The sequence below is a fragment of the Streptomyces niger genome, assembly GCF_000718305.1.
Classification (GTDB): Bacteria; Actinomycetota; Actinomycetes; order Streptomycetales; family Streptomycetaceae; genus Streptomyces; species Streptomyces niger.
In genome coordinates, this window is sequence record NZ_JOFQ01000003.1 from 1 (window position 1) to 230,686 (window position 230,686).

General features: G+C 72.7%; 186 protein-coding genes and 5 pseudogenes (1 of these 191 cut by a window edge). 77 read left to right on the forward strand and 114 right to left on the reverse strand.

Translation table 11 applies throughout. The features are described from left to right. Positions 1 to 307: 307 nt before the first annotated feature. The 3 genes from IF20_RS06650 to IF20_RS06660 form a co-directional block, all read right to left on the reverse strand. Complete coding sequence (locus IF20_RS06650; RefSeq protein WP_052864080.1) at positions 308 to 1,024, reverse strand: 2OG-Fe(II) oxygenase; 717 nt, start codon at positions 1,022 to 1,024, stop codon at positions 308 to 310. Between the two features lie 26 nt (positions 1,025 to 1,050). Then, entirely contained in the window at positions 1,051 to 2,574 is a 1,524-nt protein-coding gene (locus tag IF20_RS06655; RefSeq protein ID WP_052864081.1) for an FAD-dependent oxidoreductase, read from the reverse strand. A gap of 96 nt (positions 2,575 to 2,670) precedes the next feature. Beyond that, complete coding sequence (locus tag IF20_RS06660; protein ID WP_052864082.1) at positions 2,671 to 4,251, reverse strand: FAD-binding oxidoreductase; 1,581 nt, start codon at positions 4,249 to 4,251, stop codon at positions 2,671 to 2,673. Positions 4,252 to 4,541: 290 nt separating this feature from the next. Here IF20_RS06660 and IF20_RS06665 point away from each other — a divergent pair, with 290 nt between their 5' ends. The 3 genes and pseudogenes from IF20_RS06665 to IF20_RS40875 form a co-directional block, all read left to right on the forward strand. Next, positions 4,542 to 5,348 carry a 2-amino-3,7-dideoxy-D-threo-hept-6-ulosonate synthase gene (locus tag IF20_RS06665; RefSeq protein ID WP_052864427.1) on the forward strand — a complete coding sequence of 269 codons (807 nt, stop codon included), beginning with the start codon at positions 4,542 to 4,544 and terminating at the stop codon, positions 5,346 to 5,348. Then, a complete protein-coding gene (locus IF20_RS06670; RefSeq protein ID WP_052864083.1) occupies positions 5,345 to 6,451 on the forward strand; it encodes a 3-dehydroquinate synthase II family protein in 1,107 nt (368 codons plus the stop codon). Before IF20_RS06665 ends, IF20_RS06670 begins: the two co-directional genes overlap by 4 nt. Before the next feature lie 72 nt (positions 6,452 to 6,523). Beyond that, positions 6,524 to 6,880, forward strand: a pseudogene (locus IF20_RS40875) (helix-turn-helix domain-containing protein); the annotation flags it as partial. A gap of 338 nt (positions 6,881 to 7,218) precedes the next feature. Here the strand turns inward: IF20_RS40875 and IF20_RS06675 are convergent. Genes IF20_RS06675 through IF20_RS06685 form a run of 3 tightly spaced genes read right to left on the reverse strand, consistent with a single transcriptional unit; the run spans position 7,219 to position 10,604 of the window. Continuing rightward, a complete protein-coding gene (locus IF20_RS06675; RefSeq protein WP_052864084.1) occupies positions 7,219 to 8,460 on the reverse strand; it encodes an MFS transporter in 1,242 nt (413 codons plus the stop codon). Between the two features lie 3 nt (positions 8,461 to 8,463). Then, positions 8,464 to 10,047 carry a 4-hydroxyphenylacetate 3-hydroxylase family protein gene (locus tag IF20_RS06680; RefSeq protein WP_052864085.1) on the reverse strand — a complete coding sequence of 528 codons (1,584 nt, stop codon included), beginning with the start codon at positions 10,045 to 10,047 and terminating at the stop codon, positions 8,464 to 8,466. Between the two features lie 20 nt (positions 10,048 to 10,067). After that, positions 10,068 to 10,604, reverse strand: a complete 537-nt coding sequence (locus IF20_RS06685) for a flavin reductase family protein (protein WP_110943896.1) — start codon at positions 10,602 to 10,604, stop codon at positions 10,068 to 10,070. A 178-nt stretch (positions 10,605 to 10,782) separates the two neighbouring features. Between IF20_RS06685 and IF20_RS06690 the strand changes: the two genes are divergently transcribed. Continuing rightward, on the forward strand, positions 10,783 to 11,445 hold the full coding sequence (locus IF20_RS06690) for an O-methyltransferase (protein WP_052864086.1): 663 nt from the start codon (positions 10,783 to 10,785) through the stop codon (positions 11,443 to 11,445). Between the two features lie 53 nt (positions 11,446 to 11,498). Here the strand turns inward: IF20_RS06690 and IF20_RS06695 are convergent, their stop codons facing one another. Continuing rightward, on the reverse strand, positions 11,499 to 13,103 hold the full coding sequence (locus tag IF20_RS06695) for an FAD-binding oxidoreductase (RefSeq protein WP_110943897.1): 1,605 nt from the start codon (positions 13,101 to 13,103) through the stop codon (positions 11,499 to 11,501). Positions 13,104 to 13,408: 305 nt separating this feature from the next. Here IF20_RS06695 and IF20_RS06700 point away from each other — a divergent pair, with 305 nt between their 5' ends. Then, complete coding sequence (locus IF20_RS06700) at positions 13,409 to 14,035, forward strand: cupin domain-containing protein (protein ID WP_052864087.1); 627 nt, start codon at positions 13,409 to 13,411, stop codon at positions 14,033 to 14,035. 42 nt (positions 14,036 to 14,077) lie between these two features. Here the strand turns inward: IF20_RS06700 and IF20_RS06705 are convergent, their stop codons facing one another. From IF20_RS06705 to IF20_RS06765, 13 genes are all read right to left on the reverse strand, one after another. Continuing rightward, on the reverse strand, positions 14,078 to 14,644 hold the full coding sequence (locus tag IF20_RS06705) for an ABC transporter substrate-binding protein (protein ID WP_052864088.1): 567 nt from the start codon (positions 14,642 to 14,644) through the stop codon (positions 14,078 to 14,080). A gap of 51 nt (positions 14,645 to 14,695) precedes the next feature. Beyond that, the gene (locus tag IF20_RS06710; RefSeq protein ID WP_052864089.1) at positions 14,696 to 15,928 is read right to left on the reverse strand and encodes a class I adenylate-forming enzyme family protein; all 1,233 of its coding nucleotides are present in this window, start codon (positions 15,926 to 15,928) and stop codon (positions 14,696 to 14,698) included. Beyond that, positions 15,925 to 16,473 (reverse strand): methylated-DNA--[protein]-cysteine S-methyltransferase, encoded by a 549-nt coding sequence (locus IF20_RS06715; protein WP_199896514.1) that lies wholly within the window; start codon positions 16,471 to 16,473, stop codon positions 15,925 to 15,927. The genes IF20_RS06710 and IF20_RS06715 overlap by 4 nt, the downstream gene beginning before the upstream one ends. Before the next feature lie 25 nt (positions 16,474 to 16,498). Continuing rightward, positions 16,499 to 17,317: an Ada metal-binding domain-containing protein gene (locus IF20_RS06720; protein ID WP_234426541.1), complete on the reverse strand. Its 819-nt coding sequence runs from the start codon at positions 17,315 to 17,317 to the stop codon at positions 16,499 to 16,501. Then, positions 17,314 to 17,898, reverse strand: coding sequence for an RNA polymerase sigma factor (locus IF20_RS06725; RefSeq protein ID WP_324605558.1), 585 nt, complete (start codon positions 17,896 to 17,898; stop codon positions 17,314 to 17,316). Before IF20_RS06725 ends, IF20_RS06720 begins: the two co-directional genes overlap by 4 nt. A 73-nt stretch (positions 17,899 to 17,971) precedes the next feature. After that, positions 17,972 to 18,766 carry an AfsR/SARP family transcriptional regulator gene (locus IF20_RS06730; RefSeq protein ID WP_052864090.1) on the reverse strand — a complete coding sequence of 265 codons (795 nt, stop codon included), beginning with the start codon at positions 18,764 to 18,766 and terminating at the stop codon, positions 17,972 to 17,974. 187 nt (positions 18,767 to 18,953) lie between these two features. After that, on the reverse strand, positions 18,954 to 19,928 hold the full coding sequence (metF, locus tag IF20_RS06735) for a methylenetetrahydrofolate reductase [NAD(P)H] (RefSeq protein ID WP_110943899.1): 975 nt from the start codon (positions 19,926 to 19,928) through the stop codon (positions 18,954 to 18,956). Next, positions 19,925 to 20,929 carry a carbohydrate kinase family protein gene (locus IF20_RS06740; RefSeq protein WP_052864091.1) on the reverse strand — a complete coding sequence of 335 codons (1,005 nt, stop codon included), beginning with the start codon at positions 20,927 to 20,929 and terminating at the stop codon, positions 19,925 to 19,927. The genes metF and IF20_RS06740 overlap by 4 nt, the downstream gene beginning before the upstream one ends. Before the next feature lie 3 nt (positions 20,930 to 20,932). After that, the gene (pcaB, locus tag IF20_RS06745) at positions 20,933 to 22,435 is read right to left on the reverse strand and encodes a 3-carboxy-cis,cis-muconate cycloisomerase (protein ID WP_052864092.1); all 1,503 of its coding nucleotides are present in this window, start codon (positions 22,433 to 22,435) and stop codon (positions 20,933 to 20,935) included. Beyond that, entirely contained in the window at positions 22,432 to 24,444 is a 2,013-nt protein-coding gene (locus IF20_RS06750) for an FAD/NAD(P)-binding protein (RefSeq protein WP_052864093.1), read from the reverse strand. The genes pcaB and IF20_RS06750 overlap by 4 nt, the downstream gene beginning before the upstream one ends. After that, positions 24,441 to 26,153 (reverse strand): FAD-dependent monooxygenase, encoded by a 1,713-nt coding sequence (locus tag IF20_RS06755; protein ID WP_052864094.1) that lies wholly within the window; start codon positions 26,151 to 26,153, stop codon positions 24,441 to 24,443. The genes IF20_RS06750 and IF20_RS06755 overlap by 4 nt, the downstream gene beginning before the upstream one ends. A 1-nt stretch (position 26,154) precedes the next feature. Beyond that, positions 26,155 to 27,159 (reverse strand): methyltransferase, encoded by a 1,005-nt coding sequence (locus IF20_RS06760; RefSeq protein ID WP_052864095.1) that lies wholly within the window; start codon positions 27,157 to 27,159, stop codon positions 26,155 to 26,157. Between the two features lie 45 nt (positions 27,160 to 27,204). Beyond that, positions 27,205 to 28,941, reverse strand: coding sequence for a class I adenylate-forming enzyme family protein (locus IF20_RS06765; RefSeq protein WP_110943900.1), 1,737 nt, complete (start codon positions 28,939 to 28,941; stop codon positions 27,205 to 27,207). Positions 28,942 to 29,249: 308 nt separating this feature from the next. Between IF20_RS06765 and IF20_RS06770 the strand changes: the two genes are divergently transcribed. Then, the gene (locus IF20_RS06770) at positions 29,250 to 30,905 is read left to right on the forward strand and encodes an FAD-dependent monooxygenase (RefSeq protein ID WP_052864096.1); all 1,656 of its coding nucleotides are present in this window, start codon (positions 29,250 to 29,252) and stop codon (positions 30,903 to 30,905) included. A gap of 222 nt (positions 30,906 to 31,127) precedes the next feature. Continuing rightward, positions 31,128 to 31,898: an AfsR/SARP family transcriptional regulator gene (locus IF20_RS06775; protein WP_407702460.1), complete on the forward strand. Its 771-nt coding sequence runs from the start codon at positions 31,128 to 31,130 to the stop codon at positions 31,896 to 31,898. Here IF20_RS06775 and IF20_RS06780 read toward each other — a convergent pair. From IF20_RS06780 to IF20_RS06790, 3 genes are all read right to left on the reverse strand, one after another. Continuing rightward, the gene (locus tag IF20_RS06780) at positions 31,879 to 33,351 is read right to left on the reverse strand and encodes an MFS transporter (RefSeq protein WP_052864098.1); all 1,473 of its coding nucleotides are present in this window, start codon (positions 33,349 to 33,351) and stop codon (positions 31,879 to 31,881) included. The genes IF20_RS06775 and IF20_RS06780 overlap by 20 nt on opposite strands. A gap of 206 nt (positions 33,352 to 33,557) precedes the next feature. After that, complete coding sequence (locus IF20_RS06785) at positions 33,558 to 34,364, reverse strand: SDR family NAD(P)-dependent oxidoreductase (RefSeq protein ID WP_052864099.1); 807 nt, start codon at positions 34,362 to 34,364, stop codon at positions 33,558 to 33,560. A gap of 93 nt (positions 34,365 to 34,457) precedes the next feature. Continuing rightward, on the reverse strand, positions 34,458 to 35,066 hold the full coding sequence (locus IF20_RS06790; protein ID WP_052864100.1) for a TetR/AcrR family transcriptional regulator: 609 nt from the start codon (positions 35,064 to 35,066) through the stop codon (positions 34,458 to 34,460). Positions 35,067 to 35,407: 341 nt separating this feature from the next. Between IF20_RS06790 and IF20_RS06795 the strand changes: the two genes are divergently transcribed. From IF20_RS06795 to IF20_RS06810, 4 genes are all read left to right on the forward strand, one after another. Next, entirely contained in the window at positions 35,408 to 35,986 is a 579-nt protein-coding gene (locus IF20_RS06795) for a 2Fe-2S iron-sulfur cluster-binding protein (RefSeq protein WP_052864101.1), read from the forward strand. Then, a complete protein-coding gene (locus IF20_RS06800; RefSeq protein WP_052864102.1) occupies positions 35,983 to 37,029 on the forward strand; it encodes an FAD binding domain-containing protein in 1,047 nt (348 codons plus the stop codon). Before IF20_RS06795 ends, IF20_RS06800 begins: the two co-directional genes overlap by 4 nt. Continuing rightward, the gene (locus IF20_RS06805) at positions 37,026 to 39,179 is read left to right on the forward strand and encodes a xanthine dehydrogenase family protein molybdopterin-binding subunit (protein ID WP_052864103.1); all 2,154 of its coding nucleotides are present in this window, start codon (positions 37,026 to 37,028) and stop codon (positions 39,177 to 39,179) included. Before IF20_RS06800 ends, IF20_RS06805 begins: the two co-directional genes overlap by 4 nt. A 98-nt stretch (positions 39,180 to 39,277) precedes the next feature. Then, on the forward strand, positions 39,278 to 40,435 hold the full coding sequence (locus IF20_RS06810; RefSeq protein WP_052864104.1) for an XdhC family protein: 1,158 nt from the start codon (positions 39,278 to 39,280) through the stop codon (positions 40,433 to 40,435). Positions 40,436 to 40,446: 11 nt separating this feature from the next. Here the strand turns inward: IF20_RS06810 and IF20_RS06815 are convergent, their stop codons facing one another. Beyond that, positions 40,447 to 43,659 (reverse strand): acetyl-CoA carboxylase family protein, encoded by a 3,213-nt coding sequence (locus IF20_RS06815; protein WP_052864105.1) that lies wholly within the window; start codon positions 43,657 to 43,659, stop codon positions 40,447 to 40,449. A 76-nt stretch (positions 43,660 to 43,735) separates the two neighbouring features. Here IF20_RS06815 and IF20_RS06820 point away from each other — a divergent pair, with 76 nt between their 5' ends. Continuing rightward, positions 43,736 to 44,482 (forward strand): TetR/AcrR family transcriptional regulator, encoded by a 747-nt coding sequence (locus tag IF20_RS06820; protein WP_110943902.1) that lies wholly within the window; start codon positions 43,736 to 43,738, stop codon positions 44,480 to 44,482. A gap of 2 nt (positions 44,483 to 44,484) precedes the next feature. Further along, positions 44,485 to 46,137, forward strand: coding sequence for an AMP-binding protein (locus IF20_RS06825; protein ID WP_052864106.1), 1,653 nt, complete (start codon positions 44,485 to 44,487; stop codon positions 46,135 to 46,137). Here the strand turns inward: IF20_RS06825 and IF20_RS06830 are convergent. Then, entirely contained in the window at positions 46,085 to 46,783 is a 699-nt protein-coding gene (locus IF20_RS06830; protein ID WP_052864107.1) for an HAD family hydrolase, read from the reverse strand. The genes IF20_RS06825 and IF20_RS06830 overlap by 53 nt on opposite strands. A 24-nt stretch (positions 46,784 to 46,807) precedes the next feature. Next, positions 46,808 to 47,287 carry an Lrp/AsnC family transcriptional regulator gene (locus tag IF20_RS06835; RefSeq protein ID WP_052864108.1) on the reverse strand — a complete coding sequence of 160 codons (480 nt, stop codon included), beginning with the start codon at positions 47,285 to 47,287 and terminating at the stop codon, positions 46,808 to 46,810. Positions 47,288 to 47,542: 255 nt separating this feature from the next. On the opposite strand from IF20_RS06835, the gene IF20_RS39000 reads away from it, so the two are divergent. Then, positions 47,543 to 47,680, forward strand: coding sequence for a hypothetical protein (locus tag IF20_RS39000; protein WP_199896515.1), 138 nt, complete (start codon positions 47,543 to 47,545; stop codon positions 47,678 to 47,680). Between the two features lie 18 nt (positions 47,681 to 47,698). Here IF20_RS39000 and IF20_RS06840 read toward each other — a convergent pair whose 3' ends face one another. From IF20_RS06840 to IF20_RS40880, 3 genes are all read right to left on the reverse strand, one after another. Beyond that, positions 47,699 to 49,111, reverse strand: coding sequence for an MFS transporter (locus tag IF20_RS06840; RefSeq protein WP_110943903.1), 1,413 nt, complete (start codon positions 49,109 to 49,111; stop codon positions 47,699 to 47,701). Beyond that, positions 49,108 to 50,259 carry an LLM class flavin-dependent oxidoreductase gene (locus tag IF20_RS06845; RefSeq protein WP_052864109.1) on the reverse strand — a complete coding sequence of 384 codons (1,152 nt, stop codon included), beginning with the start codon at positions 50,257 to 50,259 and terminating at the stop codon, positions 49,108 to 49,110. Before IF20_RS06845 ends, IF20_RS06840 begins: the two co-directional genes overlap by 4 nt. Positions 50,260 to 50,458: 199 nt before the next feature. Then, positions 50,459 to 50,548 carry a putative leader peptide gene (locus tag IF20_RS40880; RefSeq protein ID WP_361564463.1) on the reverse strand — a complete coding sequence of 30 codons (90 nt, stop codon included), beginning with the start codon at positions 50,546 to 50,548 and terminating at the stop codon, positions 50,459 to 50,461. Between the two features lie 426 nt (positions 50,549 to 50,974). Here IF20_RS40880 and aceE point away from each other — a divergent pair, with 426 nt between their 5' ends. The 4 genes from aceE to IF20_RS06865 all read left to right on the forward strand — a co-directional run bounded on the left by aceE (position 50,975) and on the right by IF20_RS06865 (position 57,745). Beyond that, positions 50,975 to 53,662 (forward strand): pyruvate dehydrogenase (acetyl-transferring), homodimeric type, encoded by a 2,688-nt coding sequence (gene aceE / locus IF20_RS06850; protein WP_110943904.1) that lies wholly within the window; start codon positions 50,975 to 50,977, stop codon positions 53,660 to 53,662. A 224-nt stretch (positions 53,663 to 53,886) separates the two neighbouring features. Beyond that, positions 53,887 to 55,401 carry an FUSC family protein gene (locus IF20_RS06855; protein ID WP_052864110.1) on the forward strand — a complete coding sequence of 505 codons (1,515 nt, stop codon included), beginning with the start codon at positions 53,887 to 53,889 and terminating at the stop codon, positions 55,399 to 55,401. Between the two features lie 255 nt (positions 55,402 to 55,656). Then, positions 55,657 to 56,721: a lactonase family protein gene (locus IF20_RS06860; protein ID WP_052864111.1), complete on the forward strand. Its 1,065-nt coding sequence runs from the start codon at positions 55,657 to 55,659 to the stop codon at positions 56,719 to 56,721. A gap of 232 nt (positions 56,722 to 56,953) precedes the next feature. After that, positions 56,954 to 57,745: a class I SAM-dependent methyltransferase gene (locus IF20_RS06865; protein WP_052864112.1), complete on the forward strand. Its 792-nt coding sequence runs from the start codon at positions 56,954 to 56,956 to the stop codon at positions 57,743 to 57,745. A 338-nt stretch (positions 57,746 to 58,083) separates the two neighbouring features. Here IF20_RS06865 and IF20_RS06870 read toward each other — a convergent pair whose 3' ends face one another. The 10 genes and pseudogenes from IF20_RS06870 to IF20_RS06915 all read right to left on the reverse strand — a co-directional run bounded on the left by IF20_RS06870 (position 58,084) and on the right by IF20_RS06915 (position 68,918). Next, positions 58,084 to 58,992: a sirohydrochlorin chelatase gene (locus IF20_RS06870; protein ID WP_199896516.1), complete on the reverse strand. Its 909-nt coding sequence runs from the start codon at positions 58,990 to 58,992 to the stop codon at positions 58,084 to 58,086. Positions 58,993 to 59,503: 511 nt separating this feature from the next. Beyond that, positions 59,504 to 60,625, reverse strand: coding sequence for an N-acetylglucosamine kinase (locus IF20_RS06875; protein WP_052864114.1), 1,122 nt, complete (start codon positions 60,623 to 60,625; stop codon positions 59,504 to 59,506). A gap of 4 nt (positions 60,626 to 60,629) precedes the next feature. Further along, on the reverse strand, positions 60,630 to 61,505 hold the full coding sequence (locus tag IF20_RS06880) for an LURP-one-related/scramblase family protein (RefSeq protein WP_110943975.1): 876 nt from the start codon (positions 61,503 to 61,505) through the stop codon (positions 60,630 to 60,632). A 357-nt stretch (positions 61,506 to 61,862) separates the two neighbouring features. Next, positions 61,863 to 61,940 (reverse strand): annotated as a pseudogene (locus IF20_RS39845) (DUF2510 domain-containing protein); the annotation flags it as partial. A 357-nt stretch (positions 61,941 to 62,297) separates the two neighbouring features. Next, positions 62,298 to 62,975, reverse strand: coding sequence for a uracil-DNA glycosylase (locus IF20_RS06890; RefSeq protein WP_052864117.1), 678 nt, complete (start codon positions 62,973 to 62,975; stop codon positions 62,298 to 62,300). Positions 62,976 to 63,170: 195 nt separating this feature from the next. After that, positions 63,171 to 64,268, reverse strand: a complete 1,098-nt coding sequence (locus tag IF20_RS06895) for a WD40/YVTN/BNR-like repeat-containing protein (protein WP_052864118.1) — start codon at positions 64,266 to 64,268, stop codon at positions 63,171 to 63,173. Positions 64,269 to 64,590: 322 nt separating this feature from the next. Beyond that, entirely contained in the window at positions 64,591 to 65,769 is a 1,179-nt protein-coding gene (argJ, locus tag IF20_RS06900; RefSeq protein WP_407702468.1) for a bifunctional glutamate N-acetyltransferase/amino-acid acetyltransferase ArgJ, read from the reverse strand. A gap of 200 nt (positions 65,770 to 65,969) precedes the next feature. Beyond that, entirely contained in the window at positions 65,970 to 67,256 is a 1,287-nt protein-coding gene (gene rocD, locus IF20_RS06905) for an ornithine--oxo-acid transaminase (protein ID WP_234426544.1), read from the reverse strand. Further along, positions 67,253 to 68,050 carry a dimethylargininase gene (gene ddaH, locus IF20_RS06910; RefSeq protein WP_052864437.1) on the reverse strand — a complete coding sequence of 266 codons (798 nt, stop codon included), beginning with the start codon at positions 68,048 to 68,050 and terminating at the stop codon, positions 67,253 to 67,255. Before ddaH (IF20_RS06910) ends, rocD begins: the two co-directional genes overlap by 4 nt. A gap of 346 nt (positions 68,051 to 68,396) precedes the next feature. Beyond that, on the reverse strand, positions 68,397 to 68,918 hold the full coding sequence (locus IF20_RS06915) for an Lrp/AsnC family transcriptional regulator (RefSeq protein ID WP_052864120.1): 522 nt from the start codon (positions 68,916 to 68,918) through the stop codon (positions 68,397 to 68,399). Between the two features lie 487 nt (positions 68,919 to 69,405). Between IF20_RS06915 and IF20_RS06925 the strand changes: the two genes are divergently transcribed. The 3 genes from IF20_RS06925 to IF20_RS06935 are packed head-to-tail and all read left to right on the forward strand — an operon-like array spanning position 69,406 to position 71,447. Further along, positions 69,406 to 69,846 (forward strand): hypothetical protein, encoded by a 441-nt coding sequence (locus IF20_RS06925; RefSeq protein ID WP_110943977.1) that lies wholly within the window; start codon positions 69,406 to 69,408, stop codon positions 69,844 to 69,846. Beyond that, positions 69,843 to 71,048 (forward strand): glycosyltransferase family 4 protein, encoded by a 1,206-nt coding sequence (locus tag IF20_RS06930; RefSeq protein WP_052864123.1) that lies wholly within the window; start codon positions 69,843 to 69,845, stop codon positions 71,046 to 71,048. The genes IF20_RS06925 and IF20_RS06930 overlap by 4 nt, the downstream gene beginning before the upstream one ends. A gap of 9 nt (positions 71,049 to 71,057) precedes the next feature. Then, positions 71,058 to 71,447 (forward strand): BlaI/MecI/CopY family transcriptional regulator, encoded by a 390-nt coding sequence (locus IF20_RS06935; protein WP_052864124.1) that lies wholly within the window; start codon positions 71,058 to 71,060, stop codon positions 71,445 to 71,447. A gap of 160 nt (positions 71,448 to 71,607) precedes the next feature. Here the strand turns inward: IF20_RS06935 and IF20_RS06940 are convergent, their stop codons facing one another. Beyond that, positions 71,608 to 72,864 (reverse strand): DUF418 domain-containing protein, encoded by a 1,257-nt coding sequence (locus IF20_RS06940; protein ID WP_052864125.1) that lies wholly within the window; start codon positions 72,862 to 72,864, stop codon positions 71,608 to 71,610. Between the two features lie 242 nt (positions 72,865 to 73,106). Between IF20_RS06940 and IF20_RS06945 the strand changes: the two genes are divergently transcribed. The 4 genes from IF20_RS06945 to IF20_RS06960 all read left to right on the forward strand — a co-directional run bounded on the left by IF20_RS06945 (position 73,107) and on the right by IF20_RS06960 (position 78,409). After that, positions 73,107 to 74,303, forward strand: coding sequence for a glycosyltransferase (locus IF20_RS06945; RefSeq protein WP_052864126.1), 1,197 nt, complete (start codon positions 73,107 to 73,109; stop codon positions 74,301 to 74,303). A 35-nt stretch (positions 74,304 to 74,338) separates the two neighbouring features. Next, complete coding sequence (locus IF20_RS06950; protein ID WP_052864127.1) at positions 74,339 to 75,541, forward strand: MFS transporter; 1,203 nt, start codon at positions 74,339 to 74,341, stop codon at positions 75,539 to 75,541. A 188-nt stretch (positions 75,542 to 75,729) separates the two neighbouring features. Beyond that, entirely contained in the window at positions 75,730 to 76,722 is a 993-nt protein-coding gene (locus tag IF20_RS06955) for an alpha/beta hydrolase (RefSeq protein ID WP_052864128.1), read from the forward strand. Then, positions 76,715 to 78,409 carry a flavin-containing monooxygenase gene (locus tag IF20_RS06960; protein ID WP_110943906.1) on the forward strand — a complete coding sequence of 565 codons (1,695 nt, stop codon included), beginning with the start codon at positions 76,715 to 76,717 and terminating at the stop codon, positions 78,407 to 78,409. Before IF20_RS06955 ends, IF20_RS06960 begins: the two co-directional genes overlap by 8 nt. 73 nt (positions 78,410 to 78,482) lie before the next feature. Here IF20_RS06960 and IF20_RS06965 read toward each other — a convergent pair whose 3' ends face one another. Further along, positions 78,483 to 79,043 (reverse strand): TetR/AcrR family transcriptional regulator, encoded by a 561-nt coding sequence (locus tag IF20_RS06965; protein WP_052864129.1) that lies wholly within the window; start codon positions 79,041 to 79,043, stop codon positions 78,483 to 78,485. Then, on the reverse strand, positions 79,040 to 80,557 hold the full coding sequence (locus tag IF20_RS06970; protein WP_234426545.1) for an MFS transporter: 1,518 nt from the start codon (positions 80,555 to 80,557) through the stop codon (positions 79,040 to 79,042). The genes IF20_RS06965 and IF20_RS06970 overlap by 4 nt, the downstream gene beginning before the upstream one ends. Before the next feature lie 599 nt (positions 80,558 to 81,156). On the opposite strand from IF20_RS06970, the gene IF20_RS06975 reads away from it, so the two are divergent. The 4 genes and pseudogenes from IF20_RS06975 to IF20_RS37465 form a co-directional block, all read left to right on the forward strand. Beyond that, positions 81,157 to 81,810: an SUKH-4 family immunity protein gene (locus IF20_RS06975; protein ID WP_052864130.1), complete on the forward strand. Its 654-nt coding sequence runs from the start codon at positions 81,157 to 81,159 to the stop codon at positions 81,808 to 81,810. Between the two features lie 135 nt (positions 81,811 to 81,945). Continuing rightward, positions 81,946 to 82,233 (forward strand): hypothetical protein, encoded by a 288-nt coding sequence (locus IF20_RS06980; protein ID WP_052864131.1) that lies wholly within the window; start codon positions 81,946 to 81,948, stop codon positions 82,231 to 82,233. A gap of 596 nt (positions 82,234 to 82,829) precedes the next feature. Continuing rightward, on the forward strand, positions 82,830 to 83,240 hold the full coding sequence (locus tag IF20_RS06985) for a RidA family protein (RefSeq protein ID WP_052864132.1): 411 nt from the start codon (positions 82,830 to 82,832) through the stop codon (positions 83,238 to 83,240). A 383-nt stretch (positions 83,241 to 83,623) separates the two neighbouring features. After that, positions 83,624 to 83,740, forward strand: a pseudogene (locus tag IF20_RS37465) (transposase); the annotation flags it as partial. Between the two features lie 230 nt (positions 83,741 to 83,970). Here IF20_RS37465 and IF20_RS06995 read toward each other — a convergent pair. From IF20_RS06995 to IF20_RS07000, 3 genes are read right to left on the reverse strand one after another with little or no spacing between them, the layout of a single operon-like run. Further along, positions 83,971 to 84,993, reverse strand: coding sequence for an SDR family oxidoreductase (locus tag IF20_RS06995; protein WP_052864134.1), 1,023 nt, complete (start codon positions 84,991 to 84,993; stop codon positions 83,971 to 83,973). Positions 84,994 to 85,003: 10 nt separating this feature from the next. Continuing rightward, positions 85,004 to 85,141 carry a hypothetical protein gene (locus tag IF20_RS39850; RefSeq protein WP_234426546.1) on the reverse strand — a complete coding sequence of 46 codons (138 nt, stop codon included), beginning with the start codon at positions 85,139 to 85,141 and terminating at the stop codon, positions 85,004 to 85,006. After that, entirely contained in the window at positions 85,138 to 86,187 is a 1,050-nt protein-coding gene (locus IF20_RS07000) for an aldo/keto reductase (RefSeq protein WP_052864135.1), read from the reverse strand. Before IF20_RS07000 ends, IF20_RS39850 begins: the two co-directional genes overlap by 4 nt. Positions 86,188 to 86,263: 76 nt before the next feature. Here IF20_RS07000 and IF20_RS07005 point away from each other — a divergent pair, with 76 nt between their 5' ends. After that, the gene (locus tag IF20_RS07005) at positions 86,264 to 86,806 is read left to right on the forward strand and encodes a TetR/AcrR family transcriptional regulator (RefSeq protein ID WP_052864136.1); all 543 of its coding nucleotides are present in this window, start codon (positions 86,264 to 86,266) and stop codon (positions 86,804 to 86,806) included. Positions 86,807 to 86,906: 100 nt separating this feature from the next. Here the strand turns inward: IF20_RS07005 and IF20_RS07010 are convergent, their stop codons facing one another. Both IF20_RS07010 and IF20_RS07015 read right to left on the reverse strand, forming a co-directional pair. Beyond that, the gene (locus IF20_RS07010) at positions 86,907 to 87,836 is read right to left on the reverse strand and encodes an SDR family NAD(P)-dependent oxidoreductase (RefSeq protein WP_052864137.1); all 930 of its coding nucleotides are present in this window, start codon (positions 87,834 to 87,836) and stop codon (positions 86,907 to 86,909) included. Positions 87,837 to 87,951: 115 nt separating this feature from the next. Further along, on the reverse strand, positions 87,952 to 88,839 hold the full coding sequence (locus tag IF20_RS07015) for an SDR family NAD(P)-dependent oxidoreductase (RefSeq protein ID WP_052864138.1): 888 nt from the start codon (positions 88,837 to 88,839) through the stop codon (positions 87,952 to 87,954). A gap of 72 nt (positions 88,840 to 88,911) precedes the next feature. On the opposite strand from IF20_RS07015, the gene IF20_RS07020 reads away from it, so the two are divergent. Beyond that, positions 88,912 to 89,823, forward strand: coding sequence for a LysR family transcriptional regulator (locus tag IF20_RS07020; RefSeq protein WP_052864441.1), 912 nt, complete (start codon positions 88,912 to 88,914; stop codon positions 89,821 to 89,823). Positions 89,824 to 90,103: 280 nt separating this feature from the next. Here IF20_RS07020 and IF20_RS07025 read toward each other — a convergent pair whose 3' ends face one another. Beyond that, positions 90,104 to 91,000 (reverse strand): oxidoreductase, encoded by an 897-nt coding sequence (locus IF20_RS07025; RefSeq protein WP_052864139.1) that lies wholly within the window; start codon positions 90,998 to 91,000, stop codon positions 90,104 to 90,106. A gap of 61 nt (positions 91,001 to 91,061) precedes the next feature. Between IF20_RS07025 and IF20_RS07030 the strand changes: the two genes are divergently transcribed. Continuing rightward, positions 91,062 to 91,655 carry a TetR/AcrR family transcriptional regulator gene (locus tag IF20_RS07030; protein WP_052864140.1) on the forward strand — a complete coding sequence of 198 codons (594 nt, stop codon included), beginning with the start codon at positions 91,062 to 91,064 and terminating at the stop codon, positions 91,653 to 91,655. A 61-nt stretch (positions 91,656 to 91,716) separates the two neighbouring features. Here the strand turns inward: IF20_RS07030 and IF20_RS37475 are convergent. Then, positions 91,717 to 92,510: pseudogene (locus IF20_RS37475) on the reverse strand (IS5 family transposase); the annotation flags it as partial. Positions 92,511 to 93,246: 736 nt separating this feature from the next. Here IF20_RS37475 and IF20_RS07040 point away from each other — a divergent pair. Continuing rightward, positions 93,247 to 94,347 carry an NADH:flavin oxidoreductase/NADH oxidase gene (locus IF20_RS07040; RefSeq protein ID WP_052864141.1) on the forward strand — a complete coding sequence of 367 codons (1,101 nt, stop codon included), beginning with the start codon at positions 93,247 to 93,249 and terminating at the stop codon, positions 94,345 to 94,347. A 571-nt stretch (positions 94,348 to 94,918) separates the two neighbouring features. Continuing rightward, entirely contained in the window at positions 94,919 to 95,215 is a 297-nt protein-coding gene (locus tag IF20_RS07045; RefSeq protein ID WP_234426547.1) for a hypothetical protein, read from the forward strand. Between the two features lie 132 nt (positions 95,216 to 95,347). Here the strand turns inward: IF20_RS07045 and IF20_RS07050 are convergent, their stop codons facing one another. The 3 genes from IF20_RS07050 to IF20_RS39855 all read right to left on the reverse strand — a co-directional run bounded on the left by IF20_RS07050 (position 95,348) and on the right by IF20_RS39855 (position 100,823). Continuing rightward, positions 95,348 to 97,396, reverse strand: a complete 2,049-nt coding sequence (locus IF20_RS07050; RefSeq protein ID WP_234426548.1) for an MFS transporter — start codon at positions 97,394 to 97,396, stop codon at positions 95,348 to 95,350. Positions 97,397 to 97,694: 298 nt separating this feature from the next. Then, a complete protein-coding gene (locus tag IF20_RS07055) occupies positions 97,695 to 99,125 on the reverse strand; it encodes a carboxypeptidase regulatory-like domain-containing protein (RefSeq protein ID WP_110943909.1) in 1,431 nt (476 codons plus the stop codon). Between the two features lie 171 nt (positions 99,126 to 99,296). Further along, entirely contained in the window at positions 99,297 to 100,823 is a 1,527-nt protein-coding gene (locus IF20_RS39855; RefSeq protein WP_234426549.1) for a pyridoxal phosphate-dependent aminotransferase, read from the reverse strand. Positions 100,824 to 100,986: 163 nt separating this feature from the next. Here IF20_RS39855 and IF20_RS07065 point away from each other — a divergent pair, with 163 nt between their 5' ends. Then, the gene (locus tag IF20_RS07065; RefSeq protein ID WP_234426550.1) at positions 100,987 to 102,288 is read left to right on the forward strand and encodes a sensor histidine kinase; all 1,302 of its coding nucleotides are present in this window, start codon (positions 100,987 to 100,989) and stop codon (positions 102,286 to 102,288) included. A gap of 94 nt (positions 102,289 to 102,382) precedes the next feature. On the opposite strand, the gene IF20_RS07070 is transcribed toward IF20_RS07065, so the two are convergent. The 18 genes from IF20_RS07070 to IF20_RS07155 all read right to left on the reverse strand — a co-directional run bounded on the left by IF20_RS07070 (position 102,383) and on the right by IF20_RS07155 (position 126,353). Beyond that, a complete protein-coding gene (locus IF20_RS07070; RefSeq protein ID WP_052864143.1) occupies positions 102,383 to 103,096 on the reverse strand; it encodes a GH12 family glycosyl hydrolase domain-containing protein in 714 nt (237 codons plus the stop codon). Positions 103,097 to 103,206: 110 nt separating this feature from the next. Continuing rightward, positions 103,207 to 105,495, reverse strand: coding sequence for an alpha-xylosidase (yicI, locus tag IF20_RS07075; RefSeq protein ID WP_052864144.1), 2,289 nt, complete (start codon positions 105,493 to 105,495; stop codon positions 103,207 to 103,209). 51 nt (positions 105,496 to 105,546) lie between these two features. Then, complete coding sequence (locus tag IF20_RS07080) at positions 105,547 to 106,368, reverse strand: carbohydrate ABC transporter permease (RefSeq protein WP_052864145.1); 822 nt, start codon at positions 106,366 to 106,368, stop codon at positions 105,547 to 105,549. A gap of 7 nt (positions 106,369 to 106,375) precedes the next feature. Next, positions 106,376 to 107,275 (reverse strand): carbohydrate ABC transporter permease, encoded by a 900-nt coding sequence (locus IF20_RS07085; protein WP_052864146.1) that lies wholly within the window; start codon positions 107,273 to 107,275, stop codon positions 106,376 to 106,378. Between the two features lie 10 nt (positions 107,276 to 107,285). After that, a complete protein-coding gene (locus IF20_RS07090; RefSeq protein ID WP_052864147.1) occupies positions 107,286 to 108,512 on the reverse strand; it encodes a sugar ABC transporter substrate-binding protein in 1,227 nt (408 codons plus the stop codon). A 65-nt stretch (positions 108,513 to 108,577) separates the two neighbouring features. Continuing rightward, positions 108,578 to 111,565, reverse strand: coding sequence for a glycoside hydrolase family 3 protein (locus IF20_RS07095; RefSeq protein ID WP_052864148.1), 2,988 nt, complete (start codon positions 111,563 to 111,565; stop codon positions 108,578 to 108,580). A 110-nt stretch (positions 111,566 to 111,675) separates the two neighbouring features. Further along, positions 111,676 to 112,689, reverse strand: coding sequence for a LacI family DNA-binding transcriptional regulator (locus IF20_RS07100; protein ID WP_052864149.1), 1,014 nt, complete (start codon positions 112,687 to 112,689; stop codon positions 111,676 to 111,678). Between the two features lie 101 nt (positions 112,690 to 112,790). Next, positions 112,791 to 114,224, reverse strand: a complete 1,434-nt coding sequence (locus IF20_RS07105; RefSeq protein ID WP_052864150.1) for a purine-cytosine permease family protein — start codon at positions 114,222 to 114,224, stop codon at positions 112,791 to 112,793. 59 nt (positions 114,225 to 114,283) lie between these two features. Beyond that, complete coding sequence (locus tag IF20_RS07110) at positions 114,284 to 115,297, reverse strand: ROK family protein (protein WP_052864151.1); 1,014 nt, start codon at positions 115,295 to 115,297, stop codon at positions 114,284 to 114,286. Positions 115,298 to 115,358: 61 nt separating this feature from the next. Continuing rightward, positions 115,359 to 116,390 carry an iron-containing redox enzyme family protein gene (locus tag IF20_RS07115; protein ID WP_110943912.1) on the reverse strand — a complete coding sequence of 344 codons (1,032 nt, stop codon included), beginning with the start codon at positions 116,388 to 116,390 and terminating at the stop codon, positions 115,359 to 115,361. Further along, positions 116,387 to 118,000 carry an FAD-dependent oxidoreductase gene (locus tag IF20_RS07120; RefSeq protein WP_110943913.1) on the reverse strand — a complete coding sequence of 538 codons (1,614 nt, stop codon included), beginning with the start codon at positions 117,998 to 118,000 and terminating at the stop codon, positions 116,387 to 116,389. Before IF20_RS07120 ends, IF20_RS07115 begins: the two co-directional genes overlap by 4 nt. Next, positions 117,997 to 119,475: a GMC family oxidoreductase gene (locus IF20_RS07125; RefSeq protein ID WP_052864152.1), complete on the reverse strand. Its 1,479-nt coding sequence runs from the start codon at positions 119,473 to 119,475 to the stop codon at positions 117,997 to 117,999. Before IF20_RS07125 ends, IF20_RS07120 begins: the two co-directional genes overlap by 4 nt. Then, positions 119,472 to 119,885 (reverse strand): hypothetical protein, encoded by a 414-nt coding sequence (locus IF20_RS07130; protein WP_052864153.1) that lies wholly within the window; start codon positions 119,883 to 119,885, stop codon positions 119,472 to 119,474. The genes IF20_RS07125 and IF20_RS07130 overlap by 4 nt, the downstream gene beginning before the upstream one ends. Beyond that, complete coding sequence (locus IF20_RS07135; protein WP_052864154.1) at positions 119,882 to 121,303, reverse strand: aspartate aminotransferase family protein; 1,422 nt, start codon at positions 121,301 to 121,303, stop codon at positions 119,882 to 119,884. The genes IF20_RS07130 and IF20_RS07135 overlap by 4 nt, the downstream gene beginning before the upstream one ends. Then, complete coding sequence (locus IF20_RS07140) at positions 121,296 to 122,693, reverse strand: NAD(P)/FAD-dependent oxidoreductase (protein WP_052864155.1); 1,398 nt, start codon at positions 122,691 to 122,693, stop codon at positions 121,296 to 121,298. The genes IF20_RS07135 and IF20_RS07140 overlap by 8 nt, the downstream gene beginning before the upstream one ends. Next, the gene (locus tag IF20_RS07145; RefSeq protein WP_052864156.1) at positions 122,690 to 123,745 is read right to left on the reverse strand and encodes a glycosyltransferase family 2 protein; all 1,056 of its coding nucleotides are present in this window, start codon (positions 123,743 to 123,745) and stop codon (positions 122,690 to 122,692) included. Before IF20_RS07145 ends, IF20_RS07140 begins: the two co-directional genes overlap by 4 nt. Before the next feature lie 64 nt (positions 123,746 to 123,809). Beyond that, positions 123,810 to 125,045, reverse strand: a complete 1,236-nt coding sequence (locus IF20_RS07150; protein WP_052864157.1) for a DegT/DnrJ/EryC1/StrS family aminotransferase — start codon at positions 125,043 to 125,045, stop codon at positions 123,810 to 123,812. Positions 125,046 to 125,096: 51 nt separating this feature from the next. Then, positions 125,097 to 126,353: a GNAT family N-acetyltransferase gene (locus IF20_RS07155; RefSeq protein WP_110943914.1), complete on the reverse strand. Its 1,257-nt coding sequence runs from the start codon at positions 126,351 to 126,353 to the stop codon at positions 125,097 to 125,099. A 430-nt stretch (positions 126,354 to 126,783) separates the two neighbouring features. Here IF20_RS07155 and IF20_RS07160 point away from each other — a divergent pair, with 430 nt between their 5' ends. The 6 genes from IF20_RS07160 to IF20_RS07185 all read left to right on the forward strand — a co-directional run bounded on the left by IF20_RS07160 (position 126,784) and on the right by IF20_RS07185 (position 130,796). After that, positions 126,784 to 127,095, forward strand: coding sequence for a hypothetical protein (locus IF20_RS07160; protein ID WP_052864159.1), 312 nt, complete (start codon positions 126,784 to 126,786; stop codon positions 127,093 to 127,095). 156 nt (positions 127,096 to 127,251) lie between these two features. Beyond that, entirely contained in the window at positions 127,252 to 127,710 is a 459-nt protein-coding gene (locus IF20_RS07165) for an SRPBCC family protein (protein ID WP_052864160.1), read from the forward strand. A gap of 137 nt (positions 127,711 to 127,847) precedes the next feature. Next, positions 127,848 to 128,318, forward strand: a complete 471-nt coding sequence (locus tag IF20_RS07170; protein WP_052864161.1) for a cation:proton antiporter regulatory subunit — start codon at positions 127,848 to 127,850, stop codon at positions 128,316 to 128,318. Position 128,319: 1 nt separating this feature from the next. Further along, the gene (locus IF20_RS07175) at positions 128,320 to 129,648 is read left to right on the forward strand and encodes a cation:proton antiporter (protein WP_110943915.1); all 1,329 of its coding nucleotides are present in this window, start codon (positions 128,320 to 128,322) and stop codon (positions 129,646 to 129,648) included. A 54-nt stretch (positions 129,649 to 129,702) separates the two neighbouring features. Further along, on the forward strand, positions 129,703 to 130,287 hold the full coding sequence (locus IF20_RS07180) for a VanZ family protein (RefSeq protein WP_234426551.1): 585 nt from the start codon (positions 129,703 to 129,705) through the stop codon (positions 130,285 to 130,287). Positions 130,288 to 130,385: 98 nt separating this feature from the next. Next, positions 130,386 to 130,796 (forward strand): ArsR/SmtB family transcription factor, encoded by a 411-nt coding sequence (locus IF20_RS07185; protein WP_052864162.1) that lies wholly within the window; start codon positions 130,386 to 130,388, stop codon positions 130,794 to 130,796. Here the strand turns inward: IF20_RS07185 and IF20_RS07190 are convergent. Next, the gene (locus tag IF20_RS07190; protein WP_052864163.1) at positions 130,747 to 131,589 is read right to left on the reverse strand and encodes a DUF4344 domain-containing metallopeptidase; all 843 of its coding nucleotides are present in this window, start codon (positions 131,587 to 131,589) and stop codon (positions 130,747 to 130,749) included. The genes IF20_RS07185 and IF20_RS07190 overlap by 50 nt on opposite strands. 200 nt (positions 131,590 to 131,789) lie before the next feature. Here IF20_RS07190 and IF20_RS07195 point away from each other — a divergent pair, with 200 nt between their 5' ends. Together IF20_RS07195 and IF20_RS07200 are read left to right on the forward strand one after the other, a co-directional pair. Next, the gene (locus IF20_RS07195) at positions 131,790 to 132,470 is read left to right on the forward strand and encodes a response regulator (protein ID WP_052864164.1); all 681 of its coding nucleotides are present in this window, start codon (positions 131,790 to 131,792) and stop codon (positions 132,468 to 132,470) included. Next, positions 132,467 to 133,666, forward strand: coding sequence for a sensor histidine kinase (locus tag IF20_RS07200; RefSeq protein WP_052864165.1), 1,200 nt, complete (start codon positions 132,467 to 132,469; stop codon positions 133,664 to 133,666). The genes IF20_RS07195 and IF20_RS07200 overlap by 4 nt, the downstream gene beginning before the upstream one ends. 154 nt (positions 133,667 to 133,820) lie before the next feature. On the opposite strand, the gene IF20_RS07205 is transcribed toward IF20_RS07200, so the two are convergent. Next, positions 133,821 to 135,185, reverse strand: coding sequence for an FAD-dependent oxidoreductase (locus IF20_RS07205; protein WP_052864166.1), 1,365 nt, complete (start codon positions 135,183 to 135,185; stop codon positions 133,821 to 133,823). A 155-nt stretch (positions 135,186 to 135,340) separates the two neighbouring features. On the opposite strand from IF20_RS07205, the pseudogene IF20_RS37485 reads away from it, so the two are divergent. Then, positions 135,341 to 135,734 (forward strand): annotated as a pseudogene (locus IF20_RS37485) (DUF6624 domain-containing protein). Here the strand turns inward: IF20_RS37485 and IF20_RS07210 are convergent. Beyond that, on the reverse strand, positions 135,731 to 136,456 hold the full coding sequence (locus IF20_RS07210; protein WP_052864167.1) for a DUF305 domain-containing protein: 726 nt from the start codon (positions 136,454 to 136,456) through the stop codon (positions 135,731 to 135,733). The pseudogene IF20_RS37485 and the gene IF20_RS07210 overlap by 4 nt on opposite strands. A 209-nt stretch (positions 136,457 to 136,665) precedes the next feature. Between IF20_RS07210 and IF20_RS07215 the strand changes: the two genes are divergently transcribed. Then, a complete protein-coding gene (locus tag IF20_RS07215) occupies positions 136,666 to 138,141 on the forward strand; it encodes an LVIVD repeat-containing protein (protein ID WP_052864447.1) in 1,476 nt (491 codons plus the stop codon). Here the strand turns inward: IF20_RS07215 and IF20_RS07220 are convergent. From IF20_RS07220 to IF20_RS07240, 5 genes are all read right to left on the reverse strand, one after another. Then, positions 138,132 to 138,899, reverse strand: coding sequence for a TetR/AcrR family transcriptional regulator (locus IF20_RS07220; RefSeq protein WP_110943916.1), 768 nt, complete (start codon positions 138,897 to 138,899; stop codon positions 138,132 to 138,134). The genes IF20_RS07215 and IF20_RS07220 overlap by 10 nt on opposite strands. 490 nt (positions 138,900 to 139,389) lie before the next feature. After that, positions 139,390 to 139,797 carry a MarR family winged helix-turn-helix transcriptional regulator gene (locus IF20_RS07225; RefSeq protein ID WP_234426552.1) on the reverse strand — a complete coding sequence of 136 codons (408 nt, stop codon included), beginning with the start codon at positions 139,795 to 139,797 and terminating at the stop codon, positions 139,390 to 139,392. Positions 139,798 to 139,955: 158 nt separating this feature from the next. After that, complete coding sequence (locus IF20_RS07230; protein ID WP_052864169.1) at positions 139,956 to 140,654, reverse strand: DsbA family protein; 699 nt, start codon at positions 140,652 to 140,654, stop codon at positions 139,956 to 139,958. Positions 140,655 to 140,730: 76 nt separating this feature from the next. Next, positions 140,731 to 141,504 carry an ABC transporter permease gene (locus IF20_RS07235; RefSeq protein WP_052864170.1) on the reverse strand — a complete coding sequence of 258 codons (774 nt, stop codon included), beginning with the start codon at positions 141,502 to 141,504 and terminating at the stop codon, positions 140,731 to 140,733. Between the two features lie 2 nt (positions 141,505 to 141,506). After that, entirely contained in the window at positions 141,507 to 142,490 is a 984-nt protein-coding gene (locus IF20_RS07240; protein WP_052864171.1) for an ATP-binding cassette domain-containing protein, read from the reverse strand. A gap of 747 nt (positions 142,491 to 143,237) precedes the next feature. Between IF20_RS07240 and IF20_RS07245 the strand changes: the two genes are divergently transcribed. The 3 genes from IF20_RS07245 (at position 143,238) to IF20_RS07255 (ending at position 146,910) form a co-directional block, all read left to right on the forward strand. Next, positions 143,238 to 144,428 carry a S1 family peptidase gene (locus IF20_RS07245; RefSeq protein WP_052864172.1) on the forward strand — a complete coding sequence of 397 codons (1,191 nt, stop codon included), beginning with the start codon at positions 143,238 to 143,240 and terminating at the stop codon, positions 144,426 to 144,428. A 186-nt stretch (positions 144,429 to 144,614) separates the two neighbouring features. Beyond that, positions 144,615 to 145,607 (forward strand): hypothetical protein, encoded by a 993-nt coding sequence (locus tag IF20_RS07250; protein WP_234426553.1) that lies wholly within the window; start codon positions 144,615 to 144,617, stop codon positions 145,605 to 145,607. A 121-nt stretch (positions 145,608 to 145,728) separates the two neighbouring features. After that, positions 145,729 to 146,910 carry an acyl-CoA dehydrogenase family protein gene (locus IF20_RS07255; RefSeq protein WP_052864173.1) on the forward strand — a complete coding sequence of 394 codons (1,182 nt, stop codon included), beginning with the start codon at positions 145,729 to 145,731 and terminating at the stop codon, positions 146,908 to 146,910. Here the strand turns inward: IF20_RS07255 and IF20_RS07260 are convergent, their stop codons facing one another. Genes IF20_RS07260 through IF20_RS07270 form a run of 3 tightly spaced genes read right to left on the reverse strand, consistent with a single transcriptional unit; the run spans position 146,911 to position 149,929 of the window. Continuing rightward, a complete protein-coding gene (locus tag IF20_RS07260) occupies positions 146,911 to 147,888 on the reverse strand; it encodes a tocopherol cyclase family protein (RefSeq protein WP_052864174.1) in 978 nt (325 codons plus the stop codon). Continuing rightward, the gene (locus IF20_RS07265; RefSeq protein WP_052864175.1) at positions 147,888 to 148,925 is read right to left on the reverse strand and encodes a prenyltransferase; all 1,038 of its coding nucleotides are present in this window, start codon (positions 148,923 to 148,925) and stop codon (positions 147,888 to 147,890) included. Before IF20_RS07265 ends, IF20_RS07260 begins: the two co-directional genes overlap by 1 nt. Next, the gene (locus IF20_RS07270; RefSeq protein ID WP_407702469.1) at positions 148,925 to 149,929 is read right to left on the reverse strand and encodes a methyltransferase; all 1,005 of its coding nucleotides are present in this window, start codon (positions 149,927 to 149,929) and stop codon (positions 148,925 to 148,927) included. The genes IF20_RS07265 and IF20_RS07270 overlap by 1 nt, the downstream gene beginning before the upstream one ends. A gap of 442 nt (positions 149,930 to 150,371) precedes the next feature. On the opposite strand from IF20_RS07270, the gene hppD reads away from it, so the two are divergent. From hppD to IF20_RS07290, 4 genes are read left to right on the forward strand one after another with little or no spacing between them, the layout of a single operon-like run. Further along, positions 150,372 to 151,508 carry a 4-hydroxyphenylpyruvate dioxygenase gene (hppD, locus tag IF20_RS07275; RefSeq protein ID WP_052864177.1) on the forward strand — a complete coding sequence of 379 codons (1,137 nt, stop codon included), beginning with the start codon at positions 150,372 to 150,374 and terminating at the stop codon, positions 151,506 to 151,508. Positions 151,509 to 151,544: 36 nt separating this feature from the next. Beyond that, positions 151,545 to 152,255, forward strand: coding sequence for a demethylmenaquinone methyltransferase (locus IF20_RS07280; protein WP_052864178.1), 711 nt, complete (start codon positions 151,545 to 151,547; stop codon positions 152,253 to 152,255). A 5-nt stretch (positions 152,256 to 152,260) separates the two neighbouring features. Beyond that, complete coding sequence (locus IF20_RS07285) at positions 152,261 to 153,622, forward strand: geranylgeranyl reductase family protein (protein ID WP_110943919.1); 1,362 nt, start codon at positions 152,261 to 152,263, stop codon at positions 153,620 to 153,622. Further along, on the forward strand, positions 153,622 to 155,862 hold the full coding sequence (locus IF20_RS07290; protein ID WP_052864179.1) for an MMPL family transporter: 2,241 nt from the start codon (positions 153,622 to 153,624) through the stop codon (positions 155,860 to 155,862). Before IF20_RS07285 ends, IF20_RS07290 begins: the two co-directional genes overlap by 1 nt. A gap of 70 nt (positions 155,863 to 155,932) precedes the next feature. Here the strand turns inward: IF20_RS07290 and IF20_RS07295 are convergent, their stop codons facing one another. The 5 genes from IF20_RS07295 to IF20_RS07315 all read right to left on the reverse strand — a co-directional run bounded on the left by IF20_RS07295 (position 155,933) and on the right by IF20_RS07315 (position 162,030). Beyond that, complete coding sequence (locus IF20_RS07295; protein ID WP_052864180.1) at positions 155,933 to 156,169, reverse strand: formate dehydrogenase subunit delta; 237 nt, start codon at positions 156,167 to 156,169, stop codon at positions 155,933 to 155,935. Further along, positions 156,170 to 158,986: a formate dehydrogenase subunit alpha gene (gene fdhF, locus IF20_RS07300; RefSeq protein ID WP_052864181.1), complete on the reverse strand. Its 2,817-nt coding sequence runs from the start codon at positions 158,984 to 158,986 to the stop codon at positions 156,170 to 156,172. Beyond that, a complete protein-coding gene (locus IF20_RS07305; RefSeq protein WP_052864182.1) occupies positions 158,983 to 160,596 on the reverse strand; it encodes a formate dehydrogenase beta subunit in 1,614 nt (537 codons plus the stop codon). Before IF20_RS07305 ends, fdhF begins: the two co-directional genes overlap by 4 nt. Beyond that, positions 160,593 to 161,075, reverse strand: coding sequence for a formate dehydrogenase subunit gamma (locus IF20_RS07310; protein WP_052864183.1), 483 nt, complete (start codon positions 161,073 to 161,075; stop codon positions 160,593 to 160,595). Before IF20_RS07310 ends, IF20_RS07305 begins: the two co-directional genes overlap by 4 nt. A gap of 160 nt (positions 161,076 to 161,235) precedes the next feature. Beyond that, entirely contained in the window at positions 161,236 to 162,030 is a 795-nt protein-coding gene (locus IF20_RS07315) for an acyl-CoA dehydrogenase family protein (protein WP_110943920.1), read from the reverse strand. 405 nt (positions 162,031 to 162,435) lie between these two features. Between IF20_RS07315 and frc the strand changes: the two genes are divergently transcribed. The 7 genes from frc (at position 162,436) to IF20_RS07350 (ending at position 173,970) form a co-directional block, all read left to right on the forward strand. Then, a complete protein-coding gene (gene frc / locus IF20_RS07320) occupies positions 162,436 to 163,668 on the forward strand; it encodes a formyl-CoA transferase (RefSeq protein ID WP_110943921.1) in 1,233 nt (410 codons plus the stop codon). A gap of 3 nt (positions 163,669 to 163,671) precedes the next feature. Next, positions 163,672 to 165,801, forward strand: a complete 2,130-nt coding sequence (locus tag IF20_RS07325) for an acetate--CoA ligase family protein (RefSeq protein ID WP_052864184.1) — start codon at positions 163,672 to 163,674, stop codon at positions 165,799 to 165,801. An 81-nt stretch (positions 165,802 to 165,882) separates the two neighbouring features. Next, positions 165,883 to 167,283 (forward strand): OFA family MFS transporter, encoded by a 1,401-nt coding sequence (locus IF20_RS07330; protein WP_052864185.1) that lies wholly within the window; start codon positions 165,883 to 165,885, stop codon positions 167,281 to 167,283. A 175-nt stretch (positions 167,284 to 167,458) separates the two neighbouring features. Beyond that, positions 167,459 to 169,189, forward strand: coding sequence for an oxalyl-CoA decarboxylase (gene oxc / locus IF20_RS07335; protein ID WP_052864186.1), 1,731 nt, complete (start codon positions 167,459 to 167,461; stop codon positions 169,187 to 169,189). Positions 169,190 to 169,427: 238 nt separating this feature from the next. Then, complete coding sequence (locus tag IF20_RS07340; RefSeq protein WP_052864187.1) at positions 169,428 to 172,406, forward strand: WD40 domain-containing protein; 2,979 nt, start codon at positions 169,428 to 169,430, stop codon at positions 172,404 to 172,406. Between the two features lie 68 nt (positions 172,407 to 172,474). Beyond that, the gene (locus IF20_RS07345; RefSeq protein WP_052864188.1) at positions 172,475 to 173,032 is read left to right on the forward strand and encodes a hypothetical protein; all 558 of its coding nucleotides are present in this window, start codon (positions 172,475 to 172,477) and stop codon (positions 173,030 to 173,032) included. 62 nt (positions 173,033 to 173,094) lie between these two features. Beyond that, positions 173,095 to 173,970 carry a DUF4231 domain-containing protein gene (locus IF20_RS07350; protein ID WP_052864189.1) on the forward strand — a complete coding sequence of 292 codons (876 nt, stop codon included), beginning with the start codon at positions 173,095 to 173,097 and terminating at the stop codon, positions 173,968 to 173,970. A gap of 41 nt (positions 173,971 to 174,011) precedes the next feature. Here the strand turns inward: IF20_RS07350 and IF20_RS07355 are convergent, their stop codons facing one another. Together IF20_RS07355 and manD (IF20_RS07360) are read right to left on the reverse strand one after the other, a co-directional pair. Further along, positions 174,012 to 175,526 carry a mannitol dehydrogenase family protein gene (locus tag IF20_RS07355; RefSeq protein ID WP_052864190.1) on the reverse strand — a complete coding sequence of 505 codons (1,515 nt, stop codon included), beginning with the start codon at positions 175,524 to 175,526 and terminating at the stop codon, positions 174,012 to 174,014. Between the two features lie 53 nt (positions 175,527 to 175,579). After that, positions 175,580 to 176,803 carry a D-mannonate dehydratase ManD gene (manD, locus tag IF20_RS07360; RefSeq protein ID WP_052864191.1) on the reverse strand — a complete coding sequence of 408 codons (1,224 nt, stop codon included), beginning with the start codon at positions 176,801 to 176,803 and terminating at the stop codon, positions 175,580 to 175,582. A gap of 151 nt (positions 176,804 to 176,954) precedes the next feature. On the opposite strand from manD (IF20_RS07360), the gene IF20_RS07365 reads away from it, so the two are divergent. Beyond that, a complete protein-coding gene (locus IF20_RS07365) occupies positions 176,955 to 177,197 on the forward strand; it encodes a DUF6411 family protein (protein ID WP_052864192.1) in 243 nt (80 codons plus the stop codon). Positions 177,198 to 177,213: 16 nt separating this feature from the next. Here IF20_RS07365 and IF20_RS07370 read toward each other — a convergent pair whose 3' ends face one another. Beyond that, the gene (locus IF20_RS07370) at positions 177,214 to 178,140 is read right to left on the reverse strand and encodes a LysR family transcriptional regulator (RefSeq protein ID WP_052864193.1); all 927 of its coding nucleotides are present in this window, start codon (positions 178,138 to 178,140) and stop codon (positions 177,214 to 177,216) included. A gap of 90 nt (positions 178,141 to 178,230) precedes the next feature. Here IF20_RS07370 and IF20_RS07375 point away from each other — a divergent pair, with 90 nt between their 5' ends. Together IF20_RS07375 and IF20_RS07380 are read left to right on the forward strand one after the other, a co-directional pair. Beyond that, positions 178,231 to 179,187 (forward strand): EamA family transporter, encoded by a 957-nt coding sequence (locus IF20_RS07375; protein WP_234426554.1) that lies wholly within the window; start codon positions 178,231 to 178,233, stop codon positions 179,185 to 179,187. 156 nt (positions 179,188 to 179,343) lie between these two features. After that, positions 179,344 to 180,237, forward strand: coding sequence for a DUF5707 domain-containing protein (locus tag IF20_RS07380; RefSeq protein WP_052864194.1), 894 nt, complete (start codon positions 179,344 to 179,346; stop codon positions 180,235 to 180,237). 118 nt (positions 180,238 to 180,355) lie between these two features. Here the strand turns inward: IF20_RS07380 and IF20_RS07385 are convergent, their stop codons facing one another. From IF20_RS07385 to manD (IF20_RS07400), 4 genes are all read right to left on the reverse strand, one after another. Continuing rightward, positions 180,356 to 181,465 carry an L-idonate 5-dehydrogenase gene (locus tag IF20_RS07385; protein WP_110943923.1) on the reverse strand — a complete coding sequence of 370 codons (1,110 nt, stop codon included), beginning with the start codon at positions 181,463 to 181,465 and terminating at the stop codon, positions 180,356 to 180,358. Beyond that, positions 181,462 to 182,859, reverse strand: coding sequence for an MFS transporter (locus IF20_RS07390; RefSeq protein ID WP_052864195.1), 1,398 nt, complete (start codon positions 182,857 to 182,859; stop codon positions 181,462 to 181,464). The genes IF20_RS07385 and IF20_RS07390 overlap by 4 nt, the downstream gene beginning before the upstream one ends. A 71-nt stretch (positions 182,860 to 182,930) precedes the next feature. Next, positions 182,931 to 184,394, reverse strand: a complete 1,464-nt coding sequence (locus tag IF20_RS07395) for a mannitol dehydrogenase family protein (protein ID WP_052864457.1) — start codon at positions 184,392 to 184,394, stop codon at positions 182,931 to 182,933. Positions 184,395 to 184,399: 5 nt separating this feature from the next. Next, complete coding sequence (manD, locus tag IF20_RS07400) at positions 184,400 to 185,608, reverse strand: D-mannonate dehydratase ManD (RefSeq protein WP_052864196.1); 1,209 nt, start codon at positions 185,606 to 185,608, stop codon at positions 184,400 to 184,402. A 195-nt stretch (positions 185,609 to 185,803) separates the two neighbouring features. Here manD (IF20_RS07400) and IF20_RS07405 point away from each other — a divergent pair, with 195 nt between their 5' ends. Then, positions 185,804 to 186,517: a GntR family transcriptional regulator gene (locus IF20_RS07405; RefSeq protein WP_052864197.1), complete on the forward strand. Its 714-nt coding sequence runs from the start codon at positions 185,804 to 185,806 to the stop codon at positions 186,515 to 186,517. A gap of 10 nt (positions 186,518 to 186,527) precedes the next feature. Here IF20_RS07405 and IF20_RS07410 read toward each other — a convergent pair whose 3' ends face one another. From IF20_RS07410 to IF20_RS07445, 8 genes are read right to left on the reverse strand one after another with little or no spacing between them, the layout of a single operon-like run. Beyond that, the gene (locus IF20_RS07410) at positions 186,528 to 188,192 is read right to left on the reverse strand and encodes a class I adenylate-forming enzyme family protein (RefSeq protein WP_052864198.1); all 1,665 of its coding nucleotides are present in this window, start codon (positions 188,190 to 188,192) and stop codon (positions 186,528 to 186,530) included. Beyond that, positions 188,189 to 189,883 (reverse strand): CoA transferase, encoded by a 1,695-nt coding sequence (locus IF20_RS07415; protein ID WP_052864199.1) that lies wholly within the window; start codon positions 189,881 to 189,883, stop codon positions 188,189 to 188,191. Before IF20_RS07415 ends, IF20_RS07410 begins: the two co-directional genes overlap by 4 nt. Further along, entirely contained in the window at positions 189,880 to 190,725 is an 846-nt protein-coding gene (locus tag IF20_RS07420) for a methyltransferase (protein ID WP_052864200.1), read from the reverse strand. Before IF20_RS07420 ends, IF20_RS07415 begins: the two co-directional genes overlap by 4 nt. Before the next feature lie 31 nt (positions 190,726 to 190,756). Continuing rightward, a complete protein-coding gene (locus tag IF20_RS07425; protein ID WP_199896518.1) occupies positions 190,757 to 192,352 on the reverse strand; it encodes a class I adenylate-forming enzyme family protein in 1,596 nt (531 codons plus the stop codon). After that, entirely contained in the window at positions 192,339 to 193,712 is a 1,374-nt protein-coding gene (locus IF20_RS07430) for a protoporphyrinogen/coproporphyrinogen oxidase (RefSeq protein WP_052864202.1), read from the reverse strand. Before IF20_RS07430 ends, IF20_RS07425 begins: the two co-directional genes overlap by 14 nt. Then, positions 193,709 to 194,689, reverse strand: a complete 981-nt coding sequence (locus IF20_RS07435; protein ID WP_052864203.1) for a UbiA family prenyltransferase — start codon at positions 194,687 to 194,689, stop codon at positions 193,709 to 193,711. Before IF20_RS07435 ends, IF20_RS07430 begins: the two co-directional genes overlap by 4 nt. Positions 194,690 to 194,706: 17 nt before the next feature. Beyond that, positions 194,707 to 195,837 carry a DegT/DnrJ/EryC1/StrS family aminotransferase gene (locus IF20_RS07440; protein WP_052864204.1) on the reverse strand — a complete coding sequence of 377 codons (1,131 nt, stop codon included), beginning with the start codon at positions 195,835 to 195,837 and terminating at the stop codon, positions 194,707 to 194,709. Further along, positions 195,834 to 196,922 carry a DegT/DnrJ/EryC1/StrS family aminotransferase gene (locus tag IF20_RS07445; RefSeq protein WP_234426555.1) on the reverse strand — a complete coding sequence of 363 codons (1,089 nt, stop codon included), beginning with the start codon at positions 196,920 to 196,922 and terminating at the stop codon, positions 195,834 to 195,836. Before IF20_RS07445 ends, IF20_RS07440 begins: the two co-directional genes overlap by 4 nt. Positions 196,923 to 197,214: 292 nt before the next feature. Between IF20_RS07445 and IF20_RS07450 the strand changes: the two genes are divergently transcribed. From IF20_RS07450 to IF20_RS07475, 6 genes are read left to right on the forward strand one after another with little or no spacing between them, the layout of a single operon-like run. Continuing rightward, positions 197,215 to 198,297, forward strand: coding sequence for a Gfo/Idh/MocA family oxidoreductase (locus tag IF20_RS07450; protein WP_199896519.1), 1,083 nt, complete (start codon positions 197,215 to 197,217; stop codon positions 198,295 to 198,297). Continuing rightward, on the forward strand, positions 198,287 to 199,186 hold the full coding sequence (locus tag IF20_RS07455) for a sugar phosphate isomerase/epimerase family protein (RefSeq protein ID WP_052864206.1): 900 nt from the start codon (positions 198,287 to 198,289) through the stop codon (positions 199,184 to 199,186). The genes IF20_RS07450 and IF20_RS07455 overlap by 11 nt, the downstream gene beginning before the upstream one ends. After that, positions 199,183 to 200,511 (forward strand): M20/M25/M40 family metallo-hydrolase, encoded by a 1,329-nt coding sequence (locus IF20_RS39010; RefSeq protein ID WP_052864207.1) that lies wholly within the window; start codon positions 199,183 to 199,185, stop codon positions 200,509 to 200,511. The genes IF20_RS07455 and IF20_RS39010 overlap by 4 nt, the downstream gene beginning before the upstream one ends. After that, a complete protein-coding gene (locus IF20_RS07465) occupies positions 200,508 to 201,632 on the forward strand; it encodes an Ldh family oxidoreductase (RefSeq protein ID WP_052864208.1) in 1,125 nt (374 codons plus the stop codon). The genes IF20_RS39010 and IF20_RS07465 overlap by 4 nt, the downstream gene beginning before the upstream one ends. Next, positions 201,629 to 202,564 (forward strand): Gfo/Idh/MocA family protein, encoded by a 936-nt coding sequence (locus IF20_RS07470; RefSeq protein ID WP_052864209.1) that lies wholly within the window; start codon positions 201,629 to 201,631, stop codon positions 202,562 to 202,564. Before IF20_RS07465 ends, IF20_RS07470 begins: the two co-directional genes overlap by 4 nt. Continuing rightward, positions 202,561 to 202,989 (forward strand): DUF6917 domain-containing protein, encoded by a 429-nt coding sequence (locus IF20_RS07475; RefSeq protein ID WP_052864210.1) that lies wholly within the window; start codon positions 202,561 to 202,563, stop codon positions 202,987 to 202,989. The genes IF20_RS07470 and IF20_RS07475 overlap by 4 nt, the downstream gene beginning before the upstream one ends. Positions 202,990 to 203,075: 86 nt before the next feature. Here IF20_RS07475 and IF20_RS07480 read toward each other — a convergent pair whose 3' ends face one another. The 3 genes from IF20_RS07480 to IF20_RS07490 all read right to left on the reverse strand — a co-directional run bounded on the left by IF20_RS07480 (position 203,076) and on the right by IF20_RS07490 (position 205,361). Further along, entirely contained in the window at positions 203,076 to 203,609 is a 534-nt protein-coding gene (locus IF20_RS07480) for an EF-hand domain-containing protein (protein WP_052864211.1), read from the reverse strand. 150 nt (positions 203,610 to 203,759) lie between these two features. After that, on the reverse strand, positions 203,760 to 205,019 hold the full coding sequence (locus IF20_RS07485; RefSeq protein ID WP_052864212.1) for a nucleotide sugar dehydrogenase: 1,260 nt from the start codon (positions 205,017 to 205,019) through the stop codon (positions 203,760 to 203,762). 36 nt (positions 205,020 to 205,055) lie between these two features. Then, complete coding sequence (locus IF20_RS07490) at positions 205,056 to 205,361, reverse strand: hypothetical protein (protein ID WP_052864213.1); 306 nt, start codon at positions 205,359 to 205,361, stop codon at positions 205,056 to 205,058. Between the two features lie 174 nt (positions 205,362 to 205,535). On the opposite strand from IF20_RS07490, the gene aac(3) reads away from it, so the two are divergent. Then, positions 205,536 to 206,399, forward strand: a complete 864-nt coding sequence (gene aac(3) / locus IF20_RS07495) for an aminoglycoside 3-N-acetyltransferase (protein ID WP_110943926.1) — start codon at positions 205,536 to 205,538, stop codon at positions 206,397 to 206,399. 38 nt (positions 206,400 to 206,437) lie between these two features. Here the strand turns inward: aac(3) and IF20_RS07500 are convergent, their stop codons facing one another. Both IF20_RS07500 and IF20_RS07505 read right to left on the reverse strand, forming a co-directional pair. Next, positions 206,438 to 207,148 carry an ANTAR domain-containing protein gene (locus IF20_RS07500; protein ID WP_052864214.1) on the reverse strand — a complete coding sequence of 237 codons (711 nt, stop codon included), beginning with the start codon at positions 207,146 to 207,148 and terminating at the stop codon, positions 206,438 to 206,440. A gap of 373 nt (positions 207,149 to 207,521) precedes the next feature. Beyond that, complete coding sequence (locus tag IF20_RS07505; RefSeq protein WP_052864215.1) at positions 207,522 to 208,760, reverse strand: cytochrome P450 family protein; 1,239 nt, start codon at positions 208,758 to 208,760, stop codon at positions 207,522 to 207,524. Positions 208,761 to 208,983: 223 nt separating this feature from the next. Between IF20_RS07505 and ddaH (IF20_RS07510) the strand changes: the two genes are divergently transcribed. Then, positions 208,984 to 209,817: a dimethylargininase gene (ddaH, locus tag IF20_RS07510; protein WP_052864216.1), complete on the forward strand. Its 834-nt coding sequence runs from the start codon at positions 208,984 to 208,986 to the stop codon at positions 209,815 to 209,817. 61 nt (positions 209,818 to 209,878) lie between these two features. Then, on the forward strand, positions 209,879 to 211,057 hold the full coding sequence (locus tag IF20_RS07515; RefSeq protein ID WP_052864217.1) for a MalY/PatB family protein: 1,179 nt from the start codon (positions 209,879 to 209,881) through the stop codon (positions 211,055 to 211,057). A gap of 93 nt (positions 211,058 to 211,150) precedes the next feature. On the opposite strand, the gene IF20_RS07520 is transcribed toward IF20_RS07515, so the two are convergent. The 4 genes from IF20_RS07520 to IF20_RS07535 all read right to left on the reverse strand — a co-directional run bounded on the left by IF20_RS07520 (position 211,151) and on the right by IF20_RS07535 (position 214,757). After that, the gene (locus tag IF20_RS07520) at positions 211,151 to 212,044 is read right to left on the reverse strand and encodes a DMT family transporter (protein ID WP_052864218.1); all 894 of its coding nucleotides are present in this window, start codon (positions 212,042 to 212,044) and stop codon (positions 211,151 to 211,153) included. A 27-nt stretch (positions 212,045 to 212,071) separates the two neighbouring features. Next, positions 212,072 to 212,995, reverse strand: coding sequence for a DMT family transporter (locus IF20_RS07525; RefSeq protein ID WP_052864219.1), 924 nt, complete (start codon positions 212,993 to 212,995; stop codon positions 212,072 to 212,074). Positions 212,996 to 213,043: 48 nt separating this feature from the next. After that, positions 213,044 to 213,781, reverse strand: a complete 738-nt coding sequence (locus IF20_RS07530) for an SDR family NAD(P)-dependent oxidoreductase (protein ID WP_110943929.1) — start codon at positions 213,779 to 213,781, stop codon at positions 213,044 to 213,046. A 223-nt stretch (positions 213,782 to 214,004) separates the two neighbouring features. Then, positions 214,005 to 214,757: a polysaccharide deacetylase family protein gene (locus tag IF20_RS07535; protein WP_052864221.1), complete on the reverse strand. Its 753-nt coding sequence runs from the start codon at positions 214,755 to 214,757 to the stop codon at positions 214,005 to 214,007. Positions 214,758 to 214,825: 68 nt separating this feature from the next. Here IF20_RS07535 and IF20_RS07540 point away from each other — a divergent pair, with 68 nt between their 5' ends. Then, complete coding sequence (locus IF20_RS07540) at positions 214,826 to 215,998, forward strand: MGDG synthase family glycosyltransferase (protein ID WP_052864222.1); 1,173 nt, start codon at positions 214,826 to 214,828, stop codon at positions 215,996 to 215,998. Positions 215,999 to 216,098: 100 nt separating this feature from the next. Then, on the forward strand, positions 216,099 to 217,028 hold the full coding sequence (locus tag IF20_RS07545) for an esterase/lipase family protein (RefSeq protein ID WP_110943930.1): 930 nt from the start codon (positions 216,099 to 216,101) through the stop codon (positions 217,026 to 217,028). 72 nt (positions 217,029 to 217,100) lie between these two features. Here IF20_RS07545 and IF20_RS07550 read toward each other — a convergent pair whose 3' ends face one another. Genes IF20_RS07550 through IF20_RS07565 form a run of 4 tightly spaced genes read right to left on the reverse strand, consistent with a single transcriptional unit; the run spans position 217,101 to position 226,378 of the window. Beyond that, positions 217,101 to 218,096, reverse strand: a complete 996-nt coding sequence (locus IF20_RS07550; RefSeq protein ID WP_052864223.1) for an LLM class flavin-dependent oxidoreductase — start codon at positions 218,094 to 218,096, stop codon at positions 217,101 to 217,103. A gap of 27 nt (positions 218,097 to 218,123) precedes the next feature. Next, the gene (locus tag IF20_RS07555) at positions 218,124 to 219,728 is read right to left on the reverse strand and encodes a long-chain-fatty-acid--CoA ligase (protein ID WP_234426556.1); all 1,605 of its coding nucleotides are present in this window, start codon (positions 219,726 to 219,728) and stop codon (positions 218,124 to 218,126) included. Between the two features lie 11 nt (positions 219,729 to 219,739). Beyond that, positions 219,740 to 226,054: a type I polyketide synthase gene (locus tag IF20_RS07560; protein ID WP_052864224.1), complete on the reverse strand. Its 6,315-nt coding sequence runs from the start codon at positions 226,052 to 226,054 to the stop codon at positions 219,740 to 219,742. Positions 226,055 to 226,069: 15 nt separating this feature from the next. Then, positions 226,070 to 226,378, reverse strand: a complete 309-nt coding sequence (locus tag IF20_RS07565; protein ID WP_052864225.1) for an acyl carrier protein — start codon at positions 226,376 to 226,378, stop codon at positions 226,070 to 226,072. Positions 226,379 to 226,512: 134 nt separating this feature from the next. On the opposite strand from IF20_RS07565, the gene IF20_RS07570 reads away from it, so the two are divergent. The 3 genes from IF20_RS07570 to IF20_RS07580 form a co-directional block, all read left to right on the forward strand. After that, positions 226,513 to 227,964, forward strand: coding sequence for a CoA transferase (locus tag IF20_RS07570; RefSeq protein WP_052864226.1), 1,452 nt, complete (start codon positions 226,513 to 226,515; stop codon positions 227,962 to 227,964). A 98-nt stretch (positions 227,965 to 228,062) separates the two neighbouring features. Then, on the forward strand, positions 228,063 to 229,655 hold the full coding sequence (locus tag IF20_RS07575; RefSeq protein ID WP_052864466.1) for an aldehyde dehydrogenase family protein: 1,593 nt from the start codon (positions 228,063 to 228,065) through the stop codon (positions 229,653 to 229,655). A 5-nt stretch (positions 229,656 to 229,660) separates the two neighbouring features. Next, positions 229,661 to 230,686: the 5' portion of an acyl-CoA dehydrogenase family protein gene (locus IF20_RS07580; RefSeq protein ID WP_052864227.1), read on the forward strand. 126 nt of this gene lie beyond the right edge of the window; only the first 1,026 of its 1,152 coding nucleotides appear in the window; it begins with the start codon at positions 229,661 to 229,663; its stop codon lies off the right edge, out of view.

The following is a 230,686-nucleotide window of genomic DNA, read 5'->3' on the forward strand; positions in this document are numbered from 1 at the left end:
ACTTCCTGCACACCTACAACTACCATCGCTGCCACACCGCACTCGGAGGCCAGCCACCCATCACCCGCGTCAACAACCCTGCGGGTCAATACACCTAGGTCGTGTCCGCAAAGTCCCGTCCGGCCCGCGACGCCTGGCACTTCCCCAAGCTCTCGGCTTCGCCCGAGCAGGGGGACCCCCATGACGCCGCGGGCCCCGCCCTCCGGGCGGACGACGGGACTTTGCGGACACTCCCCGGCGCACCCCGGTCGGCCCACCGCGCGCGTCGCGGCGCGTGGGCCAGGTGCCCGGGCCGCACGCGCCGCGGTCAGGCGTCGTGGAAGACCAGGCCGAGAGTGTGGCGGTGGCCCGAGCGCACGACGCTCACGCCGTGCCGCATGGCGCCCGCACGCCAGCCGCGGCTGCCGGGGACCGGGCGTTCCCGCGTGGTGAAGATCAGTCCGTGGCCCTGCGGCACGACGGTGGCGGTGCCCCGGGACTGGGCGCGGGCGCGCTGCTCCACCATGAGGAACTCCCCGCCGGTGTAGTCGGTCCCGTGGTCGTCGAGGCCGACCACCACCTGGAGCGGGAAGACCAGATCGCCGAAGACGTCGCGGTGCAGCGCGTTCCAGTCGCCCACTTCGTAGCGCAGCAGGATCTGCGCCGACCGGTCCTGCCCGGCCTCGTGGCAGCGGTCGAGCCACTCGTCCAGGGAGTCGGGCCACGGCGCGGGCCGGCCGAGCCGCTCGGCCCAGTCGCGGGCGATGGGCAGCAGACGGGGGTAGAGCGCGGCCCGCAGCTCGGCGACGGGCTCGGGCAGGTCGTGGGTGAAGTACCGATACTGGCCGGAGCCGAAGCGGTGGCGGGCCATGTCGACGGTGGTGCGGAACAGCTCGGGCTTGCCGTAAAGGGCGGCGATCTCGTGGCACTGCTCGGTGCTGAGCAGGCGCGGGGTGAGCGCGCTGCCGAGGGCATCGAGCTCGTCGGTGATCGCCTTCCAGTCGGCGGCGGCCAGCCGGTCGGTGGCGCTGGTGGCAGTGGGCATGGTGGTCCTCGTGCGGGTGCGGGCGGTCAGGTACGGGGCGCGCCGAACCAGCGGCGCAGTGCGGTACGGAGTGCCGCGGCATCGTCCGGACCGCCGTATGCGGACCAGGCGGCGTAGCCGTCGGGGCGCAGCAGGACGGCCGCGACGGCGGGCGGCTCGGCGGTGACGGCGTGCAGGACGTCGACCCGGTCGGCCCACGGCCCGGCCGCGGTGGCATCGAACGCCTCGTCCAGGACGACCAGGGTCGGGCGGCCGGACATCAGGAGGCCGGCGAGCGTGGTGCGGCCGTGCGCGGTCTTGACGTCGAGGTCGGGCACGAAGCCGCCCGCCACCGGATCCCCGGGCGCCCCCAGGTCGTACCGGACGGCGGTGCCGGTGACGACGGCGCTCAGGTGCGCGTTGACCTCTTCGAGGCCCAGCAGATCGGTGACCAGGTCGCGCAGGGCGTCCATGCGCGGATCCGGGTCCATGAGGGCGACCTGGGCGCGTACGTTGTGCAGCACGGCGGCGGCGACCGGATGGCGCTCCGCCTGATAGGTGTCGAGCAGGCCCGGTGGGGCCCAGCCGCGGATGTCGGCGGCCAGTTTCCAGCCCAGGTTCATGGCGTCCTGGAGGCCGAGGTTGACGCCGTGGCCGCCGGCCGGGAAGTGGACGTGTGCCGCGTCGCCCGCGAGCAGCACCCGGCCGCTGCGGTAGGACTCGGCCTGGAGCGCGGCATCGCTGAAGCGGGTCAGCCAGCGCGGATCGGCCATGGGCACGGGCCGGCCGCAGATCCGCGCGAACTCCGACCGCAGCTCGTCGAGGGTGACGGGGGAGTGCCGGTCGGGGTGCGGGCCGCGGTAGTCGTAGGTGCAGACGCGGCTGTGGCCGTACGGGTCGAGCCACACCAGGGTCCAGCCGCGCGGGGTGCGCTGCCAGCCGGCGGGCGCGTCCGCGGGGTCGAGCAGGCGGACCTCGCCGATCAGCGCGGAGACGCCGGCCGGGGTGCCGGTGAACGGTATGCCGGCCAGCCCGCGGACGACACTGCGGGCGCCGTCCGCGCCGACGGCCCAGCGCGCGGTGAGGGTGCGCGGTCCGTCGGCGGTGTCCGCGGTCAGCCGTACGTGCCCGGCGTGCTGGTCGAGCCCGGTGACCTCGTGGCCGCGGCGGATGTCGGCGCCCAGTGCGGCGGCCCGCTCGGCGAAGACCTCCTGGGCCCAGGCCTGCGGGCTGCCGATGATGACCGGGCCCTCGTCGACGACGGGGGCGAGGTCGAGGCCCCAGATGCCGGCGAAGTGGAAGCGGACGGGGCCGCTGACCGTGCGCGGCGCCGGGCGGCCGGGCTGCGCGGCCCGGAGCAGCCCGCGGCGGTGCAGGGTGTGGGCGGTACGCGCGTGCAGGGTGCCGGCCTTGGACTCGCCCGACGGCGTCGCGAGCCGCTCCAGCACGGTGACCCGTACGCCCTGCAGGGCCAGCTCGTGGGCCAGCAGCATGCCGACCGGGCCGCCGCCGACCACGGCGACGTCCGTGTCCGTGTCCGTGCCCGGATCGGGGACGTTCCGGTGGACCATGGCACTCCTCGCGGTGGCGGACGCGTCGCGCGGCCGTACGGACGCACACCACGGGAACCCCGCCAGCGCCCGAACGGTTGCATCCGGGCCCGCCCGCTACGCCCCCGGCAGGGTCACCGACTGGCTGTGGCGGAAGACGTCGCCCGGGTCGTACGCCTGCTTGACCCGCTGGAGACGGGCGTAGTTGTCCTTGTAGTAGAGCGTGTGCCAGGGGACCCCGGAGGTGTTGAAAGCGGGGTCGCTGAGGTCGATGTCCGCGTAGTTCAGGAAGCAGCCGTCGGTGACGTCGTCGGGTACCGGAACGCCACCGGTCGCCGCGTACATGCCGTGGTAGAACTCGCGGATCCAGGCCAGGCTGTCCGCCTCCGCGGAGTCGTCGGTCCACCAGATCATCCACGCGGCCTTGAACGCGGCGTCGCGGTGCGGGAAGGCGGTGGCCGCGGGGCCGACCGCGGAGACCTGCCCGCCGAAGGAGCTGAGCATCACCGAGGCGCTGGGGTTGCCGAGATCGCGGCGGGTCAGGTGCTGGTGGAGCGCTGTCAGGTGGTCCTCGGGGAAGCCGGCCTTCATGTAGGCGGACTTGAAGTCGCCCTTCTGCGTGGGGTTGTTGGCGTCGGCGTTGGCGGTGCCGAAGTAGCGGGTGGCCTCCAGCCAGGGCATCCGGCGCGGCTCGGCGAGGTCCGGCATGGCGGCGAACTCGCCGAGCGTGGTGGTGGCGGGCCGGTGCGGCACGTCGACCCCGTCGGTGACGGCCCGCAGGAAGCCGTCCAGCAGCTCCCGGGCGTGCGGCACGGTCGCGTCGACCTGGGTCACCAGGCCGATCGCCCCGTTGGAGACGTGGTTGAGCGAGAAGAGGCTGCACACGGCCGCTTCGGGGCTGCCGGGAGCGCGGTGCCGGGCGTGCCAGTCGCCGTAGTTGCGCACCAGGCGGGTGAAGGTCTCCTCGGTGAGCGACTCCCACGGCCACGACACCGCCGACAGCAGGACCTCGGCCGGGGGCCGGGGCAGCAGCTCGGCCGGATCGGCCCCGTCGGCGTGCGGTGAGCGGAACCAGTAGCGGGTGACGACACCGAAGTTGCCGCCACCGCCGCCGGTGTGCGCCCACCACAGGTCGCGGTGCGGATCGTGCCGCGCGCGGCTGGCGAAGACCTCCCGGACCGAGCCGTCGGCGCCCACGACGACCACCTCGACCGCGTACAGATGGTCGATGATCAGTCCGTCACGGCGGCAGAGCATGCCCCAGCCGCCGCCGCTGACGTGCCCGCCGGCGCCGACCTGGTAGCAGGTGCCGCCGGGCACGGTGACGCCCCACGTGCGGTACAGCGCCTCGTACACGCCGAGCAGCTGGGCGCCGGGCTCGACGCCGAAGGCGCGGTGGCGCGGGTCGTAGTGGACCTGGTTCATCAGGCTCATGTCGAGGACGACGTCGACGTCCGGGTGGAAGGTGAACTCCTCCCAGCAGTGCCCGCCGCTGCGCACCGTCAGGCGCTTGCCCTCGCGCACCGCCCGCCGGACGACGTCGGCGGCCTGGGCGCCGGTCCGGACGAGATGGACCGCCTCCGGTGCGGAGACGTACCGCTGGTTCCAGCCGCGCACCAGGTCCGGATAGCGCCTGTCGGCCGGGGTGACGACTACGGGAGCCGGGGCGGGGCCGTTGCCGGCGGGGCCGTGCTGCATGGGAGGTGGCCTTTCGGTGCGGGGCGGGGGACACCGGCGACGCTAGCGGCGGGCCACCGCGCCACTCGTCCTGTTTGTTGCGGTACTTCGCCCGGCGGCCGCCCGCGGGCCCGGTCCGGACGGCTTGGCTCGATTCTTCAGCGGCGGTTGCCACAGTGGCGCCATGAAACCGATCCGCCGCCTTGGCGGGCCGCATCGGCGACGGGGTGCGACGGGTTCGCCGTCCCGCCGTGCCGCGGCCGGCCGCCACCGGCGGCTCCGACTGGAACAAGAGGTGGGTCTTGTCCAACATGCCGCTGAGCGGCAAGGCGCTGCGCCTTGCGCGCCTGTCCCGGCCCGGTGACGGCCGCTACCTGTTCGTGCCGCTCGACCACTCCGTGTCGGACGGCCCCATCGCCTCGGCCGCCGGCTTCACCCAACTGGTGCGGGACATCGCCGACGGCGGAGCCGACGCGATCGTGGTGCACAAGGGCCGGGCCCGGCAGGTGCTGCCGGCCGCGCTGACCCACTGCGCACTCGTGGTGCACCTCAGCGCCAGCACCGTACACGCCCCGGACACCGACGCGAAGGTGCTCGTCGGCGACGTCGAGGACGCCGTGCGCGTCGGCGCCGACGCCGTGAGCGTGCATGTGAACATCGGCTCCGACACCGAGGCGACGCAGCTGGCCGACCTCGGGACGGTGGCAGCCGCCTGCGAACGCTGGGGGATGCCGCTGATGGCGATGATCTATCCGCGCGGGCCACGGGTCGACGACCCCACCCGGCCGGAGCTCCTCGCCCACGTGGTGGGCATCGCCATGGACCTCGGGGTCGACATCGTCAAGACGGTGCTCGCCTCTCCGTCGGAGCGGATGGCCGAGGTGGTGGCGAGTTCCCCGCTGCCGGTCGTCGTGGCCGGCGGCGGCGGTGCCGACCAGAGCCTGTTCGACTTCGCCACGTCCGCACTGGCCGCAGGGTGCCGGGGCCTGGCCGTCGGGCGGCGCGTCTTCACCAGCCCCGACCCCCGGCAAGCCGTACGCGAGCTGTCCGCAATCGTCCATGGCCGCCAGGTCCCTCCCGGTCCGGCGGCGTCTCTCGAAGTGGCAGGAGCATTGTGAAATTCGCCTGGATCGACCTTCGTTCCGTTCCTTCCGAGCACCGTACGGCCGTGATCGACGCGGCCGTGCACGCCCGGGTCCACGCGATCGTCGACAGTGACGCCGAGACGCTCGCCCTCCTCCCCAACACGGTCCGCCGCGTGCTGGCCGGCGCCCCGCACCCCGGGGACGAGCACGCCGACCTGGTGGTCCTGGAGACGGTCGGCGACACCGACGCGCTCGGGGCGCTGGAGGGCCGGCACCGCGACGGCCTGAAGGACGCCGCGGCGCTGGTGCACGTCACCGACGACCGGACGCTGCGCCTGGCGTGCGACGCCGCCCGTGCGCTGCCGTTCACCGTGGTGGAGTTCAAGGACCCGACGAAGATCCCGCTGGAGATCGTCATCGCGGCGGCCGACAGCTCGCCGGGCGACCTGGTGTGCCGGGCCGACAGCATCGAGGAGGCCCAGATCATCGTCGACGTCCTGGAGAAGGGCTCCGAGGGCGTGCTGCTGGCCCCGAAGGACGCCGGGGAGGTGTTCGCGCTGGTGGAGATGTTGCGTACCACCACTCCCGACCTCAAGCTGCAGACGCTGCGGGTGATGTCGACCGAGCACCTGGGGCTGGGCGACCGGGTCTGCATCGACACCTGCACCCACTTCGAGCAGGACGAGGGCATGCTCGTGGGCAGTTACGCGCACGGGTTCATCCTGTGCGTGAGCGAGACGCACCCGCTGCCGTACATGCCGACGCGGCCGTTCCGCATCAACGCCGGCGCGCTGCACTCCTACGTCCTCGGTGCCGAGAACCGCACCAACTACCTCAGCGAGCTCAAAGCCGGCAGCCCGGTGCTCGCGGTGGGCGCCGACGGGCGGACCCGGCGGATCGTGACGGGCCGGATCAAGCTCGAATCGCGTCCCCTGCTCGGCATCAACGCCGTCGCCGAGGACGGCACCCCGGTCAACCTGATCGTGCAGGACGACTGGCACGTGCGGGTACTCGGGCCCGGCGCGAGCGTGCTCAACGTGACGGAGCTGAAGCGGGGCGACGAGGTGCTCGGGCACATCGCCACCGACAAGCGCCATGTGGGCTGGCCCGTCGGCGAGTTCTGCGTGGAGAAGTAGCGGCTGCGCGGGCCGGGGCCGTCCCGCCGGTGCGGTACGGCCCCGGCCCTGCGCGGGGACGACGGGGGAGCGATGAACGAGGAGCACGGGAACGAGGAGCGGCGGTGGCGCGCCGCCCGGACGGAACCGCACGAGCGGTACGCGGACGCGGTGATCCGGGCCTGCCACCTGATCGACGAGGCCGGGGAACCGCCGAGCCTGGACGACATCGCCCGCGCGGTGGGGTACAGCCGGTTCCACTTCCACCGGATGTTCAAGGCACTGACCGGGGTGACCCCGCACGCCTACCTGGCGGCCGGGCGGGCCGAGCGGGTGCGGCAGGAGCTGGCGCGGGCCCGGCGGGTGTCCGACGCGATCTACAGCTCGGGCTTCAACTCCAACGGCCACTTCTACGCCGCGTCCTCGGCGATGCTGGGGATGACGCCGAAGTCGTTCCGGGCCGGCGGGCACGGCACGTCGATACGGTACGTGGTGGGCCGGAGCGCGCTGGGGCAGGTACTGGTGGCGACGACCGGCAGAGGGGTCTGCGCGGTCCTGCGGGGCGAGTCCGCGGGCGCGTTGTGCGAGCGGCTGGCCGAGCTGTTCCCGCGGGCCCGGCTGGTGCCCGCCGCGGACGGCCTCGCGGTGGCACTGAGCGACGCGCTCCGGGCGGCCGAACTGCCGCCCGCGGCGCGCGCACTGCTGCCGTACCACGTGCAGTTGCTGGCGCTGCAGGAGCGGGTCCGGCAGGAGCTGCGGAACCGGCCGGCGTGTGTGTGCGGCCGGTGTCAACGGCCCCGTGCGGGCGGCGGCTCCGGCACGGACTCCACCGTCTCCGCCACGGACTCGTACGCCGGGTCGGCTGCGGACGCGGCCCGTGCGGTCGACCGCCGCACCGCCCACACCGCGGGCACGGCCGCCAGGCACACGAGCAACCCCGTGACGAAGGCGGCGGTGGGGCCGCGGTCCGCGACGGCCCGCCCGCCCACCAGGGCGCCCGCCGCGATGCCCAGGTTCACGGCCGCGGCCGGCAGGGTGGCGGCCAGGTCGCGGCCGGGCCCCGCCAGGACCAGCACCAGCCGCTGCACCGACGGGACGAACCCGAAGCCCACCAGGCCCCACACCAGCAGCCCGAAGCCGGCGACCACCGGTACCCCGCCGGCCAGCACCAGCAGGGCGAGCGCGGCGACGAGCACGACGGCGCACGACAGGAGGGTGGTCGCGGCGCCCCGGTCGGCCGCCCGGCCGCCGCAGAGCACTCCCACCGCGGTGGCCGTGCCGTACATCAGCAGGAAGAGGCTGACCGGGGTGCCGGTGATCCCGGTACGGTCGGCCAGGAACGGCGTGACGTAGGTGAACGCCGCGAACTGACCACCCATCAGGAGTAATGCCACGCCGAGCACGGCCAGTACGCGCGGTGCCAGCGCATGCCGGGCCTGGGCGGCGAGCGGGGCCGGCCGGGTGGCGGCGACCCGCGGCACGCACACCACGGCGAGCAGCAGCGCCAGCAGGCCGAGCGCGCCGATGGCGGCGAACGACACCCGCCAGCCCAGCCGCTGCCCGACGAGGGTGCCCAGGGGCACGCCGACGGCGGTGGCGACGGCGATGCCGCCGAAGACCGCGGCGAGGGCCCGGCCCATCCGTTCGGCCGGCACCAGCCGCGCGGCCACGGCGAACGCCGCGCCCAGGAAGAGGCCCTGCAGCGCGCCGGTGCCCACGCGGGCGGCCAGCAGCGGGACGAAGCCGGAGGCGCGGGCGGCCGCCGCGTTGCCCACGACGTACCCGGCGAGCGAGAGCCACAGCAGTGTGCGGCGATCCAGCCGCACGGTCACCGCGGTGAGCAGCGGGCCACCGCAGCACATGCCCAGCGCGTACGCGGTGACCAGGCCGCCCGCGGTGGCGACGCCGACATGCAGGTCCTGGGCGGCGGGGCGGAGCACGCCGACCACGATCAGCTCCCCGCTGCCCATGGCGAACGCGCCGAGGAAGAGGGAGAGCAGGGCGCAGCGGGTGCGGAGCACGGACGTCATGCCTCAGCCGGCCTGCCAGTAGGTGCCGCGCGCGGCCCGCAGCGACGGGAAGGAGTCCAGGTCGGGCACGGTCCAGCCGTCGAGGTCGTACTCGGCCAGGCACTTCTCGGCGAACCCCGTGTACTCGTCGAGCCGCCCGGCGGCCTCCTGCGCCATGAGGATGTCGGCGCGCACCTGCTCGTGGTTGCCGGAGTAGTTGCGCTCGTACAGTTCGTGGCGGCCGCCGAACTCGGTGCCCACGGCGTCCCACAGCAGCTTCATCAGCTTGACGCGGTCGACGGAGGTGTAGCCGTTCGAGCCCCGCATGTAGGTGTCCAGGTAGGGCCGGATCTCGGGGTTCTTGAAGTCCTCGGCGCTGGAGTTGATGTAGATGAGGCCGCTGGCGACGTCCTGCTCGATGATCTCCTTGATGCGTGGGTAGGCGATCGTCATGAACCAGCGGTACGCCATGCCGTAGTCCAGCCGGGGCAGCAGCGCGCCGTCCTTCCACTCCTCGGGGTTGCGGGTCGCCGCGTCGGTCAGCGCCCAGAACATGTTGCGCCAGGCGAGGACCTCGCCGATGCGGGACCGGACGCCGCGGAAGTCCTTGGTGCCGGTCATCTCGACGGCCTTGAGCAGCAGACCGGCGATGAAGTCGATCTTCACGGCGAGGCGGGTGCAGCCGTGCAGGGTGAGCCGCTCGATGAAGCCGGACTGCCGCGCGAAGCCGTTGACCTGCTCGGGGTCCCCGTAGAGGAAGACGTTCTCCCAGGGGATGAGGACCTTGTCCATGACGAACACGGTGTCGTTCTCGTCCAGGCGGCTGGAGAGCGGGTAGTCGAACGGGCTGCCCATCACCGCGGCGGTCGCGGCGTACGAGGGCCGGCAGATCAGCTTCAGGCCGGGCGCGCCCATCGGCACGGTGGCCACCAGCGCGAACCGCTTCTCCTTCAGCGGCAGCCCGTAGTGCGAGATGAAGTTGTAGTGCGTGATCGCCGATCCGGTGGCGACGACCTTCGCGCCGCTGACCACCAGCCCCGCGTCGGTCTCCTTCTCCACGTGCACGAAGACGTCCCGGACCTCTTCGGCGGGGCGGTGCCGGTCGACCGGGGGATGGATGATCGCGTGGTTCCAGAAGAGCACCTTCTCCTGCGACTCGCGGTACCAGCGCCGGGCGTTGTCCTCGAAGGGCGCGTAGTAGCCGGAGTTGGCGCCGAGCGTACCGAGGAACGCCGCCTTGTAGTCGGGGCTGCGGCCCATCCAGCCGTAGGTGAGCCTGGCCCACTCGGCGATGGCGTCCCGGTCCTCGACCAGGTCCTGCACGCTGCGCGGGGTGCGGAAGAACTTGTGGGTCCGCCCGCCGCTGCCGGTGTCGGTCGGGGTGGTGAGCACGTCCCGGGTCTCCGGCGCGTGCAGGGCGTCGTAGAGCCGGGCCGTCATCCGGGCGCTGTTCGCGAACGCGGGATGCCGGGTGACGTCCTTCACCCGCTCGCCGTAGAGATATATTTCCCGGTCGTCCTTGAGGCTTTCCAGATACTCCGCCCCGGTCAGCGGGCGAGTGCCCGGAGAATTCTCCCGGCCGGTACCGGCGTCCTGCTGCAGCGTCATATGTTTCTTCCCTTGTCCGGTCAGTTTCCGAGCGGTGCGAGAAATGCGGAGGGGCCGTCCAGAGAGCCGTCCCAGAAGATTTCCCGGGAGTCGTTCCGCAGGGCGCGGAAGGCGCCGCCGTGAAAGACCAGCGGTTCGGCGGTGCGCGCCTCGAAGCCCGTCACCCGCCCCAGGTGGAGAACGTGGTCACCGCCGTCGTAGGAGGCCCAGGGGGTGCAGGTGAAGAAGGCCGCGGTACCGGCGAGGCGGGGTACGCCCGGCTGCCGTACCCACGGCACGGAGCCGGCCGCCAGACTCTTGGCGCCGGCGAAATGCAGGGCGAGTTCGCGCTGGTCAGCGGCGAGTACGCTGATGCCGAACGGCTCGTCGGCGAGGCGTCCGCACAGCCGGCTGCCGCGCTTGAGGGAGACCAGCACCAGCGGCGGGTCCAGCGAGACGGAGGTGAACGAGCTGACCGTGGCGCCGTGTACGCCGCTGCCGCGGCCCACCGTCACCACGGTCACGCCGCTGGCGAAGCGGCCGAGGCAGTCCCGGAAGTCCGCCCGCTCCCGGCTCATTCGAATTCTTCCCGGTAAATCAGCACGGAAGCAGTCTGGCAGCCCCCGCTGAAGAATGAATCCAGAGCCTGACGAGAGATATGGGAAGACGTTGACAGCGCGTTTTGCGGTCGCTCTAATTGCTCGGTAACGGAAATTTCGGCCACCCGTTCTCTTTCTTCGCCCGAGGTGATCAAAAATGCGTGTCCAGGTAGCCGTGACCGAACAGTTGCAGGACTACGTGGCGGACGTTTCGCTGCGCGAACCCGATGTGCTGCGGGAGTTGCGGGAGCGCACCGCCGAGCTCCCGCTGCACCTGATGCAGATCTCGCCCGAGGAGGGGCAGTTCCTCGGCGTGCTGCTGAAGGCGATCGGCGCGCGCAAGGCGATCGAGGTCGGCGTGTTCACCGGCTACAGCCTGATCGCGACGGCGCTGGCGCTGCCGGCCGGCGGCAAGGTGATCGGCCTGGACATCAGCGAGGAGTGGGCCACCGTGGCGCGCGAGTTCGCGGGCCGGGCGGGCGTCGCGGACCGGATCGACCTGCGCATCGGCGACGCCCGGGAGAGCCTGGACGCCCTGCTCGCGACGGAGGGGGAGGCCGGCACGTACGACTTCTTCTTCATCGACGCCGACAAGGAGAACTACACGGCGTATTACGAGGCGGCGCTGACGCTGCTGCGGCCCGGCGGACTGATCCTGGTCGACAACGTGCTGTGGCACGGCGCCGTCCTGGACGAGACCCAGCAGGACTCCGAGACGACGGCGCTGCGCGCCTTCAACGCCAGGATCCACCACGACAAGCGGGTGGAGCTGAGCCTGATCCCGTTCGCCGACGGGCTCACCTTCGCCGTCAAGCGCTGAGCGGCACACGACGATGCCCGCGCACCACCGGTGGTGCGCGGGCATCGCCTGTCTCAGGGCAGCCGTATCGACTGCGCGTGGCGGAAGAAGTTCCGCGGGTCGTAACGCCTCTTCACGCGCTGCAGCCGCGGGTAGTTGTCCTTGTAGTACAGCGTGTACCAGGGCACCCCGGACCGGTTGTGCGCCGGGTCGTTGAGGTCGATGTCCGGGTAGTTGACGTAGCAGCCGTCGGTGATGCCGTCGGAGACCGGCACGCCGCCGGTCTTCGCGTACACCTCCTCGTAGCACTCCCGGTTCCAGGTGATGTTCTTCTCGTCGTCAGCGGGGTCGTTCCACTGGCACATCCACATCAGCTTGAACGCCGAGGAGCGGTGCGCGAAGGCCGTGGCGTCCGGGGCCACCGCGTTCACCCTGCCGCCGTAGGAGCTGAGGGTGATGGAGTTGCCCGGGTTCTGGATGTCGGGGCGCGTCAGGTGCTTGTACAGCGCGGCGACCTGGTCGTCGGGGAACTGCGTGTTCATGTACGCCGACTTGTAGTCCTGCCGCAGCGTCGGGTCGGTGAGGTTGGGGTTGGAGAGCGCCATGTAGCGCGTCGCCTCCAGCCAGCGCAGCGTACGCGGCTCCGCCAGATGCGGCATCGGGCCGAACTCGCCCATCCGCGTGGTGGCCGCGGAGTAGCGGGCGCCCACCCCCTCCGTGACCTGCGCGAGGTAGGTGTCGAGCAGGGACCGCGCGTCGGGCACCGTGGCATCGACCTGGGTCACCATGGCGACCTGGCCGTTGGACCGCTGGTTGAGCACCAGGAAGCTGGCCAGCGCCGTGTACGGGTCGTCCGGGTCGCTGTGCGCGGCGAAGAAGCCCGCGTAGTTCTTGACCAGCCGGGTGAAGTCGGCCTCGGTCAGGGTGTCCCAGGACCAGCCGGCGGCCTGCAGGTGGACGGTGGCGGGCGGCCTGGGCAGCAGCCGGCGGGGGTCCTTGCCGGTGGCGCCCGGCGTGCGGAACCAGTAGCGGGTCACCACGCCGAAGTTGCCGCCCCCGCCCCCGGTGTGGGCCCACCACAGATCGTGGTGCGGGTCGTCCTTCTCGCGCGTCGCGACGACCGTACGGACGGAGCGGTCGGAGTCCACCAGCACGACCTCGACCGCATGGATGTAGTCGCTGATCAGCCCGAGCTGTCGGCAGAGCAGGCCCCAGCCGCCGCCGGGCACATGGCCCCCGACGCCCACGGTGGCGCAGATGCCGCCGGGGACGGTCACGCCCCAGGTGCGGTACAGCTGCTCGTACACGTCCAGCAGTTCGGCACCGGCCTCGACGACGAACGCCCGTCGGTGGGCGTCGAAGTACACCTGGTTCATGTTCGAGATGTCCAGGACGACCTGCACGTCGGGGGAGAAGACGAAGTCTTCCAGGCAGTGCCCGCCGGCCTTGACCGTGAGCCGCTTGCCCTCCCGCGCCGCCTGCCGCACGACGGGCGCGACCTGGCCCGGCGTGGTCACCACCTGGACGGTCTCGGGCCGGCCGACGTACCGCTCGTTCACGCCGCTGACCAGGTCGGCGTACTGCTGGTCGTGTGCCATGACCGTGACCGGGCCCGGGTACGGGGCCTCGCCCCTGCCGCCGCCCCCCGCGAACGACTCCGCGGCTTGTTCTTGCGCCATCTCGTCGCACCTTCTCTGAGTCGGATAGCTCAGGAGGTGGCGGCCGCGCACCGAGCGCGTCCGCGAAAAACAGCCCTGCGATCGTGGCACTCACGTGTTGCCGCCCGCCCCCACCAGGGAGGGTAGGAGCCCGAACCGGCCGAAAAACTCCGGATGTTGCGGTCTTTTCCGCCACCTCCAGCGTGCCCCCGGCGCAGTAGAAACGGCGCAGTGGAACGGCGCAAGATTCGGAGCGACCGGGCCACCGCGCCGCGCCAGCATGGCAGACACCCGAGAGCCGGCGGACGGCAGTGGAGGAGACATCGGTGAACGTCGAGGTCGGTGAGGTGTACGAGAATCCGCGGTGCGGTGAGCGCGTCGTCATCAGGACGCCCGCGGCGGAGAACGGCGGGGCGCGGACCGTGATGGACGTCTACGCCAAACCGGGCGGAGCGGTCTCCGGCGAGCACGTCCACCCGGTGAGCGAGGAGCGCTTCACGCTGGTACGCGGCAAGGTGGCCTTCCTCATCGGCGGCCGCCCCGTGACGCTCGACGAACCGGGGCAGAGCGTGCTCATCCAGCCCGGTATCAAGCACCGCTGGTGGAACTGCAGCGGCGAGGAGTCCTTCCACATCTGCGAGGTGCGCAAGAACAGCGACCGCTTCGAGCAGCTGGTCCTGCGCCAGCTCTTCGGGCTCGCGCAGGACGGGAAGACCAGCCCCGAGGGAATGCCGAAGCTGCTCCAACAGGCCGTCACCACCATGGAGTTCAGTGACGTGGTGCGCTTCACCAACACTCCCTGGCCCGTCCAGCGGGTGCTCTTCGGTGCCCTGGCCCCGGTGGCGCGGCTGCTGGGCCACAAGGGCTGCGACCCGCGGTACATGAACCGCAAGCCGTCGGAGCGCGTGGAGCTGGAGAAGCTGCCGGACGAGGTGCTGGCCCACCACTACTGACGGCCGGGCGCGTGTGTCACCCCCCGTCGCCGGGCGCGTACGTCAGTCCGTCGCCGGGAAGTGCGTGACACAGTCCAGCCGGACCCGCCAGGCGCCGCCGTCCGGAGCGCCGCCGCTCAGGCCTGCCAGCGTGCCGGGTCCGGCGAGGGCCGGGACGCGGGAGTCGGCCAGGGCGGCGAAGCCCACGGTGCGGCCGGGGTCCCAGTCCGTGCTGCGCCGCAGCCGGCGGCTGAGCTGCACCCAGCCCAGCGGTGCCGCGGCGATCACCCAGGCGTCCGGATGGTCCGCCGTCAGCCGCTGCGCCGGCCGCAGCCAGGACGCCGCCTCCTCCGGCCAGTCCACCACGGTGACCACCTCGCCGCCCGCCTCCTGCCAGGCCGTGCGGAAGGCGTCGGCCGCCGTGCGGGACGCGGCGTCGCGGCTGTGGCCCACCGCCACCGTCCCGGTCCGCGGAGCCACCTGGGACACCAGCCGGAGGACGGTGGCCAGCTCCGCTTCCGTGTGGGCCGCCGGGTCGGGCAGACCGCCCACGGCCGCCAGGTCCTCCCGGGCGAGCAACGGCGAGCCGCCCGGCCCGGCGTCGTACGCGTCCCACTGCGCGCGGGGCATGGCGCCGCCTTCCGTCGTCGTCTCGGGTGCCGGGACTGCCGGCGCCGCGGGTCAGCCGGAGCCGGCCGGTTCGCCGTCCCGGCGCAGCAGACGCGACCGGGTCCGGCTGCTGAGCTGGCCGTGGTGGTCCGCCGACAGCGCGCCGCGGTCCACGAGCGGATCGAAGCGGCCCGCGATGCGCAGCGCGCCGGTCAGCGCGTCCCGGGTCACCCGGTCGCGGGTGGCGAACCAGCCGGCGCCGCTGCCGTGGGGGTCGGCGAGGAACCGGGCCGGCGCCTCCTCCGGCAGCAGGTACGGGGACCGGTCGAGCCGCACCTGCAGCTCGGTGTCGACGACGCGCACCTCGACGCCGTCGACCGGCAGGCCGACCGTTCCCGGGCCGTACCAGCCGGTGGGGTCGGTCGCCACGATGCCCGTCTCGGTGGTGCCGTACGCCTGGCCGAGCCGGACGCCGTACCGCTCGCCGAACCGGATGTGCACCGCGTCGTCGACCCGGTCGCCCCCGGACACCGCGACCCGGAGCCGCGGCAGCCGCAGCCCCCGGCCGTCGGCCGCGAGCACGGCGAAATGCCGGGGCGCGCCGATGACGGCCTCCGTGCGCCCGAGCGCGGCGGCCCGCAGGAGCGCGGGCCGGCCGGCGCCGGGGGAGAAGACCGTGACGGCGCCGACGTGCATCGCGTGCAGCAGGCCGCCGATGAGCGGGAAGGAGTGCGCGGGCGGGCCGAGGACGAGCACCCGCTCGCCGGCCGCCGGCATGCCGGCCACCCGCGCGAAGCCCGCCAGCTCGGCGAGCAGGGACTCGGCAGTGCGGCCCACCGGCTTGGCACAGCCCGTGCTGCCCGAGGTGAACTGCACCAGGCAGTGCGCGGTCGCGGCGGGCAGCCCGCCCTTCAGCCGGCGCACCTCCGTCGCGCCCTCGCCGTGGAACCCGTCGGCCGGGCCGCCGTCGAAGGCGACGTGGAACCGCGGCCGGCAGCGGTCCAGCAACAGCCCCAGCTCCCGGCCCCGCACCTGCGGACCGAGCAGCAGCACCTGCGCGCCGAGGGACCACAGGGCGAGCAGCGACCACAACTGAGTGAATCCGTGGGCCCCTTGGAGTACGACGGTGTCGCCGGGGCGGATGCCGTGCGACCGGAGCAGCCGGCGCGTCGCGGCGACCTGTTCCCTGAGCGTGCCGTAGGTGAGGACGTGCCCGCCGCGCACGGCCCAGGGCCGCCGGTCGGGATGGCCGCCCAGCAGTTCGTCCCCCCACCAGTCGGGCGCCGGCTCGGGCCGGGTGCTCACGGCACCTGCCGTTCCAGGCCGAGCAGGAACTCCTTGGCGCGGATGCCGCCGGCGTAGCCGGTCAGCCGCCCGGTGGAACCGACGATGCGATGGCAGGGCAGCACCACGCACAGCGGGTTCGCGCCGAGCGCCGTGCCGACGGCGCGCGCCGCCTTCGGGCGCCCGAGCGAGGCCGCCAGCTCGCTGTAGGTCGCGAGGTGCCCGTACGGCACGAAGGCGTCCAGCGCGCCGACCGTTTCCCGGCAGAAGGGGGTGGCCAGTCGCAGGTCCAGCGGTACGGAGAAGTGGCGCAGGCGGCCCGCGAGGTAGGCGTCCAGCTCGGCGGCCGCGGTGCGCAGCACCGGCGTGGCGGCCGGCGACGGCTCGGACCGCACGGGGCCGGCGGCGCCGCTGCGGGCGAGCCGGTCGCGTACGGCGGCCGGCCCGGTGAACCCGCAGTAAACCAGGGCCTCTTCGGTGGCGGCCAGGGTCAGCAGGCCCATGGCGGTGGGGTGCACCGTCACGGTCACCGGTGCGGCGCCGTCGGCCCGTTCGTGCGTGGTCATCGTTTCTCCTACGGACGTGTGCCGCTCACGCGGTCACCGGGCGGCAGCTCTTGCAGGCCCGGTATCCGGCGCGGCGTGCCTCCGTAGCGGTACGGAAGGGCACTTGGTGGCGTGGTGTGATCCGGCGCGCGTGGGCGCAGGTGGGATGGCAGTAGATGTGGGTGGTGTCGCTGCCGAGGAAGACCGTGCCGCTGCGCGCGACGTTCTTGAAGTGGCGCATGTCCAGCCCTTCGGCGGTGCGCAGCGCGTCACCGGTGGACGGCAGGTAGGAGGCGTCGCAGGGGGCGCCGTCGTCGTACGTCACCCGGTGGCACGGGACGAGTACCTGCACGGGGTTGCGGGTCAGCGAGCCGACCAGCGAGTCCGGTGTCGCGTCCGCGCGTCCGGCCTCGCGGGCGAGCCAGCTCAGCGGGCGCAGCTGGCCGGCGGGGATGGCACGCACCGCCTCCAGGACCGCGCGGTCGGCGGGCTCGGTGCCCGGGAACTCGACCGGCAGCTTGCGCGCCCGTCCGGTGCGCAGCGCGGTCCGCAGCCCCGGGAGGAGCTTCTCCGTCGGCAGCACCGAGCGGCCGGTGCGGTCCTGGTACAGCTCCTCGAACGTCTCCGCCGTGAGCCCCGCTCCGGCCAGGGCCGCGCCGGTGACGGCGGCCCCGCCGTACGCCACGAGCAGCGGGCCCGCCGGGCAGGTCACGCGGACATAGGTGTCGTAGCGCTCCGCGGGGATGCCGACTCGCCGCAGGATGCCGAGCGCGAAGTCGGGCGGCGCGGGGGCCGCGAGGTCCGCGAGACCGCCGGTCCAGCCGTCGGCCGGCTCCGGCACCGCGTCGTCGATCTCCTGGTTCACATCGTCACCCCCTTCAGTGTGCCTGGTTCCAGCAACTGCCTCAGCTCGCCCATCGCACGGGAGACTTGAGCCTTGGCCGTGCCCACGGGACAGCCCTGGACCTCGGCGACTTCCGCGTAACTCATTCCCACGACGTGCCGCAGTACCACGGATATGCGCTGTTTCTCGGAAAGCTCGGAAAGCGCGGCGACAAGTTGTCTGCGGTCTTCCGAATTAGCGGCCCTTTCCTCTGGTCCGGGCCCGTCCTCTGCCCATGTGTCACAGGTGTCCTCCACGTTCATGACGGATACCGGCCGCCGGGTGTTACTGCGTACGTGATTACGCCAGACGTTTGTCGCGATCGTCATCAGCCAGGCGCGCAGACGCAGCTCTCGGCGGCGCTCCGGGGAATATCCCTGAAGCGCCGAGTAAGCACGCAGAAACGTGTCCTGGCCCAGATCGTCGGCGTCCGCGCGGGAGCCGGAGATCCGGTACAGGTACGCGTGGACCGGGCCTGCGTGGAGCCGGACGAGTTCGGTGAAGCCGTCGTCCAGATCCAGCGCGAGCCGGTCGGTCAGGTGCTCGGCCTTGTCTTCCATCATGAGGTGAAACACCGGCCTCGTGGAAAGGGTTGCAGGGCGGGCGGACGAAGGGGTGACGGCGTGCTTCCCGTGGTCATGTGCGGGTCAGCGAGCCGCTGCCGGCCGGGGCGTCCAGTATGGGATCCGAGGCGAGGACCGCGCTGTTCAGGCGCTGCATCCGGGGCGAGGGCTCGATGCCCAGCGACTCGCCGAGCACGTCCCGCAGCTGCCCGAAGACGGCCAGTGCGGCGGCGCGGTGGCCGCAGCGGTAGAGCGCCAGCATGTACTGGGCGTGCAGGTTCTCGTGCCGGGGGTGCAGGGTGGTGAGCGCGCTCAACTCGTCGAGCAGCCGTTGGTGCCGGCCGAGGGTGAGGTCGGCCTCGATGCGGCGCTCCAGCACGCCCCGGCGGGTCTCCTCCAGGTCGACGACGTGTGCCGCGCTGAGCTGTCCGACCTGTACGTCGGCGAGGGCCGGCCCGCGCCACAGGCCGAGGGCCTGCGCGAAGAGGTCGGCGGACCGGGCGTCGTCACCGGCGGCCGCGGCGGCCCGGCCGAGCCTGGCCAGGGCCGTGAAGCGGGTCCGGTCCAGCGCGGCGGGGTCGGCGGTCAGCTGGTAGCCCTGGCTGCGGGTGGCCAGCATGCCGTCGTGCTCCGGTCCGAGCGCGCCGCGGATCACCTGGCGGATGTGCAGCACATAGGTCTGGAGCGTGGACACCGCGCTTTTCGGCGGCCGGTCCGCCCACAGTTCCGTGATGCACTGGCTGCCGCGCACCACTTCATTGAGGTGGAGCATTAAGAAGGCTAATAATTGGCGGGGTTTCGGGGCGCTGGGCACCGCGGAGTTTCCATTGTTTTCCAGGACGAGAGAGCCGAGTACACCCATGTCCATTGCTTTTCCCCCTGGCGTGCATATGCGCGGGACGGTTGTCAATCCGATCCCCGGAAGCTACCGTCGGTGACGGTATGGGCAAGGGGAATGCGTGTCAACGAGGAAACGCGAGGCCGGCGAAACAGTGCAGGGCATTCCGCATGTCGGCCGCCGGAATCGGCGATCATTTCTGCGGCCCGGAAAACGGTCATGCCCGGACCCGGACGGCGCCGGGCGCGCGCCGCGCACCCGGCGTCTCCGCCAACACCCGCCGGTGGATGTCGAGCGCGGCCGCCGACTTGTTGAGCGTGATGTAGTGCAGACCCGGCGCGCCCTCGGCCAGCAGCCGGGTGGCCATCGCGGTCGCGTGGTCGACGCCGATCCGGTACGCGTCCTGAGGAGCGTCACGGGCGGCCGCCAGCCGCCGCGCCAGCTCCGCCGGGAACGCCGCGCCGCTGAGCTCCGCGAACCGCCGGATCTGCCGCACGTCGGTCGCGGGCATGATCTCGGGGATCACCGGCGTGGCACACCCCGCCGCGGCGAGCCGGTCGCGCAGCCGCAGGTAGTCGGTGACGTCGAAGAACATCTGCGTGATGGCGTAGTCGGCCCCCGCCCGGCACTTGGCCACGAAGTGCCGGATGTCGCTCGCCCAGTCCGGCGAGCGCGGGTGCCGCTCCGGGAACGCCGCCACGCCGACCGTGAAGTCGCCCAGCGAACGGACCAGTTCCACCAGCTCGACGGCGTGCGTGAGACCGCCGGGGTGCGGAGTCCACGGCCCGAGCGGGTCGCCCGGGGGATCGCCGCGGAGCACGAGGACGTCCCGCACCCCGGCGTCCGCGTACTGGCCCACGATGGCGCGCAGTTCGGCCACCGTGTGCCCGACGGCCGTCAGATGCGCCACCGGCAGCAGGGTGGTCCCGTCGGCGATCCGCGCGGTCAGCCCCACCGTGCGGTCCCGGGACGACCCGCCCGCGCCGTACGTCACCGACACGAAGTCCGGGGCCAGCGCCTCGACCCTGCGGACCGTCTCCCACAGGGACCGCTCACCCGCCGCCGTGCGCGCCGGGAAGAACTCGAACGAGAACGTCGGCCGCCCGGCAGCCAGAGCCCGGCGCAGGCTGCCCGGCGCCCGGCCGGCCGCGCCGAACCCGCCGATGACCCTGCCGTCCGCCCCGGCGCTCATGCTGTCCCCACCGGCGCCGCTGCCGTACCCGCCAGCCGCGGCCGGGCCGCGTGGGCGGCCTCCGCCCCGTACGCCTCCCCGATGCGTGCCACCAGGTCCTCCGGCACGGGCCGGTACTCCTGCGTGCCGATGGACTCCAGGGCCACCGTGGCCAGCGCACAGCCCAGCCGGGCCGCCCGCGCGGCGGGCCAGCCCCAGGCCAGGCCGGCCAGGAAGCCGGCCCGGAACGCGTCCCCGGCGCCCGTGGGATCGGCCGCCGCGCGGGTCGGCACGGCCGGGATCCGGAGCGGGGGACCGCCGGCCCGGGTGACGCCGACGCCCTCGTCGCCCAGTGTGGTGAGCCACGTGCCGACCCGCGCCCGCAGCTCCTCCGCGGACCAGCCGGTGCGTTCCTCGAGAAGCGCCGCCTCGTACGCATTGGTGAAGAGCCAGCGCGCGCCGGACACCAGCAGCCGGGTCTGCGCCCGGTCCAGCCGGGCCAGTTGCTGTGCGGGGTCGGCGGCCACCGGAATGCCCAGCCGGTGGGCGGCGGCGGTGTGCCGCAGCATCGCCTCGGGGTCGTCGGCCCCGATGAGGACGAGGTCCAGGCCGCCCGTCCGGGTCGCGACGGCCGCCAGGTCGATCTCCCGGGCCTCCGCCATCGCCCCCGCGTAGAAGGTGGCGATCTGGTTCTGGTCGGCGTCGGTGGTGCACACGAACCGCGCCGTGTGCAGGGATGTGCTGATGCGTACCGAGTCGGTGTCGACACCGGCCGCCCGGAGCCGCCCGCCGTACTCGGCGAAGTCCGCGCCCGCGGCGCCGACCAGCACCGGCGACAGGCCCAGCCCGGCCAGCCCGTAACAGATGTTGGCGGCCACCCCGCCCCGCCGGACGTCCAGCCGGTCGGCCAGGAAGGACAGGGAGACCCTGGCCAGCTGCCCGGCGACCAACTGGTCGGCGAAGCGGCCGGGAAACTCCAGCAGATGGTCGGTGGCGATCGAGCCGGTCACGGCGATGCGCACGGGTCACTCCTGGTGCCGAGCCTCCGACGGGTCCGGGGACCGGTCGGAGGCGGTGGTCCGCGCGGGCCGGCCGGCGCCGTGCGGTGCGGTACGGGACAGCGCCCGGTCGACGAGCGGGCCGGCGGCGCCGGTGTACTCGGCCGGGTCCAGCAGTGCGCGCAGCGCCGGTACGTCGAAGTCGCGGCCCACCCGGGGGTCGGCGGCGAGGAGTTCGGCCAGCGGCCGGTCCGTGCGCGCGGCCTCGTCCGCCGCCGCGCCCAGCAGTTCCTTCGCCGCCGCCTTGCCGAGCCGCGGCGCGAGCACGGCGGCCAGCCGCTCCGAGACCAACTGGGCGCCGCCCGGCGCCAGGTTGCTCCGCATCCGGCCGGGCCGCACCTCCAGTCCCTCTGCCAGCTCGGCGGCGGTGTGCGCGGCGCCGCCGGTCAGCCGCAGGCACTCGCGCAGCAGCTGCCACTCGGCGTGCCAGGCACCCGCCGAGCGTTCGTCCTCGGCCAGCAGGCACTGGGTGACCCCGGCGGCGAGCACCGGCACTTGGAGCGCCGCACTGCGCACCAGCGTCGCCAGCACGGGGTTGCGCTTGTGCGGCATGGCCGAGGAGCCGCCCCGTCCCGCCACCGCCGGCTCGCTCACCTCGCCGACCTCCGTCCGGGCCAGCCCCAGCACGTCGACGGCGAACTTTCCCAGCGCGCCGGTGGTCAGCGCGCACGCCGCGGCGAGGTCGGCGAGCGGGGTGCGCAGCGCGTGCCACGGGAGGCGCTGGGGTACGAGGCCGCACTCGTCGGCGAAGGCGGCGGTGAGCTGGTCGGCGTATGCGCCCGCGGCGGGCCGTGCGTCCCCGTCCGGCCCGTCCGCCGCGTACTCCAGATAGCCCGCCAGCGTGCCGGCCGCGCCGCCCAGCGAGACCGGCAGCCCGTGGGACAGCACGTGCGCCACCCGGTCGGCCGCGTCGAGGACCAGGTCCCGCCAGCCGGCCGCCTTCAGCCCGAACGTCGTGGGCACCGCCTGGAGTGCGAGCGTGCGGCCCGCGACCAGTGTGTCCCGGTGCCCGGCCGCCAGCTCGGCCAGCCCGTCGGCGGTCCGCAGCAGATCGGCCCGGATCACGGTCAGCGCGCGCCGCGCGACCAGCATCGCCCCCGTGTCGAAGATGTCCTGGCTGGTCGACCCGCGGTGCACGTACTCGGCGGCCGACGGGTCGCGCTCCGCGACGGCCGCGGTGAGGGCGCGTACCAGGCCGACCACGGGGTTGGCCGTCTCGCGCGCCGCGACGGCCAGTTCCCGCACGTCGAAGCGGGCGGCGACGGCCGTCCCGGTGATGGTCCGGGCGGCGCCGGGCGGCACCGTGCCGACCCGGGCCTGCGCCCTGGCCAGCGCGGCCTCCGCGTCGAGCATCGCCTGCAGCCACGCGGTGTCGGACACCTCGGCCTCGGCCGGGGTGCCGGCGCGTACCGGCGAGAGCAGCCCTTCGTCGAGCCCGGGGGCCGGTGCGGAATGCGCGGATGCGGTCATGCGGTCACCTCCGTGAGCGGGGCGTGCTCGGGCCGGACGGTGCGCCGGCCGGCACTGCCGAGGGCGAGGACGGCACCGGCGACGGCGTCGGAGTCGCCCAGGATCACCGAGTTGACGCCCGGCCGGATGCCGGCGGCCGTCACCCAGTGGACCCCTTCGGTGGGCACCCCGTACGCGAACCGGCGCGGGTGCGCGCGGCCCGCCGCGTCGATCGTCCGGTAGGGCCGCTCGGTCACCGCCAAACCGCCGGTCTCGTACCGGGTGCCGTCGGACCCGGCGATGCGGTACGCGCGGGCCCGGCCGGTCGTCAGCAGGTGCCGGAGCAGCGGGTCGGCGGTGCGGCGCAGGTCCGGTTCGGGCAGCCGGGCCTCGATCAGGGTGGTCGCGTGGACGGGCGCGCCGCCCACCACGTCCGACTCCGCGCGGAAGACCCGGCCCGTCCCGGCGGTCGCGACCCGCACCCGCATCCGCGGGCCGAGCAGCTCCACCACCCCCGCCTCGATGAGCGCGATCAGTTCCTCGATGCGGGCGACGGGCGGCCCGATGGAGAGGAAGGCGTTGAGCGGTGTGTACCAGCCCTGCAGGTCGTCCCGGTAGGAGTCGCCCGCCAGGCCGCCGTGGTCGACCGCGAGCCGGATCTCGTTCCGCAGGTCGCGCAGCACGTCCAGCGCGGCCTTCAGCGGGCCGCTGACATTGCCGGCGCGGGCCTCGCGGACATCCTCCCGGAGGTATGCCAGGAGCCAGTCGCGGAAGTCCGCCCGGCCGTTGAACTTCCGCGTTCCGTACGGCCGGGCGACCCGGTCCCAGTCCCAGCGGTCGCGGTCCGCGATGCCGTACGCGTCCAGCACCGCCGCTTCGCCCGCCCGGCCGGCGGCCGCGAGGTAGCGCTCGACGAAGCCGTTCCGCTCCGCCGGCCGGCCTTGGGCGGCCAGCAGAGCGCCGTAGTAGACGCTCTCCACCTCCTTGGCGACCGGTGGCCACAGATCGGCGCCGAACAGCAACTGCCCGCCCTCGGCGGCGCGTTCGCGGAGCGCCGCCGCGTGGGTGGCGGTCAGCAGCCGCGGCAGGTGCCTGCCGTGCGCGCCCTTCTCGTTCTCGCCGCGGGCGTGGTACGGCACACCGCGCCGGGACCCCGCGAACAGCCGGGGCTCGCGGCCCGACGGGCGGTACACCAGGCGCTCCCCGTCCCGCCGGAAGACCCCGCCCCGGCCGCTCGTCAGCAGCGCAAGGTGGTCGAAGAAGTTCAGCCCCAGCCCGCGCAGGAGCACCGGCTCGCCGGCGCCGATCCCGGACAGGTCCACGTCGGCCGGGCCGGCCGGCAGCACATGGACCAGTCCGGCGGCCGCCGCCTCCGCGGACAGCTCCCGCTCCGCCGCAGTGGGCCGGGCCGGCACATGGCCCTGGGCGAGCACCACCGCGTCCAGTCCGGTCAGTACGGTGCCGTCCGCGAGCGTCACGGCCTGCGTTCCGTCCGGGGCGTCGTCCAGGGCGGTCGCGGTGGACCGGTGCACCCGGACCGAGACGTGCGCGGGAGCGCCCGACACCACCTGAGCGAACACCGCTTCCAGGTAGCGGCCGTAGAACGCCCGGCTGGGGTAGGTGTCCGGGCCCAGCCGGCGGGCCTCGGCGAGGAAGCCGGCGTCGGTGCCCCCGTCCGCTCCCGCCGGGTCTTCCGTTCCCGCCGGTCCCTCCGCCGCCGGCGCGCCGCCGGGCACCGGGATGAAGCGGGCCCACTCGTACAGGCTGGGGCCCGGCTCGACGGGGCCGTCCATGTCCACGGTGTGGTCGGTGAACATGGTGATCTGGCAGGCGACCGTGTTCATCAGCAGATGGTGCGGCTGGGCGGTGCGCCAGACCTGGCCGGCGCCGGGCCGGGCCGGGTCCACGACGTGCACCGTGACGGACGTGTGCCGGGCGGACTTGCGCTCGCGGGCGCAGATCCGCTCCAGTACGGACAGGCCGCGCGGCCCGGCTCCGACGACGCAGACACTGAGGCCGGCGCTGTTCATAAAAGGTCTCCGTAATCGTTCGGCAGGGCCGTGGCGCACCGGCCGGTGGTCCGTGACACCAGGTCGCCCGGGTCGATGGGCAGCCGGTTCCCGCGCCAGGCGATGTGCTGGTCGGGGCGGATGAGGACGAGGTCGCGGCCGTACAGTTCGCGGGCCTCGGGGCCGGCCACGTCGAGCACGGTGAGCGGCATCCCCTGGGCCTGCGCGGCGGCCTGCAGCGGTTTGGCGTCGGCCGGGCCGGGCCCCAGCCGCAGCAGGGTGAAGCCGGCGCCGAACCGGTCGGCGAGCGCACTGCCCGCGCCGTGCCGGGCGTCGAGCCAGAGGTGCGGTGCGCGGCCTCCGGGCACGCCGGAGGGGAGGTAGGTGCCGGGCGCCGCGGCGGGCGCCGCCTCCCGGCTCGCGATCAGCGGGGAGCCGTCGTACCGGGCGCCGAGCCGGACGCCGAGCGCCCGGGACCGCTCGCCGTACGTCCGCAGCAGCGCACCGGCCCGGCGCCGGGCGGCGGCTCCGGCGGGGGAGTCGTCCGTCGTGGGCGGCAGCCCGATGGCCGCCAGGCTGCGGTGGAGTTCGTCGGCGACGGCTCCGGTGCGCAGCGCCACCCGGCGGCGTTCGAGGTCGTAGGCGGCAGCCAGGCCGGGACCGCCCCAGCCCCGCACCTGTCCGGCGAGCATCCAGGCCAGGTCCGCCGCGTCGTCGATGCCGGTGTCGAGGCCGAATCCGCCGTCCGGCGGGAAGGCGTGCGCGGCCCCACCGGCGAGGAACACCCGCCCGGCCGCGAACCGCTCGGCCACCACGGCCGCTTCGGGGAACCACGAGGGGCGGCCATGGACGCGCACGGGCAGCCGGATGCCCAAAGCTCGGCGCACGGCCTCCGCGGAGGGCGCCGCATCCGCCGACGGCGTCGTGCCGGGTGCGGGGGAGTGGCCGGTGAGGACGAACGCGCCGCGGCCGTCCAGTGGTTCCAGGCGTACCACGGCGTCCCCGCCGACCGTCCAGTACGTGCCGGCCCGGCGGTCCGCAGGCACACCATCGTGAAAGGTGGGGAGTTCGAGGCGTACGGCACAGCTGCCCCGATGCGGGCCGGTCGCGCCGCGGCCGTCGAGCCGGTACCGGTGGATCCCGAGCCGGTCGCGTACCGCGCTGTCCTGGCCGTCGCAGCCCACCGCGTACGGAGCACACCACCGCCGGGCGATGCCGCTCACGGTGTTCCGGGCGGTGACTTCCACGTGCGTCGCGCCCTGCGTGAGCCACTCCAGGCGCCAGCCGTAGCACAGGGTGATGCCGGGCCTGGTGCAGGACCGCTCGTACAGCAGCCGGGCGACGGCGCTGCCGTCCGTCCCGTGCGCCGGTTCGGGCAGTGGGTCGGTGGCGGGCGCGGTCGCGACGGCGTGCAGTGCCTGCCGGGTGGTGGGCCGGGCGAGCGTGGCCAGCGGCGGTCCGCCGAGCCGCGCCGCCCAGACGGTGTCCGCGGGCGCGTCGGGGCCGGGCCCGGTACGGCGCCGGACCTGCCCGGCCAGGCCGAGCCGGCGCAGGTGCTCCATGGTGCGGGCGTCGGGGCCTTCGCCGGCCGGCCGCGACCACACTTCGTCCGCCGTGCGCGCCTCCAGGACGACGGACGGAACCCGGAGGCGGTCCAGGAACAGGGCCAGGGCCAGCCCCGTCGTGCCGCCGCCCACGATGACGACCGGGCGGGTGAGCGCTGCGTCCATGTCAGCTCGGGGCCAGCGTGAGCAGGGTCGTCTCCAGGGCCAGGTCCCGTACGGCCGTCACCCGCAGGCCGGCCCGCGAGAACAACTCCTCGTAGCCGTCCCGGGTGCGCTCCCGCCCGCCGGCGGCCATCAGCAGGTGCAGGTCCCACAGGACCGGCAGCAGTGCCGAACCGGCCGTGGGGATCACCCGCTCCAGGACCAGCAGGCGCGAGGCGGTGCCCATGGCCGCGCGGATCCGGGAGAGCAGCCGGACGCACCGCTCGTCGTCCCAGTCCTGCAGGACCCGGGAGAGCAGATACACCTCGTGGCCGGCCGGTACCTCCTCGAAGGCGTCGCCGGGCACGGTGTCGTAGCGCTCCGGCCCGACGGCCGCGGCCAGCTGCTCCCGCGCCACCGGCATCATGTGCGGCAGGTCGAGCACCGTGCCGTGCAGGTGCGGGTGGGCCCGCAGGACGGCGGCGAGCAGCACGCCGCTGCCGCCCGCCACGTCCAGCACCGTCCGCGCGCCGCTGAAGTCGTGTGCCGCGGCCACCTCTTCGAAGAACACACTGCCCGCGTTCATGGCGCGCAGGAACTTCGCGCCGGCGCCCGGCTCGCTCGCCAAGTAGGCGCCCAGCGGCTGCTGGAAGGCGTGCTCGAAGCCGGACGTGCCGGTCCGTACCGCGGGGACGATCGCTCCCCACGCCGCACGGAACTCCTCTCCGTAGATGCGTACCATCTCGCTCATCGACTGCTCCGCGTCCGTGCGCAGCAGTTCGCCCGCCGGCGTCAGGCGGTAGCCGTCCTCGTACGATCCGGCGCACACGCCGATCGCGGTGAGCAGCCGCATCAGCCTGGTGAGGCCGTCGGCGCTGGTGCCGGCCCGGCGGGCCAGATCGGCGCCGCCGGTGTGCCCGGCGGCGATGAGGTCGGGGAGGTTGAGGGTGACGGCCGCGTAGAGGGCCTGGGACTGCCAGGCGCCGGTGATGATGTCCACCACCCTGCGGGCAGCCTGCTCGTCGGTCACATTCCGGCCTTTCGGATGGTCGCGGTGGTAGGTCGGTCGCCGGGGTCAGTCCGTCTGCCGGACCGGCGCGTCCGGCAGTTCGGTGCCGACGGCCACTTCGCCGTCGTCGCCCCCGGTGTGCAGCACGTTGCGGTGGCGTTCGCGCAGTACTCGCTTGAGGACCTTGCCGGTGACGCCGACCGGCAGCCCGGCCCGGTCGTTCGCCAGGACGAGGCCGTCCAGGCGCGCGAGACCGTGCCGTGCGAGTGCGGTGTTGCAGACGTCGAGCAGGTCCCGCGGCGAACGCTGCACGCCGTCCGCGTAGTGCACGACGGCCAGCGGGCGTGAGCTGCCCGGGTCCTGCGGGTCGTCCACGGCGATCACCGCCGCGTCCAGCGCCTGGGTGGCCATCAGGACCACCTCTTCGAGCGGCAGGCTGTAGACGGGGCCTTGGGCGGTGCGGATGACGTCCGGCGTGCGGTCGAGGTGGTACCAGACCCCGGCGTCGTCACGGCGGACGATGTCGCCGGTGAGGAAGTAGCCGTTGCTGCGCGACTGCCGGCTCAGGTCCGGGTCGTCCCAGTACCCGAGGGTGACGCTCGGGGTGCGGACGCCCAGCATGCCGGCCTGGCCCGGCGGCAGTTCCCGGCCCGCGGCGTCGAGCACCGCGGCCCGGCGCACCACCCGCGCGGGCCGCCCGATCACCCGGCCGTACAGCTCCGAGTCGCGGGTGTGGGCCTGCTTGAACAGGACCATGCCCATCTCCGAGGAGCCCAGGCCGTCGACGTAGACCGAGCCGGCCGCGCGGCCCTTCCGCGTGGGGTGCGAGCCCAGTGCCACGAGCGGGCGGATGTGGCGTTCGTGCGAGGCGTCGCCCATCCCGTTCCAGGTGTGCACCCGCGCCGCCGCGTCCGGGGTGATGGCGCCCGGATCGATGGTGGCGAGGGTGAGCGGGAAGCCCAGGACGACCGTGGGGTGGAAGGTGTTCACGGCCTCGGTCACCCGGGCGCCGTCGGCATCGTCCAGGAGGAGGGTCGGGATGCCCAGCAGCACTGCCATGCTCAGGTAGCTGATGCCGGCCGAGTGGCTGTGCGGCAGCGCGGTCAGCAGCCGGTCCGTCTTCAGCGACGGGAAAGTCCACAGCCGTTCGCGCTTGCCGGCGAAGAAGGAACGGTGGTGGAAGACGGGGGCCTTGGGGCGCCCGGTGGTGCCCGACGAGTGGGAAATCATGATCAGCTCGTCGCCGGTGTACCGGTGGGGGAAGTCCGCGAGCGGCCGGTCCGGCCGGGTCGCCGTCTCCGCCACCAGCCGGATCCCGTACACGGGCGGTGCCTTCACCCCGTCGGTCGCGTCCCACGCCCGCGCGCACCCGGCGAGCAGGTCGGCATCGCCCACCACGAGCGCGGCGTCGGTCCGCAGGAAGTACTCGGCGGCGGTCCGCAGCGGCATCTTGGGATTGCAGTGCACCGCGGCGGCGCCCAGCGAGGTGACGGCGATGTGGTGCAGCAGGCCCGCCAGGCCGTCCCGGGTCATCAGCCCGACGTGCGACCCGGCGCGGATGCCCTGCTGCCGGTACCAGTGCGCGTACTTGATGACCGCGAGCCGCATGTCGTCGAGGGAGTGGCCGGGCAGCTCCCGGCTCGCCCAGGACGGGTCGGTCACGTCGGGGTGGAAGAGGATCGGCCGGTCCCGGTCGTCCGCCACCCGCCACGCGTGCCAGAAGAAGTTGCCGGCCCCCAGCCGGCGGTCGGCGGCGAGCCGCAGCCGCTGGCCGGCGGTCCGGTGCGTGCCATGCAGAAACATCGCGATACCCCACACTCCGAGAGGTGCACTTCATTCGGCGACCGCCGCGGGCGGTAATGCTTCCGGCACCCGGCCGGAAATTCCGTTGCCGTCGCCACTGTTTCGGACAGGCCTATTCGGTAAAGTCCGTACGGCCCGTCGGAGCACGATTGTGCAGGGTTCTGCTAAAGGCTGGATGGAGATCAATTACCCGCGGCGGACAGCGGAATCCTTGCTCCATCCTTCAGGGATCATTGCGACCCTGTTCCGGCCGGAAAAGGATCCGGGAGCGATGTTCCGGACGGTCAGTACGGCTGGAGGACCCCGCAATGCACGGCCCGTCGACCACCCCAGTCGCCCTCGTGGGAGGCGGTCCCGTGGGGCTGCTGCTCGCGCTCTTCCTCGACCGCTACGGCGTGGCGGTCACCGTCTTCGACAGCGAGCCCGCCCTGCCGGCGTACCCGAGGGGCAGCACCCACAACGCCCGCACCATGGAGCACTACCGCACCCTCGGCCTGGCCGGCCGGGTGCGCGCCCTGGGCCTGCCGGCCGGCCACGACGCCGGCATCACCTTCTTCACCCGCTACAGCGGCCACGAACTCGCGATCCTGCCGTGGCCCGGCCCCGCCGAGGCCGCTGCCCACACCCGCGCCGCGCCGCGCACCGACCAGACGCCCGAACCGATGCACCGGGCCAACCAGATGTACGTCGAGCGGCTGCTCCTCGCGCATGCCGCCACCCGCCCGCGCATCACCCTCCGCTACGGCCACCGCGTCACCGCCGTCGAGGAACGGCCGGACGGGGTACGCCTGACCACCGAGCACGAGGGCGTCCCCGGCGCGTGGGAGGCGGGCTACGCCGTGGGCTGCGACGGCGGGCGGAGCCTGGTGCGCCGCCACCTCGGTATCGCGTACGAAGGGCCCGGCTCCCTGGAACAGGAAGTGCTCGGCCGCCGCGCCGTCGCCGCCCACCTGCGCATACCCGGCCTGCCCGAACTCCTCGGCACGCGCCGCGCATGGAGCCACTGGGCGGTCAACGCCGAACTCGCCCTCAACCTCATCTCCCTCGACGGGAACACCGAGTTCTTCCTGCTGACCAGCTCCGTCGACCCGGACACCGCGCGGGACGCGGACCTCGTCCGGCTCGTCCGCCGGGCGGCCGGCACCGACCTGGCCGTCCAGGTGGTCAGCCACCGGCCGTGGACGCCGGGGGCCGCCCTCGTCGCGGAGCGCTTCGGCTCGGACCGCATGCTGCTGGCCGGTGACGCCGCCCACCTGTTCACCCCGAACGGCGGCTTCGGCATGAACACGGGGCTGGACGACGCGGCCAACCTGTCCTGGAAGCTCGCCGCCGCCGTCCACGGCTGGGCGGGCCCCGGCCTCCTCGCCTCCTACGAGGCGGAGCGCCGCCCCGTCGCGCTGCGCAACACCGCGGCCGCCCGCGAACTCAACATCGGCCTGGGTGCCATCGACCGCCCCGCCGTCCTGGAGGAGGACTCCCCGCGCGGCGCCGCCGCCCGCGAGAAGGCCGGTGCCGCGCTGGCCGAGTACGGCCTGCGCACCCTGGACACCCTCGGCGTCCAGCTGGGCGCCCGGTACACCGGTTCGCCGGTCGTCGACGCCGGCGACGACACCCCGCCCCCCGACTCCTTCACCGCCTACACCCCCTCGTCCGTGGCGGGCTGCCGCGCCCCGCACCTCTGGCTCGACGACGTACGGGGACCGGGCAGTTCGCTGTTCGACCGGTTCGGCACCGGATTCACCCTGCTGTGCCTGGGCGGCGACGCCGCTGCCGCGGCCGGCTTCGAGGCGGCCGCCCGCGACCTGGGCGTCCCGCTCACCGTCCTGCCGCTCGCGGACCCCCTGGCCCGTGAGCTCTACGGACGTGACCTGGTCCTCGTACGGCCCGACCAGCACACCGCCTGGCGCGGTGCCGCGCCGCCCGCCGACCCTGCCGCGCTGCTCGCCCGCGTCACCGGCCACTGACCCGGCCGGCGCGTCAGGTTGCCAACATTTCGGCGGAACGTTGAGCATTCGTTGATGCGGGTGCCGATATAGTCCGGAAAGACGGGCCGGTCCGCACCGGGAAGTGCGCCGGCGCCCGGGGGAGGGCGCCTGCGGCGAACGGCTCTGTATCGCTACGGGGGAGTTGCGATGAAATTCAGCGTGCTCGGTCCTTTGACCGTCACGGAAGGGGGCGCCGGCCGGATGCCGAGCGCCCCGAAACCCAGGCAAATGCTGGCCCTTCTGATCATGAATGCCAATCGTGTGGTGACGGTCAACCAATTCGTGGAAGAACTCTGGGAGAACAGCCCGCCGCCGAGCGTGCACGCCGCCATCCACACCTACGTCATGCAGCTGCGCCGCGCCCTGACCGGCCGCGCCCGCTCCGGACAGCGGCAGGCCGGCCGGCTCGCCACCCGCGAGCACGGCTACCTCCTCGTGGTACGCCCCGGCGAGCTGGACCTGGACGTCTTCCAGGAGCAGGTACGGGCCGGGCGGAAGGCGCTGGCGAACGGCGAGAACGCCCGCGCGGCAGCCCAGTTGGCCGCCTCGACGGAGCTGTGGCACGGACAGGTCCTCGGCGACGTGACCGCCGGCCCGCTGCTGGCCGCCGCCATCGACTCCGTGGAACAGCTGCGGCTCACGGCGCTCACCGACCGCATCCGCGCCGACCTCCGGCTCGGCCGGCACCACGAACTCCTGGGTGAGCTCGCCTCGCTCCTGCACTGCCACCCGGCCGACGAGCGCCTCGCGGCACTGCTGATGGTGGCGCTGTACCGCTCGGGCCGGCAGGCGGACGCGCTGGCCACCTTCCACCGCGTACGCCGCACCCTGCGCACGGACTTCGGCGTACCGCCCTCGCCGGAGCTGTCCCGCGTGCACATGGAGATCCTGTCGGCCAGCCCCCGGCTGGAGGCCCCGGCGCACAGCTGGCCGCGGCTCTCGCTCGACCTCGTCACGGCGATCGCGTCGTAACCGCCGGCCGCTGCCCGCCCAGGCCCGCCCACGCGTTGGCCAGGGCGGGCAGCACCAGCACGGCGGCGGCCAGAAACGCCTGCCCGGCCCCCTCCGACAGCGCCGCCGCACCGGCACCGCTCAGCGGGCCGCTCCCGCCGGCCCGCGCGGTGACCACGGTCACCGCCATGGCCAGCCCCAGCGCACCACCCAGCTGCCCGGCGGACTGCACGATGCCGGCGCCGATCCCCGTACCGCACGGACCCACCCCGGACAGCGCCACCACCTCGCACGTCATCCAGATGAACGGCATTCCGCAGCCGATCAGCAGCAGGCCCGGGAGGAGGGACGGCAGATAGGCCGAGTCGGCCGAGACCCCGGTCAGCAGCAGAAGACCGGCGCCGATCAGCGCCCAGCCCACGAGGTACGGCAGCCGCGGCCCGCGCCGTGCCAGGAGCCGGCAGCACACGCGGCCCACCACGATGATCCCGCCCACCATGGGCAGCATCGCCAGCCCCGCGCCCAACGGGCCGTAATGCAGCGCGCCTTGGAGATACAGGCTGCCGATCACGCCTACCGGGCCGGTCGCCGCGGCCACCAGGAAGACCCCGGCCGAACCGCCCAGCAGCCCGCGGGCGCGCAGTACGCGCGACGGGAGCAGCGGCGCGGCCGTGCGGCGCTGGGAGGCGGCGAAGAGCAGGCCCAGCAGTACGGCGGCGAGCAGCGCGCCGCAGTCGCTCGTCCCCAGCCCCTGCTGCGGGAGGTGCACCAGCGCGTACATCAGGGCCAACAGGGCGCCGCTGAGCCAGATCGCGCCCCACAGCCCGGCTCCGGCTCCGGACGCCCGGCGGAAGACCGGGACCGGCTCCAGCCGGCGCGCCGCGTACAGCATGCCCAGCGCGACGGGCACGTCCAGCCAGAAGGCCCACCGCCAGCCCAGCCGGCTCAGCACCAGGCCGCCGAGCACGATCCCGGCCACCGAGCCGAGGCCGCCCGCGCGCGCCCAGCGGCCGAGCGCCCGGACCCGCGCGGTCGGTCCCGGCGCACGGGCGACCAGCAGGGCCATCGCGGACGGCACGAGCAGCGCGGCGGCCACCGCCTGGCCTCCTCTGGCCGCGATGAGCGCGCCGCCGGTCGGGGCGAGCGCGCAGCACGCGGCGGCCACGGCGAAACCGGCGAGCGCGCAGCGGAACAGCCGCAGGGCACCGGCCAGGTCCGCCAGCCGGCCGCCCGCCAGCTGCACGGCGCCGACCAGCAGGACGTACACATGGCTCACCCACTGCGCGCCCGCGAGCCCCATCCCCAGGTCCTGCTGGAAGTGCGGCAGCGCGAGCGCGACGACCCCGGCGTCGGCGTTGGCGAGCAGCGGGGCGAAGGTGAGCAGGTGCGAGGGCCGGCCGCCGGCGCGGGGCGGTGTTTCGGCGTGCGACGGCGGCGGGGCGGCCTGCTTCCGGGCAGGCAGCGGTAAGGACATGACGGGCTCCGCGTAACGGGTGGACGGCAGCGGGGGAACGGCGTCCGGGGACGGGTGGTTCTCAGGGCCGCCGACGTGTGCCGCGCCGGGCGGAGAAGAAAAGGCGGTGCCGACGGGCGGCACGGGCGTGCACCCCCGTCGGCACCGCGTATGTCCGCGCGTGGGCGGCGTGGTGGCCGCCGCGCTCCGGTGCGCGGACCGGTCGGTCAGACCTCCTTGAGCAGACCGCCGTCGATCACGAACTCCGCGCCGGTGGTGGAACCGGAGCGCGGGGAGACGAGCAGGGCGACCGCGTCCGCGATCTCCTGCGGGTCCACGAAACGGCCCGTGGAGAGGTTCAGCATCTCCGGGACGATCTTGTTGAGGACCGTCTCGCGGTCGGCGCCGGCCTGCGCGGCGATCTTGTCGGCGACGCCGCCGTCCTCGGTCCACCACTCGGTGCGCGTGACACCCGGCAGCACCGCGTTGACACGGATGCCCTGCGGGCCGAACTCACCCGACAGCTGCTTCGTCAGGTTGTTCAGCGCCGCCTTGGCCGCACCGTAGTCCACGTTGATCGGCGCGGGCTGACGGGCGTTGCCCGACGAGATGTTGACGATCGAGGCCGCGTCGCTCTCCAGCAGGTGCGGGATGGCGGCGCGGATCGCGCGCACGACGGCGAACAGGTTGAACTCGAACATGGCCTGCCAGTCCGAGTCGGAGGCGTGCAGGAAGGAGCCGCGCGGCAGCTCGACGCCGGGCGGCGGGCCACCGGCGTTGTTCACCAGGATGTCGAGCTTGCCGAAGGCCTCCACGGCACGGTTGATCACCCGCTCGGGCGCCTCCGGCGACATCAGGTCGACCGGTACGTGGACCAGGTCGGGGCCGGCCAGCGCGTCCAGGCCGGGGCTGCTGTTGCGGGAGGCGGCCACCACACGGACGCCCTCCGCGAGCAGTGTGCGGGTGATGGCCAGCCCCATGCCCTTGGACGCGCCGGTGACGACCGCGACACGGCCGGAAAGCTGCAGATCCATGGAATTCCTTGTCGTCGTGTCCGCCCGCTGACGGACGGGAAGCGAGGTGTCTCGATGAGAGGAACACCGGCCCGCCCGAACGGGTTGCACGACTCAGCGCTGCCGGGCCCCCGCCCGCAGACCGTCCATCACCAGATCCAGCAGCCGGGCCGCGCGGGCCTGCCAGTCGCTGTGCGGGTCGATCTGCCACAGACCCGCGATGGCGAGCAGGAAATCGTCGGGGGTGACCCCCGGGCGCACGGTGCCGGCCTCCTCGTTCGCCGCCAGAAGTAGGGTGATCGCCGAGGTCAGCGGGGCGTGGCCGAGCCCGGCCAGACTGCCGCGGGAACAGGTGGCCCGGCGCATCGCGTCGGCCAGTCCGGCCTTCGCCATCGCGTACTGGGCCAGGCGGTCCATCCACTCCCGCAGGGCCCGGTCGGGCGCGCGGGTGGCCAGCAACTGGGCCGCGGTGTCGGCGACCTGCTGCACCTCGTAGCGGTAGACCTCCAGGACGAGGGCCTCGCGGTTGGGGAAGTTGCGGTAGAACGTGCCCTGGCCGACGCCCGCCTTCTTGGCGATGGCGCTCAGCGGGGCGTCCGCGGAGCGCGTCAGCTCGGCGAGCGCAACTTCCAGGATGCGCTCGCGATTCCGCTGGGCGTCCGAGCGCAGCGGCGCGTCCTTCCGGGTCTCCGCCTCGGCCTGCGCGTCTCTCTTCCGCCGCACTCGTCCTCCTTCCGGAATCACCGTTCGGCTGTAGGGAATTACCCCGGAACCGCCTTGCTAAGCGGACAGGTGTCCGCTAGGTTCAACGCTAATGGACAGCTGTCCGCTCAGAGTTCACCATAGCGGCAGACCCGGCCGGAGGGGGACGGCCGGCGGCCGCCGCACTACGTGCCCGCCTGCCCACCGGGTGGGCCTCGGCTCCTGAGCCCCTGCCGCCCCCCACCCAGTGCCCTCCGAGGGCCGCCCGACCACCGCCCCCACACGTCACAGCTTGAGACCGAGACCTCTACACCCTTCGCCGGTCCGTCTCGTACCTCCTCATTCGCGAAAGAAGGCTGCCGATGCCCCCATCGACGTCCAGCGCCATCACCTTGAACATCAACGGAGAGAAGTACACGCTGCCCGTCGATCACCGCACCACCCTGCTCGACGCACTGCGCGAGCGGCTCGACCTGACAGGCACCAAGAAGGGCTGTGACCAGGGCCAGTGCGGCGCCTGTACGGTCCTGCTCGACGGCCGCCGGGCCGTCTCCTGCCTGCAGCTCGCGGTGGCCGCCGAGGGGCGGGAGATCACCACCATCGAGGGCGTGGCCGACGGGGACGAGCTGCACCCGGTACAGCAGGCCTTCCTCGACCTCGACGGTTACCAGTGCGGCTACTGCACCCCGGGGCAGATCTGCTCCGCGCTCGGCGTGATCCAGGAGCACGCGGCGGGCTGGCCGAGCGCCGTGACCGACGACGTACGGCCCGAAGCGGGGCCGCCGCCCCTCACGGCCGACGAGATCCGGGAGCGGATGAGCGGCAACCTGTGCCGCTGCGGTGCGTACGTGTCCATCGTCCAGGCGGTCGCGCGGGCCGCCGAGGCCGAGGCCGAGACCGCGGCCGACGACGCCCGGACCGGTACGGAGGCGGCGATATGAAGGAGTTCGGATACCAGCGGGCCTTCGACGTCCCCGGCGCGGTCGCGCTGCTCGGCGCCGACCCCGACGCGCGCTACCTCGGCGGCGGCACCAACCTCGTCGACCTGATGAAGACCGGTGTGGAGCGCCCGGCCGGACTGATCGACGTACGTGAACTGCCGCTCAACGACATCGAGGTGACCGAGTCGGGCGGGATCCGTATCGGTGCCACGGTCACCAACAGCGACCTCGCCGCCCACCCCGAGGTGCGGCGCCGGTACCCCGCGCTGGCGCAGGCCGTACTCGCCGGCGCCTCCGGCCAGCTGCGCAACATGGCGACGGTGGGCGGTAACCTCCTCCAGCGCACCCGCTGCGGCTACTTCGCCGACGTGGCCAAGCCGTGCAACAAGCGCAGCCCGGGCAGTGGCTGCCCCGCCATCGAAGGTGAGCACCACAACCACGCGATCCTCGGCGCCAGCGCGCACTGCGTGGCCACCCACCCCTCCGACATGGGGGTGGCGCTCAGCGCCTTCGACGCGGTCGTCTCCTACGAAACGGCCGACGGGCCGGGGGAGTTGCCGATCGCGGACTTCTACCTCCCGGTGGGGGACACCCCGCATCTGGAGACCGCGCTGCCGCCCGGCGCGCTGATCACCGGCGTCACGCTCCCGCCCACCCCGGTCGCCGCCGTCTCGCGGTACCGCAAGGTGCGCGAGCGCGCGTCGTACGCCTTCGCGATCGGTTCCCTCGCTGCCGCGCTCGACGTACGCAACGGTCTTGTGCACGACGTCCGGCTGGCCTTCGGCGCGGTGGCGTCCCGGCCCTGGCGGGCACGGGAGGCCGAGGCGGCGCTGTGCGGCGGGCCCGCGACCGCAGAGGCGTTCGCCGCCGCGGCGGACGCCGAGCTGGCGGCCGCCGAGCCGCTGCCCGACAACGCGTACAAGGTGACGCTGATACGCAACCTCGTCGTATCCGTCCTGACCGAGCTGACCGAGTCGACCGAACCGAGCGCGTCGACCGATCCGACCGACCCGACCGACCCGTCCGAGGGGGCCACCCGATGACCACTGCGACCGGAACACCCGCGGTGACGGGCGCCGTCGGCACCGCGCACACCCGCGTGGAGGGCCTCGCCAAGGTCACCGGCGCGGCCCGTTACGCGGGCGAGATCCCCTTCGCCGAAATGGCGCACGGCTGGCTGGTCCTGTCCACCATCGCCCGCGGCCGCATCAGCGCCATCGAGGAGGACGCCGTCCTGGCCATGCCGGGCGTGCTCAAGGTCCTGCACCACGGCAACGCGCCCCGCGTCGACACCGACTACACCGGACTCCTCGGCCGGCCCGACCCCACCATCGCCGTCTTCCAGAACGACCGCGTGCCGTACCTGGGATGGCCGGTGGCGCTGGTCGTCGCCGAGACCTCCGAGCAGGCCAGGGAGGCCGCCGAGGCGCTGGTGGTGCGGTACGAGGAGGAACCGCACGACGTGGTGTTCGCCGCCGGCCGGCCCGGTACGTACACGCCGGACGGCTCGGCCGCGCAGAAGGGCGACGTCGAGGCCGAGCTGGCCGCGTCGGAGTTCGTCGTGGACGCGGAGTACACCACGCCGGAAGAGCACCACACCATGCTGGAGCCGCACGCGGCGATGGCCCGGTGGGAGGACGGCCGGCTCGAAGTCGTCGACTCCAACCAGAGCACCATGTGGGTGGCGGGCGAACTCGCCAACCTCTTCTCCCTCGACCCGTCCTCGGTGCGGGTACGGTCCGAACACGTCGGCGGCGGCTTCGGGTCCAAGGGCGTCCGGGTCCACCAGGTGTGTGCTGTGATGGCCACGACCGCCATCCACCGCCCGGTGCGCGTCGTCCTGACCCGCCGTCAGATGTTCTCGCTGACCGGCTACCGCAGCCCCACGGCACAGCGGGTCCGGCTCGGCGCGGATCCCGACGGACGGCTGCGCGCCTTCGCGCACGAGTCGCAGAACCTCACCTCGACCGTGCACGAGTTCGTCGAGCCGAGCGCCACGGTCGGCCGGGTGATGTACGACGCGGACGCCCACCACACCGTCAACCGCGTCGTACGGCTCGACGTGCCGACGCCGACGTTCATGCGCGCGCCGGGCGAGGCACCGGGCTCCTTCGCGATGGAGTGCGCGCTCGACGAGCTCGCCGAGCAGGCCGGCATCGACCCGATCGCACTCCGCGTCCGCAACGAGCCGGACGTCGGCCCGCTCTCCGGGCTGCCGTTCAGCAGCCGCAACGTGCTCTCCTGCTTCGAGGAGGGCGCCCGCCGGTTCGGCTGGGCGGACCGCGACCCGCGGCCCGGCGTCCGGCGGGACGGGCGCTGGCTGCTCGGCACGGGCATGGCCGCGGCCGCGTTCCCGTCCAACGCCCTGCCCTCCACGGCGTCCGTGACGGCGGAGGCGGACGGCACCTTCACCGTGCGCATCAACGCGGCGGACATCGGCACCGGCGCACGCACCGCGATCACCCAGATCGCCGCCGACGCGCTGCGGGTCTCCCCGGGCCGCGTCCGCACCCGCATCGCGGACAGCGACTTCGGCCCGGCGGGGATCGCCGGCGGCTCCATGGGCACCCGCTCCTGGGGCTGGGCCGTCACCGTCGCCGCCGACGAGCTGCGCGAGCGGCTGGCGCTGGGCGGCACGGTGCCGCCGGAGGGCATCACGGTACGGTCCGACACCACCGAGGCCGTCGGCGCGCTGGCCAAGAAGGAACGGCACTCCTTCGGCGCGCAGTTCGCCGAGGTCGCGGTGGACGTCGCCACCGGCGAAGTACGCGTACGCCGGATGCTCGGCATCTTCGCCGCGGGCCGCATCATCAACCCGCTGACGGCCCGCAGCCAGCTGGTCGGCGGCATGATCTGGGGCCTGTCCATGGCGCTGCACGAGGAAGCGGTCCGGGACGCGGCCTCGGGCGGCCACGTCAGCCCCGACCTCGCCGGTTACCACTTCGCCGCCAACGCCGACGTACCGGTGATCGAGGCGGACTGGGTGGACGACGAGGACCCGGACGACCCGGTCGGCATCAAGGGCGTCGGCGAGATCGGCATCGTGGGCGCCGCGGCGGCCATCGCCAACGCGGTCTGGCACGCGACCGGCGTACGCCACCGCCACCTCCCGATCCGCCCGGACCGGGTGATCGTGGCGGGAACCGGCACGGGATCCGCCACGGACGCGGTCACGTCCGACGTGGCCGGCTGAGTGCGAACGGGTGGCGGGCAGCCGGGACCCACGGGTATCCGGCCCCGCCACCCTCGCCCCACCCTCCGATCGGCCCGCTCGCTAAGGAGACCGACAACATGCTGGACATCGCCGACGAACTGCACCGATGGGTCGAGCAGGGCCGCGACTTCGCCGTCGCCACCGTCGTGGCCGTCGGTGGCAGCGCGCCACGCGATCCCGGGGCAGCCCTCGCCGTGGACAGCGAGGGCACGGCCATCGGCTCGGTCTCGGGCGGCTGCGTGGAGGGCGCGGTGTACGACCTGTGCACCCAGGCCCTCCAGGACGGCACGACGGTGCGCGAGCGCTTCGGCTACAGCGACGAGGACGCCTTCGCCGTCGGCCTGACCTGCGGGGGAGTCATCGAGGTACTGGTCACACCGGTGCGCTCGGACGCCCCCGCCAGGCCGGTCCTCGCGGCGGCGCTCTCGGCCGCGGCGCGCGGCGAGACGGCCGCGGTCGTCCGCGTGGCCGAGGGCCCCGCCCCCCTGCTCGGCCGGGCACTCCTCGTCCACGCCGACGGCTCGTACGAGGGCAGCCTCGGCGGCCCGCCGGAGCTGGACGCGGTGGCGGCGGCCGACACCCGCGCCATGCTGGCCACGGGCCGCACCGGCGCCTTCACCGCCGCAGCGGACGGCACGCACTGCGACACGGACCTGACCCTCTTCGCCGAATCCAGCGTGCCACCGGCCCGGATGATCGTCTTCGGCGCCATCGACTTCGCCGCGGCGCTCGTCCGTACGGGCAAGTTCCTCGGCTACCACGTCACCGTGTGCGACGCCCGCCCCGTCTTCGCCACCCGCGCCCGCTTCCCCGAGGCCGACGTCGTCGAGGTCGACTGGCCGCACCGCTACCTCCGCCGCACCGGCACCGACAACCGCACTGTCATCTGCGTCCTCACCCACGACGCCAAGTTCGACGTCCCCCTGCTGACCGAGGCCCTGCGCCTGCCCGCCGCCTTCATCGGCGCGATGGGCTCCCGCCGCACCCACGACGACCGCAACCGCCGCCTCCGCGAGGCCGGCGTCACCGACCGGCAACTGGCCCGCCTCCGTTCCCCCATAGGCCTCGACCTGGGCGCCCGCACCCCCGAAGAAACAGCCCTCTCCATAGCAGCCGAAATAATCGCCACACGCTACGGGGGGACGGGGGCACCACTGACGGAGGCGCGGACGCCGATCCACCGCGACCCCACCGCCCTCACACAAGGCGGCCTCGGCAGGGATTCGGCAGCTTGATCCGGTGCCGCTCACCACGTATCCACGAACCCCCGTCCCCGAACCGGTAGTTCTTCCGGTCGGTAGGCCGTCAGTGTTGATGTGATCCAGTCGCGGGAGGTTGCCGGGTCGATGACGGCGTCTATTTCCAGGGCGGCTGCGGCGTTCACCGCCTTGCCGTGGTCGTAGAGTTCGGCGACGCGGGCTTCGAAGGCGCGTTGGCGTTCGGTGGGGTCGGGGATGGCTTCGAGTTCCTTGCGGTAGCCGAGGCGTACGGCGCCTTCCAGGCCCATGCCGCCGAGTTCGCCGGTCGGCCAGGCGGCGGTGGCGAGGGGGGCGCGGGTCGAGCCGCCCATCATGGCCATCGCGCCGAGGCCGTAGGCCTTGCGGAGGATGAGGGAGACGACGGGGACGCGGAGGTTGGCGCCGGTGACGAAGAGGCGGGAGAAGTGCCGTACGGTGGCGTCTCGTTCGGCGTCGGGGCCGACCATGAAGCCGGGGGTGTCGCACAGGGCGAGGACCGGTAGGCCGAAGGCGTCGCAGAGTTGGAGGAAGCGGGCGGCCTTGTCGGCGGCGTCGCGGTCGATGGCGCCGCCGAGGTGTTGCGGATTGTTGGCGAGGAGCCCGACGGGGCGGCCGGCGATGCGGACGAGTGCGGTGACGATGCCGGTGCCGAAGCCGGAACGGAGTTCCAGGACCGAGTCGGTGTCGGCCAGGCCGTTGATGACCTGGTGGACGGGGTAGGCGCGGCGGCGGTTCTCGGGGATGGCGTGGCGGAGGAGGCGCGGGTCGGGCGCCGCCCAGTTCTCGGTGGTGCCGCGGAAGTAGGAGAGGTAGCGCTTGGCGGTGTCGACCGCTTCGGCCTCGTCCGCGACCGGGATGTCGACGACGCCGTTGGGCACCTGGACGGAGAGCGGGCCGACTTCTTCGGGGGCGTAGGAGCCGAGTCCGCCGCCTTCGATCATTGCCGGGCCACCCATGCCGATCGATGCTTCGGGGGTGGCGATGACCACGTCGCAGCAGCCCAGGAGGGCGGCGTTGCCCGCGAAGCAGCGGCCCGATGCGATGCCGACGAGGGGGACGAGGCCGCTCAGCCGGCCCATCTGGTGGAAGGTCATGATATCGAGGCCGGCGATGGAGGAGGTGTCGGTGTCGCCGGGGCGGCCGCCGCCGCCCTCCGCGAACAGCACGACGGGGAGGCGGCGTTGCTCGGCCACGCCCAGCAGCCGGTCGGTCTTGCGGTGGTTGTTGTGGCCCTGCGTGCCGGCCAGCACGGTGTAGTCGTACGACATCGCCACGCACGGCGCGCCGTCGACCGTGCCGGTGCCGGTGACCATGCCGTCGGCGGGGGTGGCGGCGATCAGGTCGTCGAGCGAGCGGCGCCTGCGCTGCGCCGCTATGGCCAGTGCGCCGAACTCCGTGAAGCTGCCTTCGTCGCACAGGTCGGCGATGTTCTCGCGTGCTGTGCGGCGGCCGAGCGCGTGCCGCTTCGCCACCGCCTCCGGGCGTTGCGCGTCCAGGCCGATCGCGTGCCGGGCCAGGGCCTCGGCGAGGTCGGGGCGGATGGCGTCCGGGTCGGTTTCGGTGGTTTGCGCATCGCCGGTCTCATCGCCCGTGGCCGGCTCCCAGGCCACCAGCGGGTGGCCCTCAGGGACCGTGTCACCGACCGTGGCCCCTACGGAGCGCACGATGCCGGCGGTCGGGGCCGTCACCACGTGCTCCATCTTCATCGCTTCGAGGACGAGGAGCTGATGGCCTGCGGGGACGGTCTCGCCCGGCGTCACGTCCACGGTGACGACCGTGCCGGCCATGGGGGCGGCGATGGTCCCTTCCTCGTCGGTGGTGCCGGCGAGCGGCGGCTCGTCGGTGTCCTCGGTGAGCAGTTCGGTGAGGTGGTCGGTCACCCATGTGGTGTGCGTGGCGCCGGCCGTGAAAGCGGGGTGGGCGAGGACGGCGCGCAGCAGCGGTATGCCGGTGCGGACACCCTCCACGGTGAATTCGGCCAGGGCCTGCCGGGCGCGTTCGCAGACCGCGGTGAAGTCCGGTACCGGGACGCGGGTGATGACCTTCGCCAGTAGAGGGTCATAGCGTGCGCCGACGGTCAGGCCGCCGCATGCGCCGGTGTCCACGCGGACGCCGGGGCCGGTCGGTACCTCGAAGCGGGTGAGGGTGCCGGCGGAGCCGCGTACCGTGCCGTCCCGTGTGGTGACCTCGGCGTTCACGCGGGCCTGTACGGCGAAGCCGCGCGGTGCGGGCGGGCCGCCGGCCAGGCCCAGGTCCGCGAGCGTGGCGCCGGCCGCCAGCCGCAGTTGTGCGTCGACCAGGTCGATGCCCGTCACCTCCTCGGTGACGGTGTGTTCGACCTGGAGGCGTGGGTTGGCTTCGAGAAAGTGGTACTCGGTGCCGTGTACGAGGAATTCGAAGGTGCCGACGCCCACGTAGCCCACCTTGCGGGCCATGCGGAGCGCGCACTGCAGGAGTTGGTCGCGGATCGGTGTGGGCAGGGCGGGGGCGGGGGCGATCTCGATGAGTTTCTGGTGGCGGCGCTGGGCCGAGCAGTCCCGTTCCCAGACGTGGGTGACCGCGCCGGTGGCATCGCCGATGACCTGGATCTCGATGTGGCGGGCGCCCGTCAGCAGTCGCTCGACGTACAACTCGCCGCGGCCGAAGCCCTGTTCCGCCTCCGAGCGGCAGCGCTCCCAGGCCTCGGTGAGCTCGGCGGCGTCGTGTGCCACGCGCATGCCCCGGCCGCCGCCCCCGCCGAGCGCCTTGACCATCACCGGGCCGCCGGCGCCCGGGCCTTCGGCCAGGAACGCGCGGGCTTCGTCGAGGGTGGTGGGGCCGGTGGTGCCCGGCAGTACCGGTACGTCGAGGGACCGGGCGAGGGCGCGGGCACGCGCCTTGTCGCCGAAGAGGCCGAGCACGTCGGGGGAGGGGCCGACGAAGACCGTGCCCGCCTCGGCGCAGGCCCGCGCGAAGTCGGCGTTCTCGCTGAGGAATCCGTAACCGGGGTGGAGGTAGGCGCAGTTGGTGTCTCGCGCGATGGACAGGAGGGCCGCCGCGTCGAGGTAGGCGGCGGGGCCGGAGTCGGGTAGTGGGTGTGCCTCGTCGGCGAGCCGGACGTGCGGGGCCGCCGCGTCGTCCTCGGCGTACACCGCGACGCTGCGCAGTCCTGCCGCGGCGGCGGCGCGCGCCACCCGGACGGCGATCTCCCCGCGATTGGCGATGAGCACGGCTGACCCCATTGGGCGAGCACCTCCACGCTGAGACGGCGGCTGTCATGGTCATTGACATTGGCGTCAACGTCAATAGGGTCGAGGCGTGGCAGGCAGAGAGCAGTCCGCACCCGCGTCCCGGCAGGCAGCAGCCCGCGGGCACCGCCCCTGGGCGACCCGCACGGCACGTGATCGCAGTGACACGCCCGTACGGCACCGGTTGCTGGACGCCGCCGAGGCGGTCTTCGCGCGTCGCGGCTACGGTCCCGCCACCATCGCCGACATCGCCGCCGAGGCCGAACTGTCCCGGGCGGGCTTCTACGTCTACTTCGCGTCGAAGGAAGAGATCTTCCGGGTGCTGGCCGTGCGGGTGCGGGACGCCTTCCTCGCCGCTCAGGAGGTGCCGGACACCGACCCGGAGGACGTCCGGGCCGTCGCGCACGACTCCACCGCCGCCTTCATCGCCGCGTACGCCGACCACCTGCCGCTGCTCCGGCTGATCGAGCAGCAGGCGCAGGGGGACGCGGAGCTGTACGAGCTGTGGCGGGAGATCAGCGAGCGGCCCACCCGCCGTACCGCGCGCTACATCCGCCGGCTGACCGAGGCGGGTGCGCTGGCGCCCGTGACCGACCCGCTGGCGGTCGCTCGTGCGGTGGGCGGGATGAGCGTCCAGTTCGCGCGGGTGGTCGCCGAGGACCCGGACGCGTACGAGTCCGCGGTGCGGGATGTCACCGCCATGTACCTGCATCTGCTCGGCGTCCGGGTGCCGGCGCCGCAGCAGGGCACCGCACCGCCGCACGACGAGGAACACCAGGCGATGGACGAGGGACACCAGGCGATACCGGAGGAGTAGCAGTGAGCCGCGTGACGCGTATCGAGCACTACCTGACCGATCTCCGTGCCCGACAGGACCGGGCCCGCAGCGGCCGGCAGCCGGGCGTCATCCGGTCGCGGGCCGACGAGCGGACCGTGCCCGGCCACGTGCACCACTGGGCGGTCACGGACCCCGACCGCACCGCCCTCGTCTTCGACGGCCGCGAGACGACCTACCGCGAGCTGGACGGGGCCGCCGACCGACTGGCGGGGTGGCTGGCCGCACGCGGCGTACGGCCCGGCGACCGGGTCGGCGTCCACCTGCCCAATTGCCCGCAGTTCCTGATCGCGATGCTCGCCGTGCTGCGTCTGGGCGCGGTCCACGTACCGGTCAACCCCATGTTCAAGGCCGCCGAACTCCGTCACGAGCTGGCCGACTCCGGCGCCTGCCTGGTCATCTCCCGTACCGAACTGGCCGCGGCCGTCAAGGAGGTACGTCCGGACACCGCGGTCCGCGAGGTCCTGCTCGCCGACACCGACGCATGGCAGCAGGCCCTCGCGCACGCCCCGCACGGCACCATCGCCGACGACCCGGACGCGCTCGCCGCACTCAACTACACCGGCGGCACCACGGGCATGCCCAAGGGTTGCGAGCACACTCAGCGGCACATGGTCTACACGGCCACCGCCATCGACTCGGGGCGCGCCACCGAGCCGGCGCCCGAAGGCATCGTCTCCCTCTGCTACCTGCCCGTCTTCTGGATCGCCGGGGAGAACCTCGGCATCCTGGCGCCGCTCGTCTCCGGCGGCACGAGCGTGCTGCTCCCGCGCTGGGACCCGGCCGCCGTCCTGGACGGGCTGGAGCGGTACCGCGTCACCACGATGGCCGGCACGGTCGAGAACTACCTCGAACTGCTGGACCGCCCGGACCTCGCCGAGCGCGACCTGTCCGCCTTCACCGCGCCGCTCACCGTCTCCTTCATCCGCAAGCTCACCCCCGAGGTACGCGACCGCTGGCGCCGCGCGGTCGGGAACCACAGCGTGCTGCGCGAGGCCTCGTACGGCATGACCGAGACGCACACCAGCGACACCTCCACCCTCGGCTTCCAGGACGGCGACCACGACCTGCTCGGCGAGCCCACCTTCTGCGGGCTGCCGGTGCCCGGCACGGACATCATGGTCGTGGACTTCGCGACCGGCGAGCCGCTGCCGCTCGGCGAACGCGGCGAGATCGTCGTACGCGGCCCGTCCGTGCTGACGCGCTACTGGCGCGCGCCCGAGGCCACCGCGGCCGCCCTGCGCGAGGGCTGGCTGCACACCGGCGACATCGGCTCCATCGATGACGAGGGGTGCCTGAGCTACCTCGGCCGCGACAAGGACATGATCAAGGTGAACGGCATGAGCGTCTTCCCGACGGAGGTGGAGACCCTGCTCGGGCGCCATCCGGACGTGGTGGCCGCCGCTGTCGTGGCCGTACCGGACGAGCGGCGCGGCCAGCGCCCTTACGCGTACGTGCGCACCGTTCCCGGCAGCACGCTGACCGCTGAGGCGCTGGGGGAGTGGGCGGGCGCCTCGATGGCCGCCTACAAACTCCCCGCCATCGAGCTGACGGACGAGCTGCCGCTCACCGCCACCGGCAAGATCAGGAAGACGGAGCTGTCCGCGCGAGCCAGGCGTACGCGGCCTGCGCCGTGAACTCCCGCTGACCGCCCTTGAAGAGGAGCCCGGCGCCCTCGAACGCCGGGTCTCCCGCGGTCTCCGGCACGTACGGGATCGCGATGCAGCGCATCCCGGCGCGGCGCGCGGCCTCGGCCCCGGGCGCGGCGTCCTCCAGCACGACGCAGCTCTCCGGTGCCACGCCCAGCCGCAGGGCCGCCTCCAGGAAGACATCGGGCTCGGGCTTGCCGCGCCCCACCTCCTCGGCCGACACCCGCGTGGAAAGCCAGGCGTCCAGGTCCGTGCCCTTCAGCACCGCGTCGATCGCGGCCCGCGACGAACCGGACGCCACCGCGAGCGGGTGCCCGGCCGCGTGCAGCTGCTCCACGAACGCCCGCATCTCCGCGAAGACCTCGGTGTGCGCCCCGGCCAGCTCCAGGTAGATCTCGTTCTTCCCGGCCAGCAGCTCCGTGACGGGCGCCTCGATCCCGTACTCCTTCTTCAGGATCTCCAGCGTCTCGCGCGTCCCGATGCCGATGAACCGGGTGTGGTGCTCCCAGGTGAAGTCGGTGACCCCGTACCGGGCCAGCAGCCGGCGCCCGGCCTCGTAGTAGTTGGGTTCGCTGTCGACGAGGGTGCCGTCGAGGTCGAAGACGACGGGGGTGCGGGAGGGGTCGGTGCTCATGCCCCCAGCATGCCAAGCCCGCGGTCAGCGCGGTGCCGCGGCCCCGCCCACGTCCTCGACCAGCGGCAGCAGCCGGTGCGGCACGCGCTCGCGGAGCGCCACCTCCGTGCGGGTCCGCACCACACCCGGCATGTTGATCAGCCGTTGGATCACGTCCTCCAGATGGGCCGCGTCCCGCGCCACCACCTTGGCCAGCAGGTCGCCGCCGCCCGTGGTCGAGAACGCCTCGATGATCTGCGGTACCTCGGCCAGCAGGGCTGCGACCTCTTCCAGGTGGCCCTGGGTGACCTCGATGTGCGCGAAGGCGGTGACCGGGTGGCCGAGCGCCGCGGGGGACAGCCGCGGCCCGTACGCGGTGATCACCTCGTCCCGCTCCAGCCGGTCCAGGCGCGCCTGCACCGTGCCGCGTGCGACGCCGAGGATGCGCGCGTACTCGCGCACGCTCGTCCGCGGCTGTTCGAGCAGCAGCCGGAGGATCCGGGCGTCGAGTGCGTCCACGGCCATGGGGGGCGGGCTCCTTACGGGCGGTTCGGGTGCGGGCCGGTCGGCCGCCGGTCTCCAGTCTGCGGTGTGCCGTGCCGGCATGCGACGGCGGGGCTCCGGGGCCACCGATCGACCGAACGTCAGTTCATCGGAGCATCACCGCATGTTCGCCGTAAGTCACCCTTCCGTCACCTGTGCAGGGCATGAGTGGAGGAGCGGTCGACGCGGTCCGTTCGGGGAGCCGCGCGCATACAATCGAACAGGAGTGTGATCTCGGTGGGCGACTTGCTCTGCGCGGTGCTGGCGAAGGCCGGCCTCGCCATCGCCGAGGTGATCATCACCAAGGTCGTCATGGAACTCTGCACCGCCTACATACGCAGGTACCGGGCGGACGCCGCCACGGCAGCCGCATGAGACGACCGGCACCGCAGGTCACGCCATGACCTGTGTGTGCCGGTCGTCCGGGACCGCACCGTGCTGACCGGCGGCGAGCGCCCGCCCGGTCGGGATGTGCAGCTCCGATTCGCGCAGCCGACGTGTCGCCCACATGCTGACCAGACCCGTCAGCGCAAGATAGCCGCAGGCGTACCACGGAGTGCCCGAGCCCAGGGCCAGCAACGCCGTCATGATCAACGGGGTGATGCCGGACGCGAAGATGCCGGACATCTGGTAGACGAACGACATGCCCGTGTACCGCACCGGGGTGGCGAACAGGGCGGCGAACAGCGTGCCCTGGGCTCCGTAGAACGAGGCGTGCACCAGGCCGAGGGTGACCAGGAGCGCCACCGCGAAGGCCCACGGCCCGCCCGTACCGAAGAGCCAGAACGCCGGGAACACCGAGACGGCGAAGGCGCCCATGCCGACGAGGTAGACGCGGCGCGCACCCAGCCGGTCGACCGCGGCGCCGGAGACCGGGATCAGTACGGCCATCACCAGAGCCGCGGCCGTCACCGCGAGCAGCACGGCCGTACGGTCCAGCGCCAGCGTCCCCGTCGCGTAGGTGATCGCGAAGACGCCCCAGGTGTTGAAGGCGGCGCCCTCGCCCCACCGCGCCAGCATGCCGAGCACCACGTGCCGGCGGGCGGCCTTCTCGCGCACCACCTCCACCAGCGGCGCCGAGCGCGGCAGTTCCTGGAGCCTGCGCACCGCGCGGAACGCCGGCGTCTCGTCGATCTTCAACCGGACGGCCAGCCCGACCCCGACCAGCACCAGACTGATCAGGAAGGCCACCCGCCAGCCGTACCCGAGGAACGCGGCATCGCTGAGCACGTTGTTGAGCAGCGCGAAGACTCCGGTGCCCAACGCCAGGCCGAGCGCCAGCCCGATCTGCGGATAGCTGCCGAACCGGCCCTTGCGCCCCTCGGGCCCGTACTCGACGGCCAGCAGCACGGCCCCGGCCCACTCGCCCCCCAGCGCCACGCCCTGCGCGACCCGCAGGACCAGCAGCAGCGCGGGGGCGAGGACGCCGACCTGCTGATACGTGGGTAGCAGGCCGATGAGCGAGGTGGAGACGCCCATCAGGCCCATGGTGAAGGCGAGGGTGCGCTTGCGGCCGATGCGGTCGCCGATGTGCCCGAAGAGCAGGCCGCCCACCGGACGGGCGACGAACCCGACGGCGAACGTCGCGAACGACAGCATCGTGCCGACCGTGCCGTTCGCCACCGGGAAGAACAGCTTGTCGAAGACCAGCCCGGCGGCCGTGGCGTACAGGAAGAAGTCGTACCACTCGACGGTGGTGCCCAGCAGGCTGGCGAGCACCACGGTCCGCAGCCGCGCGGCCGGTGCCGCCGCCTGCTTCTCGTGCGGTCGCGGTGGCGCCTGCGAGGGCGCGGACCCGCCGCTCACCGGCCGGCGAACGGGACGATGCCCGCCTCGGTGGTACGCGGACCGGCCGGGTGCTGCCACAGCCCGCGCTGCTCCAACAGCGGCAGCACGCCCTCGCCGAACCAGTACGCCTCCTCCAGGTGCGGCACCCCGGAGAGCACGAACTCCTCGATGCCGAGCCGCGCGTACTCCTCGATGAGGTTCGCGACCTCGGCGTGGCTGCCCACCAGCGCCGTGCCGGCGCCGCCGCGGACCAGGCCGACGCCGGCCCACAGGTTCGGGTAGACCTCCAGCTTGTCGGTGGACCCGCTGCCGTGCAGCTCCCGCATCCGGCGCTGCCCCTCGGACTCGCTCGTCGCCAGCCCCTGCTGCACCGCCTTGATGCGCTCGGGGTCCATGCCCTTCAGCAGCCGCTCCGCCTCGGCCCACGCCTGCTCCGAGGTGTCCCGGCTGATGGTGTGCAGCCGGATGCCGAACCGCACCTCGCGGCCCTGCGCGGCGGCCAGCGAGCGCACCCAGTCGATCTTCTGCTTCACCTGCTGCGGCGGCTCGCCCCAGGTCAGGTACACATCGGTGTACCGCGCGGCCACTTCGCCGGCCGCGGGCGAGGAGCCGCCGAAGTAGACCTGCGGCACCGGGTCGGGCAGCCGGTTCAGCTTCGCGCCCTCCACCCGCAGATGCTCGCCCTGGTGGTCGACCGTCTCCCCGTCCCACAACCGCCGCACGATGTCCAGGAACTCGCCGGTGCGCGCGTACCGCTGGTCCTTGTCGAGGAAGTCGCCGTACGCGCGCTGCTCGGCCGACTCGCCGCCGGTCACCACGTTCAGCAGCAGCCGGCCGTGCGACTGGCGCTGGTATGTCGCGGCCATCTGCGCCGACAGGGTCGGGCTGATCTGGCCGGGCCGGAACGCGACCAGGAACTTCAGCCGCTCGGTGACCTGGGTGAGCATCGCCGTCGTCAGCCAGGCGTCCTCGCACCACGCGCCTGTCGGCGTCAACGCCCCTACGAAGCCGAGCTGCTCGGCGGACCGGGCGATCTGGCCGAGGTATTCGATCGAGGCGGGGCGGTCTCCGCCGGCGGTGCCGGGGAGGGAACCGTGGCCGCCGCCGACGATGTGCCGGCTGTCACCGGTCGTGGGCAGGAACCAGTGGAACGTCAGAGCAGACATGAGGACTCCGGGGAAGGGCGGCGGGTCACGCCCTCGGCAGGGTGCAGTGGCCCGGCGGGGTGCGTGACGGGGTGCCGCGGAGGGCATGGCGAGGCGCCGCGGGGGAGCGGCGACCGAGCGCCGCCCTAAGTGCGGGAAATGAGGGAGAAGCGCGGCAGCACGGCCCCGGTGCGCCAGGGGTCCGCGGCCGGAAAGCGCGTCAGACGCGACAGTTGGCGCTGGACTGGCGACACAGATCGACGTGGAGGCGTCCCACGAGGAGGTCGGCAGCAGCAGTCATGCCTGGCATTCTGCGTCGGGCACCCCGCCCGGTTCAAGCCGATGAGACAAGTGTTTCAGCAGGCGAGACGGTGACGGTTACGGCTGCGCGAGCCGCCGGTCAGCCGCCGGTCAGCCGCCGGTCAGCCGCCGGTACCCGGCGCCCGGGCCACCGCGTCCCGCACCTCGTCCGCCGGCGTTCGGGGCGCAACGTTGTGATCGATCATCGATCATTACTCGCGAGTAATGGTTGCCCCGACGATCTCGAATCTCTACGTTCTATTGAACGGAAAGATTGTTCCGAACTTCGGAATTCGACGTGTGGCGACGTCAGTTGAGCTCGCCCGTCCACGGCCGGCCCACCCGTACCGCCGATCGTCCGCCCCGACCACCGGAGGTGCCGCAGAAGCGCGCGGCACCTCCGGTTCCTCACCCAGGAACGCGAAAGGGGATCACCGTGTCCCAGCTCGACCAACTGCCCGACAGCGACCCGTCCGAGGTCGCCGAATGGCGCACATCGCTGGACGGAGCCGCCCGCGCCGGTGGCCCGCACCGCACCGCCTACCTGCTGCGTCGCGTCGCGGAGCACGCCGAACGGACCGGGGTCGGCCTCCCTCCGCTCCTGGAGACGCCGTACATCAACACCATTCCGACCGCGGCCGAGCCGGAGTTCCCGGGTGACGAGGCGATGGAGGCCCGGATCACCGCCTGGAACCGCTGGAACGCGGCGGCGATGGTCACCCGCGGCAACCAGCGCGGCGGCCTCGGCGGCCACATGGCCACCTTCGCGTCGGCGGCCTGGCTGAACGAGATCGGATACCAGCATTTCTTCCGCGGGAAGGAGAGCCGGGAAGGCAGCGGCGACCAGCTGTACATCCAGGGGCACGCGTCGCCGGGCGTCTACGCCCGCGCCTTCCTCGAAGGGCGGCTGACCGAAGCCCAGTTGGACCGCTTCCGGCAGGAAGCCGGCGGCGAGGGCCTGCCGTCCTACCCGCACCCGCGGCGGCTGCCCTGGCTGTGGGAGTTCCCGACCGTGTCGATGGGGCTGGGCCCGCTCTCGGCGATCTATCAGGCACGCTTCAACCGCTACCTGCACCACCGCGGCATCAAGGACACCTCCCGGTCGCACGTCTGGGCCTTCCTCGGCGACGGCGAGATGGACGAGCCGGAGTCCACCGCGGCGCTCGCCCTGGCGGCCCGCGAGGGCCTGGACAACCTCACCTTCGTCATCAACTGCAACCTCCAGCGCCTGGACGGCCCCGTCCGCGGCAACTTCAAGATCGTGCAGGAGCTGGAGCGGCAGTTCCGGGCCGCCGGCTGGCACGTCGTCAAGTCGCTGTGGGGCCAGGCCTGGGACGACCTGCTCGGCCAGGATGCGGACGGCGCACTCGTACGCCATCTGGGCAGCATTCCCGACGGTCAGTTCCAGACCTTCGCCGCCCGCGACGGCGCGTACATCCGCGAGCACTTCCTCGGCGAGCGGCCGGAGCTGGCCCGGCTGGGGGAGCAGCTCACCGACGCCCGGCTGGCGGAGATCGTCGGCACCTCGCGCGCCGGCCACGAGCCGCGCAAGGTCTACGCCGCGTACAAGGCCGCCGTCGAGCACAAGGGCGCGCCGACCGTCATCCTGGTGCAGACCGTCAAGGGCTGGACGCTCGGCCCCGGCTTCGAGTCCCGCAACGCCAACCACCAGATGAAGAAGCTGTCGGGCAAGGAGTTCCGCGCCATGCGCGACCTGCTGGAACTACCGATCCCCGACAGTGCGCTGACTGACGAGCTGGTGCCGTACGCCCACCCGGGCGCGGACTCCGCCGAGGTCGCGTACCTGAAGGAACGGCGCGCCGCGCTGGGCGGCCCGGCCCCGGCCCGCAAGGTCACCCCGAAACCGCTTCCGGCGCCGTCGGAGAAGGCGTTCGACGCGCTGAAGAAGGGCTCGGGCACGCAGGAGATCGCCACGACCATGGCGTTCGTCCGCCTGGTCAAGGACCTGATGCGGGACAAGGAGACCGGCAAGCGCTGGGTGCCGGTCGTGCCCGACGAGGCCCGCACCTTCGGCATGGAGTCCCTCTTCCCATCCGCCGGGATCTACTCACCGCTCGGCCAGACCTACGACCCGGTCGACCGCGATCAGCTCCTGTACTACAGGGAAGCCAAGAACGGTCAGATATTGAACGAGGGGATCACTGAGGCCGGTTCGCTCGCCTCGCTGACCGCGGCCGCGACCTCGTACGCGACGCACGGCGAGCCGATGATCCCGTTCTACATCTTCTACTCGATGTTCGGGTGGCAGCGGACCGCTGACCAGTTCTGGGCGCTCGGCGACCAGCTCGGCCGCGGTTTCATCGTCGGCGCGACCGCCGGCCGTACGACGATGACCGGTGAGGGCCTCCAGCATGCCGACGGTCACAGCCACCTCATCGCCTCCACCAACCCGGCCGCCGTCTCCTACGACCCCGCGTTCGCCTACGAGGTCGCGGTGATCGTCAAGGAAGGCCTCCGCCGCATGTACGGCGCGACGGCCGAATTCCCCGCCGGCGAGGACGTCTTCTACTACCTGACGGTCTACAACGAGACCAAGGTCCAGCCGCCCATGCCCGAAGGCCTGGACGAGCAGGGCATCGTGCGCGGTCTCTACCGGTACAAGGAAGCCGCGGAGACACCGTTCGACGTCCCGTCCGACGCGCCGAAGCTCCAGCTGCTGGCCTCCGGTACGGCCGTCCACTGGGCACTCGATGCCCAGAAACTGCTGGCCGAGGACTGGGGCGTGGCCGCCGACGTGTGGTCGGCGCCCTCCTGGACCGAGCTGCGCCGGGACGCCCTGCAGTGCGATGCGGCGCGACTGCGCGGCGGCGACCGGATTCCGTACGTGACCCGCGCGCTGGCGGGCGCACCCGGCCCGGTGGTCGCGGTGAGCGACTGGATGCGGGCCGTGCCCGACCAGATCGCTCCCTGGGTCGAGCAGGAGTGGGTCTCCCTCGGCACCGACGGTTTCGGCCTCTCCGACAGCCGGGACAACGTCCGCCGGTACTTCGGCGTGGACGCCCCGTCGATCACCGTGAAGGTGCTGGCCACGCTGGCCCGCCGCGGTGAGGTCGAGCCGGCGGCCGTACGACGGGCCGCCGCCCGCTACGGGCTGGGCGGCTGACCCGGTGGTCCATTGGCACGCCCCCGAACCCGACAGGGAACGTGCCGGTGGGCCATTGGCCCAGCGATTCCGAGGTCTGTTGAGCCAGTATGCCCTCGGGTGTTCTGATGGTCATGTCGATGGCGCTGCGGATTCCGCGGCGCCTTTTTCATGGCCTGACACGACGTCCACGCGGCGCTGACGCGCGCGGACGTGTCGGCGGAACGCAGAAGGGGCGGGGATCTGTGCTCAAGAGGATGTTCGTGGCTCCGGATCCGGGACGACTGCGGTTGCGCAGCGCGTTGCGGGCGGTGCTCGGCATCGGGTCGGCGGTGGCCCTGTGCGTGCTGACCGGCCACTCGCTGGCCGCGGCGATCACCGGCGGCCTCGCGGCCCTGCTGGCCCTCTTCACGGTCCTGGACCCCACCGTCCGCGGCCAAGCGGTGACCACCGCGCTGCTCCCGACGGTCGGCTTCCCCGTACTCGCCCTCGCCGCCGTGCTGCACGACCACCCGATGACGAGGGACGCGGCCTTCCTCGCCGTGGTCGGCGCCGGGGTGTACGCCCGCCGATGGGGGCCGCGCGGCCACTCGCTCGGCGTCTTCGCCTTCATGATGTACTTCGCGTCGCAGTTCCTGCACACCGTGGCCGGCCAGCTGCCCGAGCTGTACGGAGCGGTGCTGCTGTCCCTGCTGGCCGCCGCGACCGTGCGGTTCGGGCTGTGGTGCTACGAGCGCCGGCTGCCGCCGCCCGCCGCCGTACCACCCCTGGCCGCCGGCACCGGGCTCGCCCGGGCCACCACGCGGCAGGCGCTCCAGGCGATGGCCGGCGGCGCCTTCGCGCTCGCCGCGGGCCAGGTGCTGTCGCAGGAACGCTGGTACTGGGCCGTCGGAGCCACCTGGTGGGTCTTCGTGAACTCGGCATCGAGCGGCGAGACACTGGTCCGCAGCTTCCGGCGAGTGCTCGGCACGGTGCTCGGGATCGCCGTCGGGCTGGGCGTCGCCGTACCGCTGCACGGCGCGTCGGCGCCCACCGCCGCGCTCGTCGCCGTCTGCGTCTTCGGCATCTTCTACTCGGCCGCCGTGTCGTACACCTGGATGATGCTGGCGGTCACGGTGATGGCCGGGCTGTTGTACGGACTCCTCGGGGTGCTGAACACGGGCCTGCTCGTACTGCGGGTCGCGGAGACGGGGGTCGGAGCGCTCGGCGCGGTACTGGCGGTCCTGCTCGTGCTGCCCGTCACCACGCACGCCACGACGGACGCCTGGATCCAGCGCACCCTGCGCTGCGTACACGCCTGCACCGCAGAGGCCGCCGCACGGCTCGCCGGTTCCGGCACCGCCGATCCCTCGGCCCGCGTCGCCGACCTGGAGCTGCTGCTCGGCAAGGTACGGGCCTCCCTCGCCCCGCTGGTCCACCCGCTGAGCCCGGTACGGGCCCGCAAGGGCCGGGCCCGCCGCGTCCTCGCCCTGCTCGACGACTGCGCCCGCGAGGTGCGCGGGCTGGCCGCCGTCGCCGCCGACCCCGAGGCCTCCCACGACGACCGCCTCGCCGCCGCCTGCCGGCGCGTGGAGGCCGCGGTGGAAGCGCTCACCGCGCCGGGCCAGGCCGCTCGCGCGGAGCGGTACGCGGTGGCGGCTGCGCCGCGCCCCCACGCGACGGAACCGGCCCTCGCCCACCTGCACGGCCTGGAACGGGCCCTCACCGAACTCGCGGACCCGCTCCGGACCCCTGGCCGCAGGCCACTGATCGGGGCTTGAGCGTCGGGACGGGACCTTGAGCGTTCGGTCGGGGACCTGGAGAGTCCGGTTGGGGACCTGAAGCGTCCGGTCGGGCGCTGAGGCCGCAGCAGCCCCTGGCCAGCCTGGCCAGGGGCTGCTGCGGCCCGGTGGGGCGGCTACCGCGGCCCGGGGTTGCCTCATGTCGGTGATCTCCGGCGGGGCGTCGCCTGCCCTGTTAGCGTCGGTGACCGACCGATACGGGGCGTACGAACGAGAAGCGGGGTAGGACGGGGTATGAGTGTGAACGGTGCCGACCGGCACGTTTCCGGATGGCGGGCGTACATCGGGTCGACGGCCGGCGGGGCCGGCGTCGTCACCGCCGAGTTCGATCCGGGCAGCGGCGCGCTCAAGGAACTGGACCGCACGGACGCGGTGACCAACCCCTCCTACCTCGCGGTGTCGGCCGACAGCCGGCTGCTGTACGCGGTAAGCGAGATCCCCGACGGCGCGGCGGCGGCCTTCTCGCTCACGGGGGAGCGGCCCGCACTGCTCGCGCCGCCGGCGCCCGTCCACGGCTCGGCACCCACCCACCTCACCCCGCACGCCGGGCACCTGCTCACCGCCAACTACCGCTCCGGCAGCGTGAGCGCGCTGCCGCTACGGGGCGACGGCGCGCCCACCGCGCCAGGCCCCGGCGGCGTCCTCGCACACCACGGCAGCGGGCCGAACCCCGACCGGCAGACCGGCCCGCACGCGCACGCCGTGGTGGCCGACCCCTCGGGGCGCTGGGTGCTCAGCGTGGACCTCGGGACCGACTCCGTCCGCGTGTGCGACATCGACCCGGGGAGCGGCGAACTGGTCATGCGGCGCGAGATCGCGCTGCGCGCCGGCAGCGGCCCCCGCCACCTCCGCTTCCACCCGCGCGGCGACCTCGCGTACGTCATCAACGAGCTGGACCCGACGGTGACCACCTGCCGGTGGGATGCCGTACAGGGGCTGCTGACCCCGCTGGGGGAGACGCCCGTACTGCCCGAGGGCGGCGTGACGCCGACGCTGCCGTCCGAGATCGTGGTCTCGGCGGACGGACGGTTCGGCTGGGCCGCCAACCGAGGGGACGACAGCATCGCCGTACTGGCGCTGGAGGGGGACGGGGCGGCGCCGCGACTGGTGACGACCGTGCCGTGCGGCGGCGACTGGCCTCGTGACCTGGCGCTGCACCCCGAGGGGCGGTACCTCTACGCCGCCAACGAGCGCTCCGGGGACGTCACCTGGTTCACGATCGACACGGACACGGGCATCCCGGAGCGCGGCGGTTCGCTTCCGGTCCCGTCGGCTTCGTGCGTGGTCTTCGCACGGTGAGGCCGCGGGCCGGACGGGGGCGGCCCGTCGTGCAGGGGCAGGTCCGTGGGGTGGAGGCAGGTCCGTGGGCGGGGTCGGCCCGTCGGGCAGGGGCAATCGGGAACGCGCCACCCGGGCCGACATCAGCCGCTCTGGTTCAGCCCGTTGGGCGTGTTCGGCCGATAGCGGACGTTCGGCGACGAGATCGTCCGAATGCCGGGCGCGGCGGCCCGTTTCCGGGCAGGCTGGCCGTATGACCGTCGGATTCAGTGGTGAAGTCGCGGAGAACTACGCCCGCTTCCGGCGCGGCTACCGCCCGGAGCTCCTGGACGCCCTGCAAGAGACGTTCGGCCTGACCGCCGGCGACACCGCACTCGACCTCGGCTGCGGCACCGGAGCGTTGGCCGTACCACTCGCCGCGCGGGTCGGCGCCGTGCTCGGCATGGACCCCGAACCGGACATGCTGCGGCTGGCCCGCCGCGCCGCCGACGAGGCGGGGGTGCAGAACGCCACGTGGGTGCTCGGCGCGGACACCGACGTCGCGGCGCTCGGCACACTGCTCGGCCGGGGCTCGCTGGCCATGACCGTCATCGGCCAGGCGCTGCACTGGATGGACCACGACCGGCTCTTCCGCGAGCTGCGCCCCTTGCTGCGGCCCGGCGGCGGTATCGCGGTGATCGCCAACGGGGTGCCGCTGTGGCAGCAGGAGACCCACTGGTCGGACGCGCTCCGGGACCACCTGGAGAGACACTTCGGCACGGCATTGGAGGCCACCTGCGGTACGGCCGACGACGAACGGTCCGACTACGCCCGGGCGCTGCACGCGGCGGGCTACGACGGCGTCCGCGAGCTCGACCACCGCTACCGCGCCGAGCTGACCTTCGAGGAGCTGCTCGGCGGTGTGCTGTCCGCCGTACCTGCGGACCGGCTGCCGGGCCCCGAGGAGCGCCCGCATTTCGCGACCGGACTGCGCGAGGCCCTGCCGGAAGGACCGTATGCGGAGGAAGTACGGGTCAGAGTGCTGCTGGGCCGCACGAGCGGCTGACCGGCTCGGCGTGCGAGGAGCTGACCGGCTGCTCCCCGTGCGTGGGGATGATCGGCCGCTCACCGTACGTGGGGCTGACCGGCTGCTCCCCGTGCGTGGGGGGAGCGGCTCACCGTGCGCGGGGTGGTCGGCGCCGAACGGCCTGCCGGTGCCGGGGCTTGCCGGTGCCGGGGGCTGTCTCGGGGCGGTGGCTGTGCCCGGGTTCGCCCGGGTTCGCCCGCGTACGGCGACGGGCCGCCACCGCATGGTGCGGGGCGGCCCGTCGAAGGGTTCAGCCACTGGAGCTCAGCCACTGGAGCGGAACGCCGGCCGCGGGGAAGGGAGCGGCCGGCAAAGGATCAGCGGGTCGGGGCTCCCTGCGCCGACTGCAGCGTGATGCCCAGCGAGGCCGCGTAGTTGGACAGGACCAGACGGCCCACCGCCATGTACGCACCCAGCGCCTCGGCGGAGGCGCAGCCGGCCTCGGCCGCGGCCGCCCCCAGCAGGCCGTCGGCGATCTCCGGGCCGATCAGGTACGGCGCCAGCGCCAGCTGCTGCGAACCGGAGTTCCGCAGCTGCTCGGCCGTGCGCGAGATCGCACCGTCCTCGTCCAGCGCGGCGGCCAGCACCGGGACCGCGAGGCGCGCGGAGAGCAGCATGCCGGTGATGCCGGCGGCCTGCACCGCTTCCTCGCCGCCGACGGTGGCGAGGATGATGCCGTCCGCGGCCGTTGCGACCGTGAAGAGCCGGGCCCGGTCGGCGCGCGCCAGGCCGGCCTCGGACAGCCGTACGTGCAGCGCCTCGGCAAGCAGCGGATGCGGCCCGAGCACATCGGTGAGCTCGGCTGCGGAGCCGCTGTTCATGATCGCCTGGCGTATGCGGCGCAGCAGGGCGTTGTCGGGCCCCGCGAGCAGCGGCACGACCACGGCGGCCGGGCTGTCCTTGAGGTCCGTCGCACCGGCCTCGATGCGAGCCTTGCGCTCGGCGGCGGCGTGCGAGAGCACGGCCTCCAGCGACGGGAACTCCTCATCGCCGCCGTCGACGTACCCGATGCGTGCGTCGAGGCCGGGCAGCTCGGAGCGGGCGATGCTGGACACCTCCTCCGCCAGGCTGCGCGACGCGGCAGTAGGGGCGCCGGGGACGGCCAGGACGAGCGCGGGCGCGCCCTCGGGCGCAGCGACCGGCTCGGGGCGGCGGTGGCGTCCGGACTGGCGCGGACGCGGCATTCGTACAGGCAGGCCGGGTGCGGGCCCAGTGGGGGAACTCATGGCGCCGCATGCTAACGCGTCTTCGGCACCCTGTGCCGAGGGAGGGCACAGTCGGGTGGTTTGTGTACCGATTCGTCCCGCGCGTCTCCGTGTGAACATCACACGACACGCCGTGTGATCTGCGCCGACCTCTCGTTCGAACGGTACCGCGGAGACGGGCGTCGGAGATTCCGCTTAGGGGGCCCAGGGGGTGGAGAGGTCGCTGGGACCCGAGGGGATGGATCGGTCGGAGAGAGGCGAAGGGAGCAGAGGGAGTGGAGGTGGAAAAGGGCTTGATGGGGGAGCGGGAGGCTCGCGGAGTGACGAGAGCCGAGGGGCAGGAGTGACGAAAGTCGGAGCTCGGGAGTGGCGGAGGACTGCCCGGCCGGGACGGCGCTTGTGTGTGCGACTGCGAATCACTCGGACTGGTCGGGCTGCTCGGGCTGCTCGGGTCGCTCGGGTCGTTTGCAGCACTCGGTCGCCGAGGCGGGCGATACGGGGGAGCGGGTGGGGAGGGGAGCGGGCGGAGGTCTCAGCTCGTGACGTGGAGGAGGCGTGTATCGGTGGGCAGCCGCAGCTCGTCGCGGGCCAGTGCCGAGGCGATGAGCAGCGCGCCGTCCAGCGGGTCGCCGGCCGCCGCGACCAGGCGTACGCCGGGCAGCCGCACCGCGAGCGCCGCCCGGAGCGGCTCCAGCAGCGGCTCGCCCATCTTGAACAGGCCGCCGGTGTATGCGACCTCCCGCTGGATGCGTGCCGTGGCCGGCGGGCAGACCGCGGCCGCGGCGTCGGCGATGTGGTGCGCGGCCTCGTCGAGGATCGCGGCGGCGAACTTGTCCTCGGCGGCGCAACGCGCGACCTCGGGAGCGAACGACGCCAGCACGGCGGGCCGGTCGGAGCGCGGGTAGAGCTTGCCGGGCAGGTCGGTGACCGGCCCGAACACCGCCTCGGCGCGGGCCAGCAGCGCTGCCGAGCCACCGGATCGACCATCGTGCGCGCGCATCGCCGCCTCCAGCCCGGCCCGGCCGATCCAGGCGCCGCTGCCGCAGTCGCCCAGCAGGTGGCCCCAGCCGTCGGCGCGGCGCCAGCCGGTCGCGGCGGTGAGGTCGGTACCCATCGCGATCATGCCCGTACCGGCCGCCACCACGGCGCCGGGGCGCTGGCCGAGGGCGCCCGCGTACGCGGTGACGGCGTCGGCCGCGAGCGCCAGCCGGGTCGTGCCGAGCGCGCGGGCCAGCGCGGACGGCAACGTCGCGCGCAGGTCGTCGCCGAGCGCGGCCATGCCGGCCGCGCCCACGCACACCGCCGCGCATCGGCCGTCGCCGCCCGCCGCGCGCACCAACGAGGCGGCCGCCGGGAGCAGCCGGCCGAGGAGGTTCTCGGCGTCGATGCCGGCGGGCCCCGTAGGTACGGGCTCGCGGAAGTCGACCGCACCCAGCCGCCGCGCCGGCACGGCGTCGACCGGCGTGCCGGCGGCCGGGGCGGCGTCGATCGGCGTGGCGGCTACGGGCAGGATGTCGACCGGCGCGGTGCCAACCGGCGCGGTGTCGGCCGGGGCTCCGGCCCCGTACGCGCGGGCGACCGCGATCCGGAGGCCCGAGCCGCCGGAGTCGACCCCGAGCACCAGGTCCGGTGCCGTGGGCGCACCTACAGCCATGGGCTCACCCAAAGCCGCGGGCGTCCTGCTTGAGGGCCGTGTCGACCGTCAGAGCCGTCGCGATCACCAGGCTCAGCAGCGGGTCGGGCAGCTGCTGGTGGATCTGCAGAACGTAGTTGTCGGCCGTGGTGAACATCGTCTTCGCCAGGCCCTCCCACGTCTTGGTGATCCGGGCGATCTCCTGTTCGGCGTGGTCGACGATGGCGAAGTTCCAGGCCCGCCAGTTCTCCGCCTTGATCGCGCCGATCTGCTGGCCGTTGACCACCATGGCGAAGTTGATCTTCCCGATGGCGTTCTGCTGCACGATCTCGCCGACCGGCTGCCCGTCCGGGCGCTCCACCAGCACCTTGGACTTGATGAACTTCGCCGGTCGGGTCAGCACCAGCTGCGGCTGCCCGTACGCGTCGCGGATCTCCAGCTTGTGCGTCATGTACTGGTCGAGGCTGGAGACCAGGCGCAGCACCTTCTTGGCCGTGCTCTGGCCGACCTGCACGACCGAGCCGATGGTGTTGCCGTTCTGATCGAAGACGCTGTACTCGTTCGTCATCTCGATCAGCTTGGCCTTCTGGTTCACGACCAGGACCGGCTCGGTGAACAGCGAACCGCCGCCCGGGCCGGTCGGTGCGACGCCGGCCTGCTGGTGCACCTGGCGCTGCACCTGCGCCGGGTCGCCGGCGCCGGGACCCGGCCCCTGCTGCGGGTAGCCGTACGCCTGCGGTATCGGCTGTCCGCCCGGCTGCTGCCCCATTCCCGGCTGCTGCCCCGGCCCGGGTTGGTGCTGCTGAGGTTGCTGGGGGAAGGGCTGCGGCTGAGGCTGACCGTACGGCTGCTGGGGCTGCCCCTGCGCGTACGGCTGCCCCTGCGGCATCGGCTGCGGCATGGGCTGCCCGCCACCGTGGCCACCCGGCTGAGGCCCGGGCTGATGAGGCCCACCCTGGGCTCCCGGCTGCACCCCGGGCTGGAATCCCGGCTGCGCCCCCGGCTGACCGCCGCCCTGCGCCGCCGGCTGACTACCGCCCTGCGCCCCCGGTTGGCCACCCGGCTGGAACCCAGGCTGGGCTCCCGGCTGTCCTCCCTGGCCAGGTACCTGCCCCGGAGCCTGCGCCTGCGCCTGTCCTGGGGCCTGGCCCGGGGCGTGGTCCTGCTGGTGTTGTCCTTGCTGGTGCTGTGCCTTGTCCTGACCGGTCCCGCCCTGGCCCTGGCTGCCCGGGTGGGTGTGTTCGGTCCACCGGGCGCCGTCCCACCAGCGCAGTTGGTCAGGCGTGCCCTGCGGGTCGGCGTACCAGCCCGCCGGGACGTTCGTGTTCGTGGTCATGCGGGCACACTATCCCTCCAGGTCAGGGCCGCCGCCAGGCCACCAGGTCAGCGCGTCGCCGGCCTTCGGATCAAGGCAACTACAAGCTGAGGGCAGTCCCCCGGCCAGGCTTCCTTCCGGAGCAGGACAGCCGGCCGGGCCGGACTTCTGCTCAACTCAGGGCAGCCGGCCGGGCCAGGACTCCTGCCCGACTCAGGGCAGCCGGCCGGGTCAAGACTCTGGCTCGACTCAGGAGTCCTGCTCGACTCTGGGCTGCCACTTGCCTCAGGACTCCTGCTTGCCTCAGGACTCCTGCTTGTCTCAGGGCTCTTGCCCGGGCCAGGGCAGCAGGTGCCCGGGGCGGGGCAGGAGCCCGGGTCACGGGAGCTGCCAGGCGACCGGGGCCGCGCCCTGCCGGGCCAGCAACTCGTTGACCCGGCTGAACGGCCGCGAACCGAAGAACCCCCGGTCCGCCGACATGGGTGACGGATGCGCCGACTCCACCGACGGCACCTGTCCGAGGAGCGGTCGCAGGTTGCGTGCGTCCCGTCCCCACAGGACGGCCACCAGCGGTCGCCCGCGTGCGGCCAGCGCGCGGATCGCCTGCTCCGTGACCTCTTCCCAGCCCTTTCCGCGGTGGGCCGCGGGCTTGCGGGGCGCGGTCGTCAGGGCACGGTTCAGCAGGAGCACGCCCTGTTGCGTCCACGGCGTCAGGTCACCGTTGGTGGGCCGCGGCAGACCGAGGTCGGAGTGCATCTCGCGGAAGATGTTCTCCAGGCTCCCCGGCAGCGGTCGCACCTCCGGTGCCACGGAGAAGCTCAGTCCGACGGCATGCCCAGGCGTGGGGTAGGGGTCCTGCCCGACGATGAGCACTCGCACGTCGTCGAAGGGCTGTTGGAAGGCGCGCAGCACGTTGCTGCCGGCCGGGAGGTACGTGCGTCCCGCGGCGATTTCCGCCCGCAGGAAGTCGCCCATCGCGGCGATCCGTCCGGCGACGGGCTCAAGTGCCTTGGCCCAGCCCGGTTCGACGATTTCATGGAGAGGTCGTGCAGCCACGGCGTCACCCTACTGGCCGTGCGGTGGTCCCTATCAACCCGTGCCCCCTTCCTCGGTCACTTCCGAAGCTGCCTCGCTCGAATCACGCCATCCGCGGTCACACCACGACCGACCAGCCCTGTGACGTCACCAGTTCTCCTACTTCTACTTCATCACCCCATCGCGCCGACTCCTCCCTCGCCGGTCCCTCCCCGGCTACGCCACCGCCGCCGCTCGTACGCAGAGCACATCCGGCAGGTGGGCGGCGAGCTGCTGCCAGCTGTCGCCGTCGTCCGCGCTGGCGAACACCTCGCCGTTGCGATTGCCGAAGTACACGCCCGCCGGGTCCGCGTCGTCCACGCACAGCGCGTCCCGCAGCACCGTGCCGTAGTGGTCCTCCTGTGGCAGCCCTTCGCTCAGCGCCTCCCAGCTGCCGCCCGCGTCGGACGTGCGGAACACCCGGCAGCGGTGGTCGGCCGGCACGCGGTCCATGTCCGCGGTGATCGGGAAGACGTACGCCACGTCACCGCGGTGCGGATGGGCGGCGACCGCGAAACCGAAGTCCGACGGCAGCCCGGACCCGATGTCCGTCCAGGTCGAGCCCGCATCGTCGCTGCGGTACACACCCCAGTGGTTCTGCAGGTAGAGGCGGTCGCGGTCGACCGGGTCCTGTGCGATCTTGTGGACGCACTGGCCGAACTCCGGGTCCGGGTCGGGCAGGAACACCGCCTTCACGCCGCGGTTCGACGCGGACCAGCTCGCGCCGCCGTCGACGGTGCGGAACACCCCGGCCGTCGACACCGCCACCGTCACCGCGTCGGCCGTGCGCGGGTCGGTGATCACCGTGTGCACGGCGAGGCCGCCGCCCCCGGGCACCCACCGGTCGTGCGAGGGGTGCTCCCACAGCGGCCGTACCAGCTCGAACGACTCGCCGCCGTCCTCGGACCGGAACAGCGCGCCCGGCTCCGTACCGGCGTAGACCACGTCGGGTGCGGCCGGACCTGCGGGCTGGAGCTGCCACACCCGCTCCAGGGAACTACCGGTGTACTCCGGGTACTTCACCGCGGGGCGTTTCGGCTCGACCCAGCTCTCGCCGAGGTCGTCGGAGTGGAACACCGAAGGGCCCCAGTGCGCACTGTCCGCCCCGGCCAGCAGCCGCGGCGTCGCACGGCGGGTGTCGATCCCGATCGAGTAGACCGCCTGGGACGGGAAATGGGGCTCGCCCAGCTCCCACTTGCCCCGCCTTCGCCGGCCGATGAACAGGCCCTTCCGAGTCCCTACCGCGAGAAGGACATCCTGCGTGCCCATGGTCATGTGACTGCACCTCCGAACGCCGTTGTTCCAGGTACGAGTCAGTCTGCACCCGACCACTGACAACGGCGCTCGGAGTGGTGTCCGCCCAGGTCGGAGGGGGCGTGCGACGGCCAGCGCGCGCCAGCACCGGGCCATGACCATGGACCGACCCGACCGACCCGACCGACCCGACCGACCCGACCGACCCGACCGACCCGACCCGGGCGCCGGGTCGGACACCCACCGCGAGCACGCGAGCACGCGAGCACGCGAGCACGCGAGCACGCGAGCACGCACGGACGCGAGCACGCGAGCACGCGAACGCGAGCCCGCGAGCCCCGTGTCAGGTCGTGTAATCGGCGTTGACGCGGATGTAGCCCTCGGTGAGGTCGCAGCCGTAGACCGTGGCCGTGGCGGCGCCGATGCCGAGGTCGATCGCGATGTCGACCTCGTCCTGCCGCATGGTCTCCGCCAGCTTCTCCAGCGTGTCGGCCGCCGGTTCCGCCGGGTACACCTCGGTCTCGCCGAACCGGACGGTCACCTTCGCCGGCTCGATGTCGGTGTCCTCGGTGTTCTTGCCGATGGCCATCACGACCCGGCCCCAGTTCGGGTCGGCGCCGTGCACGGCGGTCTTGACCAGCGGAGAGTTCACCACGCTCTTGGCGACCCGCTTGGCCTGCGCGTAGTCGGCGGCCTGCGCCACCGTGACGCGCAGCAGCTTGGTCGCGCCCTCCCCGTCGCTCGCCAGCTGCTGGGTGAGGTCCAGGCACACCTCGTCGAGCGCCGCCGAGAACGCCGCGAGGTCCACCGGCCCGGCCGCCCCGTTGGCGAGCGCGGCCACCGTGTCGGAGGTGGACGTGTCGGTGTCCACGCTGAGGCAGTTGAAGGTCTTCTCCACCGCGCCCCGAAGCGCGGCGTCCAGCTCGGCGTGGGAGAGCTCCGCGTCGGTGAAGAGGTACGCCAGCATCGTCGCCATGTTCGGCTCCAGCATGCCGACGCCCTTGGCGACGCCGACGATGCGGGCTCCGCCGACGGTCCGGGCGCTGGTCTTGGGGCGGGTGTCGGTGGTCATCATCGCGCGTGCCACATCGACGGGGCGCGCCTCGAAGGCCGCTGTGCCGCGCTCGGCCGTGGCTTCCAGGTGCGTACGGATGGCGGCCATCGGGAGCGGCCGTCCGATCACGCCGGTGGACCCGATGAGGACGGCGTCGGCCGGGACGCCCAGGAGCGCGGCGACTCGGCCGACGACCTCGGCCGCGTTCTCCTCACCCTGCCGGCCGGTGGCCACGTTGGCGTTCTGGGCCAGGGTGGTGACGGCGCGCAGGTGCCCGCCCGCGGCGTGCGCCCGGCTGAGTACCACCGCGGGGCCCGCGAAGCGGCTGCGGGTGAACATCGCAGCGCTGACGGACGGCCGGTCCGACGCCACGATCGAAAGGTCGTCCCCCGCCCCGTGCGCCCGCAGGCCTCCGTTTCCGGTGTACGCCCGGAAGCCCACGGGCCAGCACGGATCGTTCGCCTCCAGGGATGAGAGGTTATCAATATGTGTCATGCGGAATATTGTTGCGTGGCGATGTTCGGCAACGCCAGCTATTTTCCGCAGTTGGACGGCAGTCGCCTACTAGGCTGTTGGCATGATTATGCGTGGTGGAGGGGTAGCCACGCTTAGTTGTGCTTGGCCGTGCTTGATCGTGCTTGATCGGGCTTGGCCGTGCTTGACCGTGCTCAGTCGTTGAGCACTCGCCCCAATGCGTCGATCGCCGCCGACAGTTCGTCCTCCGTGATGGTCAGCGGCGGGGCGAGCCGGATGGTGGAGCCGTGGGTGTCCTTGACCAGGACGCCCTCCCGCAGCAGACGTTCGCTGATCTCGCGGCCCGTGCCCAGTGCGGGGTCGACGTCCACGCCTGCCCACAGGCCGCGGGCCCGGAAGTCGGTGACGCCCTTGCCGACCAGGCCGTCGAGCCCGGTGCGCAGCACCTCGCCCAGTTCTGCGGCGCGGCGCTGGAACTCGCCGGTGCCCAGCAGCCCGATGACGGCCGAACCGACCGCGGCGGCCAGCGGGTTCCCGCCGAACGTGGAGCCGTGCTCGCCCGGGTGCAGCACTTCCAGCACCTCGCGACGGGCGACGACGGCGGAGACCGGGACGATGCCGCCGCCGAGCGCCTTGCCGAGCAGCAGCATGTCGGGGACGACGGACTCGTGCTCCACCGCCAGCGTGCGGCCCGTACGACCCAGCCCGGACTGGATCTCGTCGGCGATGAACAGGCAGCCGGCCCGCCGGGTCAGCTCGCGGACGCCGGTGAGGTAGCCGTCGTCGGGAATGACCACGCCGGCCTCGCCCTGGATCGGCTCGATGAGCACGGCGGCCGTGGTCTCGTCCACGGCCGCTTCGAGCGCTGCGAGGTCGTTGTACGGGACGATGCGGAAGCCCGGCGTGTACGGGCCGTACCCCGCGCGTGCCGTGGGATCGGTGGAGAAGCTGACAAGCGTGGTGGTGCGGCCGTGGAAGTTGTCCGCCGCGACCACGATGGTGGCCTGGTCCGGGGCGACGCCCTTGACGTCGTACGCCCACTTCCGGGCCACCTTGATGCCGCTCTCGACCGCCTCGGCGCCGGTGTTCATCGGCAGGACCATGTCCAGCCCCGTCAGGGCCGCCAGCTCCTCGGCGAAGCCGGCCAGCCGGTCGTGGTGGAAGGCGCGCGAGGTGAGGGTGACCTGGTCGAGCTGGCGGTGCGCGGCTTCGATGAGCGCCGGGTGGCGGTGGCCGAAGTTCAGGGCCGAGTACCCGGCGAGCATGTCGAGGTACCGGCGGCCCTCGACGTCCTCGACCCAGACGCCCTCGGCACGCGCCACGACCACCGGCAGCGGGTGATAGTTGTGCGCGAGGACGGGGGCCTCCGCGCGGATCAGCTCCGCCGACGAGCGGGTGGCTGAGTCCTGCGGCGAGCGGGTGGCCGGGTCCTGCGGCGAGCCGCTCCGGGAAGCGGCGGAGGGGCGAGCGGGCGCGGTCATGGACGGACCTCCTGGGTGCAGCACTTGATGCCGCCGCCGGCCTTGTGGAACTCCGACAGGTCGACGGGGACGGGGACGTAACCATGGCGGGCGAGCTGTTCGATCAGCCCCTCGGCCTGCGGGGCGACGAAAACGTGACAGCCGTCGGAGACGGAGTTGAGGCCGAAAGCCATCGCGTCCTCCCGGGTGGCGATCACTGCCTCCGGGAAGAGCCGTCGCAGCACTTCCAGGCTGCCGCGCGAGAAGGCTCCCGGGTAGTAGGCGACGTTGGTGTCGTCGAGCGGGAAGAGGGCGGTGTCGAGGTGGTAGAAGTACGGGTCCACCAGTTGCAGGCTGATCGTCGGCAGGCCGAGGAACTCCTGCACCTCCCGGTGCGTTTCCCGAGTGGTGCGGAAGCCCGTGCCGGCCAGGATCCAGCCCCCGACCGGTACGAGATCGCCCTCACCCTCGCACACCGACTTCGGCGCCCGCACGTCGAAGCCGGCCGCCCTGAACCACGCCTCGTACGCAGCCGACTCCGGGCGGCGCTCCGGGGCGTGGAAGTGGGAGCCGAAGACGCGGCCGCCCACGACGAGTGCGGAGTTCGCCGCGAACACCATGTCCGGCAGCCCCGCCACCGGCTCCACGGTCTCCACCGTGTGGCCGTGGTCGCGGTACGCCTGGACCAGCGTCGCCCACTGGCGCTGCGCCAGTGCCGTGTCGACCGGTGCGGCGTCGCGCATCCAGGCGTTGATGGCGTACCGCACCTCGAAGTGGAGCGGTTCGCAGAGCAGATAGCGCCGCGGGCGCGGCACACGCGGCGGGCGCACGATCGTGCGCACGGCCTCTTCGGGGACGACCCCGACCGGTAGGGCCCCGGCGGGGGCGGGCTCGACGGGCGCGGGCTCGCGCATGAGTGCGGACACGGGGTCGGGCACGGCGGGTCCTCCGATTCCGGCGACACGGCAAGGGGCGTCCCACCGGTGACGCGGGGTCATCAGTGGGTGACGTAGGGATGCCTCAACGGTAGGAAGGCGTCGATGCGCCGGACAAGGCCGGAACGCTGCGTACCGGCGCAGTGAACGTGCGTAGATGGGGCCTTCTGCGCAGGGTTGGTGCGCCGGTGGAACCGGTGTGTCCGATGGTTCCCGTGGGGTCGTCCTAACGGGTGGGGGAGCCGGGTGCGTCGGGGCCGTAGCCCTGGACGGCGGAGGAGCCGGCGCCGGCCTCCGGGCTGTCCGGGATCAGGTGCGAGAGAACCATGTAACTGATCGTCTTACGGATGAAGGACTCGGTCCGGATGCGCTCCAGCACCTCTTCGAAGTGCTCCACGTCCGTCGCCCGGACGTGCAGCAGTGCGTCGGCACCACCGGAGACCGTCATGGCGGCGGTGATCTCCGGGTACCTGCGGACGACCTCGGCGATGCGGCGGGGCGGCGCCGCGCCGTCGCAGTACACCTCGATGTAGGCCTCGGTGCGCCAGCCGAGCGCGGCGGGCCGGACCGTCGCGGTGAACCCGGTGATCACGCCGGTTTCGCGCATCCGGTCCACTCGGCGTTTGACCGCGGTGGCCGACAGGCCGATGGCCGTGCCGATCTCGGCGAAGCTGGTCCTGGCGTTCGCGGTCAGGGCCGCGATGATCTTGCGGTCCAACTCGTCGAGCGGGCCGGGTGCATGGGCCATGGCGGGTGGTTCCTCCGTCGCAGGGATCTGGCCGTACGGATCCTCGTACGGATCCTATGGAGCGCGCCGGGCGGATGGTCGCCGGGCGCATGGTCGCCGGGCGCCGCGCCGGCCCCGGATGGCGGAAGCCCGCAGGCGTCGGACGAGCCGTTCGGGGTACCCGGTGGCCTGGTCGTACGGGGTGCGCGTACGGGATGCGCGTACGGGGTGCAACGCCAGGACCAGGATCAGGGTCAGGGTCGAAACCAGGATCAGGATCAAGGCCAAGTCCATGATCAGGGCCGAAGCCAGGATCAGGACCAGGGCCAAAGCCAGGCTCCTGGCCTGGCCGGTCCTTTCCAGGCCAGACCAGACCAGGCCAGGACCGGACCGGCCTCGCCGAGCCGGATGGTCCGCGTGGCGTGCACCCTGCCCTTGGCCCTACATCCTGTAGGGTTGCCGGCCGTGACCCTACAGGATGTCGGATCAGCTGCAGGAGGAGCGCGTCATGCACGACCCGCCGGACCGCACCGGACCCGCACACGCCGAGGTGGCCGAGGTCTGGCCTCGTGACGGCCGCATCCGGGTCACCGGCCGCGTCGTGGGTGCGGCGCCCGCCGGAGCCGGCACGCTGATCGCCCGGGTGCGCGGCGCACCCGACACCGAACTGCGGCTGCCTGCCGAAGGCCGGGACACGCGCTTCGATGCGGCCCTCCCGCTGGACGAACTCGCCGCCGCCACACCGGAGGGCGAGCGGGTCTGGGACCTCTACCTCGCCCTCGACGGACAGGAGGACGCCCTCCGGCTGGGGCGCCACCTCGACGACGTCCACGGCAAGAAGAAGATCTTCACCTATCCCGCCCAGACCTCCGGCGGCCGGCGGTTCGAGCCGTACTACACCGTTCAGGACAACCTCTCGATCGTCTGCGACGGGGAGGTCGCCCGATGACGATCCGCTTCCTGCTGCTCAACGCCTACGCGGTCGGCGGCACCGTCCGCACCGTCGTCAACCAGGCCAACGCGCTCGCCGCCGCCGGCCATGACGTCGAGGTCGTGAGCGTCCACCGGCACCGCGCCGAGCCCCGCTTCCCGCTGCACCCCGGCGTGCGACTGATTCCGCTGGTCGACGGCACCGCCCCGCCGTCCCGCTGGAAGCGTCCGCTCGCGTACCGCCGGCAGCGGCGCCCCAGCCGGCTCGTCCCGGAGGCCGAGGTCCGCTACGACCGGTTCAGCCGGCTCACCGACCGGCGCGTCGAGCGGTACCTGCGCTCCCTGCGCGACGGCGTACTGATCACCACCCGGCCCGCGCTGAACCTCCTCTCCGCCCGCTTCACGCCCTCCTCGGTCGTCCGGGTCGGCCAGGAACACCTGCACTACTCCCACCACAAGCCGGAGCTCGCCCGCGAGATCGACCGGTGGTACCCGCGGCTGGACGCGGTGACCGTGCTGACCGCGGCCGACGAGGACGCCTACCGGCAGCAGCTCGGAGCCGGCGGCGTCCGCGTCGTCTGCATCCCCAACCCGCTCTCGGAGCAGGGCACCCCACCGCTCTCCGCCCTCGACCGGCCGCTCGTCGTCGCCGCCGGCCGACTGGTCAAGGGCAAGGGCTTCGCGAAGCTCATCAAGGCCTTCGAACCGGTCGCGCAGGCGCACCCCGAATGGCAGCTGCGCATCTTCGGAGCGGGGCCGGAACACGACCGCCTGCGCGAACTCATCCACGAACGGCACCTCTACAACCACGTCTACCTGATGGGCGCCACGCAGGAGTTCGACCGGGAGCTGGCCAAGGCGTCCGTTTTCGCCCTCGCCTCACGGCGCGAGGGGTTCGGCATGGTGCTGGCCGAGGCGATGAGCCACGGCATCCCGCCGGTGAGCTTCGACTGCCCGCACGGCCCCCGCGAGATCATCACCGACGGCCAGGACGGCCTGCTCGTACCGCTCGGCGACACCGCGGGCATGACCGCCGCGCTCACCCGCCTCGTCGAGGACCGCGACCTGCGCAGGAAGCTCGGCGGGCAGGCGGCGGAGGCGGCCCGCCGCTACGCCCCCGACCGCATCCGCGGCCGATGGGAGGAACTGTTGGCCGAACTGCTCGCGGCCAAGGGGAAGGCGGGCCGGTCGGGCGGCGCCGGTGCGCCCTACGGGCTGTAGGGTGCACGCATGACAGGCAGAAACCCGCGTGGCAGAGCGGAGCGCCGCAGCGCCGGGACGCTGGAGAGCGAAGTCCTGGCCGCCCTGTGGGCGACCGAGGAGCCGCTGACGCCGGCGGAGGTGCAGGCCGGGATCGGCGGCGACCTCGCGTACAACACCATCCACACCATCCTGAAGCGGCTGCACGACAAGGCCCTGGTCGTACGGGACGCCGGCGGCCGGCGCGGCGCCTACCGGCCGGCCAAGAACGCCGCCGAGCTGACCGCCGAGATGATGCACCAGGCGCTGGACAAGGGACCCGACCCGATCGCCGCGCTGGAACAGTTCGTCACCGGCCTCAGCGTCGAGGAGGAGGCCGCGCTGCGGCGGTTCCTGGCCGCCGACGGCGGCGGCCACTGAGACGGTCGCTGAGACGGCCACTGAGCGACCGGCCGCCCGGCGACCGAACCCCTCGCACGAGGCGCGCCGATCGCGCTCACCGCACGAGGCGCGCCGATCAAACGCACCGTACGAGGCGCGCCGATCGGTCTCACCGTACGAAGCGCGCTGAACAAACAACTCACCGCACGAAGCGCGCCCATCGGGTGGCGCGGTGCAGCAGGTACTCCAGTGGCCCGCGCCGGAACAGCCGCTGCCACACGAGGGCGAACGCCATCGCGCCCACGGCGAAGCCGAGCAGTGTCAACGGCTCGCTGGCGTCGGACCAGTCCTCCGTGCCCAGCACCCGGATGGCCACGATGTGCAGCACGTACGCCGTCAGGGACATCGCGCCGACCGCGATGACCGGCGCGGCCACCCGCCGGCAGCCCGGCAGCCGGTCCAGGGCGAGGAAGCAGATGGCCACCACGAGGAGGGCGACGCCGGTGTTGCCCAGGATGGACAGCGTGGTCTCGCTGTGCGGCGCGGCCACCAGCAGCCACTCCCGGAAGAGGTGCGTGGGGTCGCCGGCGGTGTCGGACCACCAGGCCGAGGACGGGGAGTCGCCGTCCGAGCCCGCGGCGACGGCCGCCGCGGCGTGCGGGACCAGGCGCAGGGCCAGCCAGGAGCCGCCGTAACCGAGCACCGCCAGCGCGGCCCCCGTGTACGCGAGCCGGAACCGCACCACCGTCCGGTCGAGGTCGAGCCGGGCCACCGCCATGCCCGCGATCAGGAACGGCAGCCAGGCCAGCAGCGGGTAGGCGCCGGTGAACAACAGGTCCAGGATGCCGTCGTAGCCGTTGACCGCGCGCAGTGGATCGTGCGCGTTGACGAAGTCGTCCCAGCTGCTCCCGGCGAACCAGACCTTGATCAGGAACAGGTCCTGGGGCAGTACCAGCGCGATGGCGGCGGCGATCGCCGTCAGTGCGCCCGCACCGAGCCGGTACAGGGGGAGGATCAGGACGAACGCCAGCGCGTAGTAGGCGAGGATCACGTCGATGGAGGTGTCCAGCGCGGTGAGCGCCGTCCCCAGCGCCAGCAGGATGACGGCGCGGATCACCACTCGCGTCATGGCCTGCCGGCCCGCGCGCCCGGTGCGGGGTTCGGGGCGGCCGGTGATGAGGACGAGGGAGAAGCCGGCGAGCAGGGCGAAGAGGGCGGAGGAGCGGCCCCGCGCGAGCTCCATGAGAAAACCCGTCGGGCCGCCGTCCGACGGGTCGGGGCCCAAGTGGGCCGCGAACATGCCCAGTACCGCGAGGCCGCGGGCGAGGTCGATGCCGGCCAGCCGGGCGGTGCCGGGCCCGGCAGCAGGAGGTGACGGCCGATCAGGCGTGGCCGCCCTGGAGCGTGCGTCCGTCGGCGCCGTGGTCCGCGCACCGGACGCCGTGCGCGGCGGCATGGATAAGTTACGCGTCTTGGGCGAGTTCTGCGGCATGAGCCCAAGATGCCCGCACCGGGCGAAGCGGGACACGGTTCGAGTGTTTCAGTGACGCATCCGTCACTGCGCGGTACCGTGCGCGCCCCGGTCAAAGGCTCCGGAATCCGGACGGTTAGGCTGCTCAACAGTTGTTGATTTTTCCCGAGTCCCAGCCGCGTACGTCTCGGATGACGGCTGCGCGGCGTCCGAGGGAGCGAAGCGTCATGCGCATCCTTTTCTCCGCCCAGGCCAGCTATTCGCACCTCGCGCCGCTGGTCCTGCCGGCGGCCGAGCACGCCCGGCGGGCGGGTCACGAGGTGGCCGTCGCGACCGGCGCGGCCGTCGCGGACCACATCGAGCGGCGTGGGCTGACCGCGGTGCGGCTGCCGAACGTGGTGGGGCTCGCGGAGGTGATGCAACGGGGCGACCTGCGACCGCCGGCCGACATGCGCCGGTTCGGCTCGGTCACCATCGAGCTGGAGCCGGAGTTCTTCGCGCGAGCCTTCGTGGGCCGGTTGGCCGGCCCCGCCGCCCGTGACCTGATCGAGGTGTGCCGCGACTGGCGCCCGGACCTGATCCTGCACGAGTCCACCGAGTTCGGCGGCTACCTGGCCGCCGAACGGCTCGGCATCCCGCACGGCGTGCTGGACATCGGCCCGATGGCGCCGTACGCCCACCCGGCCGTCACCGAGGAGCTCGACAAGCAGCGCGTCGAACTGGGCCTGGAACCGGTCGGCGAGCCCTGGCACGTCTTCCGCACCTTCCGGGCCGGCGTCGTACCGGAGGACTTCTACCCCGAGGCGCACCGGCTGCCCAGCGCCCACTACTACCGCGTGCCCGCGCCCACCGAGGAGACCCTCGACCCGGAGATCGCCGGGCTGCCCGCCGACCGCCCGCTCGTCCTCGCCACCCTGGGCTCCAACGCAGCGCACTTCCCCGGCGACGGGGCCGCGCGCCTCCTCGACATCATCATCGAGACGCTCGGCGAACTTCCGGTCACCGGCGTCGTCGCGCTCGGTGCCGGCAACGAACCGGGGGAGTGGACCGGGGCCCGCGCCGACAACGTGCACCTGGCCTCGTTCGTCCAGCAGGAACTGCTGCTGCGGTCGAGCGACGCGTTCATCACGCACGCCGGGTTCAACGGGACCCGCGAGGCGCTGGCCGCCGGCGTGCCCATGGTCGCCGTACCGCTCTTCGCCGAGCAGTCCCACAACGCCGCCCGGCTGCAGGAGATCGGCGTCGGCCGCCGCATCGACGTCCAAGACCTCACGCGCGAATCGCTGGCCACGGCCGTACGGTCCGTGCTGGAGGACCGTGTCTGCCGCGCCCGCGCCCGTTCCCTGCAGCGCCGCTCCCACGCCCTGCCCGGCCTGGACCGGCTCGTCGAGGACGCGGTGGCCGCCACGGCGGGCGTGAGCTGACGCACCGGAGCGCGACCGGCTCGTACCGTGGGGGCATGATCGTTCGTGATGATGCGGGCCGGCGCCCCGGCTATCCGGCAGCGGCGGCCGTGTTCGCCGTGGGCATGGCGGGCACCACGCTGCCCACCCCGCTCTACGGGCTGTACCGCCAGGAGCTCGGCTTCTCGGAGCTGATGGTGACGGTGGTGTTCGCCGTCTACGCGGTCGGCGTCATCGCCGTCCTGCTGCTCGCGGGCAACTACTCCGACCGGGTCGGCCGCCGCCCCGTCCTCTTCGCGGCGCTGGCCTTCTCCGCGCTCAGCGCCGTGTGCTTCCTGAGCGAGGGCGGCCTGCCGCTGCTCTTCGCCGGCCGGCTGCTCTCCGGCTTCTCCGCCGGCCTGTTCAGCGGCGCGGCCACCGCCGCGGTGCTCGAACTGGCCCCGGAGGAGAAGAAGTCGCGCGCCGGGTTCGCCGCCGCGGCCGCGAACATGGGCGGCCTCGGCTGCGGCCCGCTGCTCGCCGGAATCCTCGCCCAGTACGCGCCGTGGCCGCTCAGCCTGCCCTTCCTCGCCCACCTGGCGCTGCTCGTCGTGGCGTGCGTCCTGGTAGCGCTGCTGCCCGAGACCGTCGACCACCCCGAGCGGTGGCCGCGCCTCACCCCGCAGGGCGTGGTCGTACCGTCCGAGGCCCGCAGCGTCTTCGGGCCCTCGGCTTTTGCCGCCTTCGCCGGCTTCTCGCTGCTGGGGCTGTCCACGGCGGTGACCCCGGCCTTCGTGTCCGGGCCGCTGGGCGTGACCAATCTGGCGGTGTCGGGCGCGGTGGTCTTCTCGGTGTTTCTGGGCTCGACGGCGGGCCAGTCGCTGACCGAGAAACTGGGAGCACGCCGGGCTCTCCCGTACGGCTGCTTCGTCCTCGTGGCCGGCCTCGCGATGGTGGCCGGCTCGCTCGTCGCCGAGTTGCTGCCGCTGCTCGTCGCCGGCGCCGTGTGCGGCGGCCTCGGTCAGGGGCTCGCCTTCCGCGCGGCACTCACGTCCGTCGCGGCCGCCGCGCCCGCCGAACACCGCGGCGGCACCATCTCCACCTTCTTCGTCGTCGCCTACACCGGGATCTCCCTCCCGGTCGTCGGCGTCGGTGCCCTCACCGTCGCCCTCGGCCTCCGCGGCGCGGGCCTGACCTTCACGGCCTGCGTGGCCGTACTGGCCTCCTGTACCGGCGTTCACCTGCTGCGGAAACCGCTGCCCGAGCAGCGCGGCGGATGACGGAATCCGCCTGTCGGGTAGAGCCAGGGCGGGACGTGCTCTGCCGTTCGGCGGGAAACGACCTTACGGTGGTGCGCCGGAGCCCGTGACCGCGCGGACGATGCGCGGACGACGCGCGGACGACGCGCAGACGACGCGCGGACGATGCGCGGACGACGCGCAGACGCACCGATGAAGGAGCAGGTGTCATGCCGCTGGAACCCGTATCCCACGCATTCCTGGCTCAGTTGGCCGAGACCGACGGCCCGGCGATCCACGAGTCGACACCGGCCATCGCCCGGCTGAGCGGGCCGATCCTGGCCGGGCTGAGCGGGCCGGGACCGGCGGTCGGCGCCGTCCGGAACCTCCGGCTGGACGGCGAGGGAGGCCGGTTCCGGGTCCGCGTGCTCGCGCCCGAGGGCACATCGCGGGCGATCATCGTCTACTACCACGGCGGCGGCTGGGTCCTCGGCGACATCGACCTGCAGTACGACCACGTGGGCCGCCGGCTGGCCAACGCCACGCAGTCGACCGTGGTGCTCGTCAACTACCGCAAGGCCCCCGAACACCCCTTCCCGACCGCGATCCAGGACAGCTACACGGCCCTGGAATGGGTGGCCGAGCACGCCGCCGAGCTGGCGCCCGAAGGCGCCCCGCTGATCGTCGCCGGGGACAGCGCCGGCGGGAACATCGCCGCGGTGATGACACTGTGGGCGCGCGACAAGGCGGGGCCGGGGATCGACCACCAGATCCTGATCTACCCCGTGACCGACTGCGACACGAACACGGCGTCCTACCTCGCGCCCGAGAACCAGCTGCTGCTCGGCCGGGACACCATGCTGTGGTTCTGGGGGCACTACCTCGCGGACGAGGCGGCCCGCACCCACCCCGACGCCTCCCCACTCCGCGCCGCGAGCCACACGGGTCTGCCACCGGCGCTGGTGTACGTGGCCCAGTACGACCCCCTGCACGACGAAGGCGTCGCGTACGCCAAGGCGTTGGAGGACGCGGGAGTGCCGGTCACCCTTGCGGAGGCCGAGGGCCAGATGCACGCGTACTTCCAGATGGCGAACATCCTCCCCGGCCAGGAGGCAGGCCTGAACCTCGTCGCCGACCACATCAACCGCTGCGTCGCCGCGCGCGACACCTCGTACACCTCGTACACCTCGTGCGACAAGGGAAGCGTGAGCAGCCATGCCTGACCGCCTGTCCGGTACCACACAGGGCTTCGCTCCCGATCAGGACGCCGCTCCCCATCCGGGCACCGCTCCCGACCACGACGTCCTCATCATCGGCGCCGGCTTTGCGGGCCTCTACCAACTGCACCGGCTGCGCGAGCTCGGTCACGACGCCCGGATCATCGAGGCCGGCGACGACGTCGGCGGCACCTGGTACTGGAACCGCTACCCGGGCGCGCGCTGCGACATCGAATCGGTCGAGTACTCCTACTCCTTCGACCCGGAGCTCCAGGACGAGTGGGACTGGAGCGAGCGCTACGCCGCGCAGCCGGAGCTGCTGGCCTACGCGCAGCACGTGGCGGACCGGTACGGCCTCCGTGAGGACATCACCTTCGGCACCCGTGTCGAGCGGCTGGACTGGGACGACGAGGCGGGCCGCTGGACGGTGACGACGGACGACGGCGCGTCCCGGACCGCGCGGTACGTGATCGCGGCGACCGACTGCCTCTCGGTGCCCTCCCGGCCGCAGTTCGACGGGCTGACGGACTTCGCGGGCGAGGTGTACCGGACGTCGCGCTGGCCGCACGAAGGCGTCGACCTGGCGGGGAAACGGGTCGCCGTCATCGGCACCGGTTCGTCCGGACTGCAGACGATCACCGCGATCGCACCGGTCGTCGGGGAACTCACCGTCTTCCAGCGCACGCCGAGCTACGCCGTACCGGCCCACAACGGCCCCAACACGCAGCGGCTCGCCGACGCCAGGAAGCGTTACTCCGAGATCCGGGAGCACAGCCGGATGTCGCGCACCGGGTTCGGCTGCCCGGAAGGCACGCTCCTGCTGGCGGACACCCCGGCGGAAGAGGCCCGGCGCGAGTTCGACACCCGGTGGGCCGACGGCGGCCTGTGCTTCTCCAGCGCGTTCAAGGACATCCTCCGGGACGCGCGGGCGAACGAGATCGCCGCCGAGTACGTGCGCGATCGGATCCGTGCGAAGGTCGAGGACCCGCAGCTCGCGGAGAAGCTGACGCCGCGTACGTACCCGATAGCCAGCAAGCGGATGTGCGTCGACACCGGCTACTTCGAGGTCTACAACCAGCCCAACGTGTCACTGGTCGACCTCAACGAGCAGCCGATCCGCCGGATCACCGAGCACGGCATCGTCACGGGCGTCACGGGCGTCATGGGCGAGGCGGGCGAGGCGGATGACGAGCGCGAGCACGCGTGCGACGTGATCGTCCTCGCCACCGGATTCGACGCGATGACGGGTGCCCTGACCGCCATGGACATCCGCGGCACCGGCCCGACCCTGCGCGAGAAGTGGGCCCACGGTCCGCGTACCTACCTGGGCCTGATGTCGGCCGGCTTCCCGAACCTCTTCACCATCACCGGCCCGCAGAGCCCGTCGGTGCTGTCCAACATGATGACCTCCATCGAGTACCACGTCGACTGGATCACCCGCGCGCTGGAACACCTCCGCGCGCACGGGCTGCACCGCATGGAGGCGGCGCCCGAGGCCGAGGACAACTGGGTGAACACCACCAACGATCTCGCGGCCCGCACCCTGATGCCGCAGGCCGCATCGTGGTACATGGGCGCCAACATCCCCGGTAAACAACGCGTGTTCATGCCGTTCATCGGCGGCGTCGGCACGTACCGGCAGATCGGGGACGGGGTGGCGACGGCCCACTACCACGGCTTCGAGCTGGCCTGATCCGGCAGCTCCTGCAGCTGCTGCAGACCCGGCAGCTCCTGCGGCTGCTGCACAGCGGGCTGCTCCGGCCGTGTCAGTGCCCCGCCGTGAGCGTGTCGAGCAGCAGGCCGCACAGGTCGTCCGGTGCCACCTCGCCGAGCTCGTCGAAGGCACCGGACCGCCGGCCCAGCGCGATCCCGATGATCGCCGCGACCGTCATCTCGGCGCGCAGCCGGGGCCGGTCCCGCCCCTCCGCGACGAACCGTCGGTGCAGGGGCTTCACCAGCCGCTCGTGGAGCGCGGCGCGGGCGGCCCCCTCCGCCGCCGGCTCGGCCAGGTGCTGGACGGCGACCTGGAGGACGGGGACGAGCCCGCGGTGGTCGGCCCGCTTCAGGATGTACAGCAGCCGTTCCGGGTCGAGCAGGTCACCCGGGTCCGAATCGCCGTGTTCGGCCTCGACAGTGGCCAGGTACAGCTGCGTCTTGCCCCCGAAGTAGCGGGCGATGAGGGCCGGGTCCACGCCCGCGCGGCGGCCGATGTCCCGGGTGGTGGTGCGGTCGAAGCCGCGCTCGGCGAACAGCTCGCCCGCCGCCCGCAGCAGCGACTCGCGACTGCGCGCGGAGTCCCTGCGGCGTGCCTCCTGCGTCCCGCTCACCGCTGTGCCTCCGTGTCCTCCGCGCCCGCCGTTCCTTCGGGGCCGGGCCCCGTGGCGATCACCCTACGTGACCCGCCGCCCGCCACCGTCTCACCGGACTCGGACGCCCTGCGGGACGGCGTGGCGGGGCGCCGGGTGCGGACCAGCAGGTACCCGGTGAGGGCGGTGATCACCCAGACCGCGCAGCCGGCGAGCCCGGCGACCTGGTAGCCGTGTTCGGCGGGCAGCCCCTGGGCTCCGGGATGTGCCGCGAGGACGGCCGCGCTGAACGCGCTGCCCGCGGAGTACCCGATGTACTTCACGACCTGGTTGAAGCTCATGGCGCTGCTCGTCTCGTGCGCCGGTACCGCACCCACGATCAGCGCCGGCATCACGGACATCGTGACACCGGCGCCCAGGCCGATGAGCCCCATGGCGACGAACGCCTCCCAGAGACCGCCGCGGACACCGGTGAACAGCGCGGTGCCGCACAGGCAGATCAGGCAGCCCAGGGGCAGCAGCCGGCCGGGCGGGACGGTGCGGGACACCAGCCTGACGAGGCGGCCCGACACCATGCTGGCCACCGAGAACGGTGTCAGGATCAGGCCGGCTACCACGACCGAGGCGCCGAAACCGTAACCGGCCGACTCGGGTGTCTGGATGTACTGGGGCACCATCGACAGCATCACGTACATGCCCACACCGGAGAGCAGCGCGGTCAGGTCGGAGGCGAGCACCGACCGGTCCCGGACCAACCGCATGTCGACCAGGGGATGGGCGGTACGCAACTCGTGCACCACCCACCAGGCCAGCAGCAGCACCGAGGCCGCGACCAGGCCGAGCAGCCGGCCCGACGCCCAGCCCCAGCGACCGCCCACCGTGGTCGCGTAGAGCAGCCCGGCCAGCCCCGCGGCCAGCAGCACCGCGCCGAGGACGTCCAGCGGATTCTTGGGCCGCCGCGGCGACGGGGGAAGTACGAAGGCGAGGGCGGCCAGCGCGAGTGCCGCGGCGAGCGCCGCGAACCAGAAGCCGGCGTGCAGTCCCAGGTACTGGGCGAGTACGCCGGTGAGCGGGTAGCCCAGCCCCACGCCGGCGGCGGAGGTGAGGGAGAGGGTTGCCACCGCGTGCCGGGCGCGTTCGGGCGGCAGGGCGTCCCGCGCGGTGGCCATGGCCAGCGGGGTGAGCGCGATACCGATGCCCTGCAGCGCGCGCCCCACGACCAGGCCGGTGAAGCCGGACGGCAGGGCCGCCAGCAGACTGCCCACGAGGGTCAGCGCCAGCCCGCCGAGGATGACCCGGCGGCGCTGCGGCCCGTCGCCGAGCCGCCCCATCAGCGGCGTGACCACCGCGCCCACCAGCATCGTCACCGTCAGCGACCACTGAGCCACGTCCAGGGACACATGGTCGACCCGCGCGATCGTCGGGATCAGCGGCGCCCCCAGACTGCTGATGATCGCCACCAGCATCCCCACCGAGAGCAGCACCGGCACCAGCGCCCGCTCCCTCCGCGAGCGGGTCGTACCTGCGTCGTGCACAGCGGATTCCTCCTGTCGAGCCGGCCGTCCGGTCATGGCATGCCACGGCACGTCATGTCATGTCATGTCATCAAGCGATGTCATCATACGATGACAAGCCTGAGCCCAACCGAGCCGCTGACCGAACAACTGCGACCGCGGCCCCGGGCGACCGACCCCGTGCCGGTGCCGTGGGCCGTGTCCTGGGTCATGACCTGGGCTATGTCTTGGGCTATGTCCTGGGTCAGGCCGAAGGTGACCGGGTAGACGGTGGACCCGGCGGGGAGGCGGCGGCGCTGTTACAGCGCAAGGGGAGGCGCGCGGCCGGCGGTGAGGATGGCCCACATTGTCCACGGGTCGGAGATGCGGAACTCCATCCATTCGATCCACGCGATGCCCGTTACCCGTTGCCCGTTGCCCGATGCCCGTTGCCCCGTACGGAAAAGTGGCAATATGTGCGCGAGGCAGCGACTTCGAGTCATCGGAGTCATCGGAGTCATCGGAGTCATCGGAGTCATCGGAAGCGCAGCGCCTCGATCCGCAACGCTGTTGCGGTGACTGTTTCCGTCCACCACGAGTCCCACGGCGCCCGTGCCGCCGCCGAGTTCGGAGTCCCGGCAGTGCTTTTCGACGTCACCCGCAGCGAACTCGCCGACATCTTCGGCGAGGACCGGCTCGCGACCCTGCCCGCCACCGCCTTCCCGCTCTCCACCGCGGACACCAAGGGCGCCCGCCTCCTGCAGACCGTGGGCGTCCCCACCGGAACGCTCCTGCTGCGTGAGCCCGACGAGGACTCCGGTCGGTTGCCCCTCGTCCGGGATGTCGTCGACGTCGCGGACTTCGACGACGCCTCACAGGAAGCGGGCGCTTGGCCCGTCATCGGTTGGCTGCTCAACGCCCACCTCGCCCTCGACCCCGGTTCCGGCAAGGTGCACGCCTTTGACGCCGACGAGGAGACCGTGCAGGAGCTCCACGCGGACGTCTCCTCGCTCGTCCAGGTCACCCTCCGGTTCCAGCGCCTGCTCGACGAGTTCACCTTCAGCGGCGACGACGGCGATAACGGTGGCGACGGCGCTATCGGCGACGACGGCAACGAGGATGCCGACTTCGAACGCCTGGAGCGCGAGGTCGAGCGCATTCGGCAGGAGACGAGCAGCATCGACCCGCTTCCCTTCCAGGACGACGACACCGTCTGGTCGGTGGTCGGCGAGGAGATCGCCGCGGGCCAACGCTTCGAGGACGACAGCCCGGGAGCCCGCTCGCTCTACGGGTGACCATCGGCTGGTCCCACAACTTCGCGACGATCAGGCCCGGGTCATCGGTCGTGTGCACTCGCACGTCGCGGCTGTTCACAGCCACTCGTCCGCGATCTCGTCCGCCCGTGCCGACCGCCGCTGATGGAATCCCGCATGAACCCGCTGGCCAGCAACGTCGACCATTCGGACATCCGCTGCGCCATCGCCCGGAACGTCTCCGGGTCCGGCCCAAGCGAAGCGGACGTGACGACCGCCCTCGGGCAGCTCTCCCGGCGGGGCGCCAAGGCATGCGACCACGACGTCATGGCCCGCGCGATGCACAGCGACGCAACGGTTCAGTGTGACTGGAGGGCGTTCGATCGCCCGACCTCCATCTCGGGCTTCTCTCAACATATGGACCAAGGGTCCGCTTGTTTGCTCGGCGGAGTGCGCTGGCCGTGACCGACCCCGTGCGTGTCCTGGGCCACGCGGGATGACAGTGAGGAATGCTCCTCGGTGGGACTCGGCGGTACGAAGAGCGTCGTAGTTGAGCATCTCTTCGTCGAGTGACTCGTCGAGTGACTCGTCGAGCGGTCTCGCTAGTTCGATGGTTGCCGTACCGCGATGCGTGTCGTACCAAGGCTCCGGGTCGCTGTGTCCGGAGCCGAGCCCGCCCTCGTTCACGGAGCAGAAGGCATTGGTGGAGACGCCGTCGTTCTGTGGGGGCTTCGCGGCCGACGGCTGGTCCCTCACCCACTCCTGACTGTCCGCGTTGATGAGGAAGAAGCAACGCCGGGTCCGGGAGCGAAGGCACGACAGGCCAGAAGGATCTTCACCGATGTGCTCATTGACCCAAGTCTGGTCGTTGGCTGGCTTCGTTGATCTCCAGGAACAGCGTTTCCCGACGGGTTCTGAAGTCAGTTGATGATCACCGGCTTCGCGCGTGTCGACCGGGCATGACGACGGTGCCGTGAAACAGCAAAAAAGGGAAGACGGCGCCAACGCGCCGTTGGCAGGATGTCCGGGCTCAACACTCGATGGGAAAGGACTCAACGACCGTGGCTCGTGCCATCACTCTGATCCGCTCCGCTTCCCTGTCCGACGTCGCCGAGTACGCTTATGCAGCTACGGCGCCTGCCGAGTCCCGCCTGATCTTCCTTGCCGGGGCGTGTCCACTGAACGACGACGGCTCGACAGCAGCGATCGGGGACTACGCAGGTCAGGCGCTGAAGGCCGTCGAGAACATGCAGGCTGCTCTCACTGCCGCCGGCGCGTCCCTTCAGGACGTCATCAGTACGAGGGTTCTCGTGGCATCGGCCCGTCGGGAGGATTTGGTGGCTGCTTGGGAGGTAGTCCGGGACTCGTTCGCTGACCATGATGTTCCCAGCACTTTGATGGGTGTCACTGTGCTGGGTTATAAGGACCAGCTCGTCGAGATCGAGGCCGTCGCCGCTGTACTCGATTCGTGATGCCCGCTGACACACTGCGGCGGCCGAGCGCGGCCTGGACGCTGCCACCCTCCTTCATCAGCAGGGTGGTGCCGAAGCCGCCATAACCGCCACAAACGTGATCTCCGTCGATCTATCTCCGTGGAACTCGGGAGACTACGAGCCCGATGCGTACAGGGTCTTCTTCACAGTGGAACCGCACCTCGTCCAACAGTTCACTGAGAACGTGCTGATGCGCATGCAAGACGGCACGCAAGACGGCATGCGTGCCGTCACGCCGAGGCGGGCTGCGATCTGCATCGAGACAATCCGCATCTGTCCGGTGGTCCCGGCCCCCAGCGCGGACTGGCGGAAGCAACTGCGCTCGGCCAACGGCCCTAACTGGCGTTAACAAAAGCGGTTTCACCAAGGTCCACCTCGCGGCGGATGGGCGCGGTCTGCCCCTGGCTGTCGTGGTCACGCCGGGCAATGTCAACGACTCCACCGTGTTCGACACTGCTGCGCCTTCACTGGGCGCGCCGTCGCGTGCTTGTTCATCACGCGGCCCTCACGCAGCCAGGGGGTCTCGCACTGGCCTGCCCATCCGAGGCAGGGCCAGCAACGGGTCGATCGCCGCCCACGATTCATCGGTCGGTTCATGGGCGTCGCACCACGAACAGGCCAGCGTCGCCAGCACTTTGCGGGCCCGGCTCAGGACCAACTGCGCCGCTTCGCGTCGAGACCGTTCTGTGTGATGAGGCAGCCGACGAGGTCATGCGCCGATGCCGTGGGCGAGCAGGCTTTCGGCGGTGTCCGCGATCGTGTCCTCGATCGGACGCGCCTTCCAGCCGAGGAGCTTCTCCGCCTTCGCACCGGTCGCGTCGAGGTCGCGGCCCAGCTGGTGCTTGAGCAGGCGCAGTTCGGGGTTGACGGTGGCCAGGGCCCGGGTGAGCCAGACGGGCAGTTCGCGGGTCGGGGCCTTGGCGGCGCGTTCGCCCAGGCGGTCGTGCAGGATGCGGGCGATGTCGACGACGCGCAGGCTGTGGCCCGCGACGGCGAGGAAGCGTTCGTCGGCGGCCGCGGGGTCGGTCATGGCGCGCACGTGCAGGTCGGCGACGTCGCGGACGTCGACGTAGCCCATGCCGAAGGGCGGGCAGGCGGGGACGCGTCCCTCCAGCATCCTGCGGACCAGGCGCAGGGAGGGCGGGTCGTCGGGGCCGAGGAGGGGGCCGAAGACGCCCACGGGGTGTACGGCGGTCAGTTCCATACCGCCGCCTTCCTCTTGGATGAACTGCCAGGCGGCACGCTCGGCGAGGGTCTTGGAACGCTGGTAGGGCGGGATATCGGCGTCGATGTCGGTCCAGTCCTCCTCGGTGAACGGGGTGGAGCGTGGGGGGTGTCCGATGCCGACGGCGCCGAAGGCGCTGGTCAGCACGGTACGGCGGACGCCTGCGTCACGGGCGGCGCGCAGGACGCGCAGGACCCCTTCGCGGGCCGGGACGACCAGGTCGTCGTCGCTTGCGGGGGTGTGACGCAGGGTGGGTGAAGCGACGTGGAGGACGTGCTCACAGTCGGCTACGGCGGCGTCCCAGCCGTCGGAGTGCTGGAGGTCGGCGCGTACGACGGTGAGCCGGTCGTCGTCGAAGACGGCGGCCTCGTGCAGCCGGGAGCGCAAGGCCGGTTCGCGCTGTGGGTCGCGGACGGTGGTGCGGACGGTGTGGCCGGCGTCGAGCAGGGCGAGGATGCACCAGCTTCCGATGAATCCGGTTCCTCCGGTGACCAGTACGGGTGTCATGGGTGTCTCCTCAGCTGGTGGCGTGGGTGGGAAGGGGGTGGGTGGGGGTGTCGCGGGCAGTGGTCGGGTGGATGCCCTTGCGCGGGTCGAACACGAGGAACGCGCCGACGGCCAGGAGGATGCCGTAGACCACCCAGCCGGTGTTCATGACAGCGCCATGCCGGGGATGCGCCGGCGGATGGCCTCCAGCTCGGCTTCGTCGGAGACGCCCTGCCAGTCGTGGCGCGGGGTGTACGGGGCTTCCAGGGTGCGCACCTCGTCGTCGGTGAGGTCGATGTCGAGGGAGGCCACGGCCTGGTCGATCTGGCGGATGGAGCCGGCGCCGACCAGGGGCGCGGTGACCACCGGCTGGCGGCGCAGCCAGGCGAGCGCGATCTGGGCGCGGCTCGCGCCGTGCGCGTCGGCCACCTGGCCGACCGCGTCGGTGATCGCCTTGTTGGAGGCTTCCTGTGCGGGTGCGTAGAGCAGATCGGCGTAGGCCGCGTCGGTTTCGGAGCGTTGGGTGGTGCGGGCGTCGTCCCAGGCCCGGGCCAGGCGGCCGCGGGCCAGGGGGGACCAGATGAGGGTGCCGACGCCTTCGTCCAGGCACAGCGGGATCATCTCCCGTTCCTCTTCGCGGGCGAGGAGGTTGTAGTGGTTCTGCATCGACACGAACCGCGCCCAGCCGTGCTGCTTCTGCAGGTGGAGGGCCTTGGCGAACTCCCAGGCGTGCATGGAGGAGGCGCCGAGGTAGCGGACCTTGCCGGCCTGCACCAGGTCGCTGAGGGCCTGGAGGGTCTCCTCCCAGGGGGTGGAGTGGTCGTTGCGGTGGATCTGGTAGAGGTCGATGTAGTCCGTGCCGAGGCGGCGCAGGGAGTGGTCGACCTCCGTCATGATCGCCTTGCGTGACAGTCCGCGTCCGTTCGGGCCCGGGCGCATCGGGTGACGTAGTTTCGTGGCGATGACCACGGCGTCGCGGTCGGCGTAGTCCTTCAGTGCGCGGCCGAGAATTTCCTCGCTGGAGCCGTTGGAGTACAGGTTGGCGGTGTCGAAGAAGTTGATGCCCGCCTCCAGGGCGTGCTTGATGAGCGGGCGGGCCTCCTCCTCGCCCTTCGACCAGACGGGGTGCCCGCGGTCGGGCTCGCCGTAGGTCATGGCGCCGATGGCGATCGGTGACACGTCCAGGCCGGTGGTGCCGAGCTTGATGTAGTGCATGGTGCCCCTCTAAAGTAAGTGGAGAACTCTCCGAATAACGTAGTGGAGAGTTCTCCACTTAGCAAGGGGAGATCTCGTGGTCCGATCCGACGCCCGTGAGAACAGGGCACGCATCCTCGCTGCCGCCCGCGAGGCGCTGGGCGAGGACGGCGGCACGTCGATGAACCAGATCGCCCAGCGCGCCGGTGTCGGGCCGGGCACGCTGTACCGCAACTTCCCCACCCGCGAGGCGCTGGTCCTGGCCGTCTACCAGGACGAGGTCACCCGCATCACCGGCACCGTGCCCGACCTGCTCGCCGAGTTGCCGCCCCTGGAGGCGCTGCGCGCCTGGACGCTCGATCTGGTCGAGGCCATGCGCAGGAAGCACGGCCTGGGCGAGGCCCTCAGCCCCAGCGCGCACCAGGCGATGAGCGAACAGAGCTACGGCCCGGTCATCACCGCCATCACCGAGCTCCTCGACGCCGGCAAGGAGGACGGGAGCATCCGCGCGGACGCGGACCCCGGTGACTTCCTCCAGCTCACCGGTGCGCTCTGGCGTGCCGCCGCCGTCCCCGAGGACCGCGCTCCGCGCATGCTCGCGCTCATCCTCGACGGGCTGCGCGCACAGCCGCAGCGCTGAGGACCGGCCGGAGATCATCGGAGATCAGTCGAGGACCGGCCGGAGACCGGGTGACGACCGCGTGCTGACGGTGGCGCGCGGTCGTGTCCGGCGAAGGTGCTCAGCGGGCCTGTGCGAGGAGTTCCCGCGACAGGTCCCACAGGCGCCCGGCGTTGTCCGGGGCGACGGCGTAGCGGGCGACGCCGTGCAAGGTGCCGGTGCGGCGGTCGACGACGTCGCTCTCGTTGCAGTCGACGAAGTAGCGGCCACCCACGCCGTCGAGGAGCGGTGAGGCGGCGAGCAGGACGGAGGTCGCCGCTCCCTGCTCGACCGTCTTGATCAGATGGTCGGGGACCAGCCCACTGCCGCGCCCGGAAGTGTGCCTCTGCAGGTTCGTGTGGATGGCTCCGGGCATGCACGCGTTGACGGTGATGTTGTCCGCGGCCCAGCGGCGGGTCGCTTCGACGGCAAAGAGGACGTTCGCGGTCTTGGACTGGCCGTAGGCGAGCCACGGATCGTAAGGGCGGAAGGCGAAGTTCACGTCGTCCCACACGATCGGGGAGCGCTGGTGACCGGAGGAACTCACCGCGACCACACGCGCGTTGCCGTCGGCGGCCAGCGCCCGGTGCAGGCCGGTGGCGAGAGCGAAGTGCCCCAGGTGGTTGGTGGCGAACTGCCACTCCCAGCCCTGCTCGGTGTACCGCTCGGGGCAGGCCATGACGCCCGCGTTGTTCACCAGGACGTGCAGCGGGCCGCGCCAGGCGGCGGTGAAGGCGGTGACGGACGCGGGGTCGGACAGGTCCAGGTGCGCCACGTGCACCTCGTGACGTCCGGTGGAGGCGGTGATGTCCTTGGCGACGCGTTCTCCGGAGGCGACGTCCCGCACGGCGAGGGTGACCTCCGCGCCCGTGGCAGCCAGGGCCCGGGCCGTCTCGGCGCCGAGCCCCGACGAGGCACCGGTGACCACCGCACGACGGCCGGTGAGGTCGACGCCCTGCGTCACCTCGTCCGTCGTGCTGGAGAAACCGAAGGGGGTGGTGAGGGGGCTCATGGACAAACTCCTTGATGTGCTGTGTTTTCGGAGCAGGCCATGCCTTCGAGCCGGCCGTGTCTTCAAGCCGGCGCGACGACTCAGCGTGTTCAGGGGTGTTCAGGGGGCCAGCGGGTCAGGGGATGAGCATCCGGTCCTGTTCCACGGGGGGTGTGCCGTCGCGCCAGGGCAGGACCTTCCCGAACCGCACCAGTTCGCCGTACAGGGCGGGGTCCACGGGCTCGGCGAAGACCAGGTCGAGCACGGCTTCGGCGGCCCGGGCGGGTGTCTGGGCCCGGCTGTGGTCACTGAACCAGGGCCGCGAAGTGTCAGTGTCGACCATGCCCGGGCACACGGCCGCGATCAGGGTGCCGTCGGCGAGGTCGCGTGCACGGCGCTCGGCGGCGACGGCGCGGACGGCGGCGACCTGAGCCACCTTGGACGGCACGTTCAGCCACAGGGGCCAGCCCGCCTCCTGCGCCGTCTTGCTGTGGACGGCGCTGCGCCAGGACTCCACGGCGTACTCGACCTGGTCGAGGCTCGCACCGTCGAAGAGGTGGTGCAGCCGGGTATCGAGATGGCCGAGCGTGCCCAGGCTGCTGGCCACGACCAGGAGCCGGCCGCCCGGGCGCAGGACTGGGCCGAAGGCGCGCAGGACCGCGTGGGTGGCGGTGTTGGAGACGTCGATGAACTCATCGGCCCGCTCGGCCTGGGACTCCTCGGGCAGAAGGCGGGCGACCGCGTTGGACACGACGACGTCGACCCCGCCGTGACGCGCCTGGAGCTCCCCGGCGAGACGGGCGATGGCATCGGTGTCGGTGACGTCCAGAACGTGGCCCTCGACGCGGGCACGAGTGCCGGGCAACCGGCCGACCTCGTGGGCGGCTTCCCCCACCCGCTGTCGGTTGCGGCCGGTGAGCAGGACGAGATCGTCCTCGTTCATGCGGGCCGCCAGTCCCTCGGCCAGGGCGCGGCCCAGCCCCTGGTTGGCGCCGGTGACAAGAGCGATGCGAGAAGCGGTCATGCCTGCCACGTTAAGAACGCCGCGCACCATGCGTCCAACGAGAGTTCGGAACATCTGGTATGCGTGATCGTCATGATCGAGGACGTCTCCCTCACCGCGCTGCGCGTCTTTCGCGCCGTCGCCGAGCACCGGACCTTCACCGCGGCCGCCACCTCACTGGGTTACACCCAGTCCGCCGTGTCCCGGCAGGTGGCAGCGATCGAACGGGCCGCGGGCACGCAACTGCTGCAGCGCCGACGCGAAGGAGTGCGGCTGACCGCGGCCGGCCGCACCGTCCTGCGCCACGCGACGGTCGTGCTCGACGAGATCGAGGCGACCGCCAGGGAACTGTCCGGCCTGCCCGCGGCGGCCGGTACCGTCCGATTGGGATGGATCCCCAGCGCAGGAGCCGTCCTCCTCCCCCGGGCCCTCACCGAGCTCAGCCACACCGACCCCGGCCTGCGGGTCGTCAGCCGCGAGGGCACCACCCCCGTCCTGGTACGCGCCCTGCGCGCCGGCAGCCTGGACCTGGTCCTGCTCGGCTCGGCGCCCCCCTTCCGCCCGCCGGACACCGAGACGCCCCCGCTCGTGGTGGAGACACTCACCGAACGCGCCCTGCGCCTGGCGGTACCCGCCACCCATCCGCTCGCCCGCGGCGACTTCGTCGACGTGGCCGACCTCCGGGGACAGCGCTGGATCGCGGGCCCTTCCTCCGGCGAGGACCGTTTGATGGGTGTATGGCCGGGTCTGGACGAGCGACCCGACATCGCACACACCGCCCGGGACTGGTTCGCCAAACTCCACCTCGTCGCCGCCGGTTCGGGGCTGACCACCGTGCCCGCCGCCCTGGCCCCGGCCGCACCCGAAGGCGTCCGCATCCTCCCCGTACGCGGCGGCCCTCAGGAACAACGGCGACTGCTCCTGGCCAGCCTCGGCCGCCGTCCCACGCAGTCCGTCAACCGCGTAGCGGCTGCCCTCCGCGCCGCCGCCCTCGCTGTCACCTGACAGGTGCCCCGAACCCGCCGTCACCGCTCACGGAGGCGGCAACTCCTGGGCGGCGACAGCCTTCCCCTGCCGTGGCCACACAGCGCAGAGCGGGCCGGCTACTGGGCCGGACCCTTCCGCCGGGGCGACGAACGCGCCACGGCAGATGCAAGGGGAACGCCGCTCCGGCGTCGCCTCGGGTCGGTCGCCTGGGAGTTCTCTCCTCCGGAATTCCGGGCGGCGACGGCGTCGATCGGCACGGACGACCGTCTCGTGCCCTTGTGTCGTCCACGGCTCGGCGTCACCCGAGGGGGAAGGACGTGGCCGTGAGGCGTTCGGACAGTTCCCACAGCCGGGCCGCCAGGTCCGTGTCCTGGGCGGCGGTGCTGCGGGCGACCAGCGTGGGCCGGCCGCGCTGCCCGCCCCGACCGTCAGGGCCGACGTAGCTCGCCCCGGGCAGGTCACGGATGGCCGCGAACAGGGTCGGTTGAGCCCCGTCGGCCCCGCTCTGCATGACGAAGCGGCCGGCGATCGCCGCGACCGCCTTCATGACCGGGCCGAGATGCCGGTTCAGGCCGGTCGTCGCCGCCCCGGGGTGTGCGGCCAGGGCCCGCACCGTGGAGCCCGCCGCGGTCAGTCTGCTCTGCAGTTCCAGGGTGAACAGCAGGTTGGCGAGCTTGGACTGGCCGTAGGCGGCCGAGGAGCGGTAGCTCCGACGCTCCCAGTTGGGATCGCTCAGGTCCAGGGAGGCGCCCTTGTGGGCGTTGGAGGCGATGGTGATCACCCGGTCGGTGATCCTCGGCAGCAGCAGGTTGTTGAGGGCGAAGTGACCGAGGTGGTTGGTGCCGAAGTGGGTCTCGAAGCCGTCCGCGGTCCGGCGCAGCGGCACGTTCGCCACGCCCGCGTTGTTGATCAGGATGTCGCAGGGGTGGTCGACGGAGGCCGCGAAGGCGTGAACGGATGCGAGGTCGGCGAGGTCGAGCGGCCGCAGTTCGATCGTATCGGGCAGTTGCGATGCGAGCGCCCGGGCGCGTTCGACGTCCCGCACGGCCATGATCACGTGAGCTCCGGCCCGAGCGAGGGCGCGGGTCGTTTCGAGGCCTATGCCGCTGTTGGCGCCGGTGATGATCACCGTGCGCCCGTCCTGCGGTGGCAGTCGACCGGCCGTCCAAGGTGCCGTGGAGAGGGAGTTGGTCATAGCCTCAATGTATTCATTGGATACATTGTAGTCAATGAATACATTGGACTATGGTGACCCCATGACCGCGGTACGGCCTTACCATCACGGCAACCTGCGCAGCACCCTGCTGCGAGAGGCGGAGAACGTCCTCGGCGAACGTGGCGTCGAGGGCCTGTCCCTGCGCGAACTGGCACGGACAGCGGGAGTGAGCAACAGCGCGCCCCGCCGCCACTTCGCCGACAAGACGGCACTGCTGGACGCGCTCGCCGAAGAGGGGTACGAGCGGCTGGGGCGCAGACTCGACGCGGCCCTGAAGACCGCCGAGGGCGACGTCACCGCTCGACTCGTGGTCTTCGCCCGCACCTACGTCGAGTTCGCCGTCGAACACCGCGCGTTGCTGCCCCTGATGCACCGCCCGAAGAGCGAGGCGCGCGATGATGCCCTTTCGGCTGCCAACGACCGGGCTTTCGCCGCACCGTTGCGACTGCTGCACGAGGCCCGCGACCGCGGTGACATCGCCCCGGACACCAGCGGCCGGGTCGACATGACCCTCCTGGCGCTCCTCCAGGGCCTGACCGTGCTCGTCGCCACGGGCATGAACGGCGACCTCCCGCTCGACACGCTCGTCACCGGCTGCATCGAAACGCTGATGGCGGGTCTGCGGCCATGCTGAGCCGTCCTCGAACTGACCCCAACAAAGCCTTTGGACGTGTCAGTTGGGCGTGTCGGTGCGTGATCAGGCAGACGGCGAGGCCGAGGAATGCCTCGTGGATGTCGTCGCGTCTCTCCCAGCGGATGCGCAGGCGTCGGAAGCCGTGCAGCCAGGAGATCGTCCGCTCGACCACCTGGCGGAAGGTACCCAGGCCGGTGCCGTGGGGTCGGTCCCGTTCGGCGATCACCGGCCGGATCCCGCGCTGCCGAAGGGGTCGGCGGTACTTGTCGTGGTCGTAGCCGCGGTCCGCGAAGAGCGTGTCCGGCCGCCTGTGCGGCCGGCCGACCACTCCCGTGACCGCTGGAATCTTCTCCAACAGAGGCAGGCAGTTGCGTGACGCGTTGCGGTTTCCGCCGGTCAGCGACACCGCGAGCGGGATGCCTTGGCCGTCGGTGAGGATGTGGTGCTTGCTGCCCGGGCGTGCGCGGTCGACCGGGCTGGGGCCGCCTTTGGGCCCCGTCGAGCCGCTCTGACGTGGGAGGAGTCGATCACCGCCCGGGACCAGTCCAGCTGGTTCTTGGACCGCGGCTTGTTCAGCAGCAGCTGGTGCAGCTGGTCCCATACACCGGCCTCGTTTCAGGCCGCCAGGCGGCGCCAACACGTCATGCCCGAGCCGAACCCGAGTTCCTGCGGCAGGTACTCCCACTGAATGCCGGTGTGCAGCACGAACAGGATCCCGCACAGGGCCTGCCGGTCCGGCGCCCGCGGCCGCCCTTCCACCTGCTTCGGCGGCGGCTCGGGCGACAACGGCTCGATGAGCGACCACAGTTCGTCCGATGGGAGTGCAGGCTCTACCCAGTGCTGATGGTGCGGCAAGCGCCCATGCCGTACAACGAAACCATGGGGATCATTCCCCTGGCCGGGATGTGGGCGCTCGGGTACACGCGAGAGTCAGATGTCTTGATCACTTACAAGGGTGTGCTGGCGTCATTGAGGTGGACGGCCCGCATCACCAGAGGTCGCGCCAGGCATCCAACGACCACAGTCGGACCAACCTGCTCTGGAGGAGGGCGGCCGGACTCCTCGCGCGGTTCGTCATGGTGTCTCGTCGTCGGGCCGGCCGACACTGTCATGCCGCGGGGGGCATGCCTGCACCCGAGGGGATGGCCCGTACTCGCAGAAAGTGGAGAAGTTTCGTCGGTGTGCTCCCCGCTCGCAGGGATTGCTTTGGGGCGTCCGCCTACGCCCGAGTCAGGGGGCGGCTCATGAGGTCAGGTGCTCGCTCAGCTCCGGCGATTGTTGGTGATCGCGGTCAGGTCAGCGCCCTGAGCCGTCGCTGAGCGTGTTGACTCGGCTGCACGCTGGAGCGGAACGTCGCAGCCTGGACTGGCGTGTGACGGGGGTCTCGATGCGCTGGTTGCGGAATGTTCCCCGGCGGTGCCCGGTTGTACGAGGGGTGTCGTAGTTCAGTGGCGAGTCGGCCGGGTTGGTCGAAGTGTCGGGTGGTCTGTTTCATTCGATACTCGCCGTACTACGATGGATGTCGTACCAAGGCTTCGGGTCGCTGTGTCCGGAGCCGAGCCCGCCCTCGTTCACGTACAGGGAGCCCGTTGTGAGCGCACTGTTCGAGCCGATCACTCTCCGGCAGCTGACCATTCCGAACCGTCTGTGGATGGCTCCGATGTGCCAGTACTCGGCGGCGCCGGAGGGCCCCGAGCAGGGGGCGCCCAACGACTGGCACTTCCAGCATCTGGCTGCGCGTGCCGTCGGCGGCACGGGCCTGATCATCACCGAGGCCGCCGCCGTCAGCCCCGAGGGGCGGATCAGCCCGTATGACCTGGGGCTGTGGAACGACACCCAGGTCGCGGCCTTCCGTCGCATCACCGACTTCATCAAGGCGCAGGGTTCGGTCGCCGGCATCCAGATAGCTCACGCCGGTCGTAAGGCATCGACCGAGCGGACCTGGGTGGATCGGGGTGCGCCGATTGCTCCTGGTGAGGGGTATGGGTGGCGGCCGGTGGCGCCGAGTGCGGTGGCGTTCGACGGGAAGTCGACCGAGCCGGCGGAGCTGTCGGTGGCGGAGATCAAGGAGATCGTGGAGCAGTTCGCGGCGACCGCGCGGCGCGCGCTGGACGCCGGGTTCCAGGTCGCCGAGATTCACGGTGCGCACGGCTACTTGATCAACGAGTTCCTGTCGCCGTTCACCAACCGGCGCACCGATGAGTACGGCGGCTCGTACGAGAACCGGGTGCGGTTCGCGCTGGAGGTCGTGGACGCGGTGCGTGCCGTGTGGCCCGAGGATCTGCCGCTCTTCTTCCGCATCTCGGCCACCGACTGGCTCACCGAGAACCCGGAGGACGGGCGCGAGGGCTGGACCGCCGACGAGACCGTCCGCTTCGCTGCTGAGCTGAAGGCGCATGGTGTGGATCTGCTGGACACCTCCACGGGTGGTAACGCGCCGGACGCGAAGATCGAGGCTGTGCCGAACTACCAGGTGCCCTTCGCCGCGCGGGTGAAGAAGGAGACCGGGCTGCCGGTGGGCGCTGTCGGCCTGATCACCGAGGCGCAGCAGGCCGAGAAGATCGTCGCCGATGGGGAGGCGGATGCGGTGCTGCTCGGCCGTGAGCTGCTGCGCAGCCCGTACTTCGCTCAGCAGGCCGCCCGCGAGCTGGGCGCCGACCCGCACGTCGCGCAGCAGTACCACCGCGCCTGATGCAGTACCACGGCGCTTGATCCAGCACGACCGCACGCGCCTGGATCCGCTGCATCGCCCGGCCCGTGCCGCACTCGTAGGAGTACGGCACGGGCCGGCCGCATATCCGGTGTCGGACGGCCGACGACTCGGTGACGGGCGGCCGACGACTCGGTACCGGGTAGGTGGTTGCTCGCGGGACCTGGCCCCCGCACCTGGCTCGTCGAGCGGCGTGTTCTGGAGCACGTCGGCGATCGTCCAGGTGGCGTGCGGTGACGTGTAGACGCAACTGCAACGGTGCAATGTGCTGCCGAGTCGGCATTCGACGGGAGCCCCCGAGGGGCCCTGTCGGCGTCTACGTGTCCTGTTCCGGGCGCTGATCGGATGCGCGGAAAATGGCCTCCCCCGGGCGCGGCTGTCGTTCGTAGGATGCGCCGTGCCAGGCGCACGGCGGCCTGCTCTTCGCGGTGCGGCGCACGGTTCACCGGAGGGACGTGACGACATGCAGCGGACGGCAAGCGCCGGGGCGGCGGTGTTATTGGCGGTCGCCCTGCTCACGGGGTGTCAGCCGACGGAGGGGCAGGACAGGGCCGTGGGGTGTGCGAAGTTCGCACTCGCGGTGTCCGACGCCATCGGCGACTTGCAGCACGCCGTACTGGAGTCCGCGCTCGACCAGCGGGCGGACGCAGCTGTTGATGCCCTGGACAAGGCCGTCGCCGAGCTGACGGAGCGGTCGGCCGGCGCGGAGGTCCAGGAGGCGGCCTCCGCGGTCCGCGAGGCGTCGGGGCAGGTACGCGTGGCGCTGGCCCAGGGGCGTGAACCGGACCTGGCGCCGCTGCAGAACGCGGGTGTGCGTCTGGTCAAGGCGTGCCCCAGGGGACGGGCCTAGTGCCGTGCCCCAGGGGGCGGGCTTAGTGCCGTGCCCCAGGGGGTGGGTCTGGTCCGCGTCCGGCCGCTCCCCGGATGTGCCCGGGCTCCCGGCCGGCGGGTGAGCCGCCGGCCGGACATCAGGACGTGCCGCTCACCGGCTGCCGGCCTCCGGCCTCGTGGGTTCCGCGGGCGTGGTCGTGGCCGTGGCCGCGGTCGCCGTCGCGGCCGTGGTGGTGAGGACGAGGTCGATGTCGACCGGGCGGTCGTCGCCGTGGTGCACGGCTGCCGAAGCGCGCGGGGAGTGGCCGGAGACCATGGCGGCCAGTACGTACGCGCCGCCGTCCGGGACGGCGACCGAGTAGCGGCCGTCGTGGTCGGTGAGGGCGGTGCCGGCCCGGCGCCCGTGCCGGTCGATCAGCGCCACCCGGGCGCGGGGGACGGGGGCGCCGGCCGGGTCCAGGACGCGACCGCGGAACCCGGCGCCGGACGCCCGAGGCGCCGCCACCGGCCGGGCCTCCGGGGCCGGGGCCGAGGCCGGGACCGGCTGGGATGCGGGGACCGCCGTGCCGGACGACCGCCGGGGCGCGGGGATCGCCACACCGGAGGACTGCAGCGGGGCTGCCACGGTTGAGCCGGAGGACTGCAGCGGGGCTGTTACTACCGTTCCGGACGACTGCAGCGGGGCTGCTTCTGCCGTTTCGGACGACTGCAGCGGGGTTGCCACTGCCGTTCCGGACGGTTGCCGGGGCCCCGGGACCGGTGCCCCGGACACCTGCCGGCTGAGGTCGTCCTCGCTGCTGGCCAGCAGTTGCGGGGTGGAGACCTGGCGGCTGCGCGGCAGGAAGATCGCGAGCAGCAGACCGAGGGCGACCGCCGCGGTGGCGATGAGGAACGAGACGCGGAAGCCGTGCATCGTGGGGACCGCCGCACCGCCCACGTGGTGCGCGGTGTCGGCGAGGACCATGCCGATGACGGCGCTCGACACCGACGTACCGATCGAACGCATCAGGGTGTTGAGGCCGTTGGCCGCGCCCGTCTCGGACGGGTCGACGGCACCGTTGATCAGCGCCGGAAGGGAGGAGTACGCGAGGCCGATGCCGGCGCCGACGATGACCGAGATGATGACGGTCTGCCAGGCGGCGTTCATCAGGCCGAGGCCCGCGCCGTAGCCGATCGCGATGATCAGCATGCCGAGCATGAGGGTGAGCTTCGGGCCGTACCGCGCCGACAGCCGGGCGTAGACGGGCGCGGTGAACATCATCGTCAGGCCCAGCGGCGCCACGCACAGCCCCGCGACCACCATGGACCGGCCCAGGCCGTAGCCGGTGGCGGTCGGCAGCTGGAGGAGTTGCGGCAGGACCAGCGAGATCGCGTAGAAGGCCACCCCGACCATGATCGAGGCGAGGTTGGTGAGCAGTACCTCACGGCGCACGGTGGTACGCAGGTCGACCAGCGGAGCCTTCATGCGCAGCTCCATCAGGCCCCACAGGACGAGCACGACGAGCGCGGCACCGAAGAGGCCGAGCGTCGTACCGGAACTCCAGCCCCAGTCGCTGCCCTTGGTGATCGGCAGCAGGAACAGGACCAGGCCGAGGGAGAGCCCGAGGGCGCCCGCGACGTCGAAGCGGCCTTCGGCTCGTACGCCGCTCTCCGGTACGACCGTCAGCGTCAGCAGGATCGACAGGACGCCCAGGCCGGCGGCGGCGAAGAACAGGGCGTGCCAGTCCGCGTGCTGGGCGATCAGGGCGGCTGCCGGCAGCGCGAGTCCGCCGCCGACGCCTATGGAGGAGCTCATCAGGGCCAGGGCCGAACCGAGCCGCTCACGGGGCAGTTCGTCCCGCATCAGGCCGATGCCGAGCGGGATGGCGCCCATGGCGAAGCCCTGCAGGGCACGGCCGACGATCATCACGACGAGGTCGCTGGTGAAGCCGCAGACCAGCGATCCCACGACCATCACCGCGAGGCTGATGACCAGCATGCGGCGCTTGCCGTACAGGTCGCCGAGCCGCCCCATGATCGGAGTCGCGACGGCGCCGGCGAGCAGGGTGGACGTCATCACCCAGGTGGCGTTGGACGGCGCGGTGTCCAGGAGGGTGGGCAGGTCCTTGATGACCGGTACGAGCAGCGTTTGCATCACGGCGACCGCGATGCCGGCGAAGGCGAGGACGAGGACGACTCCGCCCGTGCGTCGTTGAGCCATCGTCTGGGGCATTACCTGGGACCTCCGGGAACAGGGAGCGGGCGGGCGGTGGCGTACGCGCGCCGGTGGACCCGCGGACGGGCCCACCGGTGGGCGTGTGTCGTACGTGCAGGACGAACTCGTGCGCACGCACGGGTATTCCGAAGAGCATCGTACGAACGGAAGTGTTTAACCTTCCATTACGTCGGTCACATCGACCGCCCCGGTTACGCTCGTTCAGGTCCGTCGGTCGCCTCGACTGCCCGATCACCTTCGCTCGGGTCCGTCGGTCACCTCGCCCGCGCCTGTTCGTTCTCGCTCAGGACGGGGCGGAGGCGCCCGCGGATCCCGGCGGCTGGTCCTGCGCGCGCGGCCGCAGGACGAAGTCCTGGTGGGCGACCGACCCGTCCCTGACGTACACCCGCTTGATCGACGGGATGCGGCGCGGCCCGCCGGCGACGACGTTGACGAAGCCCTCCGGCAGCCCGGTGATGCTGTAGCCGCCGTGCTCGTCGGTGCGCGTGCGCGTCAGCTGCCGTCCGTCGGTGGTGGTCACGGTGATCAGCACACCGTGCAGCGGCTGTTCCCCGGTGTCCCGGATGCGCCCGGTCAGCATCGGCTCGGACGCCCCGATGTAGTGCGTGGCCGCGCGCACCGGCATCGGATGCGGCATCTCGAATGTCGGGTCCTGCACCGCCTCTTCCAGGTCGGACGGGGTCAGCTCCTCGTCACCGCCGGAGCGTGCCACGCGCACCCGGTGCCGCTCCCAGAAGTAGCCGATGCAGATCAGTACGACACCGGCGACGATCCAGAGGCTCAGCGCCAGCAGCGGGCGGGACAGCTCGACGCCGTCGAAGTACATCTCGTTGCGCAGCGCGTCCACCAGGTTGCCCAGCGGCATGTACGGATGCAGCCAGCGGAAGAACGCCGGCACCATCTCGACCGGGATCGCCCCGCCGCTGGCCGGCATGGACAGCAGCACGAAGACGACGATGGCCACCCCGGGGAAGAACTGCCGGACGAATGGGACCAGTCCGTAGCAGGTCAGGGAGACGCCCAGGCTCAGCATGAACATGTACAGCAGGCAGATCGGCCGGTCCACGATGCAGTCCATCGCGAGCGCGATGTAGAAGGCGGCCGTGGCCATCACGGCGCCGGAGACGACGAAGGTGACGACCTTCTTCCAGCGGCTGAGGACGGTGGCCCGCAGCATCATCATCACCATGATGTACGACGGAATGGTGAGGCCCAGGCAGAGGTAGAAGAGGCTGGTGCCCATGGCGTCCTTGGGCGCGGTGGGCGCGAGCTCGACCTGCTTGAGGGGGGTGCCGCCGTGCTCGGCGATCGGCGTGAACACCTGCTGGAGCACGGCCTCGATCTCGAAGCCGCCCGCCTTGGCCGTGTAGAGCGCAGGGTGGGCGGGGTCGGGGAGGTACGCGCCGGCGACGTGGCGCTCCAGTACCGCGCTCCGGAGGGCGGCGTCGCCGCCCTGTACCGGACGCACCTCGAAGCCGCCCGGGACGGCGTGGTCGAGCGTCTGCTGCAGCTGGCCGGCGGCCGGCGCCGGCACGGCCACCCGGATGTCGTGCGGCGTGGGGTTGTGGAAGGCCAGCAGGTAGCAGAAGAGGAAGCCGAAGAAGAACAGCGCCGGGAACCAGAGGCTGCTGACGAGCACCTTGGCCGTGTGCGTCCACCGCGGGCGCGGTTCGCCGTCGGCCGGTGCCGCGGCCTCTTGCTGTGTTTCGGACATGCCGCCCTTCCCTGACCGTGCCCACGTCGCCGCCGCGGATTGCCGACCCTTCGCTGCTGTGGAATCTCCGCCGGGCCGGTCCGGCACACCCGTTTTGCTGCACTCGGCCCAGCGGATTGGTCCGCGCGGGGGCGGATCCGCGCGCGGACCCGGTCCGGCGCCGGGCGGGTGTCAGTGGTCCCGGGTCGGCGCGGTGAGGGCGGTGAGCGCCTCGCGGAGGTGGGTGAGCGACGCCTCGATCCACGGCAGCGACAGCGGGTCCGGCGACCGCAGGGCCGCCCAGCGCTCGTCGGCCGTATCGCCGTACAGCAGGCTCGTCGCCACCCGGGCCCGCAGCCCCTCCGGCGCGTCCCCGAACGCCGCACCCGCCAGCACCCCGACGCCGTGCTCCGCCAGCAGCGCTCCGGCGAGCTCCGCCCCGGTGGTGACGGACCGTCCGGCGAGCACCGGCCGCAGCGGCTCGAAGTCCGGGTACAGGTAGAACCCCGCCTCGGGCGCCCGGCAGTGTGCGCCGGCCGCGGTGAATTCCGCGTGCACGGCGCGCGCGACCGTGCCGTGCAGCCGCCGGGCCGCGTCGATGTACGCCCGCACCTCCGGCGGGTCCGCCAGGATGTGCGCGGCAGCGGCCTGCATGGGTGCGGCCAGGCTGGACCAGATCTCGCTGGCCACGCCGGTCAGGTCGCGCATCAGCCGCGCTCCCCAGGCGCCTGCCGGCACCCGCGCGAACCCGATCCGCCAGCCGCCCAGCGCCATGGACTTGCTGAGGCCGCTGGTGACGATCGTGCGCTCGGGCAGGTGGTGTACGGGGCTGGGCGCGCGCCGGGGCGCCACCGCACCGCCCGCGGCCGAGGGCGACTGCGGCACTTCCGCCGCGCTGTCCGAGGTCAGGTTCGCAGGCAGCACTTCCGTCGCATCGTGCGAGGCCAGGTTCGCAGGCAGCACTTCCGTCGCATCGTGCGAGGTCAGGTTCGCAGGCAGCACTTCCGTCGCATCGTGCGAGGCCAGGTGGTCCGCAGTCAGCGCCTCCGCCGCACCATCCGTGGCCGGGCTCGGATGCGGAACCTTCGCCACGCCATCCGCGGCCGGGCTCGGATGCAGCACCTCCGCGTAGATCTCGTCCGAGATCACCACCAGCCCGTGCCGCTCGGCGATCGCGCACACCGCGCGGACGTCCGCCTCGTGGGCGACCGTGCCGGTCGGGTTGTCCGGCACGGTCAGGATCAGTACGCCGGGCCGCGCGCCGTCCGCCCGCGCGGCGGCGAGCGCGTCCTCCAGCAGTGCGGGGTCGGGCACGCCGCCCGCCGCGGCCGGCACCGGTACGTCGACGACCCGCTTGCCGACCAGCGCGGCCTGCGCCGCGTAGCTGACCCAGGCGGGGCAGGGCAGGACCACGTCGCCGGGGAGCGCGGCGAGCAGCGCGAAGAGCAGCGCCTTGCTGCCGGGACCGAACAGCACCTGCTCGGGTCCGGTGGCCACGCCGCGGCGGGTGAACCATCCGGCCGCGGCCGCGCGCGCCGCCTCCTCGCCCACCACGGGGCCGTACGCGTTGCGGCCGGCGGCGGACGACAGTACCGCCGCGATGTCGTCGGGCACCGGCAGCCCGGCTTCGCCGAAGCCGAGGTGCAGGACCTTCTCGCCCGCGGCGCGGCGGGCCCGAATCGTCTCGTTGATGGCCAAGGTCGCCGAATGCATGGTCACGGCGGACCACTCTCCTCACGCGGATCGATCCGTAGGGTCGCGGGCCCGACCGTTGACGCAAGCCCGCTTGCGGACTCGACGATACATGCAAGGAAAATTGCATTCGATGGGTGGTCCGCCACCTGTCCGGCAGGCGGAAGAGCGCGCCGCCTATCCTCGCCAGGTGAGCACCAGCAGTCGCAGTCAGCGCATCCGGCACTCCGTCCGCTCCTGCCTGGTCGTACCGGAAAAGCACCGGACGACGGCACCGGCCGGCACCGGCCGGTCCCTGCTCCGGTCACCGGTCGTCGCGGACGTGGTGGTCACGGCGGTCGCCCTGGCCCTCTCCGTGTGGAACAGCGTCAAGAACCCGTTCCTCGGGCCCGCTTCCCCCTGGGTCAACCTGCTGCTCGCCGCCGCGAGCGCGCTGCCCCTGCTGGTGCGGCGCCGGGTGCCCGAGGTCGCGCTGGCGGTCGCGCTCGTCGCGAAGGTGCTGCGGTTCTCGCCCTTCGTCCTTCCCTTCACGTTCTACGCGGAAGGCGCCTACCGGGGACCGCACAGCCGCCGTACGGTCTGGGTGACGGCCGTGGTGGGGCTGGTGGTGGTGCTCCCCTGGGACGCGGAGTCCTGGACACACCCGCGGATACTGCTCGGCTCGGTGCTGGTCAACTTCGTCCTCATGGTCCTCGTGCCGCTGCTCCTCGGCCTGTACATGGGAGAGCGGCGGGCCGTCGTGGCCGGACTGGTGGAGCGCGCCGAGCGCGCCGAACGGGAGCAGCGGCTCCTCGCGGAGGCCGCACGGGCCGAGGAGCGGCAGCGGATCGCCGGCGAGATGCACGACGTGGTCTCGCACCAGGTGAGCCTCATCGTGGTGCACGCCAACGCGCTGGCCACCGTGGCCCACGACCCCAAGGTGACGGCCGAGGCCGCGCAGATCATTCAGACGGCCGGCCGGCAGGCCCTCACCGAACTGCGCGAGATGCTGGGCCTTCTCAAGAGCGGCCCCGGCCCCGAACCCGCGGCGACGGACGGGGACGACACCGCCGCCCCCGCCGACGCGCACAACGCCGCCGTCGACCGCATCGCCGCGCTGGCCGACAGCTCGCGCGCCGCCGGCCTGCCCGTCACGCTGCACAGCGAAGGCACGCCCCGACCGCTCGCCGAGCAGGTCGAACGGGCCGCCTACCGCGTCGTGCAGGAAGCGCTGACCAACGTGCACAAGCACGCGCCCGGCGCGGCCACGGACATCCGCGTCGGCTACGGGCCGAGCACGCTGAACGTAGGCGTCACCAATGGGCCGGCGGGCCGCCCGGCGGACGCGTCCCCGGACGGCACGGGCCCCTTGCTGCCCAGCGGCGGCCACGGCCTGATCGGCCTGGCGGAGCGGGTGCGGCTGGCCGGTGGTGACATCACGTCAGGTCCCCGGGCCGACGGCGGCTTCGAGGTCCGCGCCACGCTCCCCGCCCCACCGCGCACCACCGGCTGACCGCTGATACCAGGTCCGTCGGAGACGAGGTGGCCGAACGACGTAGCTGAACGAGGGGGCCGGACGACGTGGCCTAACGACGTGGCCGAACGGCCTAGCCGCCGGTGACGCGGAAGGAGCGGGTGGTGAAGTCCAGGCCGCCCGGGGACGAGGTGATCTCGTACCCGAACTGCACGTCGCCGATGGTCTCGTCGCCCCACCAGCCCCGCTGCTGGATCCACCGCAGCACCGGCAGGAGGTCGACCGTACCGGCCGAGGAGTCGGAGGTGCGCAGGAACGAGTACACCTGGTTCGCCCCGTTGTCGCCCTTGTAGACCTTCCAGGTGGCGCCGCCGAGGGTGACGGTCGCCTGCTCGGTGCCGAGGGGGCCGACGGCGCCGGTGTGGTTGACCCAGAGCATCACCTCGTGGTCGTAGTCGCTGTCCCAGATGTCGAACGTGGTGCTGTACGCGCCGGACGCCGGCACGCTCACGTCGTACGAGCTGGTCAGCGAGGTGAGGGCGCTGAGCGGCTTGTTGATGACCTTCTTCGCGTTGGGGTAGGACTTCACGCCGGAGGTGGCCGGGTGGTCGGCCGTCACCTCCCACTCCGACGCGGACTCGGCCCGGATCGTCTGGGAACCGGCGCCCGATCCCCAGACGTTGTTGTAGAGCGTGTAACCGTCGGGGGTGGTGTACGAGCCGAACGGCTCCGAGGAGGACCAGGTGGCGGCCTGCGCCGGGGCCGCCGCGAAGCCGAGCAGGGCGGTGAAGGCGGCGGCGAGGGCCAGCGGGAGCCGGGTGCCGGGGCGCGGGCTGTGGTGTGTCATGGGAAGTCCCTTCCGGTGCTGTGGGGGAGTCGCGGTGCGGGAAGTCGCGCTGTACCGCGATACACCCGTTGGTCGCCGCTCGCCGCGGGGAGGTTGCCGCCGCTCCGGGATCAGTCGTCCAGCGGCGCCGACAGTTCCGCCGTGCCGGCGGCGGCTGTCAGGAGGGTGCCGGTGTCGGCGAGGAGCACCCGCCAGGGGCCCGGCGCCCCGGTGGCCTCGACGAGGACGCGCGCGCCGTCCCTGCGGGTGCGGAACACCGCGTCGGGCGCACCGCCCGGGGCCGGGACCCTGGTGGTCACGCGCTCCCCGTCGCGCAGCCGGTGCACGCGCAGGGTCACGTCGTGCCGCCAGTCGCTGACGGCGGTGTCGGACGCGCTGCCGAAGGGGATGACGGAGCCGGGGCGCACCAGCAGCGGCAGGCTGTCGAAGCCGTACCGCTCGCGCCGCCAGCTCGGCCCCTGGACCCGCTCGCCGGAGAGCAGGTGGGTCCACTCCCCGTCCGGCACGTAGTACTCCACGGAGCCGTCGGCGCTGAGGACGGGCGCCACCAGCAGGTCGTCGCCGAGCATGTACTGCCGGTCCAGGGTGTGGCAGGCCGGGTCGTCGGGGAACTCCAGCAGCATCGCGCGCATGACCGGCGTGCCGTGCTCCGCCGCCTGCCGGGCGGCGTGGAAGAGGTACGGCATCAGCCGGTGCTTGAGCCGGGTGAAGTCGCGGGTGACGGCGACGGCCTCCGCGTCGTAGTCCCACGGCACGCGGTACGAGGTGCTGCCGTGCAGCCGGCTGTGCGAGGACAGCAGGCCGAACTGCACCCAGCGCTTGAAGACCTCTGGGCTCGGCGTGCCCTCGAAGCCGCCGATGTCATGGCTCCAGAAGCCGAAGCCGGACAGGCCGAGCGAGAGTCCGCCGCGCAGCGACTCGGCCATCGCGCCGAAGGTGGATTCGCAGTCGCCGCCCCAGTGGACGGGGAACTGCTGGCCGCCGGCGGTCGCGGAGCGCGCGAAGACCACGGCCTCGTCCGCGCCGCGCTCGGCTGCGAGCGTCTCGAAGACCGTGCGGTTGTAGAGGTGGGTGTAGTAGTTGTGCATCCGCGCCGGGTCGGACCCGTCGTGCCACACCACGTCGGTGGGGATGCGCTCCCCGAAGTCGGTCTTGAAGCAGTCGACGCCCTGCCCGAGCAGCCCGCGCAGTTTGCCCGCGTACCACTCGCGGGCCCCGGGATGGGTGAAGTCGACCAGACCCATGCCCGCCTGCCACATGTCCCACTGCCAGACGCTGCCGTCGGGCCTGCGCACGAGATACCCGAGCCGGGCGGCCTCGTCGAAGAGGGGGGACTTCTGCGCGATGTAGGGGTTGATCCAGACGCAGATCTTCAGTCCGTGCTCCTCCTTCAGCCGCCGCAGCATGCCCTCCGGGTCCGGGAAGACCTCCGGGTCCCAGGTGAAGTCGCACCACTGGTACGCGCGCATCCAGAAGCAGTCGAAGTGGAAGACGCCGAGCGGGATGTCGCGCTCGGCCATGCCGCGCACGAAGCGCGTGACGGTCTCCTCGTCGTAGTCGGTGGTGAAGGACGTGGACAGCCACAGCCCGAACGACCAGGCGGGCGGCAGCGCGGGACGGCCGGTCAGCGCGGTGTAGCGGTCCAGGATCTCCTTCGGCGTCGGGCCGTGGACGACGTAGTACTCCAGGCTCTGGCCCTCGACGCTGAACTGGACCTGGCCGACCGCCTCCGACCCCACCTCGTAGGAGACGTGCCCCGGGTGGTTGACGAAGACGCCGTAGCCGCGGTTGGTGAGGTGGAACGGGACGTTCTTGTACGCCTGCTCGCTGGCGGTGCCGCCGTCCGCCTGCCAGACGTCCACCCGCTGCCCGTTGCGGGTGAACGGCGTGAAGCGCTCGCCCAGCCCGTACACCAGCTCGCCGACGCCGAGGGAGAGCTGCGCGAGGGAGTGGTGGGCGCCGTCGGGCGTGGTGGCGAATCCGGTGCCGCGCGCCCCGACAGAGGTGAGGGTGCGGCCGTCCGCGGTGAAGTCCAGCCGGTACGGGGCGGCGGCGTCCACCCGCAACGACAGCGCGCCGCTGGACAGTTCCAGGACGCCGCCGTCGTGGTGGACCTTTCCGGCCGAGGCGGCGTCCCGGTCCGCGTGCAGTGCGAAGTGCGGGCCGCGGTCGGCCGCGCCGGCGTGGTGGGTGGCACGGACGCCGATCACGCCCTCGGCGGGGGAGAAGCACTCCACGGTCAGCAGCGGAGCGTTGAGCGTGTCGCCGCGGTGCCGGACGTGGCGGACGGCGGCGTAGAGGGTGAAGCGGTCGTCCGCGACCCGGGTGTCGGTGATCTCGGTGGCGTACGACGCGTCGACGCCGTCCCGCATCAGCCAGTAGCCGTCGGTGAACTTCATCCGGTGAACTGCCTTCCTGGTGGGAGCGGTGGCGGTGGCCGGCGACCACCGCTACTTGACGGAGCCGCCGGCGATGCCCGCCGCGATGTACTTCTGGGCGACGACCAGCAGGACCGCCGCGGGCACCGCGGACAGCACGGCGGTGGCCATGACCGCGCCCCAGTCGCTGACGTGGGCGCCGACGAACTGGTAGATGCCGAGCGTGACCGGCTTGACGTCGTCGGTGGTGTTGAGGGTGAGCGCGAACATGAAGTCCGACCAGGCGAAGAGGAAGGTGAACAGCCCGGCCGTGATGAGCGCGTTGCGGCTCATCGGGAGCACGATGCGGACGAACGCGGTGAAGCGGTTCGCACCGTCCACCAGCGCCGCCTCGATCACCTCACCGGGGAGGGACACCATGAAGGCGCGCAGCAGCACGATGGAGAACGGCAGCCCCAGCGAGGCGTCGGCCAGGATCAGCCCGAGGTAGGAGTTGACCAGACCCAGCTCGGCGTAGGCGCTGTAGAGGGCGTTCGCGATGACGATGCCCGGCACCATTTGCGTGATGAGCGTGGTGAAGACGACGGCGCGGCCGCCGCGCAGCGCGGACTGCGCCAGCCCGTACGCGGCGGGCGCCGCCAGCGCGAGGCAGACGGCCACGGCACCGAGCGCGACGGCCAGGCTGGTGAGCATCGAACGGCCCTGGCTCGACAGCGCCAGCCGGAAGCTCTCCAGGCCGGGAGCGCTCGGGAACCAGTCGACCGCGATGCCCGAAGCGGGCTGGAGCGCGGTGTTCAGCATCCAGTAGACGGGGAAGAGCAGCACGGCGAGGATCAGCAGCGCGGCGGCGGTGTTCCAGGCGCCGCGCAGCCGGCGAGCAGGTGTCGGGAGCATGTCGGGATCACTTCCCCTTGCCGAAGTCGGCGCGGTTCGCGCGCAGGTACAGCACGGCGAAGACCGCGCTGACCAGGATGAGGACGGTGCCGACGACGGCCCCCTGGCCGAAGTCGAGGCGCAGGAAGGACAGCTGGTAGGTCACGGTGCCCAGGGTCTGGGTGGCGTCGGCGGGGCCGCCCGCGGTGAGGGCCAGGATCAGGTCGAGGATCTTGACCGTGGACATGAAGCCGAGGACGAGGACGACGGTGATCACCGGCCGCAGCATCGGCAGGGTGATGGAGCGGAACGCCCGCCAGGGGCGCGCCCCGTCCAGCGCGGCCGCCTCGTACAGCTCGCGCGGTATCTCCTGGAGGCCGCCGTAGAGGATGACCATGTTGAACGGAATGCCGATCCAGATGTTGACCAGGACGGCGGACAACAGCGCCACGCTCGGGCTGCTCAGCCACGGCACCCCGCCGTCCGACAGGCCGAGGCCTCGGAGGAAGGTGTTGAGGACGCCGTGCTCCTGGTCGAGGATGCGCCGCCACACCACGGCGGACACCACCATGGGCACCAGCCACGGCAGCAGCAGGACGGCCCGGATCGGCCCGGCGAGCCGGAAGCGCCGCGAGAAGAAGACGGCCAGCGCGAGACCGATGGTGAACTGGCCGAGCAACGACCCGGCCGTGAACAGCGCCGTGTGCCACAACGCGTCGGTGAAGAGCGGGTCGGCGAGCACGGCCCGCCAGTTGTCGAGGCCGTTGAAGGGGGCCTCGCCGGTGAAGTAGGTGGTGGGCGTGTAGTGCTGGAAGCTCATCAGCAGGTTGCGGACCAGCGGATAGCCGAAGAAGGCCGCCATGTAGACGAGCGCGGGGGCGATGAAGAGCCAGCGCAGGAGCGCGGGGCGCCGGGTGAGGTGGTTCATGGCCGGTGTCTCACTTCCCCGTCGAAGCCTGCTGCTGGGCGCGGCGCAGGGCCGCCTCCGGGCTGCTCCGGCCGGTCAGTACGGACTGGAAGGCGCCCGCGAGCGCGTCCCCGACGGCCGGCCACCGGGTGCCGACCCGGGCGGTGCGGGAGCGGGCGGTGGCGACCAGCTCGGTGAACGGCGCGAGCTTCGGGCTCTGCTCCGCGTACGACCTGGCAGCAGTGGTACGGGTCGGCACGTTGTTGGTCGCCTTGCCCCAGGCGAGCTGGTTCCGCGGTGTGTTGAGGCAGTCGAGGATCTTCGCGGCGTTCTTCTCGCGCTCCGGGGTGTCGCTCTTCGGTACCGTCATCACGGTGCCGCCGATGGGCGCCACCGCGGTGCCGCCCGCCTCGGGTACGGGAATCGTGGCGACGGCCCACCTGGTCTTCTTCTGCGCGTCGAGCACCGGCACCTGCCACGGCCCGTTGATCATCATGGCGGCGCGGCCGGCGACGAACTGGTCGTTGACGTCCTGCTGGTTCCAGTTGACGACGGCCTTGGAGACGGACCGGTCCGCCACCAGCTGCTTCCACAGGCCCAGCGCCTTCGCGCCGCCACCGTCGCCGAGCCGCGCCTCGTCACCGCCCGAGGACCAGAAGAACGGCAGGAACTGGTAGACCCCGTCGGCGTCCGGAGTGGCGCTGAAGGCCAGGCCGTAGGTGCCGTCCCGGGTGAGCTCGCGTGCCGCCGTGCGCAGCTCGGCCCAGGTGCGGGGCGGCTCGACACCGGCCTTCGCCAGCAGGTCGGGGTTGTAGTACAGCGCCAGCGAATTGGCCGAGCGCGCCACGCCGTACCGGGTGCCCTGGTACGAGCCGAGGGAGACGGCGCTGCGGGAGAAGCCGGAGGTGTCCACGCCGAGGTCGTCCAGCGGCCGCAGCCCGCCGGTCAGCGCGAACTGCGGCAGCTCGGAGCCGTCCAGTTCCAGGATGTCGGGCAGGGAATGGGAAGAGGCCATCCGCAGCGCCTTGGAGGACACCTGGTCGGCGGGGACGCTGAGTTGTTCCACGCGCAGGCCCAGCGGCCGGGCGCAGCGGTCGAAGAACTTCTGGTTCTTGGTGTGTTCGGCGGTGTCGGTGGCCGAGTTGAGCACGGTGACCGTGCCGGGGTCCGGCGCCGAGGCGCACCCGGTGAGACCGAGTGCGACCGCTGCGCCCGCCGTGACCGCGGCGAGCACGGGTCTTGCTGTGCGGGAGGGCATGGGTCGGGTTCTCCGTTCGGCGGCTCTGAGGGGTACGGCGGCGGCGTGCGGCCAGTGACGGTGCGTCAGCGCAGCGAGAAGGTGCTCAGCCGCATCGCGCCCGAGAAGACCAGGTAGACGTCGTGCCGGCCGTGGGCACCGCGCAGCCGGGTGGTGACGGTGCGGTACGTGTACCGGTCGCCCGTGCCGGGGACGGGCAGCGTCCCCACGACCGGCCCGTCCGGGGAGTCGAGCCGTACCCGTACGGTCCCGCTGCCGCTGTCCGCGTTCGCGAGGCGTGCGCTGAACGTCCGTACCCGCGCGCCCAGTTCGGCGTCGCGGAAGACGATCCAGGCACCGTCCCCGGTGGCGCCGACCGCGTCCCCGCGCGCCTTGCTCTCGTCGACGATGCGCACCCCTCGGTAGTCGTCGAAGTCGGCGGCGCGGGTGGTCCTGGCCAGGTCCCGGGGCGGGATGGTCTCGCCGTCGACGCGGAGGGCCGCACGTCCCCGGATGTCCCGCGACGACGCGCCCACCAACACGTCGTGGACGCTGCTCTCCACGACCCAGCGGCCCCGTGTGACGTCCCAGTGGGCCAGGTCCGCGGCGTGCAGCGGCAGCCGGACGGTGGTGCTCCGCCCCGCTTTCACGTGCACGCGGGCGAAGCCGCGGAGCTGCCTCAGCGGCTGTTTGTCGCGTGAGGTCCGCTGGTGGGTGTAGAGCTGGACGACCTCGTCGCCGTCCCGCTCGCCGGTGTTGGTCACCCGCACGGAGACGGTGACCGTGCCGTCGGCGTCCACGGTGCGCGCCGACAGCTCGGGCCGGCCGTAGCGGAAGGTGGTGTAGGACAGGCCGTGCCCGAAGGGCAGCAGCGGGTCGCCCCGGAAGTAGAGGTAGGTGCGGTCCGAGCCGATGATGTCGTAGTCCAGCGGGTCCGGCAGGTCGTCCGCGGAGCGGTACCAGGTCTGGGTGAGCCGCCCGGCCGGGTTGTGGTCGCCGAACAGCACGGCCGCCACGGCGTGCCCGGTCTCCTGGCCCGCGTGCGTGGTCCACACGATCGCCGGCACGTGCCGCTGCTCCCAGGTGGCCGTCACCGGATAGCTGGTCTCCAGCACGACGACGGTACGGGGATTCGCCGCGCGCACCGCCTTGACCAGCGCCGACTGTCCCGCGGCCAGTGCCAGGTCCGTACGGTCGTGGTCCTCGCGGCCGTTGATGAACGGCATGCTGCCGACCACCACGACCGCGGCGTCCGCGCCGCGTACCGCCTCGACCGCGTGGTCGATCCCGTCGCGCACGACCTCCACCTCGTACCGGGCGGCGTCCTCCCGGGTGGCCAGCCGCAGCGTGCCGTCCTCGCCGGTGCTGAGGTACTTCTTGTCGCCGAACCAGTCGGCCGCGGTCTCGTACCCGGCGTAGCGGATGAGCCGCGTGCCGGTGCCGTCGTCCGCCTCCTCCAGGACGAACTGCTGCTGTACGTACCAGCCGTTGGGCTGTGCCTGGTCGTTGCGGAAGGCCGTCCCGTCGTAGCCGACGTACTTGCCGTTGGCCACGCTGCGCAGGGTCACCACGCCCTGGCCCCAGTCGAAGACGTCGAACCGTGCGGTGTCGCCCGCGCTGCCGCCCCGCTCCGCGAGCACGGCCCCGCTCTCGCCACTGCCCGCGGTGAGGTGGGCGCCCGTCGCCGTGTTGCGGAACGCCACCCGGTCCACGCCTTCGCTGGTGGTGACCGTACCGGCGGAGCCGAGTCGCGCTCCGACGCCCTGGAGCGGGGTGATCCCGTAGGGGAGGGTTCCCGAGTACCAGTCGGTGTAGAGGGTGTCGGCCAGCGGGCCGACCACGGCGACCTTCTTGACGGTCCGCGCGTCCAGCGGCAGCGTCGCACCGTCGTTCTTCAGCAGGACCACCGCCTCGCAGGCGGTCTCGCGGGCCAGTGCGCGGTGTGCCGGACTGTCGATGGCCGATCTGTCGATCTTCGCGTAGGGGCCGCCGTCGGGGTCGAACTCGCCGAGCCGGAAACGGATGCCGAGCAGGTGCCGTACCGCCGTGTCGAGGTCGGCCTCGTCGATCAGCCCCTTCGCCAGGGCCGTACCGATCGCCTCGACGGTCTTCGCGGGGTCCGCGTTGTCGGCGGTGAAGCCGTCGATGCCGGCTCTGAGTGCGGCGGCGTCGCCTTCGGCGCGGGTGGCGTAGTAGTCCTGGTTGCCGGGGAGCAGGTTGTTGGGGGCATCCGCGTCCGTGACGTTGTAGAGGTCCTGCTCCGCCCACTCGCGCACGGTGTCGTTCAGGTGCGGGTTCACCGTCGCGGGGCGGCCGTTGACCAGGTTGTACGCGGACATCACCCCGGTCACGGCATCGGCGGTGAGGGCCGGACGGAAGGCCGCCTCGTCGTACTCCTTCAGGACGCGGGGGCGCAGGACCGAGTCGGAGGTGGTCCGGCGGGTTTCGGTGTTGTTCGCCAGGTAGTGCTTGATCGTGGGTGCCGTCTTGAGGTGGCGGGTGTCGTCGCCCTGGAGGCCCTTTCCGTAGGCGGTGGACACCACGCCGGTCAGGTACGGGTCCTCGCTGTACCCCTCCTCGTTGCGGCCCCAGCGCGGGTCGCGCAGCAGGTTCACCACCGGTGCCCACAGGTTCAGGCCCCAGCCCTCCGGACGCTCGTGCTGGAAGCCGCGCGCCTCGTCGCCCACGGCCGCGCCCACGCGTCTGATCAGGTCGGGGTTCCAGGTGGTGGCCAGGCCGACGGCCTGCGGGAAGACGGTGGCCGGGCCGAGCCAGGCGACGCCGTGCAGCGCCTCGGTGCCGGTGCGGAACGGCCGTATGCCGAGCCGTGGGACGGCCGGCTGGTACTGGTGCAGGAGCGAGATCTTCTCGTCCCGCGTCAGTCGGCCGAGCAGGTCGTCGATGCGTCGCCCGAGGGGCAGTCGGGGATCGCGGAAGGGGTGACCGGAGCTCGCGGCGGCCCGCGGGCGCGCCGCCGCGGAGCCGGCTCCCGCCACGTTCAGGCCGGCGGCCAGGGGAGCGGCGGCCAGGCCGAGGGCGAGCACGTCACGTCGGGAGGGACCCTGGGGCTTCACTGGACTCCTTCGAGTCGAAGCGCTTCGATGAACGGTGCACGGTGCGTGGTGCGTCATGCGTGGTGCCGGCGCCGGTGAGAGTGGGGCCGGCCGGCCGCGGTCGGTCGCCGTCAGGTGGTGGGCGTACGAGGCGCGGTGCTCGCCCGCTCGGTCAGCCGCGGCGGCAGCAGCGTCGCGTCGGGCACCTCCCGGCCGGCCAGCTTGGCCATCAGCAGCTCGACGGACCGCTCGCCCACCTCGGCGGCGGGGATGGCGACGGAGGTGAGCGGGACCGCGGCGCCCTCGGCCTGCTCGTCCGGGCACAGCGCGACCACCGACAGATCCGCCGGCACCCGCAGGCCGGCACCGTGGAACGCCTCCAGCAGCGGGCCGAGCGCCGGCTCGTTGTGCACCACGACGCCCGTGAGGTCCGGGTGTTCACGCAGCAGCCGGTCCACGGTCTCCCGCGCGGCCTGCGGGCCGGGCGCGCACGGCAGCACGGCCGAGCGCATGCCGTACCGGCGGGCCGCTGCCGTGAAGCCCGCCGCCGTCCGCCGGGCGAACCCGGTGTCGCGCACGTACACCTCCGGCGGTGAGCCGAGCAACGCCACACTGCGGTGCCCGAGCCGCGCCAGATGCGCCACACACTCCTCGCCGGTCGCCGTGAAGTCCAGATCGATGCAGGTCAGCCCGTGCGCCTCGGCGGGGAACCCGATGAGGACCGAGGGCAGCCCCAGGGAGCGGAGGAGCGGCACCCGGGCGTCGTTCAGCTGGACGTCCATCACGACCAGCGCGTCCACCAACGCACTGTCCGCCACCCGCCGCAGCCCGTCGTCGCCCTCCTCCTGCGTCAGCAGCAGCACGTCGTGGTCGTGCGTCCGGGCCGTGGTGACCACCGCCGCCGCGAACTGCATCTGCACCGGTACATGGACCCCGCTGCGCAACGGCATCACCAGCGCCACCACGTTGGACCGGCTGCTGGCCAGTGCCCGCGCCCCGGCGTGCGGCCGGTACCCGAGCTCACGGATGCTCTCCTCGACCCGGTGCCGGGTCGCGGCCGAGATGGACCGCTTGCCGCTGAGCACGTACGACACCGTGCTCGGTGACACGCCGGCGCGCCGCGCCACATCCGTGATCTTGACCATCGCGCTCTCCTCGGCACCGCGCCCGAACCGGCGAATCGAATCGTTTCGACAGCGGGCGTCGAAGCGATTCGCCGGAACAGTAGGGAGGGGGTGGGGGAGTGTCAATGGTGTGAACGCCGGGTTTCCTGAGGCGCTTTCACCGCCCCAGGGCACGGCCCGCGTCGTGCGCGGAGCCGCGCCACCACCCCGTACCCGATGGTCGCCGAGACCAGGCCGACGGCCCAGGCCAGGTCCGTGCCGCCCAGCGCACGGGCGACCGGGCCGGTGTAGGCGGAGGTGTGCATGAAGGGCACCTGGAGCGCGAAGCTCGCGGCGTACACCAGGAGCGCGGACGCCTGATAGCGGCCGTAGATCCCGCCCGCAGGGGCGAAGAAGGAGGCCACGTCGTACGCGCCGCGCCGGACCAGGTAGAAGTCGACGAGGTTGATGGCGGTCCAGGGGATCAGGACGTACTGCAGGACCGAGAGGAAGTCGGTGTAGGAGGCCAGGAAGGTGTCCTGGAAGGCCAGCGCCATGGTCAGGCTCACGGCCAGCGGTGCTGCGATCAGGAGGGCCCGGGCGGCCCGGCCGGGCAGCCAGCGGTGCCGGAACGTCTGCACCGCGGTCACCAGGCAGAGCGCCGTGCCGTAGAGGTTCATCGAGTTGATGTGCACGACGACGGCGGCGAAACCGAAGAGCACGACGGCGGACGGAGCGGGGCCGAGCACCGCGGCCAGCCCGCTGATCGTGTCGTCCGCGACGGCCAGGCCCATGACCACGCCGAGCAGCATCGGCAGCGCGCTGCCCAGCACGCAGCCCCAGTAGGTGCACCACAGCGTGGCACGGCGCCCGGCCGCGTCCGACGGCATGTAGCGGGTGTAGTCCGACACGTAGGGCGCGTACGCGATCTGCAGGAGTACGCCGGTTGCGGCCATGCCCACGAAGCCCGCGAGGGTGCAGGCATCCTGCGCGGCGGCTCGTCGGAGCACGTCCGGTGTGGTGAGGACGCGTACGGCGCAGAGCGCCAGCAGGAGCAGCGCGAGCACCGTCGCCCAACGGCCGACCCGGTGGATGAGGTCGTACCCGACCGTGGCGACGACCAGCCCGGCGACGGCGCACACCACCAACCAGGCCGGGACGGACAGCGCGGGCACGACCCGGTGGAGCGCCTGCCCGGCGATGACCAGGTTGGAGGCGAACCAGCCCGCGTACATGAAGACGACCAGCACGGTGACCAACAGCGCGCCGTGGCTGCCGAACTGGCCCCTGCTCTGGATGAGTTGGGGCACGCCGAGCTTCGGTCCCTGGGCCGCGTGCAGCGCCATGAGGAAGCCGCCGGCGAGGTTGCCCAGCAGGACGGCGGCGAGGCCGGGCCACAGACCGAGGCCGAAGACGACCGGCGCGAGGGTGCCGGAGACGAGGGTGAGGGGGCTGATGTTCGCGGCGAACCAGAGGGCGAACAGGTCGCGCGGCCGGCCGCGCCGTTCGTCCTCCGGTACCGCTTCGATGGTGCGGCCTTCGACGAACCGGGCGGGTGTGGGGGGACGTCGGTGCATCGTGGACCTCTCGATGAGGACGCCGGGCGGACGGAACCGGGAGCGGCCCGCCGCCCGGATCAGGGAAGGGAGCCCGCGGGGGCCGTGGTCCCGGTCGCGCCGGTCTGCCCGGACCGCAGCAGGTCCCAGGCGCGCAGGGCGGCGCCGATGCGGCCCGCGCGTTCCCCGAGCACCGCACGCACGATGTCGGGCAGCACCTGGAAGGCGACCCGGCGCTCCAGGTGCCGCCGCAACGGCACCAGCAGCTGATCGCCCGCCTGGCCGACGCCGCCGCCCAGGACCAGCACCCCGGGATCGAAGAGCGTCACCGCCGCCAGCAGCCCCTCGGCCAGCGCGTCCGCCGCCTCGTCCCACACCCGCGCCGCGGCCGGATCGCCCGCAGCCGCCCGGCGCGCCACCTCCTCCGCGGTCACCCCGGGTCCCGCGCCGTCGTTCGCCGCACCGCGCGCGGCGGCGTACCGCCGGGCGAGCGCGGCGCCGCCCGCGAGCGTGTCCAGGCAGCCGCGCTGCCCGCATCCGCAGGGCTCGCCACCGGGCCGCAGCACCAGATGGCCCAGCTCCGCCGAGCGCCAGTGGCTGCCGGGGAACGGCAGGCCGTCGAGCAGGAGGGCGCCGCCGACGCCGGTGCCGACCGGGACGAAGAGCACGACGGGGTGGCCCCGGCCCGCGCCGAGCCGGGCCTCGGCGACGCCGCCGGAGCGCACGTCGTGGCCGAGGGCGACGGGCAGGCCGAGCCGGGCTGCGGCCAGCCGCCGCAGCGGCACGTCCCGCCACTTGACGACCGAGGAGAACACCACCGTGCCGGCGTCCTCGTCGACCAGCCCGCAGGAGGCGATGCCCACGGCCCGCACCGTGCTGCCACCGGCTCGGGACTCGGCCACGGCCCGCTCGGCGTGGTCCAGTACGGCCGCGAGCACGGCATCCGGGCCGTCGGCCGGGCAGGTGGCGGAGCGGCGCTCGCCGGTGACCGCGCCGTCCGGGGCGACCAGCGCCGACTTGATGACCGTGCCGCCGACGTCCAGCCCGAGCACCCGGTCGGCCGCCGCCGGCGCCTGCTCCTCGGTACGGTTCACGGCGCCTCCAGATCAAGTGACAGTTTGTCACCATTCAACGGGATGAGTGCCTTCCGGTCCCTTACCCCGCTTGCGGGGTGCGCCACCGTACGAGGTGCCGGAGCAGGTGGTCGTACTGCCGGGTTCCCGCGTCGACGGCCAGGTGGGCGCCGCGCAGCACCTGGCAGATCTCGGCGGGCGACAGCCGGGGGCGCTGGGCGCGCAGGCCTTCGGCGAGCTCCTGGCTGTGACGTGGGTCGATACGGGTGTGCGCGGTGAAGTAGAGGCGGGTGTCCTCGTCGTGCAGGCCCACCCGGTCCATGCCCTCCAGGAGCTGGGTGAAGTGCGGTTCGACCCAGCTCTCGAAGACGAAGAAGCAGCCGTACGCCGCCTGGGTGCGGGACGGGCGGGTGAGCAGCGCCGTGAACAGGTTGGAGGTGATCTTCGCGAACCACGGGTGCGCGCTGCGGTACCGGGCCAGCTCCTCCCAGCCGGCGGCCGAGCCGAGCTGGCGGCGCAGCCAGTAGGTGTGGAAGTTCTCCAGCCGGCCGCGGCCGCACTCGTCCCACAGGTTCGCGGCGGCGACCGCCTTCTGGCGGCCCTGGAGCCCGACCACCAGCAGCGCGACCTCGTCGTCCACGACCTCGTTGCGGATCAGTTCGCAGCGTACGAAGTACTCGATCTGCGGGCGGGTGGCCTCCGTGGCGAGATAGCGGAAGAGCGGGTGGGAGACGCCGCTGTTGTCGGCGGCCAGCTCGTCCAGGTAGTCGGCGGCCGCCTCCTGGCTGTCCGGCTCGGGCACCGGCGCCGGCGTGGCCCACACGTCGATCAGCTCGCGCTCCAGCCGGGTCCGCGCGGCGAACAGGGCGATCTCCAGGTCGTCGTCGCGGGTCATGGTGGCCGGCCCGTCGCGGTAGCCGAGGGACCGGGAGCAGAGCGTGGCCAGGTGTTCGTGCAGGAACCTGCCGTGCGCCTCGGGGTCGCCGCGGAGCCGGGCCAGCAGCTCCGCCTGCGTGTCGGACGGCGCCGACAGGAAGCGGGCCAGCTCGGGGGCGAGACCCTGGAACGGCCGGACGGGCGGCCAGTACATGTCCTGCAGCGGTGGGGCGTTCATCGAGGACCTCCGTGTACGGTGCCGGCCGGGCCGTCCGCGGGGCCTCGGGCGCGGCGCGGCGTACGGGGCAGCAGCCCGTCCGCGACGCGCAGCGCGTTGGCGGCGATGGTCAGGCCGGGGTTGACGGCCGCCGACGACGGGAACCACGAGCTGTCGGCGACCCACAGGTTGGCCAGGTCGTGCGCCTTGCACCCCGGGTCGACGACGCTGGTGGCCGGGTCGGCGCCGGCGACCGCGGTGCCGCACTGGTGCGAGGTGACGTCGATGCCCATGCGCCGCGCCGACACCAGTGGATATCCGGCGCGGCGCATCGTCCGGGCGGTCCTGCGCACCAGTTCGCGGTGCGGGGCGAGGTTCACCGGGCGCCAGGCGAGGCGGATCGCACCGCTCGGCCCGACCGTGACGCGGTTGCCGGGAGCGGGCAAATCCTCGCTGGTCAGGTAGAGGTCGACGCTGTGCCGGGTGAGGAACTCCAGCGCCGGTCCGGGCAGCCGGGGGTGCAGCCCGCGGGCGGTGCCGGCTCGCAGCTTGCCGAGGGTCTGGACGTTGCCCAGCGGGCCGTGCGCGCCGTTCGCCAGGTACCAGTCGTTCAGGCCCAGGGTCTTCTGGAAGACCGTCCCGTTCGGGCGGCGGGGATCGGCGGCGACGAGGAAGGTGCTGTTGTGCACCATGTAGTTGCGGCCGACCTGGCCCGAGGAGTTCGCCAGCCCCTCGGGCCGCCCGGTACGCGAACGCAACAGCAGCGCCGCGGTGTTCACGGCGCCGCAGGCCAGTACGTACCGGTCCGCGCGGATGCGCAGCTCCGTGCCGTCGCGGCGGGCGGCGGCGACGGTCACCCGGCGCGCCGGCGGATCGGTCAGCAGCCCGGTCACGGTGGTCCGGGTCAGCAGGGACACGTTCCCCGAGGCCAGCGCGGGCCGCAGCGCGCACCTGTCCGCGTCGCTCTTGGCCCCCAGCAGGCAGGGGAAGCCGTCGCAGGTGGCGCAGCGCACGCAGGCCCCGCCCGGCCGCAGGTCGATGCCGGTGGGCAGGTCGAAGGGGGCCAGTCCCTGGGCGCGCAGCGCGTCGGCCAGCTCGGCGACGGCCGGTTCGTGTGGCACCGCGGGGTACGGGAAGGCGGCGGACCGCCAGGGGTCGGTGGGGTCCTGTCCTGCCGTGCCGTGCACCCGGTAGAGCCGCTCGGCCGCCGCGTAGTACGGCTCCAGCTCGGCGTAGGGGAACGGCCAGGCCGGGGAGGTGCCCTCGGCGTGTTCCACCGGTCCGAAGTCGGCCTCCCGGAAGCGCGGCAGCGTCGCGCCGAAGACCTTGGTGTTGCCGCCGACCCAGTAGTGCACGTTCGGCTGGAAGCGCCGCCCGGTGGCGGCGTCGTACCACTGCTCGGCGTTGCGGTAGCGCCGCTCGGTGAAGACGGCGTGCGGCGACCAGTTCGCCGCCTCCCGGGGCAGGAAGTCACCGCGCTCGACGACGAGGACGCGGGCGCCGGAGTCACGCAGCGCGTACGCCAGGGTCGCCCCGCCCATGCCGGCCCCGATGACCGCGATGTCGCAGTCCACTTCGGGCCCGGTGGGGCGCAGCAGTCCCGGCGGTTCCGGTGGGTGTGGGGTGGTCATCGCTGCCTCCTGGGCGGAGCGGTGAGGTACCGGGCGGCGATCTCGTGCGCGAAGGCCATGATCGTGCCCTGCGGGCTGACGCCGGTCGGGCCCGGCAGCACCGCGGCATCGCACACCCGCAGGTTGCGGAAGCCGTACGGGCGGCCGTCCGGGTCGCACACCCCGCCGCGCTCGGCCGGCCCCATCGGGCAGGACGCCATGGCGTGCACCGAGACCAGGTCCCAGGTGCGCGGATCGGTGCGCCGCGCGAACTCCTCCGCCGACCGCACCGAGTTCAGCAGCCCGGGAGCCGGCGGGTACAGCTCCACCGCGCCGGCCCGGAACAGCAGCCGCGCGGCCCGCACCAGCGCGAACCGCAGCAGGTCCACGTCGTGCGGCGCGAGCCGGTGGCGCAGCACGGTGCCGGCACCGGGCAGCCGGCCGACGCGTATCCGGCCCGTCATCCGCACCTGCACGGTGAAGACCGCCGTGCGCGCGTAGTCGGCCAGCAGGGCGTCGACCACGGCGGGGCCCTGGCGCGCGAGCGCCGCCGCCAGCGAACCGGGCGTGAGGTTGGCGGCCATGACGTGCACGCCCAGCCCGCTGAACTCGCCCACCTGCGCGGTGAAGATGGTCCCCCGCTCGGCGTGCAACGCGGAGCCGAAGCGGGCCGGCAGCCGCAGGTTCACGTGGAAGGCCGTGGCGCGGCCCGCCGCCTTCCGGTGGATGCCGCTGCGTTGAAGCAGTGCGGCGCTGCCGACGGCTCCGGCGGCCAGGAAGACCGTACGCGGCCGGTACCGCACCGGCGCGCCGTCCGGCCCCACGGCCCGTACGGTGTGCACCGTGCCGTCGTCGTGGTCCAGCCGTACGGCGCGTACGTCCGGTTCGATGCGTGCGCCGTACCGCTCCGCCTCGGGCAGATAGGTCGTCGCCATGGTCCGCTTGGCGCCGGACGGGCAGCCGGTGGGGCAGCGGTTGCGGTGCGCGCAGCCCGGTGCCGCGCGCCGGGCGAGCGTCCAGCGCCAGCCCAGCACCTCGGCGGCCGCGGCCAGCAGCCGGGAGTCCTCGTTGCCCGCGCCGTGCCGCTGCGCGTCCACCGCCAGCCGCCGGGAGATCTCGCCGAGGTGGCCGGCGAGGTGGCGCAGCCGGTAGCCGTCGGTGCCGAGGCCGTCCGCCCACCGGTCCAGCAGCCCGGCCGGCGGCTCCCACAGCAGCCCGCCGTTGACCACGGTGGTGCCGCCCACGCAGCGGCCCTCGCCGTAGGGGATGACGGGGCTGCCGAAGACGGGGGTGAGCCCCGCGTTGCGGTAGAGCCGGCGCAGGTTCTCGGCCGGCGTCGCGGCGGCGAGTTCGGCGGGGGACACCCGCGGACCCTCCTCCAGCACGCGGGGGTGGCGGCCCGCCCGGGCCAGCTCCAGGGCGGCGACGGCCCCGCCGGCGCCGGAGCCGATGACCAGCGCGTCGCACTCGACCGTGCGGGCTTCGGGCGCGTTCATGTCGGGGCTCCTGTCGGGACGGAGGGCGGCGCCGGCGGACGTGGGGCCGGGCCGGAGGCCAGGCGGTCCGGGCCGCCGTCCAGCCCGCCGTACAGGGCCAGCGCCTCGGCCGACCTGAGCAGCAGCGCGCACCCCGGAAGCCGGGCCAGCCGTTGGCTGCCGTGCGCCAGCGCATCGGGCCGGGACCGGGCCACGCGCACCCCGGCGACCAGCAGGAACGCGAGCGGCATCAGACGCAGCGCGAGCAGGACCGCGATCCGGTACGGGCGCGGCTGGACCCGCAGGCTGCCCGCCACGTGGGCGGCGGCGCGCGCCAGCACCTCGGGGTCCCGCAGTACCGGGTGGCGCGCGGCCCACAGCGTGGGCAGCCCGGCTGCCGCCAGCGCCCGCTCCAGCGCGTCGGGCCTCACCGCCGGACCGCCCGGTCCTTGGCGAACGCCGCAAGCAGTCGCGGCGCGCCCCGCTCCAGCACGGCGTCCAGCGCCGCCAGGAACACCTCGACCTCCTTGTCACCGGCCACCAGCGGCGGCGAGACGATCAGTGGCAGGCCGTGGTTGGAGCCGTAGTACGTCAGCACGTCGTGGTCCCGGTACAGCGCGGCGATCACGGCCGCGGTGAGCAGCTTCAGCCGCAGCCGCGGGTCGCTGGCGAAGGAGCCGGGCAGCAGCCGCAGCACCCGGTCCAGCGCCGGATGGCCGGCCCGCAGGAACACGCCGTGCAGCGCGCCCCGCCCGGCCGTGCCCGCGACCAGCTCGGGGTGGCGGGCCGCGATCCCGGCCAGGCCGGCGGCCAGCCGCTCGCCGATCCGCACCGCGCGCCCCGGATAGTCGTCCTCGACCGCGATGGCCACCGCCTCCAGGGCCGTGACGGTCTCCTCCCCGAAGCCGTAGTAGGTGGTGCTGTGCAAGGTGGCGTCGGTGAGGTTGTCGTACGCGGCCCGGAACAGCGGCTCGCGCGCGACGTAGCCGGAGATGGACGCCTTGCCGCCGCCGAAGGACTTGGACGTGGTGAGCACGTCGGGCACCAGCCCGGGGTGGCGCATGAAGTGGAACAGCGTCCCCGTCCTGCCCCAGCCGGTGTAGACCTCGTCGAGGACGAGCACGATGTCCCGTTCGGTGCACAGTCGCCGCACCTCGCGCAGGAACTCCTCGGAGCACTCGCGCAGCCCCGAGGCGCTGAACGGCTCCAGCACCACGGCGTACACATCGCTGCTGCCGTCCCCGGCGGTGTGGCGCTCCAGCGCGAGGACGAAGGAGGCCAGGTCGTCGTAGGCGAAGGCGTCGGTGCCGGGCAGGGCGGGGTAGGGGAACGTCACCTCCGGGGAGGCGGTGAGGCTGCCGGCGCCGAGCAGCTTGCCGTGGAAGGAGATGTCGGAGTGGAGCACCGTGCCGCGCCGGCCGCGGTGGTACTTGTACGCCAGCTTCAGCGCGCCCTCGACGGCCTCGGCGCCGGAGTTGGGGAAGTAGCCGATGGTCAGGTCGCCGGGCAGCAGCTGCGCGAGGTTGTGGGCGAGCGCGGCGACATAGGGCGAGAGGAAGTTCTTGTGCACCTCCATGGCCTGGCGTTCGGCGAAACGGCGGCGGGCCGCGAGGATCCGCGGATGGTTGTGGCCGTGGTTCAGTACGCCGATGCCGCCGGTGAAGTCCAGGATCCGCCGTCCGTCGCGCAGGGTGATCCAGCACCCCTCGGCGTGCTCGGCCAGGTCGTGCCCGAAGCCGAAGGAGCCGAGCAGCGACACCTGGCTGCGGCTGACGTAACGGCGGTACAGGCCATGCACCTGACGTGGCGTCATGTGCAGGCAGTCCTCGGCGGTGAAGAGGTCAGTCATCTGCCGCTCCCGTGGTGAGCAGGGCGGGGTGCGCGGGCCGGGCCGCCGCCCGCACGCGGTCGGCGATCAGCCGGCCGGCCCGCTGCCCGCCCCGGAGGGCGTAGTTGGTGCCCCGGTCCTCGGGGAACACCTGGGCCATGCCGGCCAGGTAGAGGCCCGGTACGGGGGACTCGGTGGCGGGGACGGTCCGCGAGTGGTGCCGGGTGATCACCGGCTGGGCGTACTCGGCGCGCCACACGTGGTACCGGCGCACCCACTCCTCGCGGAACGCGGGGAACATCCGGCGCAGGTGGAGCAGGCTGTAGCGGTAGACCTGGTCGTCCGGCATCCGGTACAGCCCGGCGTCGGCCGGCAGGTACTTCGACAGGTAGACCACGTGCCGGCCCCCGTAGTGGTGTGCCGGGTCGAGGTTGGTGTGCTCGATGACGCCGACGTAGGGGAAGCCGGGGTCGGTGACGTTGAGCCAGTAGGTGTCCGACAGCGGCCGGTCGTTCTCCAGCACCAGGCAGATGTTGGCCAGGTACGGCACGGCCGCGAGCTGCCGCCGCAGGCCCGGCACGGCCGGGTGCGCCGCCGCCTGCCCCGCGAGGAAGTCCGCGGCGGGGCCGGGCGCGGTGGTCACCAGCACCCGCCGGGCGGCGTGCAGGGTGCCGCCCGCCCGTACGCCGGTCACCCCCCGCGGCCCGACCAGCACGTCCGTGACCGGGCAGGACGTGCGGATGCGCACGCCCAGCCGGGCCAGTTCCGGCAGCCACGCGGCGAGCAGCGCGCCGCAGCCGCCGCGCAGGTAGTACAGCACCTCGCGTCCGGTGCGGCTGCGGCTGCCGCCGCGCAGGTGCAGCTTGGTCCACATCCAGGTGGCGCCGACCTCCGGCGCGTACTCCCCGAACTTCCCCGCCAGCAGCGGCCGCCAGACCCGGTCGTACACCCGCCGCCCGGCCAGCCCCACCAGCCACTCCTCGGCCGTCAGCCCCTCCAGCTCCCGCCAGTGCCGCACCCGCCCGGCCCGCAGCACCGATCGGCCGAGCCGGAACCGGTCGGTGAGGGGCAGCGGCGCGAACCGCGCCACGTCCAGCGGCGTGGACAGCCGGTGGACGGCGCCCGCGTGGTAGAAGCCGGTTCGGCCCGGGTGCCGCTCGACGAGGTGGCCGCAGCCCAGCTCGGCGCAGAGCCGGAAGATGTCCGTGTCGGAGGCGAACCAGTGGTGGTAGAAGCGCTCCAGCTGCCGCCCGCCGACCGGGAAGGTGCCGGCGAGGCCGCCCACCCGGTCGTCCGCCTCCAGGACCAGGCAGCGCAGCCCCGCCCGGCCCAGCTCGTGCGCCGCCGCGAGCCCGGTGAACCCGGCGCCCACCACGACGACGTCCCACTCGCGCCCGTCCGGGGTGCTCATCGCGCCGCCCTGGTCCGCGCCACCGGCAGCGGCAGCACCGCCTCGCCGGCCGCTTCCGCCGGGGCCGCCGGCTCGTCCGGCTGCGGCGGGTGCCGTTCCAGGAGGACGTACGGCGGGCGGCCGCGCAGTTCGCGGTGGACCAGCCGCAGGTACTCGCCCAGCAGCCCCAGCAGCACCGCCTCGCAGCCGAACGTCCAGGCCGCCAGCGGCAGCCGGTGGCGGCGCACCGCCGCGGTCATGGCCGCGCCGCCCAGCCAGGCGACGCCGACCACGGCCGGCATCCGGGCGGGCGCGGGGGAGCAGGACACCAGCCCGCGGCGGGACAGCTCGGCCATCTTCCGCAGCGAGTACTTCGACCGGCCGGCCGGGCGCGGCAGCCGCTCGTACCCCACGCTGACCTCGGGGAAGCCCGCCCAGCACACCGACCCGCGCAGGTACGGCTCGGCCTCGGGCAGTTCGGTGAGCAGCCGGACGACGGCCCGGTCCAGCAGCCGGAAGTCGCCGGTGTCCAGCGCCACCGGCTGGTCCGCGAGCGCGGCCAGCAGCCGGTAGTAGACGTGCGCGGTGACCACCTTGAAGCGGCTCTCCCCGGCGCGCGAGGTCCGCCGCGCCGACACCACCGACCAGCCGGCGCGCCACCGCTCGACCAGCTCGGGGATCAGCTCGGGCGGGTCCTGGAGGTCGGCGTCCATGGTGATCACCGCGTCCCCGGTGGCCGCCCGCAGTCCGGCCAGTATCGCCTGCTGGTGGCCGAAGTTCCGGGTCAGCCGGACGAGTCGGACCGCGGGGTCGCCGCCGCTGAGGGAGGTCAGGGTGCGCCAGGTGCCGTCCCGGCTGCCGTCGTCGACGTAGACCACCTCGTGCGCGCAGTCCGGGAGGGCGCCCAGCACGGTGGTGAGCCGGCGGTGGGTGCGCTCCAGTACCGCCTCCTCGTCGAAGCACGGCACCACCACGCTGATCAGCGGCGGCCGGCCGGTGGCCGGGCCGGCGGCGCCGGACGCGCCGGCGGGGACCGGGCCTTGCGGTGCCGCCGGGAACGGGATCGAGGGCATGTCGTCTCCTCACCGTCGAGCGGGGCGCCGGCCGGTGCGGTGCCGGGCCGGCGCCCGGGCCGGGTCAGCCCAGTACCTCGTCCGCCGTGGCCCGGAACCGCTCGGCGGCCGCGGCGATCTCGTCGGGCCCGCTGAACACGGTGACGCCCGCGTCGGCGCCCAGGTACGTGTCGGACAGGCCCACGGTCAGGGCCACCGCGCGGCCCAGCACGTCGTCGGTGCGGGGCAGCGCGCCCGGCCGGAAGTCCTGCCGCCGCCACGCGGGTTCCCGGCGCCGGGACGGGCAGGACCGCGCGTCGCCGGCGGCCAGCGCACGCAGCTCGGGCAGCCCGCCGTAGTAGTGCTTGGGCGAGTGCAGCAGCGTCCTGGTGCCCAGCCGCTTCGCGACGGCCTCGGCCGCCGCCCGCTCCTCGAAGAGGTGGACCAGTACGGTCGCGCAGTCGCCCGCGGGGTCGTGCGCCGGACGGCGGGCCAGCCCGTCCCGCAGGGGGATGAGGGCGGCCAGTGCGTTCCGCTGGGCCCGGGTGCGGGCCAGTACGGTGTCCAGCCGGGCCAGTTGCGCGCGGGCGACGGCCGCGGTCAGCTCGGTCATCCGCAGGTTCAGGCCGAGCATCCGGTCCCCGGGCCCCTCCTCCAGTCGGTAGGGGAACCAGCCGTGGTCGTGGAAGCCGTAGGCCCGCTGGAAGGTGTCCTCGTCGGCGGCGAGCAGGAACCCACCGTCGCACGCCGTGATCACCTTGAACATGTTGAGCGAGAAGGCCGCGGCGTGGCCGAAGGAGCCCAGTGGCCGGCCGCGGTACGTCCCGCCGCAGGCCTGCGCCGCGTCCTCCAGCACCAGCAGCCCGTGCTCGTCCGCGATCTCCCGCAGCGCGGCCATGTCGCAGGGCGCGCCGAGCATGTGGATCGGCATCAGCGCCTTGGTGCGCGGCGTGATCCGGGCCCGGACGTCGGCGGGGTCCAGGGTCAGCGTCTCGTCGATCTCGGCGACGACGGGCGTGGCCCCGCTGTGCACGATGGCGGCGACCGAGGCGACGTAGAGGTAGCCGGGCACGATGACCTCGTCGCCGGGTCCGATGTCCAGCGCCGCCAACGCCGTGAGCAGCGCGGAGGTCCCGCTGTTGACGGACAGGCAGTGCGGGCTGCCCAGCCGGCGCGCCGCCTCCTGCTCGAACAGCCGCGGCTGGGTGACCTCGCCGAGCGGGTAGGAGTGCGCGGCGGTGGAGCGGGACCACGCGTTCAGCACCTGCTGGACGTTGGCGCGTTCCTCTTCCCCGAAGAAGGCATAGCCGGGACCGGGCATGGCGGGCTCCGTAAGGGGTCGGCGGGTGGGGACGGCCGCGCGGGCCGAGAGTCAGAAGACGACGGGGCAGTACGGCGCCGGGTCGTGGCGGAAGGCGACCGTGGCGGCGCGGACCGCGCCGGGGCGCAGCTCCGTCACCCGGCCGGCCAGCGCCAGTTGCGCGAACGAGCCGTCGCCCAGCAGCACGGCGCCCAGCTCCCGTGCCGTCAGCGCCAGGTCGGCGGCCGCGCGGGTACGGACGCAGTCGGCGCCCGCCGGGCCGGTGATGAGCCGCCAGCGCCCCTCGTTCCACGGGCAGAGCGGGTCGCTCACCTCCAGTACGAGCTCGGCCTCGGCGGCGTACCCGCGGCCGGCCAGCGCGCGGTCCACGTCGACGGCCCGGGCGTACAGCTGATCGCGCACGGTCGGCGCGGCGCTGCGCGGGTCGGCGAGCAGGGCCAGCACCGGGTCGTCGACCGGGCGCGCTTCGGCGACCACGGTGCCGCCGAGGTCGACGTCCAGCAGCGCTCGCCACAGGAAGGCGTAGGCGGCCGGGTCGGTCGCGCACAGCTCCCGGACGGAGACGGTGAACCGCGGGTAGGAGCGGGTCCAGCCGGCGGTGAGCCGGTAGAGGGCGTAGCCGCGTACGGCCGTGCCGTCGGTGGCCAGCATGCACAGCAGGCGTCCGGCGCCGCCCCGGTCGGCGGGCGGATCGGCGAGGGAGCGGCGCAGCCAGGCGCCTTCCCGGCGCAGCGTCCCGGGACGCTCGGCCAGGCCGGCGCGGCACACCGCGGCGACGGCGGCCTCGCTCTCGGCGGGCGAGGCGACCTCCAGGGTGAGCGGGGGGCCGTCGCCCGCGGGGATCTCGGTGAGCTCCCTGGCCTCGATGGGGATCGCCAGCGAGACGGCGTGGCTGGCCGCGCCGAAGCCGAAGCGGCCGTAGATGTCCGGCTCGGTGGAGTTGAGGACCGCGACCGGTTCGGCGCGCGTCGTGTGCAGGTCGGCGAGCGTCCGCCGGATCAGCTCGCGCATCAGGCCGCGCCGCCGGTGTGCGGGGGAGACGGCGATGTAGCCGAGCCCGAGGACGGGGCGCGGGCCGGTGCCGGGCAGCGTCATGTCCAGGGAGTAGCCGGCGAGCGTGGCGCAGGGCCGGCCCGCGGTGCAGGCGAGCAGCGAGCGTTTGGGCTCCAGCAGCTCGGCGGCGGTCGCGCGGTGTTCGGGCGAATGGTCGTACCCGCCGTAGGCCAGACTCACCACCTCGGTGAATTCGGACCAATCTTCAGGCGGGCGGAAGTCGTAATCCGGAGAAGGCGGTGAGGGGAAATGCATGGGCACCTCCGACCGTTTCCGGCTGCTGCCCGTACGGGCCGCGCTTCGGGAAAGGGATTCAGTCGGCGCAGGTGCCGGGCAGGCCGTACTGCCCGAAGTCGAGGTCTTTTCCGCCGGGGTGGAAGTCCGCCTTGCGGAAAGGACCGCCGCGAGGCCCGGATCGCGGTCTCCTGATGCGCCGATGAACCGATTCGGGGCCGCCAGAGGCTGTTAACCACAGTCTGGGGGCGACCGCCCGCTGTCAACCCCCATACCCCGGGGAGACCCGGTCAACGGCGCTTCCGGCCATTTCGGCGGCGCCCGGTACCATACGTTTCACTTCCGGCCATTTTCCGCCGAAATGCCGTGTGGACCGGGGAATCCGCCCAGACTCGGAGCAGCGGCCGCCAGGGCCGCCTGAGCTGTACATGACCTGAGAACGGGAGCCGATATGACCAACGGCAAGCTCGTTTCCGGAAGGACCGCGCCCGGCGAGGGATGGGTCGCCTATCCCGACCGCAACGGCGACGGCGTGTACATCGACGTCGACACCTCCGAAGGGGAATTCACCAGCACCCCCGCATACATCGCCGCCCTCACCGGTGACGACCGTATGTGGATGACCACGGGCGGCAATACCGTCTACGCCGCCACCCCGACCGGCTTCCGCGTCTACGTACGCCGGGTGGACCGGCAGGCGATCGACCCGGAGTACGCCGCCAAGAACGGCTGGCACATCGCCTGGATCGCGGCCGAGGCCTGAGCCGCCGGACGCCCCCGAGGGGCCGGTGTCGCCCGTTCGGCGCCGTGGCGGCGCGCCGCGGTTGACGGGCGGGCGCGGCCCGCACAACGTCGGGTGGTGAGCGAGCGCCCGTGACCGCGGGCGCTCGCTGCCGTGCACCGACGAGCCGAGGACGCCATGAACGACCGACCGAGCTTTGTCTACGTCACCTATATCGAGGGCACGCCGGAGAAGATCTGGTACGCGCTGACCGACGCCGAGCTGACGGCCGCGTACTGGGGCCACAGCAACGTCTCCGACTGGCAGGTCGGCTCTCCCTGGCAGCACCAGCGGACGGACGGCTCGGGCATCGCCGACGTCGTCGGGCTGGTCGTCGAGAGCGACCCGCCGCGGCGGCTGGTCACCACCTGGGCCCTGCCGGGTGAGGAGCCGGCCGGCGGCCCGTCCAAGGTCACCTTCGGCATCGAGCCGTACGGCGCCATCGTCCGGCTCACCGTGACCCACGAGAACCTCGCCGACGAGGCCGAGCGGGAAACGGCGGCCGGCGGCTGGGCCGCGGTGCTCTCCAACCTCAAGTCCCTTGTGGAGACGGGCAGTCCGCTACCGGAGGAGCCCTGGCGCATGCCCCTCGGCTGACCCGCCTCCCCGCCCGGCCAGGTGTATTCACCAAGCGTCTGTAATGATGGGGTAAAACGTAATGGCCAGGTAAAGGAGATCGCGTCAGGTCCGCGCCGCCGTCGGCGCACCCCGGCGCGGTGTCCGGGGAGGACACGATGGGGACGCGACGCACTTCGCTGCCGGGCGTCGGCACGCGGTACGACTTCACCACGCACGCCGGACAGCACCTCTCCGTGGTGGTGCACCACGACGGACGCCGCTTCATCGGCTTCTACTCCGCCGATGACCCCGATACCTGCCAGTCCTCGGTGCCACTGGAACGGGAGGAGGCGACGGCGCTCGCGCACCTGATAGACCCGGCCCCGCTGGACGCCGTCCGCACCGACGGCATCGACCTGGTCACCGAGCACATCCAGATCGGCAGCCGCTCCCCGTACGGCGGTCGGCTGCTCGGCGACACCAAGGCCCGCACCCGGACCGGCGCGTCCATCGTCGCCGTACTGCGCCGCACCAGCGCCCACCCGTCCCCGGGACCCGACTTCCGTTTCGCCATCGGCGACACCCTCGTCGCGGTCGGCACCCGTGAGGGCGTCGACGCCCTCGTCGCGATCATCGCCGGAGGCTGACATGCACGAGACCACCGCACTGCTCGTGGAGTTCGGCGCCGTCATCCTCGCCCTCGGCCTCCTCGGCCGGCTGGCCGGCCGGGTCGGACTCTCGCCGATACCCCTCTACCTCCTCGCCGGGCTCGCCTTCGGGCACGGGGGGCTGCTGCCGCTCAACGCCAGCGAGGAGTTCGTCGGCGTCGGCGCCGAGATCGGCGTCATCCTCCTGCTGCTCCTCCTCGGCCTCGAATACAGCGCCTCCGAGCTCGTCACCAGCCTGAAGACCCAGTACCCCTCGGGCGCCGTCGACTTCCTGCTGAACGCGATACCGGGCGCCGTCGCCGCGCTGCTGCTCGGCTGGGGCCCGGTCGCCGCCGTCGCGCTGGCCGGCGTCACCTGGATCTCGTCCTCCGGCGTCATCGCCAAGGTCCTCACCGACCTCGGCCGGCTCGGCAACCGCGAGACCCCCGTCATCCTCGGCGTCCTGGTCCTCGAAGACCTCTCCATGGCGGTCTACCTGCCGCTGCTCACCGCACTGCTGGCCGGCGTCGGACTCGCCGGCGGCAGCGTCACGCTCCTCATCGCGCTCGGCGCCGTCGGCCTCGTCCTCTACCTCGCGCTCCGGCACGGCCGCGTGATCAGCCGCTGGGTGTCCTCCGACAACCCGGAAATGCTGCTCCTCGTCGTCCTCGGCCTGACCGTGCTCGTCGCGGGCATCGCCCAGGAGCTCCAGGTCTCCGCCGCGGTCGGCGCGTTCCTCGTCGGCATCGCGCTGTCCGGCGAGGTCGCGGAGGGCGCGCGCAAGCTCCTCACGCCGCTGCGCGACCTCTTCGCCGCGATCTTCTTCGTCTTCTTCGGGCTGTCCACCGACCCCACGGCCATCCCGCCGGTGCTCCTGCCGGCGCTGCTGCTCGCCCTCGTGACGATGGTGACCAAGATCCTGACGGGCTGGTACGCGGCCCGCCGCGCCGGCATCGGACCCAACGGGCGGCTGCGGGCCGGCGGCGCGCTGGTGGCACGCGGCGAGTTCTCCATCGTCATCGCCGGGCTCACCACCGCCGTCGAGCCCCGGATCGGCCCGATCGCCACCGCGTACGTCCTGATCATGGTCATCCTCGGGCCGCTCACCGCGCGCTGGGCGGCCCCCGCCGTCCACCGCGCCCGCACCGGTCTCCTGCCGCTCTTCGGCATCACCTCCCGCAAGCCGGCGGCCTCCGCCGCCGAAGCCCCGGCGGGCGCCCCCGCCGAGGCCGCCACCGACGCCCCGGCAGCGGCGTCCGGTGCACCGGAGGAGGAACCCGCGACCCCCGCGCCCCGCGAGGACGCGCATGCCCTGCCGCCTCAGGGGTAACCGCACCGTCGGACCGGCCAACTCCGGCAGGTCCACCTGAGGCGAGGGGGCTTCATGGCGCGGTCACCCCGGCGCAAGAGCGCCACCAGGCTGACACTCCGGCGCTCCGGCGCCGCCAGGAAGAAGCAGAGCCGCGCGCCCACCACGGGCGGCGGAGCACCGCTCCCGCCGCCCGCCCGGGTGCTGGTGATGGTGGTGGCGTTCGCCGTCATGGTGGCGTTCGGCGCCGTGCTCGCCCGGCTGACCCTCCAGCCGTCGGCCGCCTCCGAAGCCCTCACCCACACCAACCTGCGGCCCGGCGACTCGCTCCGCGACTACCTCACGCAGCCCGCGTTCGTCGACACCGTCAAGCAGCTCGGCGGGAACATCGTCCTCGGTGTGCCCTTCGGGCTGCTGCTGCCGGTGGTGGCGCCGAAGACCCGCGGACCGCTGCGGGTGGTGCTGGTGACCGCGGCCGTGATGCTGCTGGTCGAGCTGGTGCAGGGCGCCCTGGTCACCGGGCGCGCCTTCGACATCGACGACGTCATCCTCAACACCACGGGCGCGCTGCTCGGTTACGTCCTGCTCGGCCGCCGGCTGGGCCGCGCCGTCCACCCCCGCCGCCGTCACTGGTGGCAGCGGCGTACCAGCGCGGCGTGACGCCGGCCTCCCTTGGCGGTACGGGCGGAGCAGAACTACGATGGTCCTCGTACATCGGAGAAGCCCCGTACGGGAGCGCCGACCGACAGGAGCCGTCCATGCCGCCCGTCGCCACGACCACGCCCACCGGGGGCGGCCCGCGTGTGCTGGCGCACCCGAGCCGCGACGCCATCCGGCTGGAGGACGTGCTGCACGCGCTCGCCGACCCCGTACGCCTCTCCATCGTGCGGGTGCTGGCCGACGCCGAGGGGGAGTGCTCCTGCTCGGTCTTCGACGCGCCCGTCAGCAAGTCCACGCTCACCCACCACTTCCGGGTGCTGCGCGAGCACGGTGTGATCACCCAGACCTACCGCGGCACGGCCAAGATGAACGCACTGCGCCGGGAAGACCTGGCGGACCTCTTCCCCGGCCTGCTCGACACCGTGCTGGCAGCGGCCCGGCGCCAGGAGGCGGCCGGCCTCAGCGCCGGCGCAGGTGCGGCCGCAGCAGGTGCGACCAGCCCGTCCTGAGGTCCGCGTACTCCTCCCGGGAGTACGCGGAGCGGGCCCGCGTCAGGTGCTTGCCGTCGACCAGCGCGGCCCACCGCTTCGGGGCCGCGCCGTAGAGGTAGGAGCGGTAGTTCGCGGCGCGCGCGGCGCTGGGGGAGTGCTCGTCGGAGAAGTCGACGCGGTCCGCCTCCTGACGCGCGTACAGGTCGTAGTTCTCCGCCGCGGCGAGCAGCGACCGCTGCCCCTTCCGGCCCTGCGGGATCAGGTGGTACGCGGCGAACTGGTCGGCCGCGTCCTCCTCGTGGCCCGTGAACGGCAGCCGCAGTTTGTCGATCAGCGCGTGCGCCGACTCGTGGTACAGCGTCTCGGACACCACGCCCGCCGTCCGCTCGCCCACCTTGCCGTACCCGGCGTCCCGGAACATGTCCCGGACCTCCGCCACGAACTCGTAGCAGACGTCGATCCGGCCCTTCTCCGGGTCGTACGCGATGTCACTGTTGCCGCACGAGCGACCGGTCATCCGGATCCTCGCCGGGACGTCCAGCTTGCCGTTGATCTTTTCCGACACCCGCTCCAGCAGGCGGTTCCGCTGGAGGAACGCCCGCTCGTCCGCGTCGCCGCGGCCGGGCTCCAGGTACTGCGGCACCAGACCGCGGGCGTGCCCGGCGACGGCCCGGTCGGAATCGGCCCAGCCGGGCGAGGCGGCGACCAGCGTGGCCGAGAGGCCCGTCAAGGCCGTCGTGGTCAGTACGGTCCGGCGGAGCGCCGCGCTCCGCCGGGACCGCGCCTTGGGCGCTGCGTGCTTTCCTGTCATGCCCGCCACCCTCGCCCTGCCAGGCCCGCCGGCGGATCCCCCGCCGGACTTCGGCACGCCCCGCCGAACGGCGGGGGGTGGACACCACCGATCTCGTCTTCAGGTGCCGCTCCGACGCCCCTTACCTGCCGTAACCTCGATCGCGGAGAGCGTCGTCGGAGCCGGCGGCGGGCAGCGCACAGCCGGAACGAGGAGCTCGGGTGATCCGTGTCGTGGTCGTGGACGACGAGGAGCTGGTCCGCTCCGGGCTGCGGCTGATCCTCGGGTCGGCGCCGGACATCGAGGTGGTCGCCGACTGCGGCGGCGGCGAGGCGCGGACCACCCTGCTGGCCCACCGCCCGGACGTGCTGCTGCTGGACATCCGCATGCCGGACGTGGACGGGCTGACCATCCTGCGCGGGCTGCGCGAGCTGCCGGACCCGCCGAAGACCGCCATGCTCACCACCTTCGACGGCGAGGAGTACCTCGGCGCCGCACTGCACGAGGGCGCCGCCGGCTTCCTCCTGAAGGACACCGCCCCGGAACAACTCGTGCACGCCGTACGCGTCCTGGCCGACGGCGGCCGGGTGCTCGCCCCCGGCGTCACCCCGGCCGTCATCGGCGGCTACCTCGGCGGCAAGCCGGACGCGGCCGCAGCGCGCAGCGTCGGCGGCCTCACCGACCGCGAACAGCAGGTGCTCGCGCTCGTCGGCGAGGGCCTGTCCAACGGTGAGATCGCGCTGCGCCTCCACCTCGCGCACGGCACGGTCAAGGACCACGTCAGCGCGCTGCTGGCGAAGCTCGGCGGCCTCAACCGCGTCCAGGCCGCGGTGATCGCGGACCGCGCCGGCCTCGTCGGGCCGGGGGGCCGGGACAGGGCGTACGGGGACGCACGGTCGTGACCAGCGGCGCGACCGCCGTCGCCCGACCGCGCCACCGCGCCGTACCGGCTCGGGCCTTCCTCGCCCAGGCGCTGCCCGTCGCCCTCGGCCTGCTGGACGCCTTCCTGGTCAACGGCGTCGAGCCGGGCCTCCCGCTGTGGTTCTCGCTCGCGTCGGCCCTCGTCCTGCTCGTCCGGCGCCGCTGCCCCGAAGCCGCCCTCGTGGTGTCGCTGCTGGGCATGTACATCGGATACATCTGGTTCGCCCCGATGATCGCGCTCTGCACGCTCGCCGCGCGCCGCGCCGGCACCGCCGTCGTGGTGGCGGGCGCCCTCGCCCTGACCCTCGCGCACTACCTGCCCTACCCGCTCGACGACTGGACCCCCACCGCCGGCCGGCAGAGCGTCCTGGACCTGCTGGACTCCTGCGTCCTCGGCGCCGGCGCCGCCGTGTTCGGCCGCTGGGCCCGGACGCGCGGCCAGCTGCGCGACCGCGTCCGCGACCTCACCGAGAGCCGCCACCGCGAGGCGGAGCTGCGCGCCGAACGGGCGGTCACCACCGAGCGCGCCCGGCTGGCCCGCGAGATGCACGACGTCGTCGCCCACCAGGTGAGCCTGATCAGCCTGCAGGCCGGCGCGCTCCAGGTGTCCTGCCGGGACGACGCCTCGCGGGAGCGCGCGGGCACCGTCCGCGACCTCGCCGTGAAGACCCTCGAAGAGCTGCGCCACATGGTCGGGGCGCTGCGCTCCGGCGGCGGACCGGGCGCCGGGCTCGCACCCCAGCCCCGCCTGGCCGACCTGCCCCGGCTCGCGGCGCAGAGCGGCCTGCGGGTGACCCTCGAACTCGACGGCGCGCTCGGCGACGGCCCCGAGGCACCCGCGCGCAGCTGGCCGGAAGCGGTCGAACGCGCCGCCTACCGCACCGTCCAGGAAGCGCTGACCAACGTCCGCAAGCACGCGCCCGGAGCCGAGGTGCGGGTCACCGCGGACGTACGGGACGCCGGCACGGCCGCGGAGCTGCTGACCGTGGACGTACGCAACGGCCCCGCCGACCCGGCCACCGCCCCCGAGCCGCCCGGCCACCCGCTCCCCGAAGGCGGCCACGGCCTGCTCGGCCTCCGCGAACGCGCCCTGCTCCTCGGCGGCACGTTCGCCGCCGTCCCGACGACCGACGGCGGCTTCCTGATCAGCGCGGGGTTCCCTACGGGGAGGCAGTAGGGGGTGAGGGTGAGGGTGATGGGGGGGGCGAGTGCGCTCCGCGGGCCGTGCTCACCGGCCCGATGGGGCCGCCCAGGTGGGCCGTGCTCACCGGCCCGGTGGGGCCGCCCAGCCGGCCTTCCGAAACCGCCTCACCGGAACCCCGCGGCCGTGCTCAGCGTCCCGCTCGCGCCGCCTCCAACAGGCCGTCCCAGTCCGGGATCTTGACCGTCGTACGGCCCAGCTCCTGGCCCAGCGCCGCCTCCGCCGCCTCGATGCCCAGCCAGCCCGGCCACGGCACCGGCCGCTGCCCCGCCTGCCGCAGCGCTGCCACCGGGTCCGCCGGCAGCTCCCGCCCCGCCAGCCCCGGCGCGTCGGCGAGCAGCGCGCCGGCGGTCTGCTTCGCGCACGGCCGGTTCGTCCCGATCACGCCGGTCGGCCCGCGCTTGATCCACCCGGCGACGTACTCACCCGGACACGGCGTGCCGTCCCGCAGCACCCGCCCCTCCACGTTCGGCACCGTCCCCGTCGCCGCGTCGAACGGCAGACCCGGCTGGGCCACGCCCCGGTACCCCACCGACCGCAGCACCAGCCCCGCCGCGATGTCCTCGTACTGCCCGGTGCCGCGCACCCCGCCTTGCCCGTCCGGCGCGGTCCGCTCGAACCGCACGGCGCGCACCCCGCCTTCCGCGTCCCCGAGCAGTTCGGCGGGGCGGAGGTAGAACCGCAGGTGGATGCGGCGCCGCGGGCCGTCCGACGGGGGCGCGGGCCGCTGCGACCACTCCCGCAGCACGTCGACGTTGCGGCGCACCACGGCCGGCAGCGCCCCCGGGTCGGCGCCGTACGCCGGGTCCATCGCCAGCTCGTCCGGGCGCACGACCACATCGGTGCCGGACAGGACGCCCAGCTCCCGCAGCTCCTTCGTGGTGAACTTCGCCTGGGTGGGGCCGCGCCGCCCCACCATCCAGACGTCGCGCACGCCGCTCCCGGCAAGCGTTTCGAGGGCGGGCTGCGGCACGTCCGTCGGCACCAGGTCGCCGGCCGCGCGGGCGAGGATCCGCGCGACGTCGACGGCGACGTTGCCCATGCCGATCACCACGGCGGACCGCCCGCCGAGCGCGAACGCACCGGCCGCCGCCGCGTCCGGATGCGCGCTGTACCAGGAGACGAACTCCGTGGCGGAGCGGCTGCCGGGCAGCTCCTCGCCCGGGATGCCGAGCCGCCGGTCGGTGGCGGCACCCACGCAGTAGACCACCGCGTGGAAGATGCGGCGCAGCTCGGCGTGGTCGAGCCCGCCCGTACCGACGTCCACGTGGCCGAGGAAATGGACACGTGGGTGCTCCAGCACGGTGCGGAGCGTGCCTTGCAAGGTCTTGATCTTCTCGTGGTCGGGTGCCACCCCGTACCGGACGAGTCCGTACGGGCATGGCAACCGGTCCAGGACGTACACCTCGACGTCCGGTACGGCCTGTTGCTGGACGAGAGCCTGAGCGGTGTAGACCCCGCTCGGTCCCGATCCGATCACTGCGACACGAAGCACTGGGAGGCCCCTTCCGCGGGATGCCTCCAGGATCGCACCGCCGTGCGGGGTAGGGGAGGGCGCCGCGCGGTTGTGCCCCCTGGTGTGGCGCAAAACCCCGCGGGAACGCACCGAAACACGTGCCTCGTCCCGTCCCGCCCGCCGCAGCGTCGGTTCTGATCCGTCTCCGCCGGTCCTGGTCCGTCTCCGACGGTCCGGGGCAGCCTCCGAGCGACGACCCCGCCGAGCGGCTCGCGTGGCGTCGGCTCACCGCACGGCACGGCGACCGGCTCGGCGAGATCATGGACGAGTACGGCTGGCCGACGGCGGCACGGGTCGGCGAGGAGGCCGCGCGCGGCCGGCCCGCGCGAGCTGGCCTTCCTGCGCGACCGCACGCTGGTCAACCAGGGCGACAAGCAGATCTACGGCACCCAGATCGCGGGGATCGAGGACGGAGCCCCGATGCCGTGGCCCTGCGAGGAGCCCGAGCGCGTGGACCAACTGCGCGCGGCGGTCGGCATCGAGCCCTTCCAGGAGTACGTGGCCCGGTTCGCACCCGGTGGCCGCTAGGGCGTCAGCTTGCGCATCCGGCCGATCTCCGCCGTCTGCTGGGCGATGACGTCGGTGGCCATCTCCTCCACCCGGACGTTGTTGCCGTCGGAGAGGGCGTCCGTCGCCATGGTCACCGCGCCCTGGTGGTGCGTGATCATCAGCGTGAGGAAGAGCTCGTCGAAGCCCTTGCCGCGGGCCGCGCGCAACTTGTCCAGCTGGGCCTCGGTCGCCATCCCCGGCATCGCGGCGGAACCCTCCCCGTGCTCCCCATGGCCCTTCGCTTCATCGTGCCCGCCATGCCCGTCGTGCTCTTCATGCCCCGCGTGTCCCTGCTGCTCGCGCGGTCCGCCGTGACTGTCCAGCCAGCCCTTCATCGCGTCGATCTCGGGCCGTTGCGCGGCGTCGATCCGGTCGGCGAGCCGCTTCACGGACGCCGCGGCGGCGTGCTTCTTCGCCAGCGCGGTCATCACCAGAGCCTGCTGGTGATGCTCGATCATCATCTGTACGTACGCGAAGTCGGCGGAGTTCGGGGAGTCGTCGTCGGTCTCCTTGCGGGCCTCGTCGGCGGAGAGGGTGCGCGCCGGTTCGCCGGGCTTCCCGGGAGCGATGACCCGCTGCCCGGCGTCACCGGCAGCCGCGTCCGCCGCACCGCCACCACCCGCCGAACACCCACCGGCCCCGAGAATTGCGACGGTTGCGGCCGCGACGATTGCGAGGGCGGCTCTCCTGGAACGCTGCACGGTGGAACTCCTGTTCTCGGCCGGACCGTTCACTGATCTCGCGGGCCCTGTGTGACATCTTCTTTACGGCCTATTGAGATGTACATGAGCAGCGCGATACTACCCAGGGTCAGCCTCGGGGCCAGAACAACCGTTCCCACCCCGAACGGACTCCAAGGGAGGACGCTGTGACGTCGTCGACGCACAGACCCACCGTACGAAGACCACTTCTGCCACGCCCCTTCGGCCGCCGCGGTCACCTCCGCGCGGCCGTCGCCGCGTGCGGCCTGGTCGCCTCGCTCTTCGCGGCCGGACCGGCCGCCGCGACCCCGGACCCGGGCGACACCCCGTCCGTGCACCGGGACGTGACCAGCGGCCAGCGGGCCGACACCAAGGAGGCCATGGAGAGCGGTGAGATACCCGGCGTGGACGAGATCGTCCACAGCGACAACGTCCGGCATCTCGCCAACCTCCCCAAGACCGCGCTCCAGAGCATCAACTCGGACCTCGCCTTCCACGGCAAGTACGCGTTCGCCGGCAACTACGACGGCTTCGCGATCTACGACATCTCCCGCCCCAGCGCGCCCCGCACCGTGAGCCAGGTCCTCTGCCCCGGTTCGCAGAACGACGTCTCCGTCTCCGGTGACCTGCTCTTCCTCTCCACCGACTCCTCGCGCAGCGACGACTCCTGCAGCAGTACCACGCAGCCCGCGACCGAGAAGTCCTCCTGGGAGGGCATGAAGATCTTCGACATCAGCGACAAGGAGAACCCCGAGTACGTCGCCGCCGTCGAGACCGCCTGCGGCTCGCACACCCACACCCTGGCCCCGGACCGCAAGAACGTCTACATCTACGTCTCCTCCTACTCACCCAGCGAGACGTTCCCCGACTGCCAACCGCCGCACGACGGCATCTCCGTCATCAAGGTGCCGCGCTCGGCGCCCGAGAAGGCCGCGGTCATCGACTTCCCCGTGCTCTTCCCCGACGGCGGCAACCCCGGCGGGCCGACCAACCCCGGGGTCACGAAGACCACGGGCTGCCACGACCTCACCACGTTCCCGAAGCTGAAGCTGGCGGCCGGTGCGTGCATGGGTGACGGCATCCTGCTGGACATCAAGAACCCGGCCGCGCCCAAGGTCATCGACCGCGTCCAGGACAACGTGAACTTCGCCTTCTGGCACTCCGCCACGTTCAACGAGAGCGGCAAGAAGGTCGTCTTCACCGACGAGCTGGGCGGTGGCGGCGCGGCCACCTGCAACGAGAAGATCGGCCCGACCCGCGGCGCGGACGGCATCTACGACATCGTCGGCAAGGGCGACCACCGCAAGCTGGTCTTCCGCAGCTACTACAAGATCCCGCGCCACCAGGCCGACACCGAGAACTGCGTCGCGCACAACGGCTCGCTCATCCCGGCCAAGGGTCGCGACATCATGGTCCAGGCGTGGTACCAGGGCGGCGTGTCCATCTGGGACTTCACCGACTCCACCGAGCCCAAGGAGATCGGCTACTTCGAGCGCGGTCCGCTCTCCGCCGACACCCTCGCGACCGGCGGCGCCTGGTCCGCGTACTACTACAACGGCCACATCTACTCGAACGACATCGCCAAGGGCTTCGACGTCCTGAAGATCGACGACCGTCGCACGGACAGCGCGCGCTCGGTCCGGCTGTCCGAACTGAACGTCCAGACGCAGCCCGACTACCGCTGACCCGCGGGTAGTTCCGGCTCCGGCGGGCGCCCCGGCTGCGCGGTCGACGGCGGGCCCGCCTGCACCGGCGGGCCCGCCCCCGGAACCGACACGCCCGCGGCCGGCGGCGACACCGCACCTCCCGGAACCGACACGCCCGCGGGCGGCGGCGACACCCCCTCCGGTGGCGTCCCGAGCCGCCAGTCCAGCCCGTACCGCTGGAACAGCTCGCCGCGCAGCCGGCCGACCGGCATCGGCGCACCCGGCAGCAGTACGGCGACCACCGCGCCCATCAACAGCGCACGCAGCAGCGGATAGTCGGTGTCCGGATCGGCCGATCCGTAACGGACGACCGTGTCCCGCAGCAACTGCGCGAGCCGCTGCTGCTCCGGACACTGGATGAAGCCCTCTGCGGTCAGGATCCCCGCCATGTGCATCCGCATCAGCGTGGGCTGATCCCGTGCCAGCCCCAGAATCACATCGATCGCCCGGGCGAGCAGCTCCCGCCCCGCGTCGGGCCCCTCCGGACACGGCTCCCGGGTCAGCCCCGCCTCCAGCGACAGATGCATCAGCCGGTGCACGGCGGACTGCAGCAACTGCCGCTTGCCGGGGAAGTAGTACGAGATCAGGCCACGTGCCGACCCGGCCCGGTCCGCGATGGCCCCCAGCGTCGTCGCCTCGTACCCCCGCTCGCCCACCAGCTCGACAGTCGCCTGCAGCAGCCGCTCCCGGGAACGCCGCCGCAATTCTTCGTTGACCGATGCGCTGCGGGGGGACATTCTGTAACTCCTGCGTTGACTGGCTCCGGGCCAATATACTCAGTACGTCTCCGGACGCCGACTCCCCCCGGAGCGGTATCCGGTCAAGCTGCCTGCTTCGGGCGACGCGGGGGATCGCCCGAAGCAGGCTCCGGCTTCTCCGGTCCGGTGGTCTGTGACCAGTATTTTCGCTGGTCAGGGCCACTTCACCTCGCGCAGCTCAAGGTGCAGGTGTGACCGTCCCCGGCCTTCTCCGTGCGTAGCCCCTTGTGGCTGAAGAACCTATGGAAGTGCCGAGCGGCAGAACATCCGGACTCAGAGGTCACCAGGCCAGTCGGCGTCCTCGCTCAGCAGGGCGCGGGCCAGGGACCGGTAGAAGAGGAGCATGCGGGACTCCTTGGGATTCGTCGGCGTGCGCCACCAGCAGGGTTACGAACAGCACACGCATGGCGGCGAGGCTGGGGACCCGGCCTCGACACGGCCTCGACTCCCGTTGTTACCCGCGCCGAGGTCAGCGGGCGGGCAGCCAGGCCTCGTCGTCGGTGGCGTGGGCCAGGACGCGCTGGAGGAGGCTGCGCAAGGTATCGGCCTCGTCCGGGGCGAGGTCGCCGAGCAGTTCCGCCTCCACCCGTTCCAGCGGCCCGTCGATGCGGCTCAGCAGGTAGTGGGCGGTGTCGGTGATCTCCAGTCGGCGCGAGCGGTCGTCCGCGCCCGGCAGCCGGCGCACATGGCCCGCCTCGGCGAGTTCGTTGACCAGCTGGTGCACCGACTGCCGGGCGATGCCGAGCTGACGGGCCAGGTCCGCCATGGTCAGCTCGGGTTCGAGCGAGAGCTGGGTGAGCAGGCCGTACTGGCGTACCGTCAGGTCGTATGCGGCCAGCCGCTCGTCCACCCGCCGCGTCGCGACCGTGCTCGCCACGGCTAAGAGGTAGGGAATGTGCGTCCTCAAGGCGGTGTCACCTCAACCGTCGGAACCCGTGATCTTCTCGCGCCGACCGTATGTCATGTGCTGCCGGCGTGGTGGGCGGTGGGCGGTCACCAGCCGTCCCGTCCGAAGGCCCGCCGACGCGGGTCCGGTCACGCCGGTTCGACGTCCGATCCGGTCACGTCCGGGTCCGGGTCGGCGGGCCTTCCCTTGAGTTCGTGGAATCCGGGGGCCCCGGCCACCAGCAGCGTCCCGTCCCACAGCCGCCCCGCTGCCTCCCCCTTCGGCACGCGGGAGATGACCGGCCCGAAGAAGGCCAGCGGGGGACGGTGCGGCTCCGCCGGATCCCCGACGGCCACCACCGGCGTTCCGGGCCGCGGGCCCAGGAGCCGTAGGGCCGCCGCGTGCGAGGCCCGCAGCTCCTCGTCGTAGGCGGTGGACGTACCGGCCGCCGCCAGCTCCGTCGGCAGGCCCGCGTGGGCCAGTGCCAGGGCCGGATCGTTGATCCACTTCCTGGCGTGCCCGCCGCCCCCGCCGGGGGAGTCGAGATCGGCCCACAGGGAGGCGTGGAAGCGGCCCAGGGCCTCCTGGCCGTGGTGGTGCCGGACAGCGGTGCCGATCCGCACGGGCACCATCAGGTACCCCTCGGGGTCGCCCTCCGGATCGTCGTCCCGGTCCTCGTTGAGGAGGGCCAGGCTCATCAGGTGCCAGCGCGGCTCCAGGGGGCGGACCGCGGCGGCTTCCCGCAGCCAGCGGGCGGTCAGCCAGGTGTACGGGCAGGAGGGGTCGAACCAGACGTCCACGGTGCGGGGTTCGGGACGCGGGACGGTCCGGAGGTCTTCGGCGGTCACGGTGCGGTGCTCCTTCGCGTACGCAGTCGGACGGCGTCGGGTGGCGGTGGCAGCGGGCGGTGCGGCGGCCGGCGCGTCACGCGGAGGCGTTGCGCATGCCCCGGATGCCCGCGAAGACCCCCAGTACCGCGACGGCCGTCGCCGCGAGGACCCCGTACAGCACGCCCGTCTCGGCGAACCGGCCGTCGAACAGGGCGCGTTCGGCCTCGACCACGTAGGTTGCGGGGTTGCTCCGGCTCAGGACGTAGAGCCAGGTGGGGGCCGAGGCCTGGGTGATGGGCAGCAGGACGCCGGAGAGCAGTAGGAGGGGGAAGAAAATCATCTGCTGCACTCCGTAGAACAGGGTCTGCTGCTTGCGGGAGTGGAGCGCCAGGGTGAAGGAGAGCGTGCCGATCCCGATCCCGAAGACGGTCAGCAGCGCCAGGCCCGCCAGTGCGCCGAGTGGCCGGAGCCGGAAGTCGGTCGGCAGCAGCAGGGCGAGGATCAGCAGGGCCTGCGTCAGCAGGATCACGACCTCCTTGAGCGCCCGCCCCACGAGCATCGCGGCCCGGTTGAGCGGGGTCACGAGCATCCGCTCGAAGGCCCCCGAGGACATCTCGTTGAGGAGGGAGGCCCCGGCCCCGGCGGTGGCGGACAGCGCCAGTAGGACGAGCGTGCCCGGCACGAACCACTGCCAGGGGGAGCCCGTGTCCGTACCCCCGCCCGCGGGGCTCATGCCCGAGAGCAGGGGAGCGAACAGGGCGAGGAAGAGGCAGGGCAGCAGCATGGTGAAGAGGAGGCCGGCCGGCTGGCGCAGTTCGGGCCCCAGCTCGCGGGCGAACGCGGTGCGGGTGTCGTTGAGCACCTTCATGGTCAGGCTCCGCCGCGCGTGGTGGTCGGTGCGTCGGCGCTCTCCCGCAGGGTGCGGCCGGTCAGGCTGAGGAAGACGTCGTCGAGGGTGGGACGGCTGAGCCGGGCGGTGCGCACCCGCACGCCGACTGCCTCCAAGTTGCGCAGCAGGGCCGGGAGTTGGGTGTCTCCGTGAAGGGTGCGCACCCGCACCTCCGTGTCTTCGGCGGTCACTTCGTGGACGGTGGGCAGGGCGCGGGCGAGCTCGGCCGCCCGCTCGGTGTCGGCGCGGTCGGCGGTCCCCAGGGTGATGCGGTCGCCGGCCAGATCGGCCTTGAGCTTCTCCGGCGGATCGTCAGCGATCACTCGGCCGTGATCGACCACCATCACTCGGCGGGCCCGGAGATCCGCCTCCTCCAGATAGTGGGTGGTGAAGACGATCGTGGCGCCGAACTCCTTGTGCAGCCGCAGCACGTGCTCCCAGATGTGGGCGCGGCTGTGCGGGTCGAGCCCGGTGGTGGGCTCGTCGAGGAAGAGCAGTTCCGGCTCGTGGACCAGGGCCATGGCGATGTCCAGGCGGCGGCGCTGGCCGCCCGAGAGGGTGCCCACCGTCCGCTTGGCCAGGCCGTCGAGTTCGAGCGCCGTCAGCAGGCGCTCCGCCCGGGCGCGGGCCTTCGCGCGGCTCAGGCCGTACGCGCGGCCCTGAGCGATCAGCTCGTCGCTGGCCCGGAAGTTGCTGCCGGCGCTGTTGCCCTGACCGAGACAACCGATGCGGTTGCGGACGCCCGAGGGGTCGGTCAGCACGTCGTGACCGGCGACGACGGCGGTGCCCGAGGTCGGCGGGAGCAGGGTGGTCAGCATCCGCAAGGTGGTGGACTTCCCCGCGCCGTTCGGGCCGAGGAAGGCGACCACGGAGCCGGCTTCGATGTCGAGGTCGAGGCCGCGCACGGCCTCGACGGTCTCTCCTTTGACGCGGAAGCTGCGGGTGAGCCCGCGGGTGTGAATCATGGGTTCTCCCGTACGGGGGTCATGGGGGCGAGCCGGCCCCGCCCGGACCGGCCGGCTCGGTTCCGGGGCAGGGCGAGGGAAAGCCAGAGGCTCTGGGCTCTTGACTTCTTCGAGCTTAGAAGCGCCAATGACGTCACTGTCAGCACTCCTGACGGTCTCGATCCGCTCTTCGAACCGCCTCCGCGCCCCGCTCGACCCGGGCCGCCGGGGCTTCGCCGTCGACTCACATCCCCAAGATCTAGCCGCGGCGTCGGCGGGGCCGAACAAGATGAATTGCGTTACTGCTCACCAACTTCCGCTCCTGCGGGCGAGCTTGGCCGTGCGGGAACTCAGTGCTCCGGCATCGGGGCCGCGCTGCTCGGTGCCTTTTTCGCAGCACCTCTGGCGAGGAGGCCGATGGTGGGGCTGCTCGTCGACGGCGGAACGGGGCCCGGCACCGTGCCGCTTGTGCCGGCCGCCGAGGCCGACGAGGGGCAGCGGCGCCGGGGCGGATCCGGGCGCTCACAGGGTGTCGGCGGGTTGGCCGGGGGATTGGTTGGCCGGGCGCTGCGACCTCGTGGTGGAAACAGTTAATCGCGGTTCTGTTAATCATTGCTGCGTTCGTTGAGCTTGTCATGACCGTGCCGGCTGGGGAGTATCCCTTCCGGATGCGGCCCCGTTTCCTCTGCCGCCATCCGCCCTTCCCCCACCGGCCGCTCATCGCGGCTGTCCGGAAATGGAGACAAGGTGCTTCGTCTACGCGCAATCATGGCATCGGGCGCCGCAACGGCGGCTCTCGTCATGGCCGGCGGTGTCGTCCCGGCGCACGGTGCCCCCGCGACGGGCCTTGCCGGCCCTGCCGGCCCCGGCGGGCACTACCAGCAGCAGATGGTGCAGGCCCTTGCCGATTCACTCGGTATCAGCGATGCGGCCGCGGTGCGGCGGCTGGACTCGCAGGCCGGCCAGCAGAAGACACTGAGAACGTTGCGGTCCTCGGGGGTCGACCCGCGCGGAGCCTTCTTCGACAGCCGCGGCAAGCTGACGGTGAACGTCGACGACGCACGGACGGCCCGGCACGTCGAGGCCGCCGGGCTCAAGGCGCGCATAGCCCGGCACTCCGCCGGGGAGCTGAACGACATCAAAGCGGAGTTGGACAGGACGGCCGGGCGCAGCGTGCCCACCGGCGTGCAGGGCTGGGGCGTGGACCCGGCCTCCGACAAGGTCGTCATCCAGGTGCGTGACAGATCGACGGCCGCCGACCAGGCATTCCTTGCGAAAGCAGCGTCCTACGGTTCGGCGGTCACCGTGCAGCGCAACGACGACAAGGCGGTCACGATGGCCGGCACGATCTACCCCGGCAGCCGGATGGACTACGGCAACCACTACTGCTCGGTCGGCTTCGGCGCCCGTGACTCCTCGGGCAAGCAGGTACTGGTCACCGCGGGCCACTGCGTCGAGAACCTGCCGGATCTCTACTACGACGGCAGCCACTTCGCCAAGGGCACCTCGACCCGCTTCCGGCACGGTCGGGACAGCATCGACATGGGGCTGGCCTCGGTCGACTCCGGCACCACCATCGCCGCTCAGGTCGGCACCTGGGGCAACGGCGGCAACGTCGCCGTCCAGGGCAGCCAGCGGGCACCGGTCGGCTCGGACGTCTGCAAGTCGGGTGCCACCTCGCACTGGACCTGCGGCTCCATCAAGTCCTACAACTACTCGGTCACCTACAGCGACCCGGGCCAGCCGGACACCCTCGTGACCAACCTGGGCCTGAGCAACACCTGCGACCTCGGCGGGGACAGCGGCGGCGCCTGGGTGTCCGGCAACCAGGGCCAGGGCATGACCTCCGGCGGCCGCACCGACAACTCGTGCAACGGCGTCTACGGCCAGGGCACCTCCTACTTCCAGCCCCTGGACGACGCGCTGAAGTACTACGGGCTGCGCCTCAACACGGCCTGACCCCACCTTCCCCCGCCCTCACACGCCTCGGCGCGATGACCACCCCACGCAGTCGCGCCGGGCCGGTGGAGAGACAACCCGGTAGCATCCCGCCGGTGATCCACCACGGCGGGACCGCCGGCCCGACAAGCGCGGCGGTCCCGCCGGACCCCTCTCGCCCCGCCGACCCGACCGGAAGCACTTCCCATGGACCAGCCAGGTCAAGGACGCCCGGAAGCAGGCCACCCCGGCAGTGCGGATGAGCACGGCACGGCGGCCGGGGCCACGTTCGGTGCGGCGTTCCACCAGGCACTCAAGGCCAGCGGTCTGTCGCTGCAGCGCCTGCACCATCACCTCGCACAGCGCGGCGTATCGATCAGCCCGGTGACGCTGAGCCATTGGCAGCGCGGACGGAGCCAGCCCGAGCGCCAGGAGTCACTCCGCGCGGTGGCCGAGATCGAGACCATCCTCGGCATGCGGCGGGGAGCACTGCAGAGCCTGCTGAGCCACCGCCGCCCGCGCGGCAGGGCCACGGCCAAAGGAACGGAGATGTCCGAGGCCCTGTCGCGCGTCGTCACTCCCGGCGCACCGCTGGCACGCGCTCTCGGCCCCGATGTCTACCGGTTCAATGAAGACCTCGTCACCCTGTCGGTCCAGGAGAAGCTGCACATCGACGAGTACGGATGCATCGCGCGGTACACCGTCAGCCACGTCGTACGTGCCACCTGCGACGGGGTGCGGCACCTCACCGCGCACCACAACCTGGACGACCCCGACACCCCCTCCGTGCAGGTGACCGTCCATTGCGGGCGCCTGGAGGCACTCCACTTCCGCCAGGAGGTGAGATCCGCGGTCTTCGACATCGGATTCGGACGCGCCCTCGGTCGCGGCGACACCGCCATCGTCGAGTACACCCTCGACGTCGGACCGCGGTGGAAGCCCTCGAACCATCACGAACGCACTCTGCCCATTCCGGTACGGCAGTACCTCCTGCACATCTTCTTCCACGCCAGGCACGTCCCCTCGGCCGTGTACGGCTACTACCGGCACAGCTCGGAAGCGGCGCGAGAGGGTGTCCGTCCGCTCTCCCTGGACGCCTCGCACAGCGTGCACCTGCTGCCCGCGAAGTGCACTGCCGGCATCTACGGCATCTCGTGGGAGAGGTATCCGGCCTCGGGCACGCCGCCGAGTACTCCCTGACCTCGGGGCGGAGCGCTCGCCGGTGTGGCGGGGAACTTCCCGGGCGAGCGGGGGAACCGTACGGTTCCCGGTCGGCGTGACGTGACTCAGTACCCGTACTGATAGCGAGGAGCGACCAGCCATGGCGGTCTCGGCCGGATTGCATGTCAGCCCGGAATGTCCCGCGCTGCTCGAGCGCATCGACGCACTCGGCGAGGTCATCGATGCGCGTGCGGATGCGGCCGAGGAACTCGGCAGGCTCACCGAGGACACCGCGCGGGCGTTGCTGGACGCCGGGGTCGTCCGGGCCGCGCTGCCGTTGAACCTCGGCGGTGACGAGTTCTCCCCGCGCCAGGTGATCGAGACGGTCGAGCGGGTCAGCTACCACGATGCCGCGGCCGGTTGGACGATGATGGCGCTGCAGTTGATGACCGGCACCACCGCGGCCTATCTCGGTGCCGTCGCGGCGGCCGACCTGTTCCCGGACGTCGCGGGCGGCGATCACGCGTTGCTGTCCGGGCACGGCACCCGGCCGGGCCGCGCCGTTCCGGTGCCCGGCGGCTACCTGGTGAGCGGCTCGTGGCAGTTCGCCTCCGGCATGGCGCACGCCACCCACATCCACAGTGCGATCCAGGTCGAGGGCACCGGGGAGTTGCGGGTGCTGGCGATGCCGAAATCGCAGGTGGAACTCGTCGACAACTGGGATGTGCTCGGGCTGCGCGCGACGCACAGCATCGATTACCACTGCGCCGATGTGTACGTTCCGGCGACGCACACCTACGTCGCCACCACCACGACCCCGGCCAACGGTGGCGCGATCTACCGCATCGGCCTGGTCAACATGGCCGCGGTCGGGCACACCGGCTGGGCGTTGGGTGTCGGGCGGCGCCTGCTCGACGAGCTGAAGGCGGTCGCCGCGGCCAAGTCCGGTACGCGTAACGCCGCCGTCGACACCGCGCAGTTCCACGCGGAGTACGCGACCGCCGAAGCCAAGCTCCGTGCGGCGCGGGCGTGGGCGATGGAGGTGTGGCGGGACATCGAAGTAACACTGGACGCGGGCGAGTTGCTGAGCACCGAGCAGGACACGCTGCTCAGGCTCGCGCTCAACCACGCGACGTGGACGGCGCAGGACGTGGGCCGGACGGTGCACCGCTGGGCGGGCACGACGGCGATCCGGCGCGGGCCGATCGACCGGTTCCTGCGTGACCTGAACACGGGTACCCAGCACGTCACCTCGAGCCCGACGGTCCTGCAGAACTGCGGGAAGTGGCTCAGTGGTGCACAGCCCCACGCGCACTGGGAGTTCCTCGACCTGGCGCCGTGATCAGGCCCGTCTCCGAGCGGCAACGCCCTCGCCGACCGGTGCGCGTCCGGTCTCCAGGCTCGCCAGGGACGAGACTCCCGTGTACACACGCCTTCCCCGGTGCACCACCTCCAGCCGGGCGGTGCCGGCCAGGTGCTGGACCGAGTGGCCGAAGCGGTGGGGGGTGAGGGACGGCACGGGAAGCCGCAACCCCGGAGCGTCCGCGCGGTGTCCCACCAGCGCGATGCGGTGGTGCGCGGCGGCGGCCGTGATACGCCAGGCCCCGCCCTCCACGCCGCCCCGGACGATCGCGCGGGGCGGGAACATCCTGAGTCGCCGACCAGCCAGTTCGACCACCAGACCGCTGACACGGCTGCTCAGCCGTCCGCGTCCCAGCAGCCCGCCGGCGAACGCGACCGCGACGCCGGGGCGGTCGAACGCATGGGCCTGCCCCCACCACCACAGAGCGGGGAAGCCGCGGCCCCAGGACTTCTCGGCGTAGACCTCACAACCCGTCAGGTCCCAGTCCTGACCGCCCACACTGGCCATTCCCTCGACCCGACCGCTGAGCAGATACGGATGCCAGTAGTGGTTGAGCCCGGGTACCAGCGAGAACACGCCCCCGCCGGGGACGGCGGTGCGCCGGGCCGGCGCGGTGGTGATCGCTGCCGCCACCCGGCCGTCCCCCGTCTCCACCTGCAGTGTGCCGTCCGCGAAGGACAAGGCACCCGGTACCCGAAGTCGGTGTCCGTCTGGGTCGTCCCAAGCGCCGTCGGCACTCACCGTACGCACCAGGCCGCCCGGGCTCGTGGCGATGACGACGGCACCCCAGGGCCGCCCCGGGTGGTGGTTGACGCCGGAGGCGACCAGGAGCACGCGCCCGCGCCGTGGGTCGGTGAACCGCCACAGATAGCCCTCCATCAACGCCTGGTGCGAGCGCAGCGGGTCCCCCCAGGGCAGGTCCGCTCCCGTCCGTCGCCACCAGCCGCAGCGCGCCATCAGTGCTTCCTCGTGAGGACGGTACGCGCCAGCCACCACGCGAAGGCGGCCGTGGCCGCGGCGGCGACGGCGCACCAGGCCGGCGGGATCGGACGTCCCGCCAGCGCCATGTCGGCGAGCAGCGCCAGCATGGTGGCGCACGTGGTCAGCGGCAGCTGCACCGAGGCCCAGAAGGTGACCAGGTTCGCCTTGCGGGGGTCCCGCATGGCGTCCGTGAACAGGCTGCGGATCACATAGCCACCCACCGGCGCGGCTACCGACTGGGCCACCGCCACTGCGGGGGGCAGTGCACCGGCCCACGCCAGCGCCGCCACGGATGCGTACACGGCGCCTTGGCCCACGGCGTAGCAGTGGCGTAGCCGACGCGGACCCAACACGGTGGCCAGGGTGGTCTTGCCGGCCCGCCGGTCTCCGTCGATGTCCGCGAGGTTCATGATCAGACAGCGCAGCGCCTGCAGGGCGCAGACGAGGGCGATGCACCACCACAGCAGCGGCGGTTGCCCACCGCCCTGGAGCCGGGCGGCCAGCAGCGGGCCCATGCCGTACAGCACGGTCGCGCAGGTCACCTCGCCCAGTGCGTGGTAGTTCAGGCGCAGTGGCGGTGCGGTGTAGAACCAGGCGAGCGTGGTCAGTGCCAGGGCGAGTGTCCGGTCCGCCGGATCGGGCATCACCGCGATCAGGGCGAGGCCGGTGAACAGTGCGACGAACGCCGCTGACAGGCTCACCGAAGGGCGGAGCAGCCCCTCCACGAGGACCCTGCTGCCGCCGGTCCAGGCGGTGGGGGACCGGTTCGCGCGGTCCGCTTCCAGGTCGAAGTAGTCGTTGCAGAAGTGCGTCATCAGGTGGGTGGTCCAGGCGAACGCCAGCGTCAGGGCGTACCAGCCGAGCGAGACAGCGCCGGTGGTGTGGACGGCGAGGGCCACCCCGAAGCTGGTGACCAGCATGCTCTGGAAGAGGAACTTGATCCGGGCGAGCCGGAGGAAGGCGCCCACCGCGCCGTGGGGCGGGACCGCAGCGGCCGCCGGTGCGAGGCGCATCAGGGTTCCTTCGTGGCCACGATGATGCCGTGCGGGGTCCAGCCCGGTACGGGGATCCGCCGGATCGCACCGAACCCCGCTTCCCTGAGGCACTTCTCGTGCAGCCGCCAGGGGTAGATCATGCCGCCCTCGGCCGGCAGAGCGGCGAAATACACGCTGTCCAGCGCGGCGACCAGCGGACCGTCCCCGTAGTCGTGCGACATGGAGTTGAAGATGACGACGCGGCCGCCGGGGCGCAGTGCGGTACGGGCCTTGCGCAGCAGCGCGGTGTTCTCCTCGGGCGTCCAGATGACCAGTTGGTGGGCGAAGAGCACGACGTCCATGCCGGCCGGGAAGTCCTCGGAGAACATGTCGCAGGGTGCGACCGTGACGCGGTCGCCGAGCGCGGCCTCGGCGATCCTGGCCTCGGTCAGCGGGGCGGATGCGGGGATCTCCAGCACGGTGACGTGGAGTTGGGGGTGGGCCCGGGCGAGCAGGACGGCGTTCACCGCGTCCCCGCCGCCGCAGTCGAGCAGCTGCTCGGCCCGGCTCAGGTCCAGCGCGTCGACGAGGTGGGCGTTGGCCAGCTCGGACCACGAGCGCATGTAGCGGTAGAAGACCGCCTCCAGCGACGGGTGGGCGCTGAACCGGTGGTAGAGGTCCGGGTGGGTCCCTGGGATGCGGCGTAGGCCCGCGTTCGTGTTGGTCCGCAGCGACTCGGTGAAGTCGGCTTGGCCCGGGTACACGATGTGCTGTTCGAAGGCGACGGTGTCCTTGATCTTCTGCCAGGCGCCGTCCCGGTCCAGGGCGTCGATCAGCTCAGCGCGTCGGTAGCGTGTGCCGTCCTTGACCGTCAGCCCCAGGGTGGTGCAGCCCAACAGCAGGATGTCCGCCGCCCGTTCCGCCAGTCCGAGTCGTGCGCGGATTTCCTCGGCCGGCAGCGGCCCGTGCTCGTGGAGGAGTTCCAACAGGCCGAGTTCGCAGGCGGCGTTGAGGTATTGGAACGCTGCGGCGCCGAAGAGAATGAGGGAGAGGCGGTCCGTGTCGAGGGGCTGGACGGTGGCGCGGGAATCGGCGGGTCCGTTCGGCCGCGCGGTATCGGAGAGCGGCAATGTGTTCCCCTTGAATGGAGTTGACGAGGCGGGCTGCCCCGGGGAGACGGTCGCTCCGGCAGAATTACCAAGGGAGAAGATCCATAGGGGCTGGTTAGCTCGTAAGAGGGAAAAGGTCACTTGTTTGAGTGACACCAGCCTTGTTGGTGCACTCCCGCTCCTTCTACGTTCGTTGACGGACAGGCCCATCTCCACCTCCGGACGTGCGTACTTGCACGCCACTTCTACGCTTCTGACGTGGGGAACGGCGTAGAGAACGACGTATAGAACAACGTAGGGGACAACATTGGGAACGACATCGGGAACAACGTAGGGATTTCGGATGAGGGTGGAAAGCGGCGGAATTCCCACTGCCATGGCCGAGTGCCGAGAGCGGACGACCGGCGGAGCGGCGCGCCCCTGGGACATTGTCGGCATCGATCACATCCGGTTGTGCACGGGGAATGCGCGCCAGGCCGCGCACTTCTATGTGACCGTATTCGGGATGGAGGTCGCCGCCTTCCGTGGCCACGAGACGTCCGGCAACGGGCTCGTCGAATACCTCCTCACCTCCGGCGACGTCCGCTTCCTGGTCACAGGTGGCGTGGACGCGCAGAGCTCAGCCGTCCGATGGGCCGCCGAGCACGGTGACGGCGTCAGCGACGTCGCCCTGCGCGTCGGCAACCTCGACCAAGGACTGGAATTCGCCGTAGCGGCCGGGGCGACGATGCTCGAGGAACCGGCGGAGGACGCTGATGAATTCGGCAGCGTACGTACGGCCTCCATCGCGACATACGGTGCGCTCCGCCACACCCTGGTCGAGCGCGACAGCTACGAGGGCGCCTTCCTCCCCGGCTTCGGCCCGCCCCCCGGCGGCTGCCCCGCACCTCGCGGACAGCGGCTGTTCCATCGGGTCGACCACACCGTCGGCTGCGTGGAGCTCGGCCGCATGGACGAATGGGTGGACTTCTACCGGCGAGCGCTGGGCTTCACCATGATGGCCGAGTTCATCGGGGACGACATCGCCACCACGTACTCGGCGCTGATGAGCAAAGTGGTGGCGGACGGCACCCGAAAAGTCAAACTGCCGCTGAATGAGCCGGCCCCCGCAAGGAAGCGCTCGCAAATCGATGAGTACCTCGCCTACCACCGCGGTCCGGGCGTGCAGCACATCGCCCTCGAAACCGGCGACATCGTGGCGGCAACCGATGCGCTGCGCGAGGCCGGAGTGGAGTTCCTGCCGACCCCGGACACCTACTACGACGACCCGGACCTCCGCTCCCGCATCGGACGGGTACGGGTGGACATCGAAGAACTCCGCGACCGCGGCATTCTGGTGGACCGCGACGACGACGGCTACCTGCTGCAGATTTTCACCCGGCCGTTGTTCGATCGGCCGACATTCTTCATCGAGCTCATCGAGCGGCACGGCTGCCAGGGGTTCGGCAAGGGGAACTTCAAAGCCCTCTTCGAGGCGGTGGAACGCGAACAGGAACGCCGCGGCAATCTCTGAGCCCTCCGTACAGCAGGCTTCGATCAAGGAGCGGCGATGAGCCGTGCAACCCTGGAGAAGGACCCGGACGACGTCACCCGCATGTTCGACGAGGCGGCCGCCCGGTACGACCGCACCAACTCCCTGCTGTCCGCGGGGCGCGACCGGGCGTGGCGGGCGAGGGCGCGTACCGTCCTGGACCTGCGGCCCGGTGAGCGCTGTCTCGACGTGGCCTGCGGCACCGGTGTCTCCACCACCGAACTAGCCCGTTCGGGTGCGACGGTGATCGGCGTCGACCGCTCGCCCGGCATGGTCGCACGCGGCGCGGACCGCCCGGTCGACCTCCGCGTCGCCGACGCGCTGGCACTGCCCTTCGCCGACGACTCCTTCGACGCGGTGACCATCATGTTCGGCCTCCGCAACGTCGTGGACCCGGTGGCGGCCCTGACGGAGATGGCTCGGGTGACCAGGCCCGGCGGACGGCTGGTGGTGTGCGAGTTCAGCCACCCCACCTGGGCCCCCTTCCGCGCCGTGTATCTGCGGTACCTGATGCGTGGCCTGCCCTGGATCGCCCGCAAGGTGTCCAGCAACCCCGACGCCTACACCTATCTGGCGGACACCATCCGTGCCTGGCACGACCAGCATTCCCTCGCCACCGCCATGCGCGAAGCGGGCTGGAGCCAGGACGCCTGGCGCGACCTCTCCGGCGGCATCGTCGCCCTGCACCGCGCCCTCGCCCCCGGATCCGCCGGCTCCGCAGAGGAGTGACACCGATGACGAACGCCCGATGCGCATCCTCAGCGGGCGACGGCGCGGGCGTGCCCCCGCCCGCCCGCACCGATGCCCAGGTACTGATCGTCGGCGCGGGGCCGGCGGGCGCCACGGCCGCCTACCACCTGGCCCGGCAGGGCGTTGACGTGGTCGTGATCGAGAAGTCGGCCTTCCCCCGCGAGAAGGTCTGCGGGGACGGCCTGACCCCGCGCGCGGTCCGCCATCTGGTCCGTATGGGCATCGACACCACGGCACCGGGCTGGGCCCGTAACCGGGGGCTGCGGTTCGTGTCCCGTGGCCGGACACTGGAGGTCGACTGGCCGGAGGGGCAGCGCTTCCCCGGCTACGGACTCACCCGCACCCGGCAGGACTTCGACCACCTCCTCGCCGAACGCTCCACGGCGGCCGGCGCCCGGCTGCACACCCGGACCAAGGCTGTCACCCCGCTGACCGACCGGGCCGGGCGGATCACCGGTGTCGCGGCACAGGTGGGACCGGAGCGGCGCCCGGTCGAGTTCCACGCGCCCATCGTCATCGCGGCCGACGGCGTGGCCGGCCGACTCGGGCTGGCCATGGGCGTCACCCGTGTGGCGAACCGCCCGGTGGGCACGGCTGTCCGCCGCTACTACCGCAGCGAGGCCAAGCATCTCGACCCGTACCTGGAGTCCTGGCTGGACCTGCGCAGGCCCGACGGCCGGATCCTGCCCGGCTACAGCTGGATCTTCCCCATGGGCGACGGCCGGGTCAATGTGGGGCTGGGCGTACTCAACGATTCGCGCACCGGTGCCACCGACATGCGGGCAATGCTCGATCCCTGGTTGGCGCGGACGCCGCAGGAGTGGGGGCTGTCCGGGCCGGACAACATCGACGGCCCGACGCGGAGCGCCGCCCTGCCCATGGGGTTCAACCGGCTGCCGCACCTGAGCCGGGGGTTGCTGCTCATCGGCGACGCCGGCGGGATGATCAACCCCTGCAACGGGGAGGGCATCGCGTACGCCATGGAATCGGCGGAGCTGGCCGCCGAGTTCGTCGCCCAGGCACTCACCCGGCCCGACAGCGCCTCCCGTGACCGGGTGCTGGCGGGGTACCCGCGCGAGATCGCGGCCCGACTGGGCCGCTACTACCGGCTCGGCAGGGTCTTCTCCGACCTGATGGCCCGCCCCACCTTCACCACGTTGGTCACGCAGAACGCGGTGAAGTCACCCCGCGTGATGGGCTTCATGGTGCGCCTGCTGTCCAACCTGAGTGACGCCCCCGGCAGCGACACCGCCGACCACCTCGTGAACTCCATGATCCGCGTCTTCCCGTCGGACAGGAGGCTCGATTCCCGGAGCTCCACGAGCTTCCGACGCTCCGCGAGCTGATGCCGACGACCGCACCGACCCCTCGCCGTTCGAGGTCGACGGCCGGCGCGTCCGGCCCACGGTGGACCGCCCGCGCGGCGGACTGGGCAGCCCGCCGGCGCCGTCTCGTCCTGACCGTCGCGGCCCTGCTGACGGTGTGGGCCGCGTGGGCGGCAACCAGTACGGCCGACCGGCTCGACCTGGCCGGGACCACCGCTCCGAACAGCGAGTCCGCGCAGGCGGACCGATGGATCGCCGCGCACGCCGCGGCAGGGCCACCTCAGCTGCTCATCGTCGCGGACCCGGGCACGACCTCCGATGGCCCGGCCGCCGCGGCGGCCGACGGGACGGCGCTGACGGAACACCTCGATCGACAACCGTCCGTGCGCTCGGTCACCTCCTGGTGGACGACGCACGATCCGGCCCTGCGGTCCCGGGACGGCACCGCGGCGCTGCTCCTCCTCACACTGCGGGGCGATGAGAATCAGCGGGTCCGGTCGGCCGGCACCCTGGTACGCGACCTGGGGGACCGCTACGGCAGCCTGACACTGGCCGTCTCGGGGCCCGCAGCCGCCGGAGCGGAGACCCTGGAGCAGGTACGGCGGGACGCCCAGCGCTCCGAACTCCTCACCGCACCGGTTGCGCTGTTGCTCCTGGCCGCCGTGTTCGGCTCATTCCTCGGCGGCCTGCTGCCGCTGGCCGTCGGGCTCGTCGCCGTCCTCGGGACCCTGGGCGTGCTCGGCCTGCTGACCCGGGTCACCCAGGTCTCGCTGCTCACCGTCAACTTCACCACGGCACTGGGCTTCGGCCTCGCGCTCGACTACAGCTTGTTCTACGTCACCCGCTACCAGGAAGAGCGCCGGAACGGCCACGACGGACCGCAGGCGATCCGGCTGGCCGCCGCCACCGCTGGGCACACCGTGTACTTCTCGGCCGTCACCGTCGCCTGCTGCGCGACCGCGCTGCTGTGCTTTCCGCTGTACTTCCTGCGGTCCATGGCCATTGCCTGCTCTTGCGTCGCTCTGTTGGCGGCAGCGGCATGTCTGCTGGTCCTGCCGGCGCTGCTGAGCGTCCTCGGCGACCGGCTGGTCGCCGCGTCGCGCAGCCGCCGCCCCGCCCGTGACGAGGGCGCGATGTGGGCGCGGCTTGCTGCGGCGATCCGTCGCCGTCCCGGCTGGTGGGGCGCGAGTGCCCTGTTACTGATCCTGCTGCTGGCCCTGCCCGCCCGGCACGCCGCATTCCAGCTGGCGGACGATCAGGCACTGGCTCCCACCTCGCCCGCCCACCTGGCCGCGGAGCGGGTACAGGACGACTTCGCGGGCGCCGTGCCCACGGTGACCGTGGCGCTGCCCGGCCTCGACCCGCGGCAGCGGTCCGCGGACATCACCGGATACGCACAGGCCCTGTCCCACGTCCACGGCGTCCGGGCGGTGCGCTCCGCCGCCGGCACCCACCGGTCGGGCAGCAGGGAGCCACCGCCCACCGGCGCCGGGATGCGGTACGCCGCCTCTGCGGGCACCTGGCTGGAGGTGTCGACCGCACCAGGCGTCACCCCCTACTCCGCCGCGGCCCGGAAACTGGTGCGCGAGGTGCGGGCCGTCCCCGCACCTGTCGACGGCCGGCTGGTCGGCGGACCGTCAGCCGTGTTCACCGACACCCTGGCGGCGCTCCGGACCGGTCTGCCGGCCGCCGTCGCGGTGCTCACGTCGTCGATGGCGCTCCTGGTGTTCGCCTACACCAGGAGCGTGCTCGTACCGCTGAAGACGATCGCCGTCTCGTTCCTGAGCCTCACGGCCGTGGCCGGGATCATGGTGGCCGTCTTCCAGCGCGGGGAACTGCAGTGGTTGCTGGGCCCGTACAACACCACCGGCCGGATGGAGATGTCCACCCCGCTCCTGGTCCTGTTCCTCGCCTTCGCCCTCAGCATGGACTACGAGATATTCCTGCTCGCCCGGGTGCGGGAGGTGTATCGGCAGACCGGGGACCCCGACCGTGCCGTGAGCGAAGGGTTGCGGCACACCGGCAGGCTCATCACCCTGGCGGCCGGCGTCCTCACCTTCACCGTCGCCCTGCTGATCCTCTCGCCGCTGACCGTGGCCAAACTCTTCGGCTTCTCCCTTGCCGCCGCGCTCGTACTGGACGCCGTCGTCGTACGGTCGGTCCTCGTCCCGTCGGTCATACACCTGGCCGGCCGCTACACCTGGTGGGGCCCCGGAACCACCGGCGCGTCGCGGCGCTCGCCTCGCTCGACGGGCCGGTGACGCGGTTTCGGTGGGGTCTTGCCGGCCTTGTCGGTGCTCCCGGAGACCTGGAGGCGGGGAGCCGCTCGTGTCAACCGGTGCCTGACTCCCTCCGGGGCATCAACAGACGTACGGCGGCGACGACTTCGGGCGCGATGCCTTCGGCTCCCTCGTCGACGAACCGCGTCAGCCGGCTGCGCATCCGCGGGTCCCAGAACCTGCCGATGTGTCCCGCGACGGCTTCGATCGCCTGCTCCCGCGGCAGGTGCCGGAAGGCCCTGGCGATGTCGTTCGCCATCCGGCTCTCCGGCGGCAGCGTCGTACTCATTCAGTCCCTCACCGCCAGCCGGTCGTCCTCGGCCGCCCCGGTGGCGGCGGCCTCCAACGGATGGACGAGTGCGACCTGTACCGCGGTCACCTTGTACTCCGGGCAGTTGGTCGCCCAGTCCGAGATCTCGGTGGTCACCACGTTGGCGCCGGTCACGGGGTGGTGGAAGGTGGTGTAGACGACGCCGGGCGGCATCCGGTCGGAGACACACGCACGCAGGGTCGTCTCACCGACGCGGCTGGCGAGCCGGACCGTGTCGCCGTCGCCGATGCCGCGTACCTCGGCGTCGTGCGGGTGCACCTCCAGGACGTCCTCGGCATGCCATGCCACGTTGCCGGTGCGCCGGGTCTGCGCCCCGACGTTGTACTGGCTGAGGATCCGCCCCGTCGTCAGTACCAGCGGGAAGCGCGAGGTGGTGCGTTCGTCGGTCGGTACGTAGTTGGTGACGACGAACCTGCCCTTGCCGCGGGTGAAGTCATCGACGTGCATCGTCGGCGTGCCCTCCGGCGCGTCGGCGTTGCACGGCCACTGGACGCTGCCGAGTTTGTCCAGCAGTTCGTAGGACACGCCCTGGAAAGTCGGTGTGACCTGCGCGATCTCGTCCATGATCTGGCGCGGGTGGTCGTACGCCATCGGGTAGCCCATGGCGGTGGCGAGGTCGCAGATGATCTGCCACTCGTGTTTGCCGGTCTTCGGCGGCATCACCGCGCGTACCCGGTTGACCCGGCGTTCGGCGTTGGTGAAGGTGCCGTCCTTCTCCAGGAACGACGCGCCGGGCAGCAGGACGTGTGCGAACTTCGCCGTCTCGTTGAGGAACAGGTCCTGCACCACCACCAGCTCCATCGACGACAGTGCGGCGGTGACGTGGTTCAGGTTCGGGTCGGACTGGGCGATGTCCTCACCCTGGACGAACAGGCCCCGGAAGTCGCCGTCGATCGCGGCGTCGAACATGTTGGGGATGCGCAGCCCGGGTTTGGGAAGGAGCTCGCGGCCCCACAGGTTCTCGAACACGGTGCGGACCGTGTCATCGGCCACGTGCCGGTAGCCGGTGAACTCGTGCGGGAAGGAGCCCATGTCGCACGAGCCCTGGACGTTGTTCTGGCCGCGCAACGGGTTGACCCCGACGCCCTCGCGGCCGACGTTTCCGCAGGCCATCGCCAGGTTCGCCATTCCCATGACCATCGTGGAGCCCTGGCTGTGCTCGGTGACGCCGAGGCCGTAGTAGATGGCGCCGTTGGGTGCCTGCGCGTACAGCCGGGCCGCGGCCCGCAGCTCACCGGCCGGCACACCGGTGATCGGCTCGGTGGCCTCCGGGCTGTTCTCCGGGCGGGCGACGAACTCCGCCCACTCCTCGAACCCTTCGCACCGTGCCGCCACGAAGGAGTTGTCGGCCAGGCCCTCGGTGACCACCACGTGTGCGAGGGCGTTGATGACGGCGACGTTGGTGCTGGGCTTGAGCTGGAGGTGGTGCGCGGCCTCGATGTGCGGCGAGCGCACCAGGTCGATGCGGCGCGGGTCGATGACGATGAGGTCGGCGCCCTCGCGCAGCCGGCGCTTCATGCGGGAGGCGAAGACGGGGTGCGCGTCGGTCGGGTTGGCGCCGATCACCATGATGACGTCGGCGCGGGCGACCGAGCGGAAGTCCTGCGTGCCCGCCGATTCGCCGAAGGTCTGCTTCAGCCCGTATCCGGTGGGGGAGTGGCAGACCCGTGCGCAGGTGTCGACGTTGTTGTTGCCGAAGGCGGCCCGCACCATCTTCTGCAGGACGTAGACCTCCTCGTTGGTGCAGCGGGAGGAGCTGATGGCGCCGATCGAGCCCGGACCGTAGCGCTGCTGGATGTCCCGCAGCTTGGTGGCGACGGTGGCGATGGCCTCGTCCCACTCCACCTCGCGCCACGGGTCGGTGGTCTTCTCGCGGACCATGGGCTTCATGACGCGGTCGGGGTGGGTCGCGTAGCCGAAGGCGAACCGGCCCTTCACGCAGGAGTGGCCCTCGTTCGCGCCGCCGTCCTTGTAGGGCACCATCCGGACCAGTTCGTCGCCGCGCAGCTCCGCCTTGAAGGAGCAGCCGACACCGCAGTACGCGCAGGTGGTGACCACCGAACGGGTCGGCATGCCGAGGTCGACCACCGACCGCTCCTGGAGCGTGGCGGTCGGGCAGGCCTGCACGCACGCGCCGCACGAGACGCACTCGGAGTCCTGGAACAGCTCACCGGCACCGGGGGAGACCTTGGAGTCGAAGCCGCGGCCCTCGATGGTCAGCGCGAAGGTGCCCTGCACCTCACCGCAGGCCCGTACGCAGCGGGAGCAGACGATGCACTTGGACGGGTCGAAGTCGAAGTAGGGGTTGCTGACGTCCTTCTCGGCGGCGAGGTGGTTCTCGCCCTCGTATCCGTACCTGACCTGGCGCAGCCCGACGACCCCTGCCATGTCCTGCAGTTCGCAGTCGCCGTTGGCCGGGCAGGTGAGGCAGTCCAGCGGGTGGTCGGAGAGGTACAGCTCCATGACGCCCTGGCGCAGCTTCGCCACCCTGGGCGTCTGGGTCCGTACGCGCATGCCCTCCGCGACCGGTGTGGTGCAGGAGGCCGGGGTGCCCTTGCGCCCGTCGATCTCGACGACGCACAGCCGGCAGGAGCCGAACGCTTCGAGACTGTCGGTGGCGCACAGCTTGGGTACGTCGACGCCGGCCAGCGCCGCCGCGCGCAGGACCGAGGTGCCCTGCGGCACCGTCACGGCCAGGCCGTCCACCTCCACCGACACCGTTGCCTCCCCGGGGCGTTCCGGGGTGCCGAAGTCGGGTTCCTTGAGCAAGCTCATGCCGTGCCCTCCATCCTGGCACCGGTCGCGCGCGTGGTCCGCGGCGCCCCGCGGGAGCCGCGGGCGAGGAAGTCGTCGGAGAAATGTGTCATCGCGCTGCGCACCGGCATCGGCGTCAGCCCGCCCATGGCACACAGCGAACCCTCGGTCATCGTCTCGCAGAGGTCTTCGAGCAGGGCGAGGTTGTCGTCGCGCTCCTCGCCGGCCACGATCCGGTCGATGACCTCGACGCCCCGCACCGAACCGATCCGGCAGGGGGTGCACTTGCCGCAGGACTCGGCCGCGCAGAACTCCATCGCGAACCGGGCCTGCGCCGCCATGTCCACCGTGTCGTCGAAGACCACGATGCCGCCGTGGCCGAGCATCGCACCGGCTGCCGCGAACGCCTCGTAATCCATCGGCAGGTCGAACTCCGAGGTGGGCAGGTAGGCGCCCAGCGGCCCGCCGACCTGCGCCGTACGGACCGGACGCCCGGTCAGCGTGCCACCTCCGTAGTCCTCGATCAGCTCGCGCAGGGTGACGCCGAACGCGGTCTCCACGATGCCGCCGCGGGCGATGTTCCCGCCGAGCTGGAAGACCTGGGTACCGCGCGAGCGCTCCACGCCCAGCTGCCGGTACGCCTCGGCGCCGCGGTCCAGGATCACCGGCACGGTGGCGAGGGTGAGCACGTTGTTGACCACGGTCGGCTTGCCGAAGAGGCCTTCGAGGGCCGGGATGGGCGGCTTGGCGCGGACCATGCCGCGCTTGCCCTCCAGGCTCTCCAGCATGGCGGTCTCCTCGCCGCAGATGTACGCGCCGGCGCCGACCCGTACGTGCAGGTCGAAGGCGAGGTCCGAGCCGAGGATGCGGTCACCGAGCCAGTGGCGCGCGCGGGCGATGTCGATCGCGGCGCGCATCGTGGCCACCGCGTCGGGATATTCCGAGCGGATGTAGAGGTAGCCCTCGCGGGCGCCGACCGCGTGCGCGGCGATCGTCATGCCCTCGATGAGCAGGAAGGGGTCGCCCTCCATGAGCATGCGGTCGGCGAAGGTGCCGCTGTCGCCCTCGTCGGCGTTGCAGCAGATGAACTTCGGCTCGTCGGCGCGGTCGAGCACGGTCTGCCATTTGATGCCGGCCGGGAAGCCCGCGCCGCCCCGGCCACGGAGGCCGGACCCGGTGACCGCGGCGACCACGTCGGCCGGCGGGAGGCCCAGCGCCTTGCGCAGCCCTTCGAGGCCGCCGTGCCGCACGTAGTCCTCGGGCGAGAGCGGGTCGGTGACCCCGACCCTGGCGAACGTGACCCGCGTCTGGCGGGCCAGCCACGGCAGTTCGTCCACGACGCCGAGCCGGCGGGCATGCTCGGCCCCGTCGAGCATGCCCGCGCCGATGAGGTCCTCGACGTCCGAGGGCGTGACCGGCCCGTAGCCGACTCGGCCCCGCGGCGTCACCACTTCGACCAGCGGCTCCAGCCAGAGCATGCCGCGGGATCCGTTGCGTACGATCTCGACCGGCCGGCCCTGTGCGGCGGCGGTTTGGCGCACGGCGTCCGCCACCGCGTCGACGCCGACGGATCGGGCCGCCGAGTCGCGGGGAACGTACACCGTCACGGGGGAGTCCGGCACGGCGGTCATGAGGAGACCGCCTCGTCGAGGAGGGTGCCCAGACGCTCCGCCGTCATCCGGCCGAGTGTCTCCCCGTCGACCTGGACGGAGGGGCCGAGGGCGCAGTTGCCGAGGCAGAAGACCTGCTCGACGGTGACCGCGCCGTCCGCGGTCGTCCGCCCCGGTGGGATGCCGAGCCGTTCGTGGGCGTGGGTCACGAGCGCGTCGGCGCCGACGGCCTGGCAGGCTTCGGCGCGGCAGATGCGCACCGTCGTGCGGCCGGCCGGCTCGCGCCGGAAGTCGTGGTAGAAGGAGACCACTCCGTGCACGTCGGCGCGGGAGAGGTTGAGTTCCCGGGCGAGCTGCGCGATCGCCTCGTCCGGCACGTGACCGAGTTCGGCCTGAACGGCGTGCAGTATTTCCAGGAGTGGGCCGCGTCGGCCGTGCTGGGCGGCCACGATCCTGCTGATCGTGGCTTCCGTCGACACTGCACTCACGCTTGTCGTCATGATCGCTCCACCTCACCGTCGAGCGGAAGTCCTGCCGCCAGGGCGCCGAGTCAGGCGATTCACAGGCCCGTTGGGCCTGCTCCACCTGCCCCGCGGCAGCGTATACACGCGGACTGTATACGGTCTACCGTCTGTGGGCTCCCGATTCTCCCCCCGGTGGTCACGACGCCGTCAGCCTCTCTCCGATGCCCGCGACGCCCGTGCCGACCCGGCTCCGACCGGCCGCCGGCAAGTGGTCCGGGCTGCCCGGTACGGGCGTCGCGGCCAGCCACGGCAGGACGGTGCCCAGCACGATGTCGAGCCCGCCGCCGTTCGGCCCGAGCATCGCGCCGGCCGGTACCCGGGCGGGGTCGGCGCGGACGGTGGAGGTCGCGCTGCCGCGCGGGCCTGTGCCGTCCGGCCGGGCCGGCACGAACAGGCCCGCGGCGTCCGCCGGTACGAGCCAGAGCGTCATGCCGTCGCGTCCGTCGACGGGCCGGGAGGACCAGACGTAGCTGTCCGCCTCGCCGGCCCCGACCACGTCGCGCTTGCGGGCGCTCAGCGTCACGACCTCGCCGGTGCGGGTCGCCGTCGCGCGCGTCCCGTGGGCCGGGGCCGCCGTCGGGCTCTCGCCGGCGTCCGTCAGCGCCAGCGTGCTCAGATGGTCGCCGTGGGCGACCCTCCGGCGCAGCCAGGTGCTGCCGTAGGCGTCGATGACGGCGACGGCTGCGTAGTGGGACCGCAGTACGGCCCCGGTGGCCGGGCAGGCACGGGAGATCTCGCGCACCACCTCGGCGGCTTCGGTCAAACCCCGGCCCCCGCCGCCCACTTCGGCGGCAACGGTGAGTCCGAGCAGGCCTGCCTGGCCCAGTGCGCTCACCGCGGCGCGGGGGAACCTCGCGCGGCTGCCGGCCTGTTCGGCGCAGGGCCCGATGACGCTGCTCATGACGTGGGAGAGGCCGGTGCGGTACGACATGGGGCGCCCCCTGGAGTCGTGGCGGAGTGGTCCGTGACGGTATGTCAGCTGCCGGTCGCGGCGCGGTGCGGTGGCCACGGGGCCGTACGGATGCCGTGCTGATTGCATACAGTATTCCAAGCCGCCTCGGCTGCGAACCCCCTTGCGTGCAGCCGCTGGTGTCCGTCCTGCCGTATTCCGGAACCTCCTGCACGGGCCTGGACACCCGTGTATTGCATACAGTATTCGTTGCAGTGAGCCCCGCGGTCGTACGGCCGGTCGGCCCGCACGCCGGGCAACCACGGCGAGGAGGTTCGTTGCGCTCTTTCCTCCGGTCACGCAGGCCACCGCTCCCCACGTTCAGTGCGACCCGTACGCCTGCGTCCCGGAATCACGGACCCATCACGGACAAGTGAGGTGACCACAGTGACGACCAAGGCACTCGACGGCATACGTGTCCTCGACATGACGCACGTGCAGTCAGGCCCCTCCGCCACGCAGTTGCTGGCCTGGTTCGGCGCCGACGTGATCAAGGTGGAGGCGACGAGCGGTGACATCACCCGCAAGCAGCTGCGGGACGTCCCGGACGTCGACTCCCTGTACTTCACGATGCTGAACTGCAACAAGCGCAGCATCACCCTCAACACCAAGACCGACCGCGGCAAGGAGCTGCTCACCGAGCTGATCCGGCGCAGCGACGTGATGGTCGAGAACTTCGGCCCGGGCGCGGTCGACCGGATGGGGTTCACCTGGGACCGCATCAAGCAGATCAACCCGCGGCTGGTCTTCGCCTCCATCAAGGGGTTCGGCGAGGGCCCGTACACCTCGTACAAGGCGTACGAGGTCGTCGCCCAGGCGATGGGCGGCTCCATGTCCACCACCGGGTTCGAGGACGGCCCGCCCACGGCCACCGGCGCGCAGATCGGCGACTCCGGGACCGGCGTACACCTGGTGAGCGGCATCCTCGCGGCGCTCTTCCAGCGCGAGCGGACCGGGCGAGGGCAGCGCGTGACGGTGGCCATGCAGCACTCGGTGCTGAACCTGTGCCGCGTGAAGCTGCGCGACCACCAGCGGCTGGCCCACGGCCCGTTGAACGAGTACCCGAACGACGACTTCGGCGCGGAAGTGCCGCGTTCCGGCAACGCCTCCGGCGGCGGACAGCCCGGCTGGGCCGTCAAGTGCGCTCCCGGCGGCCCCAACGACTACGTCTACGTGATCGTGCAGCCGGTCGGCTGGGAGCCGCTGGCGAAGCTCATCGGCCGGCCCGAACTGGCCGAGGACCCGGACTGGAACACCCCCGAGGCGCGGCTCCCGAAGCTGGACAAGATGTTCCAGCTGATCGAGGAGTGGTCCGCCACGCTGCCCAAGTGGGAGGTGCTGGGGGCGCTCAATGCCCACAACATCCCGTGCGGCCCGATCCTCTCCACCAAGGAGATCATCGAGGACGAGTCACTGGCCGCCAACGGCATGATCGTCCAGGTCGAGCACCCCGAGCGCGGCACCTTCACCACCGTCGGCTCGCCCATGAAGCTCTCCGACTCCCCGGTGGAGATCACCTCGTCCCCGCTGCTCGGTGAGCACAACGAAGAGGTGTACGTGAGCGAGCTCGGACTCGCCGAAGAAGAACTGGCGCTGCTCAAGGCGAACGGAGTGATCTGACCGATGGCGTTCGACACGAAGGCCGTGCGCGAGGTACTGGACGCGGCCCGGGCGGAAGGGCGTACGGCCCTCACCGCTCCCGAAGGCAAGCGGATCACCGACGCGTACACCATCCCCACACCGGCCGAAGGGTTGGCGACGACCGCCGACGAGGCGGTGGCGCTGGCCGACCGCATCGGCTTCCCCGTCGCCATGAAGATCGTCTCCCCGCAGATCCTGCACAAGACGGACGCGGGCGGAGTGCGGGTCGGCGTGGCCTCGGCGGAGGAGGCGCGTACCGCCTTCACCGAGATCGTCACCAGCGCCAAGGCGTACGACCCGCAGGCCGACATCACCGGTGTGCAGGTACAGCAGATGGTGCCGGCCGGACAGGAGGTGCTGGTCGGTGCCGTCACCGACCCCACCTTCGGCAAGGTCGTCGCCTTCGGGCTCGGCGGCGTGCTGGTCGAGGTGGTCAAGGACATCACCTTCCGCCTCGCCCCGGCCGGACACGACGACGCCCTGTCGATGCTCGACTCCATCAAGGCCGCGGAAGTGCTGAACGGGGTGCGCGGCGGGAAGGCCGTGGACCGGGAGGCGCTCGCCGGACTCATCGTCAAGGTCTCGCAACTGGCCGCCGACTTCCCCGAGATCGCCGAGGTGGACCTGAACCCGGTCTTCGCGACGGAGGACGGCGTGCTGGCCGCCGACGTACGCATCCTGCTCACCGACGTGCGGCCCGCCGAACGGCGCCGGTACACGCGCGAGGAGATCCTCGGCGCGATGCGGCGGCTGATGGAGCCGCGGTCGGTCACCGTCATCGGTGCCTCGAACGAGCAGGGAAAAATCGGCAACTCGGTGATGCGCAACCTCATCGACGGCGGCTTCCCCGGCGAGATCCACCCGGTGAACCCCAAGGCCGACGACATCCTGGGCCGCAAGGCGTACAAGACCGTCACGGACGTGCCGGGCGATGTCGACGTGGCGGTCTTCGCCATCCCGGCGAAGTTCGTGCCCGCGGCCCTCGCGGAAGTGGGCCGCAAGGGCATACCCAACGCCGTGCTCATCCCCTCCGGCTTCGCGGAGACCGGCGAACACGAGCTCCAGCAGCGGATCGTGGACATCGCCGAGGAACACGGAGTACGCCTGCTGGGCCCCAACATCTACGGCTACTACTCGCCGTGGCAGGACCTGTGCGCCACCTTCTGCACCCCGTACGACGTGAAGGGCGGGGTGGCCCTCACCTCGCAGTCCGGCGGCATCGGCATGGCCATCCTGGGCTTCGCGCGCACGACGAAGACCGGTGTCTCGGCCATCGTGGGCCTCGGCAACAAGTCCGACGTGGACGAGGACGACCTGCTGACCTACTTCGGCGAGGACCCCCACACCCAGTGCATCGCCATGCACCTGGAGGACCTCAAGGACGGCCGGGCCTTCGTCGAGGCGGCCCGCGCCACCGTGCCGAAGAAGCCGGTCGTGGTGCTCAAGGCCGGACGGACCAGTGCGGGAGCGAAGGCCGCCGGTTCGCACACGGGCGCACTCGCCGGCGACGACGCCGTCTACGAGGACGTGCTGCGCCAGGCGGGCGTGATCCGCGCGCCCGGACTCAACGAGATGCTGGAGTACGCCCGGGCGCTGCCGGTGATGCCGGCCCCGAAGGGCGACAACGTCGTGATCATCACGGGGGCCGGCGGCTCCGGCGTGCTGCTCTCGGACGCCATCGTCGACAACGGGCTGTCGCTGATGGAGATCCCGCCGGACCTCGACGAGGCGTTCCGCGGCTTCATCCCGCCCTTCGGCGCCGCCGGCAACCCCATCGACATCACCGGAGGCGAGCCGCCCTCCACCTACGAGGCGACGATCCGGCTGGGACTCGAAGACCCCCGCATCCACGCGCTCGTACTGGGCTACTGGCACACGATCGTCACCCCGCCGATGGTGTTCGCCGAGCTGACGGCGAAGGCCGTGGCCGAGGCGCGGGCGAAGGGGATCGAGAAGCCGGTGGTGGCGTCGCTCGCGGGCGACGTCGAGGTGGAGGAGGCGTGCCAGTACCTCTTCGAACGCGGCGTCGTCGCCTATCCCTACACCACGGAGAAGCCGGTGGCGGCGCTGGGCGCGAAGTACCGCTGGGCACGCGCGGCCGGCCTGCTCTGAGACGTCGGTTCCGCACCGGAACTCAGGAGGAGGTGAGACAGGAGGCGCTGTTCAGGTTCTTCTCGAAGCCAAGGGGACAACATGACCTCAGAACGGCAGCAAGTCCCCGGTGGGCCGCAGGCGGCGTACCGGGAAGTCACGGACAGCAGAGGGCGCGTATACCGGATAGGCGAGACGGACCGGGACATCCTCGGTCACTCGCGCAAGCTGATGGTCTACCTTCCGTGGATCGCGATGATGGCCATCAGCGTGTCCGAGTACGCCTACGGATCGGCGGAGGACACCCTCGGGCACGCCCACGGCTGGACCCAGACGGACACCTTCTGGATCCTCAGCATCTGGGTCTTCTCCCAGGCGGGCATCGCCTTCCCGGCCGGCTGGCTGCGGGAGCGGGGCATCCTCACCGCCCGGAGCGCCATGTTCATCGGCGCGGTGCTGAACCTCATCAGCTTCGCCAGCCTCTCCCACATGGACAACGTGTGGCTCGCCATCCTCGGCTTCGGCGTGGTGGGCGGCATCGGCTCCGGGCTGGTGTACGCGACGTGCATCAACATGGTGGGCAAGTGGTTCCCGGAACGCCGCGGCGCGAAGACGGGGTTCGTGAACGGCGGCTTCGCCTACGGTGCGCTGCCCTTCATCTTCATCTTCAACTACGCCTTCGACACCAGCAACTACAACGAGGTGCTGGACCTCATCGGCGTGTACGTGCTGGTGATCGTGGCGATCTGCGCCTGGTTCTTCAAGGATCCGCCGAAGAACTGGTGGCCGGGCCACGTCGACCCGCTGACGTACGCGAGCGCGCCGAAGAACACCCGCAGCCTGCGGAAGAACCCGCCGGCCGTGCGCCAGTACACGCCCAAGGAAGCCATGAAGACCGGCCGCCTCCCGCTGATGTGGTTCAGCCTGGTGATGTGCGGCGGTGTGTCGATCTTCGGCATCTCCTTCCAGGTCGCCTTCGCCAAGGACGTCGGCTTCGGGCCGCTGGTGGCCGCGTCCTCCATGGGCGTCATGTCCGTCGTCAACGGCGTCGGCCGGGCGATCACGGGCTGGCTCTCGGACATTTTGGGCCGCAAGCAGACCCTGGTCTACATCATCGTGATCCTGGGCCTGGCCCAGTTCGGTGTCATCTGGGCCGGCAAGACGCACAACGAGTGGCTGTTCCTGGCCTTCGCCTTCCTCTCCGGATTCGGCGGCGGCGCGTTCTTCCCGATGTTCGCGGCCCTCACGCCGGACTACTTCGGTGAGAACTACAACGCCACCAACTACGGCATCGTCTACAGCGGCAAGCTGGTCAGCGGCCTCTTCGGCGGCGGCATGGGCGCGATGGTGGTCGAATCCTGGGGCTACTACGGCGCCTACGCCCTCGCCGGTGTGATCTCCATGGCGTCGGCGCTGGTCGCCCTCACGCTGAGCCAGCCGGGCCGGCCCACCACACGGGGCATCACCGCCAACCCACAGCCCATCAGCCGCGAAGCGGTCTGACGGGCGGAGGCGGGCGAACCATTCGACGGGTGTGCGTGCGCCGCGGTCCCGTACGCACGCACACCCGCCCGCGCGCCGCTGACCGCGGGCGACTCCGGTCGCCGCGGAGCCGCGCGCCGCGGGACGTGACACACCGTACGACTCAGAGCGGGAACGTCCAGGGAGGATCCTGACCATGACCGACGCAGCCAATCCGGAGACGGTGAGGGAGGGCGCCGAGGACGCCCCCGCCCCTCTCACCGACGGCATCCACCTGGTCGTCGATGCGCTCAAGCTCAATGGGGTGCAGAACCTCTACGGTGTGGTCGGCATCCCGATCACCGACCTGGCCCGCCTCGCGCAGCGGGAAGGTCTCCGCTACATCGGCTTCCGGCACGAGAGCGACGCCGGACACGCCGCGGCAGCGGCCGGCTTCCTCACCAAGAAGCCGGGCATCTGCCTGACGGTGTCGGCGCCGGGCTTCCTCAACGGACTCGTGGCACTCGCCAACGCCACCACCAACTGCTTCCCGATGGTCCAGATATCCGGCTCCAGCGAACGGCACCTCGTCGACCTCCAGCGGGGCGACTACGAAGAGATGGACCAACTGGCGGCGGCCCGGCCCTTCGCCAAGGCGGCCTACCGCGTGCACCGCGCCGAGGACATCGGCCGCGGCATCGCCCGTGCCCTGCGCACCGCGGCCGCCGGCCGCCCGGGCGGCGTCTACCTCGACATCCCCGCCGCCGTGCTGGGCGAGGTCATCGACGCCGAGAAGGGCGCGGCCTCGCTGTGGCGCCCCGTGGACCCGGCGCCGCGCCAACTCCCCGAACCCGCAGCCGTCGACCGCGCCATCGACCTGCTGGCGAACGCCGAACGGCCCTTGGTCGTCCTCGGCAAGGGAGCCGCCTACGCCCAGGCGGACGCCCCGATCCGGGAGTTCATCGAAACCACCGGCGTGCCCTACCTGCCGATGTCGATGGCCAAGGGCCTCCTCCCCGACGGCCACCCGCAGTCGGCCGCCACCGCCCGCTCCCTCGCCCTGCGCCGCGCCGACGTGGTGATGCTCGTCGGTGCGCGGCTCAACTGGCTCCTCGGCCACGGCGAGGCGCCGCAGTGGAGCCCGGACGCCAAGTTCGTCCAGGTCGACATCGCCGCCGCCGAGATGGACAGCAACCAGCCCATCGCGGCGCCCCTCGTCGGTGACGTGGGCTCGGTCATGGAGGCGCTCACCGAGCGCAGCAAGCCCGGCCGGATCTCCGTACCGAGCCGGTGGCGCGAGGAACTCGCCGCCCGCACGGAGCAGAACGTCGCCAAGATGGCCAAGCGCCTCGAAGCCGCCAGGACCGCGAGCCCCATGAAGTTCATGGGCGCCCTGCAGGCGGTCCGCGACGTGCTGGCGGAGAACCCGCAGACCTACCTCGTCAACGAAGGGGCCAACACGCTCGACCTGGCCCGCAGCGCCATCGGCATGTCGTCCCCGCGCCACCGGCTGGACAGCGGCACCTGGGGCGTCATGGGCATCGGCATGGGCTACGCGATCGCGGCCGCCGTCGAGACCGGCGAACCGGTCGTCGCCCTCGAAGGCGACAGCGCCTTCGGATTCAGCGGCATGGAAGTGGAGACGATCTGCCGCTACCGCCTGCCCGTCGTCACCCTCGTCTTCAACAACAGCGGCGTCTACCGCGGGGACGGGGCCTCGCCGACCGACGACCCGGCGCCGACCGCCCTCAAGGCCCGCCACGACGTCATGATCGAGGCCTTCGGCGGCAAGGGCTACCGGGCCACCACCCCCGCCGAGGTCGCCGCCGCACTACGCGAGGCCCTGGCGGCCCGCACCCCGGCCCTCATCGACTGCATGATCGACCCCTCGGACGGCACGGAAAGCGGCCGCATCGCCCACCTCAACCCGAAGGGCATCGGCAACTGACCTGGTGAGCCGCTCCCGCAGCCTGCGCCGGGTGGGCGTACACCAGCCCGCCCGGCGCCTCCAGGTGCGGCTCACCGAGCCGCGCTGCCCTCTTCCCCCTTCAGCCCCACTCTGCCAATGTGTGTCGGCAGCATCGAAGTGGTTGGACGCGTACGGCGGCTTCCGGGAGTCTGGCACGGTGGTGAGGGTCCCTCGTTCTCCGGCCGCACGCCGATTATCCGGCGGCGGGCTCCGCGCCGTGCCGCAGGAGCCGGCGGGCCGGTTCGCCTACGACGCGTTCATCTCGTACAGCAGGGCCGCCGACGGTGAGCTGGCCCGCGGCCTTCAGCACGGTCTGCACGCCTTCGCCAAGCCGTGGTACCGGCTGCGTGCCCTGCGGGTCTTCCGGGACGAGGGCAGCCTGGCCGCGAGTTCCCAGCTGTGGAGTTCCCTGCAGGAAGCGATGGACGCCTCGCGCTTCTTCGTCCTGCTGGCCGGCGAGCAGTCGGCCCGGGCCCCCTGGGTCGAGCAGGAGGTCCTGCACTGGTGCACCCATCGGGGCGTCGACAACCTCGTCATCGTCCTCACCGACCCGCCCCCCGACGGCAGCCGTCAACCACCCGGCATGGCCTGGGACGCCGACCTCGGCGACTTCGATTGGCGGCGCACGACCGCGCTGCCGAGGTGTCTGTCGGGCCGCTTCCGGGAGGAACCCAACGCGGTGCTCCTGGGGTGGGCCCGGGCGAGGCCGGAACTGTCGCTGCGCGATCCGGAGTTCCGTACCGCGGTGGCGACCCTGGCAGCCCCGCTGCACGGCGTCGCCAAGGACCAACTGATCGGCGAGGACATTCGCCAGCACCGCAGGACGCGCCGCCACGTCGTGCTGACGACCGCAGTCCTGGCCGTGCTCGCCGTCATCGCCGCACTCGCCGCGGTGGCTGCCGTGCAGCAGCGGAACACGGCCCGGGAGCAGACGGCGCTGGCCGAAGTCCGTCAGTACGCGGCACAGTCCCGCAACGCCTCCGACCCCTACACGGCTCTTGCCTACGCCATCGCGGCGGAACAACGCGTCGACCCGCCCCTTCCCGAGGCGCGCGCCGCGTTCGCCGCGGCGGTGCGCGGCCTCGACTCGTGGCAGGCGCGGCTGGTAGGTGAGGTGCCCGCGAAGGCCGTCTTCGGTACGGCGGTGCGGTGGTCCCCGGACGGTTCGCGGATCTGGGTGGCCGACACGTCCACGGGGGTGGCTCACTGGAACGTGCGGGAGGGCAGGGCCGCGGTCCCGTACCGGGAGCCCGCCGCGCTCAGGATCGGCCTGACGACGCCCGACTCGGTTCAGTGGAGCGGGAACGGCCGGTCGTTGCTGCTGACCGAGGGCGGATCCGAGGGCAGCCCGCCCTCCTACGCCGTGCGTGACAGCGTATCCGGCGAGGTCACCGCGGGCCCGTCCGCGCTGCCGGACAGCTACCTCGACGTGGACACCATGCAGTTCTCCCCGCAGGGCGATGCGCTCGCCGTGGCCTTGAAGGGGAAGGGCATCTACCTGCGGAGCGTCGGGACCGGCCGACTGCTCTCGAAGGAGCCGCTGCCCCAATCGCAGTCCGAGGCGGAGAACTACCGTCTGACCTGGTCGCCCGACGGCCGGTTCCTGTGCGCCGACGCCTGGAAGACACTCAGGGTCTGGGACGTACGGCGAGGCAGGCTCCTGTGGGCCGAGCGGACGGGCCGCGAGGTCCAGGCGCCTGCCTGGTCGCCGGACGGTCGCAGCATCGCCATCGGTGCCGCGGACGGGCGTATCACGTGGCGGGACGGGCGCACGGGAGAAGTCACGGCGTCCTCGTCCGGCCGGCTCGGCGACGCGGTCAGCGAGATCAGCTGGTCGCCCGACGGCACCCGGGTGGCCGCGGCCGACTACACCGGCACCGTCCACCTGTGGGATCCGGACACCGGCGAAGCAGCCGGTCAGGCGCTCGGCAGGGACCGTACTCGCGCGCTCACCAGTGGGCTGGCCTGGTCGCCCGACAGCCGTTTCCTGGCGGGCACGTACGTCAGCGACGCTTCGGAGAGCGACAACGGGCCGACCAGGTCCGTGGTGCGGCTGTGGGAGGTCGCGCCCCCGCCGGACCGCGGGGCCCGGCTGCCCGGACCCACCGAAACCATCAGCTCCGTCGCCTGGTCACCGGACGGCCGTCATATCGCCGGCGGCAGTGACGACGGCACCCTGTGGGTCTGGGACCCCCGTACGGGCGAACCCGTCCTCGACAGCCCCCAGCGGCGGCGCCGGGCGGGGGACGACGTCACGGCCGTCGTGTGGGACCCGAAGGGCCGACGCTTGTTGCGAGTGGGGCAGGACGGCCTGCTGCCACGGTCGGTGCCCGGCGGCGCGACCGCCGGCCGGCAGTGGTGGGGCAGCGGAGGCGCTCTCACCGCGGCCTGGTCACCGGACGGGAGCCGAGTGGCTTCCGGGACGCGTGACGGTACGGTCCGGATCTGGGACGCCACCACCGGAAAGCCGACCCGTCGACAGCCGCGCGACGCCACCGCGAGCAGCGGGACACAGGCGAACGGCGGAGCGCAGGAACGACGGCTGAATGCCCGCTCCGTGGCCTGGTCCCCCGACAGCCGACACGTGGCCGCCGCGCTGTCGGACGGCTCGCTGCACCTGTGGGACGCGGTGAGCGGACGGCCCTGGGGCGCTGCCGCCGAAGCATCCCCGCACCTGGCACGCAGCATGGCCTGGTCGCCGGACGGCAAGCTGATCGCCGTCGGCGGGGTGGACGGCACCATCCGCCTGTGGGACGGCCGGACCGGCACACCGCTGCCGGACGTGCTCACGTCCGGTGACGGCTCCGTCGAGGCGCTGGCCTGGTCCCCGGACTCCACGCGGCTGGCCGCCGGCGACGGCGCGGGGACGATCCGCTGGTGGGAACCGCGCCGCCGGAACGCCCCGCCGCAGCTGCGGGAGAAGGCGCACGACGGGGGCGTCACGGCGCTGAGCTGGTCCCCGGACGGCACGCGGTTGGTCAGCGGCGGTGCGGACGGGGCGGTCCGGCTGTGGCAGGGCAGCGCCGAACGGCAGCTGTGCCGCCTGGTCGACGAGGCACTGCACCGCACCCGGAGCACGCCCGGCCTGACCGGCGCCACCGGCGTCGCCGACCGGATCTGCGCCGACCCCGCACGCATTCGTGACCATCCGATCCTGCCGCTCCAGCCGCACTCGACCGAGGTGAGCAGACCATGACGCGCTCCGTCTCCCGTGCCCAGCGGCCCCCGTGCAGTCCACTCCTGAGATGCCTCTCCGTTCTCCTGTTGGTCCTCGCGAGCCTGTTCGTCGCCGGCTGCGGCGGCTCCGAGCAGGGTGACGACGCGAAGAGCGGGCGCCACTCCCGCAGCCCGGAGACCACCGGCGAGCAGGCTTCACCGAGCGAGCCCGGCACGCCCGAAGGGACGCCGCTGGCGAAGACGGACTGGGCCGCCGTGATCAACGACATCGACTGCACCGGCGCGGGCAACGAAGGAGTGGAGATCCTGCGCACCTGGTATGCCGATGTCCGCGGTACGGGAGTGCCCGACGCCTTCGTCTCGTTCACGTGCCGCCACCAGGCCTCCAGCTATCCTCAGCAGCTGGAGGTGTACGACGGCTCGTCGTCCCCGGATTCCCCCCGGCGCATCGGGGTGCTGCTCAGCGCCGAGGAGAAGGCGCACGGTCCCGGGCCGAGGGTGGGCGTCGTCTCCTTCGCCGGAAAGTCCGTGACCCTGAAACTCGCCGCCTACACTGCTGACGACCCCTTCTGCTGCCCCTCGCTGCGAGTCGATCGCACCTTCACCTGGAACGGCACGCGCTTCGAGCGGAAGCCGGGGTCGTGAGACGTGGCGGGGAGCAAACCGGCTCCGAAAGCTGAGCGGGTGGCATCATCGAACGGGGGACCATGCCTGCATACGAGGACTTTCCGGCACTCTTCAGAGCCGCCGACGTCAACTCCCTCCGGGGGCAGCAGCGTTATCTGCTGGCGACCAAGTGCCAGCTGGGGGCGCTGATCGCGGCGGCCGTGCTGGGGGTGTTCAGCTGGCAGGTCAACGGCGCCGACATCGCCGCCGCCGCCTCGGTGGTGGCGTTCTGCACGGCCGTGGTCACCGAGGTGTACCTGCTCAAGGAACGCCCGGACCGCATCTGGTACGAGGGGCGTGCGGTCGCCGAGTCCGCGAAGACGCTCACCTGGCGTTACATGGTCGGCGGCAGCCCGATGGGCACCGAGGAGACCGCGACCGAAACCGCCGCCGAGTTGCTGCTGACCCGGTTCACGGAGATCGAGGGCGATGTCGAGGCCGCCTGGCTCGTCCCCGACCGGGGCACTCCGGAGCAGGTCACCCCCGGGATGACGCGCGTGCGACAGCTGCCCCTGGAGGAACGCCGGGCGGTCTACCTCCGGGAGCGCATCGAGAATCAGCGTGAGTGGTACGGCACCAAGTCGCGATGGAACGAGCGCAGGAGCACCATGTGGGCGGTGACCCTCACGGTGCTCGAACTGCTCGGCGTCTGCGCGGGCGTCGCGAAGGTGACGGGCGTCATCGACGTGGACCTGCTCGGCGTGTGCGCGGCAGTCGCCGCGGGCGGCACCGCGTGGGTGCAGACCAAGCAGCACAAGACGCTCGCCGTCGCGTACGCCGTCGCCCGGCACGAGTTGGCGACCATCGCCTTCCGCGCCCAACTGCCGGCCACCGAGGCGGAGTGGGCGACCTTCGTGGCCAACGCCGAGGACGCCGTCTCGCGCGAACACACGCTGTGGCGCGCTTCGCACATGTGAGGCGGCATCGCGTGCTCCGCGTCCGCGGTGGTGTCCGCGCGTCAGACCGACCGAGCTGCCTCGGTGGCCGCGGCGCGCGGGCCGTGGGTGCGGAGCAGGTCGAGGAAGTCGCCGATGCGGGCGGCGAAGGCGGGGTGGTCGGGGAGGGCGTCGCCGAGGAGCCCGTCGTCGAGGACGGCGGTGGCGAACGACCGGGCGTCGTGGGTGCGGGAGCGCAGTGCGCGGAGGCGTTCGCGGGCCGGGTCCGCCATGGCGGCCGCGTGCTCGCCGGGGTCGAAGCCGGGTGCCGGGGCCATGCAGGACAGGTAGGCGGCGACGGTGAGGGCGAGGTGGTGGGGCATCCGTCCGGCCCGCAGGTGCAGCAGTGCGGGGTCCGGTACGCGCTGCCGCAGTTTGACGGAGCCGTCCGAGCCGACCTGGCGGGTGCGGTGGCCGAGCGCCGAGTTGGCCCAGCGGGTGAAGAGCTGGGCCACGTAGGCGTCCAGGTCGACGTCGTCGGGGACGGTGAGGCTGGGGAGGTACTCGTCGAGCAGGACCGCGCGGGCCGCCTCCGCGACGAAGGGGAGCGCGGTGGACTGCGGAATGGTGTCGCGGCCCGCCAGGGCGCCGAGGTAGGCGATGAGCGAGTGCGTGCCGTTGAGCAGCCGCACTTTCAGGAGTTCGTACGGCTCCACGTCGTCGGTGAACAGCGCGCCGCCCGCTTCCCAGGCGGGCCGGGACGCGGCGAAGCGGTCCTCCAGTACCCACATGGTGAACGGCTCCGCGGGGACGGGGACCTCGTCGTGCAGCCCGAGTGCCTCGGCCACGGCGGCGCGTTCCGCGTCCGTCGTCGCCGGCACGATGCGGTCGACCATGGTGTTGGGGAAGGTGACGTGGCCGGCGGCCAGCCAGGCGGCGACCTCCGCGCGTTCGGCGGCCGGCAGGTGGTCGATGAACTCCTCGACGAGGCGGCGCGTGTGGTCGCCGTTGCCGACCAGGTTGTCGCAGCTGAGGACGGTGACCGGGGCGCCGTGGGTGGCGGCGCGGCCCTGGAGGGCGCGCACGATGCGGCCCAGGGTGGTGCGCGGCGCGGTGCGGCCGCCGCGCAGATCCGCCCGGATGCCGGGGTGGTCGAGGTCGAGGCCGCCGGTACGGGGGGAGTACGTGTAGCCGTGCTCGGTGACCGTCAGGGACACCACGCGGGTGCCGGGCGCGGCGAGCGCCCGCTGGACCTGCTCCGGCTCGTGGGCGGCCACCAGCACTCCGGTGTGCACCGCGGGAATGGTGCAGCGCACGCCGTCCGGCGAGACCTCGGCGACGGTGTAGCGCAGGTCCTGCGCGCGCAGCGCGTCGGCCACGTCGGTGGAGCGGCCGGCGACCCCCAGGACTCCCCATGCGCCGTCCTCGCGCGCCAGCGCGGCGGCGGTGTAGACGGCCTGGTGGGCCCGGTGGAAGTTGCCGAGGCCGAGGTGGACGATGCCGGTGTCGGCGGGGGAGAGGGCGCGGTGGTGCGCCAGCGCGTCGGCCGGAGCGGTGGCGGCGGTCAGCCGGGCGGCACGGGTGGGGACGGTGCTCATGGGTGGGTACATCCTTGCGGGTGGTCGGGGCACCGACCGGTTGCGGGCCGAGGTCACCAGTCGGTCAGGGAGCCGTCACGGCGGCGGGCCACGGGGAGGTAGGCGGGCCGGTACGGGTGGCGGGCGGCGAGCTCCTCGTCGACCTCGACGCCGAGGCCGGGCGCGTCGCCCGGGTGCAGATGGCCGTCCTCGTAGGTCCAGGCGTGCCGGAACACCTCGTGCACCAGCGGGTCGTAACCCATGTACTCCTGGATGGCGAAGTTGGGCGTGGCCAGGCCCACATGGAGCGAGGCGGCCAGGGCGACCGGGGAGACGTCCGAGGGGCCGTGCGGGCCGAGCTTGATCTGCCAGAGCTCGGCGAGGGCCGCGATACGGCGCAGGTGGCTGATCCCGCCGGCGTGCGTGACGCAGCAGCGCACGTAGTCGATGAGCTGCTCGGTGATGAGGTGCTGGCACTCCCAGACGGTGTTGAAGACCTCGCCGATGGCGAGCGGAACGGTGGTCCTGGCGCGGACGGTCCGCAGGACCTCCTGGTTCTCGGCGGGGGTGACGTCCTCCAGCCAGAAGAGGTCGAGGTCTTCGAGCGAACGGCCCAGCCGGGCCGCCTCGTTGGGCGTGAGGCGGTGGTGCGCGTCGTGCAGGAGCGCGATCTCGGGGCCGAGGTGGGACCGGGCCGCCGCCAGCGCCCCGGGCGCGTGCCGCAGGTACGCCTCGGTGTCCCACACCTCCTCGGCGGGGACGGCGGCGCGTCCCGCCGGCTCGTACGCGGCGCCTGCCTTCGGGACGCCGTAGACGACGTCCAGGCCGGGGACGCCGGTCTGTGCGCGTACGGCCCGGAAGCCTGCGGCGAGCCGGGCGTCGAGGGAGTCCCGCAGTTGCGGCACGTCCCAGCCGGTGGCGTGCGTGTAGGAAAGGATCCGGTCGCGCACGGGCCCGCCGAGCAGTTGGTGGACCGGCAGCCCCGCGGCCTTGCCCTTGATGTCCCACAGGGCGAGGTCGACGGCGCCGACGGAGGTCATGGTGACCGGGCCGCGGCGCCAGTACGCGCCCCGGTACAGGTACTGCCAGGTGTCCTCGATGCGGGCGGGGTCGCGGCCGATGAGCAGCGGGGCCAGGTGTTCGCGGAGGTAGCCGGCCACGGCCAGCTCGCGGCCGTTGAGGGTGGCGTCACCCCAGCCGATCAGCCCCTGCTCGGTGGTGAGCTTGAGGGTGACGTAGTTGCGCGTCGGGCTGGTGACCAGGACATCGACGGCCGAGATGCGGTCGGGCTTGCTCATCGGGCGCGCTCCACGAGGTCGGTGGCGTCCCATGTTCGGCAACCTTGCGCAACATTGTCAATGGCTTGCCGGCGCCACACCCGGTGACCCGTACCGCATAGGGCGGGCCTCGCGGGGCAGACGGGACATACGCCTCGACCAAGGAGCCTCCATGATGATTCTCGGCGTGGTCGCCGTATGTGTCGTTCTGGCAGTCCTGGCCTTCCTGGTGCCCCGACTGTCCCGTCACCCCGAGCGCGGCACCCGGCGCACACTGCACGCCGGGTCGCGCGTCGGCGGCAAGGCCCCCGGCATCCTGGGGCGGGCCCTCAGCAAGCCCTTCCGCAGCAGTTCCAAGGCGGTGGGCCGCAGCGGCTCGGCCGGCCGGCGCGCCCGCGGCCGGATGCCGTTCTGACGCCGGCGGGCCGCGGTCAGCCGGTCGCCGGTACGTCGAGCCGTACGGCGCGGTCGGCGGCGGCCCGTAGCGCCGCCAGCCCCCGGGCGATGCTCTCCTGCTCCTCGCTCCCGCGGCGCACGCAGGTCAGCACGCGGCGCGACGGCCGCGGATCGCCGTGCACCGGCACGCGGACCACGCCCGGGTGGCCCGAGGTGGACACCAGGCGCGGTACGAGGCAGACCCCGAGGCCGTGCGTGACCAGCGACAGCACCGCCTGCCACTCGTCGGCGTGGTGCGTCATGCGGGGCGCGAAGCCGGCCGCGGTGCACAGCGCCCGGGTGAGCCGCTCCTGATCGTGGTGCGCGGAGATCCACTCCTCGGTCGCGGCGTCGAGCAGGGTGACACCCGTGCGACCGGCGAGGCGGTGCCCGGCGGGCACCACCAGGTCCTGCAGCTCGTCGAGCAACGGCCGCTGCACGAACCGTGGATCGTCCAGCGCCGGACTGTCCGCCAGCGGTATCAGCACCGCGATGTCCAGCTGCCCGGAGAGCAACTGCCGGAAGCTCTCGGCGGTGTCGGTCTCGCCGATGTGCGTCTCGACGGTCTCGTCAGCGGTGCGCAGCTCGGCGGCGACCGGCGCCAGCAGGGCCCCCACGCTGGACGCGAACCCGCCGATGCGCAGCGTGCGGTACGGGCTGCGGGCGTGCCGGCCGAGGTCGGCCCTGACCCGTTCCCACTGCGCGTACAGCTCGTCGGCGTGGCCGAGCAGGACGTGCCCGGCGTCGGTGATGCGGACCTGCCGGCCCTCCCGCCGCAGGATCTCCACGCCCACCTCGCCGGCGAGCTGGCGGAGCTGCTGGGAGACGGCGGACGGCGACAGGTGCAGAGCCTCGGCGGTGGCGGTGACCGTGCCCTGCGCATGCAGGACGCGCAGGGTCTGGAGAAGCCGCAGATCCATCATGCGGGGCATTCAACCATGCAGCAGCACGGCATGATCCTGTGCGGAAACTTGCGATGGACCTGCACGATGCGGCGGCGGCACGCTGGCCCCATGGCCGGACCGAAGAACGCCCTGATGACAGACGACGCCGCCCCGGCGGGGGAGGGCGCCGCCGACCGGGCCGTACGCCGGCGGCGCGGCCGGCGCGTCCCGGCACCCGCGCTCGTGCTGGGCAGCGTGTGCAGCGTCCAGATCGGCCAGGCCCTCGGGAAGGGGCTGTTCGGCACCGTCGGCGGGCCGTGGGGAGCGGTCGCGCTGCGGCTGGGCCTCGCCGCGGCTCTGCTGCTCGCGGTGTGGCGGCCGCGGCTGCCGGAACGGCGCGGCGACCTCCTCGCCGTACTCGCCCTCGGCACCGCGATAGCCGGCATGAACCTGGTGTACCCGGCGCTGCGCCACCTGCCCCTGGGTGCCGCGGTGACCATCCAGCTCACCGGCCCGCTGGTGGTGTCGCTGCTGGCCGTACGGCGACGGCGCGACGCGGCCTGGGGCCTCCTGGCCGTCGTGGGTCTCTTCCTCTTCACCGATCCCGGCTCGGCCCGGTCGCTGCCGCTCATCGGCGTGGCGTTCGCGGTGGCCTCCGCTGTCGCCATGGGCACGTACCTGCTGCTCAGCCGGCACGTCGGGGCGCGGATGACCGGGGGCGGGCCGCTGGCGCTCGCCGTCGCCTGGGCCGCACTGCTCTCCCTGCCGGCCGGCGTGGCCGAGAGCGGCACACGGCTGCTGGCCCCCGCCGCCCTGGCCCTCGGACTGCTGGTCGCCGTCCTCTCCGCCGCGGTGCCCTACTCCCTGGAGCTGACCGCGCTGCGCCGGCTCCCCGCCCGGACGGTCGGGGTGCTGCAGAGCCTGGAGCCCGTGGTGGCGGGGCTGGCCGGGGCGGTGCTGCTGGACGAGACCCTGTCGGCGGCGCAGTGGGCGGCCACCGGCTGCATCGCCCTCGCCTCGGCGGGCGCCGTCTCCGGTACGGCCCGGCGGCCGGACGGGGGCGAACAAATCAGTGCTTACCGGTGAAGGGCCACTTGTTGGCGAAGAGTTCATCTTTTTTGGCTTGCTCGTACAACCTTTCGGTTACCTCGATGATCTTCACCGTCGAGTCAACAGACTCCTCGAATCACGGGCCCACCGGAACACCCGGCTCCAGGGCCCCTTCTCCACTTGGGGAAACACATGCGTAGACGCGCCACTGTCGCCGCCGTGAGCGGTGCTCTGGCCCTTTCCGCCCTCGTGATACCGGCCGCGCAGGCCGACGCCGGCCCGACGGGCGACGCCGCGGTGGCCGCGAAGGCGGCGCAGGAGGCGGCCGTGCAGCAGGCCGCCCCGGCGAAGCAGAAGGCCGTGCCGTCCGCCCTGCGGGCCGCCGAGGCCGGCGACCCCACGATCTCCAACGTCGTCGTCAACGGCGGCAAGGACGTGGTGGTCGGCACCACCAACACCAAGACGGTGACGGTCACCTTCACCGCCACCGACGACTCGGGGATCCTCTCGGCCACGGCCCTCCTGTGGCACGGCGGTTCCACCTTCGACGACATGGACACCGGCGTCGTCCCGAACGAGGACGAGGCCACCTGCACGGCCACCTCGGCCACCACGGCCAAGTGCAAGCAGACGTTCACGTTCGACCCGCAGTACCAGCTGACCAACGCCGCGGCCGGCACCTGGAAGGTGTGGGCGCTCGCGCAGGGCAACGACTACGCCTACATCCAGAAGGACAACGTGAAGTCCTTCGCGGTGAAGCGCTACGCCAAGCTCACCGCCAACGCCTCGCCCGAGCCGGTCACCAAGGGCAAGACCATCACCATCACCGGGTCGCTGACCCGGGCCAACTGGGACACGTCCAAGTACGCGGGCTACACCAAGCAGTCGGTGAAGCTCCAGTCGCGTTCCGCGAGCGGCTCCACGTACTCCACGCTGAAGACGTACACCTCCGGCAGTGGCTCGACCGCGGGCCAGGTGAAGACCACCCGCACCGCCACCACCGACACCTGCTGGCGGTACAACTTCGCCGGCACCTCCACCACCCCGGCGGTGGTTTCCACCGGCGACTGCGTCGACGTGCGCTGATCACGCCGCCCTTCGCGGCCCGCTCCTCCGGGGGCGGGCCGTAACCTCCTCCGGCGGCACCTCGTTGCCGAGAGACAAGTGCGACCGTCGGAGCGCTGGCTGTCCTGGCGCTCGACAGCTACGCCTTCTCCCTGCTCACCGGGACGTCGCGACGGGCGCGTGCGGCCGCGTGTGGACCGAGTCCCTCATCGCCAGCGGCATGCTGGTCCAGGCGGAGCATGACCTTGCTGCTGCCGCTCGTGCGGTCGGCGGCGACGGCCAGCGCCCGGTCCGCCTCCGTCAGGCCGAAGCGGTGGGTGATGACGGGCGACACGTCCAGGCCCTGGCGCAGGGCTTCGAGCGCGTCGTCGATCTCCTCGGCGAAGCGGTACGAGCCGATCCAGGTGATCTCGCGGGTGACGAGGTCGCCGAGCGCCGCGGGCGCCACCGCGCCGGGGAGGTTGCCGACCTGTACGAGCGTGCCGCCGCGCGCGGTCGCCCGGAGGACCGGGCCGAGCGCGGCCGGCGCGCCGGACGCCTCGAAGACCAGCTCCACGTCCGCCGGCAGCGCCTCGCCCCGGCCGAGGTCGACCGTCGCGTCCGCGCCCATCCCCCGCGCCACCGCGAGGGAGGCGGCGGAGAGGTCGGCGGCGATCACCGTGCCGGCGCCGCGGTGCTTCGCCGCGGCCACCACCAGCGAGCCGATCGGCCCGGCCCCGTTGACCAGGACGGTCTTCCCGCGTACGGTCCCGGCCCGGTGCACGGCGTGCAGGGCCACCGCCAGCGGCTCCGCGAGCGCGCCGTGCTCGGTGGACACGTTCGCCGGCAGCGGCCTGACCTGCGCCGCGCGGACCACCCGGTACTCGCTGAACCCGCCGTCGGTGTGCGGGTGGAGGGCGGCGGACCCGAAGTAGCGGATCCGGGGGTGGAGGTTGGTCCGGCCCGCGAGCCGGTCGGGCAGCGGCTCGTCGCCGACCGGCGTGGCCGGGTGGACGGTGACCGCGCTGCCCTCCGTCAGGCCCTCGACGCCGTCGCCGAGCGCGGCGATCCGGCCGGCGACCTCGTGGCCGAGCACCAGCGGGTCCTTGAGTACGGCCGTACCGGTCCCGCCGTGCTTCCAGTAGCCGATGTCGGAGCCGCAGATGCCGCCCCACTCCATGGCGAGCAGTACCTCGCCGGGGCCCGGTACCGGGTCCGGGCGTTCGTCGATCCGGAGGTCACCGGGACCGTGCACGACAACTGACTTCATACGGCGTCCTCCAGACGCACCAGGTCACGCCCGCGGGTTTCGGGGGCGAGGACGATGGAGACGAGGGTGATGAGCGAGTAGCCGATCAGCATGGCCGCGACGGGCCACCAACTGCCGGTGACGGCGGTGAGGGTGGCCGCGACGACGGGGCCGATGGCGGTGGCGAGGATGCCGCCGATCTCCTTGGCGAGCGCGAGCTGGGTGAAGCGGGTCCGGGCGCCGAAGAGTTCGGCCATGGTCACGCTCTCCAGCGAGAACAGGCCCAGGACACCGACGTTGAGCCCGATGATCATGCCGGCCATGACGCCGGCCGTGCTGCCGGAGGCGATGAGCAGCAGCACCGGGAACGCCAGGACGATGGTGAGCACGGTGAGCGCGATGTAGAGCGGACGGCGGCCGAACCGGTCGCCGAGCAGCCCGATCAGCGGCACGGTGGCGAAGCCCAGCAGCGAGCCCCAGACGATGGCGTCGGTGGGTACGGAGCGGTCGGCGCCCAGCGTGGTGGCGATGTAGCCGACGAGGAAGGTCTGGACGAGGCCCGAGTTGCCCGCCTGGCCGAAGCGCAGCCCGAGGGAGAGGAAGAAGGCCTTGCCCTTGCGCTGGCGGAGGCCGGCTTCGAGGACGCTCTGCTGCTGCTCCTCGACGGTGTCCCGGGCGACGGCGGTGGCGACCTCGGCGCGGGACATCGCCACGCCGTCCACCACGTCGGCCCGCTCCTCGAAGACCGGGCTCTCCTTGAGGTTCCGGCGCAGCCAGACGGCGAAGAGCAGCAGCGCGAAGCTCAGCAGGAACGGCAGCCGCCAGCCCCAGGTGACCAGTTGGTCCTCGCTCAGCACGGCGAGCATCACGGCCCACAGGCCGGAGGCGGCCAGGGTGCCGGAGTTGGTACCGAGGGAGACCAGGGAGGAGATCAGGCCCCGGCGCCGGGCGGGCGCGTACTCGGCGAGCATGACCGTCGCCCCGGCGATCTCGGCACCGGCGCCGAAGCCCTGCACGAGCCGCAGCACCACCAGGAGGATCGGCGCGAAGATGCCGATCATCCCGTACGTGGGCAGCACGCCGATCAGCGTGGTGGAGGCTCCCATCAGCAGGATGGTGAGGAAGAGGACCTTCTTGCGGCCGATGCGGTCGCCCATCCGGCCGAAGTACAGGGCGCCGGCGAGCCGGGCGACGTAGCCGACGCCGTAGGTCGCCATGGCGGCGATCAGGCCGATCGCCGGGCTGACGTCGGGGAAGAAGATCTTGTTGAAGACGACGGCGGCCGCCAGCGAGTAGAGCTGGAAGTCCATGAACTCCATGGCGGTGCCCAGCCAGCCGGATACGGCTGCCCTGGTGAGGTCGCGGGTGGTTCTCCGCGCGGGGCTGGTCGGCTCCGTCTGTGTCGTGTCCGTCATGAGGAACTCCGTTGTTCTCCGGCCGTGCGGGAGGGGGACGGGTGAGCGGGGGGTACCGGGCCCGGGTGGTGTCAGATCTCGATGCGGCCGGCGCGCAGCGCGGGGAGCCGGGCCGCGACGGCACCGACGAGGCCCGCGTCGTCGGCCAGGTCGGCGGCGCCGAGCGTGCCGAGCAGCCGGCGGACCGTGTCCTCGGGGCCCCTACCGTCCTGCCAGCAGCGCCCCAAGGCGGGCGCCGCGGGGTCCGTCGTGCCGAAGAGCTGGCCGCCGTCGTCGGTGAGGCGCGTGGCGTTCGCCCAGGCGGCGAGGGCGAGTTCGAGGACCGGGGTGGCGGTGGAGCCGGCGCGCAGCGTGCGCAGTGCGTCCAGCCACCTCTCGGGGATCTTCAGCGACCCGTCGGAGCCGATCTGCCGCAGCAGGTGCCGTACGCCGGGGTTGCCGAACCGCTCGACCAGGTCGTCGGCGTAGCCCGCCGGGTCGGGGCCGCCGGCGGGCAGCGTCGGGGCGACCTCGGCGCACAGGGAGCGGACGAGCCGTTCGCCCCAGCCGGTCGCCATGGCGTCGGCGACGGTCGTAAGGCCCGCCGCCGCGCCCAGGTGGGCCAGTGCCGAGTGGCAGCCGTTGAGCAGCCGCAACTTGGTGAGCTGGTACGGCCCGACGTCGGGTACGAACAGGGCGCCGTCCAGCTGCCACGGGGGGCGCGGCCCGGCGAAGGCGTCCTCCAGGACCCACTGCCGGTACGGTTCGCCGACGACCGGCAGCGCGTCGTGCACGCCGAGCGCGGCCCGCGCCGCCTGACGGTCCGCCTCGGTGGTCGCCGGCACGATGCGGTCCACGATCGTCGAGGGGAACGCGACCGAGGCGGCCATCCAGTCCAGTACGGCCTGCCGGTCCGGCCACGGCGCCGCCGCGACGAAGTCGCGGACCACCCGGCCGAGCGCGGCACCGTTGGCCGCCATGTTGTCGCAGGACACGACGGTGACGGGCGCGCCGCCGGCCCGCATCCGCGCGGCGAGCCCGGCGGCGATCCGGCCGATGACGGTGGTGAGCGCCGCCGGGTCCGCCGCCGCTGCGAGGTCGGCGGCGATCGCGGGCGCCGCGGTGTCCAGCGCGCCGGTGTCCGCGCGGCGGTGGTAGCCCTTCTCGGTGATCGTCAGGGTCAGCACCGAGACGTCGGGCGCGGTGAGCAGCGCGTCGAGCCGTGCGGCGGCGGGCCGCATGCCCAGCGCCTCGACGACGGCGCCGGACACGCGGGTGACCGTGTGGGCCGGGCGCAGCTCGGTCAGCGAGTAGAGGCAGTCCTGGGCCCGCAGTTCGGCCGCGGTCCCATCGGAGCGCGGGGCGACGGCGGCGATGCCCCAGGGCTCCCCGGAGCGGCAGGCGGCGTTCTCCGTGTAGCGGGCCTGGTGCGCCCGGTGGAAGGCGCCGAGCCCGAAGTGGACGATGCGGGGCCGGAGTTCGCGGGGATCCACGGGCGGCCGCAGGTGCTCCGGGACGCGGGACAGGGCGGCGAGGTTCAGCGCGGGGGCGGTCATGGCGGTCACCAGTCGTGCACGGAGCCGTCGAGGCGGCGCGCGACGGGGAGGTAGCGGGCCTGGTACGGGAAGCGTTCGGCGGCCTTCTCGTCGTACTCGACGCCGAGGCCCGGCTCCTCGGACACGTGCAGCATGCCGTCGGCGAACGTCACACCGCTGCGGAAGACCTCGCCCGTCTCGTCCGCGTGCGCCATGTACTCCTGGATGCCGAAGTTGGGCACCGCGGTGTCGAGGTGGACGGCGGCGGCGAGGGTCACGGGGGAGAGGTCGGTCGCGCCGTGCGAACCGGTCCTGACCTGGTACAGCGCGGCCAGGTCGAAGATGCGGCGCAGGTGCGTGAGGCCGCCGGCGTGCACCACGCTGGTGCGGACGTAGTCGATCAGCTGCTCGGTGATCAGGTGCTGGACGTCCCAGATCGAGTTCAGCACCTCGCCCACGGCCAGCGGCGTCGTGGTGTGCTGCCGGACGATCCGGAAGGACTCCTGGTTCTCGACCGGCGTCGGGTCCTCCATCCAGAACAGCCGGCAGTCCTCGACCTGCTTGCCGAAGCGGGCCGCCTCGATGGGGGTGAGCCGGTGGTGGACGTCGTGCAGCAGGTGGAAGCCGAAGCCGAAGCGCTCGCGGACCGCCGCCAGGTAGCCGGGCGCGAACCGCAGGTAGGCCTCGGTGTCCCAGGGCTGCTCCTCGGGCAGGGAGCTCGCGGCCGGCTCGTAGACCTTGCCCTTGCGTACGCCGTAGGTGCCGCCGACGTCCGGGACGGCGGCCTGGGCGCGCACGGCCTTGAAGCCGAGGTCGAGGAACCGGTCGACGTCGTCGAGGAGCGCCGCGGTGTCGGTGCCGCTGGCGTGCCCGTAGACCATGACGCCGTCGCGCGAGCGGCCGCCGAGCAGCTGGTAGACCGGCAGGCCCGCGACCTTGCCCTTGATGTCCCACAGCGCGGTGTCCACCGCGGCGATCGCGGTCATGGTCACCGGGCCGCGGCGCCAGTACGCACCCCGGTACAGGTACTGCCAGATGTCCTCGATGCGGGCCGGGTCCTTGCCGAGGAGCAGGGGGACGAGGTGGTCCTGCAGATAGCTCGCCACGGCCAGCTCGCGGCCGTTCAGCGTGGCGTCGCCCAGGCCGGTCACGCCGTCCGAGGTGGTGATGCGCAGGGTGACGAAAGTCCGCCCCGGAGAGGCGACGAACACCTCGGCACGCTCGATCTTGCTCACAGAAATCTTGCTCCTTCGGAATCCGCAGCGCGGCCGGCGGCCTGCGCCGATCCGGGCGCACGGCGCACGCCACCCTCGGGCGACTGGTCGACCAGCACTGGTATACAAGCATTGGTCGTACAGGTGCGCAATACTTTGGAAACATCGATCGACCAGCGAGGCGGCGGAAGTGCCGAGCCCCGATACGATGAGCGCATGGCCCGATCGAACCGGCAGCGAACCAGTCGCCGCGCCGTCTACGAGACGCTGCGCCGCAAGGTGCTGACCCTTGAGCTCCCGCCGGGAGCGGCGCTGTCCGAGAACGAGCTCGGGGCGTCCCTCGGGGTGAGCAGGACCCCGGTCAGGGAGAGCCTGATCCTGCTGTCCCAGGAAGGCCTGGTGCAGATCTTCCCGCAGGTCGGGTCCTTCGTCTCGCGCGTCGACCCGGCCAAGGTGGCCGACGCGCAGTTCCTGCGGGAGGCCGTGGAACTGGCCGCCCTGGACGACCTCCCGGCCGAGCTCGACCCCGAGCTGGTCGAGGAGCTGCGCCACAACCTCGCGGAGCAGCGCCGGCCCGGCCTGGGCCTGGAGGACTTCTTCGAGCTGGACGAGGCCTTCCACCACACCCTGCTGCGGCTGAGCGGCCACGGCAGCGCCTGGGCCACCGTGGTCTCGGCCAAGGGCCACCTCGACCGGGCGCGCCGGCTCGGCCTCTACGAGACCGCCTCGCCGGAGGGGTTCGCCGCGCAGCACGTCGAGATCTTCGACGCGGTCCTCGCGGGCGACGCCGCACTGGTCCGCTCCGCCATGCGCACCCACCTCCGCGCCGTCTTCGACGACGTCGAACGCGTCCGCGCCCGCTCCCCCGAACTCTTCGCCACGGACACCGGCTCCGTCCCCGTACGCCGCAACGTCGTCGTCTGGGAGTGACGGGCCGGCCTCAGCGGGGCCGTACGGGGCGCGGCAGCGCCGCGGCGCGGGTGGCCAGAGTACGGCGGCAGACCTTGCCGGTCGGACCGAGCGGCATCTCGTCGACGCGGAGCAGGAGTTCGGGGAGTTTGCGGCGCTCCAGGCCGCGGTCCTCCAGGAAAGCGGCGAGCGCGGGCAGCGTGAGCGCGGGCGCGCCGGGCACCCCGCGGACGCAGGCGCACAGCCGCTCGCCCAGCTCGGGGTCGGGCACGGGGACGCAGACGACCTCGGCGACGGCGGGGTGGGCCGCCACCTCCCGCTCCACCTCGGCCGGGCTGATGTTCCAGCCGCCGCGCACGACGACCTGCCGGAGCCGGCCCAGCACGTGCAGCCGCCCGGCGGCGTCGAGCAGCCCGCGGTCGCCGGTGCGGACCCAGCCCGTCGCGGTGCGGTAGCGCGCGTCGAGGTCCGGGCTTGCTACGTAGCACAGCGGGGTCATCGGCCCCCTGGCGTGGATCTCGCCGGGCTGTCCCGGGCCGAGGGCGGTGCCGTCCTCCGCCGTGATGCGGATCTCCGCGACCGCGGGGTCGGGGCGGCCGGTGCCCGTCTCCGGTGCGAGGCCGGTTGCCGCGGTGTGGCAGTTGACGCCGTCGGAGGAGCCGTACACGGCGATGACCGGCCGCGCGAACCGCCGGCGGCAGGCGTCCGCGGTGGCCTGTGGGAGCGCGGCGCCGCTGGCCACGAGCGCCCGCAGGCCGCTGAAGTCCTCGTCGGGGAGCGGTGGGTGGTCGGCGAGGCGGCGGAGCATGGTCGGCACCCCGAGGACGTGCGTCGGGCGGTGCTCGGTGGTCATGCGCAGCGCGCCGGCCGGATCGAAGGCCTCCTGGACGAGGAGGGTGCCGCCGAGCGCGGCGACCGTGACGGGCGTGCCGCACGAGCCGAACGACGAGGCGAGCGGGACGAGGACGAGGTGGCGGGGCGGCGTGTCGTCGGTGTGCAGGGCGCGTACGTACGCGGCCCGGCCGCCCGCCATCGCGTTGTGCGAGTAGGCCACCATTTTCGGCTCGGCCTCGGAGCCGGAGGAGACCAGGATGCGGGCCGGGGACTCGGGGTCCGGGGACGCGGGGTGCCGGTCCGGGGACGGTGGGCCGGGCCGTCCGTCGCCGGGGGAGGGCAGCGGCAGTGCGCCGGGGACGGCGTCGCCGGTGGTGAACACCGCACGTAGGTAGGGCAGTTGGTGCCGCAGTGCGATGTCGGCCGGGGAGGCGAAGACGGCACCGCGGGCCCGGGAGCGGCCGAGCAGAGCGAGCGTGTCGCGGGTGCCGCGGCCCGGCGGGTACGGCAGCGACACCGCGCCGATCGCCGCCACCGCCAGCTCCGCCGCCACCGCGTCCCGCCCGTTGGGCAGCCGGATCGCGACGATGTCCCGTTCGCCCAGGCCGGCGGCGGTGAACGTGTCGGCCACACACTGGACACGGGCGGCGAGCGCCGCGTAGTCCAGGACGCCCGCCGCGTCGATGACGGCCTCCCGGCGGGGGTGCCGGCGGGCGTGCTCGGCGAAGAGCGCGTACAGATCACGGTCCGGGCAGCGGCCCTCGGCGACCCACGCGCGGCGGTACCGCCCCGGCACCAGGTCGCGGACGGCGACCCCGTCCCGCGAGGTCCACACCGTCGCCGGCGCTTCCGCGGTGGTCATGTGAACTCCCAAGGAGTGCGCGGGAACACGTGCTCCGCACGGGCGAGGGCCCGGCGGAAGGCCGGGGCGCGGGGCAGGTCCCGCAGGTCGGTGCAGACCGGCGTCGCCGTCAGCCCCGCCTCGCGCAGCAGCGGCGACCAGTGGCCCGTCGGCCGCAACCGGAAGCGGAGCAGCGTCGTGGCGATGTCCGCCGACGCACCCGGGCCGGTGAGCCGCGCGACCCGCTCCGGACGGGCGCGGGCGCCGGGCCCCAGCGCGAGGTACCCGTCCGCGGTACGCAACGGGTGGTCCAGCGGCGTCCATTCCACCCGCCGGCGGCGGCGGGGGATCACCGCGGCGGCGGACAGCAGCGAGGAGTCCACGCGCCCGCCGTAACCGGTACGGATACGGGTCAGCAGCGCCGCCAGCACCCCCTGTGCCGACACCAGCCCGCCGAGCACGTCGGTGAGCGTCATCAGGGAGGGCACGGGCAGCTCGTCGGCGGGCCGGAGCGCCGCCGCCAGGCCGCTGCGGGCCTGCACCAGATAGTCGGTGCCGACCGGCGGCCGGGGCCCGAGCGCGTCACCCCAGCCCGACGCCCAGGCGTACACCAGGCCGGGGCGGGTACGACGCAGGTCGTCGGCGTCCAGCCGCAGCTGCGCCGCCTTGCCCGGCGCCCAGTTGTGCAGGAAGACATCGGCCCGCGCGACGAGGTCGTGGACCTCGCGCCGGCCGGCGTCGGTGGTGAGGTCGATCTCCGCCACGGTCTTGTCCGCGTTGAGCGCGCTGAACCGCGCCGAGCAGGTCCCCGCCATCGGCGGAATGCCGCGCATCGGGTCGCCGCCCGGCGGTTCGACACGCATCACCTGCGCGCCCAGCAACCGCAGGACGTGCCCGGCGAGCGGCCCCTGCACCCGCCGGGTGGACTCCACGACGCGCAGGCCGTCGAGCGGCCGCTCCACCGCCGGCCGGACCCGGCCGGCCGCCCGCTCCGGGAACGGCGCCCGGGTCCACGGCCGGATGCCCATCGGCGGGAACGGATCCTCCCGTACGGTCACCACGCTGATGCCCGCCCGGCCGGCCGCCTGCCGTACGGTCCGGAACGACGCCTGCGCCACCGCCTCGTGCAGCGCGAGGGGCAACGGGCAGGTGGCGGTGGCGAAGCGCTGCTGGAAGGGGAGCCAGCCGCGGCTGATGTCGGCCGACGGCGCGCCGAGCAGCCGCCAGAAGTCCTGCCAGCGGTGCGGATCCAGCGTCTCGAACTCGAAGAGCACCCCGTCCGACGTGGTCCACGAGCAGTCGCCCGGCTCCAGGGGCTCGGGCGATCCGTCGTCGGCGGTCGCGGCGGCGAGGTACTGCGCGACCGTGAGCAGCGCGGCCTGCGCGACCGAGGTACGGACCCCGTGCAGCGCGAGGCCACGGGCGCGCGCGATCAGGACGGCCAGGGCGCCCTGGGCGGCCAGCACGCCGGCCACGGCCGAGGCGTAGTCGACGGCGAGCGGCGTGGGCCGGCCCGCCGCGCGGCCGTGCACGTGCATGAGGCCGCAGGCCGCCTGCACGGCGCGTTCCTCCGCCAGCGGCAGGTCGACCGGGCCCGCCCAGTCGATCTCGTACGGGGGCCGGCCGGCCCGGGGCGCGTCCGCGAGGTCCAGGGCGCGGGCCGCGACGCGCCCGGCGACCGTCGCTTCGTTGTGCGGCACGGACCCGGTCATGAGCCCGCCCCGGGCGCGGGACGGCGGCCCTGCGTCGAGTACAGGATGCTGGACGCCGCGCGGAAGGCCGGGTCCTGCATCAGGGCCCTGACCGCCGCCAGGTCCGTGTCGGTCAGCCCCTCGGCGAGCAGTCTGTCGCGCAGGTGGTACGTGTGGTGCAGCTGGAGCCGGAGGCCCGCCGACCGGGCGTGCCGCAGCTCGATGTGGGGCAGCGGATCGATGTCGACGAGCCCGGCGGCCCGCATGGCGGCCGGTACCCGGCGCCCCCAGTGCGGGTCGCCGCCGCCGGCCCGCATCGCCGCCGCCTTGGCCCGCAGGAACGCGGAGTACAGCTCGGCGGCGCGGGCGTCCGGGGCGAGCAGCGGCGGTTCGTAGGAGGTGTCGAACTCGTCGATCTGGAGCACGCCGCCCGGCTTGAGCGCGCGGACCAGCTTGTCGAGCACGGCCAGCCGCTCCGGGAGGTGCTGCAGGACGAGGCGGGCCACGACGAGGTCGAAGGCCGCTTCGGGCAACGGGTCGGTGACCACGTCGTGCCGGCGTACCGTCAGGAGCGGCGTCGCGGGAATGTGGTGCGGCTTGACGTCGGTGGCCGTCACCTCGCCGGTCGGTGCGACGCGGGCGGCCAGCCAGCGTGCCACGCTCCCGCCGCCCGCCCCGATCTCCAGGCACCGCCAGCCGTCCCCGACGCCCGTCGCGGCCAGCCGCTCCAGGGTCACCGGGTCGTACGCGGCGGCCAGGCAGCGGTGCTGCTCCCGGCTGTGCGTGCTGTCGTTGTCGAAGACGTAACCGGGCACGGTGTCCAGGGCCTGGCGCAGGGTGCTCCCCACCTCTCTGCGGTACATGGCTTCGCTCCTCTCCCCGTCGGCGGCCCGGTCAGGTCCACCGGCCGGAACCGCAGGTGTCCGCACGGCCGGTGAGCCGCCGCCGCAGGGCGCCGCGACGTACCTTGCCCGTGCCCGTGCGCGGGATCTCGTCCCAGGTCAGGACGGTGGGCGGGCGCAGCGCCGGGAGGCCGACCACCGCCTCCGCCCAGCGGGCGGGGTCCAGCGTGCCGTCCGCGGTGACCACGACGGGCAGCGGCGGCTCGCCGGGGGCCGCGAGCAGTACGCACTCCAGGACCTCCGGGAGCCGGTCCTCCACGGCGTCCTCCGTGGCCAGGCAGCTGAGCCGGTGGCCGCGGTCGACCTCGCGGTCGAGGAGCCGGACGCTGCCGTCGCGGTGCCGGACGCCGAGGTCGCCGGTGTTCCACCAGGTGCCGTGCTGTTTCGCCGCCCAGCGGCCGTCCTCGCCGACGTACGCGAGACCCCGTGCCGCCGTCCTGACCAGCACCAGGCCCTCCCGCCCGCGCGGCAGGGGGGCGAGCGTGTCCGCGTCGACCACGCGCAGCCGGGTCTTGAACGGGACGGGGCGGCCGAGGTTGCGGGCGCCCGCACCGGCGGGGGCGCCGTCCGCCACGGCGCGGCGGGTGTGGAAGCGGAACGTCAGCGGGCCGGTCTCGGTCTGGCCCCAGCCCTGCATCCACAGCGGTGCGCGGATCCGGCTCGCCTGCAAGTACGCGCGGAGGGTGGGCGGATGCACCGCGTCGTAGGTGCTGATGTAGAGCCGGACGTCGCGGAAGGGGGTGTCCAGGCGCGCGGTGAGCGGCCGGAAGCGGACGAAGGTGGCCGGGAGCGCCTCGACGATCGTGGGCGGCGCCTCCCGCAGCAACGGGTCGACGGCGTCCGGGTCCTGGCCCGTGACGAGGGTGATCCGCCGTGGCGCCAGGCAGAGCGCGCTCGCGGTCCAGCAGAACGTCCGGCCGTGGGAGAACGCGCTCGCGTTCAGGAGCGTGTCACCGCGCCGCACGCCGATCTTCGGGTAGCGCACGGTCTCGAAGCGGGCCAGCTTCCCGATGATGGTGCGGGTCGAGTGGACCACCAGCTTGGGCACGCCCGTCGTGCCGGAGGTGTGGTTGATGATCAGCGGCTCGTCGTCGTGGCGCCGGCGCGGGGCCGGTACCGGGCGCCCCTGGAGGGCTTCCAGGGCGAGGGTGCCCGGTAACTCGCCGTCCAGCAGGACGCAGACACCTGTGGCCGACAGCAGGTCGATCCCCTCGGTGCGGCAACGTTCGAGCAGGCCCGAGGAGGTGACGAGCAGGGCGGGCCGCAGCCGTTCGAGGAGGAGCCCGAGAGCGTCCGGCGGGAGGTCTCCGGAGAGCTGTGCGGGGAGGGCGCCGATGCGTACCGCGGCGCAGGCCAGCAGGTCGTAGTCCCAGTGGTTGTCCTTGACGATCGCGACCCGGTCCCCGGGCCGGGCGCCCGCGGCGGCCAGCCGGCTCGCCATGTCCTGGACCAGCGCGGCCAGCCCGGCGACGGAGTGCGCCGTACCGGTCTCCGGCGCGATGTCGAACGGCCGGTCCAGCCGGATCACCGTGTCGTGGCCCCGCTCGGCGCACTCGTCGAACAGGACCCCCATGTCATGCGGCTTCATGCGTCGTCCTCCGGTCGGTCGCGTCGTTCGGGCGGGGGCCGCGCAGCCGGCTGAGCACCCGGGAGGCGGCGAGTGCCGCGGCGCGCACGGCGCCCTCGGAGGACGGCCGCAGCATCACCCAGTCGCCCGCGTACTCCACGGGCCCGGTCGCGCGGGCCATGAAGCGTGCGCGACGGCCCAGCGCCGCGGGGGTGGCCTCCGGCAGGCCGTGCCGGAACGCGTGGACGAAGCTCTGCGCGCCGGTGCTCGCCAGTCCCGGTACGTAGCGCCGCGCTGCCGTGGTGAGGCGTTCGACGACCTCCCGGTGCGGTGCTGTGAGCAGTTCGGGGACGGTGCGGGGGTCGGCCAGGAGCGTCAGCAGCCCCTTGCCGGCCGGTGCCCGCGCCGGGTGCTTGACGTGGTCCGCGATGATGCCGGAGAGCGTGCCGTCCGCCGCGTCCGGCGTGAGGAGGAGGTACAGCGGCCGGTTGCCCGCCGCCGGGGCGAGCGGGCGGTCCAGCAGGCAGCTCACCTTCAAGGTGGGCGTGAAGGTGCAGGCGGAGAGGTAGGCGGCCACGTCCGGCGCCGGGTTGGCGTGCAGCCGGACGGCGACCGGCGCCGGTACGCACAGCACCGCGGCGCGTGCCGTGACGACCTCGCCGCCGATGCGTACGCCCGCCGAGTCCCGGTCGGTGACGACCTCGTGCACCTCGCTGCCGGTCACCACGTCGAGGTCGGCGGCGAGCGCACGGGCGAGCCGGTCCATGCCGTCCGCGTACGTACGCCACCCCGAGGGTGGGCCCACCTCCCGCAGCAGGCTCAGCATCGGGGCCGCGGCGGAGCGCGCGGTGTCCCAGCCGAAGAAGCATCCTGCGACCGGCTGGAGGAGGTAGTCGTGCAGGTCGGGGTGGTAGCGCCCGGCCAGCTCCCGGAGGGTGATGCCGCCCAGCGGGGTCCGCTCGGGGTGGTCGGTGTCGAACTCCGCGCCGTGGCGGGCCAGCAGGCCGAGCAGACGGGCCAGGTCCAGCCGCGCACGCGGGCCGAGCCCGGCACCGGCGAGCACCGCCGAGGGCTCCGCCAGGCCCGGCCGGGCCCTCCCGGCGCGCCACACCGCGAGCCGGCCGCCGAGCGGCGCCACCTCCTCGCGCGATAGGCCCAGTCGCTCGATCAGCTCCCAGGTGGCGCGGTAGCCCTGCCGGGAGATCTGTTCGGCGCCCTCGTCGACGGTGTAGCCGGCGTGCCGGAAGCTGTGCATCCGGCCGCCGACGTGCCGCTGCTCCTCGTACACCCGCACCGTCAGTCCGGCCCGCCGCAGTTCGTGCGCGGTGGCCAGGCCCGCGATGCCGGCGCCGATCACGGCCACGTCCAGGTCCGGCCTCATGCGACCGCCCCCGAGGCGATGAGGAGGTTCGCGGCGATCAGGAGGGCGACGCTCACCCGGTGCACCGCGAACCCGGTCTTCCGGGCCCGCATGATGTCGCCGCGCACGAAGCCGGTGACGAACTGCTTCGTCCGCAGCGCCGTCGCCGGGAGCATCAGGAGCACGAACCACCACGGGGCGATCCCGGCGGCCGAGGCGACCGCGCCGATCAGGAACTCGGCGGCCGACAGACAGCCGATGAAGACCGCGTTGCCGCGCTCCGACACCAGGGCCGCCACGGTCGGCCGGTGCACGGCGCGGTCGCCCTCGACGTCGTTGGTGTTGGAGTACACCCCGAACATCAGCGGCCCGAATCCGAAGAGCACGCCCTGCACGAGGAGAAACCACGAGAAGCGGCCCACGGCGAGGCCGTACGGCGCCACCACCAGCACCACGCCCAGCCAGACCAGGAACGCCTCCTGGAAGCCGTGGTAGCTGAGCTTGAGACCGTAGGAGTACTGGAGGGAGACCACGAACAGCGCCGCGGTGAGCACCACCGCCCACAGCGGCCGGTGCGGGGCGACGGCCACGGCGCCCGCCCACAGGACCGCGCCGGCCAGCGCCGTCGCCCAGGCGAAGGACAGTGCTTGACGCACCGTCAGGGTGCCGGCCACCAGTGGCTTGCGGAGCTTGTTGCGGAGTGGGTTGTCCGGGCCGTAGTTGGCGGTGTCGCTGCCGTCCCGGAAGCCGGTCACGTCGTCCAGGGCGACCATCGCCATGATCACGCACACCTGACCGAGCAGGAACAGCACCAGCATCGTGGCGGTGGCCGGGCCGGACCGCGCGAGGGGCGGCAGCACGGCGGCGAGCACCACCAGGATGCTCAAGTAGTAGTCGAAGACGTCGAGTTTGCCCAACCGGGCGTAGCTGCGGAGCCGGTGCTCCGCCCGGCCGGCACCGGCCGATCGCAGGCCGGCCTGGAAGTCGTGGGGGGGCATCGGCTTGCTCCTTCCGCTCAGGTGCCCGCGAACGCGCACACGGCGTCGGCGACGTACTCCACGTCCGCGTCCGACAGCCGGTGGTGCACGGGCAGTGACAGGGCGCGCCGGCCGGCCCGTTCGGCGTGCGGCCAGCGGTCCCCGGGCGCGGCGAACACCGCGAACGCCGGCTGCAGCGGCAGCGGCAGGGGGTAGTACGCGTGGCAGTCGATGCCCCGCTCGCGCAGGTGCTCCGTCAGCGCCTGCCAGCGGTCCGCGAGCACCGTGTAGACGTAGTGGCACCGGCCGTCCTTGCCGGCGGGCGGCGGGACGATCCCGCGCTCGGCGAGCGGCGCGAACCGCTCGGTGTAGTACGCGGCGACGGCGGCGCGCCGCTCCAGCCGGTCCGGCAGCCCGCCGAAGCGGTGCACCTGGAAGGCCGCCTGGATCTCGTCGAACCTGCTGTTCCGGCCGATGACGTGGTGCAGGAAGCGGTGGCTGCCGTCCTGCCCGTGGTTGCGCAGCATCCGTACCCGCTGCCCGATGCCCGCGTCCCGGGTCACCACCACGCCGCCCTCGCCGGGCATCCCGAAGGACTTCACCTGCACGAACGAGAACACCCCGGCCTCACCCCACAGCCCGGCGGGCGTGCCGTCGAGCACCGCGCCCTGCGCGACGGCGGAGTCCTCGATCAGCCGGACGCGGTGGAGCCGCGCCATCTCGGCGAAGGCCGGCATGTCGGCCATGACGGAGAACACGTGCGCCGGCATGATCGCCTTGGTGCGCGCGGTGATCCGACGCTCCACCTCCACGGGGTCGGCGACCATCGTGTGCGGGTGGATGTCGGCGAAGACCGGGGCGGCGCCGAGCTGGACGACGGACGCGGCGAGCGGGGCGCAGCCGAAGGCCGGCACCACCACTTCGTCGCCCGGGCCCACCCCCACCGCGGTGAGCGCCAGATCCAGTGCCGAGGTGCCGCTGGAGCACGCGACCACATCCGCCGCACCGAGGGACTCCTGCAGCAGCCGCTCGAACCTGCGGGTGTGTTCCCCCAGGATGAAGCGCTGCCCCGGCGACAAGCCGAGCTCCAGCAGGAGGTCGAGCAGAACCGTACGGTCGTCCTCGAAGAGATCCGGCGGGAAGAACGGAATACGCGAACCGGCGGTCATTCCGGCCTCCCTCGGTAGAAGGCGCCGATCGCCTCGCAGACCCGGTCGAGCTGCCGCTCGGAAAGATCCGGGTGGAAAGGCAGCGCCATCGCGTGCCGGCTCGCCGCCTCCGCATTCGGGAAGTCGCCCGGCGAATGGCCCGTTTCCGTGAAGCAGGGCTGCAGAGGCAGCGGGGTCGGATAATAGACTTCGGTACCGATGCCGTGCCGGGCGAGGTGCCGGACCAGTTCGTCCCGGCGCTCCACCTCGATGAGGTAGACGTAGAAGACATGCGCGGAACCGGGCCCGCGGTCGACCACTTCGGGCAGCCGGCGGACGCCGGGAATTCCGGCGAGCCGTTCCCGGTAAAGCGCGGCCAGTTCGGCGCGGCGGCGGATGCCGGAGTCCAGTCGGGTCAGCTTGGCCAGCAGGACGGCGGCCTGGATGTCGTCCATCTTGCTGTTCACCCCGGGCAGCGCGCTCGGGGTGGAGATCGCGGGGAAGTCGTCCAGGGTGCGGCCGAGCCGCCCGTGGTGGCGCAGGCCGGAGACCAGCTCCGCCGTCCCGGGGTCGTCGGTGAGCACGGCCCCGGCGTCGCCCAGCGCCCCGAGCGTCTTGCTCGGGAAGAACGACAGCACCCCGCCGGCGCCGTGCAGGCCCGCGTGCACCCCGCGCTGCCGCATGCCGATCGCCTCGGCGCTGTCCTCCACCAACACCAGCCCGTGACGTGCGGCGACGGCCGTCAGCGCGGCCATGTCCGCCATCTGATGGAAGAGGTGCGCGGGCATCATGAAGTGGCTGGCCGGGGTGACGGCCGCGGCCAGCGCCGCGGGATCCATGGCGTACGTCACCGGGTCGATGTCGACGAACTGCGGCCGGCCGCCCGCCAGTACCACGGACGTGGCGGTGGCCGCGAAGGAGTACGCGGGCACCAGGACGCCGTCGCCGGGCCGGATGCCGCAGGCACGTAGGAGCAGCACCAGCGCGTCCGTCCCGCTGTTCACTCCGATCACGTAACGGGCCCCGGTGAACTCGCACAACGCCTTTTCCAACTCCGCCACCTGGCGGCCGTGCGAGAATTTCCCGTTGGCGAAGACCTCGTTCACCCGGCGCTCGATCAACGGCCACAGCCGGGCGAATGTCGGCGCCTGCGAGAAGAATGGGACTGTATGACAATGCACTTGAGAGGATGCCGCGCTGTCATCGGTCGTACCGCGGCGATCCATGCCGAGAGATACCTCGACCACCCCCTGGGACGCTTTCGGCGGTTTCCCGCAGGGTGAGGCTCCCCGTTTCGCCGCGGCCGACACGCTTTCCCTGTCATATTCACACTTTGCGGTAAGCCCTCTTCATATTTCTTGACTCGCCGAATGGCGGCACGGAGCATTCGCTTGTCCGATGAACGGCGCGTACGCCGCGCACGCCGCGCACCGCTATGGGAGGAAGATGCTGCAGCCCCTCGTGATCGGGCTGGGCCGTTCCGGAGCCGGACTCCACGCAAAGGCTCTCGCACGCCTGGCCGCATCGCCCGAAGCCCCGTTGCGCACCGGCCCCTTGGTGGCCTGCGACCCCCGCCCGGAGGCCGGCCGCGGCCTGACCGGAGTGACGGTCACCCGCACGCTCGCCGACGCCGTCCGACTCGTCGCCCCGCAGCACACCGTCGTCCACGTCTGCACGCCACCGGCGTCCCGCACGCCCGTCCTCGCCGAACTCGCAGCGCTGGGCTTCCGCAGATTCCTGGTGGAGAAGCCCCTCGCGGCCGACCGCGCGGCCCTCGACGACATCGTCCGGCTGCGCCGCCACCACGACCTCGACCTCGTCGTCGTGAGCCACTGGCTGGCCGCCGCCCTGACCGGCCGACTGCGCGAACTGGTCCGCGAGCGCCCGTACGGCGCCCTGCGGCACCTCGCCTTCGCCCAGCACAAACCGCGCTTCGTACGGACCTTCACCAGCGAAGGCCATCCGACCGCCTTCGACGTCGAGATCCCGCACTCCCTCGGCGTCGCCCTCGACCTGGCAGGGCCCGCCGAACTGGGCGACGCGCACTGGAGCGACCTGCGCTGCGAGGACGGCGTACGCCGCTTCATGGGCAGCGCCCGGCTCACCCTCCGCCACCACTCCGGCGTACGGACCGAGATCACCTCCGACCTCGCCTCGCCCGTTCAACAGCGCAGCGTCACCCTGCAGTTCGAGCGGTCCGCGGTCACCGGCCACTACCCCCTCAGCGAGCACGACGACCACGCCCAGCTCGTGCTCCCGGACGACCCGCACGGCCCCCGCGTCTTCCACGACGACGCGCTCACGGCCTTCATACGCCGCACCTACCAGGACTTCGCGGCGGGCCGCCGGAACCACTCCACCGTGCCGTACGACGTGGTCCGCCTGCTGTGCGCGGCGAAGGACCACTGCCGGGCCGCCGAACGCACGCCGGCGGGGGAGACCCCGGCCGTCCCGACCACGGAGGAACAACATGTGCGGTGAACCCCCCTTCCCCCGAAGCCGGCTGGCCGGCATCGGCGACGAGGCGGCCCGCTCCCTCGACGGGCAGCTCGCCGCGCTCGGCCGGCTGGGCTGGGGCGCGCTGGAGCTGCGCACCGTCGACGGCGAGGCCGTGGCCGACCTCGATGCCGGAACGTTCCGCGGCGTCGCCACGCGCATCCGGGACGCCGGACTCGGTGTGGTCTGCCTCGCCTCGCGCATCGGCAACTGGGCCCGCCCGATCACCGCCCCCTTCGCCGACGACCTCGCCGAACTGGACACGCTGGCCGAACGGTGCGCAGCGCTGGACTGCCGGTACGTCCGGATCATGTCCTACCCCGACGACGGACTCACCGAGCCCGAATGGGCCGCCCGCGCCATCGACCGCGTCGGCCGCCTCGCCGACCGGGCCGAACAGGCCGGCCTCACCCTCCTGCACGAGAACTGCGCGGGCTGGGCCGGCGACCGCGCCGACCGCATGCTGCGCCTGGTGCGCGAGGTCGGCAGCCCCGCCCTGCGCCTCCTCTTCGACACCGGCAACGGCGTCCCGCACGGCTACGAAGCCTTCGGCACCCTGGAGAAGGTGCTGCCGCACGTCGCCCACGTACACGTCAAGGACGCCGTACGGGCACCGGACGGCACGGTGACCTACACCCTGCCCGGCGACGGCCGGGCCCGCGTCGCCGACTGCCTGCGGCTGCTCCTGGAGACCGGCTACCCCGGCACCTTCTCCCTCGAACCGCACCTCGCCGTCCGACCGCACGAAGGGATGCCGGCGCGGGACGGCGCCGAGGCCCCGTTCGTCGAGGCCGGGCGGCGCCTGGAGCAGGTGCTGGCCCGGCTGGCCCCGTACGCGCGGCCGGTCGCCGTCCCGGAAGGAGCCCGCCGATGACCGGCCGCACCCTGCTCCGGCCCGCCGACCACGACCTGCTCCTGCGGCTGCTGCGCACCCCGACCGCCGGCCCCCTGGAGGCCGGCCCCGAGGGCGAGCCGGCGCGGCTGTGGGAGGCACAGCGTGCGTACGCGCGCGCCGCCGGCGAGTTCGGCATGCGGGCCGTGCACCACGCCCCGCCGTCCGCCGGCTGCCTGGACCGCCCGGACGTGCCCGCCGGCGTACGCCGGGCCGCCGCCGTCGACCCCGGCTTCCTCGACGCGCAGCCCAGCCTCGTCCTGCGCCTGGGGCCCGCCCTGCCCGTGGCGTCGACCGTGATGTGCAACGTCCACCTCGACACGGTCGCCGGGCAGGAACCGGTGGGCTTCGACGGCCACCGCTTCACCGGGCGCGGCGCGGTGGACGCCAAAGGACCCGCGGTGGCCCTGCTCGCCGGCGTCCGAGCGGCGGCGGCAGCGGAACCCTCGCTCGGCCGGGACACCGCCGTCCTCGTCCAGGCCGTCGCCGGGGAGGAGGGCGGCGCGATGGGCACGTACGGGACCCGGCCGCTGATCGAGGCCGGGTACCACGGGCGCCTCAACCTCTTCTGCGAACCGACCGGGCTGCGCTACCTCCCCAGGTCCACGGCCTCGATGACGGCGCGGATCACCGTCGACGGGCAGGACGCGATCGACGACCGCCCCGACGCCGGGCACAACGCCACCGTCCTCCTCGGCTTCCTGGCCCAGCACCTGGCCGCCGCCCTGGACGGCGCGCTGCCGGACGGCCGGGTCTGCGTCGCGGGGCTGCACACCGGCCATCGCCACAACCGCGTCCACGGCAGCGGGCAGCTGCTCCTCAACCTCTCCTACGCGCGCACGGCCGACGGCACGGCCCTGGAGCACGCGGTCGCCGAAGCCCTCGACGCCGGACTCCGCGCCTTCGCCGAACGCTTCCGCCGCACCCGGGAGTTCGCCCGTACGGCCGCCGACGCGCCCCGCGTCACCCGACTCACCTGGGACAAACGCGGACTGCCGGGCCTGGCGGACGCCGACCCGTGGGCCGAAGCGCTCCTCGCGGAGGCGGGGGTACGCCGATGGCCCGCCGACGAACCGGCGTTCACCTGCGACGCCCTCTGGATGGCGGACCGCCCCGGCGCCTTCACCGCGATCCTCGGCCCCGGCTCCCTCGACACCCACCACGCACACGCGAGAGGGGAGTTCATCGACCTCGCCGACCTGGAGGACTTCGCCGCCACCGTGTCCGCCGTGCTCACGGCCTTCGCCCGAGACCCGGCCCGAAGTACCGACCACCGCGCCGCCCAACAGCAAGGGAGCCCCGCGTGACCCTGCCCCGGCAACACCGGACACCCCAGCCCCCGGTACCGGTCGACCACGACGTCCTGCGCGCCGCCGTCACCGACCGCTTCGCCTCCTACGGCATCCCGCACCGGCGCGCCCGTACCGCCGCCACCGCCCTCTGCCACGGCGACCTCACCGGCCTGGACTCGCACGGCGTCTTCAACCTCGGCCGCCTCTACCTCCCCCTCCTGGACAGCGGCCGGGCCGACCCGGTGGCCGAACCGGCGACGCTCACCGACCTCGGTGCCTGCGTCGTCCTGGACTCCCGCCGCGCGCTCGGGCTGTGGGCCGCGGCCGAGGCGATGGACCTCGCGGTCGAACGGGCCGGGCTGTACGGCATCGGCCTGGTGTCGGTACGCAATGCCACCCATTTCGGCTGCGCCGGCTTCCACACCGCGCGCGCCGCCGACCAGGGCATGATCGGCGTGCTCGCCGGCAACTGCGGCGGCCAGCGCATCGCCCGGCCGCCGGACGGCAGGCTCGCCCTGCTCGGCACCAACCCGCTCAGCGTCGCCGCGCCCGCCCTCACCGGCCACCCCTTCGTCCTCGACATGAGCACCACGGTCGTGCCCACCGGCCGGATCCGCTCCGCCGCCCGCCGCGGGGAGTCCGTCCCGGAAGGCTGGCTGGTGGACGAGGCGGGTGTGCCACGGACGGACCCGGAGGCCTTCGACCGCGGCGAGGCACACCTGCGGTGGCTCGGCGGCGCACCGGAGACCGGTGCCTACAAGGGCTTCGGGCTCGGCCTCGCGGTCGAACTGCTGGCGGCGCTGCTGCCGGGCGCGGCCGTCGGGCCCGCGCCCGAGGCGCTCCAAGGGGACGGCCGGCCGCACGGCAGCGACGACGACATCGGCTTCCTCGCCCTCGCCGTCGCACCCGAAAAGCTGCGGCCGGACGGCGACTTCGCCGGCGCGGCCCGCGGGCTGTTCGGCACGCTGCTGGCCTGCCCGCCGGTGCACGAAGACCGCCCGGTGCGCTATCCGGGCTGGTGGGAGGCGGAACGCGCACGGACGCGCCGCCGGGAGGGCATCCCCCTCCCGGCCCACCTGCACGAGGAGCTCACCGCCCTCGGCGTCCTCGCCCCGGCGGACGGAGCGGTGCGATGACGCCCCGCCGCACCGGTGTGATCGGGCTCGGCGCGATCTCCCGGTACTACCTCGCCGCGCTCGACCGGCTGCCCGGCTGGACCCTGGCGGCCGTGTGCGACGCGCGGCCGGACGCCTTGGCCCCGCACCGCGGTCGCGTGCCCTGCCACACCGAGCACCGCGCGCTGCTGGCGGAGCCGGGCCTGGACGCCGTGGTCGTCGCCGTACCGAACCACGCACACGCCGGGATCTGCGCGGACGCGCTGCGCGCCGGCCTCCCGGTCTGTGTCGAGAAACCGCTCGCCCTGCACGCGGCGGAGGGGCGCGAGCTGGCCGCGCTGGCCCGGGAGCGGGCGGTCCCGCTCTTCACCGCGTTCCACCGCCGCTACAACGACGGCGTGCGGCAGCTGCGGCGGGACCTGGCCGCGGCGCGGGCGCCCGTCGCCTCGGTCCGGGTCCGCTACCTCGAACGCATCGAGGAACACATCGCGGGCGACACCTGGTACCTCGACCCCCGGCGCTGCGGCGGCGGATGCGTGGCCGACAACGGTCCCAACGCCTTCGACCTCGTACGGCTCCTCCTCGGCGACGTGGCGGTCGACGGGGCGGAGATCACCCGGGACGGCCGGGGCACCGACCGGCAGGCCGTCATCCGGCTGCGCGCCGCGGGCGGGGCCACCGCCACGGTCGAACTGGACTGGTCGTACCCCGGTGAGACCAAGGACATCGAGGTGCGGCTGGCGGACGGCACCGTGCACCGCACCGACATGCTGGCCGGGCACCCGGGCTTCAAGGCGTCGCTGTGGCACGAGTACGAGGGCATCCTCGACGACTTCGCCGCGGCACGCGCGCCGGCGGCCGCCGGGACCGACGACGGGCTCGCCGCGCTGGAACTGGTGGCGGCCGCCTACCGCACCGCACAGGCCGTGCGAGCCGAAGGGGGACGACGATGACCGGTCGGACGTCAGGGGAGGACGGCCCCAAGCGCTCCGTGCGGGGTGACCTGGTGAAGGTCCTGCTGCACCGCCGTACGGACCGCGGCATGACCCTCGAACCGCACGCCAGCCGCTGCGTGCGCCGCGGCGAGGTGCACGAACTGGTCACCACCGACCAGCGGGAGGTCCGTCCGGGCTCCCGCATCGACCGGGTCGGCTTCCTCGGCTTCGTGGAGCTGGCCTGCGCCGGGGTGATCGACCGCGGGGACGACGTGTGGATCGACGGCCTGCGCATCGGCACCGTGGTCGGCTTCGACGCCTGCCACTTCCCGAACCACTACAACATCCTGATCGGCAGCAGCCGGCTCGTCAGCGGCGGCGACCTGGAGCTGTGCCCGGAACTGCCGGTCGCCTTCACCCAGGTACGGCCCGCGACGCCCTGACCGGCGCCGCGACTCCGGCACACACCACGGCCGGTGGCCCCTTCCGGGACCACCGGCCGCGCCCGTTCCAGGGGTGGTGCGCCGCGTCAGCCGAGCAGCTCGACGTCGAGCTGACCGAAGTGGTACTCGCGTACCGCGGCCAGCAGCTCGTCGAGGGACAGCTCGCCGTTGTCGTCGGAGTCGACCTTGCGGAACGCCTCCTGGGCGGCGGAGCGGTCCACTCCGACGCCGACCAGCCAGGCCTCGAACTCGCCCGCGTTGATCTGGCCGTCGGCGTTCTTGTCGCAGAGGCCGATGATCCCCTTGACCACCGGGCCGAGCGCGCGGTTGAAGTCGGCCTCGCCGCCCTGGAAGATCAGGTTCTCCGTGACGCCCATGAACTGGTCCCTCGTGAGCGGACCGTTCGAGGGCGCCCCGGCCGCCTGGGTGAGGTGGTCGAAGAGCGCGCGGAAGCCCTCCCGCAGCGTCTTCGCCTTCTTGGAGTTGGCGTCGGCCCCGAAGTTCTGGGCGATCTTCGCCGCCTCCTGCTCGAAGTCACCCCACTCGAGGATGCCATTGCCGTCCGAGTCCCACTTGTCGAAGCGCTTCTGCAGCCGCTCGTTCGCGACGGGAGTCGCCATGACGGTGTCCTTTCTTCGATCGTACTGATTGATGCGCGGCGCAGGTACGGATTTCCGGCGCCGCCTCGCGCGGCCCTCCTTCCCCTGAAGGCCGGCAAGTCTTTTCCCGCCCGACGGAAGCACCCGTCGACGGCGGAATGCGCAGCCCTGTCAGAGCAGGGTGACCCGGGCCCCGGAGGCCTTTCCGCGGGTGTCGAGCAGAATGCATTCAGCGCGGGTCAGCGTCGTCGTGTCGTAACAGGAATGGTCCTGCAGGAGAATGGCCAGGTCCGCACCCGCCAAGGCATCGCGCAACGACTCCACGCGGGCCAGTGGTACGCCGTCGGCGGCGAATTCCCGGACGTACGGATCGTGGTACCGGACCGTGGCGCCCTGGGCGCGCAGACCGCGGGCCACCGGCTCCGCCGGCGACTCCCGCGCGTCGGCCACGTCGGGCTTGTACGCCACACCGAGGAGCACCACGGACGCCGCTTCCGGCGGCATGCCCGCCTCGTCGAGGAGGCCGACCGCCCGGCCGACGACGTGTGCCGGCATCTGTGACACCACCTCGTGGGCCGCGGCCAGCATCCGGAAGGAGAAGCCCTCGGCCTCGGCCTTCGCCGCGAGGTAGCGCGGATCGACCGGTATGCAGTGGCCGCCCACCCCGGCACCGGGCCGGAACGGCGCGAAGCCGAAGGGTTTCGTCCCGGCGCAGTGCAGCACGTCCCAGATGTCGATGCCCGTCCGGTCGCAGTACAGCGCCGCCTCGTCGACCAGCGCGATGTTCACGTACCGGTAGGTGTTCTCCAGCAGTTTGGCCATCTCGGCCTCCCGCGTGCCCCGCGAGACCACCAGGGTCCGCACGAAGCGGCCGTAGAAGGCGACCGCGTGCTTGACGCACAGGGGAGTGCAGCCGCTGACCACCTTCGGGGTGTTGTGGAGCCCGAACCGCCGGTTGCCCGGGTCGATGCGTTCGGGCGAGTAGGCGAGGTGGAAGTCGGCGCCGGCCCGCAGCCCGCTGCCGTTCTCCAGGAGGGGCCGGACCACCTCCTCCGTGGTGCCCGGATAACTCGTGGACTCCAGGACCACGAGCATGCCGGGCCGCAGACAGCGAGCCACGGTCCGGGCCGCCGCGCGCACCGCGGTGAGGTCCGGCGTGCCGCCCGCGCCCAGGCCGGTGGGCACGCAGATCACCACCGTGTCCGCCAGGCCGGGCGCCGACGGATCGGAGGTGGCGCGGAAGCCTGCGACGCGCATCGCCGCGACGGCCGCGTCCGCGACCCCGCCGACGTGCGATCGTCCTCCGTTGAGGCCGGTCACCACGGCGTCCGAGACGTCGTACCCCACGGTGGTCAGCCCCGCGGCGCACGCGGCCCGCGCCAGCGGAAGCCCCACATGTCCCAGTCCGATCACGGCGAGATCGGCAGTCATGACGTATCCCCCTGTCCGGGACGGCTCGTTGTCGAATCAGGCGGAGAAACTCCCCGTTCCTGCGGCGAGATGCGAGCCGTGTCCCGGATGTACGGTGAAACTCGGCGTCGTGCAGGAGGGGTCCGCAAAGACCTGGACGGGGCGGTCGGTGCGATTCGCCAACACGTGGGAGCCGACCGGCAATTTGATGCAGCCGATCGGGTTCTCGTACGTGGTCAGCGGTTGGAGTTCGGTTTCGAAGACGATGACCTCGCCTTCGGCGGCGGCCGCCGGAACGGTCGTCGCGGCCGTCGTGAGAACCGTCGCTGCGAGGAGGAGGAGAGCGGAGCCGACCCGACGCATATGCGCTTCCTTTCGCGGACAACATTCGCTGTCGAAATGCTGCCCTTGGGCCGCGCGGCGTAATATTCACCCGTCAAGGTGCACCCGAACCAGCGACAATGTGCAGATCCGGTCTTATGAAGAGATCGTAGCGATCGTATGACCGGAGCTGTCGGCGATGGATATATTCGCGGCATGGATGAGATGGCCCTGCTGGCCCACTCCGACGGCCCGGTCACCCGCGCCCGGCTCCGCCGCGACCTGACGGCGCTACGTCTCGCCGAAGGCGACGCCGTCATGTTCCACACCCGCATGTCGGCCCTCGGCTATGTGGCGGGCGGCCCCGAGACGGTCATCGGTGCGCTCGGCGAAGTCGTCGGCAAGCGGGGTACGTTGATGGTCACCTGCGGCTGGAACGACGCCCCGCCCTACGACTTCGTCAGCTGGCCCCAGGCGTGGCAGGACGCGCTGCGCGCGGAACACCCCGCCTACGACCCGCTCATCAGCGAGGCCGACCACGCCAACGGCCGGCTCCCCGAAGCCCTGCGCCGGCTGCCCGGCGCCGTCCGCAGCCGGCACCCCGACGCGAGCTTCGCCGCACTGGGCGCGGCGGCCGAGGAGCTGATGGCCGACCACCCGTGGGACGGCCCGCACGGTCCCGGCAGCCCGCTCGCGCGGCTGGTCGACATCGGGGGCCGGGTGCTGCTGTTGGGCGCGCCGCTGGACTCCCTCACGCTGCTGCACCACGCCGAGGCGCTCGCCGACGCGCCGGGCAAGCGGTTCGTGACGTACGAGCAGCCGGTCGTGGTGGGCGGCGAGCGGGTGTGGCGGCGCTTCCACGACATCGACTCGGAGGAGGGCGCCTTCGACTACTCATCGGTCGTGCCGGAGGGGACATGGCCGTTCGAGGTGATCGTCCGGGACATGCTCGCCGCGGGCATCGGCAGCAGCGGGCGGGTCGGCGCGGCGGAGAGCCATCTCTTCGACGCCCGGGACGTCGTGGACTTCGGCGTCGCCTGGATCGAGGAGAAGTTGGGCGGGGCGGCCCCGGCCTCCTGAGGACCGCCGAGCAGTCGCGGCGTACGGGGGAGTGGCGGTCATGGTTCCGGAATGAGGCCCCGTTCCAGGACGTCCCGGGCCACGTCCCGCAGCAGCCGGCTGTGGCTGCGGGCGTGACCGCGCATCGCCTCGAACGCCTCCTGCAGGCTCACCCCCATGTGGTGGGCCAGGAAGCCCTTGGCCTGTTCGATGGTGACCCGGCTCCGCAGGGCCGTGCGCAACTGGTCGTTGACCCTGCGGTAGGAGGTCAGCGACTCCTGGTGGCACAGGGCCGCGGCCACGACGTGGGCCAGCGCCTGCCCCAGCCGTACGTCCCGCTCGGGCAGTGGATCGGTGGTGCGGAGCAGCAGCAGGGACCCGTCGGGCCGGCCCCGCCACGTCAGCGGGACCGCGCCGGCGAAGCGGTAGCCCGCCGCGAGGGCCGTCTTGGCGAAGCGGGGCCAGCGATCGGTGGCGTGCAGGAGGTCCACCGGGCCGATCGGGGCGTCCGTGCGGTAGCTCTCCCGCACCGGCCCCTCCAACGGGGAGGTGGCCAGCAACCCGGTGAACGCGGGATCGGCCTCGCTCGCGGCGGCCGGCCGGAGCTTTTCACCGGGCGGTGCGCACAGCACGCCGGCGGCCGAGACGTCCAGCAGCTGCACGCACCGGAGGGCGAACCGCTCCAGATACCCGCCCACGTCGAAGCCGTCCCCGCAGCAGGCGGCGGCCAGGTCCACGAAGACGTCGGCCAGGAGTTGTTCACGACCCATGGTCATCCTTACGGTGCCGGGAGAGGAGCGGAAAGCGGTCGTCCGGCCGGCAGGAGAGCGGCCCTCACGATCGGCCTTCGCGTCGCCTCCGGCGGTGCGGGCACCGCGCGATCTCCACGCGATGCCGGCACCTTCTCAGAATCGCGTACACCTCCGAGGGCATGACTATGACTCGGACATGTACGCCGGCCCGGGTACCCCCGTGGGCCGGACCCACCCCTCCCACTCCGGGCCGGCGGCGGCCGCCGGGTCCTACATCGGGACCAGCCGTCATGCCGGTGGGGCATGCCCCCGGGACCGTTGCGTCTGTCGTCCTCGGCCAAATCGGCGGGCGCGGGAAGATGGCTCGGACGCGGCCCGGCGCCCTGTACGGTCAGGACGCCGCGGCACGTCCCAGCATCACCGGCACCTCCTTGTGGCCGTTCGAGAGGAAGGACTCCTGGGGCCGCAGCGCGTGCGGCGGGACGGCGAGTGCCAGGTCCGGGAAGCGCGCGAACAGCCCGCGGAGCGCGATCGTGGCCTCCATGCGGGCCAGCGGCGCACCCAGGCAGAAGTGGACCCCGTGCCCGAACGCCAGATGCTCGCTGCTGGGCCGGGAGAGGTCGAACTCCTCGGCGGTGGGACCGTGCAGCGCGGGATGGCGGCCGGCCGCCGCGTACGAGGCGAGGATCGCGTCGCCCGCCTTGATGGTCTGCCCGGTCGGAAGGGAGATGTCCTCGGTGGCGAACCGCATCGGCAGATGGGGCACCGGGGCCTCCCAGCGCAGCGCCTCCTCGGTCACGGCGTCCCACCCGGCCCGTCCCGCCCGCACGGCGGCGAGCTGCTCGGGGTGGCTGAGCAGGGCGGTGATGGCCTGGTCCAGGAGGTTGACGGTGGTCTCGTAGCCCGCGCTGATCACGAGCAGCAGGGTGTCGAGCAGCTCCTGTTCGCTGAGCCGGGAACCGTCGCCCTCGACGTCACGGGAGGCGATCAGCGTCGAGGTGAGGTCCTCCGCGGGTGCCGCCCGCTTGGCGGCGACGAGACGGGTCAGGAGGCCGTACAGCTCCTCGGTGTTGGCCGTGGCCTCCTCGGACGACAGGGTGGTGGCGAAGACGGCGTCCACGGCCCCGCGGAAGGAGCCGATCGCGTCCTCGGGCAGGCCCATGAGGTGGCCGATGACCTGGATCGGCAGCGGGTAGGCGAAGCGTGCGCGCAGGTCCGCGGGTTCGCCGGGCGGCGTGGCGGCGAGGTCGTCGAGCAGCCCGTTCGTCACCTCCTCGATCCGCGCCGACAGTGCCTGCACGCGGCGCGCCGTGAAGGCCGGGGCGACCAGCCGGCGCAGCCGGCGGTGGTCGGCGCCGTACGCGGTGAACATGTTCCGCACGGCCACCCACAGGGCCAGCGGCCACTTGCCGACGATGTGGTCCGGGAAGAGCGGCCAGTGCCGGTGGGGGTCCTTGGAGACCCGGGAGTCGGTAAGCAGCCGCTTGAGCAGGGCGGGGTCGGTGACCGCCCAGGCCGGTACGCCGAGGACGTCGACGCGTGCGGCCGGGCCGGCGGCGCGTAACGCGGCGTCCTCGGCATGGCGGTCGCTCCCGGTGGGGTCCAGAACGAGTATTTGCTGGTCGGCCATGGGGTTCTCGCTTTCGTCCGAGGCACTGCGGGGCATCCGGCCCGCGACGGCACCCTGATCGTGCCACCGCGGCCATTCCTTCCTGCCCACCGTCGGCCGCCCGGAAAGCCGCCGGCGTGCGGAGAGCGGCCAACCGGCATCCCGGGTTCCCGCGCCCGTCACCTCGTGCACATCCCGCGCGCCGAGACTCCGAACCCCACCACCGGAAGAGGAACACGACGACATGCACCGCACCGGCTCCGTCCCGTCCCGCACCGCCGTCCCGCGCCGTCTCCTGATGTGCCCGCCCCGCCATTTCGACGTCACGTACTCGATCAACCCCTGGATGGAGCCCGCGAAGCCGGTCGACGGCGGGCTCGCCCTCGCCCAGTGGGAGCGGCTGCGTGCGCTCTACCGGGAGTTGGGGCACACCGTGGAGGTCGTCGAACCGGCCGGCGGGCTGCCGGACATGGTGTTCGCGGCGAACGGGGCCACGGTGATCGACGGGAAGGTGCTGGGCGCCCGGTTCCGGCACGAGGAGCGCACCGCCGAGGGCCCGCTGTACCTCTCCTGGCTGCGCGCGCACGGCTTCCCCGAGGCCTACTGGCCCGAGCACGTCAACGAGGGGGAGGGCGACTACCTGCTGGCCGGGCGGCGCCTCCTGGCCGGTACCGGCTTCCGCACCGACCCGCGCTCGCACGCCGAGGCACAGGAGTTCTTCGGCGTGCCCGTCACCGGCCTGACGCTGGTCGACCCCCGTTTCTACCACCTGGACACCGCGCTGGCGGTGCTCTCCGACGACGAGATCATGTACTACCCCGAGGCGTTCACGCCGGGCAGCCGGGCCGTGCTGCGCGAACTGTTCCCCGATGCGCTGACGGCGACGGCCGAGGACGCGGCGGTGTTCGGCCTCAACGCGTTCTCCGACGGCCGCCACGTGCTGCTCCCGGAGGCCGCGACAGGACTGGTCGCAGGCCTGCGCGAGCGCGGCTTCGAGCCGATCGGCGTGGACCTCACCGAACTCCTCAAGGCCGGCGGCAGCGTCAAGTGCTGCACGCTGGAGCTGCGCGAGGGCTGAGGCGGCCCCGAAGCCGTCCGCCCCGTGGGGGAACCGGCGGGTGCGGCCTATCTTGAGACGCATGGATCACACGCCGCACGACGCCTCCGCCGAAGCGAACCCGCTGCGCCGTCTCACCCTCGCCGAGCTGCGCCGGCGGACGAGCATGAAGTGGCGCACGTACCCCGACGACGTGCTGCCGCTGTGGGTGGCGGAGATGGACGTGCCGCTGGCCGAACCGGTCGTCCGGGCGGTCACCGACGCGCTCGCGCGCGGCGACACCGGCTACCCCGCAGGCACGGCGTACGCCGAGGCGTTCGCGGAGTTCGCGCGGGAACGCTGGGGGTGGGGCGGGCTCGCCGTGGCGCGCACGGCGATCGTGCCGGACGTGATGCTGGGCGTGGTGGAGATGCTGAAGCTGACCACCGGCCCTGGCGACGCGGTGGTCGTCAACTGCCCCGTCTATCCGCCGTTCTACCAGTTCGTGGGCAACGCGGACCGGAAGATCGTGGAGGCCCCGCTCGACCCCGGCCACCGGATCGACCTCACCACCTTGGAAGCCGCCTTCCGCACCGCCGTCGCGGGCGGGCGCCGCGCCGCATACCTGCTGTGCAGCCCGCACAACCCCACCGGCACGGTGCACACCGCGGCGGAACTGGCGGCGGTCGCCGAGCTGGCCGCCCGGTACGGCGTCCGGGTCGTGGCGGACGAGATCCACGCCCCGGTGGTGGCCCCGGGCACCGCTTTCGTGCCGTACCTGAGCGTGCCGGGTGCGGCGGACGGGCTGTCCCTGCTGTCCGCCTCCAAGGGGTGGCACCTCGCCGGGCTCAAGGCCGCGCTCGCCGTCGCGGGCCCGGCGGCCGCCGACGACCTCGCGCGGCTGCCCGAGGAGGTCGGCCACGGCCCCAGCCATGTGGGCGTGCTCGCGCACACCGCGGCGCTCCGGGACGGCCGCGGCTGGCTGGACGCGCTGCTCGCCGGGCTGGACGAGAACCGCCGCCTGCTGGTGGACCTGCTGGCCACCGAGCTGCCGGCGGTGCGGTACGCCCCGGCCGAGGCCACCTACCTGGCCTGGCTGGACTGCCGCGGCCTCGGCCCGGTCGACGATCCGGCCGCCGTCTTCCTGGAGCGCGGCCGGGTCGCCCTCAGCTCCGGTACGGACTTCGGCAGCGGCGGCGCGGGCCACGTCCGGCTGAACCTCGCCACCTCGCCCGAGGTGCTGACGGAAGCGGTACGGAGAATGGCGGCGGCCGTGGCCTGAGCGCTGCCCGCGGACGCGGGGGCGGGTCAGGCGGGCGCCGACCGGTGCCGCCGACGGCGTCGCGGGGCGGAACCGCGCCGAACGGACTGTCGATCACACAGCGCCAGTACCCGTCGGCGCCGGCTCGTCCGCCTCCCGGTGGGTGCCGGTGGGCATGGCGGGGTGGCGGCCGAGGAGGAAGACGCCGGTCACCACCGCCGCCAGGCCGGCGAATTCGCCCGCGAGGGCGCCGGGGGTGACGCGGATGCGGTCGCCGAGGAAGCCGATGCCGCAGGCGATGCCGGCCAACGGTTCGGCGGCGGTCAGCGCGGGCAGCGACATCCGCAGCGGGCCCGCCTCGAAGGCGCTCTGGACGAGCAGCAGCCCGGTCACGGCCAGCGCCACGATCACGTACGGCTCCCAGCTCACCAGCATCCGGGCGAGGCCGTCCTCCTCGGCGATCGAACTGGACACCCGGGTCAGCGCGTCCTGGAGCCCGTAGAGCACGCCGGCAGCGGCGGCCAGCAGCGGCGGCTCCTTCACCAGCTTCAGGTGACGGGCCGTCAGTACGAGGAGCAGGGCGATGCCGAGGACGCCGCCGAAGACCAGCCAGTGCCGCAGCGTGCCGGTGTCGTCGGGACCGCTGTGCGGGCTGCCGGCGATGATGAAGGCCGCCACCCCGCCGCTCAGCAGGAGGACCCCCGCCCAGCCCGACAGCCCCAGCCGTTCCCCGCTGAGCCACCGGGCCAGCACCATCGCGAAGAGCAGGTTGGTGGCCAGCAGCGGTTCGACCCGGGACAGGTCGCCGCGGCTGAGCGCGAGCACGCTGAAGATCTGTCCGGCGACCATGCAGCCGATGCCCGCGAGCCACAGCGGCATCTTCACCAGGTCCAGCAGCAGCCGGAAGCTGAGCATGTCGGACAGCGGCGCGCGTCGCGCCGCGTGCTGCTGCAGGACGAAGCCCAGTCCCAGCAGGCACGCGGCGAGCACACCGTAGAGATAGAGCATGCGGCGACTCCCTGGGTCCGGGCGGGCTCAGCGGGGCGGGGACGGGGACCCGGCGGCCGGTGCCATCCGGTCCGCCTCGATCAGCGCCTCCTCGCCCTTCAGCAGCGGGGAACGGGTCAGTACCACCGCGGAGCACGCCATCAACGCCCCGCCGGCCACCGCCGGAACGACGTACCAACCGCCCCGGACCTGCTCGGCGAAGGCGAAGCTGCCCCACAGGATGGCCACGATCGGGTCGGAGAGGGTCAGCCCGGGCTGCGCGGCGAGCAGGTTGCCGGCGTGCAGCGCGGACTGGAGGAGGAACATCGCGAGGATGCCCGCCGCCACCATGGCGTACAGCTGCCAGGTCGCGAGCACCGCGCCGACGCCCTCCTCGCCGTGGCTCATCGCGCCCTTCATGAAGGCCGCCGTCAGGCCGAACTGGCAGCCGGCCGCCACGCCGAAGGCGCCGGCCCGGCGGCTGCCCCCGCCGGGCCGGGCGGGCGCGGCGCGGCGGCCCCACTCCACGGCGGCGACCACGATCAGGAGGTTGGCGGTGACGCCCACCGTCCAGGCCGGCCAGCCGGCCTCCTCGCCCGCCCCGGCAGCCGGGGAGAGGAAGTACAGCAGCGCCGCCAGCCCCACGGTCATCCCGACGATGGACAGCCACTCGCGGCGGTGCAGCCGGGCGTGGAACACGAACGACGCCAGCAGCAGCGTGACCGGCAGCTCCACGACGAGGATCGGCTGGACGACCGACAGGCTTCCGGTGGCCAGCGCCGCGGCCTGCAGGACGAAGCCGAGGATCACGCAGAGGAAGCCGGCGAACCACACGGGGCGGCTCAGCAGGTGCAGGATCAGCCGCGGCCGCAGGCTGTCCTCGCTCGGCAGGTCGCGGCTCGCGCGCCGCTGCAGCACAGAGGCGGCCGCATTGGCGCAGGCGGCGAGCACGGCCAGGAGGTAGCTCAGCACGACGTCCTTCCTCGGCCGTCCTGTCGGGCGGACGGAGCGGTCGGTCCCTCAGGCGAAGCGCGTGGCCAGCCGCCGGAACAGGGCGGGCGCGAGGCCCTGGAAGCGGGCGGGGAGCTGCAGCCAGCCGGGAACGAAGACCTCGCTGCGTTCATGCGCCACCGCCTCCCACACGGCGTCGGCCACCCGGGACGCGGCGATCGGCCGGGGCCGGGAGCGCTGGTAGGGCGCCCCGCGGCGGGCGAAGAAGGGGGTGTTCACCGCGCCGGGCACCACGACGGACACCCGGACGCGGGTGCCGGCCAGTTCGTACCGCAGGCTCTCGGCGAAGGCCGCGACCGCCGCCTTGGCCGCCGAGTAGACGGCCTCCTCGCGTACGCCCACGGCGCCCGCGATCGAGCCGACGAAGAGCAGATGGCCGCGGTTCCTGCGCACTATGTGCGGGAGGAGCCGGCGGGTGAGGTGCACGACGGCGGCCAGGTCCACCGCCAGTACCTCGTCGATCGCGGCGGGCGGCATCGTGGTGAACGGGCCCGCCCAGCCGATGCCGGCCCCGAGGACCACGACGTCGACCCCGCCCGAGGCGTCGAGCGCGGCGTCGGCGAGCTGCCCGCAGCCGGCCGGGTCGCCCAGGTCGCAGGGGAGCGGGGTGGCGTCGCAGCGGGCCGCGACCCGGCCGAGCCGGTCCTCGTCCCGGCCGTTCAGCAGCAGCCGCCAGCTTCCCTCGGCGGCGAACCGGGCGGCCACGGCGGCGCCGATGCCCGACGAGGCGCCGGTGATCAGGGCCACCGGGGCTCCGGTGCGGTGCGGCCGCCGCGCGGGAACGTGGGGTCCGGGTCGGCCCTCGGGGAGCACAGGACTGTGCGGCAGTGGTCCCGTGGCTTCCACAGGAGACCTCCTCCGGAGACGGTACGCACCTCAGTGGCTGTGCCCGGACCCCGACCGGGCCGGGCACAGGCTCCGACATCGGACCAGCATGCCACGGATTTCGTAATGATCCGGGCAATTGCCGTCACAGGGGACACAGCTCCGTGTCGTCGCCCCCGTGGTCGCGCAGCGGGCCCACGGTGAGACCCTGCTGCCGGCAGTTCCGCACCAGCACGGGCAGCGCCTGGAGCGTGGCACGCCAGGAGCCGGGCGCCGAGGTCCGGTCGCTGTCGTGCAGCAGGACGGTCCCGCCGCCCTCCAATCGGTGCTCCACGGTGCGCACGATCGTTTCCGCAGAGGCCCCCGCCACCCAGTCCCGGCCCCATGCCGACCACAGCACGGTCCGCAGCCCGAGCCGGTGCGCCGCGGCCCACCGGCCGCTGGTGAGGATGCCGTACGGCGGCCGGTACCACCGCGGCCGGGACCCGCAGACGTCGGTGGCCGTGCGCACGGCCCGGCGCAGCTCGCGCAGTTCGCGCACCGGTCCCGGCCACCACGGCCGGCGGTGCTGCCAGCCGTGCAGCCCCACCTCGTGCCCGCGGGCCACCAGCTCCCGCCCCAGCTCGGGCGCCTCGGCCAGCGCCGAGCCCAGCAGGAAGAAGGTCGCCCGGACGTCCAGCGCGTCCAGCGCGTCCAGGAAGCGCGGCGTGCTCGCCCGGTCGGGACCGTCGTCGAAGGTGAGCGCGACGTGTCCGGGCTGCCCCTGCCCGTCCAGGCCGGGGAAGAGCAGGCGGCGTACCGGAGGCAGCCAGGTCCCGGCCGGTCCGATGTGCAGCGCGGCTGCCGCTGCCGTCGCCTGCCACGCGGCCGGCCCGAGCGGAGGACGGTCGATGCGCATACGGTCCAGTATGGTCGCGTACGTTGCGAAATGCTCGGGAATGGCATCCGGACCGGGGGCATGGACACATGGGCGGACGATTCGTCATCCTCAGCGCCGGCATGGGGGCCGGCCACCACGCGGTGGCCGGCGAGCTGGCCCACCGGCTGACCGGCCGCGGCCACCGCGTCGCCACCCTCGACGTCCTGGACCTGTTGCCGGCCGGGACCGGCGCCGCACTGCGCGGCTTCTACGCCACCACGATCCGGTACGCGCCCGCGCTCTACGAGGCGATCTACCGCGCCTACTTCGTCCCCCGCCCGCCGGCCGGCCCCGGCCGCCCGCACCCGGGCACCGACACCTCACCCGTGGTCGCCCCCGCGGCGCGAGAACTACAACGACGACTGGCCGGCGAGCGACCCGACGCGGTCCTCACCACTTTCCACCTGGCCGCCCAGGTCACCGGCCGCCTCCGGGACGCCGGGGCGCTGCGCTGCCCGAGCATCGTGGTGGTCACCGACTTCGCCGTGCACCGGCAGTGGCTCCACCCCGCCAACGACCTGCACCTCTGCCCGACCCGGCAGACGGCGGCGGACGTCGGGCGGCTCGGCGGCCGGGCGGCCGAGGCGGTCGGCCCCGTGGTGCCCGCCGCGTTCCACGCTCCACCGGACCCCGCCCGCACCGCCGTCTTCGCCCGCCGCTTCGCCGCCCTGGCCCCGGGCCGCACCCCGGTCCTCCTCTCCAGCGGTGCCTGGGGCGTCGCCTCGCACCTGGCACGTACCGCGGCGCTGCTCCGCGACGGCGGCTACCTCCCCGTCGTGATGTGCGGCCGGAGCCAGTCGCTGCGGCGGCGGCTCGGCCGGGTGCCCGGGACCGTGGCGCTCGGCTGGGTGGCGGACGTACCGGCCCTCATGGCGGCGGCCGGCGCACTGGTGGAGAACGCCGCGGGGCAGACCGCGGTCCAGGCGCTGGCCGCCGGGGTGCCGGTGGTGACGCACCGGCCGATCCCCGGGCACGGCGCCGCGGGTGCCCGGCGGATGGCGGCGGCCGGACTGTCCGGCCTCGCCGACGGCCCGGACGGCCTGCTGCGAACCCTCGCCGAGCTGACCCGGGACGGTCCGCTCCGGCAGGCGAGGATCGCCGCAGGCCGCGCCCTGTTCCGCGCGGATGCCGCCGACGCGGTCATCGCCGCCGTACGGCCCGCGGGCACCGCGTCCCCGAGCGTGGCGGGATACCGGCCCCCAGGATGCGCCGGACGGTAGCCGGCGGTCCCGATGGCGGTAGCGTGAGGCGACATACCGGGGCTCGGCCGACCATTCGGGGTAGACCGGGCTATTCCGCGCTGCCGGGGAGGATTTGCTCATGTTTCCCACAGGAAAAGGGCCCAAGTTACCGTTCACCAACCCGCTCGAAGCGGTCACCCAGAGCGTGACCGGCAAGCTGGGCGAGGGCCTCGCCCTCGCCCAGGCCGCCGCCATCACCACCCAGGCGGCCACCGCGCTGACCCGCTCGCCGGGCATCGACGACTGGTCCGCGCGCCCCGACGACGAACACCCGCGCCCGGTCGTCCTCGTCCACGGCACGTTCGGCAACGCCGAGACCTACTGGCTCACCGTCGCCCCGGTCCTGGCCGCCGCCGGATACAGCGTCTTCCGGCTCGACTACGGTGCCGACCCCCGCATCCCGATCATGCACGGACTCGCCTCCATGGAGCAGTCGGCCGAGGAACTGGCCGCCTATGTGGAGCGCGTGCTGGCGGCCACCGGCGCGGAGAAGGTCGACATCATCGGCCACTCGCAGGGCGGCATGCTCCCGCGCTACTACCTCAAATTCCTCGGCGGCGCCACCAAGGTGCACCACTTGATCGGGCTCGCCCCGAACAACCACGGCACCACCGGCAACGGCATCGCCGCGCTCATGAAGCAGTACCCGGCCAGCATCGAGCTCACCAACATGGTCCTGCCCGCGCTCACCGAACAGCACAAGGGCAGCGACTTCATGAACAAGCTCAACGACGGCGAGGACACCGTCGAGGGCGTGCGCTACACCGTCATCGCGACCAAGTACGACGAGGTGGTCACCCCCTACTCCTCGTGCTGGCTCCGCGGCCCGAACGTCCGCAACGTCCTCCTGCAGGACCTGTGCGTCGCCGACCTCAGCGAGCACAACGCGGTCGTCTACTCGCCGTTCGCCATGCGCGAGGTGCTGCGCGCCCTGAGCCCGGCGAAGCCGAAGAAGGGGACCGCCGGGGCGACGCCGGCAGCCACGCCGCAGTCCGAGCCCGCCCCGTAGTCCGAACCGTACGGCCACAAGGAACACAAGGGACACAAGGGACACAAGGACCACCAGGACCACAAGGAGGTGTCAGGTGCCCGCGCGCAGCGCGGGCACCAGCGCCCGGGCGGCCTCGGCGAGCTGGGCCCGCTGGGCTTCCGGGTCCAGCGAACCGATCCGCAGGACGAGGTGTCGGGCCCCGGCGCGTACATAACCGCCGAGCCACTCCGCGCACTCCTGCGCGCTGCCGTAGCCGAACGCCTGGAACGCCGCCATCTGCTCCAGCGAACGGCCGTAGTAGGCTTGGGCGTAGGCGTCGAGCTGCTTGCGTGCCGCCGTGCGGTCCGGGTCGACCGCGACCGTCGCGTACAGCCCCGGCGTGACCGCGCCCGGAGGCCGCCCCCGGTCGGCGGTCAGCCGGCCGATCTGCTCCCAGGCGCGTGCGTAGGCGCCCGCGTCCGGCAGGAACGGCAGCCAGCCGTCGTAGTGTCCGGCCGCGCGTGCCAGCGCCCGCGGGGTGTCGCTGCCCGCCAGCCAGAGCGGCGGCCCGGTGGGGGAGGCGGGGGACGGCAGCCGCTGCGGGCCGCCCGGCCCGGCGTCCTGCCCGGTGTCCGTGCCGGCACTGCTCCGCCAGGTCTCCCGCCACAGTCGTACCGTGTCGTCCAGGCGGCGGAACCGCCCGGCGTACGCCACGCCCACCGCGGCGAACTCCCGCTCCGTCTCCGGCACCGGGAAGCCCGCGCCGAGCGCGGCCACCAGGCGCCCGGCCGTCGCCCGGTCCAGGCTCGCGATCTGGTGCGCGCCGAGCAGTGGGTGGCGCAGGGCCGCGGTGTAGGCCGCCGTGCCCAGGGTGACGCGGGAGGTCACCGCCGCCGCGGCGGCGAGCACCACCACCGGGTCCAGCCGGGGCCGGGCGAGCAGCGAGTCCCCCGTCCACACCGAGTCGTAACCGAGCCGCTCCGCCTCGCGGGCGAAGTCCAGCAGGGGTGCGACGGCGTGGTCACCGTTGATCGCCGCCTCCCGGGTCGGCAGCAGGACGCCGACCCGGAGTGGGCGTCCGTCGTCCGTACGGTCCTCGGCACGCATGCCTGGCCTCCCATTCCTGACGTGCACTCAGTTGACCTTGCGCTCCCGGCCCTGCCACAGCCGGTCCCGAAGGGCGCGGCGGAGCACCTTGCCGTTCGGGTTGCGGGGCAGCTCGGCCAGGAACGCGTACGTCGTGGGGATCTTGAAGTCGGCGAGCCGGCCCCGCAGGGAGCGCATGAGCTCGCGCGGGGTGGCTTGTCGGCCGGGCCGCAGCACGACGTACGCGTGCACGGCCTCGCCCCAGCGCTCGTCCGGGACGCCGACGACGGCGGCGTCCGCCACCGCGGGGTGGCCGGCCAGCGCGTTCTCGATCTCGGTGGGATAGACGTTCTCGCCACCGACGATGATCGTGTCGTTGATGCGGTCGCAGAGGTGGAGGTAGCCGTCGGCGTCGAGCCGGCCCGCGTCACCCATGCGGACCCACCCGTCCCGCACCGTCTCCCGGGTGGCCTCGGGCTGCCGGTGGTACCCCAGCATCCGTGCGGGGCTGCGGACCCAGACCTCGCCGACCGCGCCGGGCGGCAGGGTGGTGCCGTCCTCGTCGACGATCCGCAGGTCGATGCCCGGATAGGCGCGCCCGGCGGCCGTCAGTCGTGGGCTGCCCGGTACGTGGTCGGCGGGTGGCAGGCACGCGGCGAAGTTCCCCGTCTCGGTGGATCCGTAGATCTGCGCGAACTCGCAGCCCATGGTCTCCAGGCAGCGCTGCAGCAGCGGTTCGGAGATCGGCGCGCCCCCGTAGATCAGCTTGCGGACGGAGCGGAACGCGGCGGGGCTCGCGCCCCGCTCGTCCAGCAGCATCTGGAGCATGGCGGGGGTCACCAGGCCGTGGGTCAGGCCGAGTTCGCCAATCTGCCGCAGCACGTCACCAGCGACGAACATCGGCACGCTGACCATCGTGGCCCCGGCGACGAAGCCCTGCATGGCGTATGACAGGCCGCCGATGTGGAAGCCCGGCATGCCGATCAGGCACCGGTCGCCGGGCTGCCAGTCCACCCAGTCGCACCCCTGCGCGAGCGCCTCGTCGACGTTGAAGAAGCTGCGGTGGGCCAGGACCACTCCCTTGGGCAGGCCCGTCGTGCCGCTGGTGTAGATCTGCGCCACGGCGTCGTCCGGGCCGACACCGGCTGCGGCGCCGAGATCGTCGGCCGGGTGCCCGGCCTGCCAGGCCAGGAAGCCCGAGCCGCGGCCCTCGGCGGTGTCCAGCGGGACCACCTCGCGCAGCCGGGGCAGGACCGTACCGAGCTGTCCGGCGACGGTCAGCCGCTCGCGCTCGGCGAAGAGCAGTTCGGTGTCGGAGTCGCTCAGGATGTGCGCGATCTCGTCGTGGGTCAGCCGCCAGTTGACCGGTACCAGCACGGCGCCCGTCTTGGCGCAGGCCAGCGCGATCTCGTAGAAGAGCTCGGACTCTTTACCGAGGTAGGCCACGCGGGAGCCGCTGCCGAGCCCCGCCGCGTGCAGGGCGTGCCCGGTGCGGTTGCTCTCGCGGTGCAGCTGCTCGTAGGTGAGCACCCGTCCCTCGCAGAGCACCGCGGGGTGAGCGGGCCGGTCGGCCGCCTGGCGGGCCGCGACCGCGGCGAGTGTGCGGGGCCGGGCCGCCGGCCGCGGACGGATGAGTGTGTCGTCGTCGAGCACCGTCGCCCCTCTCAGGACAGTTGCCGGTCGAGGAAGTCGGTGAGCTGCCCGACGGACGGGTGGTCGAAGGTGACCGAGGCGGGCAGCGGCACGCGCAGCGCGGTCTCCAGCGCGTTCTTCAGCTCCACGGCGGCGAGCGAGTCCAGGCCCAGTTCCAGGAAGACCGCGTCCGGTGCCACGTCGTCCGTGCCGTCGAAGTGCAGCATGTCGGCGATCCGGGCACGCAGGTACCTGTTCAGTTCCGCCCTGCGCTCGTCGGCGGGCAGCGTGACCAGCCGGTCGACGTCGAGCCCCGGTCGGGCTGCGCCGCCCTCGCCGCGTACGAGGTGCCGGTACAGGCTGTGCGGAAGCGGCCGGTCCGCCGCGTACCGGTCCCAGTCGCAGGCGGCCGCGACGACCTGGGGCGCGGTCTGCCCGAGCAGGGTGACCAGCGCGTGCATGCCGTCGGCCGGGCTCATGAAGGCGACGCCCTGGTCCTGGAGGCGCCGGACGAGCGGCGCGTCGAGCCGGGCGGACATGCCGACCTCGGCCCACGGGCCCCAGTTCACGGACAGCGCGGGCAGGCCGTGGCCGGCGCGCCATCGCAGCAGGCCGTCCAGGTAGGCGTTGCCCGCCGCGTAGTTGGCCTGCGCGGGACCGCCCAGCACGGCGGCGACGGAGGAGTAGCCGACGAAGAAGTCCAGCTCGGGGAAGGACGCGGCCGCCTGGTGCAGCAGCCACGAGCCGTACACCTTGGGCCGCAGGACCGTTTCGATGCCCTCCCAGGTCAGCACGGAGACCGGCATGTCCTTGAGGACGCCGGCCGCGTGCACGATGCCGCCCACCGGATACGGCGACCGGGTCAGCTCCGCGGTGATCCGCTCGACGTCGGCGGGCTCGGCGACGTCCGCGCGAAGGACGGTGACCCGTACGTCCGTGCCGATCCCGGCCGCCAGCGCCGCGGTCTCCGCCGGGGGCAGCCCGGTGCGTCCGACGAGCGCCAGGTGGCGGGCGCCGAGTTCGGCGAGCTTGCGGGCGGTGACCAGTCCGAGGCCGCCCAGGCCGCCGGTGACGAGGTAGGTACGGTCGGGCCTGACGGCGAGCGGCCGCGCGGCCCGGGCCCGGTCGTCGGCGAAGCGCAGCACCAGCTTGCCGGTGCTCGCGCCGCGGCTGAGCGCCGAGAACGCCTCCGCGGCCTCGTCGAGCGAGTAGACGGTGGCCGGGACGGGCTGCAGGCGTCCGTCGGCCAGCTGCTCGACGACGGACCCCAGGATCTTCCGGGTGTGCTCCCGCGCCTCGGCCTCGGGGCGTTCGCCCAGGTCGAAGCGGTGGTATTGAATGTCGGGTCGCTCCTGGCGCAGCTCTTCCGGCGTCCAGGAACCCAGCTTGCCCAGCTCCACGAAGCGCCCGCCCTCGGCGAGGCAGCGCAGGCCCGCCGGGATGAACTCCTTGTTCAGACTGTTGAGCACGATGTCCACGCCCTCACCGCCGGTGGCGGCGAGCACCTCGTCGGCGAAGTCCAGCGTCCGGGAGTTCATGACGTGGCGGATGCCCTGGGCGTGCAGCAGCGGCCACTTGCCGGGACTCGCCGTGGCGAACACCTCGGCCCCGGCCTGCTGGGCCAGTTGCACGGCGGCCTGTCCGACGCCACCCGCCGCGGCATGGATCAGCACCCGGTCGCCCTGCTGGATCCCGGCGAGTTCGTGCAGCGCGTGGTGCGCGGTGACGAATACCGTGGGCACCCCGGCCGCCTCGGCCATGGTGAGCCGGGCGGGCTTGCGCACCGCCAGCTCGGAGGAGACGGTCAGCGTGCCCGCCATGCAGCCGAGCGCGTTGACCACCACCTCGTCCCCGGGCCCGAAAGACGCGTCGGGGCCGGCCGCGACCACCGTGCCCGCGCACTCGAAGCCCAGCGGCTGCGGCTGGTACGGGACGCCCGTCTCCTCGGCGTACTGCCGGAGCAGACCCAGCGCGTTGAGCACGTCCTTGAAGTTCAGGCCCGCCGCGTGCACCGCCACCTGAATCCGATCGCCCGTGGGCGGCTCGGCCTCGACGGGCTCCGGTCGCAGGCCGGCGAAAGAGCCGTACTCCTTGATCGCGAGCCGGTCGGCGGTGCCCGGCCGGCGGGCGGGGTCGAGCGGGTACAACCGCCGTACGTGGCGGAGCCCGGACCGGTACGCCACCTGGAACTCCCCGGCGTCCCGCGCCAGCCACTCGTCCAGCAGCCGGTCCGTGTCCTCGGCCCCGTCGCCCTTGCCGCCGGGCAGGTCGATCAGCGTGACGCGGTAGCTCGGGTACTCGTGCCAGAGCGCCTGGCCGAAGCCCCACAGGGTCGCGGACGCCGCCGGTCCGGTGTCGTTCGGCGTGTCGTCCGGCAGCAGTTGGGCGCCCTCGGTGACCAGCCACAGCCGCCTGCCGTGACCGAAGCCGCCGCGCTCCAGCGCGTGAAGCACGGCGAGCAGATCGCGGTAGTTGCGCCGGCACTCGGCGGCCGGCGGGACCGGCCCTTCGCCGCCCGGCCGCCAGAACCAGCACACATCGGTGGGTTCCGCCTCGCGCAGGCGCTCGGCCAGCACGTCGGCCCCCGCGGCGTAAGTGAGCTCCGTGCCGGCCGCGGCGGCACGTGCGGCCAGGTCACCCAGGTCCGCAGCCGTACGGTTCAGCACCAGCACCCGGCGTGGCTCGCCGGGCGTTGCGCCCTGGCCGGGGCCGGACAGCGCGCGCTTGATCCAGCGCGGCTCGTGGAAGACCTGCGTGTGCCGCCCGGCCCCCGCCGAGGTGTTGACCACCCGCTTCAGCCCCAGCCCGGTCAACTCGAAGACCGGGCGGTCGTCCTCCAGCAGCACCAGGTCCGCCGCCACGTCCACGTCCTGCCCGGCGTCCGGCGGTACCGGCACGATCCTGGCCACCGTACGCAGCTCCGCCGCCTTCGGCTTCTTGAACTGCCGCAGCCGCCCGAACCGCACCGGCAGATACGTCTCCCCGGCATCGTTGAGGACCGCCAGCCCGTGCAGCGCACTGTCCAGCAGCGCCGGCGGCAGCTGCTCAACGGGGCCCGTCCGCATGCCGCGCAGCTCGCTCACCGCGAGCTGCCCGTCGTACCGCCGGGCCTGCGACAGCCGCCGGAACTCCGGGCCGTACGCCACCCCCGCCGCGGCCATCCCGGCGTACAGCTCCGCGCCGCCGACCGTCGCCGCCGGCCCGCCCGCGTCCGCAGCGTGCGCACACAGCTCCGTACCGGCCGGCGTGAGCGCCGTACTGGGCGAGGAGGGCAGGCCGAGGACCGCGGTGGCGTGGCAGCGCTCGAAGTCCCCGTCCCGGCCCGCGACCCGGGTCACGATCTCCGCCTCGGCTGTGCCGTCCTGCCGGGGCCGCAGCCGGGTACGCACCTCGGAGGTCCGGTCGGCGGCCAGGAAGACGGGCTCCAGGACCGCCACGTCCGTCACCGGCCGGCAGGTCTCGCCGTACACCGCGTCCTGGAGCGCGAGCAGCACCTCCAGGTAGGCAGCGCCGGGGAGGACGACCTGCCCCATGATGACGTGGTCGGCCAGGTACGCCGGCTGCGCGGCATCGATCCGGGTCGCGAACTCCCGTACTCCGTCGCGCTGTTGCTCCTCCGACGTGACCTCCTCGCCCAGCAGCGGATGGGGCTGCTGCCCGGTCGTCGCCGGTGCCCTGCCCCGGTCGCGGCCGCGTGGCGCCGGGAGCCAGTACGGCTTCCGGTCGAAGGCGTACGTCGGCAGGGTGGCGGGCCGGTCGGCCGCGCCGTGGTGGACGCCGGCCCAGGACACCGGGAGACCGGCCGCGTACAGCCGGGTGAGGGCGGTCAGGACCGCGCCGCCGTCCGTGTCGGCGCGGTTCAGGCCGCCCAGCCACAGCTGGTCACCGGCCGGCACGCACTGCCGGGCCAGGGACGTCAGGGTCGAGTCGGGGCCGATCTCGACACACGCGTGACCGCCCCGCCCGGCCACCGTCCGCAGGGAGCCGGCGAAGTCCACGGGGGCGCCGATGTGCCGGACCCAGTACTCCGGCGTGGTCAGCTCCCCGGGCCTGGCCACCCGCCCGGTGATGTTCGAGACCAGCGTCAGCCGCGGCTCGTGCCAGCGGATGTCCTTCAGCTCGTGCCGGAACGCGTCCGTCACCTCGGCCATCAGCGGCGAGTGGAACGCGTGCGAGACCGGCAGCTTCCGGACCTCGTGACCGGCCCGGCGCAGCAGGGCGCACACCTCCTCCAGGGACGCGTGGCCGCCGGAGAGCACGCACTGCCGGGGCGCGTTGCGGCAGGCGATGGCGAGGTCGGGGCGGCCTTCGAGCAGCGGGGCCAGGTCCTCCGGCGCCGCCGACACCTGGGCCATGCCGCCGGGCGCGGTCACCGACTGCATCAGCCGGGCCCGCGCGGCGACCAGCGCCACGCCGTCCTCCAGGGAGAAGACCCCGGCGACGGCCGCCGCCGCGATCTCCCCGATGCTGTGGCCGACCAGCACGTTCGGCCGCACGCCCCAGGACAGCCACAGCTGCGCCAGCGCGTACTCCAGCGAGAACAGGGCGGGCTGGGTGTGCACGGTCCGGTGGATCGTGTCACCGTCCGCCGCTTCGCCGATCACCAGGTCCCGGACCGACCGGCCCAGATGCGGCGCGAACAGCCGGTCGCAGGCGTCCAGATGCGCGCGGAAGACCGGATGGCGTGCGTACAGCGCCCGGCCCATGCCCGGGTACTGGCTGCCCTGCCCGGTGAACAGGAAGGCCACCTTGCGCAGGCCGGCGCCGGTCCCGTTGCCGTCCGCCTCGTCCGACCGCGCCAGCCAGCCGTCGAGCAGCTTCGTCACGTCGGCGCGGTCCCGGACGACTCCGGCACGGCGCACGGGGAGGTGCGCCCGGCCTAGCGCGGCCGTACGGCACAGCGCGGCGACCGGGACGTCGGGGTGGTCGGCGGCGTACTCCCGGTAGCGCTCGATCTGGCGGCGCAGCGACGGGGCGCTCTTCGCCGACAGGGTGAGGACGTGCGGCGCGCCGTCCTCCGCCGGCGTCTTCGCGCGAGGAGGGGCGGGCGGTTCCTCCAGGACCACGCAGCCGAGGGTGCCGGCGATGCCGAAGCCGTTGACCAGGGCGCGCCGCGGGCCGTCGGCCGGCCACGGCGCGGTCTTCGTGGGCACGGCCACCGGGCAGCTGTCCCACGGGATGCGGGGCGACGGCGAGGTGAGGTGCAGATGCGGGTAGTGGACGCCCTCCCGCATCTGGAGCAGCACCTTGATGATGCCGCACACGCCGGCCGCCGATTCCAGATGCCCGACGTTGGTCTTCACCGAACCGACCACGATCGGCGCGGCCGTGCTGTGGGAGTCCGCGAACGTGTCGCTGATCGAGCCCAGTTCGATGGGGTCGCCCAGCGGGGTGCCGGTGCCGTGCGCCTCGACGTACTGGATGTCCCGCGGGGTCAGCCCGGCGTCGGCGATGGCGGCCCGCATGACGGCCTGTTGGGCGACGCCGTTGGGCGCCGTCAGGCCCGCGCTCTCGCCGTCCGCGCGCACGGCCGAGCCGCGCAGCAGTCCGAGGATGCGGTCCTCGTCGCGGAGCGCGTCGGAGAGCCGCTTGAGGACGAGCACGCCGCAGCCCTCGCCCCGGCCGTATCCGTCCGCGCTCTCGTCGAAAGCCTTGCAGCGGCCGTCGGAGCCGAGCATCCCGGCCCGGCGCAGGGTGCCCTGGATCAGCGGGTGGTGGATCGCGTTCACGCCGCCGCACAGGACGAGGTCGCACTCGCGGCGGCGCAGCCCCTGGGCCGCCAGGTGCGCGGTGGTCAGCGAGGACGAGCACGCGGTGTCGACACTCATGCAGGGGCCCCGCAGCCCCAGGAAGTACGACAGCCGCCCGGACACGGCGCTGTGCGCGGTGCCGGGGACCAGGGCGCCGGACAGTTGCTGGTCCGGTACGGCGACCGTCTCCGTGACGTAGTCCACGGACATCACGCCCATGTAGACCCCGGCGTCGGTGCCCCGCAGGCCCGTGGGGTCGATGTTGGCGTTCTCCAGCGCCTGCCAGGCGGTCTCCAGCACCAGCCGCTGCTGCGGGTCGATGAACGGCGCTTCCTTCGGCGATATCTTGAAGAACCTCGCGTCGAACCGGTCGAGCCCGTCGAGGAAATTGCCCTCCGCTTTTCCTGCGCTGTCCTCGGCGATCCAGCGGTCCGCGGGCGCCGGCCCTTCCGCCGACCGTCCCGTGCGCAGGAACTCCGCGAATCCCTCGGGAGTTTCGTTGGCGCCGGGGAAACGCAGCCCCATGCCGACGACGGCGATCGGCTCGGTCGGTTCCCGCCGCAGCCTTTCGCGGGCGGCCTCGGGTGTTTCAGGCATGGCTGGTTCCTTCCCTCAGCGGGCCGGTTCGTCGAAGAGGCCGGGCAGGACATCGGTGGCCAGATGTTCCGTGAGCCGCGCCAGGTTGGGGCTGTTGAACAGCACGTTGGAGCTGATCTCGCAGTTCAGCAGGGACTCCAGGCGCTGTTTCAGCTCCATGACGCGCAACGAGGTGAGGCCGAGGTCGAAGAAATTCTCCTCGGGTGGGAATTCCTCCTCCTCGGTCATCAACAGGCAGGCCTTGAACTCCCTGGACAGTATTTCCGCCAACGCCTCCCGGCGCTCGGATCGGGGGAGCAGGTGAATGTCGTCGGAGTCCGCCATGGTCGGAGTCAAGCAAACCCCGCTGACAACCGGCTGACACCTCGCTGACCAGGTGTTCCGGGGGAGCTGCGGAAATGGCAGACTCGGCTTTCCCGTACCGGAAACGCGCCTGTCGGCGGAGAATCGAGGGGTTTATGGGGGACGAGTCGGACGTCACCAGGGAACTGGACGGCACGCTGAAAGCGATCGGTCTGAACCGGGAACCCGCAGTACGTGCTCTCACCGTGACCGGCTGTCTCCCCTACGTGCGCAGCCCCTTGCGCATGTCGGTCGCCATCGGGGTGCCGCTGCTCGCCGCGGCGGTCGGAGCCGCCGAGATCTGGCACCGGCGCACCGGCCGTGCCCAGCGCCTCTCCCTCCACCTGGGCCAGGGCCTGCACCGTATGACGCCGTTCCTGGGCGGCGGGACCACGCTCAACGGCTACTTCTCCAGCATGGGTTCGCTGGCCGGGCTGACCGGCCTGGCACCCGCGACCTGGGACTTCTACCGCACCGCCGACGACCGCTGGGTCATCCCCATCGCGTGCTACCCGCGCACCCGCGACGCGCTGCTCGATCTCCTGGACTGCGCGCACACCCGGGAGCACATCGCGGCCGCCGTACGCCGTCGGGAGGCGGCCGAGCTGGAGGAAGCGGCGGCCGAGCGGTGCGTCCCGCTCGCCATGGCCCGCACCCGCGAGGAGTTCCTCGCCCATCCGCAGGGCCGCGCGGTACTCGCCGAGCCGCTGGTGGCGGTGGAGCGGATCGCCGACGGCCCCGTCGTACCGCTGCCCACCGGGCCCCGGCCGCTGTCCTCGCTGCGCTGCCTGCAGTACACCCATATCCTGGCGGGCACCGCGACCGGGCGGACGTTGGCCGAGTACGGCGCCGACGTCCTGCACGTGTGCGAACCGGACTCCTTCGAGCACGACGCCGTCTGGCACGAGTCGGCGGGCGGCATGCGATCGGCCCGGCTGGACCTGCACGAGCGGGGCACGGGCCGGGACGCCTTCGACGGCCTGCTGCGCGAGGCCGACGCCTTCGTCCTCAACCACCGCCCCGCGAAGGCCCGACGGCTCGGCCTCACCGCCGAGGAGTGCGCGGCCGCCCGCCCCGGCATCATCCACTGCTCGCTCACCGCCTACGGGCACACCGGCCCCTGGCGTGACCGCGGCGGCTTCGACCAGCAGGCGCAGGCCCTCACCGGCATCAGCCTGCGCGAAGGCGGCGGCGCGGCGCCCGGCCTGCCGCCCGGCCGGATCCTGTGCGACTACGTCGCCTCCTACCTGGCCGCCGCCGGCATCATGGCCGCGGCCCTCCGCCGCGCGCACGAAGGCGGCAGCTACGCCGTCCGCGTCTCGCTCGCCGGCGTCGCCAACTGGTGCTGGGAACTGGGCAGCTGGGACCCGGAACTGCTCGACCGGCTCGCCGAGGACGCCGCTCCGCCGGCTCCCGAGTGGCGGACCTCCACCACCCCGCTGGGGGAGGTGCGGTACACCGCCCCGCCCGTCCGGCTCAGCGAGACCCCCGGCGGCTACGACGACCCGGTACTCGTACCGCGCGGCTCCTCGGCGCCCCGATGGCGCCCCGCGCCCGTGGGCCCGTGACCGATCCGACCGTTGGAGGCAGCACCGTGCGGTTCTCTCCCCGCAGCACCACCGCACCGGCCGGGGCGGCGGCCGTCCCGCCGCCCCGCGAACGACCGTTGCGCAGCTACTCCTCCTACATCGGAGGCCGCGACGTCGAAGGCGAGGGCTGGGTCTATACCGTCAGCGCCGGATCCCTGCTGGAGGACGTCTTCACCAGCATCAGCCTCAAACGCGCGCTCGAACGCTCCCCGGACCCGGAATCGGCGGCAGCCCGGCACCCGTACGTCATCGGCCGCGTCGCCATGGCCGGCGACGCCGGCGTGGACGCGGCGCTCAAGGCCGCGTCCGCCGCGGCACCCGCCTGGGCCGCCGTCCCCCTGGAACAGCGCATGGCCCTGGGCCCGCTCTTCCGCGAACGGCTCCTCCGCCACCGCACCGAACTGCTGGACCTGATGGCCGCCGAAGGCACCCCGCTGCGGCTCGCCCGCTGGCAGCTCGACGGCCTGCTGGAGCTGTACGGCGAGGAGAGCTGCGCGTGGTACCGACAGTGCATGCACACCGAGTTCCGGCACGCCGGGCGGCGCCTCCTCGTCCACCGGCAGCCCGACGGCGTGGTGTGCCTGAACCCGCCGCAGAACGCCCCGGCGCCCAGCGCGGCGCTCGCCGTCCTGATGCTCATGGCGGGCAACTCCGTCGTGGTCCGCGCCCCGCGCAGCATCGCGCTCAGCACGATGTACCTGCTGCGTGAGCTCGCCGGCCCTGCTCTGATGGAGGCCGGCGCCCCGCCCGGCGCGCTCGGCGCCGTCTGCGGCAACCCCGGGCAGATGATCACCCGGTGGCTCGACAGCCCCCTGGTGGACGACATCTTCTACGTCGGCGGCAGCGAGGAAGGGCTTCGCTTCCAGTCGCGGTGCATCGCCGCCGGCAAGAAGCCGATCCTCGAACTCGCGGGCAACGACGGCATCGTGGTCTGGAAGGACGCCGACCTCCCGTACGCCGCCGAGGCCGTCGCCGAGGCCTTCTACGGCTCGGGTCAGATCTGCATGGTCCCCAACTACGTCCTCGCGCACCCGGACATCGCCGACGCGCTGCTCGCCGAGGTGACGGCCAAGGCACGGGACATCCGGCCCGGCCACCCGGGGGACGAGGACGTACTGCTCACTCCCGTACGGCGCAGCGAGCGGTTCTTCGCCCTGCTGGAGGAGGCTTTGCACGCCGGTGCCGAGCTGGTGTGCGGCGGGCACCGCACGGAGGCCGACGGGACGCGGTCCCCGACGGGGGTGTTCCTGGAACCGACCGTGGTCCGGGTGGACGGCCTCGCGGGCGCCCGTGCGCTGGAGATGGTGCGCCGGGAGACGTTCTTCCCGCTGCTTCCGGTCGTCGTCGCCGAACCGGCCGCCGACGACGTGCTCCTCGACCGGTTCCTGGACTTCCTCAACGCCAACGCCTACGGCCTGCGCAACTCCCTGTGGACGCGGCACACCGCCGTCGTGGACGCCTTCGTACGGCGGGTGGGCAACGGCGGCCTGCTCAAGGTCAACGACTCCCACATCGGCTTCCTGCCCTGCCTGCCCAGCCATGGTGGCACCGGCCTGACCGGCGGCGTGCACGGCGAGGCCAACTACCCCATGCTGACCACCTCGCACCTCCAGGGCGTGGGCATCAGCTCCGGTGTCAGCCCGCGGCACGCGGTCTTCGGCGAAAGGTGACTTCGATGCGCTCCCTGGAAAACGCGCGCACCACCTGCGAGCAGTACCACCCGGGCCTCGGCAAGGCCCTGGAGGAGATCGACCTGCTGGACCGGGAACAGGTCGGCAGTCCGGTCGTCGCCCTCTTCCGCGACCACGGCGGTCCCGGGCTGCTGGTGCCCGTCGCGTTCGGCGGCCGCGGCGCCGACCCGGTGGACGCCGTACGCGTCATGCGGGCCCTCGGCTCGTACTCGCCCTCGCTGGCCGCCGCCGCGACCATGCACCATTTCACCGCCGCGATGCTCTACTCCCTGGCCGACCGAGCCGGCGGCCTCACCGCCGCCCAGCGGGAGCTGCTGGCGGACGTGGTGCCGGGTCGGAAGCTGATGGCCTCCGGCTGGGCCGAGGGACGTACCCGGCAGAACATCCTCGCCCCCGCGGTCGCCGCGCGGCCGGTCGACGGCGGCTACCTCCTCAACGGTGCCAAGAAGCCGTGCAGCCTGTCCCGCTCGATGGACCTGCTCACCGCGAGCGTCACGGTCCCCGGCGCCGGGGGGCGGCCCGAACTGGCCGTGGCACTGGTCACCGCGGGCACGCCCGGCATCACCGTGCACCCCTTCTGGGGCAGCGGTGCACTCGCCGCGGCGGAGAGCGACGAGGTACGGCTCACGGACGTGTTCGTGCCCGCGGACATGGTGCTGCGCACCACGGCGGATGACGCGGAGAGCCCGGACCGGCTGTCGGAGATGCAGAGCGCCGGGTTCGTCTGGTTCGAGCTGCTGATCTCCGCCGGGTACGCGGGCGCCGCTGCCGCCCTCGTCCAGCGCGTACTGGAGCAGGCGCGCGGCAGCGTCACCGACCGCGCCGCGCTCGCGGTCCGGGCCGAGTCGGCGTACCTCCTCCTGGAGGGTACGGCCCGCGGGGTCCGCGACGGCGACCTGGCGGGCGAGGAGGCGGTCGCCGCCGTGCTCGTCGCCCGGTTCGCCGCCCAGGAGGCGCTGTCCGACGCCGCCGGCCTGGCCCTGGAACTGCTCGGCGGCATGGACTTCATC

Coding starts and splice junctions, on each gene's coding strand:
- IF20_RS06960 (WP_110943906.1), top strand. CDS start 76,715: ATGCCTGACCGCCTGTCCGGTACCACACAGGGCTTCGCTCCCGATCAG.
- IF20_RS06795 (WP_052864101.1), top strand. CDS start 35,408: ATGCCCCCATCGACGTCCAGCGCCATCACCTTGAACATCAACGGAGAG.
- IF20_RS07250 (WP_234426553.1), top strand. CDS start 144,615: ATGGACCAGCCAGGTCAAGGACGCCCGGAAGCAGGCCACCCCGGCAGT.
- IF20_RS07050 (WP_234426548.1), bottom strand. CDS start 97,396: ATGGCTCAACGACGCACGGGCGGAGTCGTCCTCGTCCTCGCCTTCGCC.
- IF20_RS07170 (WP_052864161.1), top strand. CDS start 127,848: ATGGGGACGCGACGCACTTCGCTGCCGGGCGTCGGCACGCGGTACGAC.
- IF20_RS06995 (WP_052864134.1), bottom strand. CDS start 84,993: ATGACACCCGTACTGGTCACCGGAGGAACCGGATTCATCGGAAGCTGG.
- IF20_RS07085 (WP_052864146.1), bottom strand. CDS start 107,275: ATGAACCACCTCACCCGGCGCCCCGCGCTCCTGCGCTGGCTCTTCATC.
- IF20_RS07435 (WP_052864203.1), bottom strand. CDS start 194,689: ATGCCCCCCCACGACTTCCAGGCCGGCCTGCGATCGGCCGGTGCCGGC.
- IF20_RS06770 (WP_052864096.1), top strand. CDS start 29,250: ATGCACGGCCCGTCGACCACCCCAGTCGCCCTCGTGGGAGGCGGTCCC.
- IF20_RS07500 (WP_052864214.1), bottom strand. CDS start 207,148: ATGGGTCGTGAACAACTCCTGGCCGACGTCTTCGTGGACCTGGCCGCC.
- IF20_RS07505 (WP_052864215.1), bottom strand. CDS start 208,760: ATGGCCGACCAGCAAATACTCGTTCTGGACCCCACCGGGAGCGACCGC.
- IF20_RS07010 (WP_052864137.1), bottom strand. CDS start 87,836: ATGAGCCCCCTCACCACCCCCTTCGGTTTCTCCAGCACGACGGACGAG.
- IF20_RS07235 (WP_052864170.1), bottom strand. CDS start 141,504: ATGAAGGTGCTCAACGACACCCGCACCGCGTTCGCCCGCGAGCTGGGG.
- IF20_RS06675 (WP_052864084.1), bottom strand. CDS start 8,460: ATGACGTCCGTGCTCCGCACCCGCTGCGCCCTGCTCTCCCTCTTCCTC.
- IF20_RS06750 (WP_052864093.1), bottom strand. CDS start 24,444: ATGAACAGCGCCGGCCTCAGTGTCTGCGTCGTCGGAGCCGGGCCGCGC.
- rocD (WP_234426544.1), bottom strand. CDS start 67,256: ATGACCGCGCCCGCTCGCCCCTCCGCCGCTTCCCGGAGCGGCTCGCCG.
- IF20_RS07185 (WP_052864162.1), top strand. CDS start 130,386: ATGCCGCCCGTCGCCACGACCACGCCCACCGGGGGCGGCCCGCGTGTG.
- IF20_RS07565 (WP_052864225.1), bottom strand. CDS start 226,378: ATGGCGGACTCCGACGACATTCACCTGCTCCCCCGATCCGAGCGCCGG.
- IF20_RS07260 (WP_052864174.1), bottom strand. CDS start 147,888: ATGGCGCGCTGCGGCTGGTGGCGACGGACGGGAGCGGACCTGCCCTGG.
- IF20_RS07425 (WP_199896518.1), bottom strand. CDS start 192,352: ATGAAGCCGCATGACATGGGGGTCCTGTTCGACGAGTGCGCCGAGCGG.
- pcaB (WP_052864092.1), bottom strand. CDS start 22,435: ATGACCGCATCCGCGCATTCCGCACCGGCCCCCGGGCTCGACGAAGGG.
- IF20_RS07480 (WP_052864211.1), bottom strand. CDS start 203,609: ATGGCGACTCCCGTCGCGAACGAGCGGCTGCAGAAGCGCTTCGACAAG.
- IF20_RS07455 (WP_052864206.1), top strand. CDS start 198,287: ATGTGCGGTGAACCCCCCTTCCCCCGAAGCCGGCTGGCCGGCATCGGC.
- IF20_RS06730 (WP_052864090.1), bottom strand. CDS start 18,766: ATGGACATGGGTGTACTCGGCTCTCTCGTCCTGGAAAACAATGGAAAC.
- IF20_RS07135 (WP_052864154.1), bottom strand. CDS start 121,303: ATGACTGACCTCTTCACCGCCGAGGACTGCCTGCACATGACGCCACGT.
- IF20_RS06945 (WP_052864126.1), top strand. CDS start 73,107: ATGCGCATCCTTTTCTCCGCCCAGGCCAGCTATTCGCACCTCGCGCCG.
- IF20_RS06705 (WP_052864088.1), bottom strand. CDS start 14,644: ATGCCCCGCGCGCAGTGGGACGCGTACGACGCCGGGCCGGGCGGCTCG.
- IF20_RS07415 (WP_052864199.1), bottom strand. CDS start 189,883: ATGACCGGGTCCGTGCCGCACAACGAAGCGACGGTCGCCGGGCGCGTC.
- IF20_RS07315 (WP_110943920.1), bottom strand. CDS start 162,030: ATGTCGTACCGCACCGGCCTCTCCCACGTCATGAGCAGCGTCATCGGG.
- IF20_RS07240 (WP_052864171.1), bottom strand. CDS start 142,490: ATGATTCACACCCGCGGGCTCACCCGCAGCTTCCGCGTCAAAGGAGAG.
- IF20_RS06800 (WP_052864102.1), top strand. CDS start 35,983: ATGAAGGAGTTCGGATACCAGCGGGCCTTCGACGTCCCCGGCGCGGTC.
- IF20_RS07155 (WP_110943914.1), bottom strand. CDS start 126,353: ATGCATTTCCCCTCACCGCCTTCTCCGGATTACGACTTCCGCCCGCCT.
- IF20_RS06765 (WP_110943900.1), bottom strand. CDS start 28,941: ATGTTTCTGCATGGCACGCACCGGACCGCCGGCCAGCGGCTGCGGCTC.
- IF20_RS06655 (WP_052864081.1), bottom strand. CDS start 2,574: ATGGTCCACCGGAACGTCCCCGATCCGGGCACGGACACGGACACGGAC.
- IF20_RS07410 (WP_052864198.1), bottom strand. CDS start 188,192: ATGACCACCGCGGAAGCGCCGGCGACGGTGTGGACCTCGCGGGACGGG.
- IF20_RS07015 (WP_052864138.1), bottom strand. CDS start 88,839: ATGACCGCTTCTCGCATCGCTCTTGTCACCGGCGCCAACCAGGGGCTG.
- IF20_RS06845 (WP_052864109.1), bottom strand. CDS start 50,259: ATGTCTGCTCTGACGTTCCACTGGTTCCTGCCCACGACCGGTGACAGC.
- IF20_RS06835 (WP_052864108.1), bottom strand. CDS start 47,287: ATGGCCGTGGACGCACTCGACGCCCGGATCCTCCGGCTGCTGCTCGAA.
- IF20_RS07545 (WP_110943930.1), top strand. CDS start 216,099: ATGTTTCCCACAGGAAAAGGGCCCAAGTTACCGTTCACCAACCCGCTC.
- IF20_RS40880 (WP_361564463.1), bottom strand. CDS start 50,548: ATGCCAGGCATGACTGCTGCTGCCGACCTCCTCGTGGGACGCCTCCAC.
- IF20_RS07520 (WP_052864218.1), bottom strand. CDS start 212,044: ATGCTCTATCTCTACGGTGTGCTCGCCGCGTGCCTGCTGGGACTGGGC.
- IF20_RS06785 (WP_052864099.1), bottom strand. CDS start 34,364: ATGGATCTGCAGCTTTCCGGCCGTGTCGCGGTCGTCACCGGCGCGTCC.
- IF20_RS06755 (WP_052864094.1), bottom strand. CDS start 26,153: ATGGACGCAGCGCTCACCCGCCCGGTCGTCATCGTGGGCGGCGGCACG.
- ddaH (WP_052864216.1), top strand. CDS start 208,984: ATGCACCGCACCGGCTCCGTCCCGTCCCGCACCGCCGTCCCGCGCCGT.
- IF20_RS06870 (WP_199896516.1), bottom strand. CDS start 58,992: ATGAGTTCCCCCACTGGGCCCGCACCCGGCCTGCCTGTACGAATGCCG.
- IF20_RS07450 (WP_199896519.1), top strand. CDS start 197,215: ATGAACGGCGCGTACGCCGCGCACGCCGCGCACCGCTATGGGAGGAAG.
- IF20_RS07350 (WP_052864189.1), top strand. CDS start 173,095: ATGCCTGCATACGAGGACTTTCCGGCACTCTTCAGAGCCGCCGACGTC.
- IF20_RS06980 (WP_052864131.1), top strand. CDS start 81,946: ATGAACCCGCTGGCCAGCAACGTCGACCATTCGGACATCCGCTGCGCC.
- IF20_RS06860 (WP_052864111.1), top strand. CDS start 55,657: ATGAGTGTGAACGGTGCCGACCGGCACGTTTCCGGATGGCGGGCGTAC.
- IF20_RS07090 (WP_052864147.1), bottom strand. CDS start 108,512: ATGCCCTCCCGCACAGCAAGACCCGTGCTCGCCGCGGTCACGGCGGGC.
- IF20_RS07080 (WP_052864145.1), bottom strand. CDS start 106,368: ATGCTCCCGACACCTGCTCGCCGGCTGCGCGGCGCCTGGAACACCGCC.
- IF20_RS07515 (WP_052864217.1), top strand. CDS start 209,879: ATGGATCACACGCCGCACGACGCCTCCGCCGAAGCGAACCCGCTGCGC.
- IF20_RS07145 (WP_052864156.1), bottom strand. CDS start 123,745: ATGCCCTCGATCCCGTTCCCGGCGGCACCGCAAGGCCCGGTCCCCGCC.
- IF20_RS07105 (WP_052864150.1), bottom strand. CDS start 114,224: ATGCACCGACGTCCCCCCACACCCGCCCGGTTCGTCGAAGGCCGCACC.
- IF20_RS06715 (WP_199896514.1), bottom strand. CDS start 16,473: ATGACCACGCACGAACGGGCCGACGGCGCCGCACCGGTGACCGTGACG.
- IF20_RS07550 (WP_052864223.1), bottom strand. CDS start 218,096: ATGCGTGCCGAGGACCGTACGGACGACGGACGCCCACTCCGGGTCGGC.
- IF20_RS07310 (WP_052864183.1), bottom strand. CDS start 161,075: ATGACGACAAGCGTGAGTGCAGTGTCGACGGAAGCCACGATCAGCAGG.
- IF20_RS07100 (WP_052864149.1), bottom strand. CDS start 112,689: ATGGTCAAGATCACGGATGTGGCGCGGCGCGCCGGCGTGTCACCGAGC.
- IF20_RS06680 (WP_052864085.1), bottom strand. CDS start 10,047: ATGACGCTGCAGCAGGACGCCGGTACCGGCCGGGAGAATTCTCCGGGC.
- IF20_RS06815 (WP_052864105.1), bottom strand. CDS start 43,659: ATGGGGTCAGCCGTGCTCATCGCCAATCGCGGGGAGATCGCCGTCCGG.
- IF20_RS07115 (WP_110943912.1), bottom strand. CDS start 116,390: ATGAACGCCCCACCGCTGCAGGACATGTACTGGCCGCCCGTCCGGCCG.
- IF20_RS07385 (WP_110943923.1), bottom strand. CDS start 181,465: ATGAAGTCAGTTGTCGTGCACGGTCCCGGTGACCTCCGGATCGACGAA.
- manD (WP_052864191.1), bottom strand. CDS start 176,803: ATGAGCAAGCCCGACCGCATCTCGGCCGTCGATGTCCTGGTCACCAGC.
- IF20_RS06805 (WP_052864103.1), top strand. CDS start 37,026: ATGACCACTGCGACCGGAACACCCGCGGTGACGGGCGCCGTCGGCACC.
- IF20_RS07560 (WP_052864224.1), bottom strand. CDS start 226,054: ATGCCTGAAACACCCGAGGCCGCCCGCGAAAGGCTGCGGCGGGAACCG.
- IF20_RS06935 (WP_052864124.1), top strand. CDS start 71,058: ATGACAGGCAGAAACCCGCGTGGCAGAGCGGAGCGCCGCAGCGCCGGG.
- IF20_RS07140 (WP_052864155.1), bottom strand. CDS start 122,693: ATGAGCACCCCGGACGGGCGCGAGTGGGACGTCGTCGTGGTGGGCGCC.
- IF20_RS07330 (WP_052864185.1), top strand. CDS start 165,883: ATGACCTCAGAACGGCAGCAAGTCCCCGGTGGGCCGCAGGCGGCGTAC.
- fdhF (WP_052864181.1), bottom strand. CDS start 158,986: ATGAGCTTGCTCAAGGAACCCGACTTCGGCACCCCGGAACGCCCCGGG.
- IF20_RS07405 (WP_052864197.1), top strand. CDS start 185,804: ATGGCCCGATCGAACCGGCAGCGAACCAGTCGCCGCGCCGTCTACGAG.
- IF20_RS07380 (WP_052864194.1), top strand. CDS start 179,344: ATGCGTAGACGCGCCACTGTCGCCGCCGTGAGCGGTGCTCTGGCCCTT.
- IF20_RS07490 (WP_052864213.1), bottom strand. CDS start 205,361: ATGCGTCGGGTCGGCTCCGCTCTCCTCCTCCTCGCAGCGACGGTTCTC.
- IF20_RS07160 (WP_052864159.1), top strand. CDS start 126,784: ATGACCAACGGCAAGCTCGTTTCCGGAAGGACCGCGCCCGGCGAGGGA.
- metF (WP_110943899.1), bottom strand. CDS start 19,928: ATGAGCGCCGGGGCGGACGGCAGGGTCATCGGCGGGTTCGGCGCGGCC.
- IF20_RS06895 (WP_052864118.1), bottom strand. CDS start 64,268: ATGACCATGGGCACGCAGGATGTCCTTCTCGCGGTAGGGACTCGGAAG.
- IF20_RS07055 (WP_110943909.1), bottom strand. CDS start 99,125: ATGTCCGAAACACAGCAAGAGGCCGCGGCACCGGCCGACGGCGAACCG.
- IF20_RS07535 (WP_052864221.1), bottom strand. CDS start 214,757: ATGCGCATCGACCGTCCTCCGCTCGGGCCGGCCGCGTGGCAGGCGACG.
- IF20_RS06915 (WP_052864120.1), bottom strand. CDS start 68,918: ATGGCCCATGCACCCGGCCCGCTCGACGAGTTGGACCGCAAGATCATC.
- yicI (WP_052864144.1), bottom strand. CDS start 105,495: ATGAAGTTCACCGACGGCTACTGGCTGATGCGGGACGGCGTCGACGCG.
- IF20_RS07025 (WP_052864139.1), bottom strand. CDS start 91,000: ATGACCAACTCCCTCTCCACGGCACCTTGGACGGCCGGTCGACTGCCA.
- IF20_RS39010 (WP_052864207.1), top strand. CDS start 199,183: ATGACCGGCCGCACCCTGCTCCGGCCCGCCGACCACGACCTGCTCCTG.
- IF20_RS07285 (WP_110943919.1), top strand. CDS start 152,261: ATGACGAACGCCCGATGCGCATCCTCAGCGGGCGACGGCGCGGGCGTG.
- IF20_RS07570 (WP_052864226.1), top strand. CDS start 226,513: ATGGGGGACGAGTCGGACGTCACCAGGGAACTGGACGGCACGCTGAAA.
- IF20_RS07305 (WP_052864182.1), bottom strand. CDS start 160,596: ATGACCGCCGTGCCGGACTCCCCCGTGACGGTGTACGTTCCCCGCGAC.
- IF20_RS07395 (WP_052864457.1), bottom strand. CDS start 184,394: ATGACCGCCCCCGCGCTGAACCTCGCCGCCCTGTCCCGCGTCCCGGAG.
- IF20_RS06925 (WP_110943977.1), top strand. CDS start 69,406: ATGCACGACCCGCCGGACCGCACCGGACCCGCACACGCCGAGGTGGCC.
- IF20_RS06690 (WP_052864086.1), top strand. CDS start 10,783: ATGCGTGTCCAGGTAGCCGTGACCGAACAGTTGCAGGACTACGTGGCG.
- IF20_RS07280 (WP_052864178.1), top strand. CDS start 151,545: ATGAGCCGTGCAACCCTGGAGAAGGACCCGGACGACGTCACCCGCATG.
- IF20_RS07255 (WP_052864173.1), top strand. CDS start 145,729: ATGGCGGTCTCGGCCGGATTGCATGTCAGCCCGGAATGTCCCGCGCTG.
- IF20_RS07265 (WP_052864175.1), bottom strand. CDS start 148,925: ATGCGCCTCGCACCGGCGGCCGCTGCGGTCCCGCCCCACGGCGCGGTG.
- IF20_RS39850 (WP_234426546.1), bottom strand. CDS start 85,141: ATGAACACCGGCTGGGTGGTCTACGGCATCCTCCTGGCCGTCGGCGCG.
- IF20_RS07125 (WP_052864152.1), bottom strand. CDS start 119,475: ATGAACGCGCCCGAAGCCCGCACGGTCGAGTGCGACGCGCTGGTCATC.
- IF20_RS06955 (WP_052864128.1), top strand. CDS start 75,730: ATGCCGCTGGAACCCGTATCCCACGCATTCCTGGCTCAGTTGGCCGAG.
- IF20_RS06950 (WP_052864127.1), top strand. CDS start 74,339: ATGATCGTTCGTGATGATGCGGGCCGGCGCCCCGGCTATCCGGCAGCG.
- IF20_RS06940 (WP_052864125.1), bottom strand. CDS start 72,864: ATGCCGCCGCGCACGGCGTCCGGTGCGCGGACCACGGCGCCGACGGAC.
- IF20_RS07175 (WP_110943915.1), top strand. CDS start 128,320: ATGCACGAGACCACCGCACTGCTCGTGGAGTTCGGCGCCGTCATCCTC.
- IF20_RS07375 (WP_234426554.1), top strand. CDS start 178,231: ATGGCCGGACCGAAGAACGCCCTGATGACAGACGACGCCGCCCCGGCG.
- IF20_RS06880 (WP_110943975.1), bottom strand. CDS start 61,505: ATGCCGCAGCCGATGCCGCAGGGGCAGCCGTACGCGCAGGGGCAGCCC.
- IF20_RS07370 (WP_052864193.1), bottom strand. CDS start 178,140: ATGATGGATCTGCGGCTTCTCCAGACCCTGCGCGTCCTGCATGCGCAG.
- IF20_RS07355 (WP_052864190.1), bottom strand. CDS start 175,526: ATGAGCACCGTCCCCACCCGTGCCGCCCGGCTGACCGCCGCCACCGCT.
- IF20_RS07165 (WP_052864160.1), top strand. CDS start 127,252: ATGAACGACCGACCGAGCTTTGTCTACGTCACCTATATCGAGGGCACG.
- IF20_RS07390 (WP_052864195.1), bottom strand. CDS start 182,859: ATGACGGACACGACACAGACGGAGCCGACCAGCCCCGCGCGGAGAACC.
- IF20_RS06665 (WP_052864427.1), top strand. CDS start 4,542: ATGCCGCTGAGCGGCAAGGCGCTGCGCCTTGCGCGCCTGTCCCGGCCC.
- IF20_RS07245 (WP_052864172.1), top strand. CDS start 143,238: ATGGCATCGGGCGCCGCAACGGCGGCTCTCGTCATGGCCGGCGGTGTC.
- hppD (WP_052864177.1), top strand. CDS start 150,372: ATGGCCGAGTGCCGAGAGCGGACGACCGGCGGAGCGGCGCGCCCCTGG.
- IF20_RS07365 (WP_052864192.1), top strand. CDS start 176,955: ATGATGATTCTCGGCGTGGTCGCCGTATGTGTCGTTCTGGCAGTCCTG.
- IF20_RS06650 (WP_052864080.1), bottom strand. CDS start 1,024: ATGCCCACTGCCACCAGCGCCACCGACCGGCTGGCCGCCGCCGACTGG.
- IF20_RS06810 (WP_052864104.1), top strand. CDS start 39,278: ATGCTGGACATCGCCGACGAACTGCACCGATGGGTCGAGCAGGGCCGC.
- IF20_RS07440 (WP_052864204.1), bottom strand. CDS start 195,837: ATGACCGCCGGTTCGCGTATTCCGTTCTTCCCGCCGGATCTCTTCGAG.
- IF20_RS07190 (WP_052864163.1), bottom strand. CDS start 131,589: ATGACAGGAAAGCACGCAGCGCCCAAGGCGCGGTCCCGGCGGAGCGCG.
- IF20_RS07220 (WP_110943916.1), bottom strand. CDS start 138,899: ATGTCCCCCCGCAGCGCATCGGTCAACGAAGAATTGCGGCGGCGTTCC.
- IF20_RS07150 (WP_052864157.1), bottom strand. CDS start 125,045: ATGCCCGGTCCCGGCTATGCCTTCTTCGGGGAAGAGGAACGCGCCAAC.
- IF20_RS07430 (WP_052864202.1), bottom strand. CDS start 193,712: ATGAGGCCGGACCTGGACGTGGCCGTGATCGGCGCCGGCATCGCGGGC.
- IF20_RS06775 (WP_407702460.1), top strand. CDS start 31,128: ATGCCGAGCGCCCCGAAACCCAGGCAAATGCTGGCCCTTCTGATCATG.
- IF20_RS07485 (WP_052864212.1), bottom strand. CDS start 205,019: ATGACTGCCGATCTCGCCGTGATCGGACTGGGACATGTGGGGCTTCCG.
- IF20_RS07325 (WP_052864184.1), top strand. CDS start 163,672: ATGGCGTTCGACACGAAGGCCGTGCGCGAGGTACTGGACGCGGCCCGG.
- IF20_RS06930 (WP_052864123.1), top strand. CDS start 69,843: ATGACGATCCGCTTCCTGCTGCTCAACGCCTACGCGGTCGGCGGCACC.
- IF20_RS06695 (WP_110943897.1), bottom strand. CDS start 13,103: ATGGCGCAAGAACAAGCCGCGGAGTCGTTCGCGGGGGGCGGCGGCAGG.
- IF20_RS07120 (WP_110943913.1), bottom strand. CDS start 118,000: ATGACCACCCCACACCCACCGGAACCGCCGGGACTGCTGCGCCCCACC.
- IF20_RS06780 (WP_052864098.1), bottom strand. CDS start 33,351: ATGTCCTTACCGCTGCCTGCCCGGAAGCAGGCCGCCCCGCCGCCGTCG.
- IF20_RS07475 (WP_052864210.1), top strand. CDS start 202,561: ATGACCGGTCGGACGTCAGGGGAGGACGGCCCCAAGCGCTCCGTGCGG.
- IF20_RS06725 (WP_324605558.1), bottom strand. CDS start 17,898: ATGATGGAAGACAAGGCCGAGCACCTGACCGACCGGCTCGCGCTGGAT.
- IF20_RS07000 (WP_052864135.1), bottom strand. CDS start 86,187: ATGCACTACATCAAGCTCGGCACCACCGGCCTGGACGTGTCACCGATC.
- IF20_RS07070 (WP_052864143.1), bottom strand. CDS start 103,096: ATGACACACCACAGCCCGCGCCCCGGCACCCGGCTCCCGCTGGCCCTC.
- IF20_RS07420 (WP_052864200.1), bottom strand. CDS start 190,725: ATGTACCGCAGAGAGGTGGGGAGCACCCTGCGCCAGGCCCTGGACACC.
- IF20_RS06660 (WP_052864082.1), bottom strand. CDS start 4,251: ATGCAGCACGGCCCCGCCGGCAACGGCCCCGCCCCGGCTCCCGTAGTC.
- IF20_RS07290 (WP_052864179.1), top strand. CDS start 153,622: ATGCCGACGACCGCACCGACCCCTCGCCGTTCGAGGTCGACGGCCGGC.
- IF20_RS07540 (WP_052864222.1), top strand. CDS start 214,826: ATGGGCGGACGATTCGTCATCCTCAGCGCCGGCATGGGGGCCGGCCAC.
- IF20_RS06685 (WP_110943896.1), bottom strand. CDS start 10,604: ATGAGCCGGGAGCGGGCGGACTTCCGGGACTGCCTCGGCCGCTTCGCC.
- oxc (WP_052864186.1), top strand. CDS start 167,459: ATGACCGACGCAGCCAATCCGGAGACGGTGAGGGAGGGCGCCGAGGAC.
- IF20_RS07180 (WP_234426551.1), top strand. CDS start 129,703: ATGGCGCGGTCACCCCGGCGCAAGAGCGCCACCAGGCTGACACTCCGG.
- IF20_RS07020 (WP_052864441.1), top strand. CDS start 88,912: ATGATCGAGGACGTCTCCCTCACCGCGCTGCGCGTCTTTCGCGCCGTC.
- IF20_RS06875 (WP_052864114.1), bottom strand. CDS start 60,625: ATGGCTGTAGGTGCGCCCACGGCACCGGACCTGGTGCTCGGGGTCGAC.
- IF20_RS06830 (WP_052864107.1), bottom strand. CDS start 46,783: ATGAGCACCGACCCCTCCCGCACCCCCGTCGTCTTCGACCTCGACGGC.
- IF20_RS07030 (WP_052864140.1), top strand. CDS start 91,062: ATGACCGCGGTACGGCCTTACCATCACGGCAACCTGCGCAGCACCCTG.
- IF20_RS06865 (WP_052864112.1), top strand. CDS start 56,954: ATGACCGTCGGATTCAGTGGTGAAGTCGCGGAGAACTACGCCCGCTTC.
- IF20_RS07470 (WP_052864209.1), top strand. CDS start 201,629: ATGACGCCCCGCCGCACCGGTGTGATCGGGCTCGGCGCGATCTCCCGG.
- IF20_RS07295 (WP_052864180.1), bottom strand. CDS start 156,169: ATGAGTACGACGCTGCCGCCGGAGAGCCGGATGGCGAACGACATCGCC.